Below are 225930 nucleotides of genomic sequence, written 5' to 3' on the forward strand. Positions count from 1 at the left end.
CGGCGGCTCCAGCTGGTTCCGCGAGATGGGCCGCGAGAAGTCGCCCGGCCCGAAGATCTACTCGATCTCCGGCCACGTCGAGAAGCCTGGCCAGTACGAGTGCCCGCTCGGCACCACGCTGCGCGAGCTGCTCGACATGGCGGGCGGCATGAAGGACGGCGTCCCGCTCAAGTTCTGGACCCCGGGCGGCTCCTCCACCCCGATGTTCACCGCCGAACACCTCGACGTTCCCCTGGACTTCGAGGGCGCGGCGGAAGCGGGCTCCATGCTCGGCACCACCGCCGTCCAGGTCTTCAACGAGACCGTGTCGGTGCCCTGGGCCGTGATGAAGTGGACCCAGTTCTACGAGCACGAGTCCTGCGGCAAGTGCACGCCGTGCCGCGAAGGCACGTACTGGCTGGCGCAGATCCTCGAGCGCATGGTCGAGGGCCACGGCACCGAGGAGGACATCGACACCCTCCTCGACGTCTGCGACAACATCCTCGGCCGGTCGTTCTGCGCCCTCGGCGACGGCGCGGTGTCGCCGATCCAGAGCGGCATCAAGTACTTCCGCGAGGAGTTCCTCGCGCTGTGCGAAGCGAACCGGCACGAACAGACCAAGCCCGAACTCGTGGGAGCGCAGGCATGACTATCGCGCCCGACAAGCCCGAGACCACCGAGACGCCGGTCCCCGAAGGCCACGTCAAGCTGGTCATCGACGGCGAAGAGGTCATCGCCCCCAAGGGCGAGCTCCTCATCCGCACGGCCGAACGCCTCGGCACGGTCATCCCGCGGTTCTGCGACCACCCCCTCCTCGACCCGGCCGGCGCCTGCCGCCAGTGCCTGGTCGAGGTCGAGATGGGCGGCCGGCCGATGCCGAAGCCGCAGGCGTCCTGCACGATGACCGTCGCCGACGGCATGGTCGTCAAGACGCAGCTGACGTCGGCGGTCGCGGACAAGGCCCAGCAGGGTGTGATGGAGCTGCTGCTCATCAACCACCCCCTGGACTGCCCGATCTGCGACAAGGGCGGCGAGTGCCCGCTGCAGAACCAGGCGCTGGCCCACGGCCGCGCGGAGTCGCGGTTCGTCGACACGAAGCGGACGTTCCCGAAGCCGCTGCCGATCTCGACGCAGGTGCTGCTGGACCGCGAGCGCTGCGTGCTCTGCCAGCGCTGCACCCGGTTCTCCCGCGAGATCGCCGGCGACCCGTTCATCGAGCTCCTCGAACGCGGCGCCCACCAGCAGATCGGCACCGCGGAAACGGCGGACGTGCTGGACCTGGCCTCGCGGACGACGTCCGGCCAGCCGTTCCAGTCCTACTTCTCCGGCAACGTCATCCAGATCTGCCCGGTCGGTGCTTTGACGAGCGCCGCCTACCGGTTCCGCTCGCGCCCGTTCGACCTGGTGTCCTCGCCGAGCGTCTGCGAGCACTGCTCCTCCGGCTGCGCCGAGCGCACCGACTTCCGGCGCGGCAAGGTCCAGCGCAAGCTGGCCGGCGACGACCCGGAAGTCAACGAAGAGTGGATCTGCGACAAGGGCCGGTTCGCCTTCCGCTACACCGGCGCCGAGGACCGCATCCGGCGTCCGCTGGTCCGCAACCGCGAGACCGGTGAGCTGGAAGAGGCGTCCTGGACCGACGCGCTGCGCGCCGCGGCCGAGGGCCTCACCGCGGCCCGGTCGAACGGCGGCGTCGGCGTCCTGCCCGGTGGCCGGCTGACCGTCGAGGACGCCTACGCGTACTCGAAGTTCGCCCGCGTCGCCCTGCAGACCAACGACGTCGACTTCCGCGCCCGCCCGCACTCGGCCGAGGAGCTGGCCTTCATCACCTCGCACGTCGTGGGCGTGACCCCGGAATCGGGGGTCACCTTCGGCGAGCTCGAGCGGGCCCGCACGGTCCTGTGCGTCGCCTTCGAGCCCGAGGACGAAGCCCCGATCGTGTTCCTGCGGCTGCGCAAGGCGGCCCGCAAGCACCGCACCCGGGTCGTCCACTTGGGACAGTGGACGACGTCGTCGGTGCGCAAGACGTTCGGCGAGCTGCTCGCCTGCGTCCCCGGCCAGGAGGCCGCGGCCGTCGAAGGCATCGCCAAGCACGCGCCGGACCTCGACGAGGCCCTGCGCGGCGAGAACGCGGTCGTCCTGGTCGGCGAGCGCGCCGCCCAGGTGCCCGGCCTGTTCTCCGCGCTGCACGACCTGGTCGAGCGCACCGGCGTCCGGCTCGCGTGGATCCCGCGCCGAGCGGGTGACCGCGGTGCGCTGGCCACCGGCTGCGTGCCGACGCTGCTGCCGGGCGGGCACCGGGTGGGCGACGACGCCGCGCGCGTCGCCGTCGAAAACGCCTGGGGCGTCCCGATCCCGGCCGCGCCGGGCCGCGACACCACCGGCATCCTGCAGGCCGCTTCGAGCCGTGAGCTGGGCGGCCTGGTCGTCGGCGGGGTCGACCCGTACGACCTGCCGGACCCGGACCTCGCGCTGCGCGCGCTGGACGGCGCCGGCTTCGTCGTCAGCCTCGAGCTCCGCCACAGCGCGGTGACCGAGCGCGCGGACGTCGTGCTCCCGGTGGCGGCGTCGGACGAGAAGTCCGGCAGCTACCTCAACTGGGAGGGCCGCACCCGCCCGTTCGACACGACCATCGAAGGCACCGGCGCCCTGCCGGACTGCCGGGTGCTCGACACGCTCGCCGTCGAGATGGACGCCGACCTGTTCACGCAGACGCCGGCCGCCGCCCGCGGCGACTTCGAGAAGCTCGGCCCGGCCTCGACGCTGCGCTGGGGTCCGGTGGAAGCGGCGACCGGCGGGGCGACCGCGGCTCCCGCGGCCGGCCAGGCGGTCCTGTCGACCTGGCGCCAGCTCATCGACAACGGGTCCCTGCAGGACGGCGAGCCGCACCTCAAGGGCACCCAGCGCACGCCGGTCGCGCGGTTGTCCGCGAAGACCGCGGAAGGGCTGGGCGTCACCGTGAAGGTGAGCACCGAACGCGGCGCGATCACGCTGCCGGTGGAGATCGCGGACCTGCCCGACGGCGTCGTGTGGCTGCCGGGCAACTCCGACGGCTCCGCCGTGTTCAAGACGCTCGGCGCCGGGCACGGCGCCGTCGTGAACCTCGCTGGGGGTGAACTGTGACTCCGATGCTGACCGAAGCGGCCGTGGGCAGCGTCCCCGACGCGGCGACGCGGGCGGCGCTGCTGGCGGACGACCCGTTGTGGCTGATCCTGATCAAGTGCGTGGTCATCCTGCTGATCGGGCCGATCATGACGATCTTCCTGATCGTCTGGGAGCGCAAGGCGGTCGGCCGGATGCAGAACCGGCCCGGCCCCAACCGGGTCGGCCCGGGCGGCTACCTGCAGTCCCTGGCGGACGCGATCAAGCTGCCGTTCAAGGAACAGATCATCCCGGACACGGCCGACCGCAAGGTGTACTTCCTCGCGCCGGTCATGTGCGTGGTGCCGTCGCTGATCGCGCTGTCGGCCATCCCGTTCGGGCCGGTCGTCTCGATCTTCGGCGAGCGGACCGTGCTCCAGCTGCTCGACCTGCCGGTCAGCGCGCTGGTGATCCTGGCCTGCTCCTCGATCGGCGTCTACGGCATCGTGCTCGCGGGCTGGTCGTCCGGCTCGCCGTACCCGCTGCTCGGCGGCATGCGCAGCGCGGCGCAGGTGATCTCCTACGAGATCGCGATGGGCCTCTCGATCGTCGCGGTGATCCTGCAGGCCGGGTCGCTGAACCTGGCCGACATCGTCGGCGCGCAGCACAAGGTGTGGTTCCTCTACCTGGTCCCGAGCTTCGTGATCTACCTGATCTCGATGGTCGGCGAGACCAACCGGGCCCCGTTCGACCTCCCCGAGGCCGAGTCGGAGCTGGTCGGCGGCTTCCACACCGAGTACAGCTCGATGAAGTTCGCGATGTTCTTCCTCGCCGAGTACGTCAACATGGTGATCGTCTCGGCGTTCGCGACGACGCTGTTCCTCGGCGGCTGGATGGCCCCGTGGCCGCTGTCGCTGATCGGGAACAACGTCCTCAACACCGGCTGGTGGCCGGTGCTGTGGTTCTTCGCGAAGATGTTCATCCTGCTCTTCGGGTTCATCTGGCTGCGCGGCACGCTGCCCCGCCTGCGCTACGACCAGTTCATGCGCCTGGGCTGGAAGGTCCTGGTCCCGCTGAACCTCGTGTGGATCATCATGGTGACCTTCGCGAAGGTCATCGCCTGGAACACCGCGTCCATCATCATCGCCGCGGTCGCCATCTTCATCGTCGTCGCCCTGTTCTTCTACGTCCGCGCCGCGGGCCGCGAAGAGGAGAGCGAGACCGTGCCGGTGACCGGTGGCGGTTTCCCGGTCCCGCCGCTGGACCTCAAGGTCCCGCAGACCACCCCGCGTCAGAAGGCCCTGGCCAAGGCCGAGGCGAAGGCGGCCCGCCGCAAGCCGGCGGCCGTCGGTACCGCACAGGAAGGAGCGCAAGATGGGGTTTCTTGATCCCGTCAAGGGCTTCGGCGTCACCTTCGGGATGATGTTCAAGAAGGTCGCCACCGAGGAGTACCCGGAGGCCGGCGCGCCGGCCGCGCCGCGGTACCACGGCCGGCACCAGCTGAACCGCCACCCGGACGGCCTCGAGAAGTGCGTCGGCTGCGAGCTGTGCGCGTGGGCGTGCCCGGCGGACGCGATCTTCGTCGAGGGCGGTGACAACACCGAGGAGGCCCGGTTCTCGCCGGGCGAGCGGTACGGCGCGGACTACCAGATCAACTACCTGCGCTGCATCGGCTGCGGTCTCTGCATCGAGGCGTGCCCGACGCGGTCGCTGACGATGATCAACTTCTACGAGCTGGCCGACGACGATCGCCAGCGGCTGATCTACACGAAGGAAGACCTGCTCGCCCCGCTGCTGCCCGGCATGGAGCAGCCGCCGCACCCGATGCGGCTGGGCGAGAACGAGCAGGACTACTACGTGAACGGCCCCGAACTGGCTCGCGGGGAGGGCGTCAAGTGATCGCCGCGCTTCTCGCCCAGGCCCCGACGGGTGCCGCCGCCGGTGTCACGACCGGTGAGGCCATCGCGTTCTGGATCCTCGGCCCGCTCTCGCTGCTCGGCGCGCTCGGCATGATCTTCTCCCGCAACGCCGTGCACTCGGCGCTGTGGCTGGTGCTGACGATGCTGAGCCTGGGCGCGCTGTACATGATCCAGTCGGCGCCGTTCCTGGGCTTCACGCAGATCATCGTCTACACCGGCGCGATCATGATGCTGTTCCTGTTCGTGCTGATGCTGGTCGGCCGCGAAAGCTCCGACTCCGTCGTCGAAGTCCTCCGTGGACAGCGGCTGGCGGCGACGGTGCTCGGCATCGGGATGGCCGCGCTGCTGGCCACCGGCATCTACCGGGCGCTGGCGAACGTCACCCCGGCGACACCGCTGGACTCGACGACGTCGGCCGGCGGTGGCCCCAAGGGCCTCGGCAAGCTGATCTTCACCGACTACCTGTTCCCGTTCGAGCTGACCTCGGCGCTGCTCATCACCGCCGCGGTCGGCGCGATGGTGCTGGCCTTCACCGACCGGCACGGCAAGGGCGGCAAGCAGACGCAGAAGGAACTGGTCGTCGCCCGCTTCCGCGGCGAGCACGACCGGCCCTCGCCGCTGCCCGGCCCGGGTGTCTTCGCCACCGCCAACTCGGTCGCGACGCCGGCGCTGCTGCCGGACGGCTCGGTCGCCCCGGAGTCGCTCTCGGCGATCATCGAGTCCACGTCGGCGATCGAGCTGGCGAAGGAGCGCAAGCTCGTCTCGGACGAGGGCCCGCACGCGGACGCCCACGCGCTGGTCGGCTCCGACAGTGCTACCCGAAAAGCGTCCGACTCCGAGGGGGAGAAGGCATGACCCCGACGTACTACCTGCTGCTGTCGGCGCTGCTGTTCGCGCTCGGCGCGGTCGGCGTGCTGGTGCGGCGCAACGCGATCGTCGTGTTCATGTGCATCGAGCTGATGCTCAACGCCGTGAACCTCTCGCTGGTCACGTTCGCCCGGATCAACGGCGGGCTCGACGGCCAGATCATGGCGTTCTTCGTCATGGTCGTCGCGGCCGCCGAGGTCGTGGTCGGCCTGGCGATCATCATGGCCATCTTCCGCACCCGGCGCTCGGCCTCGGTCGACGACACCAACCTGCTGAAGTACTAGGAGACACCGAGTGACCGCATCATCGTGGCTGCTGGTGGCCCTCCCTGCCCTCGGCGCCCTGATCCTCCTGTTGGCGGGCAAGCGCGCGAAGGCGTGGGGGCATCTGCTCGGCTGTGCCACCGTCACCCTGGCTTTCATCTACGGGCTGATCCTGTTCTTCAGCGCGAACACGAGCACGGCGACCGACACCAAGGTCTACTCATGGATCCCGGTCGGTCAGCTGCAGGTGGACTTCGGGCTGCGGATCGACGCGCTGTCGCTGACGTTCGTGCTGCTCATCACCGGCGTCGGCATGCTGATCCACTACTACTCGATCGGCTACATGGCCGACGACGAGGGCCGGTACCGCTTCTTCGCGTACCTGAACCTCTTCGTCGCGTCGATGCTGATCCTGGTGCTGGGCAACAGCTTCGTGACGCTGTACCTCGGCTGGGAGGGCGTGGGTCTCGCGTCCTACCTGCTCATCGGCTGGTACCAGGGCCGCCCGTCCGCCGCGACCGCGGCGAAAAAGGCGTTCCTGATGAACCGCGTCGGTGACGTCGGGCTCGCACTGGCGATCTTCATCATGTTCAAATACGCGGGCTCGACCGGCTACGCGCAGGTCTTCCAGGCGGTCGGCGACGGCAAGTTCTCGCCGGCGGCGATCACCGCGATGGCGATCCTGCTCCTGCTGGGCGCCTGCGGTAAGTCCGGCCAGTTCCCGCTGCAGGCCTGGCTCCCGGACGCGATGGAGGGCCCGACCCCGGTGTCGGCCCTGATCCACGCGGCAACGATGGTCACCGCCGGTGTCTACCTGGTGGCCCGCTCGAAGGACATCTTCAACGCCACCGAAGACGGCCGCTTGATCGTCACGCTGGTCGGCACGGTGACGCTGCTGCTCGGGTGCGTCATCGGCTGCGCGTACGACGACATCAAGAAGGTCCTCGCGTACTCCACGGTCAGCCAGATCGGCTACATGATGCTGGCGGTCGGCCTCGGGCCCATCGCGTACGCGCTGGGCATCATGCACCTGGTCGCGCACGGCTTCTTCAAGGCCGGGCTCTTCCTCGGGGCCGGCTCGGTCATGCACGGCATGAACGACGAGGTCGACATGCGGAAGTTCGGCGGCCTGCGCAAGAAGATGCCGATCACGTTCATCACCTTCGGCCTCGGTTACCTGGCCCTGATCGGCATCCCGCCGCTGTCGGGCTTCTTCACCAAGGACGCGATCATCGAAGCGGCGTTCGGCCAGGGCGGCTGGCGCGGCTGGGTGATGGGCGGCGCCGCGCTGCTGGGCGCCGGGCTCACCGCGTTCTACATGACCCGCCTGATGATGATGACGTTCTTCGGCAAGGAGCGCTGGAAGGACATCAAGTCGTCCGACGGCCGCGACTTCCACCCGCACGAGTCCACGGCGGTCATGTGGGTCCCGATGGCGGTGCTGGCGGTCGGTTCGGTCGGCGCCGGCGCGTTCTTCGCCCTCGGTGACCGCTTCGCCCACTGGCTGACCCCGTCGGTCGGCGAGCTGGAAGAGGCGCACAACTCGCCGCTCGATGCCTCGGTGATTTCGATCGGCGCGATCGTGTTCTCCCTGCTCGGTGTGGCGATCGCGTACCTGATCTTCCGCCGTGACGTCCCGGTCGAGCAGCCGCAGCGGGTCTCGTTCGTCACCCGCGCGGCCCGCAAGGACCTCTACGGCAACGCCCTCAACGAGACGCTGGTCGCCCGCCCGGGCACCTGGCTCGCGCGGGCGCTGGTGTTCGTCGACAACCGCGGCGTCGACGGCGCGGTCAACGGCCTCGCCGCCGGGCTCGGCGGCGGCTCCGGCCGGCTCCGGCGGCTGCAGACCGGGTTCGTCCGGTCCTACGCGCTGTCGATGCTGGGCGGCACGTTCCTGCTTCTGGCGGCTCTCCTGCTGGTGAGGTTCTCCTGATGACCTGGTTGCTCATCCTCATCCTGGTGCCGCTGGCCGGCTCCCTGGTGCTGGCGTTCCTCAAGGGGAACGACCGCGCCGCGGTGCTGGCCGCGCTGGGGTTCTCGCTCCTCGAGTTCGTGCTGGTCATCCCGACCTGGCTCAGCTACTCGCCTTCGGGCGCACGGCTGCAGATGACGTCGAGCTTCGACTGGATCCCGAGCTTCGGGGTGCACATCGCGTTCGGCACCGACGGCATCTCGCTGATCATGATCGCGGTGATCGCGCTGCTGGTGCCGATCGTCGTCGGCGGGCTCGGCACGCTCGACAAGCTGCCGCCGGGCCGCAGCGCGGGCGGGTTCCTCTCGCTGATCCTGCTGCAGGAGGCCCTCACGATCGGCGTGTTCGCCGCGACCGACGTCTTCCTGTTCTACGTGCTGTTCGAGATCATGCTGATCCCGATGTACTTCCTGATCGGCGGCTACGGCGGCGCGAACCGGCAGTACGCGGCGGTGAAGTTCTTCCTCTACTCGTTCCTCGGCGGCCTGATCATGCTGGCGTCGGCGATCGGGGCGTACTCGCTGGCGTCGGACAAGCTCGGCCACGGCACGTTCGACTGGGCCACGCTGGTGACGGTCGTCCGCGACGCGCCGCTGTCCACGCAGATCTGGCTGTTCCTCGGGTTCTTCCTGGCGTTCGCGATCAAGGCGCCGCTCGTGCCGTTCCACACCTGGCTGCCGGACGCGGCGGGGGAGGCGCCGATCGGCGTCGCCGTCCTGCTGGTCGGCGTGCTGGACAAGGTCGGCACGTTCGGCTTCCTGCGCTACTGCCTGCCGATGTTCCCGGCCGCGAGCAAGACCCTGGCGCCGCTGGTGCTGGTGCTCTCGGTGATCGGTGTCCTTTACGGATCGATCCTCGCGGCGGGTCAGCGGGACATGAAGCGGTTCATCGCGTACGTGTCCATCGCGCACTTCGGGTTCATCTCGCTCGGCATCTTCGCGTTCAACGAGCAGGCGATGGTCGGCTCGGCGACGTACATGCTGAACCACAGCATCGCGACCGGCATGCTGATCGTGGTGATCGGCCTGGTGATCGCGCGCGGCGGGTCGTCCCGCATTTCGGACTACGGCGGCATGGCCAAGGTGACCCCGTTGCTGGCCGGGCTGTTCCTGCTCGCGGGTCTGTCCACGTTGTCCTTGCCGGGCACCAACTCGTTCGTCTCCGAGTTCCTGGTGCTGATCGGGGCGTTCGTGGACCAGCCGGTGTACACGATCCTCGCCACGGTGGGCATGGTCCTGGCCGCGGCGTACGTGCTTTGGCTCTACCAGCGCGTCATGCAGGGCCCGGTCCGCGGTGACGCCCTGATCGGCGTCGGCGGCGGTCCCGGCACCGCCATGGCACCTGAATTGGGCGCCAAGAAGGCCATCACGGACCTGAACGGCCGCGAGATCGCGATCCTGGCGCCGCTGGTCGTGCTGGTCCTCTTCCTCGGCTTCTACCCGAAGCCGGTGCTCGACACAGTCACCCCGACGGTGCAGCAGACGCTGTCCGCGGTCCAGGGAGGCAAGTAACCGTGCTCGACATCCTCCTGACCCAGGCGCCGGAGCCGCCGATCGCGACGCCGTCGGTGGACTACCCGGCGGTCCTGCCGATGCTGATCGTCTTCGGCGCGGCGTGCGTCAGCGTGCTGGTCGAGGCGTTCGCGTCGAAGCGCTCGCGGTTCGGCCTGCAGGTCGGGCTGAGCCTGCTGGCGATCATCGCGGCCGGGGTCAGCCTGATCCTGTACGCCACGGGCAGCGCGCCCGCGGGCGGCGTCAAGACGTTCAGCGGAGCGATCTCGATCGACAAGCCGGCGCTGTTCCTCTGGGGCACGCTGCTGGCGCTGGCGGTCGGCGCGGTGCTGCTCATTTCGGACCGCGTGGTCGAGCCGGGCGGCGCACTGGTCGCGCAGGCCGGCATCCGCCCGGGCACGGTCCAGGACCGCGCCCAGACGGCGACGGTCATGCAGACCGAGGTGTTCCCGCTGACGCTGTTCGCGCTCGGCGGCATGATGGCGTTCTGCGCGGCGAACGACCTGCTGACGATGTTCATCGCGCTGGAAGTGCTGTCGCTGCCGCTGTACCTGATGTGCGGCCTCGCACGGCGTCGCCGGCTCCTGTCGCAGGAAGCGGCGGTCAAGTACTTCCTGCTGGGCGCGTTCTCCTCGGCGTTCTTCCTGTACGGGCTGGCGCTGCTGTACGGCTACGCGAACTCGGTGAAGCTGGCCGACATCGCGGCCGCGGCGGCGGGTTCGGACCGTTCGGACACGCTCCTGTTCGCGGGCTTGGGTCTCTTGGTGGTCGGCCTGCTGTTCAAGGGGTCGGTCGGCCCGTTCCACACGTGGACCCCGGACGTCTACCAGGGCGCCCCGACCCCGGTGACGGCGTTCATGGCGGCGTGCACGAAGGTCGCGGCGTTCGGTGGGATCCTGCGGGTGCTGTCCGTGGCGTTCGGCTCAACTTCGTGGGAGTGGCGCGGAGTCCTGTGGGGCGTGGCGATCATTTCGATGGTGATCGGCGCGGTGCTGGGCCTGACCCAGACGGACGTCAAGCGCATGATCGCATACTCGTCCATCGCGCACGCGGGCTTTTTGCTGATCGGCGCGATCGCGATCACCAAGGACGGACTGTCGAGCACGCTGTTCTACCTGCTGGCGTACGGCTTCACGACGCTGGCGGCGTTCGGCGTGATCAGCCTGGTCCGCGATTCCTCCGGTGAGGCAACGCATCTGTCGGCTTGGGCGGGTCTCGCGAAGCGCTCGCCTTTGGTGGCCGGTGTCTTCACGTTCTTGTTGCTGGCACTCGCCGGTATCCCGTTGACATCCGGTTTCGTCGGGAAGTTCGTGGTGTTCTCGGCGGCGCTGTCGGACGGAATGGCGCCTTTGGTGGTGATCGCGCTGGTGTTCAGCGCGGTGGCGGCGTTCTTCTACCTGCGGGTGATCGTGTTGATGTACTTCTCCGAGCCGGCGGCGGACGGGCCCTCGGTTTCGGTCCCGGGCTTCGGCACGGGAACGGCGATCTTCCTGGGCACGGCGGTGACGCTGGTGCTGGGCTTGGTCCCGGCGTTCGCGTTGGGCTGGGCCGGGGCGGGCGGTTTCGCTTCCTGAGTTTGTTTCTCTTCGGGCCGCCACTCCCTTTTATTGGGGAGTGGCGGCTTTCAGTTTCTGGCTGAGTTGTGCTTTTTCCCCGGGCACGACGCTGATGTAGCCGTTTTGAAGTGCGATCCCGACACGTCCTTCGTCGAGGTCGAGGTAGCTGACGGTGTGGTCGTCACCGTAGAGCTGCCCCAGGCCTTGGTGTGCTTGCTGGAAGAAAGCGTCGAGTTCCTGCGCTTCCCGGCTGCGCGCGGGGGCGTCGTCGAAGACGTCACTGACTATTTGGGGCCCTTTGAAGTCCTCTTGGGACAGGGTGAAGGGCTTGATCTTCGCGGGGCGGTACGGGGGCAGGTTGGCCACGAGGGCGTCGGCGGGATGGGCGTCGTGGCTCTCGAGTGTGACGCGATCACCTCGGCAGACGACGGTCACCCCGGTTGTCGCGAGGACGCCGATTTGGCCGGTTTCGTCGCGTGCGTAGGCGTAGAACTTTGGGTTATCGATTCGTTGGAGGACGTCTTCGAATTCAGGGGTGAAGCCGTCGCCTTGGGTGAAGCCGTATTCGCTGAGCTCTTCGAAGGCCACGCGGTCGACTCGCGTTTTCGCCGAGGGAGGGACGTACCTGAGCCCGCCGGCGAGAACGGGGTGAGGGTCACCGCAGCCGACGTCGCGCATGGCGGTGAGCAGGGTGGTGAGCGAGAGGTCGGCCATCGGTTATTTCTTTTCCCCGATCACCGGCGGCATCGGCTTTTCGATGAAGCCGCCGAAGGTTTCGTCAGGGTCGGGGTTTTGGAGGTAGGGGGCCTTTTTCTTCTCGCGGTCTTCTTCCTTGCCACGTCCTCCGCCCATCGCGCCGCCCATGGGGATGCCGTTGGCACCACGCGCCCCCGTGGCACCGCGGGTCGGGCCACTGTTGAGCCGTTCATCTGGAAGCCGGGCGCCGGTGTTGGCGCCTGGGCCGCGTTGGCCGGTTCCCGGGTTTGTCCCGGTGCCGCGTGGGCCTGGCGTTCCTGGTCCCGTGCCGGGGACTGTTCCTCGTCCTGTGCCGGGCGTTGTTCCGGTTCCGGGTGCTGTTCCCGTGCGTGGCCGGTAGCCGGTGTTGCTTCCGTAGCCGTCGTTGCCGAATCCTCCGGTGTAGCCACCGCCGCCGGGCCCGAAGGAGTAGTCGTCCCCAAGGTTGCTGACGGGCTGCCCAGTGGGCCCGAACTGGTACCCACCCTGAGCAGCGGCGGGAGGCATGACGGGCTTGGGGACGTAGCTGTTGGCGTGAGTGTTGTCGGTGCCAGGCTGGTGGACCTGGTTGTGGAACTGGTTCTGAGTTTGGTTCGTGTACTGGTCCTGCCCCGGTCGTTGTCCAGGTTGGACGGTCTGCCGGTTCTGCTGAGAGGGAACGACCGGCTGCTTGGGGTTCCTGGCCCACTCACCGGTATCGGTAGGCCCAGCGGTCTTACTCGGCGTGCTGTCCCGGGGAGCGGTCATGGAGACAGGGGCACCAGAGTCGGCAAGCTGGGCATACTGGGCGGGCATCTGCACGCCATTGGTGGTGCTGGCGGAGTGGTAGGCGCCGAAGGCTTCGATGTTGGCTTGGCTATCGGCCTGCCAGCCGGCAACTTTGGTGGCGTAGGAGCCAGCGCCTTCCCCGGTGAAGATGTGAAGAATGTCCCGAGCGGTGATCTGCGGCGGCGCAGGGGCAACGGCCTTGACGGAGTTCTTGGCGGTCCCGAAGGCATCCATTTGAGAGCCAACAGCGGTCTGAGCGGTCTTGAGATGAACAGCATCATCAGCAGCGGCTCGAACAAGGGGAAGCGTGGCATCAGCAGCAGCCTCCCCAGCGCCGCCTTGCCACCCGGAGAGAGTCTTGGTCCGGAGGGCACTGATCCGCTGAGCCCGCTCAACCATCCGACTGGTCAGATTCCTGGCGCTGACTTCAGCGTCTGACAAGGAATCGGTGCCTTCACCACCGGTGATCTGTTCGTAGATCTGGGCTGCAGTCAAAGGGCCTTCGGTAACCATCAGCTTCCTTCCAGCAGCGTGGCGAGTACCTTCGAACCGACGGTTTGGGCGGCTACACAGGGGTCGCTTTTGCCGACGTTTCCGCGGGATTGAGTGACCGTGATGTCGACAGTGCTGCGATCGCTGGTACCCACGGCGATCGAGCAAACGCCAGTAGCGCGAAAGTCTGAAGTCCCATAAGCGACGGCAGGATGGCCGGCGATGGGCGCCAACACCTCGAATAGCTTGTAGGTAGTGCCCTTCGCCTGGTAGACGCTGGTCAAGCCGAGCCGATCGACCGTCGAAAAGATCACGTTGATGTTGGCGCCTGTCAGGTCTGCCGGTGTCCAGCCGCACGTCGGGCCGGCAGGCGCCTGTAGCTCGGGCTTGGCCGTGGATTGGCCGCCGAACAACTCGGTGACCTGCGCATCGGTCAGAGCGGAGCAAGGTGCCGATTCGAATCGGCTCGTGTCGATCGGTGTATCCACCTTCGGGACACCCGACCCTGGTACCTGCTGCTCGGTGCCGGGTCCTCCGGTGGAACTCGGAGTGTTCACCGGGGATGCCTTGCCGGACGTCTGAGGCGAGCAAGCGACGAGCGACATGAGCCCGATGCAACTCAACGCGAGGATGCGACGCACTAGAGAGTGCCTTTCGTGGTGTTGCCGATCTCGGTGACGTGAGCTTCTTCTGCCGCTGCGTACTTTCCCAAGGCGGCGACGTACTTCGCCACCATGGATTCGCAATACCGAGCTCGCTCCTGCAGCGTGCTGGACAGGGACTTTCCAGAAGCTCGAATCAGCTCGGCGTTGTTTCCGCTCGCGTACTCGAGACCGGGGCCCTTCGCGCGGACGAGCGCCTCGGCCTGAGCGAAGTCCGCACGGAATTCGTCTGCAAGCTCCTGCCACTCCCTGACCAGCTCGTGCAGCGTGGCCTCGTCGTACTGGAACCCAGCCCCAGCGCCCGACCCATCCCCATAAGACCCCGCCGGCCGCGAAACTGGCCGCAAAGGCGCCCGCCGTGTTCCGTTCGGGTCGTAAACCGGTCCCGTCGTCATCAGCTCTCCCCTAGCTCGCAGTGTGCTCCATCCCCAACACCCTGCGTATCCGACGGCCAACACGCTATCAAAGTTCCCAACCCCAAAAGCCGACCAACGGGGGCCGCGGTCCGACCTCCCCGGCCGCGGCCCCCGAAGCCCCTACGGGGTCGGTGAACAGGACGTGTGACCCAGCACCACCTGGCCACTCACCCCCGACGCCGGCAGGAAATCGATCCGCAGCATCGTCAACCCGATGCTTCCGTCGCCCGGCAGGTTCTGGATGTTGAACACCGCGTTCGCCAGCACCGTTCCGTTCGACTTCTTGATCGGCGACACGTACCCCACCGGCACCGGGCTCGGCGGGTTCGGGATGCCCGACATCCCTCCATAACCCCAGTTCGCGTTCGTCTGCGTCTGGGTGGCCACGCACTTCACCGTGAACGTCGACAGCTTGACGCGGGGGCCGCCCGCGCTCACCAACGCCGACAGCTCGAAGTTCTTGCCCGTTGCCGTCGACGTCGTTGTCGTCGCGTCCGTGTTCGGGTCCGTCACCGTTGTCGTGCAGGACGACGTTCCGCCGCCGAACGTGATGCCCGTCTTCGCCACCACCTGGGCCGTCGCGCTCGTCGGGCCGTCCACCGAACACTTGCCCTGGGTGGGCACCTTGATCTGAGCGCCCGCCTTCGTGAAGTCCGCCGAGCCGATGTTCGCCACCCCCGGCTGCGGGGCGGCCTGGGCCGGTGCCACGCCGGCGCAGAGCCCGGCTACCAGCAGTGTTCCGGCGAGCCCGGCCCGCCCCGCGATCGTGTTGCGCATTCCGAGTCCTCCTAGAGTCATCTCCCTGTACGGAAATATCCGCCCGCCGGAGACGTCCGTTGCGCCCGAAAACGCTGATCACCCCTTCGTGGATCGCGAACCACCCGTCGGTGACGCCGGGCGGGGTGTCGTGTTCATCACCGTTTCCGCTGGACAGCGGGTAAACGACCGCGCGGGGTAGCCACTACGCTCAAGGCATAACCCGACCGGTGCACGAGTAGAGCGGAGCCGACGTGTCTGTGCCTTCCCCAGCCCCCGGGGCGGGATCCCTCCCCGCTGCGCCGGGTGGCGCCCTCGAGGACCTGCGCGCGTCGGTTGGCCTGCAGATCGCCGACGAGACCCTGCTGCGCTCGATCGCGTCCGGGCTGGCCGACGTCGAGAAGCTGCTGCGCGAGGTCGTCCGCAGCGACGTGCAGGCCGTCAACGACGCCGCGTTGCACCTGGTCGAGGCGGGGGGCAAACGTTTTCGTCCCCTCTTCACGCTGCTGTCCGCGCAGTTCGGGCCGAAGCAGGACGACCACGTCGTGATCGCCGCCGCCGCGGTCGAGCTGGTGCACCTCGCCACGCTCTACCACGACGACGTCATGGACGAGGCCGACATGCGCCGCGGCGCCGCCAGCGTCAACGCGCGCTGGGACAACACCATCGCCATCCTCACCGGCGACTTCCTCTTCGCGCACGCCTCGCGCCTGGTCGCCGACCTCGGCACGGACGCCGCGCGGATCATCGCCGAGACCTTCGGTGAGCTGGTCACCGGCCAGATGCGCGAGACCGTCGGCCCCGGACCGGGTGACGACGCCGTCGCGCACTACCTGACCGTGATCGGGCAGAAGACCGGCTCGCTGATCGCCACCTCCGGCCGCTTCGGCGGCATGATGTCCGGCGCCGCCGAGGAGCACATCCAGGCGCTGCGCCGGTTCGGCGACATCATCGGTGCCGCGTTCCAGATCTCCGACGACATCATCGACATCGCCTCGCCGTCCGACGAGCTCGGCAAGGCGCAGGGCACCGACCTGCGCGAAGGTGTCCGGACGCTGCCGATGCTGTACGCGCTGGCCGACCCGGGCACCGACCCGCGGCTCACCGAGCTGCTGTCCGGCCCGATCGCCGACGACGACCTCGTCCGCGAGGCGCTCGAGCTGCTGCGGGCCAGTAGCGGACTCGAACGAGCACGCGTCACCCTTTCCGACTACGCTCAGCGCGCGCGAGCCGAGCTCAGCGCGCTGCCGGCGTCACCCGCCCGGGACGCGTGCGAGTCGGTCGCCGACTACCTGGTCGCGCGCACGCACTAAACAGGGGCAGGAAAGAGATGTCCATTTTCGGACAAGTTTGGCTGTGGAGTCTCGCGGCGTTCTTCGTCGGGGTGCTGCTCACCTGGCTGGTGCTGGTGCTGCCGCTCCGCAAGAGCGTGCGCAAGCTGGAGAGTTCGCTGGCGCAGGCCCACGCCGACGCCGCGCGCACGCCCGCGAACGCCGCCGGGCTCGCCGCGCCGGGCACCGAGGTGTTCACCCGGCCGGAGCCGCGGCCCGAGCCGGTGCCGGCGCGCGAGGAGACCTCCTACCCCGGCACGCTGGTCGCCGCCGCGCCGTTCAACCGCGACGACGTCCACGACGACATCGACGCGGACTTCGCCGAGCTGGACTCCCAGGTACCGCCGGGGACGCACGACCCCGACGAGGCCTTCCGGCCGGAGCCGGAACCCGAGGAAGACGCTTCCTACCAGGCGTCGGAGACCCAGATCATGCCTTCGGTCGCGCCGCCGGAGGCCGAGGACCCGTACCGCGCCGCCGCGACCGAGTACCTGACGCCGGAGGACGAGCTCGAGCCCGCGACGCCGGCGCTTTCGCGGCTCGAGCAGCAGCTCGACCCGGAGCCCGCCGCCGGTTCGCTGTTCCAGACCCCGGCGGACGAGGCGCCCCAGCAGGCGCCGGACTGGTTCGACGACGACCTCCCGTCGGAGCGGTCGGCGTTCGAGGAGCCGATGCAGCGCACGCGCTACCTCTCGGTCGGCGGCGAAGAAGACCACGAAGACGACGCCGAAGAGGCGCCGCAGTACGCGTTCGGCGGCGACGACGCGGCGAACGGCGAGCTGGACGTGCCGCCGGAGACCCCGGCCGAGGCGACGCAGGTGCTGCCCAAGCGGCAGCCGCGCGAGGCCCTGCGCGGCGGGTTCGAGACGCCGCAGCCGATCCAGCCGTCGATGCGCACGGTCGAACGGCGCGAGACCGACCTGGCCGGCGCCCACAGCGGCTCGCTGTTCGAGCCGTCGGTGCAGCCGAACCAGGTGGCCGTCGCGGCGGCGCCGGAGCCGCCGCCCGCGCGGCAGGCGGCCGGCGACGCGGTGCCGCCCGGCCCGTTCGGCCCCGGCTCGGCGATGCCGCGGCCCGGTGGCGGCCGGCCGAGCGACGCGTTCGAGGTCAAGGCCAGCGTGACGGCGTTGCGGTACTGCACCGAGGAATCGGCGCAGTTCCCGAAGATGGTGGCCGAAGTGTGGTTCCGGACCGCCGAGGACGCCGAGCGGGTCGGGTTCCGCCCGCTCAGCTGACGTCAGGCAGCCTGGAACAGGACGATGGCCGCGCCACCGGGATCGGTGACGACCACCAGTGAGCCGACGGGCAGGTCGGTGCGTTCGCGCACCACCTTTCCGCCCAGCTCCACGGCTTTCGCCGCCGCGGCGTCCACATCGGACACGGGCGCGTAGGGCAGCCATTGCGGCGCGCGGTCGTCGTCGGCCCCCAGCTCGGTCAGGCCAGCCCAGGGCGCGCCGCCGTCGGTGAGCAGCGCACCGGACGACTCCCAGCCGAGGAGCTCGCCGAAGAACCGCTTGGTGCCGTCCACATCGGACGTCCGGACGTCGAAGAACACGAAAGGTCGCATGACCCAAAACTTAGGACACGTGTCCCAATCAGGCAAGCCCCCGAAACGCCGAAGGCCGCTACGCGCGGAGCGTGGCGGCCTTCGGGCAGCTGGGAACTACGCGACCGTCCAGGTGTCCTTGCCGCGCAGCAGGGCCTGCAGGTCCGGCGTGCGGGCCGCGCGGGCCTGCTCGACCTGGGCGCGGGCGCCGTCGTCGTACGTCGGGCGCTCGACCTGGCGGAGGATGCCCGTCGGGACGTGGTTGAGGTTCTGGTCGCCGAGGCGCGACAACGCGAACGCGTACGACGTGTCGACGATCGACGGGTCGTGCACCACCAGGTTGTCCTCGCCGATGTCGGCGACCTTCGCGACGTCCAGGCCGCCCCAGTCGCTCCGCTTGACGCCGAACTCCTGGTTCGGGCCGAAGCGGATCGGCTCGCCGGCGCGCAGCGGGATCAGCCGGGCGGCGGCCTCGTCGGCGTCCTTGAGGACGTCGAACGCGCCGTCGTTGAAGATCGGGCAGTTCTGGTAGATCTCCACCAGCGCCGACCCGCGGTGCGCGGCCGCGGCCTGCAGGACCTCGGTGAGGCCCTTGCGGTCGGAGTCCATCGCGCGGCCCACGAACGACGCCTCGGCGCCGATCGCCAGCGACAGCGGGTTGAACGGTGTGTCCACCGAACCCATCGGCGTCGACTTGGTGACCATGCCCTGGCCCGACGTCGGCGAGTACTGACCCTTGGTGAGGCCGTAGATCCGGTTGTTGAACAGCAGGATTTTGATGTTCACGTTGCGGCGCAGCGCGTGGATCAGGTGGTTGCCGCCGATGGACAGCGCGTCGCCGTCACCGGTGACGACCCACACCGACAGGTCCTCGCGCGTGGTGGCCAGGCCGGTCGCGATCGACGGCGCGCGGCCGTGGATCGAGTGCATGCCGTAGGTGTTCAGGTAGTACGGGAAGCGCGACGAGCAGCCGATGCCCGAGATGAAGACGATGTTCTCGCGCTTGAGGCCGAGCGTCGGCAAGAACGACTGCACCGCGTTCAGCACGACGTAGTCTCCGCAGCCCGGGCACCAGCGGACTTCCTGGTCGGACTTGTAGTCCTTGGCCTTCTGCGGCTCTTCGGTGGTGGGCACAAGGTCCAGGCCACCGAGAGTGGGAAGCCCGATGTCGATTGCGGTCATTTCGCCCCCGTAGCAACGCCGGTGATGATCTCCGAGAACAGGTCCTGCAGCTCTTCGGCCTTGAACGCCATGCCCGCGACCTTGGTGTGGCTGTGCACGTCCACCAAGTACTTCGCCCGCAGCAGCAGCGCGAGCTGACCCAGGTTCATCTCCGGCACCACGACCTTGTCGTAGCTGCGCAGGATGTCGCCGAGGTTGGCGGGCAGCGGGTTGAGGTGCCGCAGGTGCGCCTGCGCGATCGGCAGGCCGAGCTTGCGCACCCGGCGGCACGCGGCCCCGATCGGGCCGTAGGAGGACCCCCAGCCCAGGGCCAGCACGCGCGCCTTGCCGCCGGACGGGTCGTCGACCACGACGTTCGGGACGTCGATGCCGTCGACCTTCGCCTGGCGCAGCCGGACCATCTTTTCGTGGTTGGCCGGGTCGTAGGAGATGTGGCCGGTCTTGTCGGCCTTCTCCAGCCCGCCGATGCGGTGCTGCAGGCCCGGCGTGCCCGGGATCGCCCACGCGCGAGCGAGCGTCTCGGGGTCGCGCACGTACGGCCAGAACTCGCCCGAGTCGTTGTCGGCGTTCGGCTCGGAAGCGAACTCGACGTGCAGGTCGGGCAGCGTCTCGACGTCCGGGATCAGCCACGGCTCGGAGCCGTTGGCGATCGCGCCGTCCGACAGCAGCAACACCGGGGTGCGGTACTTCAGCGCGATCCGGGTGGCCTCGACGGCCGCGTCGAAGCAGTCCGCGGGGGACAGCGGCGCGACGATCGGGACCGGCGACTCGCCGTTGCGGCCGAACATCGCCTGCAGCAGGTCGGCCTGCTCGGTCTTGGTCGGCAGGCCGGTCGACGGGCCGCCGCGCTGGACGTCGATGACGACCAGCGGCAGCTCGACCATCACGCCGAGGCCGACGGCTTCGGACTTCAGCGCGACACCCGGGCCGGACGTCGAGGTGACGCCGAGCGCGCCGCCGTAGGACGCGCCCAGGGCGGCGCCGATGCCGGCGATCTCGTCCTCGGCCTGGAAGGTGATGATGCCGAAGTTCTTGTGCTTGGACAGCTCGTGGAGGATGTCCGACGCCGGCGTGATCGGGTACGTGCCGAGCAGGATCTGCAGGCCGGAGCGCTGCCCGGCGGCCACGATCCCGTAGGCGAGCGCGGTGTTGCCGGTGATCTGCCGGTAGGTGCCCTGGGCCAGCTTGGCCGGGGCGACCTGGAACGTGGTCGCGAACGACTCGGTGGTCTCGCCGTAGTTCCAGCCGGCCCGGAAGGCCAGGATGTTGGCCTCGGCGATGTCCGGCTTCTTGGCGAACTTCTCGCGCAAGAACTGCTCGGTGCCCTCGGTGGGCCGGTGGTACATCCACGACAGCAGGCCGAGGGCGAACATGTTCTTGCAGCGCTCGGCGTCCTTTTTGCCGAGGCCGGTGTCGGCGAGCGCGCCCTGGGTCAGCGTCGACATGGCGACCCGGTGGACCTGGTAGGCCGCGAGCGTGTCGTCGTCGAGCGGGTCGGTCGCGTAGCCGACCTTGGTCAGGTTCCGCTTGATGAAGTCGTCGGTGTTCAGGATGATCGTCCCGCCCTGCGGGACGTCGCCCAGGTTCGCCTTGAGGGCGGCCGGGTTCATCGCCACCAGCACGTCCGGGCGGTCGCCGGGGGTCAGGATGTCGTAGTCGGCGAAGTGCACTTGGAAGCTCGAGACGCCGGGAATGGTGCCCTGCGGCGCACGGATCTCGGCGGGGAAGTTCGGCATCGTCGACAGGTCGTTGCCGAACGCCGCGGCTTCGGACGTGAAGCGGTCGCCGGTCAGCTGCATGCCGTCACCCGAGTCGCCGGCGAACCGGATGACGACCCGGTCCAGCTTGCTGACCTCGGTCGGCCTGGTCGCGGCGAGTGAGCCGTGACCAGCGCCGTTGCCGTTCGCACTCGTGCTCATGGGTCAGGGATTCCCTCTCTCCCGACGTTGCGGCCATCGGTCGCCTGCCCGGTGTCGTGACAGGCGGATCACCAGGCCCTACCACGAGGTTAGCTCGCGCTCGGCATCGATGTTCCCGGACTCCCGAGGTTCGGATCGACCTCATTACTGCGCTGACGGTTCTTCTGTGCTGGTCCGACAAATACCTGTGACCGATGGTAACGGGTAGACCCCAGTCTTCGTTGTGATGCGGGTCTCGGAGTGAGGGGTCCACCTGCTGGGATCAGGGTTGCGACCGGATCCGGGCCCGGATGGCCGCCAGCCGCTCGGCGAATTCCGGTGAAGCCAGCGACGCGAGCTGCGGCTGGATCTCGACGTCGACGGCGTCTTCGTGGGCACCCAGCGAGGCGGTCGTCCGGAGGCTGCGCTTGGTGGCGAGCAGGGCCGCGCGCGGCGCGGCGACGGCGGCTGCGGCGAGTTCCTTCGCGGCCGCGACGACGTCGTTCTCGATGCTCAGTGCGAGCCCGGCGCGCACGGCCGCTTCGGCGTCGAGCGGCCGGCCGAACAACGTCATCGCGGCGGCCACCTGCGGGCCGGCCAGCCGCTGCGTCATCCACGTCATGCCGCCGCCGGGGTGCAGCCCGAGCTCGAGGAACCGGGCGACGAACTTCGCGCGCGGCCCGGCCAGCCGGACGTCGGCGGCCAGGGCGAGGTTGAGCCCGGCCCCGACGGCGGCCCCGTTGATGGCGGCGATGGTGGGCAGGCCGCACCGCGCGACGGCGAGGAAGCCTTCGTAGATGGCGCGCAGGCCGGCCTCGTCGGCCCGGCCGAGCGCGGAGAGGTCGGCACCGGCGCAGAAGGCGGGCGGCGTCCCGGTGACGACGACGGCGTGCACGGTCTCGTCCCGTTCCGCGGCGTCGACGGCGGCGGCGAGCTGGGCGGAGAGCTCCAGGGTGAGCGCGTTGCGGCTGCCGGGGGCGTCGACGGTCAGCAGCGCGATGCCGTCGGCGTGCTCGCTGACGATGCTGTCGGTCATCGGGTCAGGGTATTAGTGGGGTATGGGGGAACTGCTGGTGGTGCTGGTCGGCAACCTGCTGACGATGATCGACATGTCGGAGCTGTTCGGCGGCCGCCGCCGGCGGGCTCGGGCCGCGGCTTTCGCGCGGGGGTTGCGGGTGTCGGTGCCGTGCGTGCTGCGGTCCGAGGAGCTGACGTCCGGCCGTGAGCAGCGCGGCTGGATCGCGGTGGGCGAGGGGCCGGCGACGTGGCGGGTCCCGGGCGGCGCGCCGGTGGCGTTCGAGCCGGGGGAGCTGACGATGCAGGCGGTGGACCGCCAGGCGGTGACGTTCCACGCGGCGGGTGGGACGGAGCTGCGGCTGCACCCGGACGAGGCACCGCTGGTCCTGCGGGCGCTGGCGGGCTGAGGGCGCCTCCGGCCCCCGGTCACCAGCGTATCGCCGGGGGCAGACGGTCCGGCCCGCTCGGCGGCTCGCGGCCGCCGTCGTTCCACAACCTGCCGGGCCTGTGGATCGCCGCGGGCACCCGCCGCGCAGCGACCCGGAACCGTCGGACCCCGCCGATAAGCTGGAACCCGGGGGCCGGAGGCATCATCCCTCCGGCGTGGGCGGCCGTTCCAGCAGCCGCGACAACACGACCGTCGACACCGTCCGGTCCACGATCTCCAACCCCCGCAGCCGCTCCAGCGCCGTCTCCAGGTGGTGGATGTCCGCCGCCCGGAGGTGGACGATCGCGTCCGCCGCGCCCGACACCGTGTACGCCGCGACCACTTCGGGCAACGGTTCCAGGCGGGCCCGGATCCGGGCCGGCGTGATGTTGCCCTGGCACGTGACCTCGACGAACGCCTCCGTGCCCCACCCCAGCGCCTCCGGGTCGACCACCGCCGTGAAGCCCCGCAGGATGCCCGTTTCCAGCAGCCGGTCGACCCGCCGCTTGACCGCCGGTGCGGACAGGCCGACCACCTTGCCGATCTCCGCGTAGCTTGATCGCGCGTTCGCCACGAGACACGAAACGATTCGCTGGTCGATGGTGTTCACACGCAACACTTAGCACAGATATGCGCAGCGAACAGCGATTGATTGCGATATTAGGTGCCCCTTACCCTGCAATCATGCAGGAGATGCGCGTACCGACCACCCGTCGATACCTCATGTGTCCCCCACGCCACTTCGCGGTGGACTACGTGATCAACCCCTGGATGGACCCGACCCAGCCGGTCAGCGCCGACAAAGCCGTCGCGCAGTGGACCGAGCTGCGTGACACCTACCGCCGCCTCGGCCACACCGTCGAGGAGATCGACGCCCAGCCCGGGCTGCCCGACATGGTCTTCGCCGCCAACTCCGGCACCGTCGTCGACGGCCGCGTGCTCGGCTCGCGCTTCCGCGCGCCGCAGCGGGCCGCCGAGGCCGAGCACTTCCGCCGCTGGTTCGTCGAGCACGGCTACCGCGACATCACCATGCCGGAGAAGATCAACGAGGCCGAAGGCGACTTCGCCTGGACGGGCGCGCTGCTGCTCGCCGGCACCGGCTTCCGCACCGACCCCGCCGCGCACGCCGAGGCCCAGGAGGTCCTCGGCGTCCCGGTCGTCTCGCTGCACCTGGTCGACCCGCGCTACTACCACCTCGACACGGCGTTGTTCGTCCTCGCCGAGGCGACGGACGCCACGCGCGCCCAGATCGTCTACTACCCGGAGGCGTTCTCGGCCGGCTCTCGCCGCGTGCTGCAGCGGTTGTTCCCGGACGCCGTGCTCGCGACGCGTGAAGACGCCGAGTGCTTCGGCCTCAACGGCGTGTCCGACGGCCGCAATGTCGTGCTCCCCGTCGAGGCCACCCGATTGGGTGAACTTCTGGCGGATAGGGGGTACGAACCTGTCTACGTTGACATCTCTGAGCTGCGGAAAGCCGGTGGCGGCCCGAAGTGCTGCACGCTCGAAATCCGCAAAGGCTAAATAACGGCAAAAACGTGTAACTCACCCGTTTGCCACCGCGATTAATCGAAGTAACAAATCGACTACTCGCGGTGGCAGGCGGTGGGAGTGGTGGCGGTGAACCTCGCGCTGCACGGGATCGGCCGGCCGGCCCGGCAGCTCGACCCCGGCGAGGACGAGCGCTGGGTGACGGTCGAGCAGTTCGAGCAGGTGCTCGAGGCGGTCGCCGAACGCGACGACGTCCACCTGACGTTCGACGACGGCAACGAGTCCGACGTCGAGATCGCGCTGCCGCGGCTCGTCGACCACGGCCTGACGGCGGAGTTCTTCCCGCTCGCCGGCCGCCTCGGGCAACGCGGCTACCTCGACCGCGACGGCCTGCGCGCGCTCACGCGGGCCGGCATGGAGATCGGCTCGCACGGCTGGGAGCCGCGTGACTGGCGCCGGCTCGACGACCGCCAGGCGAGCCGCGAGCTGACCGAGGCCCCGAAGCTCCTCGGCGACCTGTGCGGCCACCCGGTCCGGCGGTACTCGCTGCCGTTCGGCGCCTACGACCGCCGCGTGCTGACGCGGTTGCGGCAGGCGGGCGCGACGCGCGTGTACACCAGCGGCGGCGGCGCGGCGAGCCGCGACGGCTGGCTGCAGGCGCGCACCGAGCTGCACCACGACCTCGACGGCGAGTCGCTCGACGGCGTGCTCGCGGCCGGCCGCCGGCGGGGGAGCTGGGCGGGCCGGCTGTTCGGCCGGAGCTGAGTCAGGCCGCTTCCCGGTGACCGGCACAGCCGGTTTTCCGCGCCCGCGTCCGGTGAGCAGCGTTTTCGTCAAGCCCGGCCGGATGATGGGAAATTCCCGCACCGAACCCTCTTGTCCAGACCACTTCGCGGGTGCATCCTGGTCGCCTCGCCGCCGTAAGGAAAGTTTCCTAACTAAAGGGAGCACCAGGAATGCGGAAACTGATCCTGCTCGCGACCATGGCGCTCGCCGCGGCCGTGATGCCTTCGGCCCTCGCGTCCGCGGCGCCGGCCCCCGCCGCACCCGCCACGACCGCGGCCGCCCCGACCGCGGCCCAGCTGCTCGCGAAGACGAACAGCTGCAAGCAGATCTCCAACGGCAAGTACAAGACCGACGAGGACGTCTCGGCCAAGACGGTCGCCGTCTGCGACGCGAACGGCGCGGTCTTCTGGAAGGCCGACATGGACATCGACTGCGACGGCCAGCGCAGCACGCAGTGCAACGAGGACACCGACTGCTGCTACCAGGACGACACGGCGTTCCACCAGTCCGACGGCAAGCCGCTCAACGCCGCGAAGCTGCCCTACATCGTCGTGCCGAGCTCGAGCAGCATCTGGAAGTACAGCTCGTCGCAGCTGAAGGGCGGCGGCTCCTGCGCGGTGATCTACAACGGCAAGGTCGAGTACGCGGTCATCGGCGACACCGGCCCGTCGCAGATCATCGGTGAAGCCTCGTACGCGACGGCGAAGGACCTCGGCATCAACCCCGACCCGTCCAACGGCGGCACCGACTCGGGTGTCACGTACATCTGCTTCAAGAACTCGACCGTTTCGCCGATCGAGAACCACTCGGCCGCGACCAGCAAGGGTGAGAGCCTCGCCACCACGTTCGTGAACAACAACTGACGCTCGCGCGAACCGGGGCCGATCCGTTCAAGACGCGGATCGGCCCCGGCTGCTGTGCTGGGGCGCATGAGCAAGGAACTGCGGAAACTCGCCAACGTCGGACCCGCGATGGTCCGCGACTTCGCCCGCCTCGGCATCACCGAGCCCGCGCAGCTGGCCGGGCGCGACGCCGTCGAGCTGTACGAACGGCTCTGCGAGCTCGACGGCGTGCGGCACGACCCCTGCGTGCTCGACACGTTCATGTCGGCCGTCGACCAAGCCGACGGCGCGCCGCCGCGGCCGTGGTGGACCTACACGCCGGAACGGAAACGGCTTCTCGGGACCCGCTGACGACAACCGCGCCGACCGCGTTGCCGACCCACGGCAAGTTGCAATTCGAGATCCGATTTTTACGCGAAAACCGTTACGCCTGACGGCCCTCTCACCTTTTACCCCGTTCGCCGCCCTCCCGGTAACGATCCAGGGGGCGCCGCCGACCAACTTGAGGGTCGCGCGGAAATAGCGGAGGTTTTGGCGTGAAGATCAGTGTCTTCGGGCTCGGTTACGTGGGTTGTGTCTCCGCCGCGTGCCTGGCGGGGCAAGGGCACCGGGTGGTCGGCGTGGACGTCAACCCGGTCAAGATCGACCTCATCACCCAGGGCAAGGCCCCGGTGGTCGAGGAGCGGATCGGCGAGCTGACCGCCGAAGTCGTCGCGAGCGGCGCGCTGAGAGCCACGACCGACGTCGCGGAAGCCGTCGCCGACAGCGAGATCTCGCTGGTCTGCGTCGGCACGCCGTCGGCGCCGAACGGCAGCCTCTCGACGGTCTACCTCGAGCGCGTGGCCGAGGAGATCGGCGAGGCGATCGCGGACAAGAGCGAGCGGCACACGGTCGTCTTCCGCAGCACGATGCTGCCGGGGACGTGCCTGGACCTGCTGATCCCGATCCTGGAGAAGTCCTCGGGCCGCACGGCCGGCGTCGACTTCGGCGTCGCGGTGAACCCCGAGTTCCTGCGCGAGGGCACCAGCGTCCGGGACTTCTTCGACCCGCCGAAGACCGTCATCGGCGAGATCGACACCGCCAGCGGGGACGCCGTCGCCGGGCTGTACGAGGGGCTGCCCGGCCCGGTGTTCCGCGTGCCGATCCCGGTCGCGGAGATGACGAAGTACGCCGACAACTCCTTCCACGGCCTGAAGATCGGGTTCGCGAACGAGCTCGGCGCGGTCTGCCGGGCGCTCGGGCTCGACTCGCACCAGGTGATCGACGTCTTCCTCGCCGACACCAAGCTCAACATCAGCCCGGCCTACCTCAAGCCCGGGTTCGCCTTCGGCGGCTCGTGCCTGCCGAAGGACCTGCGCGGGCTGGTCTACGCCGCGCACCGCAACGACGTCAGCGTGCCGATCCTGTCGCACGTGCTCGCGTCCAACGCCGACCACCTGCAGCGCGCGTTCGACCTGGTCGCGCGCACCGGCAAGCGCAAGGTCGGGCTGTTCGGCCTCTCCTTCAAGCCGGGCACCGACGACCTGCGCGAGTCGCCGCTGGTCGAGCTGGCCGAGAAGCTGCTCGGCAAGGGCTACGACCTCAAGATCTACGACGCCAACGTCAGCCTCTCGCGGCTGATGGGCGCCAACCGCGAGTACATCGAGGGGCGCCTGCCGCACCTCGGCCAGCTGCTCGCCGGGTCCGTCGAAGAAGTCATGGACCACGCCGACGTCCTGCTCGTCGGCACCAAGGACCCGGACGTGCTGGCGGCGCTGCCGCACGGCGGCGACCGGGAGATCGTCGACCTCGTCCGCCTGCCCGACGCCGCCGAGCGTCGCCTTGAAGAGGGATATGCCGGCCTTGCCTGGTAAAGCGCTCATCCTCGTCGAAAACCTTTCCGTCCCCTTCGACCGGCGGGTCTGGCAGGAGTCCACGACTCTGCGCGACGCCGGGTGGGAAGTCCACGTGATCTGCCCGCAGGGCACGAAGCGCGACACCGAGGCCGAAGCCGTCGTCGACGGCGTCCACATCCACCGCTACCCGCTGAAGGCGGCGACCGGCGGGCCCGCCGGCTACCTGCAGGAGTACGGCAGCGCGCTGTGGCACACGCTGCGGCTGGCGCGCAAGGTCGGGCCGGTCGACGTCGTCCACGCCTGCAACCCGCCGGACCTGCTGTACCTGGTCGCGAAGTACCTGAAGCGGCAGGGCGCGCGGTTCATCTTCGACCAGCACGACCTGTGCCCGGAGCTGTACCTTTCGCGGTTCGACCGCGGGCAGGACCTGCTCTACCGCGGGGTGTGCGCGCTCGAACGCGCCACCTACCGCGCCGCCGACGTCGTGATCTCGACGAACGAGAGCTACAAGCAGGTCGCCCGGATCCGCGGCGGCAAGAAGCCCGAGGACGTCTTCGTGGTGCGCAGCGCCCCGGTCGTCGAGCGGTTCCACGAGGTGCCCGTAGAGCCCGAGCTGAAGAAGGGCAAGCCCTTCATGCTCGCCTACCTCGGCGTGATGGGCCCGCAGGACGGCGTCGACTACGCGTTGCGCGCGCTCGCGAAGCTGCGTGACGAGGTCGGGCGCACCGACTGGCACGCGGTGTTCGTCGGCTCCGGCGACGCCTTCGACGACATGGTCGCCCTCTCGGCCAAGCTCGGGCTGAGCAACCAGGTCGAGTTCACCGGCCGGATCTCCGACGAGGACCTGGTCCGCTACCTGTCGACGGCCGACGTCTGCCTGTCGCCGGACCCGCTGAACCCGCTCAACGACGTCTCCACGATGAACAAGGTCATGGAGTACATGGCGATGAGCAAGCCGATCGTCTCGTTCGAACTGCGCGAAGCGCGCGTTTCGGCCGGCGACGCGGCGGTCTACGCCCCGGCGAACGACGAGTCGGCGTTCGCGAAGCTCGTTTCGCAGCTGCTCGACGACCCGGAGGAGCGGGTCCGCATGGGCAAGCTCGGTCAGGCCCGGGTCGCCGGCGCGCTCTCGTGGGAGAACTCGGCCAAGAACCTCATCGCCGCATATGAGCACGCTGTGAAGTCCTGATCGCCGTTAGGTCAAGAAGTCACCGGACGTGTAACCAAAGCTCCCGGTCCGACGACGGTTCGGGTAACCGGCCGATCAACTGAGATCCGTTCGGCGTACCCGGCTCAGGAATGGAGATACCGCCGTTGACTGACGACACGGTGCGCCTGGCCCTGGTCGGGCAGGTTCTGAAACGGCGATGGCGGCTGCTGGCCGCCCTCGCCGTCCTGGGCGCGGCGGTCGGCGCCGGCGCTTCGGTGCTGCTCTCGCCCGGCTACCAGACCTCCTCGAGCGTCCTGCTGCAAGGGCCGCGGCAGGCGGACGAGCTGCTGACGCAGGCCGAGGTCGCGACCAGCTCGGTCGTCCTCGACCGCGCCGCCGCGCAGCTGGCCTGGCACCCGAGCGGCGCCGACCTGAAGAAGCAGGTCACCACGTCCGTCGCGAACGGCAACGTCGTGGCGATCACCGTCTCGGCCGACACCGCCGAGCACGCCCAGCAGCTCGCCGACCAGGTCGCGCAGCAGTTCGTCAAGTACTCGACGCAGCTGGCCAGCAACTCCGCGGACGCCTCGGTGCAGCTGGCCCAGGAGCAGCGCGAGTCGCTGCGCAACCAGGTCAAGCTGACCACCGAGAAGATCAGCGACATCGCCAAGAGCGTCGGCGGCGACCTGACCGTCGAGAGCGTCCAGGTCCGCACGCAGCTCGAAGGCCTGCGGACGTCGCTGGAGCAGGCCATCAACGACCTCAACCAGGCCGACCTCGCGACCGGCATCGGCAACACCGTCGTGCTCGGGCCGTCCGAGCGCCCGACCGGGCCGGCCGCGCCGACGCTGGTGCAGCTGGTCGCCGGCGGCGCGATCCTGTTCTTCCTCGCCGGCGTGATCAGCCACCTCTTCACCGCCCGCGCCGACCGGCGGCTGCGGGGCGAGCCGGAGATCGCCTCGGCGCTCGGCTCGCCGATCCTCGCCGGCGTCGACGTCACGACGCCGCAGGGCGACCGGCTCCCGGCGAGCGGTCTCCTCGGCACCCTGCGGCGGCTGCTCGGCAGCGACCGGCCGTGGGTGCTCCCGCCGGTCGCGACGTCGGCCGACGAGGTCAACCGCGACATCCGCTACCGCCGCGTGCTGGCCCGGCTGGCCACCGGCCCCGCCGACGTCCTGCTGGTGGTGGCCGACGACGACGAGACCGGCAAGCTGGCCGCCGGTCAGCTCGCCGAGCTGGCCGACCGGCTGTCCGTGCCGCTGCGGATCTTCGAGTTCACCGCCGGGCGCCCGACCGTGCCGGACGCCGCCCGCGACTCGGGCGTCCTGGTCGTGCTCAGCGCCGGCTCCCGCACCGCGTGGGAGCTCGTCCGGCTCGCCGAGGCCTGCGCCGACGCCGGCCAGGAGGTCGTCGGCGCCGTCCTCACCCACCCCGTCCGGCCCGCGGCGCCGGCGGACCCCGAACCCGCGGCGGAAGCCCCTGAGAAAGCCCTGGCAGGTTCGGCGTGAGCACTTCCCCGGAAACGGCGCCGCTGGTCGATCTCCAGCGCCTCTTCGTCGCCATCCGCCGTCGCAAGCGGTTGTGGCTGGCCACGGCCCTGCTCGGCCTGATCGCGGGCGCCGCGGTGGCGGTCGTGCTGCCCGCGCCGCCGACCGCCGTCACCAAGGTGATCGTCGTCCACCAGGACGACTCGCCGACCGACAGCGGCACGCTGATGCGCACCGACGTCGCCGTGCTCTCGACGACCAAGATCGCCGAAGGCGCGCTGAAGAAGCTCGGCAGCACCGAGTCCGCCGAAGAGTTCATGAAGAACTACGCCGGACTGGGCCTGACGAACAACGTCATGCAGATCACCGTCAAGGCCAAGAGCAACGAAGAGGCCGTGGCGCAGGCGCAGGCGCTGGCGGAGGTGTTCATCGCCGACCACGTCCAGCGCAGCCAGGCCGCCGCGGCCGCGCAGTCCAAGGCCATCCTCGACCAGCGGAAGAACGCCCAGGACGAGCTGACCAAGGTCGACCAGCAGATCGCCGACGAGACCGGCAAGGGCCGCAACGCCAACGCCAGCACCCTCGAAGGCCTCTACGGCCGCCGCGCGGCGCTCGCGTCGCAGGTCTCCGACTTCGACTCCCGCGCCCAGCAGGCCGGCATCGGCAGCCCGCAGGTCGCCGCGGGCACCCAGATCGTCGACGCCCCGCGCGCGCTGCCCAAGGCGTTCCTCAAGACCACCGCGACCAACGCGGGCATCGGCTTCGCGCTCGGCCTGGCGCTGGGGCTCGCGTTCGCCGCCATCGGCGCGGTCTCGCGCGACCGGCCGGTGCTGCGCCGCGAGATCTCCACGCACCTCGGCGCGTCCGTGCTCGCCCAGCTGCCGGCGAAGCCGCGCGGCCCGGCGCGGCTGTGGCGGCGCTCCCGCGCGGTGTCCGAACGCAAGCGCGTCGCCACGACGCTGGTGCGCGCCATCAAGAAGGACAAGCCCCAGGTTTCGCTGCTCGAGCTGGGTGCGCCGAAGGTCGCCGCCGCGCTCGCCCTCGACATCGCAGAGGAGCTCGACGGCTCCACGAGCGTCGTCGACGACCTGCCGAACGAGGACGTCCGCAAGCTCGTCACCGAGACGAAGAGCGAGGTCGCCGTCGTCGGCGCGGGCGACCCGCCCGCCGGGCCGGACGAGCGCCGGGTCGGCGTCGGCACGGTGTCGCCGGGCACGGCGTGGACCGACCTGGAGCACCTCGGCAAGGAGACCGTGCTGGTCGTCAAGGCCGGGTTCGCGAACACGCTGTGGCTGCACACGGTGGCGCGGCAGCTCGCCGACCAGCAGATCCCGATCGTCGGCGTGGTGCTGGTCGACCCGGACCCGCGCGACAAGTCCGACGGAACGCTGTGGGACGGCCTGCACACGGCCCTGCGTGGCCGCGCGAAGTCGGCGCCGTCGGTCCACCGCGTCTCGGTCGTCGAGAACGAGGACCGCATCGACGAACTGGCCGCCCGGATCGCCGAGCGCGTCGCGGTGGTCGAGCCGCCGACGCGGCGGATCGCGCCGGTCCGGCCGGTCGCCCCGCCGCCGGCCAAGCCACCTTTGCCGGAGCCGGGGAAGGTCAGCGTGCCGGACCACCTGGACGCACCCACGAAGAAGTTCGCCCCGGTCAAACCGCCGAAGCGGCCGACGCCGTTCAAGCGCGACCACGGCGAACCGGCGCACAAAGGCGAACTGAACGCCGAGCTCGAGTCAGAAAAGAGCGCGGAGGTCTCCTGACCCCCACGCCGCGAATGAAGGGGACCCGCTCGAGATGTGCGGCATCGCAGGCACCTACCTCTGGCCGGACGGCGGGCCGCTCACCGACCGGCTGACCAAGACGCTGGCCCACCGCGGGCCGGACGGCTCCGGCCGCTACGACCACGCGGCCGGCGCCGGCTCTGTCCACTTGGGACACCGGCGGCTCTCGATCGTCGACCTGACCGAGACCGGCGCCCAGCCGATGGTCCTCGACGGCCTCGCGCTGAGCTACAACGGCGAGCTGTACAACGCACCCGAGCTGCGAGCCGAGCTGGCCGCGGCCGGCGTCCGCTTCCGCGGCACGTCCGACACCGAGGTGCTGCTGCAGGCGTGGCGGCGCTGGGGCACCGACTGCCTGCCCAAGCTGCGCGGGATGTTCGCCTTCGCCATGTTCGAGGAGGGCACCGGCGAGCTGTTCCTGGTCCGCGACCAGCTGGGCATCAAGCCGCTGTTCTTCGTCCAGCGGGGCGGCGGGGTCGCCTTCGCGTCCGAGCTCAAGGCCCTCGCCGGTGAGCTCGGCGGGTCGCTACGGGTCGACAACGCGGCGCTGATCGCGTCGCTGCTCTACTACTGGGTGCCGGACGGCCGGTGCGCGTACGAAGGCGCGGAGAAGCTGCAGCCGGGCACGTGGCTGCGCTGCCGCCCGGACGGCCAGGTCGACCGCGGCCGCTTCTGGTCGCTGCGCGAGGTCGCCGAGGAAGGTGCGGCCTTCGACGGCGACGTCGACCTGCACGCCGTCATCGCGGAGTCGACCGCCAAGCACCTCATCTCGGACGTCCCGGTGGCGACGTTCCTCTCGGGCGGCCTGGACTCCAGCTACCTGACGGCGCTGGCCGCGCGGTCGCAGCCGGGGATTTCGGCTTACACCATCGGGTTCCGCGCCGAGGACGCCAAGTTCGAGGCGATGCCGGACGACCTGAAGTACGCCCGGATCGTCGCGCAGCAGTTCGGCGTCGACCTGCACGAGATCGAGATCGCGCCGCAGGTGCTCGACCTGCTGCCGAAGATGACCTACCACCTCGACGAGCCGATCGGCGACCCGGCGGCGATCAACTCGTTCCTGATCTGCTCGGCCGCGCGCGAGGCCGGCGTCAAGGTGATGCTGTCCGGGATGGGCGCCGACGAGCTGTTCGCCGGGTACCGCAAGCACCTCGCGAACCTGATCGCGTTGCGCTACCACAAGGTGCCGGGCGCGGTCCGCCGTCCGGTGGAGTCCATTGTGGACCGGCTGCCGGTGGCGTCGGCCAAGCGCGGGTACCGGTCGGTGCGGTTCGCGAAGCGGTTCCTGTCCTTCGCGGGCCTGCCGGAGGAGACGGCGTTCCGGCGCAGCTACACGATGTACGACCGCGAGGAGCTGCTTTCGCTAGTCAACCCGGACCTGGCTTCTTCCGTGGACGACGTCCTGACCGAGCACGCGGACACGTACAACGACCAGGCGCTGGACGACTTCGTCAACCGCATGTGCCTGGCCGACTCGCGGATGTTCCTGCCCGGACTGAACCTGACCTACACGGACCGTTCGACGATGGCGGCGTCCACCGAGGTGCGGACGCCGTTCGTCGACGTCGAGGTCGTGCGGGCGGCGTTCAAGATCCCGGGGAACGAGAAGATCGTCGGCCGCGCCGGGAAGATGGCGCTGAAGAAAGCGGCCGAGAACATCCTGCCCGGCGAGATCGTGCACCGGCCGAAGGGCCTGTTCAGCGCGCCGCTGCGGGCGTGGATGAGCCGCGACCTGGCGCCGCTGGTGCGTGAAGTCGTCAACGAAGGCGTGCTCGTTTCCTCCGGGCTTCTGCAGCGGGAAGCGTTGCAGCGCATGGTCGCCGAGGACGCCGCGGGTCAGGAAGACCGCGGCAAGCACCTCTGGCACGTCTTGACCCTCGAGTATTGGTACCGGAACGCGATGTCTGGAGCGGGAGCGAAGTGAAGCAGGTAGTCCAGAACTACAAGAGCGGGGAACTGGCGCTCCTCGAGGTCCCCGAGCCCGCCTGCAAGCCGGGTGGCGTGCTGGTGCGGACGGTGTACTCGCTGATCTCGACCGGCACCGAGATGATGAAGGTGTCCGAGGCCAGCATGTCCCTGGTGGGCAAGGCGAAGGCCCGGCCCGACCAGGTCGCGAAGGTGATGCAGAGCGTCGCTACGAACGGCCTCTCGGCGACCTACCGCAAGGTCACGTCCAAGCTGGACTCCTACACCCCGCTCGGCTACTCGCTGTGCGGCATCGTCGAGCAGGTCGGCGACGGCATCACCGACGTCGCGGTCGGCGACCTCGTGGCCTGCGCGGGCAACGAGCACGCGCTGCACTCCGAGCTGAACTGGGTGCCCAAGAACCTCTACTCGCGCGTGCCGAACGGCGTCGACCCGCGGCACGCGGCGTTCGGCACGGTCGGGTCGATCGCGATGCAGGGCGTCCGCCGCGGTGAGCCGCAGATCGGCGACGTCGCCCTGGTGATCGGGCTGGGCCTGATCGGCCAGCTGGTCGTCCAGCTGCTGGCGTCGTCCGGCGTGCGCGTGGTCGGTGTCGACCCGGACCCCGAGCGGTGCAAGCTCGCCGAGAGCCTCGGCGCGCTGACCTGCGCGCACCCGGCGTCCGGCATCGTCGACACCGCGGTGGAGGAGCTGACGCACGGCGCGGGCGTCGACCAGACGTACCTGGCCGCGGGCGGCAACACGAACGACCCGGTCGAGCTGGCCGCGAAGCTGTCGCGCGACCGCGGCCGCGTGATCGACATCGGCAAGTGCAAGCTCGACCTGCCGTGGAACGCCTACTACGAGAAGGAACTCGACGTCCGGTTCTCGCGGTCGTACGGGCCGGGCCGCTACGACCCGTCGTACGAGCTGGAGGGGCGTGACTACCCGATCGGGCAGGTCCGCTGGACCGAGCGCCGCAACCTCGAGTGCGTCCTCGACCTGATCGCGCGTGACCGGCTCGACGTCGAGCCGCTGATCACGCACGTCTCGGACTTCTCTTCTGCTGTCGAGACGTACCAGTCGCTGAACGAGGGCGCGTTGAAGGCGGTGGCGGTGCTGTTCCGCTACCCGGACGCGGTCGCCCGGACGGAGCCGGTCGTGACGTCCGCGCGGGTCGGGGTGACGTCGTCGCCGGCGGCTGCCTTGCCGGCCGGCCAGCCGGTGCGGTTGGGCTTCATCGGGGCGGGCAACTATGCGTCGTCGATGCTGCTGCCGCACCTGACCGAGCGCGACGACGTGCAGCTCAAGCACGTCGCGACGACGTCGGCGCTGTCCGGCGCGAACGCCCGGCGCAAGTTCGGGTTCGCTTCGGCGTCCACGGACATCGACGACGTCCTCGGCGACTCGGCGATCGACGCGGTGTTCGTCGTGACGCGGCACAGCTCGCACGCGGAGCTGACGCGCCAGGCGTTGCTGGCGGGCAAGACGGTGTTCGTCGAGAAGCCGCTGGCGTTGTCGCCCGCGGAGCTGCAGAAGGTCCTGGACGCGATCGAGGAGTCGGGCAACGACCGCTTGCAGGTCGGCTTCAACCGCCGGTTCGCGCCGCTGCTGCACGAGGCCCGCGGCCAGTTCGGCCCCCGAGTCGGCCCGGCGACGGTCCGCTACCTGGTCAACGCGGGCCGGCTCGACCACGGCAGCTGGTACAACCAGACGGATTCGGAAGGTTCGCGCTTCGCAGGCGAGGGCGGGCACTTCATCGACACGGTGAGCTGGCTCCTCGACGCGGACCCGGTGTCGGTATTCGCAACGGGCGACCTCCAGGTGACGCTGGGCTACCCGGACGGCTCGACGGCGGTCATCACGTACGCGGAGACGGGCTCATCGGGCTTCCCGAAGGAAACGTTGGACTTGACGGCCGACGGCAAGGTCCTGAAGTTCGACGACTTCGTGCGCGCATCGGTGTACTCGCGCAAGAAGTGGGCGAGTTCGCGGATCCCGAAGGGGCGTGACAAGGGGCAGGCCGCGGAGGTCAACGCGTTCCTGGAGGCGGTCCGGACTGGCGGGCCGATGCCGATTTCGGTGACGTCACTGGCGGCGACCACGCTGGCGACGTTGGCCGCGCAGGCCAGCGTCGCGAACGCGGCCCCGGTTCGGATCGAGCTGCCGACCAAGGCGGGTGCCCCGGCATGAGCGGCCTCGCATCGGGCACGGTGCCGCGCTCGGCCATGCCGAGCGCGGTTCCGGTCCGGCCGGCGTTGGTCCGACCGAGCCGGCCGAGTGCCGCCCCGGTCCGGCCGGCGCTGCTGCGGCCGGCGGGTCTGGGCCTTCCGAGCATCGCAGCGGCGCTGGTCCGCTCGAGCGGACCGGGTGTCGTCCCGGTCCGGCCGGAGCTGCCCCGTCCGTCCATACCGAGCGCCGCGCTGAACCGGCCGGCGGTGCTGCCGAAGGCAGGTGCCCGGCCATGATGGGTCCCGGCTGGTACCTGCGCCGGCTTTCCCGGATGGGGCCGGCGGAGGTCGTCGGCCGTGCTCGGCATGCCCTTGTGCAGCGGCAGTGGCGGACCTCGCTGCCCACCCCTCCGGACTGGCCGGCGCATCCGCGCTTCACCGCCGTGCTCCCGGCCGGCGCGCTCGACAAGGTGTCCGGTGAGGCCGTCAAGCGGCTGCTCGCCACCGCCGACGAGCTGCTGGCCGGGCGCGCCGAGTACTTCGGCGTGACCCGCTCGGACCTGGACGCGCCCGACTGGTTCCTCGACCCCAAGACCGGCCGCCGGGCGCCGGCCGAGCCCTACGCCTTCGACGTGCCCTACCGCTCGGAAGACACCGTCGGCGACATCAAGCAGATCTGGGAACCGTCGCGCCACCAGCACCTGACCCTGCTGGCCGCGGCTTACGCCCTGACCGGGTCCGCGGCCTACGCCGAACGCGTGGCCGCGCACCTGCGCTCGTGGTGGGCGGAAAACCCGCCGTTGCGCGGCCCGCACTGGATCAGCGGCATCGAGCTGGGCATCCGGCTCCTGTCGTGGGTCTGGACGCGCCGCCTGCTCGACGGCTGGGACGGCGTCGGCGACCTCTTCGAGGACAACCCGGACTTCCACCTCCAGCTGTGGCACCACCAGAACTGGCTGGCGAACCTGCGCAGCCACGGCTCGTCGGCCAACAACCACGTCATCGCCGAGGACGCCGGCCTGCTCGCCGCCGCCTGCGCGTTCGGCTGGTTCCCGGAGTCCGCGGGCTGGCGGACCGAGGCGATGCGGTCGCTGGACGTCCAGCTCGCCCGCAACACCTTCCCCTCCGGGCTCAACGCCGAACTGGCGTCCGAGTACCACGGTCTCGTCCTGGAGCTCGGCCTGGCGGCGGCGGTGGAAGCCGACGCGGCCGGCACGCCGGTGCCGGACTCCACGTGGGACGTCCTGCTCCGGATGACCGACGCTCTCGCGTCCATTGTGGACAACAAGCTCCGCCCGCCGCGGCAGGGCGACGCCGACGACGGCTTCGGCCTGATCGTCGACGGCACCGAGACCGACCGCTGGGCGTCGCTGCTGGCGACCGGCGAGGCGCTGTTCGGCCGCCTCGAGTGGTGGCCGCGGGTGCCGGGTGACGACGTCCGCACGCCACTGCTGGCTTCGCTGGTCTCCCGGACACCGCGCGCTTCGGGTGTCCGGCCCGGCCGGCGGCCCGCGCACCTGCGGGACGCGGGCATGACGATCCTGCGGTCGGGCCGCGTCTGGGCCCGCTGCGACGGCGGGCCGCACGGCTTCCTCTCGATCGCCGCGCACGCCCACGCGGACGCGCTGGCGGTCGAGGTGCGGCACGACGGCGTCGACGTCCTCGCCGACCCGGGCACCTTCTGCTACCACGGCGAGCCGAGGTGGCGGTCGTACTTCCGCTCGACGCTCGGCCACAACACCCTCGAACTCGGCGGGACCGACCAGTCGGTGTCCGGCGGCCCGTTCCTGTGGACGCGGCACGCGGTCACGAAGGTGCTGTCCGTCGAGACCCCGGCGAGCGGGCCCTCCCGCTGGACGGCGGCCCACGACGGCTACGCACCCGCGGTCCACCGCCGCACGGTCGAACTCGACGGCGACGTGCTGAAGATCGTCGACGAGGTGCTCGGCGACACCCGCCCGGCCGCGCGCCTGGCGTTCCACCTCGGCCCGGCGATCACCGCGCGGCTCGAGGACAACGTGGCCCACCTGCGCTGGCAGGGCGCCGCCACCGGTTCCGTGGCCCCGGTGCACACCGCGGTCGTGGAACTGCCGCCCGAGTTGTCGTGGACGGCCCACCGCGGTGAGATCGAGCCACCCCTCGGCTGGTACTCCGCGGGCTTCGGCCGCAAGGAGCCGTCGACCACCCTCGTCGGCTCCGGCACCCCCGGACACCTCACCACCCTGCTCCGCTTCAGTTAGGACCCGCCCGTGACAGCCCGCCGCCTCCGACTCCGCCGTGCCGCTCCGCTGCTCGGCGTCCTCCTCACGGTCGCGGCGTGCTCGAGCGGACCCGACACCGAAGGCCCGGCGCAGGCCACCCCGGCCCCCAGCGGGTCGGTCGCGGCCGTGTGCGACAAGGAACCCGCCGGACCGGCCGCCGCGCCGGCGGGCGCGGTCGTCGTCGACCCGGCCGTGCCCGGCGACCTCGCCACGAAGACGCGGGCGGCCGGCCCGGGCACGACGTTCTGGCTCCAGCCGGGCAAGCACATCCTCGGCGACGACAAGTACGACCAGGTGACCCCGAAGGACGGCGACGTCTACATCGGCGCCCCCGGTGCGGTCGTCGACGGCCGCAAGATCAACCAGTACGCGTTCACCGGCCACGGGACGAACGTCAAGCTCACCTACCTGACCGTCCAGGGCTTCGCGGCGCCCCGCGACGAAGGCGTGGTCAACCACGACTCCGGCGACGGCTGGGTGATCGAGCACTCGACCATCCAGGACAACGACGGCGCCGGCCTGATGGCGGGCGCGCGCCAGCAGGTGCGCGGCAACTGCCTGCGCCGCAACGGCCAGTACGGGATCAACGCCTTCTCCGGCAGCACGCCGATCACCGCGCTGGTCGTCGAGGGCAACGAGATCGCCGGCAACAACACCGGCGACTGGGAAGCGAAGATCGACGGCTGCGGCTGCACCGGCGGCGTCAAGTTCTGGGACGTCAACGGCGCCGACGTGCGCGGCAACTGGGTGCACGACAACCACGGCACCGGGCTGTGGGCCGACACGAACAACAACGACTTCCTCATCGAGGGCAACCTCATCGAGAAGAACGACAGCGCCGCGCTGATCTACGAGATCAGCTACAACGCGGTCATCCGGGACAACACGATCCGCAACAACAACTGGGTCGACGGCCGCCGCTACGCCGACAAGGGCGACAACTTCCCGACCTCCGCCGTCTACATCTCCGAGTCCGGCGGCGAGCCGCGGATCAAGGCGCGGACGGCGAAGATCGAGATCTCCCGCAACTACCTGGAGAACAACTGGTCCGGGATCACGTTGTGGGAGAACGCCGACCGCTACTGCAACAGCCCGGCGAACACCTCCTCCGGCGACTGCACCCGGCTGGTCCAGAACGTGAAGCAGTGCGCGGACCCGGCCATCGCGAGCGGGCCGCTGCTGAGCGACTGCCGCTGGAAGACCCAGCACGTCGACATCCACGACAACAAGTTCGTCCTCGACGCGGCCGTGGTCGGCTGCCAGGCCTCCTGCGGGCGGATGGGCCTGCTGTCGAACTTCGGCAGCTACCCGGACTGGTCGCCGTACAAGGGCGACGTCGTCCAGGAGGCGATCACCTACAAACAGGACAACCACTGGCACGACAACAGCTACGCCGGCCCGTGGACGTTCATCGCGTACACCACCGACCGCATCCTCGAGATCGGCGAGTGGGAAGGCTCGCCGTACTCGCAGGACACCGGCAGCACGTTCACCGCCCAGGGTGGTGGCTGACGTGGCGGCGCACACCGGCATCGCGGGCATCCGCGGCGACGCCGCGGCCGAACCCGCCTCGGCGACGCCGAAGTGGGCGGGCCTGGCGTGGGCGCTGCTGATCCTGAACACGCTCGGCTCGACCGGCGCGAAGACGGTCATCCCGCTCCCGCGCTCGGTCAGCCAGCTGGTGACCATGGGTTCGCTGATGACGGCGTTCGTGATCGCGCTGGTGCTGAACAAGCACCTGCGGATCCGGCCGAGCGCGTACCTGCTCCTCCTGACGTTCCTGCTGGGGTCGAGCGTCCTCGCCAGCATCGACCTCAAGGAAGGCGCCGGCGCGCTGTTCCGGTGCTTCCGGCTCACGGTCTTCGTCTCCACGCTCTGGTTGCTGACCCGCTGGTGGGACGGCGGGTTCAGCTTCGTCCGCTACCACATCCGCACCTACGCGATCGTGCTCGCGTCGGTGGCGATCGGTCTGGTGGTCTCGCCCGGCAACGCGATGCCGGAGGAGTACGGCGGCCGGCTCTCGGGTGCCGTGTGGCCGCTCACCCCGCCGCAGATCGGCCAGTACGCCGCGGTCATCTCCGGCCTGACGCTCCTCCTCTGGTTCGGGCGCCGCACGACGTGGCGCAGCGCGGTGTTCATCGTGGTTCCGGTGGTCGGGCTGCTGATGCTGACGCACACCCGCACGGCGACGCTCGGCCTGATCGCCGGGCTGGCCGTGGCCTTCCTGTCGATGCTGCTGACCAGCGCCCGCGCGCGGAAGGTGTTCGCGTGGACGGTCGGCGTCGGCGGGGTCGCCGGCGTCGTGCTGGCGGGCGCACTGCAGACGTGGTTCCTGCGCGGGCAGAGCGCGGACAACTTCTCCAGCCTGACCGGCCGCGCGAAGGTGTGGGACGCGCTGCTGGAGGCCCCGCGGACGACGTCGGAGTACATCTTCGGGGTCGGGCTGACGGACAAGTCCTACGACGGCCTCCCGATCGACAACAGCTGGCTCGCGATCTACCACGAGCAGGGTTTCGTCGGGATCGCGCTGGTGGCGGGGTTCCTCCTCACGTTGGTCGTGGTGGCCGTGCTGCGGCCGCCGTCGCTGGCTCGCGCGTGCGCGATCTTCCTGATCACCTACTGCATTTCGGCCTCCTACACCGAAGCCGGCCTCGGCGACGCGTCGCCGTACCTGCTGCACCTGGCCGTGGCCGCGTCGCTGCTGGTCCGTGGGGTGCCGGAGTCCGACGAACAAGCATTCATCCCGGCGAAGGGGACAGGCACGTGAAGGTGCTCATGGTGCACAACCGGTACCGGTCCGAGCAGCCGAGCGGCGAGAACAACGTCGTCGACGCCGAGGTGACCCTGCTCGCCGAGGGCGGCCACCAGGTGTCGCTGTTCGAGCGCCGCAGCGACGACATCGCCTCGATGCCGGCGGCCCGCAAGGCCGCGGTGCCGCTGACCGTGCCGTGGAACCCGGCGGTCCGCAAGGAGCTCGCCGGCCGGCTGCGCGCCACGCGCCCGGACGTCGTGCACATCCACAACACGTTCCCGCTGCTGTCGCCGTCGGTGGTCGCGGCCTGCGCGGACGCGGGGGTGCCCGCGGTCGCGACGCTCCACAACTACGGGATGGTCTGCCCACCCGGCACGCTCCACCGCGACGGCCGCATCTGCACCGACTGTGTCGGCGGCCTGCCGCTGCCGGCGGTGCAGCACGGTTGCTACCGCGGTTCGCGCGTGGCGACGCTCCCGATGGCGGCGAGCACGGCCGCGAACCGCCGCCGGTGGTGGACGGGCGTTTCGCGGTTCTTCTGCATTTCGGCGGCCCAACGTGACCTCCTGGTGTCGGCCGGGATGCCCGGCGAGCGGATGGCGGTGAAGCACAACTTCGTCACCGACCCCGGCGTCCGCCGCGCCGGCGACGGCAAGCACGTGCTGTTCGTCGGCCGCGTCACCGAGGAGAAGGGGGTCGGGCTGCTGATGCGGGCGTGGGACCGCCTCGGCGGCGCCCTGGGCGTGCCGCTGGTCATCGCCGGCACCGGCCCGATGCAGGACGAGGTCGCGACGTGGGCGGCCCGCCGTGATGACGCGTCGTACGTCGGCCTCCAGAACAAGGCGGAGTGCCGGGCCCTGACGGCCGACGCGGTGGCAGTGGTGGCGCCGTCGACGTGGCTGGAGGCGTTCGGCCTGGTGGTCGTCGAGGCGATGGCCGCGGGAGTACCCACGGTCGCGGCGGCCCACGGCGCCTTCCCGGAGCTGGTGGAAGACGGCGTGACCGGCCTCCTGCACGCGCCGGACGACGAGGTTTCGCTCGCGGACCGGCTCCGCGAGGTGGCCGGCGACCGCAACGGTGAGATGGGCGACGCGGCCCGCGTCCGGTACGAAAAGGACTTCACCCCGGCGGTGGGGCTCGACCGGTTGATCGCCGGGTACGAGGCAGCGATCGAGGCGCACGGGTGAGGCAGCTGGTCCGGACGGCACCCGCGGCCCTGCCGGTCGCGTTGCGCGCCCCGCTGGCGATGACGGCCGCCTTGGCGACGGCGGTCCTCGTGGCGCTCGGCATCCTCCACTTCCACGACTCGGGTTTGACCGGAATCGACGCGGCGGTGCTCCCGGCGATCGACGGCGTCCAGCCACCCTGGCGGTACGTGGCGCTGGTCATCGACTTCGGTGGCGAGCCGGTCGGGGCGACGGTCCTGGTCGCGCTGCTCGCGGTGGTGTGTTTCCTGGTCCACCGGGTCCGGGCGGCGGTGTTGACGGTGCTCGGCGTGGTGGTCACGGTGGCGGTGACGACGGTGCTGAAGCCGATCGTGGGCCGCACGATCCATGGCGAGTTCCTTTCCTATCCGAGCGGGCACACGGCGTTGGCCACCGCGCTGGCGTTGGTGATCGGGTTGCTGCTGGTCGATCGGCTGGGTTCGGGGCGGGTCGCCGGGGTGGTTTTGCTGCTGGGACTGGCGTTGGTCGCCGGGGTGGCGATGGGGTGGGCCGAGGTGGCCCTCGGGGCGCACTACCCGACGGATGCCGTGGGTGGGTTTTGCGCGGCGCTGGCCGCGGTTCCGGCGACGGCGTGGGTAGTGGACCGGGCGGCCGAACGGCTGTGATGCCAGGTTCCGCGCGGCCACGACGGCTGCCGGTGCCGGCTCGGTCGAGCACTTCACCGGCCGGGTGACCGCTTCCCGTGGTCGCGTCTCTTTTCGCGCGGATGGGATCCTGGCTCGCCGCCGCTCCGCCTCAAGCTGGGCAGAGCTGGCCGAGTTCGCGCGTGGGCTGTGTGTCGGTCCGGCCGGTTCCCGTTCGTCGGTGGGGTGACCTACCTGCGAAGGAGAGCCCGATGATCCCGGATCTGATCGCCGCCGAGCGGCGGGAGCTGGCCGCGTTGCTCGGGGGCCTGTCGGCCGCCGAGTGGGCGTCGCCGAGTCTGTGTGCCGGTTGGCGGGTTGCCGAAGTCGTCGCCCACGTGACCATGCCCTTCCGGTTCTCGACCGGGCGGTTCGTGCGCGAGATGGTGAAGTCCGGCGGGCGCTTCAACCGGATGGCCGATCGCCTCGCCCGCCAGGAGGCAGCCGAGCTTTCGCGGGACGCCTTGGTCGCCTCGCTGCGGGACAACGCCGACCACCCCTGGCAGCCGCCGGGCGGTGGGCCGGCGGGCGCTCTCAGCCACGACGTGATCCACGGCCTCGACATCACCACCGCCCTCGGGCTGGACCGTCGCGTGCCGCCGGAACGGCTGGAGGTCGTCCTCGCCGGGACCAAGCCGAAACAAGTGAAGTACTTCGGGACCGACCTGACCGGCGTCTGCCTGCGTGCCGACGACCTCGACTGGTCGTACGGCACCGGGACTCCGGTCACCGGCCTGGCCCAGGATCTGCTTCTGGTTCTCTGCAACCGGCGGCTGCCGGCCGGACGTCTTCGGGGCGAGCCGAGCGCGCGCTTCACCACGGTCTGAGCTCCTTTCGCAGGAGATCCATTGTGGACAGTTGAGCTGTGGGGTGCGGTGATGGCGGGCATGTCTCCGACCGTACCGAACATGCGTGCGAACGCCATCGCTGAAATGGGTGATGTGTGCGCTGTCCGAAATTCTCCGTTCGCGATTTTTCCCTTTGACATCAAGGAAAAACGCTATCAGCGGTGCGGGGCGCGGCGAAAAGTGTCGGACCCCCTCGGCAAGCTCCTGATCAGCAGCCGGCGGTCCCGCCGTCGAACGAAGAACACTCGTCCTGCGAGTAGGGCCCCGCCCGCCAGCCCGCAGTGTCGACCGTCTTGGAGGTGTCATGCACTACGAAGGTCCACGGCCCGGCATAGGAGTTGTCGTGCCACCGGTTGCCCTGCCGGAAGGTGATCGCCTCTTGGACGACGGTTCCCTTGTAGGGGGACCAGTCCGGGAAGGTCCCGTAGTTCGACAGCAGGGCCATCCGCCCGCAGAGGCTCGTGCAGCCGACCCGGCCGGGGTCGAACCGGAAGGTGTTCCCGTGCACCTCGACGCGCCGGCTCTTCCAGCGGCAGTCGTCGTAGGCCGGTGGTTTCTCGATCGTGCCCGCGGTGCACGACGATTTGGCCGCCACCTCGGTGCAGTAGCCGGTGGACGTGTTCGCCGGGCTGTTGCAGAAGCGGTCGGCGTTCTCCCACACCGTGATCCCGGCCCAGTTGTCCTCGAAGGTGTTCCCGCTGATGTCGATCGACGACGTCCGCGCCGGCACGCGCGGCTCGCCGCCCGATTCGGACAGGTACACCGTCGCCGCCGGGAAGTTGTCGCCGCGCGACGCGAACGCGCGGCCCTGCACGAGGGTGTTGCGGCGGAAGGTGTTGCCGCGCAGCACGAGGTTGTAGCTGGTCTCGTAGAACAGCGCTTCGGCGTCATTGGCCTCGAAGAGGTTGTCCTCGACGAGGAAGTCGTTGTTGTTCGTGTCGGCCCAGAGCCCGGCGCCGTGGTTGCCGTGGACCCAGTTGCCGGTGATGTCGGCGCCGTTCACGGCCCAGAACTTGGCGCCGCCGCTGCACCCGCAGCCGGGCACCTTGGTTTCCCAGTCGCCGGTGTTGTTGCCGGTGATCTCGTTGCCCTCCAGCACGAGCCCGGTGATGCCGTCGCCCGCCTGGTAGGCGTTCAGCCCGTACTGGCCGTTGTCGCGCAGGCAGCTGTGCCGGACGACCTGGCGCGCGCCGGCCATCAGCGCCGCGCCGGCGTTGTCCTCGATGGTCGTGTTCTCGATGAGCCAGCCGTCGCCGGAGTCGTGGTTGACGACGCCCTGGTCCTGGAGCGCGGCGAACCCGCGGATGGTGAGCCCGTGCAGCTCGACGTCCCGGGCGCGCTGGGTGAAGGCGGCGCGGTTGACGCCGCGGCCGTCGACAACCGCGCCCGGTGCGCCGAGGTAGACGTCGCCGTCCTTCGGTGCGACCTGGCCGAACTCGTCAGTGCCGAGGGTGTGGGTGCCGGGGCGGAGCCAGAAGGTGGTGCCCGGCGGGTTCGCCGCGGTCTTGGCCGAGAGGTCTCCGTCGACGCCCGGATCGACGGAGACGGCCCCGGGAGGCGCTTCTTCGTGCTCCGCGGGCTGGTGGTCGCACACCGGCCCGGGCCCGTCGGTGGCTCGCGCGATCGCCGGGACGGTGACGGCGATGAGGAGCGAGCATGCGGCGACGAGAGCCGCGCGAGATCTACCCATGGCAGGAAGTTACGCACGAACGGGCCGGAAAACAGTCACCCTGGAGTGTCCTCATCAGACCCAAGGAGTGAATCCGGCCCGTCCGTCGAGAAGCGGGAGCCCGTCAGCGAAAGCCTGACGGCTTTCACTGACGCTCAGTCACGCGAACTTGCGGAACACCGGCTGCACCGGCCGGCCGCCCATCCACGGCGCCGGGTCGTTGGCGTCGAGGGCCTTCCGGTACACCGTGCACGCCTGCGCGACGACGTCGATCGTCTTGTCGATGTCGGCCTCCGTGAGCGCCGCGCTGACCACGAACGACGGCCCCAGCACCCCGCCGCTGATCAGCTCGCGCAGGAACAGCGTCCGGTACGGCTGGGACGGCCTGCCCTGCTCGTCGAGCGTGCCGAAGACCAGGTTGCTCGCCCGGCCGCGGACCACCACGTGGTCCTCGACGCCGATCCCGGCCGCCACTTCGCGGACGCCGGCGGCGAGCCGGTCGCCGAGGGCGTGCATGCGGCCGATCACGTCCTCGTCGCGGTACACGTCCATCACCGCCATCGCGGCGGCCAGCGAGTGGGTCTCCGCGCCGTGGGTCGTCGAAAGCAGGAACACCCGCTCGCGGTCGGTGCGCAGCCCGCCGATCTCCATCAGTTCGCGCTTGCCCGCGAGCGCGGACACCGCGAAGCCGTTGCCGAGGGCCTTGCCGAACGTCGAGAGGTCGGGCGTCACGCCGTAGAGACCCTGGGCGCCGTGGGCGGACCAGCGGAAGCCGGTGATCATCTCGTCGAAGACCAGCACGACGCCGTGGCGGGTGGTGAGGTCGCGCAGGCCCTGCAGGTACCCCGGCGGCGGCTCCACCGCCGCCGCGGCCTCCAGGATCATGCACGCGATCTCGCCCTCGTGGCGCTGCAGCAGCTCCTCCGCGGCCTGCAGGTCGCCGTACGGGAAGGACACGACCGCTTCCGTCGTCTCGTCCGGGATGCCCGCGTTCATCGCCGTCGTGCCGATGAACCAGTCGTCGGTCGAGAAGAAGGCGTGGTCGGCGCACTTGGCCACCAGCGGGCGGCCGGTGGCCGCGCGGGCGAGCCGGACCGCGGCCGTCGTCGCGTCCGAGCCGTTCTTGGTGAACTTCACCATCTCGGCCGTCGGCACGTTCTCCAGGAACCGCTCGGCGGCCTCGGCCTCGATGATCGACGGGCGGATGAAGTTGCTGCCCTTGCCGAGCTCGGCCCGGACCGCCTCGAGGACCCGCGGGTGGGCGTGGCCCAGGCTGACCGCTCTCAGCCCGGCGCCGTACTCGACGTACTCGTTGCCGTCGACGTCCCAGACGTGGCCGCCGAGACCGTGGGAGATGACCGGAGCCATCCCTTCGGGATACTGGTCCGAGCCCTTGGCGTAAGTGTGCGCACCACCGGGGACGACCCGGTGCAGCCGCTCGTTCGCCTCCGTGGAGCGGGGCAAGTTCGTTCCCATGAAGGTCACCTCGTTGGTTTCAACGCCTCTCCGAGAGACGGCGCACGTTCGTCTCGGTCACTGACCATTGTGACCGACAGTGGCCACGAAATGTCCAATTCAGGGTCTTTGTACGAAATTGTGATGTCTTCGGACGGATCGTGTGCGCGATCGATACGGTACGCGACGTCCGAGGGGTCCGTGAGTGACTGGAACCCGTGCGCGCACCCCGCGGGGATGTACACGGAAACCTGTGTCTCACCGGAAAGCTCGAAGGTTTTGACATTGCGGAACGTCGGCGAATCCGGTCGGAGATCCACCACGACGTCGAAAACGGCGCCGTGGGAACACCGCACCAGCTTCGCCTCGCCGGCGCCGCCGCGCAGGTGCATCCCGCGGACGACTCCCTTGCGGGAGCGGGAAAGGCTGTCCTGGACGAAGCCGTCTGGGTCGATCCCGACCGAGGCGACGACGTCCCGGTCGAACGTCCGGCTGAAGAAGCCGCGCCGGTCACCGTGCGGAGTCGGTTCGAACAGGTACGCGCCCTCGATCTCGGGCACCGGAATGGCCTTCATCGCCCACCCCCGAAGAGGGCCGCCGAAAGGGCGGCGAACTGGTCCTTGAGCCGTTGCGCGTTCATCTCGTTCCGTTCGCGGAGCGTTTGGCGAAGTTCCGCCGAACGGTTCTCCAGTTCGGTGAATTGCTCGACGAGCTTGTCGAAGTCGACGTCCTTCGCCCGCTGGGTGAAGCCGTCGAGACCCAGTTCCGCCATCAGCACGTCGTTCTTCGGCGCGTACCCGATCGCGACGGTCGGTTTCGCGACCTTCAGGGCGCAGAGCACGTTGTGGTAGCGCGTGGCCACCACGCTGTCCACCGCCGCCATCTCGTGCATCAGCTCGTCCAGGGTCTCCGCCGAAGCCGCCGTGACCAGCGGGGAAGCGGTCTTCTCGATGATCTCGTCGACGACCTGCCGGTCGATCTGGTCACCGATGAACAGCCGGACGGGTCTGCCCTGGTCAACGAGCCACGCGACGAAACGGTTCATCGTGTCTACGTAGTGACGGTAGATGCGGTCGCCCTCGGCGCGGTCGTCGTTGCCGCCGTAGTAGGCCATCACGCCGACACCGACGGAGCCCGGCTTGCCGTCGGCGTCCGGAGTGAGGAGGGAGAACGCGAGGTCCGGGTAGACCTCGTCGCGGCTGGTGTCGACACCCATGGCGCGCATGGCGTCGCGGGAGATGTCGTCCCGGTAGGACCGGTAGGCGGCCAGGCGGCCGGACCAGCGGACCAGCGTCCGGGTCGCCCGCGCGCTGATGTGGTTCGCGCCGACGCACACGAGTGCCACCTTGGTGCCGAAGAGGCGCCCGGTGGCGGAAAGGAGGAAGAGCGAATACGGGAAACCCCACGGACGCAGCGGAAGCGTCGCTTCGAGGACACCCATGCCGGGCACGATGACGACGTCCTGCTTGCGGACCCAGGCGGCCGTGCGGCCGACGTCGACCAGCTTGCCGAGTCCCTTGAGGACGATCGACCGGAGGCCGGACGCCGTCTCGTACTCGGCCTGGTTCCAATGCAGGGGCGTGGTGTCGACGCCGTAGCGCTCGCGGACGATGTCCGGGCCGCCCACCAGGCCGGTCAGGACCGCGTCCGGGTACTCGCCGCGCAGGTAGCCGAGCACGGCTTCGAGGGAACCGTCGTTGCCGAGGTTCCCCGAGCCGAGGAGGCCGAAGACGCCGACGCGCGGGGCACGCTTCACGCGAGCCTGCCTTCGCGGCCGGCCACGATCGTGTTGACCGTGGCGACGTCGGAGGCGGTCGGCGCGCGGTCCTCGACGCGCTCGCCGTGGCCGGAGCGCGCCCGGTTGGTCAGCCAGGCGCCGAGGTGCCCGAAGCACTCGCGCTTGTCGGCGGCCGAGATCGGCGCGCGGCGGATCAGGTCCGCGAACCCGAAGACGTACTCGCCGAGCAGGCGGACGGTGGGGTTCCGGAGCCGGTTCGCGCGCCGCGGGTCCAGATTCGCGCACCGGCTCCGGATGGTCGGGTTGGCCCGTTCCGCGCGGCCCGGGTGGTCGCGGCGGAAGTAGAGCAGCTCGGGCACCTGGTGGAACGGGCCGTGCAGGGCCATCTCCGCGGAGTAGGTCCGGTCGGCGTGGTGGTAGCTGTCGAGCGGCTTGACGCGGCGGAGGACGTCGGCGCGGATGACGCCGTAGAAGTCGTCGCCGCCGGGCTCGAACAGGACGCTGCGGAAGCGGTCCGGCGCGTGCGGGGACGCCGTGTTCAGCGTGTACTCGAGCGGCTGGACGATGCGGCCGTCGCCGTCGATGATCGCCTGATCGCAGTGGGCCAGGATGATGCCGGGGCGCTCGTCGAGGGCCTCGACGCACCGCTTGAGCAGGTCGCGGGCGTAGAGGTCGTCGTGGGAGACCCACTTGAAGAGCTCGGTGCGGGAAACGTCGAACACGAAGTTGTGGTTCGGCGTCGCGCCGATGTTCTTCGGCTGCCGGACGTAGCGGATCCGGGAGTCCTTCTCGGCGTAGCGGCGGCAGATCTCGTCGGTGCCGTCGGTGGAGGCGTTGTCCGAGATGACCAGCTCGAAGTCTTCGTAGGTCTGGCCGAGCAGGGCGTCCAGCGACTCGGCGAGGTACTCCTCGCCGTTGTACACCGGGAGGCCGAGGCTCAGCCGCGGGACGGTGGTCATGGAGTCCTCATTCCTTGATCGGCTCTTTGATCGGCTCGAAGACCACGGTGGGCTCGTCGGCGCCGGGTGGCACGTAGTCGCGCAGCCCGGCCCGCAGCTGCAGCCACCAGATGACGGACCCGCTGAGCGTCGCGGTCGCGACGCCCCACGCGGACCCGCCCGCGCCGCCGAGGAAGGCGCCGGCGATGCCGAACGTGACGTAGAACAGGGAGGCGATCAGCTGCGACCGCAGGCTCCGCTTGGCCGCGCCCAGCGCGCGGAGACCGGCCGCCGCGCCGGTGGCGAAGCTCGCGCCGACCACGGCGAGGGTGACCGGGAGGATCAGCGGGGACGACGAGTCCCACACGTCACCCATCACCCAGCGGCCGGCGCTGTCGGGCAGGAGGAGCAGCAGGCCGAGGCCCCAGCACAGCGCGGCGGCGGCCTGGCCGCCGCCGAGGATCACGCAGAAGTGCTTCAGCCGGTGCGGCGCCCGCTGGAGCACCCGCGCGCCCTCGGCGACGGTGACCAGGGACAGCCCCATGAGCAGGGCCAGGAACGGGCCGAGCAGCTGCTCGGCGCCGCGGACCGCGCCGACGGCGGTGATGCCGGCGATGGCGCCGAGGCCGTACGCGCGCAGCTGGGACGCGCCGCTGTTGCTGACGTTCTCGACTAGGTAGCGGACGCTCAGGTCGCGCTGGGTGCGGAGCCAGCCGGCCAGCTCGCGCGGGTGGGGGAGGATGCCCGTCTGGAACCAGCCGTAGACCGCGGCGAGCGCGGCCGCGATGCCCCAGGCGAGCACGAACGCGACGACCGACCCGACCCGGCCGGCGATGAACAGCGCCGGGAGCAGGGCGATGCCGCACGCGACGTCGTTGAAGAACGCCTTCTTGCCCTGGCCGCGCGCGAAGAACGCGAACCGCCAGGCGTCCTGCAGGAGCAGTCCCGGCAGGACGACGGCGAGCGCGACGAACGCGTTGCCGAGCGGGCCGCCCGCGGCCAGCCCGGCGACCAGGCTGATCAGCCCGGTCACGCAGCCGACGCCGATCGCGGTGCCGGAGGCGCTGGCGACCCCCAGGCGCCAGCGGTCCTCCGGCACCGCGGAGAACCGCACCATCAGGGGGTCGGTGGCCAGGCCGCGCGAGACGTTCAGCACCACGCCGTAGGTGACCCAGACGAGGCTGAAGATGCCGAACGCGAACGTGCCGAGCGAGCGGGCCACGTACAGCCCGACCGCGAAGTTGGTCAGGCTGGACACCGCCTGGTCGCCGAGGCCCCAGCTGAGGCGTCCGGCCATCGCGCGCACCGCGCCCGAGGAGAAGATCGAGCGCGGCGCACGGCGGTGGTTGGCCACGTCGCTCACTCCTTGACCAAGCCGGCGTCGTGCAGGGCGCGGGCGGCGACGTCGACGATGTCGAAGGGCAGCCCGGCCCGTTCGGCGATGTCGAGCAGGCTGTGCTCGCCGTCGGAGAGGTTGAGCACCCACAGCATCGCCATCTGGGCCTGCTTGGCGTCGCTGCGGCCGCCGAGGGAGTCGTACAGCCCGCGCTTGCCGAGCTGCGGCTCGCCGTACGGGCTGAGGTTGACGTACCGGCGGTTGCGGTCCAGGACACCGAAGGCGTCCCGCAACGCGCCGAGCGTGTCTTCCATGGCCGCCGGCGACACGAAACCCGGGTTGTCGGCGGAGGTGTGGTACTCGGGGTAGCCCGCGTACGGCGTCCGGGTCAGCGAGCCGACGCCGAGGTTGAAGCCCGGCGAGCAGAACTGGCGCTCGTCGTAGCCATACGGCGAGAAGTCGACAACTCGATGTTCCCGCGAGCGCAGCACGTGCTGCATCACCCGGTCGATCTCGGCGTCGTCGCGGCGGGACTTCTTGTACGTCAACGATCCCGGGTCGCCCGCGCAGGCCAGGACCAGCCCGTGCTTGACCTTCTCGATCCGGGACGAGTTGCGGGCCAGCCAGGTGATCGAGCCGATCGTCCCGGGCATGAACAGGAAGCGGTAGGTGTAGTGCGGCTGCGAAAGAGCGAGCTGCTGGGCCAGCGAAATGGCCACCGCGATGCCGGCGAGGTTGTCGTTGGCCAGCGACGGGTGGCAAATGTGGCAGGAGACGATGACCTCGTCGGTGACGCGCCCCGGGACGACGTGCTCGCCGTAGGTCAGCGAGCCGTCGGCCAGGGTCGAGTCGATGACGACGTCGTACTCGCCGTCGGGCAGCGCGTCGAGCTTCTCCTGCGCCAGGCAGAAACCCCAGGCCGGGGCGTAGTAGCTGGTTCGGTACGGCACCCACGACGGCTGGTCCGGCAGCGTGTGCAGGTGCTCCCGCAGCTCGCTCAGCGGCATCCGCTGCCGCACCGGGACGCTGTACCCGACGACGTGCAGGTTCGACTCCTGGAAGTCGATCACCCTCTCCCCGGAGGGAGACGCGACGTAGGCGTCGCGGATGTTCCACTCCTGCGGGATCGTCCAGTCCAGCACGGCCGTCCCGGTCGGGACCTCGTGCCGCTCCAGCGGGATGTGCTCGCCGATGATGTCCAGGGTCTGCCGCACACCGTCGCCGGTGATGCTGCGGCAGATCGGGTACAGCCGCTCGACGAGGGCGTGCAGCTCCTCCCCCGTCCGCAGCTGCGGGCCCGCCACTAGCGCCGCCGCATGGTGTCGTCGACGCGGCCGGCTTCGCCCTCGCTCTTCAGCCACGCGAGCCGCGTGAACAGCTGCTGGAACGACTCCCGCGTCAGCCCGAACTTGCGGTAGGCCTCGATGAGCTCGACGGCGCCGTCCTTGACCGACCACTCGCACGCGAAGCCCGGGATGGCGTCGCGGAAGCGCGAGAAGTCGACGCGGTACGAGCGCGGGTCGGCGCCGGCCTCGCCGGTGATGTTCAGCGTCGAGCCCGGCACGGCCTCGACGACCTCCTGGGCGATCTCGGCGACGGTGACGTTGTTGTCCTCGGTGCCGATGTTGAAGGCCTTGTTGTGCACGGCCTCCTTGGGCGCCGTCAGGGCCGCCGTGAACGCGCGCGCGATGTCCTGGGCGTGCACCAGCGGCCGCCACGGCGTGCCGTCCGACAGCACCAGGACCTCGCCGGACAGGTGCGCGTGCGCGGTCAGGTTGTTCAGCACGATGTCGCCGCGCAGCCGGGGCGAGTAGCCGAACGCGGTCGCGTTGCGCATGTAGACCGGGGTGAAGTCGTCGTCGGCGAGCTCGTGGACGTCGGCCTCGACGCGCACCTTCGACTCCGCGTACGGCGTCACCGGCTTCAGCGGGGCGTCCTCGTCGACGAGCTTGTCGCCGCCCGCGCCGTACACCGAGCAGGTCGACGCGTAGAGGTACCGCCCGACGCCGGCCTCCTTCGCCAGCTTCGCGAGCTTCACCGACGCGTGGTGGTTGATGTCGTAGGTCAGCTCCGGCGCGAGCGAGCCGAGCGGGTCGTTCGACAGCGCGGCCAGGTGGATCACGGCGTCGAAGCCCTCGACATGCGAAAGCGTGACGTCCCGCAGGTCGACGACGTGCCCGGCCGGGTCGGCCGGGGCGGGCCCGAGCAGGCAGTCCTCGAACAGCCCGGAGTCGAGGCCGAAGACCTCGTGGCCGGCGGCGGCGAGCACCGGGGCCATCACCGTCCCCAGGTAGCCCTTGTGCCCCGTCAGCAACACCCGCATCGGATTCAGCCCTTCAGGTCGAGAGTGAGTTTCTTGACGAAGAACGCTTCGGCGTACTTCGCGGCGGCCTCGATGCCGCGGATCCGGGCCAGCCCGAGGAACGCCTCGCGGTCGTACCAGGGGCGGTGGCGCTGCGACGCGTAGTGCTCCTGCAGCAGCCGGACCTTCTCTTCGGCGACGTCGTCGTCGAGCGGCTGGTACACCGAGGGGGCGCCGAGGTCGCCGTCCCACTTGACGATCTCGTAGCCCAGCGCGAGGTGGTCGCGGAACGCCGTCGGCACGAGCTTGGCCAGCCCCCGGTGGTCCTGGTGGGCGTCGTCGGTCCGCGGCGCCAGGATGACGTCCGGGTCGGTCCGCCGCCGCAGCTCCTCCAGGGCGTTCTTGGCCTCTTCCCAGTGCGCCGGGAAGCGCCCGTCCGGCAGCTTCAGCACCGTGACGTCGAGCTGCGCGCCCGGGCAGAACGCCGCCAGCGCGGCCCGCTCCTCGTCCTCGCGGGGCGTGCCGCCGCCGGAGAGGACCAGCGCGTCGACCTTCAGGCCCGGCCGCGACGCGCAGAGCGTCAGCAGCGTGCCGCCGGCGCCGATCGCGATGTCGTCGCAATGGGCGCCGAGGGCGACGACGCCGCCGAGCCGTCCCGGCCGCAGCCCGATCACGCGATGCTCGCCGCGGGGTGCTTCTCCCAGAGCGCCCAGGGCCGGTCGCCGTGGGTGTAGGCGTTGTCGAGGGCCGCGCGCTCCTTGACCGTGTCCGTCGGCTTCCAGAAGCCGCGGTACGGGTAGGCCAGCAGCCGGCCGCGCTTGGCCAGCTCGCCGCAGCCGTCGGCGACCAGGTCGCCGTTCTCCGGGATGTGGTCGAACACTTCCTGCCGCAGCACGAAGTACCCGCCGTTCTCCCACAGCGGCATCTCGCTGACCGCGGTGATCGAGCCGACCTTGCCGCCTTCGTCCATCTCCACGCAGTGGAACGACGACTGCGGCGGGACGACCATCATCGACGCGCCCGCGTCGGTGTTGGAGAACCGCTCGATCATGTCGGGCAGCGGGACGTCGGACAGGACGTCGGCGTAGTTCGCGAGGAACATCTCGTCGCCGTCGAGGTAGTCACGCACGCGGCGCAGGCGCTCGCCGATCGGCGACTCGATGCCGGTCTGCACGAAGGTGATCGTCCAGTCGGCGATGTCGGTCGAGAGCAGCTCCGCCTGCCCGTTGCGCAGTACGAAGTCGTTCGAAATGGTTTCCTGGTAGTTCAGGAAGAAGTTCTTGATGTGCGCCGCGCCGTAGCCGAGGCACAGGATGAATTCGGTGTGGCCGAAATGCGCGTAGTAACGCATGACGTGCCAGATGAGCGGTCTCGGACCGACCATCGCCATCGGCTTCGGGACGTCGTCGGCCGCGCCGTTGCGCATCCGCATCCCGTAACCACCGCAGAAGAGGACGACCTTCACTTCACTGCACCTCGACGATTTCCAAGTGGGGGATCGGGAACACGAGCTTTCCGCCCCACGCCCCGATGTAGGAGAGCTGTTCGGTCAGTTCCTCCCGGAGGTTCCACGGGAGGACGAGCACGTAGTCCGGCCGGTCGGCTTCGATCCGCTCCGGGGGCAGCACCGGAATGCGCGTGCCGGGGGTGAACCGGCCGTGCTTGTACGGGTTGCGGTCGACCGTGTACTGCAGCAGGTCCGTCCGGATGCCGCAGTGGTTCAGCAGGGTGTTGCCCTTGCCCGGGGCGCCGTAGCCGACGACGGTCTTCCCGTCGTTGCGCGCCTCGATGAGGAACTTCAGCAGGTCCAGCCGCACGCGCGTGACGCGCTCGGAGAACTCGGTGTACCCGGACAGCTCGTGCAGCCCGGCGGCCTTTTCGCGCTCCAGCACGTCGGTCATCCGCTCGCTGGGCTCGCCCGCGACTTCGGCGGGACGCGCCCACAGCCGGATCGACCCGCCGTGCGTCGGCACCAGTTCGACGTCGACGACGGTCAGGCCGCCGGTCGCGAGGGCGCGGCGGGCGGATTCGACCGTGTAGTACTGGAAGTGCTCGTGGTAGATCGTGTCGTACTGGTTCTTCTCGATCAGCGTGAGCAGGTGCTGGACCTCGATGGAGACCCAGCCGTCGTCCGCGACCAGCGCGCGCAGGCCCTTGGTGAAGCCGAGGACGTCGGGGATGTGCGCGTAGACGTTGTTCGCGGCGACGAGATCGGCGGGGCCGTGCTCCTCGCGCACCTTCAGGCCGGTTTCCTCGGAGAGGAAGGCCGTCAGGGTGGGCACGCCGGCGTCGCGCGCCGCCTGCCCGACGTTCACCGAAGGTTCGACGCCCAGACACCGGATGCCGTGGCCGACGACGTGCTTGAGCAGGTAGCCGTCGTTGCTGGCGACCTCGACGACGAACGACTTCTCCCCGAGCCCCAGCCGCTCGACCGCGCCGTCGACGTACCGCTTCGCGTGTTCGACCCACGACGTCGAGAACGACGAGAAGTAGGCGTACTCGGTGAAGGTGTCGTCAGGATCGATCAGCGGGGGGATCTGGGCGAGCCAGCAGTCGGTGCACACCTTGAGGTGGAGCGGGAAGGTGGCCTCCGGCTCGTCGAGCTGTTCGGCGGTCAAGAATCGCTCACACGGGGGAGTGGCCCCGAGGTCCACCACGCTGGCCGTGTTTGTCGAACCGCAGAGTCGACATGTGGTCATCTACCAGGCTCCTTGGCTCGCGGTCGCGATGTGCGCTTAACACGTCGAGCAGGGGCTGATCGTCGTTACAGCGACGCGTGAGGCACTGGTGGACCGATTCGGAACCGCAACCTGGTTGCGCGGAATGTGGCGGAGATCACGGACGGTACCCGTCCGGACCCGTAACGTCCACAGTGGACCCGGGTCCTAGGCTGGCCGGATGACTTCGGAAACGGGTCCCCGCCTGAGCGGGGTCGCGGGCGTGGTGCTGACGGTCCGCTTCCTCACCGAGCTGGCCTTGCTGGGCGGCTTGGCACTGGCCGGCACGCAGCTCGGCACCGGCGTGGCGCTGTCGATCGTCGACGCGGTCCTGCTGCCGGTGGTGGCGGCCGCGATCTGGGGTTTGTTCATCGCGCCGAAGGCCGGCCGCCGGCTACCGGAACCGGCCCGGTTCCTGGTGGAGTTCGCGCTGTTCGCGGCCACCGGGGTGGTCCTCGCACTGGTCGGGTGGGTGGTCTGGGGGATCGTGCTGGCCGTCGTCGGAATCGGCATCGCGGCGCTGACCAGGGGTTTTGCCAAAGACGGCTGACTTTACCAGTCGATTACCCACCCCTCGGCGGCTAGCGTGACTGATCGGACGCCGTCAGTCACGATGCTTTCGGGCAAGCCGAAGAGCTGCTGGCGCGGCTGGATCAGGAGCTGAAGGACGCCTTGGGCTCCTGGCTCGGCGAGGGGCGGAACGCTTTCGCCAAAGCATATGGCGATTGGGTTGTCGCAGCCCGGGAATTGCACTCCGACCTTCCGCGTTTCCGGGAGTTCGTCTTGACCGCGCACGACAACCACGGTGCGGCCCTGTCGGCCAACGTGGGGATCTGGTGTGGCCCGGATCGATGACGGCGGTGCGCCGCCGGGCGTCGTCGACGTCACCCCGGAGGACTTCCACGCCGTCGCACTGGAGCTGGCCGACGGCCAGGAGCGGCTGCACCGGATCCGGCTGGAGCTGTTCGCCGCGCTGGACGGCAATGCCGGCGCGGCTGGTGCGGGCGATGGTGCCGACGCCTTCGAACACTCCTACCGGGAAGCGCTGCACACCGCGGTCGCGGCGTTCTTCCGCGCCTACGACGTGCTCGGCTCGGTCGCCGCGGGGATCGACCAAGCTGGTCTGAACCACTGGAACGCCGACAACTCTTCCCACCCGCACCCCGGTCCGGCGCCGTGGACGCCGCTGGTGCCAACGAAGGCCGGTGGCAGCCCGGCGTGGCCGAGCCTGCTGGGTCCGGAGGAGTGGTGGCTGCCGCACGGGATAGCCCGGTACGTGCCGAACGCCGACACCGGGAAGCTGACGAACGTCCAACTGGCTTTCGAGCAAGCCGGTGACGCGGTGCAGGCGCTGGCCGCCGACCTCAAGAACCGGATGTTCGCGTTGGTGGAGAACAACGATGCCGCCGACGTCGACGCTCTGAACGACTTCTGGGACCGGCTCGCAGGTGGCCACGACTCGGCGATCTTCTTCGTCCTTCCGCAGTTCCTCCAAAAGCTGTCGACGGTTTTCGCCGACTTCCGGGTTTGGGTCGTCGATACTCGCCAGCGCATCGAGGACTCGGTCCGTGACGTGGTCGACGGAGCCGGGCTCGGGCTCGCGATCGCGGGCATCGTCAGCATCCTCACCGAGGGCGCGTTCGACGTCCTCGTGGGCGCGGCCGAACTGCTGGGGATCGACGTCATCGGCGCGCTGGCCGGCCCGATCGCGGAGCTTTCGGCCGGAGCGGTGGCGGTGCTCGAAGGAGCGGAAGTCCTCGGTGCGGTGGCGGGTGGGGTGACGGCCATGGAGATGGCGGTCGAGCGGACCCCGGAGCCGAACATCGAGCAGGCGGACACCACGAAGCTCGGTGAGGAGCTCGGTGAGCGAACCGGCGCGATCGACCAATCCGAATCCGCGTTCAACCAGGCTGAGCAGAAGATCGCCGAACGACTGGCCGGAGAGGGAGACGACGTGAAGGCGCTCAAGCCGTCCACGCAACCGGGGGTTCGGACACCGGACGCGCTCGTGGACGGAACGCCGACCGAGTTCAAGACGATCGAGGCGACTGATCCGGGTAGTACGAAAGTCATGCGAGTACTCGACGATTCGGCGCGCAAGGGTGGCCAGGCGCGTGAGACAAGATCATCATACGGGGCGACGGCTGGACAGTTGTCGGTCCTTGAGGGCGGTGCGGGAGGTGCGCGCAGATGGCGGCACATGTCGAAATCTTCCTGAGGCCGCTCGAGGCGGCACCCGTCCCGTCAGTCGTCGGCGAGGTCGCGGAGCTTGTGGGTACTCCGCTTCTGCGGGAACAGAAGTACCAAGACGAGGCGTATGTCGGACGGCGCGGGGACGTCGCGGTCGAACTGTTCGTCAACCACGGCTACGAAATCTATGACGACATGCCGTTCGCAACCCATCCGTACATGCTTCGCTTCCGGACCCTCGATCGAGATGTCGAGGACGCTCGTTCTTCCATGCAGCGAACTTATGACGCTTTGAAAGCGACCGGGAAGTTCTCGCTTTTTTCGACGTACGACCTGCAATACGTCATCGATGAGGACATCGACGATCCGGCTGCGGGAGCGCGGTCGTGACGAGCTGCCTCGCGGAAAATCCCGCGAGGCAGCTCGTCGGTGATCAGCCGATCTTTTCGGCGGCCGGGATGACATCGGTGCCGAACTTCTCCAGCACCGCCGGGTTGTGGACGTGCGGGACCATGCCCAACGCGACGTCGATACCCAGCCCGTGCAGCCGCTCGAGCTCCTTCAGCAGCTCGCCGGACTTCGAGCCGTCCTCGCCGATGTCCAAGATGTGGTAGACGGTCTTCGTGATCGAGTCGTAGTCACGGCCCTCGTTCTCGCAGTGCCTCTTCAGCACCTCGAGCTTGTGCTCCAGCTCCGGGCTGTTGAACAGGTTGCACTGGTCGGCGTACTTGGCCACCAGCCGCAGCGTCTTCTTCTCGCCGCCGCCGCCGATCATGATCGGGGGGCGGGGGTCCGACAGCGCCTGCGGGACGTTCAGCAGCCTCGACGCGTCGAAGTGCTTGCTCTTGAACGGCTTGTCGCCCTCGGCCCACATCTGGAGCACGTACTGGAGGTTCTCCTCCAGCAGCTCGAAGCGCTCCGCGACCGGCGGGAACGGGAAGCCGAGGCCGCGGGACTCGTCCTCGTTCCAGCCCGCGCCGATGCCGAGGATCGCGCGGCCGCCGGAGAGCACGTCCAGCGTCGTGATCGCCTTCGCCAGCAGGCCCGGGTGCCGGTACAGCACACCCGTGACGACCGTGAGGAGCTTCGCCCGCGAAGTGTGCGCCGCGATGAAGCCCAGCGTCGTGTACGCCTCGAGCATGTCGTTTTCGACGGGGCCGACCCCGCCGATCTGGAAGAAGTGGTCCATCACGGCGATGGAGTCGAAGCCCGCCTGGTCGGCGGTGCGGACGACGGCGGCCAGGTCGGCGCCCAGCGCGGACGCCCCGTTCGGCCAGGTGAAGTCGGGGATCTGCAGTCCGAGTTTCATACCTTCCGACCGTATACCTGGAGTTACCCCAGCCGCGTGCTCAAAAATCGCGGATCACGGAAACCCTGCCGTGCAAGGGATCCGTGACGAACACCGTGCGCGTGCCCTGGTCGACCGCGACGTCGCCGGGGTTGACGCCCAGCGACAGCTCGCCGGTCAGCGTCCCGGTGCCGCCGTCGACCCGGCTCAGCCCGTTCTGGCCGCCGTTGGTGTACACAGTGTTCGTGCCCTGGTGCACGGCGAGCGAGGACGATTCGCTGCGCAGCAACACGGTCTTGCGCTCGGCGTGCGTTGCCGCGTCCACAATGGACATGTGGTGGATGCCGGAGTTGGCCACGTACACCGAGCCGCTCTCGGCGTGCACGGCGACGGCGGTCGGCCGCGCGCCGACCTTCACGCTGGCGACGAACTTGCCGCTGTCGATCGAGAACACCTCGACCGAGTCCGTGCCGGTGCTCGCGCAGTAGGCGAGCTTGCGGCCGGCGTCGACGGCGATCCCGGCGAGGCTCGGTTTCGGGCCCGGCACCAGCGCGGACAGGGTGCAGCTGATGCCGTCGAGCACGGCGAGCGTGCCGGTGCCGCCGCTGACCGCGTAGACGCGGTTGGCCCGCTCGTCCACGGCCAGCGCCGAAGCGCCCGCTCCCGCGCCGATCACGCTCACCAGGTCGTGGGTGCGGCCGTCGAGCACGACGACGGTGCCGGCCGGCGGGTTCGCGACGTAGATCCGGTTGGTCTTCGGGTCGACCGCGATGTCACCGGGGGAGCCACCGACGCGGACCACCGCGCCGGCCGACGCGCCGCGCGGGTCGACCACCGAGACCGTCCCGGCCTCGGGATCCGTGACGTACGCGAGCCCGGTGACGGGATTCACCGCGACCGCGGTCGGGGACCCGCCGAGGTCGATCGACCGGACGTCCTGCGCCCGCGCCACCCCGGGCAGGACGACGGCCCCGGCGCCGGCCGTGACCAGCGCGAACAGGGCCCTCCGGCCTATCGGGCGACCTCGCATCGGCGCCTCCGCTCGTGATCAACTCGCTCACCGAGCCTAACCCGCGCCATCATCACGTGAAGGAACTTCGCGTCCCCCGATCGCGTTGTTTCCAGTGGGTAACCCACTTCCAGAGCGGACGGAGGCGAGCGCGCGTGCACGGGCACCAGAACGGACTGAAGACGGCGGGGCTGCTCGGCCTGCTGTCGGCGATCATCATCGCGATCAGCGGGCTCTTCGGCCGCGGCGCGCTGGTCATCGGCCTGGTCATCGCGCTGGGGATGAACGCCTACGCCTACTTCAACTCCGACAGGCTGGCGCTGCGCGCGATGCGGGCGCGGCCGGTGTCCGAGGTCGAGCAGCCCGCGATGTACCGGATCGTGCGCGAGCTCGCCCAGGTCGCCCGCCAGCCGATGCCGCAGCTCTACCTGAGCCCGACGGTCGCGCCGAACGCGTTCGCGACCGGCCGCAGCCCGCGGCACGCCGCCGTCTGCTGCACCACCGGCATCCTCGACCTGCTCGACGAGCGCGAGCTGCGGGCCGTGCTCGGCCACGAGCTGTCCCACGTCTACAACCGCGACATCCTCATCTCGTGCGTCGCCGGCGCGCTGGCCAGCGTGATCAGCGTGCTGGCGAACATCGCGCTCTTCTTCGGCGGCAACAACCGAGACGGCAGCCCGCTGGTCAGCCTGATGCTGGTCTTCGTCGGCCCGATCGCGGCCGCCGTCATCCGGATGGGGGTCAGCCGGTCGCGGGAATACCAGGCCGACGCGTCCGGCGCGGAGCTGACCGGCGACCCGCTGGGCCTGGCCTCGGCGCTGCGGAAGCTGGAGGCCGGGACGCGGGCGCGGCCGCTGGTCGCCGAGCCGCAGCTCGTGTCGCAGTCGCACCTGATGATCGCGAACCCGTTCCGGCCCGGCGAGGGCCTGAGCAAGCTGTTCTCGACGCACCCGCCGATCGCCGACCGCATCGCGCGGCTCGAGGAAATGGCCCGCCGCCCGTTCTGACCCAGCCGGAGCTTTCACGTGAAAGTGCCGCTTTGCGTTTCAAAGCGGAGCTTTCGTAGGGAAAGTGGCGCCTTCCCAACTGGTGGGAGCGGGAATCCGGATCTGACCAGCGGAGTTCCGTAGGCATGGTTTCCGCACAGCTGCACCTGGGCGTCGCCATCGACGGGGCCGGGTACCACCCGGCCGCGTGGCGTGTCTCCGCGGTCGAGCCCGCCGCGCTGTTCACCTCCGGTCACTACCTGAAGTACGCGAAGCTCGCCGAAGCCGCTTCGCTCGACTTCGTGACCCTCGACGACTCCCTGGCGCTGCAGCCCGGCGGCGAGGAGGTCGTGCGCGGGCGCCTCGACGCGCTGCTCACGCTGTCCGCCCTCGCGCCGGCGACCAGCCGGATCGGCCTGGTCCCGACGGTCACCACCACCCACACCGAGCCGTTCCACGTCTCGACGTCGGTCGCGACCCTCGACTACGCCAGCCGCGGCCGCGCGGGCGTCCTCGCGGTGCCGTCGCTGACCGACGGCGAGGCCGCGCACTTCGGCCGCCGCCCGGCCCCGTCGCCGGCGGACGGCGAGGCCGAGACGGGAGAGGTCCTCGACGTCATCGGCCGGCTCTGGGACAGCTGGGAGGACGGCGCGATCGTCCGCGACGCCGCCACCGGCCGGTTCATCGACCGCGAGAAGCTGCACTACGTCGACTTCGAGGGCCGCTTCTTCAGCGTGAAGGGCCCGTCGATCACGCCGCGGCCGCCGCAGGGCCACCCGGTGACCGCGGTCTACGGCGATTCGCCGCACGCGGTCGGCGCCGACGTGGTCATCACCCGCGCCGACCACCTCGAAGCCGTGCGCGCCGCGGCCGTCCGGTTCCCCGGCGCCAAGGTCCTGGCCACGGTGTCGCTCGTGCTCGCCGAGACCGAGCAGGGCGCCCGCGACCGGCAGCACGAGCTGGACGCGCTGACGCCGTTCGAGCCCGCGGGCCTGTCCTTCGTCGGAACGCCCGCGCAGCTGGCCGCCGAACTGCCCCGGTGGGCCGCCGAGACCGGTGTCGCCGGCTTCCACCTGCGGCCCGCCGTGCTGCCCGACGACCTCGACCTGCTCGCCGGCGAGGTCGTCCCGGCGCTGCGGGCGGCCGGCGCGTTCCGGGACGGCTACCGCGGCGAGACCCTGCGCGACCACCTCGGCCTCGGCCGGGCCGTCAACGCCTACGCCGTCACCCCGGGAGCCTGAGATGACCAAGCAGATCAAGCTGGCCGCGCACTTCCCCGGCGTCAACAACACGACGGTGTGGAGCGATCCGGCGTCGGGCAGCCAGATCGACTTCGCGTCCTTCGAACACCTCGCGCGCACCGCCGAGCGCGGCAAGTTCGACTTCCTCTTCCTCGCCGAGGGCCTGCGGCTGCGCGAGCACGCGGGCAAGATCCTCGACTCCGACGTCGTCGGCCGGCCCAACACGACCACCGTGCTCGCCGCGCTGTCCGCCGTCACCACGCACCTCGGCCTGGCCGGGACGCTGTCCTCGACGTTCAACGAGCCCTACGAGGTCGCCCGCCAGGTCGCAAGCATCGACCACCTCTCCGGCGGGCGCGCCGCGTGGAACGTCGTGACGTCGCCGGACGCGTGGACCGGCAAGAACTTCCGCCGCGGCGGCTTCCTCAAGCGCGAGGACCGGTACGCGCGCGCCGAGGAGTTCCTGACCACCGTGCGCGAGCTGTGGGACAGCTGGCAGCCGGGAACCCTGGTGGGGGACAAGGAGAACGGCGTCTTCGCGCGCGACCCCGGCAAGTTCGTCCACAGTGGACCGCAGTTCGGCATCCACGGCGAGTTCACGCTGCCGCGCACGCCGCAGGGGCAGCCGATCGTCATCCAGGCCGGCGACTCCGACGAAGGCCGCGAGTTCGCCGCGAAGGCCGCCGACGTCATCTTCAGCCGCCACGGCACCCTCGAAGACGGCCAGGCGTTCTTCCACGACGTCAAGCGGCGGCTGGCCGCGTACGGCCGCGAGTACGGCGAGCTGCTGATCATGCCGGCCGCGACGTTCGTCCTCGGCGACACCGACGCCGAAGCCGAGGAACACGCGCGCGAAATCCGGCTCCAGCAGGTCCGGCCGGCCACCGCGATCCAGTTCCTGGAGCAGGTGTGGAGCCGCGACCTCTCGGACTACGACGTCGACGGCCCGCTGCCGGAGGTCGACCCCGACCCGGACGCCGAGCCGCTGACCTGGGGCCGCGTCCGGCACGAGAAGGACCAGCTCGCCTTGGCGCGCAAGTGGCGGGCGATCGCGGAGGAGAAGAAGCTTTCGATCCGCGAGCTGGTGATCGAGGTCACCGCGCGGCAGCAGTTCGTCGGCACGCCGTCGACGGTCGCTTCGACGATCGACGAGTACGTGCAGTCCGACGCCGCCGACGGGTTCGTCCTGGTGCCGCACCTGACGCCGACCGGGCTCGACGAGTTCGTCGAGAAGGTCGTCCCGTTGCTGCAGGAACGCGGGGTGTTCCGCACGGAGTACACCGGCACGACGCTGCGTGAGCGGCTCTTCTAGGCGCCGGCGGCTACGGCGACTGCCTTGACGTAGTCGCCGTAGCCGGACTTCGCCAGCTTCTCGCCCAGCGCGTAGCACTCGGCGGCGTCGATGAAGCCCATCCGCAGCGCGATCTCCTCGAGGCACGCGATGCGCACGCCAGTGCGGTGCTCCAGCACCTGCACGAACTGGCCGGCTTCGAGCAGCGAGTCGTGCGTGCCCGTGTCGAGCCAGGCGAAGCCGCGGCCGAGGTCGACCAGCGATGCCCGGTCCTGGCGCACGTAGGCGAGGTTGACGTCGGTGATCTCCAGCTCGCCGCGGGCCGACGGCGTGAGCGCGCGGGCGATGTCGACGACCTGGTTGTCGTAGAGGTACAGACCGGTGATCGCCTTGTTGGACCGCGGTTTGGCGGGCTTCTCCTCGATGGTCAGCAGCTTGCCCGCCGCGTCGACCTCGCCGACGCCGTAGCGCTCGGGGTCCTTCACCGGGTAGCCGAACAGGACGCAGCCGTCGAGCTCGCGCACGGCCGACTGCAGCCGGCCGGAGAAGCCCTGGCCGTAGAAGATGTTGTCGCCGAGGACGAGCGCCACGTCGTCGTCGCCGATGAAGTCCGCGCCGATCACGAAGGCCTCGGCGAGGCCGTTCGGGCTGGGCTGTTCGGCGTAGGAGAACGAGACGCCGAACTGGTCGCCGTTGCCGAGCAGCTTGCGGAACATCGGCAGGTCGGCGGGGGTGGAGATGATCAGGATCTCGCGGATCCCGGCCAGCATCAGCACCGAGATCGGGTAGTAGACCATCGGTTTGTCGTAGACCGGCAGCAGCTGCTTCGACACCGCCTGGGTGATCGGGTGCAGGCGCGTCCCGCTGCCTCCGGCCAGCACGATGCCCTTCATGAACTGCCTCCTCGGGTCCGGCGTCGGCCCCACCCTACGGGCCGCAGCCGGCGCTAGAAGGCCGGTCCCTTGCCGAAGTAGGCCTTGCAGCCGGAGTTGTATTCGGTGGCGATCTCGAGCACGTTCCGGCCGTCGTCGACCGGCAGCAGCGTCGAGGAGTAGTTGGGGCAGAAGTTGTTGTAGATGCCGGTGATGTGCACGGGCGCGGGCAGTTCGTACCAGTTGCCGCTGCCGAAGTTGTCGTTGGCGAGCAGGACCTGGCCGTTCCCGGGCTGCGGCTGGCCCTTGGCGTTGGTGTAGATCTGCCCGACCATGACGATCCGGACGCCGTTCGGGCCGCCGGGGAAGAGCGTGACCGTCTGCGCGTGCTGGAAGTAGTTGCCGTTCGCGGTGTCCACACGGGTGCCGGGGTCGGTGGGGCTGCCCCAGTTGGCGCCGTCGGGGGAGATCTTGAAGTACGGGTCGCAGTAGCGGTCGCGGAAGTTGCAGATCTCGTAGGCGAAGTAGTACCGGCCGTCGGGCAGCCGGCGGATGATCGGCATGCCCGGGCGGACCCGGTCCGGCGGGATGGCCAGGGTGAGCTGCTTGGTGCCCCACGTCACGCCGTCGGTCGAAGCGACGCGGTTGAGGACCTGCGCGTACTTCGGGGCCTGCGTCTCGTCGGCGAAGTGCAGCCACAGCGTGCCACCGGCGTCGACGGTGAACTCGGGCTCCCAGATGCCGTCGATGTTGTGCGAGCGGGCAGCCTCGGACAGGAACCGCCACGAGCGGCCGCCGTCCGGGCTGCCCCAGATCTTGATGCCGACGCGGCGCTGCGCCCCGGCGTCCTGCCGGTAGGAGGCGGCCCAGAGCAGGGTGCCCGCGCGGAGGCGACCGACGCGTTGCGGCAGCTCGTAGAGGGTGCCGCAGCACATGCCGTACCGGCCGTCCGGGTCGCGGACGGCGCCGATCTGGTGGAACGTCTCGCCCTCGTCGGTGCTCTCCATGACGGGCGTGAACTTGCCGCTCGCGTCTTCGCTGGTCAGCGCGGCGATGATGTTCCCGCGGCCGAAGATGGAGTGGTCGAGCCGGACGAGCCGCGCGTAGGAGCCGAGGCCGGGCAGGAGCAGCTTGCGCTCGGCGGCGCTCGCGGGCGTCAGAGTCGCGCAGATCACGGTGAGTGACAGCACGAAGGCGAGCAAGCGGCGCATCCTGACCCTCTCCACGCGGTGACCGCGCGATTACAGCACGGCGGTCGGGTCCTTCGTGGACAGTCACACGGCGCATTCGCGCGTTCGGGGGGTTTGCTGTGCGCTTTCGGGTGACGAGTAACTTGGAGTAGCTGCGAGGGGGGAACGATGAAACGTGGGTGGGCGGGGTTCCTGGCCCTGGCCTTGGTCCTTTTGTCCGGGTGCGGTTCGTCGACGGGGTTCGGCACGATCGTGACTTCTTCTGCTGCTTCGGCGCCTCCCGCGACATCGGCGGCGCCGGTCCTTCGGGACGTGCCGCCGGAAACGCACACGGGGACGGGCGACGGCGAGTTCGCCTCGACGTGGCCGGCGGACCAGCTGGGCTTCTTCACGTTCGACTGCCCGAAGTGCTCGTCGAACGTGATGGTCGACACGGACGGCGGCGAGTACGGCCTGGTCAACGCGATCGGCAAGTACAAGGGCACGACGTGGCTGAACACGGAACCGGACCGCCCGACTCGGAAGGTGACGATCCACGCGAACGCACCCTGGACGGCGACGATCGCGGACTACCGGACCTTGCCGGTGGCGGCTCCGGGGTCTCCGGTGTCCGGCAAGGGTGACGCGGTGTTCCGGGTCCCCGACGGGGTTCGGACGGTGGTTTTCACGGCCAAGACGCGCGGGAACGTGGCCGTTTGGGTGCACTCGGAGAAGGTCCGCGATCTTTTGGTGAACGAGATCGGGGATTTGTCGAAGACGGTTGAGGTTGTGGGGCCGGCTTACCTGTTGGTCGAGGGGTACGAGGCCAGCTGGACGATCACGCCGTCCTGAGCGGGCACCCGGTCGCCGGGTGCCCGCGGCGGCGTCACCGGTAGTTGGTGAACTGCGTCCTGCCTGGGGTGATGGCGTGGTTCGGGGCTCTTAGCTACGGATTTGTATCCGTTGGTGGCCGTCATTCGTCGTCGTCGGCTGATGTCGTCCGTACCGGATTTGTACCCGAGTGTCGTGCATGCTTCGGCAAAGCTGCTTCATTTCCGGCTGGTCGGCTGGAGTCGGCTTCTCGTCGTCGCCAGATTGTCCTGACCGGTGAACCCCTTCCCGGTGTGTCGACCTGCCGCCGGATTTCATCAGAAGTCGTCGGCGAGAGTGGTTCAAGGACGCCCAGTTCGGCACGCATGACTTCCAAGGCGGCATCATTTGCCTCCATAAGTAGATCCCGAACTGTCTGGGGTATCTCTATTTTAATGACTTCTTGAGGTGAAGTGTCTTGTGGGCTTGGCAATTGTCGCAGCATATGACCGCTGACCTCCAGGGCGCACCTCTGAAAGCTGATGTACGCGGACACTACTTGCGGTGACCCGAGTAGCCTAATCCTGGGAATGAGGTCGATGATTGCGTCTGTTTCCTTATGTATCTTGGGAATGAGCTCGGAGAATGAGGCCAAACTCCGTGACGTTGCTGCCGCCTCTGCGGTGAAAAGAATGAAGTTCATTGCAGCAATCGATGCTTGGTCGAATAATTCGTATGCTCGGGAGTGAAGTAATTTTCTGCGCTCAATGTCGCGCTCGTGGGCGAGTTCGCGAGTATGGCGGATGTTGGCGTGTTTGTTCGCTTGCGTGGTTGTGAGCCAGCTGGCGGCCATGGCGATCCCACCTGAAAGAACAGCGATTGTAATCAGCAGCCACCACGGTGTTCCGGTCATATTGGAACGCTAGTACCTGTCGAAGTTTTAATCTATGTCAACTCCGGGCAAGTGTGTGGCTTCGGCATCTCGTCGACCTGGCGCAGCCCAATCACGTCGTGGCACGGGTCAGTGATCACCCTGCCGGACCTCCCCCTTCCCGATCCTAAGCCGCCTGAGCTCGTATCGGGCCGGATGCGTGTTTGAGCCTGTGGCGAGCGGGAAGGGGGAGCACAGACGGGACCACGGGTTGCCTGCTTGTGGACGCGACAGATGCTCTCCGCCGGCCATCTCGGGGACCTGCCTGTCTGGCGAGGACATCCGTTCTCCGGATTCGGCCTACCGTGGCTATCGGCCTTCCGCCCCGGCCGACTTGCCGGGGACCGGCCGCCAGGCCGCACGCCCCCGGGAGGGCTTGGCCAGGCAAAGAACTGGGGCCGAGCGGCCGCCTTGATCCTGTAGAGAAAGTTCTCACCAAGCCTCCGCCTCACGGCCAGCGGCTCAACCGAGAAGAGCCCGAAGCGCTGCGGCGTCGCTGGCGAGTTGCGCAGGGTCGATCTGGGCTTCGTCGCCACTCTGAGGCAGCAGCGGGAACGGCCTACCCGGAGCAGGATCCTCGACGAAGCGCGGCAGCAGGTGCGTGTGGAGATGCGGGACGGTGTTCCCCAGCGTCTCGTAGTTCATCTTCAGCGGCCGGTAGAACGTGGCCAGCGCCTTCGCCACGGTCGACGTCGCCTTCCAGTACGCCTGCGCCTCCGGCTCGCTCAGCTCGAATGGCTCGACGACGTGACGCCCGCGCCAGATCATGAGCGTGTACCCGCGCTGGATGTCGGCTCGCTGGAGCACGGCGTCCACATCGGCCGTCTCGAAGATCCGGATTCCGTAGGTGTCTTCGTCCAAACGCTTCGACTGGCACATCTCGCAGGCTTTGCCGCTGATCCGCTCGGCCCAGTTGGCCGGCCACTCGCTCGTCATGGCTGACTGTCGCCTTCGTTCCACTCGTAGCTGAGCTGGCCGGCCGAAGGGCTTCGGTCTGCGTGACCGACGTTGTACCCGCGGGCACCTGAACCCAGATACCCGCAGGTCAACGACGATAAATCACCGGTAGTTGGTGAACTGCAGCGCGATCTCGAAGTCCTTGCCCTTCAGCAACGCGATCACGTCCTGCAGCTGGTCCTTCTTCTTGCCCGACACCCGCAGCTGGTCGCCCTGGATCTGGGCCTGGACGCCCTTCGGGCCCTCGTCCCGGATGAACTTCGCGATCTGCTTCGCCTTGTCCGACGCGATGCCCTGCAGGATCTTGCCCGAGATCTTGTAGATCTTGCCCGACAGCGCCGGCTCGTCGGCTTCGAACGCCTTCAACGAGATGCTGCGCTTGATCAGCTTCTCCTTGAACACCTCGACCGCGGCCAGGGCGCGCTCCTCGGTCTCGGACTCGATCGCGATCGCCTCCTCGCCGGACCAGTTGATCGTCGTGCCCGTGCCGCGGAAGTCGAACCTCGTGCCGAGCTCCTTGCCCGCCTGGTTCAGCGCGTTGTCCACCTCCTGGCGGTCGACCTTGCTCACGACGTCGAAAGAGGGATCCGCCACGTGTCCTCACACCTCGTACTCGCTTGTCAGGGGCACCCAGCCTAGCCCCGGGTATCCCGGTTGACCCCCGCCGGGAGCCGTTGGGTAAGCTTCTCGACGGCCGGTACGACCGGCCATGGCGGGTTACCCGAGTGGCCAAAGGGGACTGGCTGTAAACCAGTTGGCTTACGCCTACGGGGGTTCGAATCCCTCACCCGCCACCCACGAGAATCAGCCTGGTGATCCGTCGCCAGGCTGATTTCGTTTGTGCGACGAAGGTACGGTGACCCTTGGCAGCACCCGGCTGGCTGACCTCGTCGCCCATCGCCCACCGCGGCCTGCACAGCGGCTCCGCGGACGCACCCGAAAACACGATGCCCGCCTTCGCGCGCGCCGTCGAAGCGGGCGTTCCCTTCGAGTTCGACGTCCAGCTGAGCCGGGACGGTGTTCCCGTCGTGCTGCACGACGCCGACTTCTCGCGGATGGCCGTCAACGGGACCGGGCTGGTCCGGGAACTCGACTGGGCGCGGATCGGCGAGCTGCGGATCGGCGCCGCGCAGGAGCGCGTCCCGCGGCTCGACGACGTGCTGGAGCTGGTCGACGGCCGGGTGCCGGTCGTCGTCGACGTGCGCCGCTGGGGGTTCGACCGCTCGTCGGCGCTCGAACGGGCCGTCGCCGAACGCCTGCGTGGCTACCCCGACGGCGCCGTCGTGCAGTCCTTCGACCCGGTCGCCGTCGGGCGGTTCCGGCGGCTGGTGCCGGATCGCGCCGTCGGCCAGGCCTCCGGGTCCCTCCCGTCCGCCGGCCCGGTCAAGTCCCTGCTGGGACGGATGATGCTGACGAACGCCGTCATGCGGCCCGACTACCTCGCCTACGAGCTCGCCGCGCTGCCGGACCCCTTCGTGACGTTCTGGCGCACCGCCTGCCGCCCGGTGATCGCCTACACCGCGCACTCCCCGGAGGAGGCCGAACGGGCTTCGCGGCTCGCCGACGGCTACTTCTTCTCCGGGTTCACGCCGGCGACCCGCGCCTGATCACGTCCGCTTCCGTTGCGGTCGTGCACGTTGTGGGCCGGGAAGGCCAGGTCGGCGAAGAAGCTTTCCGCTTCCCGCTTGCGGATCTCGATCAGCTTCCGCGCGAACTCCCGGGTGACTTCGATCTGACGCGGATCGGGCGCGCCGTCGCCGTTCGTCGTGGTGTCCAGGTCGCCGTGCCAGTCCCACCACGCCTCGGTGATCGCCCGCTCGGTGTTGCGCAGCAGGATCCAGGACTGGTCCCAGCGGTAGAACGCCCGCAGCGCGGTGACGCCGGCGACGACGACACCCGCCACCGACACGGCCAGCTTCGCGCCCGGCCAGTCGAGGGTCGCCAGCAGCGGCAGGCTGGCGCCGACCACGATCACCGTGATGCCGCTGAGCCGGAAGAACCGGCGGTGCCAGGTGGCGCGCGAGTTGTAGAAGCTGCGCAGGCGCATCGCGTACGTTTCGACGGCCACCGGGTAACCGAGCGACTTCGGGTCGGGCAGGGCGTGGGGGAACGGCGGTCGGAACTTCATGGGGTCGATCCTCCGGCACGACGAGCTTTCCTGGGAAGTCGCGGTCCCGCCCGGCGTGTTACGGCGGCTCCCGGCGCTCATTTCCGCAAAACCGGTTCGCGTCGATTGTGCGATTTGTCGACAACGGCAACGATGTGAATTGACGACGCGGGTCGGACGAGGTTGATCCGCGAAACGGATGAAGAGTGATTCGGCCGCCAGGCGTCATTTCCGGAAACAAGCGGGAAACGGTAACGGATTTCGTGACCGGCCCGACCCCGCGAGTGCCGAACCCAGACCAGTGGAGGTACGCATGCCGGTTCCCGGGACGCTCGACCGCCCGACGCGCGACCAGCTCGTGCGGGTCCAGTACGCCGATGCCGGGCTCGTGGCCGACTACGCCGAGGCGTACGCCGGCCGGGGGCCCACCGCCCGGTACCACCGATCCCGGATCAACGCCGTCGACCAGGTGCTCCGGAAGCACCCGGGTGGCACGCTCCTCGACGTCGGCTGCGGGCCGGGGATGATGGTCCGCCATCTCCTGGAAAGCCGGCCGCGGGAATTCTCCGTGACCGGCTGCGACCGGTCCGCCGCGATGGTCGACGCCGCGCGGCGCACCACCGGGAAAGCCGCGAATTTCTCCGTCGGGGACATCGAAGAAATGCCGTTCGCCGACTGCGGTTTCGACGTCGCGCTCGCGATGGGCGTGCTCGAATACGTGGACGTTCCGCTCGCGCTGCGCGAAATCGCCCGCGTGGTCCGCCCCGGCGGTCTCGTGGTCGTCACCATGCTCAACCCGCTCAGCCCGTACCGGCTGGTCGACGCGGCGGCTGCGCCACGAGCTGTGGCGGGCCGGCCTGCAACCGGAAGACACGCTCTTCTACGACGTCACCGCGCTGGTGCCGCCGCTCGACCGGATCGTCCGCCGGGACACGAAGACCGCCCGCGGCGTGGCCGGCCGGCTCGGCACCGGCTACCTGATCGCCGCGCGCCGGCTCTGAACGCGAAGCGAACGGCCGGTTTCCCTGGGGGATGGGGAAACCGGCCGTTCTCAGGTGGCGGCGTTCGGGGTTACGCCGCCTGGGAAACCGGCGTCGAAGCCGGCGTCAGGGCGAGGTCGAGGACCTCGCGGACGTTCGCCACCGCGTGGACGTCCAGCTGGGACAGCACCTCGGCCGGGACGTCGTCGAGGTCCGGCTCGTTGCGCTGCGGGATGATCACCGTCTTCATCCCCGCGCGGTGCGCCGCCAGCAGCTTCTGCTTCACGCCGCCGATCGGGAGGACGCGTCCGGTCAGGGACACCTCGCCGGTCATCGCGACGTCCGCGCGGACCACGCGGCCCGAGAGCAGCGACGCCAGCGCCGTCGTCATCGTCACGCCCGCCGACGGCCCGTCCTTCGGGACCGCGCCCGCCGGCACGTGGACGTGGATGCCGCGCTTGCGCAGGTCACCGACCGGCAGCTCCAGCTCCGCGCCGTGCGACCGCAGGTAGGACAGCGCGATCTGCACCGACTCCTTCATCACGTCGCCGAGCTGGCCGGTCAGCTGCAGCCCGGACGCGCCGGACTCCTCGTCGGCCAGCGACGCCTCGATGTAGAGGACGTCACCGCCCGCACCGGTCACCGCCAGGCCGGTCGCCACGCCCGGGGTCGCCGTGCGCTGCGTCGACGCCGGCAGTGACGACTCCGGGATGTGCCGCGGGCGGCCGAGGTAGGCGTCCAGATCGGCAGCGTCCACCGTCAGCGGCAGCGAAACCTGGTCCAGCGCCACCTTGGTCGCGATCTTGCGCAGCACCTTGGCGATCGTCCGGTTCGCGTCGCGCACGCCCGCCTCGCGGGTGTACTCGGCGGCGATCCGGCTGAACGCGGCGTCGGTCAACACGACATCGGAAGCGGCCAGGCCGGCGCGCTCCAGCTCGCGGGGGAGCAGGTGGTCGCGGGCGATGGTGACCTTCTCGTGCTCGGTGTAGCCGTCCAGCGTGACGAGCTCCATGCGGTCCAGCAGCGGGCCGGGGATGGTCTCGAGCGCGTTGGCCGTCGCCAGGAACACGACGTCGGACAGGTCCAGCTCGACCTCGAGGTAGTGGTCGCGGAACGTGTGGTTCTGCTCCGGGTCCAGCACTTCGAGCAACGCGGCCGTCGGGTCGCCGCGGTAGTCGGCGCCGACCTTGTCGATCTCGTCGAGCAGCACGACCGGGTTCATCGAGCCGGCTTCCTTGATGGCGCGGACGATCCGGCCCGGCAGCGCGCCGACGTACGTGCGGCGGTGCCCGCGGATCTCCGCCTCGTCGCGGATGCCGCCGAGGGCGACGCGGACGAACTTGCGGCCCATGGCCTTCGCGACGGACTCACCCAGCGACGTCTTGCCGACCCCGGGAGGGCCCGCGAGGGCGAGCACGGCGCCGGAACGACGTCCGCCGACCGGGCCGAGACCCGATTCCGCGCGACGCTTCCGGACGGCCAAGTACTCGATGATGCGTTCCTTGACGTCGTCGAGCCCGGCGTGGTCGGCGTCGAGCACCGCCCGCGCCGCCGCGATGTCGTAAATGTCCTCGGTGCGCTCGTTCCAGGGCAGCTCCAGGACGGTGTCCAGCCACGTGCGGATCCAGCCGCCCTCGGGGGACTGCTCGGACGTGCGGTCCAGCTTGTCCACTTCGGCCAGTGCGGCCTTCTTCACGGCGTCGGGCAGCTCGGCACCTTCGACGCGGGCGCGGTAGTCCGTCTCGTCCGCGGTGCCGTCGAGCTCGCCCAGTTCCTTGCGGATGGCTTCGAGCTGGCGGCGCAGCAGGAACTCCTTCTGCTGCTTCTCCATACCCTCGGAGACGTCCTTGCGGATCGTCTCGGTCACCTCGAGCTCGGCCAGGTGCTCCTTGCTCCACTCGAGCGACTTCTCCAGACGTGCGGTGACGTCCAGGGCGCCGAGCAGTTCCAGCTTCTGGTCGGTCGACAGGTAAGGGGCGTTGCCGGACAGGTCGGCGATCGCGGAGGCGTCCTCGACCTGCTGGACGGCGTCGATCAGCTGCCAGCCGCCGCGCTGCTGGAGGATCGAGATGACGACGGCCTTGTACTCGGCCGCGAGCTTCGCGGTCTGGTCGTCCGTGGTCTCGGCGGCGTCCTCGGCGTGCACCCAGCGGGCGGCACCGGGACCGTCGGCGATCCGGCCGACGAGCGCGCGGGCCGTGCCGCGCAGCAGGACGGCGGCCTTCCCGCCGGGCACACGGCCGATGCGCTCGACCGTCGCGACGGTCCCGAACTCGGCGTACTCACCGTGGACGCGCGGGACGATCAGGACCTCGGCCTTGGTGGCGCCGGTCGACCGGATGCCCGGGAACGAGGCCTGGCTCGGGGTGTTGGCCTGGGCGGACTCCACCGCGGCCCGCGTCTCGGTGTCGGTGAGGTCGAGCGGGACGACCATGCCCGGCAGCACGACGTCGTCATCGAGCGGGAGCACGGGCAGGAGGCGGGTGTCGGACATGTGCACTCCTCGTGTAGTTGAGTCTGCCTTGCTCAACTCTCCGATGGGTGCGTTTGTTTCCGATGGTGCGTTCGCCCACAGCGATCAGCGAAACCGCAGGTCAGGCTCCTGGCTTGACCCCGATGCCACACCAGGCGAACGGCCGAGCCTCGGCTTCCAGGGCGTTCAGCTTCCGGTCTGGCCGCCAGTCCGGCAGGTGCACGATGCCCGGCTCCATGATCTCCCAGTCACCGAACAGCGGCTCGATCTCCTCGCGGTTGCGCAGCCAGACCGGGTTGCTCGTCTTGCGGTACTGCTCGACGAACCAGCGCAGGCCGTCCAGGTACGGGCCCGTCCCGTCGCCCTCGCTCATCTGGGAGATCGCCAGCCAGCTGCCCGGTGCGAGCTTGTCGCGGTAGGCCTTCAGCAGCCCGATGGGGTCGTCGTCCGGGCCGACGAAGTGCAGGACCGCCATCATCATCAGGCAGACCGGCTGCGAGAAGTCGATGAGCCGCTTCGTCTCTTCCGCCCGCAGCACGGACTTCGCGTCCCTCATGTCCGCCTGGACGATGCCCGCCCAGTCCGTCGCCATCTCCTCTTCGAGGATCAGCGTCGCGTGCGCGACCGCGACCGGCTCGTAGTCGACGTACACGACCTTCGCGTCGTGGTCCTCGGGCAGCTCCGCCTCGACGACCTCGTGGACGTTGCCCGCCGTCGGGACGCCGGAGCCCAGGTCGATGAACTGGCGGATGCCGGCCCGCAGCGCCGCCCGGACCGCGCGGTTCATGAACTCGCGGTTCTGCTTCGAGCCGGGGCGCACGAGCGGCCACTGCTGCTCCATGCGCCGGCCGAACTCGCGGTCCACGGCCCAGTTCTGCGTGCCGCCGAGGTACCAGTCGTAGATCCGGGCCGCGGACGGCTTCTCGGTGTCGACGCCTTCGGGCGCTCTCGGCGCCGAATCACGCTGGTCGGTCACTTCCGGCTCCCCTCGCTGCTCCCGGTGGCAAGCCTATAAGGACCGACGCCCTGGGGTAAGCCGCCAGTCGTTCAGCGAACGGCCGGCCGGCGCTGCCAGTACGTCCACAGCGGGCGGTACCCCTGGGCGTACCAGAACGGCGTCGACAACGGGTTCGCCGCCGCGTGGTGCAGGAGGACGACGTCGGCGCCTTCCTCGTCCAGCACGTGGTGGGCGTGGGCGGACAGCGCGGTGCCGACACCGGACGACCGCGCGGTCTCCGCGACGGCCAGCGACGACAGGTAGCCGACGCGGGACGCGTTGACGCGGTCGCTGATCCAGCCGGTCTCGCCCGGGTGCTGGACGTTCACCATCCCGAGCGGACGGCCGTACAGCTCGGCGATCCACAGCGGCGGCTCCGGCCGGTTCAGCTGCTCGGCGAGGTCCTTGGCCATGATGTCCTCGACGCCCTTGCGGAAGTTGACCGTGCCGTACTGCGCGTCGAAGGTGTGCAGTTCCAGGCCGAGCGCGACGGCGGTTTCGAGGTCGCCGGGCTCGGCGCGGCGGATCTTGACGCCGGGCGTGCCGCGCGGGCCGGCCGGGATCATCCGCTCCGCCGGGCGGACCGCGATCACCCGCAGCGGCGCGAAGCCGTGGTGCAGCATTTCGCGCGTGCCGGCGGCGTCGCGGCTCGCGCGCGGGACGATCGCCGCGGTCTCGGTGTCGCCGCGCTCGGCGACCGCGCGCAGATGTTCATCCCATCGAGTGAGCAGCGCGTCGAGGGCCGCCGCCGGCTGGGGGCCGGCCAGCTGGAGGTCGAGGCGGTGCTCGGTGAGCGCCCGCCACGGCGCGTTGGGCGCGTCCTGGTCGACCTGGATGCGCGAGGCGAGGGCGGACGCGGCGGAGTCACCCGTCGCGACCTCCAGCACCACCGCGTTTTCGGCCGCCTCGAAGGGAGATGAACCGGGGAGCAGGGAATCCACCGCCGCGAGCCGGGCCGCGTGTTCGGTGGCTATCACGTCGCTGTGCATGGGTTCATTGAAGCGCGACCGGGGCGTCCGTGTGCAAAGGACCAACCCCTTAGCCGACCCTTTACGTTTCACCCCTTGGTCCACGCAGGTCAGCGCCATCGAGGCATTGTTAACCCTGGGGTGATCTCCTACTGTCTCGAAAGGGACGCGGGTACGCCCTACGGGGTACGGTATGGCCCTTGTCCACACCCGAAGTCACGGATCAGTACCGGTGGACAAGCCGGGAGGGAAGGTCGGATGCCGGACACCAACGCCCACGGCGACGCCGTAGCGCAGGCGCAGCCCGGGCCGGGAACCGCTTCCGGGACACCTCCCGTCTCCGTCGAAGCCCGCACCGACGAACGCCGGTTCCGCGCGTACACTTTCGCCGTCCTGAGCATCGGGCTCGTCGCCGCGTTCGCCGTCGGCTCGTGGCTGCCGTTCCACTGGGACAGCCGGCTCCTGTGGATCGGGCCCGTGCTCGCGGTCGCCTTCCTGCTCGCCGAACAGCTCGGCATCAACGTCGACGTCCGCAGCGGTATCTCGTGGACGATCTCGTTCACCGAAATCCCGCTCGTCATCGGGTTCTTCGTCGCGCCGTTCGAAGTCGTGCTGGCCGCGCACCTGGTCGCCGGCATCGGCACGCTGCTCGCGCGCAAGGTCGCCGGCCGCGTCCTCTACAACGCGGGCGCGTTCCTGCTCGAGATCACCGGCGCCTTCGGCGTCGCCGGGCTGGTGAAGGTCGCCGTCGGCGCTGGGGCGGGCGACAAGATCCCGTGGGTCGCCGCGCTGGCGGGCACCCTGACCGCGCCGCTCGTGAGCACGCTGCTCGCGCTGGCCGCGGTCCGCGTGCTGCGCCGCCGCATGCGGGTCAGCACCGCCGTCCGGCTCACCGCGCGGATCCTGGTCGTCGGGTTCGTCAACGCCTCCGTCGGCCTGTCCGGCTACCTCGTCATCTCGAACACGCCCAAGGCGTGGCCGCTGGTGCTCGCCGTGTTCCTCGGCCTGACCGCGCTCTACTGGGCCTACTCCGACCTGCTGCGCGAGCAGCGGGACATGGAGGCGCTTTCCGACGTCAGCCTGATGGTCGCCCGGTCCGGTCAGCAGGCCGCGGCGCGCCCGGCCAGCCGCGCCGACGAGCTCGTCGGCGGCGTCGACGTCCGCGAGTGGGCCACGATCGCCGAGCGCATCAAGGACCAGCTCGCCGCCGGCCGGGTCGTGCTGAGACTGCGGCTCGAACCGAAGGACGCCATGCGCGTGGTCGTCGCCGGCGACGACCTGCCGGCCGCCGACCCGGCCGCCGACGACCCGCTGCTGCGCCTGCCCGGCGCGCACGTCCGGCACTTCCGGATCACCGAAGCCAACCCCGACGTCCGCGCGGCGCTGCTCGACCGCGGCGCGCAGGAAGCGCTCGTCGTGCCGCTGCGCAGCGCGAACCAGCTGCTCGGCGTCGTCGAGGCGCACGACCGGCTCTCGCGCTGGCGCGGGTTCGGCAAGTACGACGTCCAGCTGCTCGGCACGATGGCCAGCCACCTCGCGACGTCGCTGGACAACCGGCGCCTGCTCGCGACCCTGCGCCACGACGCCTACCACGACCCGCTCACCGGGCACCTCAACCGGCCGGGCTTCCGGCAGGTGGCGAAGGAACCGTTGCGGGACTTCGCGAACGCCGTCGTGCTGCGGATCGACCTCGACGTCTTCTCGACGGTCAGCGACGCGCTGGGGTACGCGTGGGCCGACCGGATGGTGATCGCCGCCGGCCGCCGCATCCGCGACGCGCTCGGCCCCGACGTCCCGCTCGCCCGCCTCGAAGGCGCGTCGTTCGCGGCGCTGCTCGTCGGCTGCCCGCCGGAGGACGCGCACGCGGCGGCGGAGCGGCTGCGCGAGGAGCTGTCCGCGCCGTACCCGGTGGACCGGCTGTCGGTCGAGGCGAACGCGATGATCGGCTACGCGACGACGACGCCCGAGGAGTCCGGCGACGTCGTCGACATCGAAGGCCTGCTGCAGCGCGCCGACGTGGCTGTTCGCGCTACCAAGGGCGGCGAAGAGGTCCGCGGGTACGTGCCGAGCATGGGCCAGATCTTCCTGCGCCGCTTCCAGATGGTCACGCAGTTCCGGCAGTCCCTCGAGGACGGCCAGGTCAGCGTCCACTACCAGCCGAAGATCACCCTGCCGAACCGGCAGGTGGCCGGCGTCGAGGCGCTGGTCCGCTGGGTGCACCCGGAGTTCGGCCGGCTCGGCCCGGACGAGTTCGTCCCGGCCATCGAGGCGGCCGGCCTGATCGGCGTCCTGACGGGTTTCGTGCTCGGCGAGGCGCTCAAGCGCTGCCGCAAGTGGCTCGACGAGGGCCTGCGGATCTCGGTCGCGGTCAACCTGTCGGTGCGCAACCTCGCCGACGAGGACTTCCCGAACAAGGTCGCCCGCGAGCTGGAGCACCACGGCATCCCGCCGGAGCTGCTGACGTTCGAGCTGACCGAGTCCGGCGTGATGTCCGACCCGCAGAAGGCGCTGCCGATCCTGCGCGAGCTGCACTCGCTGGGCATCACGCTCGCGGTGGACGACTTCGGCACGGGCTACTCGTCGCTGGCCTACCTGCGGCAGCTGCCGGTCGACCAGGTCAAGATCGACAAGAGCTTCGTCCTCGGCATGGGCACCGACCTCGGCGACCTCGCGGTGGTCCGGTCGATCGTCGAGCTGGGTCACTCGCTCGGCCTGACGGTGGTCGCCGAGGGCGTCGAGGAGGACGTGGCGCGCGACCAGCTCGAGGCGATGGGGTGTGACGTCGCCCAGGGCTACTTGATCTCGCGTCCGCTGCCGGAGGACCGCCTGGAGGCGTGGCTGCAGGCCCGCACGGCGCGCTCGCCGGGCCGCCACTCCGAGACCGTCTTGACCCTGCTGACCTGAGGTTTCGTGGTAAGGGGACCCCGGTTGCACGGGCGGGTGACGGGGCTTGCTAATCTTTCCAAGTCCTCGCGAGAGGCAGGCCCCTTTAGCTCAGTCGGCAGAGCGTCTCCATGGTAAGGAGAAGGTCTACGGTTCGATTCCGTAAAGGGGCTCTCGACCTCTAGCCGCGTCACGCCCGCGTGTCGCGGCTTGGGTCATGTAAGGGCGGTGTAGCTCAGTTGGCAGAGCAAGCGGCTCATAATCGCTGTGTCGCCGGTTCAAGTCCGGCCACCGCTACGCGGTAACGACGGGGCTGGCCCCCGGACCTGAGAGAGAAGGAAACGCTGTGGCTGCCACCGACGTGCGACCCAAGATCACGCTGGCGTGCGAAGAGTGCAAGCACCGCAACTACATCACCAAGAAGAACCGGCGCAACAACCCGGATCGCCTGGAGATGAAGAAGTTCTGCCCGAACTGCGGTACGCACCGGACGCACAAGGAAACCCGCTGACGTAGCGCGTTCACCCAGCTTTCGAGAAGCCGCCCTGGTCCACCAGGGCGGCTTCTTGCTGTTGGTAGCCTCCTCGGGTGCCCTTGGACGAATCGTTCACCGGGCGGGTGTACCCGCCGCAGACCAGTTACGAAGTGAGCCGGGAGAAGATCCGGGAGTTCGCCGACGCGATCGGCGACGTCAACCCGGTGTTCCGCGACCCCGAGGCGGCCCGCGCCGCCGGGCACCCGGACGTGATCGCCCCGCCGACGTTCATCACGATCGTCAACCTCGCCGCCATCAACGCGATCGTCAGCGACCCGGAGCTGGGGCTCGACTACTCGCGCATGGTCCACGGCGACCAGCAGTTCAGCTACAGCCGCCCGGTCCGCGTGGGGGACCAGCTGCTGCTGACGACGCACATCGACAAGATCATGGCCCGCGCGGGCAACGACTTCATCAACTTGCGAGCCGAGATCGTGGACGGCGAGGGCGAGCACATCGCCACGACGCGGGCCCAGCTGGTGGTCCGGGGGGAGGAATCGTGAACATCGGCGACGAGCTGCCCGCGATCGAGGTCCGGGTGACGCGCGACCAGCTGGTCCGCTACGCGGGAGCGGCGATGGACTTCAACCCGATCCACTGGAACGAGGCGTTCGCGAAGGAGGTAGGCCTCCCGGACGTGATCGCCCACGGGATGTTGACGATGGCCCTGGCCGGCCGGGTGGTGACGGACTGGCTGGGCGACCCGGCAAGGCTGATCGACCTGAGCGCCCGCTTCACAAGGCCGGTAGTGGTCCCCAACACGCCCGAGGGGGCAGTGGTGGCGTTCGAAGGCAAGGTGGGAGCGATCAACGAGGACGGAACGGCCAGAATCGACCTGGTGGCGAAGTTCGACGGGAAAACGGTCCTGGGCAAGCCCCAAGCGCTGGTACGCGTCTAGCGGGAGCCACGGGCAAAGCCGCGCGTGAAGCCACCCCGAAAACGCAAGGGGAACCCGAGAACAGACGCGGCCGAGCACCCAGACCTCCCCCGCACCCCGATCCGAAGCCAGAACACGGCCGGCAGCACCGGGTCAAGGCATCTTTCCCGCCTTGACGCGGTGTTGCCGACCGTAGTCACAATGACAGCTTCGGGGTGCCGGAAGAGAACCCGGCAGAGAACTCAAGGAAGCTTGAGAACCCCAAGAACAGCATCAGCCATCCCCTGCTCCCCCCGAACATTCGGATGAAGAGGATCGGTCCGCGAGGTGGGAATAACCCCTTCAACCCACCGGGTATCGGAAGCCGAGCAGACATCATGCCCCTTGCTGGGAGCAGCGGTATCGGCATAACCGGCCGAATGAGCATCAGCTTGATCCTCAAGCATCTTGTTCAACTTCCCGAGCGCCCCCCGGAAGTAGTCAACATCCCCGGCCCCCACGGGAAGAACGGGCCAACACCCATCCCCATCAGGCAAAACGGTCGGATACCCGACAACGACGACCTTGGCCTTGGGCGCCTTGGAATGGATCTTGTCGAGAACAGCCCCCACCTTCGGAGCAGCGGCATCAATCCGCTCGGCAAGCTGATCACGCCCACCGGCGGTCAACCGGTCCTTACAAGGCGACCCGGAGGGATGAGCAGTGGCACAGGAGGCGGCGATCGAGATGAACCCGACGTCATTACCGCCGATCCCGAGGGTGACGAGCGTGGTCTTGGAGTTGACAGCATCCAGCTGAGCGGGGTTGGTGCCGTCCGAAGTCTTCTGAGGCGAAGTCAAATTGGCGGTGGTGGCCCCACTGCAGCTGACATCAGCCAACTCGGCGGGCTTCAGCTTCGCCGAAACGACGTGCGGGTAGTTGTCGAGCGAACGCGCACACCCCGCAGGAGGACCAGCCACCCGCCCGTTGTGCGGCGAAGAGGTGTAGGAGTCGCCCAAAGCGACATACCGCCCCGAACCACCCCCGGTCTCGGCCCCGGTGTCCGGCGGCGCGGAAGAGGAACCGTGCTGCCACTTGTAGTACCCGAAGGCCAGCAGACCGACGACGAGCACAACGACGAGGCAGCCGCCCCCACTGTTCTTGGCCACCCTTCGTTTCTACCGGTGCGAAGCCGGTTTCGAAGTGGGCGATCCGGGTGACTAGGGGGAGTCGTCCAACCCCGCTGGGTGAATGATCTACGTCACACGAGTTCGGCGGCGAGCTCCAGAGCGTGGTCGACGTCCTTGGCGACGTAGTGCAGATCGACGAGCACCTCGGTGATGCCCAGCTCCCGGGCCACGTCCAGGCAGGGAGCGACGTCCGCGACGGTCTCGACCCCGGTACCCGCGCGCGGGTTGATCCGCAGCACCCGCCGCAGGGTCGCGGGATCGCGTCCGGCCTTCTCGGCGGCGTCGACCGCGACCGACCAGAGCCCGATCAGGTACTCCTTGGGCATCCACCCCGCCAGCCACCCGTCCGCCCGCCGCCCGACCCGGGCGAGCGCCGGCGGCGAAAACCCACCGAGCAGCACGGGCGGCCGCGGGTTCTGCGCCGGGCGCAGGCCGACGGTCGACGGCGCGATCCGCCACTGCGGGCCGTCGTGTGCCACGGGATCGCCGGTCCAGAGGGCTTCGAGCGCGTCCAGGACGTCGTCGAGCCGCTTGCCACGGCCCTCCCACGGGACGCCCGTCGCGAAGTACTCCTCGCGCAGCCAGCCGAGCCCGAGGCCGACGTCCAAGCGGCCGCCGCTGGCCAGGTCGAGCGAGGTCAGGACCCGGGCGAGCAGCACCGGGGAATAGACGGGGCCGGTCAGCGCGCTCATCCCCAGGCGGGCCGTCCGGGTCACCGCGGCCGCGGTCGCCAGCGTCGTGAACGGGTCCGCGAAGGTCTCGAACTCCTTCGGGTACGGGTGCTCCGGCGTCCCGCCGCCCGGGTAGAGGTCCGAGGGCGAGTGCGGCGTCAGGATCCGGTCGCCGACCCACAGGGACCCGAAACCCAGCTCCTCGGCGGCGGTCGCGAAGCGCGCGACGGCCGCGGGGTCGGCGAGGGCGCCGTACTGCGGCAGCGCGAGCCCGAGCCGCGTCCCGCTCACCGGTGAGCGGGACTCCGGGTTGTCCGTCATGGCGGACATCCTGGCATGATCAGGAGGCCCGCGGGGAGTTTTCCGCAGGCCGGCCGGGGTTCGGCGGTCGATCGGGGGGCGCGGTTGCGGGCTCTCGCGAGGCTTGCCGTAGACTTCGGGACTTGGAACGCACTACGGTCATCCCCGCCTGGATGGTGGGGACGATGGAATGCGTCCAACGGGGCTCCGAGCGATCGGGGCTCACAGGGGTGTAGCTCAATTGGCAGAGCAGCGGTCTCCAAAACCGCAGGTTGCAGGTTCAAGTCCTGTCACCCCTGCGTAACGGAACTGGTGGAGCGGAGGAGTGGTCGTGAGCGACAGCGACGCCAGCGGCGGCGAGCAGGAGCAGGACGGCAACGGGCAGAAGCCCGAGAGCCCGTCCCGTCCCGTCACAGCTGCTGCCAGGCGTGAGCGCCGTGCGACCGCTCGCCCGGCGGGCAAGTCCGCGGCACGTGCGGACGACAAGACCCGCCCGGCCGGCAAGTCGGGGGAGAAGTCCGCCCCCGACGCGAAGGGCGCTCCGACCCCGAAGCGGGACCAGAAGGCGAAGAAGGCCTCCGTGTTCGCGCGGCTCATGCGCTTCATCCGCGAGGTCTGGGCGGAGCTGCGCAAGGTCATCTGGCCGAACCGCAAGCAGATGGTCACCTACACCGCGGTCGTGCTGGCCTTCGTGGTGTTCATGGTGGCCCTGGTGAGCGTGCTCGACCTGGCATTCAAGTGGGGCATCGGCAAGATCTTCGGCTGACGCGCCCCGGCGCGCGCCGATGGGGCTCAGGTCCCGGCCTGACCCCGGCAATGATCAACTGAGAGGACGGAACGTGACCTCCGACAACGGCACATCAGCCGGTCACGACCTGACCGAGCTTTCCGACGAGCAGGTGCACGCGGCACTCGGTGACGAGGAGTCCGAGCACCTGGAGCCCGTCGAGGTGTCCGACGAGGTCGACGAAGCCGTTTCCGACGACGAAGCCGCTTCCGCCGAGGCCGCGGCCGACGACGACGTGACCGACGAGGTCGCCGAGCCCGCCGAAGACGACGAGGACCCGGTCGCCAAGCTGCGTTCCGAGCTGCTCGCCGCGCCCGGCGAGTGGTACGTCGTGCACTCGTACGCCGGCTACGAGAACAAGGTGAAGACCAACCTCGAGACCCGGACCCAGACCCTGGACGTCGAGGACTACATCTTCCAGATCGAGGTCCCGACCGAAGAGGTCACCGAGATCAAGAACGGCCAGCGCAAGCAGGTGCAGCGCAAGGTGCTGCCCGGCTACATCCTGGTCCGGATGGACCTGAACGACGCCTCGTGGAGCGCGGTGCGCAACACGCCGGGTGTCACCGGGTTCGTCGGCGCCACCTCGCGCCCCTCGCCGCTGACCGTCGACGAGGTGCTGAAGTTCCTCGCCCCGAAGGTCGAGAGCGAAGCCCCGGCGAAGGCCGGCAAGGGCGAGTCCGCCACGACCGCGGCCCCGCTCGGCGGCCCGGCCGTCGAGGTCGACTTCGAGATCGGCGAGTCGGTCACGGTCATGGACGGCCCGTTCGCGACGCTGCCGGCGACGATCTCCGAGGTCAACGTCGACGGGCAGAAGCTGAAGGTCCTGGTGTCGATCTTCGGCCGGGAGACCCCGGTCGAGCTGTCGTTCAACCAGGTCTCCAAGATCTGACGGCCGCCCGGTCGGCCGCAGTCCCCGCGTCCACGGCAGGTACGCGGGGAACGTAGTACAGGACAGGAAAAGAAATGCCACCCAAGAAGAAGAAGCTTGCGGCGATCATCAAGCTGCAGATCAAGGCGGGTGCGGCCAACCCCGCGCCGCCGGTCGGCCCGGCCCTGGGTCAGCACGGCGTCAACATCATGGAGTTCTGCAAGGCCTACAACGCCGCGACCGAGTCGCAGCGCGGGGACGTCGTCCCGGTCGAGATCTCCGTGTACGAAGACCGGTCGTTCGACTTCAAGCTGAAGACGCCGCCGGCCGCCAAGCTGCTGCTGAAGGCCGCGGGCGTGGAGAAGGGCTCCGGCGAGCCGCACAAGACCAAGGTCGCCAAGGTCACCTGGGACCAGGTCCGCGAGATCGCCAAGACCAAGGAGACCGACCTCAACGCGCACGACATCGACCAGGCCGCGAAGATCATCGCCGGCACTGCTCGGTCGATGGGCATCACGGTCGTCGACGCCTGACGTTCGCAGCAATACCCGTGGGAGAGCCGAGTGCTGGCTCTGACACCACACTGATCCGTTTTTGAAGTAAGGGACAGAAGCATGACCAAGCACAGCAAGGCTTACCGCCAGGCTGCGGAACTCGTCGACAAGGCGCGCCTGTACGCGCCGATCGAGGCCGCGAAGCTGGCGAAGGAAACCTCCAAGACCAAGATGGACGCGACCGTCGAGGTCGCGATGCGTCTCGGTGTGGACCCCCGCAAGGCCGACCAGATGGTCCGCGGCACCGTGAACCTGCCGCACGGCACCGGTAAGACCGCCCGCGTCATCGTCTTCGCCGTCGGCGACAAGGCCGCCGAGGCCGAAGCCGCCGGCGCGGACGCGGTCGGCACCGACGAGCTGATCGAGCGCATCCAGGGTGGCTGGCTCGACTTCGACGCCGCGATCGCGACGCCGGACCAGATGGCCAAGGTGGGCCGCATCGCCCGCATCCTCGGCCCGCGTGGCCTGATGCCGAACCCGAAGACCGGCACGGTGACCCCCGCGGTCGAGAAGGCCGTGAAGGACATCAAGGGCGGTAAGATCAACTTCCGCGTCGACAAGCAGGCCAACCTGCACCTGGTGATCGGCAAGGCTTCCTTCGACACGGAGAAGCTGGTCGAGAACTACGCGGCCGCGCTGGACGAGATCCTCCGCGCCAAGCCGTCGTCGGCGAAGGGCCGCTACCTGAAGAAGGTCACCTTCACCACCACGATGGGCCCGGGCATCCCGGTCGACCCGCTGCGGACCCGCAACCTCCTCTCCGAGGACGCGAACGTCTGAGTCTGAGATCACCGGAAAGGGCGTCCCCGCTTGCTGCGGGGGCGCCCTTTCTTCGTGTCTGATGGAGGTCATGCCGACTTTCGCGTCGTTCGACGGCCTCCGGTTGAACTACACCGTGTGGGAGGGCGACGGAGCCCACCACCCGGTACTGCTCCAACACGGCTTCGCGGCCGACACGAACGCGAACTGGATCTCGACGGGCGTGGTCGCAGCGTTGCGCGCGGCGGGCTTGACGGTGATCTCCCTGGACGCGCGCGGCCACGGCCGGTCGGAGAAGCCCCACGACGAAGCGGCGTACACGGGCGACAGCATGGCCCGCGACATTTCGGCGCTGCTGGACGAGCTGGCCTTGGACGAGGTGTCCCTGGTCGGCTATTCGATGGGCGCGATCATCGCGCTGGCCTCGACGGCTTCCGACAAGCGGATCCGCCGGTTGGCGACCGGTGGGGTGGGGTCGGGGATCGTCGACTTCGGGGGTGTCGACCTGCGGGTCGTCAAGCCGGCGGAGATCGCTTCGGCGTTGCTGGCGGAGGATCCGTCGACGGTGCCGCCATCGGGGGTGCCGTTCCGGTTGCTGGCGGACGCCACCGGCGGGGACCGTCAGGCCTTGGCGGCGGTGGCATTGGCGTCGTCGTCGCAGGGGAGCCTGAACCTCTCGGCGATCGGGGTGCCGACGTTGGTGCTGGCGGGGGACCAGGACCTGCTGGCGGCGGAGCCGGAGCGCTTGGCCGCGGCCATCGCGGGGGCGCGGTTGGTGCGGATCCCGGGGGACCACATGACGGCGGTGATGTCGCCGGCTTTCTCGGAGACCTTGGTGGCGTTCTTGACCGCGCCGCAGCCCCGCTGAGTCAGCTCGTCGGAGTGGTGGTGGGGACTCCGCTGCACTTCGCCGGGCCGACGGCGTGGCCGGTGATGAGCCACTGCCCCTTTTCGACCTTCGACACCGTGAAGACGCCGAGTGCCGGTCCGCCGCTGATGGGGAACGTGCAGGAATCGACGGTCACGGTGTCGCCGGGCAACGGGTCCGAGACGCTCGACGGCAGGGATTCGGCGTAGTCGTTCTTGTTCGTCACCTGGGTGGCGAGGAACTCGACGGCCTTCTTGCAGTCCGTCTGGGCGGTGTTCTGGCGGAACGTCTGCGCGATGTCCTGGGCGAACTGGGTCTGGATGTCGCGCGGGCCTTCGTTCTGGAAGCGGCCGCAAGCGTCGTCGACCCGGCCCTGGGCGACGTTGTGGTACACGAATCGGACGGCCTCGTACGGGTTCGTCGAGAAGATGTGGTTCGTGTGGTACTTCCCGCCGCCCTCTTGGGCCAGCTGGGCCGAGGTCTTCCCGGCGTCGTTGGGAAAGTAGTGGTTGTACAGCCACGTTCCCGCCACCCCGAGGATGATGATCGCCAGCACCCACGCGATCACCTTCTTGCCCAGCCAGCTCAGCCACTTCGGCGCGCGACGGCGCTCGGTCGGGACCAGCTGGTAGCCCGGGGGGATCATCGGGGGCTGGGCGCCGCCGCCCTGCTGAGGAGACGACGGCGGGGCCTGGACCACCCCGGTGTTCGGCGGCGGGGCCGGCTGGTTGCCCTGCTGGGTCTGGGTGAAGCGCAGGTAGTCCTGGAACTGCTGGAACTGGCGGAACTGCTCTAGCTGGTCCGGGTCCATCGGCGGCTGCGAAGCCGGCGTCGAAGGGCTCGCCGGTTCGACTTCCGAGCCCGGCTTTCCGTCATCACGCTGCTCCGCCACGTGACCATGATGCCTCACGCGGCCACAAAGGTGGGGGTCGGAGAAGGCTTGCCGACTTGACAACGTATAGTTGTCGACGGTTCTACCGAAGACCGCTGGTTTTCCCCGCTCCAACGGGGAACGAAGGTCCCGCAACTCGCCGGGCGGCCCGCGCAGGAGGAACGAGGCCCCGGCCGTCATGCCGGAAGAACGCCCCGCGCCTGCTTGCGCGCGGGCGTTTCGTCGTTTCGCGGGACTCCTCGATGCCAGTGGAAACACTAGCCAAGAGAGGAGGCGACCATGGCGAAGCCCGACAAGGTGGCGGCCGTCGCCGAGATCGCGGAGAGCTTCCGCACCAGCTCGGCCACCGTCGTTACCCAGTACACCGGCCTCTCCGTGTCCCAGCTGTCCCAGCTGCGCCGCGCTCTCGGCACCAGTGCCAAGTACCGGGTCGCGAAGAACACCCTCGTCAAGCGTGCCGCGGAAGACGCGGGCGTCACGGGGCTCGAGGACCTGTTCGTCGGTGCCACCGCCATCGCCTTCGTCGAGGGTGAAGCGGTCGACGCCGCCAAGGCGCTTCGCGACTTCGCGAAGGACAACAACGCGCTTGTGATCAAGGGCGGCTACATGGACGGCAAAGCGCTGTCCGTGGACGAGATCAACCGGATCGCCGATCTCGACAGCCGTGAGGTCCTGCTCGCCAAGGCGGCGGGCGCGTTCAAGGCGAAGCTGTCCCAGGCCGCCGCGCTGTTCCAGGCGCCGGCGTCCCAGGTCGCCCGCCTGGCTGCCGCGCTGGAGGAGAAGCAGCGCAACGCCGCCGGTACCGAAGCAGCCGAAGCACCCGCCGAGAGCTGAACCACCCCCACCCCGAACGTCTAGTTCGTTTTTCTGAGAGGAAGCCATCATGGCGAAGCTGAGCACCGCCGAGCTGATCGACGCCTTCAAGGAGCTCACCCTCCTCGAGCTCTCCGAGTTCGTGAAGGAGTTCGAAGAGGTCTTCGACGTGACCGCCGCCGCGCCGGTCGCCGTCGCCGCCGCCGGCCCCGCCGGTGCCGCCCCGGCCGCCGTCGAGGAGCAGGACGAGTTCGACGTCGTCCTCGAGGGCGCCGGCGACAAGAAGATCCAGGTCATCAAGGTCGTCCGCGAGGTCGTCTCCGGTCTGGGCCTGAAGGAGGCCAAGGAGCTGGTCGAGGCCGCTCCCAAGGCCCTCCTGGAGAAGGTCGACAAGGAGGCCGCCGAGGCCGCCAAGGAGAAGCTCGAGGCCGCGGGCGCCAAGATCTCCATCAAGTGATCCCAGGCGCGCAAGCGCCGCAGCATCACTCCGCGAAAGGGCGGGCACCATCGGGTGCCCGCCCTTTCCGCGTCTACGACTTCCTGAGCTGCGCGAGCACCGCACTCCCTAGGAGCGGTGTCCGAATAGCCCCCGGGTCCCTAAATCGTGGTTCTGGGGCATCGGAGATCTGCGTCGTTGCCCCGAATGGGCTACCGTGCGTCCGGATGCCGATCACGGCGGAGTGACGATGGAACCAGGGCTGGCCAGGAAATAAAACTGGTGAGTAACCTGTTCGCACTCAGCTCGTTGCACCTGGTTGACGCGGGTTCTTGGGGCGCCAGGCCCGCACCCGCCGCCGGCATGGGGTGGCATGGGTGTGGCAGCGGGCGCAATGACGCGGAACAGCTCCTGGAGGTGCGATGGGTGCCGAGGTGGTCATCGAAGGCCTGACCAAGTCCTTCGGTAAGCAGGCCATCTGGCGGGACGTCACGCTGACCCTGCCTCCGGGCGAGGTTTCGGCGATGCTCGGCCCGTCGGGAACCGGCAAGTCGGTGTTCCTCAAGTCCATGATCGGGCTGCTCAAGCCCGATCGCGGCCGCTGCGTGATCAACGGTGTCGACATCGTCACCTGCTCCGAGCACAAGCTCTACGAGATCCGGAAGCTCTTCGGCGTCCTCTTCCAGGACGGCGCGCTGTTCGGCTCGATGAACCTCTACGACAACGTCGCCTTCCCGCTGCGCGAGCACACGAAGAAGTCCGAGACGGAAATCCGCCGGATCGTCCTCGAAAAGCTCGACATGACCGGTCTGAACGGCGCCGACAAGAAGCTCCCGGGCGAGATCTCCGGTGGTATGCGCAAGCGCGCCGGCCTCGCCCGCGCCCTGGTGCTCGACCCCGAGATCATCCTGGTCGACGAGCCGGACTCGGGCCTCGACCCGGTCCGCACGACCTACATCTCGCAGCTGTTCCTCGACGTCAACGCGCAGATCGACGCGACGTTCCTGATCGTCACGCACAACATCAACCTGGCCCGCACGGTCCCGGACAACCTGGGCATGCTCTTCCGCAAGGAACTGGTCATGTTCGGCCCGCGCGAGGTGCTGCTGACCAGCGAGGAGCCGGTCGTCAAGCAGTTCCTCAACGGCAAGATGCAGGGCCCGATCGGCATGTCCGAGGAGAAGGACAGCGCCCAGATCGCGGCCGAGCAGGCGATGTTCGACGCCGGCCACCACGCGGGCGGGGTCGAGGACGTCTCCGGCGTGCCGCCGCAGATGCAGCCGACGCCGGGCGTGCCGACCCGGATGGGCGCGGTCCGCCGCAAGGACCGGGTCATGGAGATCATGCACCGGCTCCCCGACGCCGCCCAGCAGAGCATCATCGCGTCGCTGAGCCCCGAGGAGCAGCGCCACTACGGCGTCAGCCCGCGGCAGGTCGCGCACGCCCAGCAGCAGCAACAGCAGCAGGTCCCGGCGGGTGCCCGGCAGGGTGACGGCGTCCCGAACCAGCACCACGGCCAGCTGCCCGCCGACCAGGTCGCGCGGATCCCCGGCGGCGGCCAGCCGCCGAGACCCGGCGCCCGGCGCATGCCACCACCGCCGAACAACGGGCCAGGTGGCCGGTGAGTTCTCCCGCATCACAGGCGAAGATCCCCGGGATCGGCATGCTCCGCGAGACCGGGAACCTGTTCGCTCTCGGCCTGGACATCATCCGCGGCCTGTTCCAGCGCCCGTTCCAGCTGCGGGAGTTCATCCAGCAGTCGTGGTTCATCGCGAGCGTGACCATCCTGCCGACGGCCCTGGTGGCGATTCCGTTCGGCGCGGTCATCTCGCTGCAGTTCGGTTCGCTCGCCCGCCAGCTGGGCGCGCAGTCCTACACCGGCGCGGGCTCCGTGCTCGCCACCGTGCAGCAGGCCAGTCCGCTGGTCACCGCGCTGCTGGTGGCGGGCGCGGGCGGCTCCGCCGTCTGCGCCGACATCGGCGCCCGCACCATCCGCGAAGAGATCGCCGCGATGGAGGTGCTCGGCGTCTCCGCGGTGCAGCGGCTGATCGTGCCGCGCACCCTCGCGATGATGCTGGTGGCGTTGCTGCTCAACGGCATGGTCAGCGTCATCGGCGTGCTGGGCGGCTACTTCTTCAACGTCGTGCTGCAGGGCGGGACGCCGGGTGCGTACCTGGCGAGCTTCTCGGCCCTCGCGCAGCTGCCCGACCTCTGGGTCGGCGAGCTCAAGGCGCTGATCTTCGGGTTCATCGCCGCCGTCGTCGCGTCCTACCGGGGCTTGAACCCCTCCGGCGGCCCGAAGGGCGTCGGGGACGCGGTGAACCAGTCGGTGGTCATCACGTTCCTCATGCTCTTCGTCGTGAACTTCGTGATCACCTTGATCTACCTGCAGATCGTGCCCGGAAAGCTGGACTAGCGCCATGACGTTCCTCCAGGGCGCGAAACGCGTCGCCAACCGTCCTCTCCAGACACTGGACACCCTCGGTGACCAGATGTCCTTCTACGGCCGTGCGCTGCTGTGGACGCCGCGAACCCTGCGCCGCTACACGAAGGAAGTCCTCCGGCTGCTCGCCGAGGTCAGCTTCGGGTCCGGCTCGCTCGCGGTCATCGGCGGCACGGTCGGCGTGATGGTCGGCCTGACGCTGTTCACCGGTGTCCTCGTCGGCCTCCAGGGCTACTCGGCGCTGAACTCGATCGGGACGTCGGCCTTCACCGGCTTCCTGACGGCGTTCTTCAACACGCGCGAGATCGCACCGCTGGTCGCCGGCCTCGCCCTGAGCGCCACGGTCGGCGCCGGGTTCACCGCGCAGCTGGGCGCGATGCGGATCTCCGAGGAGATCGACGCGCTGGAAGTCATGGGCGTGCCGAGCCTGCCGTACCTGGTGACGACGCGGATCATCGCCGGGTTCGTCGCGGTCATCCCGCTCTACATCATCGGCCTGCTGAGCTCGTACCTCGCGTCGAGACTGGTCGTCATCTACATCTACAACCAGTCCGCGGGTACCTACGACCACTACTTCGACCTGTTCTTACCACCGCAGGACGTGCTGTATTCGTTCATCAAGGTGCTGCTCTTCAGCGTCCTGATCATCCTGTCGCACTGCTACTTCGGCTACCGCGCGACCGGCGGCCCGGCCGGCGTCGGCGTCGCGGTCGGCAAGGCCGTGCGCCTCTCCATCGTCACGGTGTCGATCATGAACTTCTTCATCGGCTTCGCCATCTGGGGAACCGACGTCACGGTAAGGATCGCGGGATGAGGACGCTCCGACGCAGGCTGCTCGGCCTGCTGCTCATCGCCGTGATGGTCGGCGGGGTGGCGCTGTCCATCGCGCTCTACGACAAGGCGTTCACGCCCGTCGTCACGGTCAAGCTCCAGGCCGACAAGATCGGCAACCAGCTGATCAAGCAGTCCGACGTCAAGGTGCGCGGGCTGATCGTCGGGTCCGTCCAGGACATCGTCGCCACGGACAAGGGCGCCGAGCTCACGCTCGCGCTCAAGCCGGAGTCGGCGAAGCTGATCCCGGAGAACGTCTCCGCGCGGTTCCTGCCGAAGACGCTCTTCGGCGAGCGGTTCGTCTCGCTGGAGATCCCGAAGGACCCGTCGGCGAAGACGATCGCCAGCGGCGACGTCATCCCGCAGGACCGCACGTCCAGCGCGGTCGAGCTGGACCAGGCGTTCGAGCACCTGATGCCGGTGCTGCAGGCGGTCCAGCCGCAGAAGCTGTCGGCGACGCTCACCGCGATCTCGACCGCCCTGCAGGGCCGCGGCGACCAGCTCGGCGACACGCTGGCGCAGCTGGGCACCTACATCGGCGAGCTGAACCCGCACGAGCCGGAGCTGCAGCACAACCTCAAGGCGCTCGCGGAGTTCTCCGACCACCTCAAGGACGCCGCGCCGGACCTGGTGCAGAGCCTCGACAACCTGAGCACGACGACCCGGACCGTGGTCGACGAGCAGCAGAACCTGTCGAACCTCTACGGCAGCCTCACGCAGGCGTCGATCGACCTGCAGACGTTCCTGCAGAACAACAAGGAGAACATCATCTCCCTCGCCGACACCGCCCGGCCGACGGCCGAGCTGCTGGCGAAGTACGCGCCGGAGTACCCCTGCGTGATCTCCCAGATGGCCGACAACGTGCCGCTGATCGACCAGGCGCTGGGCAAGGGCACCGACAAGCCCGGCCTGCACGCGACGATCGAGATCATCGTGCCGCGCGCGCCGTACGAGGCGGGCAAGGAGGAGCCGCGGTTCGAGGACAAGCGCGGCCCGCGGTGCTACGACATGAAGGACATCCCGAAGCCGTTCCCGTCCGAGCCGCCGGACGGCGCGTTCAAGGACGGCACCAAGCACCAGGCCGCCCCGAAGACCGTCGGCGAGGGCCTCAACCCGGCCAAGTTCAAGCAGGACGCGGCGGGCGGCAACGGCAGCGGCGGTGACCTGGCCTATTCGACCGCGGAACAGGGCTTCCTGGCCGACCTGCTCGGCCCGCAGCTCGGCATGAACTCGGCGGACGTCCCCAGCTGGAGCGCGCTGCTCGTCGGCCCGCTGTACCGGGGCGCGGAGGTGACGGTCAAGTGAGGGGCCTGCTCGCGCCGCTGATCAAGCTCGGCATCTTCGTGGTCGTCACCGTGCTGTTCACGACGATCCTCGGGATCAGCATCGCCAACATCAACACCACCAGCACCAACGCCTACAAGGCGCGCTTCACCGACGCGACCCTGCTGCTGCCCAACGACGACGTCCGCATCGCCGGCGTCCGCGTCGGGCAGGTCAAGGACGTCAAGATCGTCGACAAGCGCCAGGCCGAAGTCGAGTTCGAGGTCGACGCCGGCCGCACGCTGCCCGCCGGCGTGACCGCGCAGATCAAGTTCCGCAACCTGGTCGGCCAGCGCTACGTCTCCCTCGGCGAGGGGGAGAACAGCGGGGGCAAGAACCTGCAGCCCGGCGGCACCATCCCGCTGGACCGGACCACGCCGGCGCTGGACCTGACCGAGCTGTTCAACGGCTTCAAGCCGCTGTTCACCGCGCTCAACCCGGACGACGTCAACAAGCTGTCCTACGAGGTGATCCAGGTCCTGCAGGGCGAGGGCGGCACCGTCGAAAGCCTGCTGTCGCACACGGCGTCGCTGGCCACCACGATCGCCGACAAGGACCAGGTGATCGGCGAGGTCATCGACAACCTCAACTCGATGCTCGACACGGTCAACGCGCACACCCCGCAGCTGAACGACCTCATCGTCAAGCTGCAGCAGCTGACCTCCGGTCTCGCCGCCGACCGCAAGCCGATCGGCGACGCGATCGAGAGCCTCGGCAACCTGGCCGAAACGACGTCCGGCCTGCTGGGCGACGTCCGGGAGCCGCTGAAGAACGACATCAGCGCCCTCGGCACCCTCACGAACCAGCTCAACAAGAACGAGCCGGAGCTGGAGCACTTCATCCAGTTCCTGCCGACGAAGGTGAGCACGCTGACCCGCACCGCGGACTACGGCTCCTGGTTCAACTTCTACGCCTGCGAGTTCTCCGGGACGGTCAGCTTGCCCCCATTGATTCCGCCGGTCGACCTGCCGTTGATCCCGGCCAACCGGTCGAGGTGCTCGGGATGAAGTCCTTCCAGAAGCGCAACCCCGTCCCGATCGCGCTGTTCGGCATCGCCGTCCTCGCGCTCGGCTTCATCGCCGCGCTGAACTCCGACGACCTGCCGGTGATCGGCGGCGGCACCACGTACTCCGCCGAGTTCAGCGAAGCCTCCGGGCTGCAGAAGGACAACGACGTCCGGATCGCCGGCGTCAAGGTCGGCAAGGTCAGCGACATCGAGCTCGACGGCGCGTCGGTCAAGGTGTCGTTCAAGGTCAAGGACGCCTGGCTGGGCGACCGGACCGCGGCCGCGATCAAGATCAAGACGCTGCTCGGCCAGAAGTACCTGTCGCTGGACCCGCAGGGCCAGGGCTCGCTGAACCCCGGCACCGCGATCCCGCGCGACCGCACGATGGCCCCCTACGACGTGCTCGACGCGTTCCGCGGGCTCTCGCAGACGGTCGACAACATCGACACCAAGCAGCTGGCGCAGAGCTTCGACACGATCTCGCAGACCTTCGCCAACACGCCGCAGGACGTGAAGGGCGCGCTGTCCGGGCTCTCGAAGCTGTCGGACACGATCGCTTCGCGCGACGAGCAGCTGTCGAACCTGCTGGCCAACACCCGCGAGGTGTCGCAGACGCTCGTCGACCGCGACGCCGAGGTCCAGAAGCTGCTCACCGACGGCAACAAGCTGCTCGACGAGCTGTCCAAGCGCGAAGACGCGATCACCTCGCTGCTCAACGGCTCCCGCGAGCTCGCGACGCAGCTGCAGGGCCTGATCGACGACAACGACAAGCAGCTCGACCCGGTGCTCACGTCGCTGGACCAGCTGACCTCGATGCTGCAGCGCAACCAGGACTCCCTGGCCGAGGGCATCAAGAAGTTCGCGCCGTTCATCCGCGTCTTCACCAACACCATCGGCAACGGGCGCTGGTTCGACAACTACATCTGCGGCCTGCTGCTCCCGTCGTTCGGCCCGATCAACGAAGAGGGGTGCTACACGAAATGAGTGACACCCGCTTCGGAATGGCCCTGACCCGGGGCTTCACCATCGCGATCGTCCTCGCGCTCGTCGTCGCCGGCGGGATCTGGTGGACCCTCAAGGACGCCGGCCGCAACCACCTGACCGCGTACTTCGCCGGCGCTGTCGGCCTGTACGAGGGCAACAGCGTGCGGATGCTCGGCGTCGACATGGGCACGGTCACCAAGATCCAGCCCATGGGCAACCAGGTGAAGGTCGAGTTCGAGTACGACCGCTCGGTCGCCGTCCCGGCCGACGCCAAGGCGCTCATCGTGGCGCCGTCGCTGGTGTCCGACCGCTACGTCCAGCTCGCCCCGGCCTACACCGGCGGCCCGCGGATCTCCGACGGCGCGGTCATCGGCCTCGACCGCACCGAGGTGCCCCTCGAGGTCGACCAGCTGGCCGCCAGCCTGGCCCGGGTCAGCGAGACCCTCGGCCCGAACGGCGCCAACAAGAACGGCTCGCTGTCGAACCTGCTGAACACCGCCGCGGCCAACGTCGACGGCAACGGCCAGGCCCTGCACGACACGATCACCAAGCTCGGCCAGGCGGCCGGGACGCTGGCCGGCAACAAGGACGACCTGTTCTCCACCGTGGAGAACCTCGGCAAGTTCTCGCAGACGCTGGCCGACTCCGACAAGCAGGTCCGCAGCTTCGAAAGCCAGCTCGCCGACGTCAGCGGCTACCTGGCGTCCGAAAAGGACAACCTGGCCGCGACCGTGCAGCAGCTGGGCACCACGCTGACCTCGGTGCAGGCGTTCATCGACCAGAACCACGACCGGCTCAAGTCCAATGTGGACAAGCTGGCCGGGATCACCAAGGTCCTCGTCGACCAGCGGAGCTCGCTCGCCGAGATCCTCGACGTCGCGCCGGTCGGCCTGAGCAACCTGGTCAACACCTACAACGGCTCGGCCGGCACGCTCGACGCCCGGCCGAACCTCAACGAGCTGACCCAGCCGCCGCTGGTGATGATCTGCCGGCTGCTCAAGCAGGTCGGCACCAACAGCATTCCGGACGTGCTCGGCAACGCCTGCGAGAGCATCGCCGGCGTCGTCGACAAGGCGATCCCGCTGCCGTCCGTGGCGCAGACCGTGCAGGCCCTGCAGTCCGGTCAGCTGCCGCCGCTCCCGCTGCCCATCGCGGGGCAGCTCTACGGAGGTGGCCAGTGAAGAAGCTACTGACCGTCGGAGCCATCGCCACTGTGTCGGCGTTGACGCTCTCGGGCTGCGCGTTCAACGGCATCTACGACCTGCCGCTGCCCGGCGGCGCCGACCTCGGCGACCACCCGTACACGGTGAACGTCGAGTTCCGGGACGTGCTCGACCTGACCCCGCAGGCCGGGGTGAAGGTCGACGAGGTGCCGATCGGCCGCGTCGAGAACGTCGGCCTCACCAAGGACGGCTGGCACGCGCTGGTGACCCTCAAGGTCAACGGCGACGTCAAGCTGCCGGCCAACGCGATCGCCAACGTCAAGCAGTCGAGCCTGCTCGGCGAGAAGTACGTCGAGCTGGCCTCGCCCGGCGACGACCAGGCCCAGGGCAAGCTCGCCGACAACGCGACCATCCCGCTGGCCCGGACGAACCGCAGCGTCGAGGTCGAAGAGCTGCTCGGGGCGCTGTCGCTGCTGCTCAACGGTGGTGGCGTCGACCAGCTCAACACGATCACCAAGGAGCTCAACAACGCCACCTCCGGCCGCGAGCCGGACATCAAGGCGCTCCTGGACAACGCGAACCAGCTGGTCACGAACCTCGACCAGCAGTCGCGCAACATCACCCGGGCCATCGACGGGCTGAACCGGCTGTCCTCGACGCTGAACGGCCAGAAGGACAAGCTGGTCGGCGCGGTCGACAACCTCGGGCCCGGCCTCGGCGTGCTCGAACAGCAGCGCGGCCAGCTGGTCACGATGCTGCAGGCGCTGGACAACCTCTCCGGCGTCGCCACCGACACCGTGAACCGGTCGCAGAAGGACCTCGTCGCCGACCTCAAGGCGCTGACCCCGACGCTGCAGAAGCTCGGCGAGGCGGGCAACGACCTGCCGAAGGCCCTGCAGATCCTGCTGACGTTCCCGTTCAGCGACCAGGCCGTCAACGACGTCAAGGGTGACTACTTCAACCTGTTCGCGAAGGTGGACCTGAACCTGAAGACCGTCGTCGAGAACCTGGGCAGCAGCCGGCAGAACATCCTGTCCGGCCAGCTCCCGCTGCAGGGGCTCACCGGCGGTACCGAAGGCGCGTCGGGCAACCCGCCGCTGCCGATCCCGGGGGAGAGCGGGTCCGCGCAGTCCGGGCAGTCGCAGCCGGGTCTCGGCAACCTCTTCGGGCTGCTCTCGGGAGGTGCGGGCTGATGCTGATCCGCCGGACGAAGATCCAGCTGATCGCCTTCGCGGTCATTTCGATCGTCGCGATCGTGTACGCGCTGATCCGGTTCGCCGGGCTCGGCACCGTGTTCGGCAACAGCGGCTACACGGTGAAGCTGCAGCTCAACGAGTCGGGCGGCATCTTCACCAACGCCGAAGTCACCTACCGCGGCTACAACATCGGCCGGGTCGGCGAGATGCGCCTGACCCCGACCGGGCTCGAAGCCGACCTGAACATCGACCCGTCGGCGCCGCAGGTGCCGGCCGACCTCGACGCCGTCGTCGCCAACCGCTCGGCGGTCGGCGAGCAGTACGTCGACCTCAAGCCGAAGGCCGACAAGGGCCCGTACCTGGCCGGGGGCTCGGTCATCCCGGCGTCGAAGACGACCACCCCGGTCAGCACCGACCGGCTGATCGGCGACCTCGACACGCTCGCCGCGTCGGTCCCGGTCGACTCGCTGCGCACGGTCGTCGACGAGTCCTACGACGCCTTCCGCGGCACCGGCGGCGACCTGCAGAAGCTGCTGGACACCGCGCGCAGCTTCACCACGACCGCGCAGGAGTACCTGCCGCAGACCATCCAGCTGCTCGACCAGGGCGGCAAGGTCCTGGACACGCAGAACGACGAGGCCGAGAACTTCGCGTCGTTCAGCAAGAGCCTCAACCAGCTGACCGGCACCCTGAAGAACTCCGACGGCGACCTGCGCAAGCTCATCGGCATCACGCCGCAGGTGGCGACGCAGATCAGCCAGGTGCTGCAGGAGTCCGGCCCGGGCCTCGGCGCGCTGACGGCGAACCTGCTGACCACGGCCAACCTGACCGTGACCCGGCTCGACGGCATCGAGCAGGGCCTGGTCACCTACCCGGCGCTGGCCGGCGCGGCGAGCAGCGTGGCGCCCGGCGACGGCACCGCGCACCTCGGCCTGGTGCTCAACCTGTTCAACCCGCCGTCGTGCACCAAGGGGTACCTGCCGTACTCGCAGTACCGCACCGGCAACGACCTCTCGGCGAAGCCGGCGAAGGAAGACGCGTACTGTGCCGAGCCGAAGGGCAGCCCGATCAACGTCCGCGGCGCGCAGAACGCGCCGTACGGCGGAGTGCCGGTCGCCCCGTCCGACGCCGACGTCTCGGCCAACGCCAACCGGCCGGCGGAGGAGCTGGCCGACGAGCGCGACACCCGGGGCGTCCCGGGCATCGTCGGCAGCCCCGGCGTCAGCCTGAACAGCCTGGGCTCGCTGCTCGGGCTCGCCTGACGTGGATTTGATGACCGTTACCTACCCTGGAGTGCTATGAGTTCGGACGAGCCGGCCGCCGTGGCGGTGGACGAGGAGCCCGCCGGTGCCCCGGCGGACCGGGAGCCGTCCGCGCGGATCCTGGTGCTCGGCGCCGCGGCGCTGGCCCTGGCCGCGCTGATCGCGGCGGCGATCTTCGGCGTCCAGTGGTGGGTGGCGGCGAACGACGACAACGCCGGCCTGGCGGCGTCGCGCGAGGCCGTGGTCAAGGCGGGTACCAACGCGCTGAAGGCGTACACCGAGGTCGACTACCAGGATCTCGACGGGTTCTTCGCCCGGCAGAAGTCGGTGTCGGACGACAAGATGTCGCAGCAGATCGACCAGTCGGCGCCGACGTTCCGCAAGGCCCTCGCCGACGCGAAGACGAAGGTCGCCACCGACGTCCAGGACATCGCCGTCGAGGAGCTGGACGACCACGAAGGCAAGGCCAGCTTCCTCGCCGCCATCGCCACGACCGTCACCCAGGGCGACAAGAGCAGTGCGAAGCCGCTGCGCCTCGAGGTGTCGATGACCCGCGTCGGCGACGAGTGGAAGCTGTCCGGCATCGACAGCGTCCCGCTCGTCGCGGCCGGCCAGTAGCGTCACCTTAAGGAGCTTGTAGTGCCCCCCTCCCGCCGCCAGCCGCCTCGCAGCAGCAGCACCCCGCCGTCGCGCCGGCCGCGCGTGGCCGGTCTGCGCAAGCCGTCGACGGACGAGTCCGCCGCCGAGCGGACCGGCCAGCTCCCCGCGGTCCCGGCCAAGCCGCGCCCGCGTCCGGCCCCCCGTCCGGCGCCGCGGCCGGCCGCCAAGCCCGCCGAGCCGGTCGAGGCCGACAGCGCCTCCTCCGCGGAGGACACCCAGGTCTTCGCGGCGGTCGGCACCGAGGTGGAGCCGCAGGTCGACGCGCTCACCGGGGAGCCCGAAGAGGTTCCCGAGAAGCCGGCCCCGCGGCGGAAGAAGCGGGACACGGGCATCGCGAAGCCGACGGAGGAGTCCGAGGTCCCGGTCGCCGCTTCGGAGGAACGGGCCGAGCCGGCGACTTCGCGGGTGCAGCGGCCGTACGTGGTCGCGGGCGCGCTGGTGCTGGTGGCGCTGCTCCTGGGCGGGCTGGCGTACTGGTTCAAGTCCGAAGAGGTCGACGTGTCCTCGGCGACGAGCAACACGGCCCTGCTGGACGTGGCGAAGACGGCCCAGGTCAAGGACGCGGTGTCCAAGGCGGCCGAGTCGCTGTTCTCGTACGACTTCAACAACATCAAGAAGACCGAGGACGCGGCGAACGACCTGCTCGCCAACGACGACGTCCGGAACAAGTACAACTCGCTGATGGGCGAGGTGAAGCGGCTGGCGCCGGCCCAGAAGATGATCGTGACGTGCAAGGTGACGCGCGCGGCGGTGATCATGCTCAACGGCGACCTGGCGAAGGTGATGGTCTTCGTGGACCAGACGTCGACCCGCACGGACACGAAGAAGACGACCGCGGGGACCGCCCAGCTCCACTTGAACGCCCAGCTGCAGGGCGACAAGTGGAAGATCACGGACATGGACACGTACAACGCGCCGAAGGTCCCGGCGGCGACCCAGGCACCGGCGTCGTCGGCTCCGGCGTCACCCTCGCCGACCAAGTAGCGCCCCGGCGACGGCCCGCGACCCGATCGGTCGCGGGCCGTCTTCGTGCCCGGAGCGGCTCGCTGAGCGGCCGTCACCGGCGCGGGACACGTGTGACGCCTGAGGCGTCCGCGACCGCCGGAAAACGGCGTTCAGGCCGGTTACCGAAAACCCGCGCGACACGCCGCCAACGGCGGAACCGGTCCCGTCCGAAGTGGCCTGGAACATACGCTTCGACCCCCTCGGATCGCGGAAAACCCCCAGGTCCGACCCCTATTGCTGGCGCTACCAGCCGGTAACTGGAAGACTATTCGGCCGCTCACGCTCCGCTGACCTTCTCCAACGCTGCGCCAACCGGCGGGACCCCCGTGTGGCATCTTGACTCTCGGGCCCGGTGGGTTCACGCTTACTCCCGACGGCGAAACCGGCGGCCCTTGCGGGAGGGACAACCGGCTCGCCTGGAGGCATACCTGAAGACGTCGCGAGGCAGGCTGGGCCCCATCGGGAGCGCCCCCTGGACAGACCGCGCCGTTCGGGCTAGACTGCCTCTTTGCGCTGCCCTCTTTCAGGCTGCCCGGAGCCGGTAGTTAGGATAGTGGGCACACGGCACCCTTGACAGTCGCTGATAGCTGTTGCTATGGCGGCCGTCACCGCTCATTGTCCCCGGAAGGACGCATCTTGGCAGTCTCTCCCGCGAACCAGGCCACTGCTGCGACCACCTCGGCTGAATCTCGCTCGGAGTCCACGGGAATCCCCGGCGCGCCCAAGCGGGTTTCCTTCGCAAAGATTCGCGAACCCCTCAGCACCCCCAACCTGCTCGACGTCCAGATCCAGTCGTTCCAGTGGTTCACCGGGGACGAAGCGTGGTTCGAACGCCGTGTCGAAGAAGGTGAAGAAAACCCGGTCGGCGGCCTCGAAGAGGTCCTCAACGAGATCTCCCCGATCGAGGACTTCTCCGGTTCGATGTCCCTGTCCTTCTCCGCTCCGCGCTTCGACGAGGTCAAGGCCTCGATCGAGGAGTGCAAGGACAAGGACATGACCTACGCCGCCCCGCTGTTCGTGACGGCGGAGTTCGTCAACAACAACACGGGCGAGATCAAGAGCCAGACGGTCTTCCTGGGCGACTTCCCGGTCATGACCGACAAGGGCACGTTCATCATCAACGGCACCGAGCGTGTCGTCGTGTCCCAGCTGGTCCGCTCGCCGGGCGTCTACTACTCGAAGGACGTCGACAAGACGACCGACAAGGACGTCTTCAGCGTCCGCGTGATCCCGAGCCGGGGTGCGTGGCTCGAGTTCGACGTCGACAAGCGCGACACCGTCGGCGTGCGCATCGACCGCAAGCGCCGCCAGCCGGTCACCGTGCTGCTGAAGGCGCTGGGCTGGACCACCGAGGCGATCCGCGAGCGCTTCTCCTTCTCGGAGACGCTGCTGGCCACCCTCGAGAAGGACCACACCGCCGGCACCGACGAGGCGCTGCTCGACATCTACCGCAAGCTGCGCCCGGGCGAGCCGCCCACAAAGGAGAGCGCGCAGACCCTGCTGGAGAACCTGTTCTTCAAGGCGAAGCGCTACGACCTGGCGAAGGTCGGCCGGTACAAGCTGAACAAGAAGCTCGGCCTGACCACGCCGTACGACACCGGGACGCTGACCGAAGAGGACATCGTCACGACCATCGAGTACCTGGTCCGGCTGCACGCCGGCGAGGACAAGATGAACGAGGGCGAGCTCGAGGTCCCGGTCGAGACCGACGACATCGACCACTTCGGCAACCGGCGCCTGCGCACGGTCGGCGAGCTGATCCAGAACCAGATCCGGGTCGGCCTCTCCCGCACCGAGCGCGTGGTGCGCGAGCGCATGACGACGCAGGACGTCGAGGCGATCACGCCGCAGACCCTGATCAACATCCGCCCGATCGGCGCGGCGATCAAGGAGTTCTTCGGCACCTCGCAGCTGTCGCAGTTCATGGACCAGAACAACCCGCTGTCGGGCCTGACGCACAAGCGTCGTCTCTCGGCCCTCGGCCCGGGTGGTCTGTCCCGTGAGCGCGCCGGCATGGAGGTCCGGGACGTCCACCCGTCGCACTACGGCCGGATGTGCCCGATCGAGACGCCGGAAGGCCCGAACATCGGCCTGATCGGCTCGCTCTGCTCCTACGCGCGGGTCAACCCGTTCGGCTTCATCGAGACGCCGTACCGCAAGGTCGTCGAGGGCCGGGTCACCGACCAGGTCGACTACCTGACCGCGGACGAAGAGGACCGGTACGTCAAGGCCCAGGCCAACGCGCCGATCTCCGACGACGGCACCTTCGTCGAAGACCGGGTCATGGCCCGCCGCAAGGGCGGCGAGGTCGAGCTGATCGACCCGCTCGACATCGACTACATGGACGTCTCGCCGCGGCAGATGGTCTCGGTCGCGACGGCGATGATCCCGTTCCTCGAGCACGACGACGCGAACCGCGCCCTGATGGGTGCGAACATGCAGCGCCAGGCCGTGCCGCTGCTGCGCAACCAGGCCCCGTACGTGGGCACGGGTGTGGAGCTGCGCGCCGCGGTCGACGCCGGTGACGTGCTCGTCGCCGAGCAGGCCGGCATCGTCGAGGAGCTCTCGGCGGACCTGATCACGATCATGCACGACGACGGCACGCGGAAGAGCTACGGGCTGTACAAGTTCCGCCGCTCCAACCACGGCACCTGCTTCAACCACCGCCCGATCGTCAACGAGGGCGACCGGGTCGAGCAGGGTCAGGTCATCGCCGACGGCCCGTCCACCGAGAACGGTGAGATGGCGCTCGGCAAGAACCTGCTCGTCGCGGTCATGCCGTGGGAGGGCCACAACTACGAGGACGCGATCATCCTCTCCGAGCGCCTGGTGCAGGACGACGTCTTGACGTCGATCCACATCGAGGAGCACGAGATCGACGCCCGCGACACCAAGCTGGGCGCCGAGGAGATCACCCGGGACATCCCGAACGTCTCCGAGGAGGTCCTCGCCGACCTCGACGAGCGCGGCATCATCCGCATCGGTGCCGAGGTCCGCGACGGCGACATCCTGGTCGGCAAGGTCACGCCGAAGGGCGAGACCGAGCTGACGCCGGAAGAGCGCCTGCTCCGCGCGATCTTCGGTGAGAAGGCCCGCGAAGTCCGCGACACCTCGCTGAAGGTGCCGCACGGCGAGACCGGCAAGGTCATCGGCATCCGCGTGTTCTCGCGCGAGGACGACGACGAGCTGCCCCCGGGTGTCAACGAGCTGGTCCGCGTCTACGTGGCCCAGAAGCGCAAGATCCAGCCGGGCGACAAACTCGCCGGCCGCCACGGCAACAAGGGTGTCATCGGCAAGATCCTGCCGGTCGAGGACATGCCGTTCATGGAGGACGGCACGCCCGTCGACATCATCCTGAACACGCACGGTGTGCCGCGACGGATGAACATCGGCCAGATCCTCGAGCTGCACCTGGGCTGGCTGGCGTCGCAGGGCTGGACGATCGAAGGCGACCCGGACTGGGCGAAGAACCTGTCCGAGGAGCTCTACGACGTCGCGCCGGGCACGAACACCGCGACCCCGGTGTTCGACGGCGCGAAGGAAGAGGAGCTCACCGGGCTGCTCGGGGCGACCAAGCCGAACCGCGACGGCGAGCGCATGGTCAAGGAGAACGGCAAGGCCACGCTGTTCGACGGCCGCTCCGGCGAGCCGTACCCGTACCCGGTGTCGGTCGGCTACATGTACATCCTGAAGCTGCACCACCTGGTCGACGACAAGATCCACGCCCGCTCCACCGGTCCGTACTCGATGATCACGCAGCAGCCGCTGGGTGGTAAGGCGCAGTTCGGTGGCCAGCGCTTCGGTGAGATGGAGTGCTGGGCGATGCAGGCGTACGGCGCCGCCTACACGCTGCAGGAGCTGCTGACGATCAAGTCGGACGACGTGGTCGGCCGCGTCAAGGTGTACGAGGCCATCGTCAAGGGGGAGAACATCCCCGAGCCGGGCATCCCGGAGTCGTTCAAGGTGCTCCTCAAGGAGCTCCAGTCGCTGTGCCTCAACGTCGAGGTGCTCTCCAGCGACGGCGCGGCGATCGAGATGCGCGACTCCGACGACGAGGACCTCGAGCGCGCCGCGGCCAACCTCGGCATCAACCTGTCCCGCAACGAGTCGCCCTCGGTGGACGACGTCGTGCACTGATCGCGAGCTGAGCTGGGCCCCACCTCCCGCGGGGCCCAGCTCGCCCGCCGCCCCCTCTCTAGCCGAAACAACCCCAAGGGGATCTAGACGTGCTGGACGTCAACTTCTTCGATGAGCTCCGCATTGGTCTCGCCACGGCCGACGACATCCGTCAGTGGTCGTACGGCGAGGTCAAGAAGCCGGAGACCATCAACTACCGGACGCTCAAGCCCGAGAAGGACGGCCTCTTCTGCGAGAAGATCTTCGGTCCGACCCGGGACTGGGAGTGCTACTGCGGCAAGTACAAGCGCGTCCGCTTCAAGGGCATCATCTGTGAGCGCTGCGGCGTCGAGGTGACCCGCGCCAAGGTGCGCCGCGAGCGGATGGGCCACATCGAGCTGGCCGCCCCGGTCACCCACATCTGGTACTTCAAGGGTGTTCCGTCCCGCCTCGGCTACCTGCTGGACCTGGCGCCGAAGGACCTCGAGAAGATCATCTACTTCGCTGCTTACGTCATCACGGGCGTGAACACGGAGCTGCGCCACAACGACCTGCCGACCCTCGAGAACGAGATCGGCGTCGAGCGCAAGAACCTCGAGACCAAGCGTGACGCGGACATCGAGACCCGCGCGCAGAAGCTGGAAGCCGACCTGGCCGAGCTGGAGGCGGAGGGCGCCAAGTCCGACGTCCGCCGCAAGGTCAAGGAGGGCGGCGAGCGCGAGATGCGCCAGCTGCGTGACCGCGCCGGTCGCGAGCTGGACCGCCTCGAGGAGGTCTGGACGACCTTCACGAAGCTCGACACCCGCCAGCTGATCGCCGACGAGCTGCTCTACCGCGAGCTCGTCGACCGCTACGGCGAGTACTTCACCGGCGGCATGGGCGCGGAGGCCATCCAGAAGCTGGCCACCGAGTTCGACGTCGCCGCGGAGGCCGAGAGCCTGCGCGACACGATCCGCAACGGCAAGGGGCAGAAGAAGCTCCGCGCGCTGAAGCGGCTCAAGGTCGTCGCGGCGTTCCAGGCCACCGGCAACGACCCGCGCGGCATGGTGCTCGACGCCGTCCCGGTCATCCCGCCGGACCTGCGTCCGATGGTGCAGCTGGACGGTGGCCGCTTCGCGACCTCCGACCTCAACGACCTGTACCGCCGGGTGATCAACCGGAACAACCGCCTCAAGCGGCTGATCGACCTCGGCGCGCCCGAGATCATCGTCAACAACGAGAAGCGGATGCTGCAGGAGGCCGTCGACGCGCTGTTCGACAACGGCCGCCGCGGGCGTCCGGTCACCGGCCCGGGCAACCGGCCGCTGAAGTCGCTGTCCGACCTCCTCAAGGGCAAGCAGGGCCGGTTCCGCCAGAACCTGCTCGGCAAGCGCGTCGACTACTCGGGCCGTTCGGTCATCATCGTCGGCCCGCAGCTGAAGCTGCACCAGTGCGGCCTGCCGAAGGACATGGCGCTCGAGCTGTTCAAGCCGTTCGTCATGAAGCGGCTGGTCGACCTGAACCACGCGCAGAACATCAAGTCCGCCAAGCGGATGGTGGAGCGCTCGCGGCCGCAGGTGTGGGACGTGCTGGAAGAGGTCATCACCGGCCACCCGGTGATGCTGAACCGCGCGCCGACGCTGCACCGCCTCGGCATCCAGGCCTTCGAGCCGCAGCTGGTCGAGGGCAAGGCCATCCAGCTGCACCCGCTGGTCTGCGAGGCGTTCAACGCGGACTTCGACGGTGACCAGATGGCGGTGCACCTGCCGCTGTCGGCCGAGGCGCAGGCCGAGGCCCGGATCCTGATGCTGTCGGCGAACAACATCCTCTCGCCGGCGTCGGGCCGTCCGCTCGCCATGCCGCGACTGGACATGGTGACGGGTCTGTTCCACCTGACCCGCCTCAACGAGAAGGCCGAGGGCGCGGGCAACGCGTACTCGTCGCCGGCCGAGGCCATCATGGCCTTCGACCGCAAGGCGCTGGGCCTGCACGCCCCGATCAAGATCCGCGTCACCGACCGTCAGCCGGCGAAGGCCGACGAAGCGGCGCTCGCGGAGAAGGGCTGGGAGCCGGGCAAGGCGTGGCTGGCCGAGACGACCCTGGGCCGCGTGCTGTTCAACGAGCTGCTGCCGGCGGACTACCCGTTCATCAACGAGCCGATGCCGAAGAAGCGTCAGGCCGCGATCGTGAACGACCTCGCCGAGCGGTACTCGATGACGCAGGTCGCGCAGACCCTGGACCGCCTGAAGGACGCCGGTTTCTACTGGGCGACCCGCTCGGGCGTCACCGTCGCCATCTCGGACGTGCTCACCCCGGTGGGCAAGGCCGCCATCCTCGACGAGTACGAGGGCAAGGCCTCCCAGGTGGAGAAGCGCTACCAGCGTGGTCAGCTGTCGCACACCGAGCGCAACAACGAGCTCGTCAAGGTGTGGACGCAGGCCACCGAAGAGGTCCACAAGATCATGGAGACGGCGCTGCCGGACGACAACCCGATCGCCATGATCGTGAAGTCGGGCGCGGCGGGCAACATGACGCAGGTCCGGTCGCTGGCCGGCATGCGTGGCCTGGTGTCGAACCCGAAGGGTGAGTACATCCCGCGTCCGATCAAGGCCAACTTCCGTGAGGGCCTGTCGGTGGCGGAGTACTTCATCGCGACGCACGGTGCCCGGAAGGGCCTGGCGGACACGGCGCTGCGGACCGCCGACTCGGGTTACCTGACCCGGCGTCTGGTGGACGTCTCGCAGGACGTCATCGTCCGCGAGATCGACTGCGGCACCACCCGCGGCATCATGATGCCGATCGGCGAGGACATCGGCGACGGCAAGGTCCTGCGCGACCAGCACGTCGAGACCTCGGTCTACGCGCGGAACCTCGCGACGGACGCGGTGGACGCCAAGGGCAACGTCGTGCTGAACGCGGGCGACGACATCGGCGACCCGGCCATCGACAAGCTGCTCTCCAGCGGCATCTCGAAGGTCAAGGTCCGCTCGGTGCTGACCTGCGAGTCGGCCGTCGGCATCTGCGCGACCTGCTACGGCCGCTCGATGGCGACCGGTCAGCTCGTCGACGTCGGCGAGGCCGTGGGTATCGTCGCGGCCCAGTCGATCGGTGAGCCCGGCACGCAGCTGACGATGCGTACGTTCCACCAGGGTGGTGTCGCCGGTGACGACATCACGACCGGTCTGCCCCGTGTCCAGGAGCTCTTCGAGGCTCGTGTGCCGAAGGGCAAGGCGCCGATCGCCGACGTCGATGGCCGCGTGCGCATCGAGGAGAGCGAGCGGTTCTGGAAGATCACGCTGATCCCGGACGACGGCGGCGAAGAGATCGTCTTCGACAAGCTGTCCAAGCGTCAGCGGCTCGCGAACACCCCGAACGGCCCGCTGGGCGACGGCGACCACGTCAACGTCGGTCAGCAGCTGCTCGAAGGCACGCCGGACCCGCACGAGGTCCTGCGGGTCATGGGGCCGCGCGAGGCGCAGATGCACCTGACGGACGAGGTCCAGAAGGTGTACCGGGCGCAGGGTGTGTCGATCCACGACAAGCACATCGAGGTCATCGTCCGGCAGATGCTGCGCCGGGTGACGATCATCGACTCCGGTGCCACGGACTTCCTCCCGGGCGAGCTGCCCGAGCGGACCAAGTTCGAGGCGACGAACCGGGCCGCGGTCGCCGAGGGCGGCGAGCCGGCTTCGGGCCGTCCGGTGCTGATGGGGATCACGAAGGCGTCGCTGACCACGGACTCGTGGCTGTCGGCGGCGTCGTTCCAGGAGACCACGCGAGTCCTGACCGACGCGGCCATCAACGGCCGTTCGGACAAGCTGGTGGGCCTCAAGGAGAACGTGATCATCGGTAAGCTGATCCCGGCCGGTACGGGCATCAACAAGTACCGCAACATCCAGGTCCAGCCGACCGAGGAGGCGCGGGTCGCCGCTTACGCGATCCCGTCCTACGACGACGGTTACTACACCCCGGACGTGTTCGGTACGGGCACCGGTGCGGCGGTTCCGCTGGACGACTACGACTTCGGCCGCGACTTCCGCTGAAGCTGAGCTGAGTCAAGGAAAGGCCCCCGCCGGGTTCCGGCGGGGGCCTTTCCCGTTTCACCGCAGGCCGCAGCGGGACACCGGGAAGTCGAAGTACGTGTCCGGGAACGGCTCGCCGTTCAGCGTGTAGTGCCACCACTCCTCGGGCAGGTTCCGGAAGCCGGCCGCCGTCATGGCGTTCCGCAGGAGGTCGCGGTTCGTCCGTGCCACTCCCGTGATCGCCGGGTTGTCGGTGTGGGCCAGCGGGTCGAAGCAGTCGTAGCCCGTGCCCATGTCGACCATGTTGTCCGGGAACCGCTGGCTCTGCGCCGCGAAGCACGGCTTCAGCGGCTCGCCGGGGAGGTACGGCCGCTGGTGGCGCGGCGGGAGCTTCACCAGCGTCAGGTCCATCGTGCTGCCGCGGCTGTGGCCGGACTTCTCCGCGATGTACCCCTCCTCGAACAGCCGGTCCTTCTCGACGTTCGGGTAGAACTCGGCCTTCATCTTCTCGTCGTCGAGGTCCTTCGCCCACCGCACGAAGTGGTCGACCGCGCGCTGCGGGCGGTAGCAGTCGTACACCTTGAGCGTGTAGCCCTGCCGGAGCACCCGCGCCTGGGCCTGCCGCAGCCCGTCGGCGGCCTGGCGGGTCAGGATGCAGGCCGGCTCGAGGTAGCCGTCGATCCGCTGCCCGACGAAGTTGTGCCGGGTGGCGTAGCGGATGTCCTGCAGGATCGACGGTGCTACGTCGGACAGCGCGACGAACTCCGGCGCCGGTGCGGCCTGCGCGGGAGCGGGGACGGCGACACCGGCCAGGGCGGCGAGGGCGACGGCGAAGACGCGGAAGATCGGCATCCCTCCCGTCTAGCAGCCGCGCGCCCGGCAAGCAGCCGCCAACCGGTCAAGACCAGCCTTCCGACGTCGTCGCGCGGAGGAAGTCGTCGGACGGCGGCTGCACCGGCCGGCCCTCGAACTGCGTGGACAGCACCACCGACGATCGCAGCTCGCCGTGCTTGCCCAGCCGCTCCAGCAGGCCCTCGAAGTGCTCGAGCGAGGCCGCCCGGATCTTCAGCATCGTGCAGTGGTCGCCGGACAGGCGGTGGATCTCCACGACCTCCGGGTAGTCCTCGGACTTCGACGTCTTCAGCAGGCAGCTGCTCAGCGCGCAGCGCATCTCGACGAACGCCTGCAGCGGCTGGCCCGCGCGCCGCGCGTCGACCTGCGCGCGGTAGCCGGTGATCACGCCGGTCTCCTCCAGCCGCCGCACCCGCTCGGCCACCGCCGGCGGCGAGAGGTTGATCCGGCGGCCCAGCTCCTTGAACGACAGGCGCCCGTCGGACTGCAGCAGGTCCAGCAGCCGCCAGTCGACGTCGTCCAGCGGCTTTTCCGAACGGAAGGTCATGGGCCCCATTTTCCGTCCGAATCGCGGCCGTGGCCACGGATTTGCCGTCGAACAGCCCTTCGAAAGATCGCCGGGAGTTCCTAAAGTTGCTGGTCATGGGGACTTTGACGACGACCGGCCGGGCCCGGTCCGTGGGAGCGTTGTTCGCCGGCGTCGCGCTGCTCAACACCGCGACGGTCGGCCTGAGCACGGCGGCGACGCTGATCGTCGCCGCGGGCAGCGGGCCGGGGTGGAGCGGCCTGCCGAGCGTCGCGAACGTGCTCGGCACGGCCGCGGGCGCGCTCGGCGCGGGTCTGCTGCTGCCGGTCCACGGCCGCCGCCGCGTGCTGAGCGCCGGGTACGCCGTCGCCGCGGCCGGGGCGCTGGTCGCGTTCGCCGGCGCGTTGACGACGTCGCTCGTGCCGCTCCTGCTGGGCATCCTGCTGGTCGGCCTCGGCAACGGCGGCGCGCAGCTGTCGCGTTACCTGGCCGCGGACCTCTACCCCGAGGAACGCCGGGGCCGCGCGCTGTCGAACGTCGTCTGGGCCGGCACGGTCGGCGCGCTCGCCGGGCCGGCGCTGATGGCCCCGGCGGCGGACGTCGCCACCGGTTTCGGCTGGCCGGCGCTGTCGGGGCCGGTCGCCGTCGCGGTCCTCGCCACGGCCGGGGCGGCGCTGGCGGCGGCGTTCCTCCCGCGGCACGTCCCGGTTCGCCAAGAAGTGCCGGTGCGCGCCCCGGCGCGGGCGACCGGCGTCGCGCGGCCGTTGGTCGCGATGGTGGCCGCGCAGCTCACGATGGTCGCCGTCATGACGATGACGCCGGTGCAGCTGGAGAACCACGGCCACGGGCTGGACGTCGTCGGCTGGGTGCTGAGCGCGCACCTGTTCGGCATGTTCGCGCTGGCGCCGCTGTCCGGCCGGATCGCGGACCGCTGGGGTCCGCGCGTCACGGTCAACGCGGGCCTGGGCGTGCTGGCGTTGTCGACGGCGACCGCGCTCGCGGCCCCGACGGCGCACACGTCCGGGCTGCCGGTGGCGTTGTTCCTGCTCGGCTACGGCTGGAACCTGGTGTTCGTCGGCGGCAGCGCGCAGCTGAGCCGCGACCTCGCGCCGGAGACGCGCAGCCGGGTGCAGGGGACCGTCGACGCGGTCGTCTGGTCGGCGTCCGCTTTGGCCGGTTTGGGGTCAGGACAGCTGTTCGCCGGCGGTGGGTACGCGCTCGTGGCGGTCGTCGGCGGTGTTTTGGCCCTGCTTCCGTTGGCCCTGCTGGCATCCCGTAACGGCCGGTAGCCGGGTCGTTGTCGGCAAATCTCTCGTCGCCGCCGGCGCCGTCCGGTGGCGAAGATGGGCCGTGGCTGACTCTGTGCCTTTCACGGACAACTTCTCGGACCTCTCCAACACGCAGGGGTACCAGTTCGAGTTCCGGTGCGAACGCTGCGGCAACGGCTTCCGTTCCGCGTTCCAGCGCGACAACATGGAAACCGGGCGAAGCGTGCTTCGCACGGTCGGCTCGTTCTTCGGCGGGACGCTGCGGGACTTGAGCAACTCGGCCGACCAGTGGCGCTACGACCGCGCGACCAACTCGCCGGCCAAGGACCGCGCGCTGGCGGCGGCGGTCAAGGAGATCACCCCGAGCTTCCGCCAGTGCCGCGGCTGCGGCGACTGGATGTGCCACGACCAGTGCTGGAACGAGGAGATCGGCCAGTGCCTGCGCTGCTCGCCGAGCGTCGCCGAGGAGATCTCGCGCGCGCAGGCATCGGCGCAGCGCGACCAGATCTGGGACAAGGCCCGCGAGAAGGACTGGACGTCCGGCCTCGACATCAACACCCGTGCGAAGGTCACCTGCCCCGGCTGCGGCCTGAAGGCCGACGGCGGCAAGTTCTGTTCGTCCTGCGGGACGTCCTTGGCGCTCAAGGTCACCTGCGGCGGCTGCGGGAGCGAGGCCAACAAACCGGGCGCGCTGTTCTGCTCGGACTGCGGCAGCAAACTCTGACCTGCGCCATTGTGAATGGCCACTTCATGGGAGATCGACCTTTTCGGGACGGTTCGGCTGACGTCAGCTTTCCCTTGCTTACCAACGGTTTCATCCGTGCTCGACCCGGATGGGAAGGTGTTGGTCGGCTCGAACTTCTGGGACGAGTTCGCCGACATCAAGTAACGCGGTCGTGAGTGGTAATTCGGGTTCGCGAGGGGCCGCCATCAGCTGAGGGCTTTCGCGAACCAGTGCTCGGCGAACTGCTCGTCGTTGAACGGCTCGACTTCCGCGTAACCGACCTTCGCGTACAGCGCGCGGGCCTCGACGAGGTCGTGGCGGGTGTCGAGCCGCATGAGCTTGGAGCCGAGCCGCCGTGCCTCGTCCTCGGCGGCCGCGACCAGTGCCGGCCCGCCGCCGGTGCCGCGGTGGGCCGGCTTGATGAACACCTTCGTCAGCTCGGTGGTCCCGGGCGCGACCACGCGGGTACCGGCGCAGCCCGCGACCACGCCCTCCCGCCGGCCGACGAGGAACACCCCGGTGGGCGGCACCAGGTCGGTACCGGGTTCCTCGGCGACGTAGTGCGTCAGCTCCGCTTCGGTGACCGGGCGGCCGAAGTAGCGCGAAGCGACCTCGTCCATGTACTCGCGCATGATCGCGACGGCGTCCGGGTGGGCGACGTCGATCCGGGTGATCTTCCAGTTCACGTCCTCATCCTCAGGTCGCTGTCCAGCGAATTCGCCGGGGCCCGGGCACCATGAGGACATGACGACTGTCACGAAGCGCCTGACGGTGGTGGCCGTCCTGCTGATCACGGCAGGCGCGATCCTGCTCTCGGTGGGGGCGATCGGTTTCCGGTCGGACGAGCAGGCCGACGCCAACATCGGCGCCGGCTTCGCGCTGCTGGCCGGGCCTTACATCGTCGGGCTGGGGCTGGTGTTCGCCTTGTCAGCGGGCTTGACGCACCTCACTACGCGCCGCCGCTGACGCTCCACAGCGCCGCGGGCAGGTGGTCCGCCAGGTCGGCGAGGTAGCCGGCCTCCGCCACGATGTTCTGCCGGGTCGCGCAGCCCTGTCCCCAAGTCCGCGCCGAGCCGTGCTCGACGACGACGTCCCGCTGCGCGAACCGCGGGGTGGTAGCCAGCCACCGGGCCAGCTCGTCCTCGAGTCGCGGGTCCGTGGGCATCGACACCTTGCCCGCGGTGATCCGCAGTTCCGGGCTCGGCGGCACCCGCACCTGCGTGACGTGGATGTCGCGGAAGTAGGTGTGGTCGTCGAAGTGCCGGTACGGCTCCTGGGCGTCGATCGCGATGACCGGCCGGTCGCCGTGGCGGAACTCGACCCACGTCGTGTTGCTGCCGGCCAGCGGGCGGCCGCTCGGGTGGCTGACGCCGAACGTCGGCACCGCGTGCGTGTCACTCGGCACGCCGCTGTTGAAGGTGCCGCCGCGCTCGGCCGCGAACGTCTTGAACCAGTGTTCTTTGCGGCTTTCGACGAACTTCGTGTGCGAGCGCCACCAGATCGCGGCCGCGCCCGCGAACACCGCCGCGATCAGGACGATCACCACCACCACGAGCATCAGAAGTTCAGGTCCTCGCGCGTCTCGTCGTCCGGCTGGTTCCGGCCGGTTTCGCCGTAGTCACTTGCCTTCTTGGCGTTCTTCACGTGGCTGTTGAGCTTGCCGAGATGGTCGTTGAGCGTCTTGGCGGGGTTGTCGCCGGGCTTCGCCGGGTTGAACCCGAAGACGCCCTTGGCCGCGGCCTCGCCGCCCTTCTTCGCGATCTCGGCGAGCGCGTTCTTCCCGGCTCGCTTGCCGATCATCCCCTCGGCGCCCTTGAGCTTGTCGACGAGGCTCATGCCCGCGTCCCGCTCGGCTATCTCGCCCAGCTTCTTCGCGGTCTTGCCGTCGGCGAACACCTGGCCCAGCTTGGTCGCGGCCAGCTTGGCCTTCATCTTCTGCAGCCAGTCGAGGATCTTCTGCAGCAGCTCGCGGACCTTCGACACCTTCTGCGTCGTCTTCGCGGTGGTGGTGCCGAGCTTGACCTCGGACGCGGTGCCGGCGGTGGCGACCGACGCCCCGCAGGTGGGCACCGCGGCGGCCAGCGCCGGGATCCAGATCATGATCAGCCAGGTGATCAGCTCGGTGAGGATCGCCTTGATCAGGTCTTCGACGAAGCTCATCAACATGCTGCTCAACTGCAGCATCTGCGCGAGGTCGCCGGACTTCGCGGAGACGCCGCCGATGCCGTGGGCGAACTCGCCGAGCGACCGGCGCGCCGCGTCCCCCGCGTCGCCCTGCCAGCCTTTGAGCGACGAGTCGGCGACCTCGGCGAAGTTCTTCGCCAGCTGGTCGAGCCCGGTGGCGATGGCGTTGAAGTTGTCGGCGGCGGTGCCGAGCGCCGGCCCGTCGCCGCTGACGAAGTGGATCGCGTCCTGGATCGGCTGGACCGCGCTGATCAGGAAGTTCAGCCCCTGCCCGACGAGCCAGCCGAGCGGGTCGGTGGCGATGTCGGTGATCGTGCTCGCGCTCGACTGGATGAAGCTGGTGGTGTCGGTCGCGATGGTGCCGAGCCCGAGGGCGATGTCGACGCCGTCCGGGTGCGGCGCGCCGGCGGCCTCGACCACCGAGACGACGTCCTTGCCGACGGTCACGGCGCTGCCGGCGAACGGCGTCGCCTTGACCGCGTTGTCGACGTTCACGCCGAGCACGGTCGTCGGGTCGTCGCTCTTGACTCTGACGCCGCTCGCGACGTCCTGGAACTCCGCCATCGATCCCCCTACGGCTTCTTCGGGCCGTCGAGCAGGACCTCGACCTGGCCGAAGAACGCCACGTGGTCGTCTTCGGTGCCCTGGTAGACGTTCGCCGCGTCGGTGAACTTCGCCTGCGCCGACGTCAGGCCCTCGGCCATCGACGCCAGCAGGTCGCGCAGCTCCTGGAGGGTCTCGTCGTACCCGTGCTTGGTGAAGAGGCCGACCACGCCCCACGACTTGTCGCCGACGTCGGACTGGCCGACCTTCTCGGTGAACTTCGCGCCCTGGTCCTTGTACATGCCGAGGTCACCGACGTACTTGCGCAGCGCGTCGACCTCCACCCGGTAGCCGTCCGGCATCAGTCCTCCTCGTCGAACAGGTTCCGCAGGAAGGTGTCGCCCGCGGACCCACCGCGCGCGGGCGGCGCCGGCGGGGCGTCGTCTGCCTGGCGCAGGACGCGCTGGTCGGAGAAGTCCTCCGGCGCTGCTTCTTCTTGCGTCAGCTTCGACCGCAGTTCCTCGACGGTGGTTCCGAACGCTTCGGCCTGCGTCTCGAGGACCTGGTCGACGAGGCCGAGCTCGTCGCCGAGGTGGTCCCGGACGAGCACGACCTGCTGCCGCGCGGCCTCGCCGACTGCTTCCCGGAGTGTCGACATGAGGGCCGCGGAGAGGGCTTGCGGGCCCTTCGCGAGCGCGGCGTCGGTGAACTTGACGTCGAGGACCGCGCCCCCGGGACCGGTGACGACGGTCACGCCACCGTCCGGCGAGGACGCGCTCGCCCGCAGCTCGGTGAGCTGCGCCTGCATCGCGTCGAGGCCGGCGAACCGGTCGTCGACGTTCCGGATGCCCGACTGGAACCGCTCGAACTCGGCTATCAGCTGGTCGAACTCGGCCGCCATGCCCCTCGTTCCCTCCCGTTCGCGTGCTGCCCGCCACTCATCGTGGCCCCTCGGCGACGGTGTGACGCACGGAACGCCGGATCCGATCCCACTGCATCACCCGGTCGGGTAATGGGTAGGTTGCGGCCGCAAGGGGAAGCAGGGGAACAGCGCTAGGAGTGCGTGATGAGCAGCAGCGAAGGGGCCGGCCGGCCCGACGAAGAACCGAAGTCGACGGGCAGCCACGCGGCTCCCGAGGGGGCCGGGGTGCACCCGCTGATCGACTTGTCCCGCGACCCGAACCCGGGCAAGCCGGACCACGCGAAGCCCGACGAGGACTGAGCCGGAGGGGGTTGGCCACGCCGGGCGAGCTGGAGGGCCGCTCGGCAGGCCGGCACTCGCCGGGGTCCCGAATGACTCATTGGGGACCTCCGGTGCCGCGAATGCGACTTTCGCGGCACCCGGCCCCGAGCGGGCGACCGGGCCGAGCGCGGCCGGCGCCGCTCGGCCCGGCGGCCGGAACATTCCCGAGGCCCGCGGTGTTGCAAACGGTGCGGGGGAGTCCGCGCCGGGCGCACGAACCCCCGCGGATCCGGGAAACCAGGCGGGGAAACCGCGCCACTGTGACCGGACTCCGGAACATCCCCCGGCCGGGCGGTGCCGAGAGGTACGCTGGAGGTTCGCCGACCTTCGGACCCCCCGCCGCGCTCCTTCCGGACCCGGGCGGGTATCTTTGGAGACCGTGCCCGGCATGCGTCGGGCCGCTCCGCGTGCCGTGCGCATGGGCGGGGTGCTCAGGCACCCGGTCACCGGCTTCGGCAGGTCGGGGTTCCGACGGAAAATCCCTCCGGGAAGTTACCGGTCGAGAGACCGTGACGCGGGCCGACACGCCCGACCGCGGGGGCCGGTGAAGACACGAAGAAGCAGATCACGACAGGAAGCTGGTCCATTGCCCACGATCCAGCAGCTGGTCCGCAAGGGCCGCCAGGACAAGGCTGCCAAGCAGAAGACCGCGGCCCTCAAGGGGAGCCCGCAGCGGCGTGGCGTGTGCACTCGCGTGTACACCACGACCCCCAAGAAGCCGAACTCGGCGCTGCGCAAGGTCGCGCGTGTGAAGCTGACCAGCGGCATCGAGGTCACCGCCTACATCCCCGGTGAGGGCCACAACCTGCAGGAGCACTCCATGGTGCTCGTGCGTGGTGGTCGTGTGAAGGACCTTCCGGGTGTCCGTTACAAGATCATCCGCGGTTCGCTCGACACGCAGGGTGTCAAGAACCGCAAGCAGGCGCGCAGCCGGTACGGCGCGAAGAAGGAGAAGAGCTAATGCCCCGCAAGGGTCCGGCCCCGAAGCGGCCGCTGATCTCCGACCCCGTCTACGCCTCCCCGCTGGTCACCCAGCTGGTGAACAAGGTGCTGAAGGACGGGAAGCGGTCCCTGGCCGAGCGCATCGTGTACGGCGCGCTCGAAGGCGCTCGCGAGAAGACGGGCACCGACCCGGTCGTCACGCTGAAGCGCGCCCTCGACAACGTGAAGCCCACCATCGAGGTGAAGAGCCGCCGCGTCGGTGGTGCCACCTACCAGGTGCCGATCGAGGTCAAGCCGGGTCGCTCGACGACCCTGGCGCTGCGCTGGCTGGTCTCCTTCTCGCAGGCCCGCCGCGAGAAGACGATGATCGAGCGCCTGCAGAACGAGCTGCTGGACGCTTCCAACGGCCTCGGGGCCTCCGTGAAGCGTCGCGAAGACACGCACAAGATGGCCGAGTCCAACCGGGCCTTCGCGCACTACCGCTGGTGATCACCGCCCGGCTGTCGACCAAGCCATGCCGGGCCCCAAGCTTGAGAACAGGGGAACACTCTCGTGGCACGTGAAGTGCTGACCGACCTCAACAAGGTCCGCAACATCGGCATCATGGCGCACATCGACGCCGGCAAGACCACCACCACCGAGCGGATCCTGTTCTACACCGGGGTCAACTACAAGATCGGTGAAGTCCACGACGGCGCCGCCACGATGGACTGGATGGAGGAGGAGCAGAAGCGGGGTATCACCATCACCTCGGCTGCCACCACCACCTTCTGGGCCGACCACCAGATCAACCTGATCGACACCCCCGGGCACGTCGACTTCACCGTCGAGGTGGAGCGCAACCTGCGGGTGCTCGACGGCGCGGTCGCCGTCTTCGACGGCAAGGAAGGCGTCGAGCCGCAGTCCGAGCAGGTCTGGCGGCAGGCGGACAAGTACGACGTCCCGCGCATCTGCTTCGTCAACAAGATGGACAAGCTGGGTGCGGACTTCTACTACACGCTGAAGACGATCACGGAGCGCCTCGGCGTCAAGCCGCTGGCGATCCAGCTGCCGATCGGCGCCGAGAACGACTTCGAAGGCGTCATCGACCTGGTCCGCATGAAGGCGCTGACCTGGCGCGGCGAGGTCCAGAAGGGCGAGGACTACTCGGTCGAGGACATCCCCGCCGACCTGGCCGACCGCGCCGCGGAGTACCGGGAGAAGCTGATCGAGGCCGTCGCCGAGACGGACGACTCCCTCATGGAGAAGTTCCTCGAGGGCGAAGAGCTCTCCGAGGCCGAGATCAAGTCCGGCATCCGCAAGCTGGTCATCACCCGCGAGGCGTTCCCGGTCCTGGCCGGCTCCGCGTTCAAGAACAAGGGCGTGCAGCCCATGCTCGACGCGGTGATCGACTACCTGCCGTCGCCGCTGGACGTCCCGGCCGTCGAGGGCCTGCTGCCCGACGGTGAGACCGTCGTGACCCGTACGGCCTCGGTGGACCAGCCGTTCTCCGCGCTCGCGTTCAAGATCGCCGCGCACCCGTTCTTCGGCAAGCTGACCTACATCCGGGTGTACTCGGGCAAGGTCGCCGCCGGCGCTCAGGTCATCAACGCGACCAAGGAGCGCAAGGAGCGCATCGGGAAGATCTTCCAGATGCACTCCAACAAGGAGAACCCGGTCGACGACGCCCAGGTCGGCCACATCTACGCGGTCATCGGGCTGAAGGACACCACCACGGGTGACACCCTGGCGGACCCGCAGAACCCGATCGTGCTGGAGTCGATGACGTTCCCCGAGCCGGTCATCCGGGTCGCGATCGAGCCGAAGACGAAGGCCGACCAGGAGAAGCTGTCCCTGGCGATCCAGAAGCTGGCCGAAGAGGACCCGACGTTCCAGGTCAAGCTGGACGAGGACACCGGCCAGACGATCATCGCGGGCATGGGCGAGCTGCACCTCGAGGTGCTGGTGAACCGCATGAAGTCCGACTACAAGGTCGAGGCGAACATCGGTAAGCCGCAGGTCGCCTACCGCGAGACGATCAAGAAGACGGTCGACAAGCTCGACTACGTCCACAAGAAGCAGACCGGTGGTTCCGGCCAGTTCGCGAAGGTCATCGTGAAGCTGGAGCCGCTCGAGCGCACCGACGGCGCGCTCTACGAGTTCGACAACAAGGTGACCGGTGGTCGCGTGCCGCGGGAGTACATCCCGTCGGTGGACGCCGGTGCGCAGGACGCCATGCAGTACGGCGTGCTGGCCGGATACCCGCTCGTCGGGTTGAAGTTCACCCTGTTGGACGGTGCTTACCACGAGGTCGACTCTTCGGAGATGGCGTTCAAGATCGCCGGTTCCATGGCGATGAAGGAAGCCGCGAAGAAGGCCGGCCCGGTGATCCTGGAGCCGATGATGGCGGTCGAGGTGACCACGCCCGAGGACTACATGGGTGACGTCATCGGTGACCTCAACTCCCGCCGTGGTCAGATCCAGGCCATGGAGGAGCGGTCGGGTACCCGCGTCGTGAAGGCGCTGGTCCCGCTGTCGGAGATGTTCGGCTACGTCGGTGACCTCCGGTCCCGCACCCAGGGCCGGGCGAACTACTCCATGGTGTTCGACTCCTACGCCGAGGTTCCCGCGAACGTCGCGAAGGAAATCATCGCGAAGGCGACGGGGGAGTAAGAACCCCCACCGCGCGCGGGCATTAAGGGACTCTCCTGAACGTCCGCTAGCACCGACGAAGGAACATTCGGAGGGCAGCAGCCACGCTGCCCTCCGAGCACAAAGCGAAACCAGTCCAGGAGGACATTCCAGTGGCGAAGGCGAAGTTCGAGCGGAGCAAGCCGCACGTCAACATCGGGACCATCGGTCACGTCGACCACGGCAAGACCACGCTGACCGCGGCGATCACCAAGGTTCTGCACGACAAGTACCCCGAGCTCAACGAGTCGCGTGCGTTCGACCAGATCGACAACGCGCCCGAAGAGCGCCAGCGCGGTATCACGATCAACATCTCGCACGTCGAGTACCAGACCGAGAAGCGTCACTACGCGCACGTCGACGCCCCCGGTCACGCGGACTACATCAAGAACATGATCACCGGTGCCGCCCAGATGGACGGCGCGATCCTGGTCGTGGCCGCGACCGACGGCCCGATGCCGCAGACCCGTGAGCACGTGCTGCTCGCCCGCCAGGTCGGCGTGCCCTACATCGTGGTCGCGCTGAACAAGGCCGACATGGTCGACGACGAGGAGATCCTGGAGCTCGTCGAGCTCGAGGTCCGCGAGCTGCTCTCCTCGCAGGAGTTCCCCGGCGACGACGCCCCCGTCGTGCGCGTCTCGGGCCTGAAGGCCCTCGAGGGCGACGAGAAGTGGGCCGAGGCCGTTCTCGAGCTGATGACCGCCGTCGACGACAACGTGCCGGACCCGGTGCGTGAGCTCGACAAGCCGTTCCTCATGCCGATCGAGGACGTCTTCACCATCACCGGTCGCGGCACCGTCGTCACCGGCCGCGTCGAGCGTGGCGTGGTCAACGTGAACGAAGAGGTCGAGATCGTCGGCATCAAGGAGAAGTCGACCAAGACGACTGTCACCGGTGTCGAGATGTTCCGCAAGCTGCTGGACCAGGGCCAGGCGGGCGACAACGTCGGCCTCCTCGTCCGCGGTATCAAGCGCGAGGACGTCGAGCGCGGCCAGGTCGTCGTGAAGCCGGGTACCACCACCCCGCACACCGACTTCGAGGGCCGGGTCTACATCCTGTCGAAGGACGAGGGTGGCCGTCACACCCCGTTCTTCAACAACTACCGCCCGCAGTTCTACTTCCGCACCACCGACGTGACCGGCGTCGTGACCCTCCCCGAGGGCACCGAGATGGTCATGCCGGGCGACAACACCGACATCTCGGTCGCGCTGATCCAGCCGGTCGCGATGGACGTGAACCTGCGCTTCGCCATCCGCGAGGGTGGCCGCACCGTCGGTGCGGGTCAGGTCACCAAGATCATCAAGTGATTTAGCGCCCCGACCGGGGGTAATACACCCCCGGCTCAGGGGCGTCAAATCACGTGTGCGACACTATTCAGGTTGCTCGTCCTGGGGCGGCCGATCCCTGTCAGGGGTCCGGCCGCCCTGGTGCGAGTGGCCACGGTCCGCCGAGCTCTTCCTTCGGGTTGCAGGCGAGCGGGCAAAGGCAGTGAGACGGTGTTCTTGCAAGAGCACAGCCGGCTCATAGCCTCCTCACGTTGAGGAAGACCAGGCAAGACGACGATCCCGCGGGATCCGTCTGTGCGTCGGGCGCGACACGCCCGACCGCGTGGACCGGGGACAGGGCCGTTGAACTGCGGAAACCCAGGCTCAGGGTGGGAACACCCAGCGGGGTTTGTGAGATAGCGGCACGAGACGACAAGGAACGAGCAGCCACCATGGCGGGACAGAAGATCCGCATCCGGCTCAAGGCCTACGACCACGAGGCGATCGACACCTCGGCGCGCAAGATCGTGGAAACGGTCACGCGCACCGGCGCCCGGGTCGTCGGGCCGGTGCCGCTGCCCACCGAGAAGAACGTTTACTGCGTCATCCGCTCGCCGCACAAGTACAAGGACTCGCGCGAGCACTTCGAGATGCGCACGCACAAGCGTCTGATCGACATCCTCGACCCGACGCCGAAGACGGTCGACGCGCTCATGCGCATCGACCTGCCGGCGAGCGTCGACGTCAACATCCAGTAGTAGCGGCGGGCGAGCGGCGGAGATAAGAGACTCATGTCTGACAGGCAGATGAAGGGCATCCTGGGCACGAAGCTCGGTATGACCCAGGTCTTCGACGAGCAGAACCGGGTTGTCCCGGTCACCGTCGTGAAGGCCGGTCCGAACGTGGTCACCCAGGTTCGGACCCAGGAGAAGGACGGCTACAAGGCCGTGCAGCTGGCGTTCGGCGCGGTCGACCCGCGCAAGGTGAACAAGCCGCGCACCGGCCACTACGACAAGGCGGGCGTGACCCCGCGGCGCTTCCTCGCGGAGCTGCGTACCACCGACGCCGAGACCTACGAGGTCGGCCAGGAGATCACCGCCGAGGTGTTCGCCGCCGGCGTCGAGGTCGACGTGACCGGTACCAGCAAGGGCAAGGGCTACGCCGGTGTCATGAAGCGCCACGGCTTCAAGGGCCAGGGCGCGAGCCACGGTGCCCAGGCCGTGCACCGCAAGCCGGGTTCGATCGGTGGCTGCGCCACCCCCGGCCGCGTCTTCAAGGGCCTGCGCATGGCGGGCCGGATGGGCAACGACCGGGTCACCACGCAGAACCTGACCGTGCACGCCGTGCGTGCCGAGGACGGCCTGCTGCTGATCAAGGGCGCCGTGCCCGGTCCCAAGGGCGGCCTGCTGTTCGTGCGCAGCGCCGCGAAGGGTGGTAACTCCGAATGACAAGCGTCGAGCTGAAGACCCCGGCCGGTAAAGCCGACGGCACGGTCGATCTCCCCGAGGAGATCTTCGACGTGCAGGCCAATGTCGCGCTGATGCACCAGGTGGTGGTGGCCCAGCAGGCCGCCGCGCGCCAGGGCACGCACGACACGAAGACCCGTGGTGAGGTCTCCGGTGGCGGCAAGAAGCCGTACCGGCAGAAGGGCACCGGCCGTGCCCGCCAGGGTTCGACCCGCGCGCCGCAGTTCGTCGGCGGTGGCGTCGTGCACGGCCCCACGCCGCGTGACTACTCGCAGCGCACCCCGAAGAAGATGAAGGCAGCCGCCCTGCGTGGCGCCCTCTCCGACCGGGCGCGCGCCGGCCAGCTGCACGTCGTCACCGAGCTGGTGACCGGTGAGAAGCCGTCGACCAAGGCCGCCAAGACCGCCCTCGCCGCCGTCACGGCCGCGAAGCGCGTGCTCGTGGTGCTGGACCGGGCCGACGAGCTGAGCTGGGTTTCCCTGCGGAACCTGCCCGAGGTGCACATCCTCTGGGCCGACCAGCTCAACACCTACGACGTTCTGGTCAACGACGACGTCGTGTTCACCAAGGCCGCGTACGACGCGTTCGTCGCCGGCCCCGTCCGCGGTAAGACCGTCAAGGCTTCCGCGCGGTCGGGCGAGGTCACGGAAGGGAGTGACGAGAAGTGAGTTCGGTCGCCATTCCGGACCCCCGCGACATCCTGCTCGCGCCGGTCATCTCCGAGAAGTCCTACGGGCTGCTCGAGGACCACAAGTACACGTTCATCGTCCGCCCGGACGCCAACAAGACCCAGATCAAGATCGCGGTCGAGAAGGTGTTCGGCGTCAAGGTGGTCAGCGTCAACACGGCCAACCGCCAGGGCAAGCGGAAGCGGACTCGCGCGGGCTTCGGCAAGCGCAAGGACACCAAGCGCGCCATCGTGACTCTTTCGCCCGAGAGCAAGGCGATCGAGATCTTCGGCGGACCCACCGCGTAAAGGACTGAGCTGACAATGGGCATCCGCAAGTACAAGCCGACGACCCCGGGTCGTCGCGGTTCGAGCGTCTCGGACTTCGCCGAGATCACCCGCTCCACCCCGGAGAAGTCGCTGCTTCGTCCGCTGAGCGGTTCGGGCGGTCGCAACTCGTCCGGCAAGATCACCACCCGGCACAAGGGTGGCGGCCACAAGCGCGCTTACCGCGTCATCGACTTCCGTCGCAATGACAAGGACGGCATCCCCGCCAAGGTCGCGCACATCGAGTACGACCCCAACCGGTCCGCTCGCATCGCGCTGCTGCACTACGCCGACGGCGAGAAGCGCTACATCATCGCGCCGGAGAAGCTGAAGCAGGGCGACACCGTCGAGAACGGCCCCCGGGCCGACATCAAGCCGGGCAACAACCTGCCGCTGCGCAACATCCCGGTCGGCACCGTGATCCACGCGATCGAGCTCCGCCCCGGCGGCGGCGCGAAGATGGCGCGGTCCGCCGGCGCGAAGGTGCAGCTCGTCGCCAAGGACGGTCCGTACGCCCAGCTGCGTCTCCCCTCGGGCGAGATCCGCAACGTGGACGTGCGCAACCGCGCCACGGTCGGCGAGGTCGGCAACTCCGAGCACGCCAACATCAACTGGGGCAAGGCCGGCCGCAACCGCTGGCGCGGCAAGCGCCCCACGGTCCGCGGTGTCGTCATGAACCCGGTCGACCACCCGCACGGTGGTGGTGAGGGTAAGACCTCCGGTGGTCGCCACCCGGTCAACCCGAACGGTAAGCCCGAGGGTCGTACGCGCCGGCGCAAGCCGTCCGACGCCCTCATCGTCCGCCGCCGGCGTACCGGCAAGAACAAGCGCTGAGCAGGGAGGTAGAACAACATGCCACGTAGCCTCAAGAAGGGCCCGTTCGTGGACGACCACCTGCTCAAGAAGGTGGACGCGCTGAACGAATCGGGCAAGAAGACGGTCATCAAGACCTGGTCGCGGCGCTCGACGATCATCCCGGACTTCCTGGGACACACGATCGCCGTGCACGACGGCCGCAAGCACGTCCCGGTGTTCGTCACCGAGGCCATGGTGGGTCACAAGCTGGGCGAGTTCGCCCCGACGCGGACCTTCAAGGGCCACATCAAGGACGACCGCAAGTCGCGCCGCCGCTGAGCGGGCACGAAACCAGACAGGAAGTAGCGATGAACGCCCAGAACGACGTGACGACCGAGGCTGAACTGCCTACGGCGTACGCGCGGGCTCGCTTCGTCCGGGACTCGCCGACCAAGGTGCGCCGGGTGATCGAGCTCATCAAGGGACGTAGCGCCGCCGACGCCTTGGCCGTGCTCCGGTTCGCCCCGCAGGCGGCCAGCGAGCCGGTCGCGAAGGTGCTCGCCAGCGCCGTGGCCAACGCCGAGAACAACCTTCAGCTGGACCCGGAGACGCTCTGGGTCAAGAACGCGTACGCCGACGAGGGCCCCACCCTCAAGCGGATCCGCCCGCGGGCCCAGGGCCGCGCGTACCGGATCCGCAAGCGGACCAGCCACATCACCGTCGAGGTGGAGTCGCGTCCGGCCGTCGCGCAGAAGGCTCAGAGCAAGAAGAAGGCAGGTGGCCGGTAGTGGGCCAGAAGATCAACCCGCACGGTTTCCGCCTGGGTATCACCACGGACTGGAAGTCGCGCTGGTACGCCGACAAGCAGTACGCCGAGTACGTGGCCGAGGACGTCAAGATCCGCAAGCTCCTCGCCACCGGCATGGAGCGCGCGGGCATCTCCAAGGTCGAGATCGAGCGCACCCGTGACCGCGTCCGCGTCGACATCCACACCGCCCGGCCGGGCATCGTCATCGGCCGCCGCGGCGCGGAGGCCGACCGGATCCGCGGCGCGCTGGAGAAGCTGACCAAGAAGCAGGTCCAGCTGAACATCCTCGAGGTCAAGAACCCCGAGGCCGACGCCCAGCTGGTCGCCCAGGCGGTCGCGGAGCAGCTTTCCAACCGCGTGGCGTTCCGCCGCGCGATGCGGAAGGCGATCCAGACCTCCATGCGCTCGCCGCAGGTCAAGGGCATCCGCGTGCAGTGCGGTGGTCGTCTCGGCGGTGCCGAGATGTCCCGCTCCGAGCACTACCGCGACGGCCGCGTCCCGCTGCACACGCTGCGCGCCGACATCGACTACGGCTTCTTCGAGGCCAAGACGACGTTCGGTCGCATCGGCGTCAAGGTGTGGATCTACAAGGGTGAGCTCGTCGGTGGCCTGAAGGCCCGCGAAGCCCGCGACGCCGCCGAGCGCGCGCCGCGTCGCGACCGCGACCGCAGCGACCGGCCGTCCCGCCCGCGTCGTTCCGGCGCCTCGGGCACGACCGCCACCTCGACCGAAGCCGGTCGTGCGGCCGCCGCCGCCACGACCGAGGCCCCGGCGGCCCCGGCCACCGAGACCGCAGAAAAGACGGAGGGCTGAGACGTGCTCATCCCGCGCAGGGTCAAGCACCGGAAGCAGCACTCCCCGAAGCGCCACGGCGCCGCCAAGGGTGGCACGAAGGTCAGCTTCGGCGAGTACGGCATCCAGGCGCTTGAGCACAGCTACGTGACGAACCGGCAGATCGAGTCCGCTCGTATCGCCATGACCCGTCACATCAAGCGTGGTGGCAAGGTGTGGACGACCATCTACCCGGACCGCCCGCTGACCAAGAAGCCGGCCGAAACCCGCATGGGTTCCGGTAAGGGTTCGCCGGAGTGGTGGATCGCCAACGTGAAGCCGGGCCGCGTGATGTTCGAGATCTCGTTCCCGAACGAGGAGACGGCTCGCGAGGCGCTGCGCCGTGCGATCCACAAGCTGCCCATGAAGTGCCGCATCGTGACCCGTGAAGGTGGTGAGTTCTGATGGCGAACGCTGGTGCCCTGGCATCGGAGCTGCGTGAGCTCACCGCGGAAGAGCTCGTCCTGCGTCTGAAGGAATACAAGGAGGAGCTCTTCAACCTCCGCTTCCAGATGGCGACCGGGCAGCTCGACAACAACCGCCGTCTGCGCACCGTCCGCACGGACATCGCGCGGATCTACACGGTCATGCGCGAGCGCGAACTCGGCCTGTCCGTTGCCCCCGACGCCGAGAGTGAAGGTGCCGCATGAGCGAGCCCACCACCGAGACGCCGGCCCGGAACGACCGCAAGGTCCGCGAGGGCTACGTGGTCTCGGACAAGATGAACAAGACGATCGTGGTCGAGCTCGAGGACCGCAAGAAGCACCCCCGTTACTCGAAGGTTCTCCGGAGCACCACCAAGGTCAAGGTGCACGACGAGAACAACGAGGCGGGCGTGGGCGACCGGGTCACCCTGATGGAGACCCGCCCGCTGTCGGCGACGAAGCGGTGGCGCCTGGTGCAGATCGTGGAGAAGGCCAAGTAAGCAGGGCTCTTTCGAGAGTTCTTAGTTCCGCAAGGCTCGCTCGTCGGGCGAGAACCGGCGCGACATACAGGAGTTGACGTGATCCAGCAGGAGTCGCGGCTTCGGGTAGCCGACAACACGGGTGCGAAGGAAATCCTCTGCATCCGCGTTCTCGGTGGTTCCGGGCGGCGCTACGCCGGCATCGGCGACATCATCGTCGCCACCGTGAAGGACGCCATCCCGGCCGCCGGGGTGAAGAAGGGCGACGTCGTCAAGGCCGTCATCGTCCGCACGGTCAAGGAGCGTCGTCGTCCGGACGGTTCCTACATCCGGTTCGACGAAAACGCCGCCGTGCTCATCAAGAACGACAACGAGCCCCGGGGCACCCGCATCTTCGGCCCGGTGGGCCGCGAGCTGCGCGACCGAAAGTTCATGAAGATCATTTCGCTCGCGCCGGAGGTGCTGTGATGAAGGTGAAGAAGGGCGACACGGTCGTCGTCATCGCCGGCAAGGACAAGGGCGCCAAGGGCAAGGTCATCCAGGCTTACCCGGAGCGCGACCGCGTGCTGGTCGAGGGCGTGAACCGGATCAAGAAGCACACGCGGATCACCCAGACCCAGCGCGGCGCGCAGTCCGGTGGCATCGTCACGCAGGAGGCGCCCATCCACGTCTCGAACGTGATGGTCGTCGACTCGGACGGCAAGCCGTCCCGGGTGGGTTACCGCATCGGCGAGGACGGCAAGAAGGTCCGGATCTCGCGCCGGAACGGTAAGGACATCTGATGACCACCGCAGAGAAGGTCGCGCCGCGCCTCAAGGTGCGCTACCGCGAAGAGATCAAGGGCCAGCTGCAGGCGGAGTTCTCCTTCGCCAACGTCCACCAGATCCCGGGCGTGGTGAAGGTCGTCGTGAACATGGGTGTCGGTGACGCCGCCCGTGACAGCAAGCTGATCGAGGGCGCGGTCAGGGACCTCGCCCTGATCACGGGTCAGAAGCCCGAGGTCCGGAAGGCCCGCAAGTCCATCGCGCAGTTCAAGCTGCGCGAGGGTCAGCCGATCGGCGCGCGCGTCACGCTGCGCGGCGACCGGATGTGGGAGTTCCTCGACCGGCTGCTGACCATCGCGCTGCCGCGTATCCGCGACTTCCGCGGGCTTTCGCCGAAGCAGTTCGACGGCCACGGCAACTACACGTTCGGTCTCAACGAGCAGTCGATGTTCCACGAGATCGACCCCGACGCCATCGACCGCCCGCGCGGCATGGACGTCACCGTCGTCACGACCGCTACGAACGACGACGAGGGCCGGGCGCTGCTGCGCAAGCTCGGCTTCCCGTTCAAGGAGAACTGAGCCGATGGCCAAGAAAGCACTGGTCCACAAGGCCGCGAAGAAGCCGAAGTTCGCCGTGCGCGCCTACACCCGCTGCCAGCGGTGCGGCCGCCCGCACGCCGTGTTCCGCAAGTTCGGGCTCTGCCGGATCTGCCTTCGCGAGATGGCACACGCGGGCGAGCTGCCCGGCGTCCGCAAGTCCAGCTGGTAAGAGCTTCTTTTTAACTCCCACTTCGCCACAGGCCCTGCCGCCCGTGTACCGGGCGGCGGGGAACCAGGGCGAGAAAGGTTGACAGGTCACCATGACGATGACCGACCCCATCGCAGACTTCTTGACGCGTCTGCGCAACGCGAACTCGGCGTACCACGACGAGGTCAAGCTCCCGCACTCGAAGCTCAAGGCGAACATCGCCGAGATCCTCAAGCGCGAGGGCTACATCGCGGGTTACCACGACGAGCCGGGCGAGAAGCACAAGAACCTGGTCGTCGAGCTCAAGTACGGCCCCAACCGTGAGCGGAGCATCGCCGGCCTGCGGCGCGTCTCCAAGCCCGGTCTGCGGGTCTACGCAAAATCGACCGAACTGCCGTCCGTTCTCGGTGGGCTGGGCATCGCGATCATCTCGACGTCCGGTGGCCTGCAGACGGACCGTCAGGCCAAGCGCAACAGCGTGGGCGGCGAAGTCCTCGCCTACGTCTGGTAAGGAAGGGGGCACAGACATGTCACGCATCGGAAAGCTGCCGGTCGCCGTCCCCTCCGGGGTCGAGGTGACCATCAACGGTCAGCACATCAGCGTCAAGGGCCCCAAGGGGACCCTGGAGCACACCATCGCCGAGCCGATTTCGGTCGAGCGCGACGACGACGGCACCCTGCTGGTCAAGCGCCCGGACGACGAGCGCACCAGCAAGGCTCTGCACGGCCTCACCCGCACCCTGGTGAACAACCTGGTCGTGGGTGTGACCTCGGGCTACGAGAAGAAGCTCGAGATCCACGGTGTCGGTTACCGCGTGCAGGCCAAGGGCTCGGACCTCGAGTTCGCCCTCGGCTACTCGCACCCGGTGAAGATCGAGGCCCCGGAAGGCATCACCTTCAAGGTGGAGAGCCCGACCCGGTTCTCGGTCTCCGGTATCGACAAGCAGAAGGTCGGCCAGATCTCGGCGGTCATCCGCCGGCTGCGGCGCCCGGACCCGTACAAGGGCAAGGGCCTGCGGTACGAGGGCGAGAAGATCCGCCGCAAGGTCGGAAAGACGGGTAAGTGATCATGAGCGACACGACTACGAAGCGCAAGCCGGTGGGCAAGGACATCTCGACCCGCCGCCGCGTCGCGAAGGCCCGTCGGCACTTCCGCCTCCGCAAGAAGGTCTCGGGCACGGACCAGCGTCCGCGTCTGGTCGTCAAGCGGTCCTCGCGGCACATCGCCGTGCAGGTCATCGACGACCTGGCCGGCCACACGCTGGCCTCGGCGTCCACCCTCGAGGCGGACGTCCGGGCGCTCGACGGCGACAAGAAGGCCAAGGCCGCCAAGGTCGGGGAACTCGTCGCCGCGCGTGCCAAGAACGCCGGGATCTCGGCTGTGGTGTTCGACCGTGGCGGCAACGCCTACCACGGCCGCATCGCCGCGCTCGCCGACGCCGCCCGCGAGGCGGGGTTGGAGTTCTGACGATGCAGAAGCTTGTTAACGGAAGGAAAGCCTGATGCCGGGACGTACACGGCAATTCGGCGGCGGCCAGGGTGGACCCGGCGGGCAGGGCGGCAACGACCGCGGTGACCGTCGCGACCGCCGTGACCGGCGCGACAGCGGTCGTGGCGGGGCGGCCCAGGACAAGACCCCGCACCTCGAGAAGGTCGTGACGATCAACCGCGTCGCCAAGGTCGTCAAGGGTGGTCGTCGCTTCAGCTTCACCGCCCTGGTGGTCGTCGGTGACGGCGACGGTCAGGTCGGCGTCGGCTACGGCAAGGCCAAGGAAGTTCCCGCGGCCATCGCCAAGGGCGTCGAGGAAGCGAAGAAGAACTTCTTCCGCGTTCCCCGCGTCGGCGGCACCATCCCCCACCCGATCACGGGTGAGGAGGCCGCCGGTGTCGTGCTGCTCCGTCCGGCGTCCGCCGGTACCGGCGTCATCGCCGGTGGCCCGGTGCGCGCGGTGCTGGAGTGCGCGGGCGTCCACGACGTGCTGTCGAAGTCGCTCGGCTCCGACAACGCGATCAACATCGTGCACGCGACCGTGGCGGCCCTGAAGGGCCTGCAGCGTCCCGAAGAGGTCGCGGCCCGCCGCGGTCTCCCGCTCGAGGACGTCGCGCCGGCCCGGATGCTGCGCCAGCGCGCGGGCCAGGGGGTCTGACATGGCTCAGCTCAAGGTCACCCAGGTCAAGAGCAAGATCGGCACGAAGCACGCTCACCGCGAGTCGCTGCGCACCCTCGGGCTGCGCAAGATCCGCCAGAGCGTCGTGCGTGAAGACACCCCCCAGGTGCGCGGCCTGATCCACACCGTCCGCCACCTGGTGGAGGTCGAGGAGGTCAAGGCATGACGGCCATCAAGATCCACCACCTGCGTCCGGCTCCGGGCGCCAAGCGCGAGAAGATGCGCGTCGGTCGTGGTGAGGGCTCGAAGGGCAAGACGGCCGGTCGCGGTACGAAGGGCACCAAGGCCCGGAAGAACGTGCCCGCCGGGTTCGAGGGTGGGCAGATGCCCATCCACATGCGGCTGCCGAAGCTGCGTGGCTTCAAGAACCGCTTCCGCACCGAGTACCAGCCGGTGAACGTGGGCGACATCGCCCGCGTGTTCCCGGACGGCGGCACCATCGGTGCCGACGAGCTGGTCCAGGGCGGCCTGGTTCGCAAGGGCAAGCTGGTGAAGGTCCTCGGCAACGGCGACGTGAACGGCGTCAAGCTGAACGTCACCGCCGACGCGTTCTCCGGCTCCGCCAAGGAGAAGCTCGAAGCGGCCGGTGGCACCGCCACCACCAACTGAGCTGGTTTTCTGAGTTCGAAGGCCCGTCTGGTTCGCCAGGCGGGCCTTCGGCGTTTCCGAGGGGGGATGGTCATGCGAGGTTTCGTGGCACCGGTGCTGGTCGTCGTCGCGTCGGTGTTGACGGTCGTGGGGACGTTCCTGCCGTTCTTCCGCACCGAGCAGGTGATCGGGCTGGAGCCGTCCGGGCTCGCGCGGACGACGACGCGGGCCTGGCGGATCGACTTCACGTTCCCGGGCCAGGGCGAGATCAGCTCGCCGTCGGCACCGCTGGGCGTCCCGCTGCTGCTGGCGGCCGCGATCCTGCTGGCGGCGGTGGTGCTCGGCGTGGTGAAGCGCCGGCCCGCACCGCGGACGACGCTGCTGGGGGCGGCGTTCCTCGGGGGAGCGGTGTGCACGGTCGTGGCCCAGAGCATGCGCGGCCTGTTCGACGACCGCGGCGAGCAGGTGACGACGACACCATTGGCCGGGACGTGGTTCCTGCTGGCAGCGGTGGCCGTGGCGGCGGTGGCGGCCGTTTGGGAGAGGCCCCGCGGCTGGGCGGACCCGGAGGCGGCGTACGCGGACACGCCGACGCCGCCGTCGGGAGTGGTGATTACGGTGCTGCCGCCCGAAGCGGACTGACCGGACAGGTTCCTTGCCGCGGTGCGGGTCCGGACGGAGGATCTGAGGGGTGGACAGACCGTCGCAGGAGCCGCCCGAGCCTTCGCCGTTGAGCTTCCCGGTGGAGGCGCCGAAGGTCGCCGGGGTGGAGCCGGGAGCGGGGTCGCCGGGGGGTGGGGATCCGCTTGACTTCCCGGCCGAGGCCGCGTTGCCGGAGATCGGTGCCGGGGGATCGGTGGCCAACCCGCTCGCTTTCCCGGCTGAGGCCGCGCGGTCGCCGGAATCCGGTTCGCCGGCTGGCCCGGAGGGATCGGTCGCCAACCCGCTCGACTTCCCGGCCGAAGCCGCGTGGTCGCCGGATTCCGGCTCGCCGGTGGGTTCCGAGGGGTCGGTGGCCAACCCGCTCGCTTTCCCGGCTGAGGCCGCGCGGCCGCCGGAAACCGGTTCGCCGGCCGGCCCGGAGGGATCGGTGGCCAACCCGCTCGACTTCCCAGCCCAAACTCCGCCTCCGCCGGGCCAGGATCCACTTGCCTTCCCCGCCCAGGCCGCGGCCCCGCCGAGCGCCCCACCTCCGCCTATCACGCCCCTGCCGTTCCCGGTCGCCCAACTGCCCGGCGCCGTCCCCGCACCTCAGCCCGCCCCGGCAGCCGCCGCCGCGCCCACTCCGGAGCCCCGCACCCCCGGCCTTCTCCGCTTCCTCCCACCGGCCCTCACCGCCACAGCGGCCCTCCTGGCCACCGGCGGCCTCTTCCTCCCCCTCTTCCTCGTCCAGCAGCACATCAGCGTGCGCCAGCGGGTCTTCGACGCCCAGCTCACCGTCACCGAATCCGCCTGGGGCAGCCGGATCGAAGTCCCCGGCCAGGAAGCCGCCGACCAGGCCTCCTCGCCCGTCGGGATCCCGGTGGTCATCGCCGTCCTCCTGCTCGCCGTGGCCGCTTTCACCGCCTTCGCGCGGCCTCGCCACGGGCGGTGGCTGATCGGGGCCGGGGCCTTCTTCACCGGCGGGGTCGTCCTCACGGTCGGCATGAGCGGGCTCGGGTGGTCCGCCAAGGTGGACGGCCTGGACTTCGACGTCACCACCGCCGCCGGCATGTGGCTGCTGATCGCGGCCGCCGCCGTGGCCACCGCGGCGGCGGTCATCGCCGCGTTGCCGGGCAGGGACTGGGCTGATCCGGCCCTGGCCTACGCGGACACCCCGACTCCGCCCACCGGTGTCGCCATCACGGTGCTCCCACCGGAAGAACCCGATTGACCCCGGCGGCTACCGTGAAGACGTGTCGTGGCTGCTGGTCTTCTTCGGGGCTTCCGTCCTCATCGCGCTTACGCCCGGCGCGAACAACCTGCTCGGTCTCCACCACGGGATGACGCACGGTGTCCGCCGCGGCCTCGCCGGGCTGGCCGGCCGGCTGGCCGCGTTCACCCTGTTGATCGCGGCCGTCGCGGCCGGGTTGGGGCAGCTGCTGGCCGCTTCCGAGACCGCCTTGACGATCATCAAGTGGGCCGGTGCGGCCTACCTGCTCTACCTCGGCGTGCGCCTGCTGTGGTCGACTTTCCGGGGCAAAACGGACGTCCCCGAACCGGACACGCACCCGGCTTCCGCCTGGCGGGTGACGCGCAAGGAGTTCGGCGTCGCGATCACCAACCCGAAGGCCATCCTGATCTTCACCGCGTTCGTCCCGCAGTTCATCGACGCAGGTCACGGCCCATTTCCGGCGCAGATCGCGTTGCTCGGCGCCGTCTACCTGCTGGCCGAATTCCTGGCCGGCTCCGTCTACGTCGGCGTGGGCGCCGGCCTCAAGTCGATCAAGCTCACGCGGCGGACGCGGCGCAACGTGGACCGGGGGACCGGTGTGGTCCTCGTCGGCCTCGCCGGCGTGCTCGCGACGCCGAACGCCTGACGCCCATCTGTCAAGGAATACGGCCAAGACGGCGATGTGGATCAACCCGCCGGAGCAACCTTGGTACGGAAAACGCACACGGACTGCGGACACGCCCTGTGAAGCTGTTAGAGTCGGCGACACGCTTCGGGACGAGTGTGCCCCGAAGCGTTCCTGGCTTGCCTGCCAGTAGTGCTGTGTGTTCCCGCCGGCCCCCGTGCCGGCCAAGCCGATCGTCGGTTGAGGACGGCCGACGACGCCGAGGAGGTCCCCCGCGTGTTCAGCGCCTTCCGCTCGGCTCTCGCGACGCCGGATCTACGCAAGAAGATCCTGTTCACGCTAGCCATCGTCGCGGTCTACCGAATCGGTGCGACCATTCCGGCACCCGGGATCTCCTACGGGGCGGTACAGGCCTGTAGCTCCCAGGCGCAGCAGGAGGGCGTCTACCAGCTGCTGAACCTGTTCAGCGGCGGTGCGCTGCTGCAGCTGTCGCTCTTCTCGACCGGCATCATGCCGTACATCACGGCGAGCATCATCATCCAGCTGCTGACCGTGGTCATCCCGCGGTTCGAGGAGCTGAAGAAGGAAGGCCAGTCCGGCCAGGGCAAGCTGACCCAGTACACCCGGTACCTGACGGTCGCCCTGGCGATCCTGCAGGCCACCGGCGTGGTCGCGCTCGCGGACCGCAAGCAGCTCTTCCCGGACTGCGACCAGCCGATCATCCCGGACAACAGCGTCTACTCGCTGGCGATCATCGTCATCACCATGACCGCGGGCACCGCCGTCATGATGTGGCTGGGCGAGCTGATCACCGAACGCGGCGTCGGCAACGGCATGTCCGTCCTGATCTTCCTGAACATCGCCGCGCGCATCCCGGTCGAGGGCGGGAACATCCTGTCCAACGGCGGTGGCATCGCGCTGACGATGATCTGCGTCTTCGGGCTCGTGATCATCGCGAGCGTCATCTTCGTCGAGCAGGGGCAGCGCCGGATCCCGGTGCAGTACGCCAAGCGCATGATCGGCCGCCGGATGTACGGCGGCACGTCGACCTACCTGCCGATCAAGGTGAACCAGGCCGGCGTCATCCCGGTCATCTTCGCGTCGTCCCTGCTGTACCTGCCGGACCTGATCAGCCGCCTCGTCGGCGACCAGAACAGCAACTCCGGCTGGCAGGTCTTCATCAAGAACTACATCGTGAACCAGTCCAGCTGGGTGCACATCGCGCTGTACTTCGGCCTGATCATCTTCTTCACGTACTTCTACATCACGATCACGTTCAACGTGGACGAGCGTGCGGAAGAGATGAAGAAGTTCGGCGGGTTCATCCCGGGCATCCGCCCGGGCCGCCCGACGGCCGAGTACCTGAGCTTCGTCCTGGGCCGGATCACCCTGCCCGGTTCGCTGTACCTGGGCATCATCGCGATCCTTCCGAACTTCTTCCTGTCGGTGACCGGTAGCGGGAACAACCAGAACTTCCCGTTCGGTGGCACGGCTGTGCTGATCATGGTCGGTGTCGGGCTCGACACCGTGAAGCAGATCGAAAGCCAGCTGATGCAGCGCAACTACGAAGGGTTCTTGAAGTGACGCGGCTGGTTCTCGTGGGTCCGCCCGGCGCGGGCAAAGGTACGCAGGCGGTGGCTCTGTCGGAGCAGCTGCGCATCCCGCACATCTCCACGGGCGAGCTGTTCCGCGCGCACGTCGGCCAGGAGACCCCGCTGGGCCAGGAAGCCAAGCGCTACCTGGACTCCGGCGAGCTCGTACCCGACTCGGTGACGAACGAGATGGTCCGCGAACGCCTGGCGGAGCCGGACGCGAAGGCCGGCTTCCTGCTCGACGGCTTCCCCCGCAACACCAAGCAGGCCGAGGTGCTCGGGGAGATCCTGGGTGACGCCGACGTCTCGCTCGACGCCGTGATCCAGCTGCAGGTGCCCGAGGACGTCGTCGTCGGGCGGCTCATGTCCCGCGGCCGCGCGGACGACACCGAAGAGGTCATCCGCCGCCGCCAGCAGATCTACGTGTCGGACACCGCGCCGCTGCTGGAGTACTACGCCGACATCCTGGTGACCGTCGACGGCGTCGGCAGCGTCGAGGAGATCTCCGGCCGAGTGCTGAAAGCGCTGCGCGACCGCACGTGAACCTCGGAGGATTGCGTGTTCTGCAAGTGCTCCGCCGTGGGCGCATGATCGAGGTCAAGACCCCGGACGAGCTGCAGGCGATGCGGGCCGCGGGGCTCGTCGTCGCCCGCACGCTCGCGGCGGTCCGCGCCATCGCGAAACCGGGCGTCAGCACGGCCGAGCTCGACGAGCTGGCCGAGCAGACGATCCGGGACGCCGGCGCGGTGCCGTCGTTCAAGGGCTACCACGGTTTCCCGGCGTCGATCTGCGCGTCGGTGAACGAGCAGATCGTCCACGGCATCCCGGCGAAGACGCAGGTGCTGGCCGACGGCGACATCATCTCCGTCGACTGCGGCGCGATCCTCGACGGCTGGCACGGCGACTCCGCCGTCACGCTGGCCATCGGCAGCGTCGCCGACGCCGACCTGGCGCTGTCCGCGGCGACCGAAGCGGCGATGTGGGCCGGCATCGAGGCGGTCAGCGCCGGCGGCCGGTTGACCGACATCTCCTTCGCCGTCCAGTCGGCCGCCGAACGCGCGGGCCGCGACGACGGCATCGAGTACGGGATGATCGTCGAGTACGGCGGCCACGGCATCGGCCGCCAGATGCACATGGACCCGTTCCTGCCGAACGTCGGCAAGCCGGGCAAGGGCCCGCGGCTGAAGGCCGGCATGGCGCTGGCGATCGAGCCGATGCTGACCGGCGGCGGCGGGGAGACCCTCGAGCTGGACGACGGCTGGACCGTGGTCACGGCCGACGGCTCCCGCGCGGCGCACTGGGAGCACACCGTCGCGATCACCGAAGAGGGCCCTTGGGTGCTGACGGCACCCGAAGAGAGCTGACCTGCGCATTCACCCACACGAGGTGATCGCCATCACGTCCACCTGCACGGTCCTTTAGCATGGTCACCCCCGGTTTGGGGGTCGCGACACGACCTGCGTACACTGTCAAGTCGGCGCACTTATCGCGCCCGGATCCTGCGCGCTCGTGAATTCACGGTCTTGGGAGCCGGGCACCAGTGTGCCACGCAACACCCGACCCAGCACTAGTGCTCGAGTTGATCAGGTGTGGCGACAGACGATACCGACAGGGAAATGCGGAGGACATGGCGAAGAAAGACGGGGCCATCGAGGTCGAAGGCCGCGTAGTCGAGCCGCTCCCCAACGCGATGTTCCGCGTCGAGTTGGAGAACGGTCACAAGGTCCTGGCTCACATCAGCGGCAAGATGCGGCAGCACTACATCCGCATCCTGCCTGAGGACAGGGTTGTCGTGGAGCTTTCGCCCTACGACCTCTCTCGTGGTCGCATCGTCTACCGCTACAAGTGATCACGAGCAGCTCAGAAGCAGGAGAGCAGAAGACGTGAAGGTTCAGCCGAGCGTCAAGAAGATCTGCGACAAGTGCAAGGTGATCCGCCGTCACGGCCGGATCATGGTGATCTGCGAAAACCTGCGGCACAAGCAGCGGCAGGGCTGATCGCCAAGCACTCGAGCAGAGTGGATTGACGGCTACACAACCTCCCCGCACCTGCCGGGTCACGCGAGTGACCCGGTTCACCCCCGGACTTCAGGCCGGGGCTGGGACACCCGAGGCGCAAGCCGAGGGCACGACAGGCGAGTCGGTCCCGGAACCGGACGGGGAGCAGACCTGAAGAGGAAACCCACGAAGGAGCATCAGCGCCAATGGCACGACTCGCTGGCGTAGACCTCCCCCGCGAGAAGCGGTTGGAGATCGCGCTTACGTACATCTACGGCATCGGCCGTACCCGCTCGAAGCAGCTCATCAAGGCTGCCGAGCTCAACGCGGACACCCGCGTCAAAGACCTCAGCGATGACGACCTCGCGAAGCTGCGTACGTACATCGAAGAGAACTTCAAGGTCGAGGGTGACCTTCGCCGCGAGGTGAACGCCGACATCCGTCGGAAGATCGAGATCGGGTGCTACGAGGGCCTTCGCTGGCGTCGCGGACTTCCCGTCCGTGGTCAGCGCACGAAGACCAACGCCCGTACCCGCAAGGGTCCGAAGAAGACGGTCGCCGGCAAGAAGAAGGCTGGCAAGAAGTGAGCGTCCAGGGCAAGAAGGTCGTGCAGATGGGCGGCGTCCAGCGCCGTGGCACGGCTTGCGTTTCGCCCAAGGCGCTCTACGCCCGCCCGATGGCGCTCCGCAACCTGTACACCGACGCCGGATCGATCATCCGGCGCGGCCAGGCCGAAGCGGTCGCCGCTCACCAAGAGAACGCGCGCTAACAGGAGAACCCTCAGAACATGCCACCGAAGTCTCGTACTGCGGCCGGGGCCAAGAAGGTCCGCCGCAAGGAAAAGAAGAATGTCGCGCACGGTCACGCGCACATCAAGAGCACCTTCAACAACACCATCGTCTCGATCACGGACCCGACCGGTGCCGTGATCGCGTGGGCGTCGAGTGGTCACGTGGGCTTCAAGGGCTCGCGCAAGTCCACCCCGTTCGCCGCGCAGATGGCCGCCGAGAACGCCGCCCGCAAGGCCGCCGAGCACGGCATGAAGAAGGTCGACGTCTTCGTGAAGGGCCCGGGTTCGGGCCGCGAGACGGCGATCCGCTCGCTGCAGGCGGCCGGCCTCGAGGTCGGCACCATCCAGGACGTGACCCCGCAGCCTCACAACGGCTGCCGCCCGCCCAAGCGGCGCCGGGTCTGAGGAACGGGGAGGAGTAAGAAGAAATGGCTCGTTACACCGGCCCCGCGACGCGTATTTCGCGTCGCCTCAAGGTTGACCTCATCGGCGGCGACCAGGCTTTCGAGCGTCGCCCCTACCCGCCGGGCCAGCACGGCCGCGGGCGCATCAAGGAGTCCGAGTACCTCCTGCAGTCGCAGGAGAAGCAGAAGGCTCGCTACACCTACGGCGTTCTCGAGCGTCAGTTCGTCCGGTACTACAAGGAAGCCGTCCGGCGTCCCGGTAAGACCGGTGAGAACCTGCTGCAGATCCTCGAGTCCCGCCTGGACAACGTGATCTACCGCGCCGGCATCGCCCGCACGCGCCGCCAGGCGCGCCAGCTGGTGAGCCACGGCCACTTCCTGGTCAACGGCGTCAAGGTCAACGTTCCCTCGTTCCAGGTCTCGAAGTGGGACATCATCGACGTGCGGCCGAAGTCGTTCGCGATGCTGCCCTTCGTCGTGGCGAAGGAGTCCTTCGGCGACCGCCCGATCCCGGCGTGGCTGCAGGTCGTCCAGTCCAACCTCCGCGTGCTGGTCCACCAGCTGCCGGAGCGTGCGCAGATCGACGTTCCGGTTCAGGAACAGCTGATCGTCGAGCTCTACTCGAAGTAGTCCGGCCCCGGTCGGAATACGGGCGGCGGCGCAACAAGGTGCGCCGCCGCCGCGCCATCCCTTCGACGTCATATGGCGGGCGTCGTCTGGAAAGGAAAACAAGGAATGCTGATTTCCCAGCGGCCGGCTCTCGGCGAAGAGACGGTCAACGAGACCCGCTCCCGGTTCACCATCGAACCGCTGGAGCCCGGCTTCGGCTACACGCTCGGCAACTCGCTGCGTCGTACGCTGCTGTCGTCCATCCCGGGCGCGGCCGTGACGAGCATCCGCATCGACGGCGTGCTGCACGAGTTCACCACCGTTCCCGGGGTGAAGGAAGACGTCACCGACATCATCCTGAACCTCAAGGAGCTCGTGGTGTCCTCGGAAGAGGACGAGCCGGTCACCATGTACCTGCGCAAGCAGGGCCCGGGTGAGGTCACGGCGGCCGACATCGTGCCGCCGGCGGGTGTCACCGTGCACAACCCGGATCTGCACATCGCGTCGCTGAACGGCAAGGGCAAGCTCGAGATCGAGCTCGTCGTCGAGCGCGGCCGCGGTTACGTTCCGGCCCTGCAGAACAAGCAGGCGGGCGCGGAGATCGGCCGGATCCCGGTCGACTCGATCTACTCGCCGGTGCTCAAGGTGACCTACAAGGTCGAGGCCACCCGTGTCGAGCAGCGCACCGACTTCGACAAGCTGATCCTGGACGTCGAGACCAAGCCGTCGATCACGCCGCGCGACGCGGTCGCGTCGGCCGGCAAGACGCTGGTGGAGCTGTTCGGTCTCGCCCGCGAGCTGAACGTCGACGCCGAGGGCATCGAGATCGGCCCGTCGCCGCAGGAAGCGGACACCATCGCCGCCTACGCGATGCCGATCGAGGACCTGGACCTCACCGTCCGGTCGTACAACTGCCTCAAGCGCGAGGGCATCCACACGGTGGGCGAGCTCGTCTCGCGCAGCGAGGCGGACCTGCTCGACATCCGCAACTTCGGCGCCAAGTCGATCGACGAGGTCAAGCTCAAGCTCGTCGGCCTCGGCCTCGCGCTGAAGGACAGCCCGCCCGGGTTCGACCCGACCGCGGCGGCCGCCAGCTACGACGGTGAAGGCTGGTCGGAGGGTGTCGGTGGCATCGCCGACGGGATTTCGGACGGCCACGACGATGGCCAGGACTACGCAGAGACCGAGCAGCTCTGAGGCCGTGTGCCTGGACGCTGTGAGCTGAACTAGGAGAACCAATGCCCACCCCTACCAAGGGAGCCCGGCTCGGCGGGTCGTCCGCGCACGAGCGGCTGATCCTGGCCAACTTGGCCACGCAGCTGTTCGAGCACGGCAAGATCACCACCACCGAGGCGAAGGCGAAGCGGGTCCGTCCGCTGGCCGAGAAGCTGATCACCAAGGCGAAGCGGGGCGACCTGCACAACCGCCGTCAGGTGCAGAAGGTCGTCCGTGACAAGGACGTCGTTCACAAGCTGTTCGCCGAGATCGGTCCGCACTTCGCGGAGCGCGACGGTGGCTACACCCGGATCACCAAGACGATGCCGCGCAAGGGCGACAACGCCAAGATGGCGGTCATCGAGCTGGTGGCCGAGAAGACGGTGACTTCGGAAGCCGAGCGCGCTCGCAAGACGAAGTTCGCGAAGGACGAGAAGGCCGCCGCCCCGGCCGCGGAGGAGACCACCACCGAGGCTCCGGCCGAGGAGGCTCCCGCTGCCGAGGAGGCCAAGGCCGAGGAGACCGAAGTTCCGGCTTCGGACGACGCGGACGCCAAGAAGGACTGACGTCCTGACGGCAGATTCGACACCGGACGAGCCCGCCACTCCCGCTGGGGAGGGCGGGCTCGTTCGTCTGCGCCTGGACGTCTCCTACGACGGCACGGACTTCTCGGGCTGGGCCCGCCAGCCGGGCCGCCGGACGGTCCAGGCGCTGCTGGAGGAGGCGCTGCAGCGGCAGCCGCCGGGGGCTTCGGTGCCCAAGTCCGTGGTCGTGGCGGGCCGCACGGACGCCGGGGTGCACGCGACGGGCCAGGTCGTGCACGTCGACGTCGTGCCGCTTTCGGAGCCCTCGGACCGGATTCCCGTGTCCCCCGACGGCATCCCGGACCTGGGCCGCATGACGGGCCGCTGGAACCGCCTCCTGCCCGGCGACGTCCGGGTACTGGGCGCCCGGGTCGCCCCGGAGGGCTTCGACGCCCGCTTCTCGGCGATCCGCCGGCACTACCGCTACCGGGTCTCGGACGCCCCGTGGGGCGTGGACCCGTTGCGCCGCAACGACACCCTGGCCTGGAACCGTCCACTGTCGACGGACGCGATGAACGCGGCGGCCGCGGAACTGCTGGGCCTGCACGACTTCGCGGCGTACTGCAAGCAGCGTGACACGGGCACGACGATCCGCGAGCTGCAGCGCCTGGAGTGGGAGCGGGTGGACGAGCACCTGCTGGAGGTCCGGGTTTCGGCGGACGCGTTCTGCCATTCGATGGTCCGCAGCCTGGTGGGGGTCCTGCTCCTGGTGGGCGACGGCCGCCGCACCGACGGCTGGCCGGCGAAGGTGCTGGAGAGCGGAATCCGCGACAGCGCGGTGGCCCCGGCCCACGGCTTGACGCTGCTGGGTGTGGACTACCCGCCGGACGCCGAACTCGCGGCCCGCGCGGAGCAGACGAGGAACGTCCGCACCCCGATGACGTGAATGACCCATTCATGTCGTCAGGTGACATGAATGGGTCGTTCATGGCGTTTGGGGCGGGCGAGCGGGGGCAGCTGTCCTGCCAAAGCGCCTTTCGGCACCCCGAAGCTGTCATTGTGACTACGGCCGGCAACGCCGGGTGTGTTCTGGCTTCGGATCGGGGTGCGGGGGAGTCTGGGTTCTCGTCGGTGTCTGTTCTCGGGGGCCTCTCGCCTTTGGCGGCGAGGCTGTGGGCGGTCAGCCTTCGGCGGATGGCATGAACGAGTCGTTCACCTCGTCAGGTGCGATGAACGAGTCGTTCATGACCACCGGAACTCGTCCCGCGGGCGGTGTCAGTCGCCGCGGCGGACGGGGCCGAGCAGCTGCTGCTCCTTGCCCGTCGTCACCAGCCGCAGCGGCCGCCACAGGTTGCGGCCCAACGCCACCACCTGGTCGTCCTGCAGCGTCGTCAGCTGCCGCATCATCTGCGGCGGCAGGCGCCAGATCCGCGCCGCCAGCTCGGCCTGGCCGGCCGGGAGGCGCTGCATCAGCACCAGGTCCGCCGCGTTGGCCGTCGCGCCCGCCTGCGGGTGCAGGTACGGGAGCACGTAGACCGTCGTCTGCCACGGCGACCGCGGCGGGAACAGGTCCTGCGGCGTCGGGCCGCCGTCGGTGACGACCAGCAGCGGTGCGTCCTCCGACGGCCGCGGCAGCTCGACCGGGGACAGGCGGCGGATCTGGACCAGCGGTGACGGCCGGCCGTCGCGGGTGCCGGCCGCGCGGGACAGCACCTGCCACTCCGTCGGGCGGCCCGTCGCCACCACGACCCACGCGCCGACCGCCATCGCGCGCATCGCCACCTGGCGGGCCAGGTACAGCCCGCCCACCAGCACGATGCGCGTCGGCGTCGACCGCAGCGCCGAGATCGTCAGCGGCTCGCCCTTGAGGCCCGAGCCGAGCACGATGCCACCACGGTCACCCGACGGGCTGACCGCGTCGAGCATCGCCGGGTCCACCGTGAACTCCGGTGCCACCCCGAGGTTCTGCCCGGCGTCGCGCATCCGCGAACTCATGCTGTTCCTCCGATCGGCAGCGTCGCGGCGAACGCCGAGACCTGCAGCCCGCGCAACGGGGTCAGGTCGACGCCCAGCCGCTCCGACAGCCCGTGCAGCCGCTGGTCGGCGGCTTCGAGCTCACGCGGGTTGCGCGCGCTCAGCCGGACCACGCCGCGCAGCCCGATCTTGCCTTCGTCGGACGCGGGGGAGATCGACATCGCGAGCGTCGCCGACAGCGCGCGGACGCTCGTCAGCGCGTCCAGGCTGCCGGTGATCTTGCCCTTCGGCCAGCCGGTGATCGCGTAGCTCGCGTGGCCGATGCCGGCCGCGGTCACGCCGGACCAGCGCTCCTGCAGCGTCACCTTGCTCGGCGAACCGGCGACGGACGTGAGCTCCGCGGCCGAAATGCTCGCGCGCAGCAGCTCGTCCGGGTCGAGCGGCCGGGTCGGCACGCCCTGGGACTCCAGCGCGTTGCGCACCCGCGAAAGCGCGCCGATCAGCGCGCGGTGGGCGCCGACGACGCCGCCGCCGCGTTCCCGGATCGCCGCCGGGCAGCGCTTCGGGTCGAGCCGGATCGCCACCCACGTCGTTCGCCGCGCCGCCGCGGGCAGCGGGCCGAGCACCTCCATGTAGGAGCTGAGCGCGGGCGAGTCCGCCGGCAGCGCCGCGCTGCCCGGGTAGCAGTGCCAGATCGTCTGGATCGAGTCGAGGAGCACACCGCGGTCCTCGAGGCAGGGCGCGAGCGCCGACAGCGGCAGGCTCGGCGCGCCGCCGGCCTGGGTGATCAGCGCCGGCGTCGGCTCGACGAGCAGCACCGCCGTCCAGGTGCCGTCGTTCCAGGCGAGGCCGACCTGCTGGCGCTCGTGGTCGACGCCGTGCGCCACGACGAGGTCCGGGATCGCGACGCGCAGCAGGTTGACGCGGGCGTCGTCCGGGCCGGTCACCGTGGTCTCCTCGGCGGCCAGCTCCTCGACGGTGCTCGGCGGCAGCGGTTCGGCGACGCGGTCGTGGGACCGGAACGAATAGCGCAGCGTCAGGCCGATCCACTGGGTGAACCAGCGGCCGCGCCAGCGCAGCAGCGCGACGATGAGGGCGAAGCCGACGATGCCGACGCCGACCCACTTCAAGGACATGTCGATGGCGAGCAGCACGAGCCCGACCGCGAGGCCGACTTCGAGCACGACGAGGTTCGCGACGGGCAGCGGGCCGAGGTTCACGCCCGAGGAGCGACGCCGGGCGGGCGGAGCCATCCGCACCGCGCCGGCCGCGGAAGCGGACGGACTGCTGTCGTCAGGTCCCTGGGGGCCACTGGGTCCACCGCCACCGGGACCACCGGGTCCACCCGGACCGCCACCACCGGGGCCGCCAGGTCCGCCGGGCCCACCCGGGCCGCCAGGTCCACCGGGGCCGCCAGGACGTCCGCCCGGGCCACCGGGTCCGCCGGGACCGGGGCCGCCGGGACCGCGCGGGGGCATGCCGGGTCCGCCGGGGCCACCACCGGGTCCGCCGGGTCCACCAGGACCCCCCGGGACACCTCCGGGACCGCCGGGGCCACCGGGTCTCACCGGACGGGGTGGCGGGCCCGGCTGACGGCCGGGCGGCGGGGGCCCGGGCGGGCCAGGCGGACGTGGAGGGTTGGTGACGGACATCCGCGCTTTCTCTTCCCCTCGTGCTTGCTGCGTACCCGGAAGCCGGGTCCCGGGGTGTCCGACCCTAGCTTGAGTTGGTAGAAACCCCACACCAGACGGTCCCCGTACGGCTATCCTGCGGAACCGTACCGCGACGGGGAGAGCTGTAGGTCGAGAATGCCATCAACACCCACGACTAAGTCTCAGGTTCAGGCGTATCAGTTCGTCCTGCGGCGGATGCAGTCGGCGCTGGTCCGGCGGGACGCCGTGATGCTGCACGACCCGATGCGCACCCACACGAGGGCGACCATCGTGGGTGTCGTGCTGGGCGCGCTCGGCATGATCGTGTTCGTCGTCTGGGGGCTGCTCAGCCCGGCGCCGTCGGTGCCCGATGCCGGGAACATCGTGATCGGCGAACAATCCGGCACGGTCTACGTGGTGATGGCGGGGAACCCGAAGACCCTTGTCCCGACGTTCAACCTCGCGTCGGCTCGGCTTCTCCTGCTGGCCCAGCAGAAGCAACAATCGAACACGGGTGGCGCGAGCGGCGCGACCGCGGCGGCCGCCCCGGCGTCGCCGAGCGCCGCGGCTGTGAAGAATCCCACGGTCGTTTCCGACGAGCAGCTGAAGGACATTCCGCGCGGAAAACTGACCGGAATTCCGGACGGACCGCAGCTGATGCCCTCGGATTCCCAGCGCATTTCCCCCAACTGGGCCGTGTGCGACCAGGTTCTGCTCGACCCGACCCAGCCGAACCCGGACATCGGCAAGACCGACACCTACGTCTTCGGCGGCGTCGCCCCGAGCGGTCTCGGCACCGAGCTGGGTGAGAAGGAAGCGTTGCTGGCGGCCGCGGACAACGGCAAGACCTACCTGATCTACCGCCTGCCGAGCACGCAGAACCGCCCGAACGCCAACACGGTCCGCGCCGAGATCGACACCTCCGACTCGCACAACGCGGTGTCGACGGCGCTGCAGCTGAACGAGAAGCCGCGGAAGATCACCCAGGGCCTGCTGAACGCGATCCCCGAAGTCTCGCGCCTGACCCCGCCGCAGATCCCGGACGGCGCGGCCCCGGGGGACTTCGGCGGGCTGAGCGCGGGAGACGTCTTCGCCACGCAGCCGGCCGGTGCGGACCCGGAGTTCTGGGCGATCACGACGAACGGGATCCAGAAGGTGTCCAACGCGGTCGCCGACATCATGCGCGTGGCCAAGAACGGCAGCTCCGGCCGGATCCAGACGATGGGCCTCGACAAGCTGAACGGCGTCCGCGTCCTCCAGCCGACCGACCCGGACTACATCAAGGTCGACGACTTCCCGCGCTCGGTGCCGACGGTGCTCGACGCGACGAAGAACTCCGCGGTCGCCTGCCTCGGCTGGTCGGTGGTCGGCGACGGCGCCAACCGCGACGGCCACACTTCGGTGTACATCGACACGCAGCTGCCGGGCCAGAACAGCCACGGCGCCAAGTTCGCCACGACCAAGGTCACCACGCCGGGCCCGAACCGCGTGCCGATCACCGGCTTCTACCTCCAGCCCGGCTTCGCCGCGGTGGTGCAGTCCGCGACCGGCCAGGCCAGCTTCGGCAAGGGTGCGATCCAGCTGATCTCCGACCGCGGGATCCGCTACAGCGTCCCGGACGCCGCGACCGCGGACGCGATCGGGCTGAACAACCGGCAGCCCGCGCCCGAGTCGATCATCGGCCTGCTGCCGACCGGCTCCTCGCTGAACACCCAGGACGTGCTCAAGCAGTTCGACTCGGTGCCGATCGACCCGAACGCCGGCTCGTTCCCGACCCAGACGCAGCAGGCGGGCGGCTGAGGCGGAACCGGCGGGCGGCAGCGGACGTCACACGCTCGAACGGTCTTCTGGTGAGCGGAGAGGTGCCATGTCCGGCTTGAGGATGGACGGCGTGGTCGTCGCCGAGTACGCCCGGACCGCCGAGGAGGCCGCTGACGACCTCCACGCGGCCGCGGCGGAAGTGGGGGGCGAAGGCGTCTCCGGCGAGTCCTACGGCGCGCTGGGGACGCAAATCGGCCTCGGTGAGTCCTACGGCCGCGCGGCGGGTGCGCTGCGGCGTCAGCTGGTCGACGGCGCCGAGGCGCTGAAGTCGGCGGCGGAGGCGCTGCGGCACGTCACGGTCCGCCACAGCGGGCAGGACGCGGAGGCCGCGGAGCTGATCGAGCGCGCGGGCAGGACGGAATGATGTTCGCCGAGCCGGAGGGTTCCACGGACTCCATCCCGCACCCGCTGGCGAAGCGCGCCGCCGCCCCGGTGGCCACCGCGCCCGCGGTGGCCTTCGCCCCGGACGCCGAAGGCGACGAGATCGCCGCCACCGCCGAGCCGTACCTGGCCTACCTCACCGACGTCTCCCGGCAGCTGGGGCTGATCGACCCGGTCGAGACGTACTTCCGCCCGCTGCTCGGCCGCTGGGGTGACCTCGGTGCCGAAGCCGGGCGGTTGCGCACCGCCGCCGCGGCGGCGGCCGACGTGTCCGCGCGGCTCGACGACCGCCTGGGCCGGCTCGACGCCGGCTGGGCGGGCCGGGACGCCGACGCGTTCGTCGCGTACATGCGGGAGATCGGCGCCGCGGGCGGTGACCTCCAGGAGGCGTTCACGGTCCTCGCGGACGCGCTCGACGAGCTGGTGACGACGCTGCGCCACGTCGTCGTCGACCTCGCCGAGGTCCTGGTCGACGCCGCGGACCTGATCTCGGAGACGATGATGCTGCCGAGCGGCGGCACCAAGCGGGCGCGGACGCAGCTGCGGGAGACGCAGGATTCGGCGAAGGCGCTGTACGAGACCGCGCGGGACGTCCTGGAGGCGTTCGACCGGCTCTGCGACGGCGTCGACGACCCCGACGCGACCGCACGCAGCATCGAGATCGCGCACCGGTACCCGGGGGAACGTTTTCAGCTGCACGAACCGGAATCCGCCGCGACGACCACCGCGGCCGCCGGCTCTCCGGCCGGTTCCGACGAGGTGCTGACCCCCTCGTCGGCGAGCGGGGACCCGGCGGAGCCGAAGCACACGGGCGTGGGAACACCGGACGCGGCGCAGCCCGCCGACGCGGCTCCGCAGCCGGCGCCGGCCCAGGACAGCGCGGCGAACCACAGCACGTCGGGCATGCCGATGATGCCGATGATGGGGTTCGGCTCGTTCGGCGGAGGCGGCGGCGGTCGCCGGCAGCCGAAGACACGCCCGACGACGTCGTCGTCGGAACTGCTGGGAGAGCCCGGTTTGGTGGCCCCGCCGGTGATCGGCGAGGACGAGAACGCGCCGCAGCAGAAGAAGAAACCGCCGGCCCCGCCGGCGAAGTGACCCGGACCCGGCCCGCGGCGAACCGCGGGCCGGGTTTCGTTCAGCGGCGGGTCGAGACCGGTTCGGCCGGGCGGTTGCGGCGGATCGTGCGCATCACGAACAGCGTGATCAGCAACGCCACCAGACCACCGCCGGTGCCGGCCAGCGCCACGATCATCGGCGTCTTGTTGTTGTCGTTCGCCGGCGGGAGCTGGGCCACCTGCGGGGCCGGGATCGGCGCCAGGTTCCCCACCTCGGACGGGAGGCTCTGGGTCAGCGCGGCCACCGGGTCGATGACCCCGTAGCCGACGAAGTTGTCGCGCCCGCCCGGGGCCGCCGGGTGCTGGGCCGTCTCCTTGATCCGGTTGATGATGCCCTTCGCGTCCAGGTTCCGGTACTTGGCCTTGACCAGGGCCGCGAGGCCCGCCACGTACGGCGCCGCGAAGCTCGTTCCCTGGATCGCGCTGGCCTTGTCGCCGCTCTCGAACGTCAGGTTCGCCAGACCCGAGGAGTTCTCCGCGGGGTCGAGCGAGATGATCTGCGTCCCCGGCGCCGCGACGCCGACCCACGGGCCGTGGACGCTGAACGGGGCCACGCCGCCGGTCTCGTCGATCGCGCCCACCGAGAGCACGTCGTCGGCGAACCACGGCGGCGTCACGATCGTCTTCGGCCGCCGCGCGTCCGGCTGGTCGTTCTGCGGGCAGGTGTCCGTCGCGTTGCCCGCGGCGGCGATGATCACGACACCCTGCGACGCGGCGAAGTGGACGGCGGCCTGGACCTGCTGCTCGCCGTCGGTGATGCGCCCGTCGGCGGGACGGCAGTTGTCGACCGACATGTTGATGATGTCGGCCTCGTGCCGCTCGGCGATGCCGCGGATGATCTCGGCCAGCGTCTTCAGCGTGCCCGCCGTGCCGGCCTTCTCCAGCTGGCGCCCGCCGTTCGTCTGGCCGGGGGACGTCCGGTCGCCGTCGCCCGCACCGGAACCGCCGCCACCGCCTTCGGTGCTCGGCGGCAGCGAGGACTCCGACCCGGCGGGCGGGTTGGTGCTCGACGACGGCGTCCCGCTCGAACTGGCGGGCGGGTTCGGCGTCGAGGTCGACGTGTCCGGCTCGTAGTTCTCGCTCAGCTGGCGGTAGGACACGATCGTGGCGTCCGGGGCGACGCCGACGAACCCGACCTCCGGGTCGTCCGGCTTGGCCGCGATGATGCCGGCGACCTCGGTGCCGTGGCCGTCGCAGTCCTCGAGGCCGGGCTGCTTCCCGTTCGGCGTCGCGACGTACTCGCCGCCGGACACGAGGCGGTTCTGCAGCCAGGGGTGCTTCGTCACGCCGGTGTCGACCACGGCGACCTTGACGCCCGCGCCGGCGCCGCCGTTCGTGGCGGCCCGGACGATCTCCTGGGCCTTGGAGATCTGCAGGTACTCCTGGCCCCACGGCCGGTTCTTCAGCACGATGTTCTGACCGAGCGTGCTGCGCTGGACGCAGCCCTTCGACTGCTTGTACTTCTTGTCCGGTCCCCGGGAATCGGGGATCAGCTTGCTCATGTCCACCGGCGGCGGCGTCGCGAAGTAACCGTCGGCCGGCGCCGCCTGGCCCCACGCCGGGACCGTCGCGCCCACCGGGACCAGGACGCCGAGCGTGCCGGCGATCAGGGCCGTCGTGGTTCGCCGGGTTGCGCCGAAACGGCGTCCTGGTGCCATCCGAGAGTCACCCGATCCGGTCACTTGAAGTTCAGGTGCCGCAGGGTGGTGTACAGGTCCATCACACCCAGGGCGAGCGGGAGCACCGACGCGATGCAGAGCGCTTCGATGATCTCCACCGTGCGCCGCAGCGGCGGCGAGAAGCGCTGGTTCGGGAAGATCACGCCGACCACGAGCGCGCCCGCGGCCAGCAGGACCAGCGCGCCGAAGACGTAGAGCAGGCGGTTCTGCGCGCTCGCCGTGACGAGCCAGCCGATCCCGATGCCGGTCGCCGCGACCAGGCCGTTGGTGAGCAGGGCGATCGCCTGGCTGCCGTTCGCGTACGCGCGGGCGCGCAGGAGCAGCACGAGCGTCGCGACGACGCCGAGGATGATCCCGAACGCGCCGGGCGCGGTGGCGGCGATGATCGCGGCCAGCGCGACCGTGGCGCCGCAGCCGATCATCAGGCCGGTCATGTAGTTGTGCGCGATCGCCGTGCGGCGCTCGATCGCGCGGTAGTCCGGGAAGCCGGAGTCTTCCTTCAGCTCCTCGGCGTTGCTCGGGACGTGCGGCAGCGGCAGCTTCGCGAGCCAGATCGTGGCGCGCGGCAGGATCGAGATGCAGGCGAGGGCGACCGCGACCGTGCCGGCCGCGATGCCGGCGCCCGGGTGCGCGACGAGCGTGCCGAAGAGGAAGGCCAGCGCGCCGAAGGTGCCCGCGGTGGCGGCGGCGATGAACGTCGTGATGCCGGCGCCGATGACCATGATGCAGACCGACGCGACGATGATGACGAGGACCGCGCCGAGCAGCAGGTTCGCCCGCATGGACAGGCCGGGCACGATGTAGAAGCCGCTGACGAACGCCAGCGGCAGCCCGCCGGCCGCGGCGATCAGGACGCCGGTGGCTTCCGCGTTGTAGGCCTTGGCGAGCGTGGCGCCGACCGCGACGCAGGCGATGGCGCCGATGCCGCCGGCGATGGCGGCGCCGAGCGCGTTGCCGCCGTAGAGCGAGCCGCTCATGAACAGCGCGACGGCGGCGGCGATCAGCGCCAGCCCGCCCGCGACGTGCCCGAAGCGGTTCGCCGTCTCCTTGGTCCACGGCCGGAAGCTGTCGGGCGAGGACTCGGCGATGGCGTCGACGACGTCGTCGTACAGCGGCGGCGGCGGGTTCTCGTTGCGCTTGCGCAGCTGCAGGAGCTCACCGTCGACGACGCCGAGCGAGGCGAGCGTCCGGCTCGGGTCGAGCGGGGCGTCGCCGAGCTTGGCGAGCGCCCAGCCGCCGTGCCGCGCCCCGCCATCGGGCGACGACTCCTTGGCCATGTCCAGGAGCATCGGCAGGAGATCGGCCACCGCGACGTCGGCGGGCAACGCCACGTCGATCCGGGTGGACGGCGCGACGACCGTCACCCTGCTGAAAACTGTCGTGCCCGTAGCCACTGCACTGCCCCCGCTCGGTCGAGACTGCTCCCGGGGGAACTTATACCGAACGCCGGTGCGGGTATCACCGAACGTCCGAAAATCACCGCCATCCGCAGGTCGGGTCCCGGAACCGGGCGTTACTGTCGGTGGCAGGCCGTACACTCGCCTGGCGATGGCGGGCACGGTTCACGAGGGGTTCGGGCATCCGCCGGAATTCCTCCTGGCCGTTCGATAGGTTGTTCGCACACCTTGCGGTGGCCGCCATCGTCGAGTTTTGAATGAGGGGTCCTTCGATGAGCACGCTGCAGTTCAAGAAGTCGCCGCGGCTGGCGGCACCGCGCCCGCCGGGCGGTGAGGTGCACCTCGAGCCGCCGCCCGAGGTGCCCCGGGTCATCCCCGGCAACATCGTGATGAAGGCGCTGCCGATCGTCATGATCTTCGCGTCGCTCGGGATGATGGTCTTCATGTTCACCGCCAGCGGGCGGAACCCGATGATGATGGCCATGGGCGGCATGATGGTCGTCGGGACGCTCGGGATGATGGCCGGCGGCGGGGGCAAGGGCGGCGGCGCCAAGCGCGCCGAGATGGACGAAGACCGCAAGGACTACCTGCGCTACCTGGGCCAGATGCGCGACCGCGCCCGCGAGGCGATGGTCGACCAGCGCGCCGCGCTGGAGTGGGTGCACCCCGACCCCCAGTCCCTCTGGCCGCTGGCCGCCAGCCGCCGCATGTGGGAACGCCGGCAGAACGACCAGGACTTCCTGCACCTGCGCGTCGGGCGCAGCTCGCACCGCCTCGCGACGCGGCTGGTCCCGCCGCAGACCGGGCCGGTCGACGAGCTGGAGCCGATCGCCACCCTCGCGCTGCGCCGGTTCGTGCGCGCGCACTCGATCGTGCCGGACCTGCCGACCCAGATCACGCTGCGCGGGTTCGCCGCGGTCAGCATGCAGGGCGACCGCGCCCTGACCCGCGGCCTGACCCGCGCGATGCTCGCGCAGCTGGTCACCTTCCACAGCCCCGACGACGTCCTGATCGCGATCGCCACCGCGGGCCGGGCGAAGGAGGAGTGGGAGTGGGCGAAGTGGCTGCCGCACGCCCAGCACCCCACGCTGTCCGACGGCATCGGCCAGCTCCGCATGATGGCCGGTTCGCTGGCCCAGATCGAAAACTGGCTCGACGAAGAACTGCGTGACCGCCAGCGGTTCTCCCGCAACGCCACCCCGGCGCCGGACCAGCCGCACGTCGTGATCATCGTCGACGACGCCGAGGTCACCCGCGAAGAGCAGATCATCCTCGAGGAGGGCCTGGTCGGCGTCACGCTGGTCGACCTGTCCGACTCCATCGGCAACCTCGCCGCCCGCCGCGGCCTGCGGCTCGTCGTCGAACCCGACCGCCTGGGCGCGCGCAGCGCCGGCGGCGTCGAGTGGTTCGGCCGCCCGGACACGCTGTCCGTGGTCGAGACCGAGTCGCTGGCCCGGCTCATCTCGCCGTACCGCGTCGGCGGTGCGGCCGGCCAGGACGTCGGCGACGAAGAGCCGCTGCTGTCCAACCCGTCGCTGCTGGAGCTGCTCGGCATCCCCGGCGACCCGATGACCTTCGACGTCCAGCAGGCGTGGCGGCCGCGCCCGATCCGGGACCGCTACCGCGTCCCGTTCGGTGTCGGCGAATACGGCCAGCCGGTCGAGCTGGACATCAAGGAAGCCGCCGCGGAAGGCATGGGCCCGCACGGCCTGTGCATCGGCGCGACCGGTTCCGGCAAGTCGGAGTTCCTGCGCACGCTGGTGCTGGGCATGCTGGCCACGCACTCCTCGTCGACGCTCAACTTCGTCCTCGTCGACTTCAAGGGTGGCGCGACCTTCCTGGGGCTCGACAAGGCCCCGCACGTCTCCGCGGTCATCACCAACCTCGCGGACGAGGTCACGCTGGTCGACCGCATGAAGGACGCACTCGCCGGCGAGATGAACCGCCGGCAGGAGGCGTTGAAGAACGGCGGCAACTTCAAGAACGTCTGGGAGTACGAGAAAGCCCGTGAAAACGGCGCCGACCTCGACCCGCTGCCCGCGCTGTTCATCGTCTGCGACGAGTTCTCCGAACTCCTCGCGGCGAAGCCGGACTTCATCGACCTGTTCGTCGCGATCGGCCGGCTGGGCCGGTCGCTGCAGATGCACATGCTGCTCGCCTCGCAGCGCCTGGAAGAGGGCAAGCTGCGCGGCCTGGACTCGCACCTGTCCTACCGGATCGGCCTGAAGACGTTCTCCGCGGCGGAATCCCGCGCGGCGATCGGCGTGCCGGACGCGTTCGAGCTGCCGTCGGTCCCCGGTGGCGGCTACCTCAAGTTCGACACCTCGACGCTGGTGCGGTTCAAGGCCTCGTACGTGTCGGGTCCGTACCGGCCGGCCGGCATCCAGGCCGCCGGCCCGGCGGCAACGGTGGTGCGCGCGGACAAGCGGCCGCAGCTGTTCGTCCCGGACTTCGTCGAACTGCCGAAGGAACCGGAACCGGAGCAGATCGAAGCCCCGGTGGCCCAGCAGCCGCAGTCCGAGGAAGCGGTCGAGCCGTCCGAGCTGGACGTGATCGTGTCGCGGCTGATCGGGCAGGGCCCGCCGGCGCACGAGGTGTGGCTGCCGCCGCTGAAGGAGCCGAACTCCCTCGACACGTTGCTGCCGAACCTGAATCCGACCGACGACCGCGGCCTGTCCCCGGTCGGCTTCTTCGGCAACGGGCGCCTGCAGGTGCCGCTGGGCATCGTCGACCGGCCGTACGAGCAGCGGCGTGACCCGCTGTGGGCGGACTTCTCCGGCTCGGCCGGCCACGGTGTGATCGTGGGCGGGCCGCAGTCGGGCAAGTCGACGATGCTGCGGACGCTGATCATGTCGATGGCGCTGACGCACACGCCGGAAGAGGCGCAGTTCTACTGCCTCGACCTCGGTGGTGGCACGCTGGCAGGGCTGGCCGACCTGCCGCACGTCGGTGGCGTGGCGGTGGCCCGGCGCGAGCCGGACAAGGCCCGCCGGATCGTGGCCGAGCTGACCACCCTGCTCACCGAGCGGGAAGGCCGGTTCGGGGCGATGGGCATCGACTCGATGACCGAGTTCCGCAACCGCAAGCGCCGCGGGGAGATCCGGGCCGACCAGGACCCGTTCGGCGACGCGTTCCTCATCGTCGACGGCTGGCGCGCCCTGCGCGACGACTTCGAAGAGCTCGAGACCACGATCACCCGGATCGCGACCCAGGGTCTGTCCTACGGGGTGCACGTGATCGTGGCGGCGAACCGGTGGGCCGACATCCGCCCGGCGATCAAAGACATGATCGGCACCCGGTTCGAGCTGCGCCTGGGTGACCCGACCGAGTCCGACATCGACCGCCGCGTCGCGGTCAACATCCCGGCGGGGCGCCCGGGCCGCGGCCTGACCCGCGAGAAGCTGCACATGCTGGGCGGCCTCCCGCGGATCGACGGCTCGAGCGACCCGGAGACGATCGCGGCCGGCGTGGCCGACGCGGTGGCGAAGATCAAGGGTGCCTGGCGCGGCCGGGTCGCGCCGCAGGTCCGCCTGCTGCCGGAGATGATCGGCTACGAGGACGTCCTCAAGCTCGACGCCCACCGGGATTCCAAGCTGATCCCGATCGGCGTCAACGAAGAGGACCTGCAGCCGATCTACCTGGACTTCAACGCCGAGCCGCACTTCTACGCGTTCGCCGACGGCGAGTCGGGCAAGACGAACCTGCTGCGCCAGATCGCCCGCGGTATTTCCGAGCGGTTCACCAGCAAGGAAGCGCTGATCCTGCTGGTCGACTACCGGCGCACGATGCTCGGCTTCGTCCAGGGCGACTCGCTGCTGGGCTACGCGGTGTCGGCGGCGCAGCTGGAGAGCATGGTCGGCGACGTCTTCAACTCGATGACGCGGCGCCTGCCGGGCCCGGACGTCACGCAGGAGCAGCTGAAGACGCGGTCGTGGTGGAAGGGGCCGGAGCTGTTCATCCTGGTCGACGACTACGACCTGGTCGCGACCTCGTCGAACAACCCGCTGCGGAAGATCTCCGACTTCCTGCCCCAGGCCAAGGACGTCGGTCTGCACCTGGTGGTCGTGCGGCGCACCGGTGGTGCGTCGAAGGCGATGTACGACCCGATCATCGGCAAGCTGAAGGAGATCGCGGCGCCGGGCATGGTGATGAACGGTTCCCGCGACGAGGGCGCGCTGGTCGGCAACATCAAGCCGAGCGCGATGCCGCCGGGCCGGGGCAACCTGCTGACCCGGAAGTCGGGCAAGCAGCTGATCCAGGTGTCGTGGATCAACCCCGACTGACGGTGCCGTTGATTCCCGATCCGGCCACAGTCACGGCCGAACGGTTTCGTGAAACGGTTACGTGGTCCGGCGGGGCGGCCTACTTTTGGCCGGATCGGGAACAGGGTGGCCGGACGCGGGCCCGGCGGGGTGGGTAGGTTCCTCCCCGAGGGCGCGTCCGGCCGGACGGACGCGGGGGATCGCGAACTTTACTGCGGGAGCTGCTGGTGACGGTCCGGGTTGCGGTGGACTTCGGGACGTCGAGCACCTGCGTCGTCGCCTCGGTGAACGGGCGCGACCCGCAGGTCGTGGTGATCGACGGCCAGCCCCTGATGTCCTCGGCGGTGTTCGCGGCGGCGGACGGCACGCTGTTCGTCGGCCAGGAGGCCGAGCGGCAGGCGGCCGTCGACCCGTCGCGGTACGAGCCGAACCCGAAGCGCCGGATCGACGAGGGTGACCTGCTGCTCGGCGACAGCGTCCTGCGCGTCACCGACGTCGTGCACGCCGTGCTGGGCCGCGCGGTCGCCGAAGCCCGCCGCCTCGCCGGCGAGGCTGAGGTCGACCTCCTGGTGCTGACCCACCCCGCGGACTGGGGCGCGATCCGCACCCGGCTGCTGCGGCAGGCCGCGGGCGGGCTGGCGCGCGAGGTCGCCCTGGTGCCCGAGCCGGTCGCGGCGGCGGTCTACCACGCGGCGACGTTCGCGCCGCAGGACGTGACGAACGACCGCACCGTCGAGTTCAGCGGCCGCCCCGGCGACGCGCTCGCGGTGCTGGACCTCGGCGGCGGCACGGTCGACGTCAGCGTGGTGCGGCGGCTGCCGCCGGACACCGCGCGCGACCGGGCCGGCCGGCCGCAGCGCGGCGGCTTCCAGGTGCTCGCCACGCGGGGCGACCCCGCGTTCGGCGGCGCGGACATCGACCAGGCGCTGCTGGAGCACGTCGGCTCGCTCGTGGCCGGTGCCGACCAGGACGCGTGGCGGCAGCTCGTCGAAGGCCGCGAAATGGTCGACCGGCGCCGCCGCCGCGTGCTGCGTCAAGACGTGCGCGGGGCCAAGGAAACGCTTTCGCGGCACGCCTACACCGACGTGCCGATGCCGCCGCCGTTCGCCGACGCGCACGTCACGCGCGAGGACCTCGAGCGGCTGATCGCGGCGCCGCTGGGCCGCGCGGTGGAGCTGACGGTCGCGGCGATCGGCGACGCCGGCCTGCGGCCGAAGCAGCTCACGGCGATCTTCCTGGTCGGCGGGTCGAGCCGGATCCCGATGATCTCCCGGCTGGTGCACGAACGCACCGGCGTCGTGCCGACGAGCCTCGACCAGCCCGAGACGGTCGTCGCACGCGGCGCGCTGCGCGCGGTGCTGGTCGACCCGGACCGCACCGGCGCGCTGCCGGGCGAAGCCATGGCGCGCCTGGGCGCGGTGCCCGGCGGTGCCCTCGGCCCGGCCGCGCAGCGCACGGAGGTCGTCCGCCCCGGCGACGTCGCCCCGCGACCCGCGGACCAGCGCCCGGCGCCGCCGCGCCCACCCGCCGCCGTGCCCGGGCCGCCGGGGCCCACCGGGTTCCCGAACCGCGCGGCCCCGCCGTCGCCGCCCCACGGGCAGCCGGCCGCCCGGCCGTGGACCCCGCCCGCCGGCCAGCCCGCCCAGGGGCTCAGCACCCCCACCCGGCCCGCGCAGCCGGAGAAGAAGGGCCGCGGGAAGCTCTGGGGGATCGTCGCGGGCGCCGTGGTCGTCGTGGCCGCGCTCGTCGTCGGTTTCCTGGTGTTCAAGGACTCGGGCAGCCAGGCCGAGACCGGCCGGACGCTTTCGCAGTACGACTTCAAGTTCGTCTCGCCGGAGGACTGGGTCCAGACCGACGACCAGGTCGCCAAGAAGCAGGTCGTGATCCACCCGCAGGAGTCCCGGGACGGCAACGACCTCGTGGTCGTGCAGGAGTACGTCATGGACTACGACGCGACGGCGGACCCGCAGAAGCTCGTGGACTACCTCCGGGGCGGCGCTGAAGAAAAACCCGATCAGTACAGCGCGTTCAACCCGAGCCTGTCGTACGCCGGCAAGACGGTGATCGGCTACCACGAGGTCAAGAAGGACCGGCCCGACCTCCAGGTCGACTGGTACGTCGTCGCGAAGGGCCGGATCCGCGTCCACGTCGGCTGCCAGTACGCCACGGCGCAACTGCGCGACCGGGTCGCCGCCGCGTGCACGCAGGCCGTGCGCACGGTCGAGATCCTCGGCTGAGAGAAAGGGGGGCACCCGGTGCCGTCCGAAGAGTTCGACAGCGCCGCGGCGGCCTTCCGGCGCACCGGCGAAGACGCGGTGACCCACGCCCGGCGCGTCGCCGGCAACGCGAAGGCGCGCACCTACCGGCACCACAGCGAAAACGTCGAACTGCTGAAGCGCAGCGGCCGCGGCGCGAAGTCCGGCGACCCGACGCCCGGCACGCTGCGTGCCGCCGCTGAACGGTTCCGCCGCGCCCGCGGGTTGCCGGTCCCGGCGGTTCCCGATCCCGCCGATTCGGTTCCTTCGCGTTCGCAATCCACCGCTCGTGCCCCTCGAACGGGTGACGAGGACGAAGACTTTTCCCAGATGCGAATCATGAAACGCGACGGCTGAACGCCGTCGCCGATTGCTGTGCGTGTGCTAACCACGCTGGTGGAGAACGCTTTTTCGAGTGACGCATCGCCAGGTCGGGGCGTTCGCGCAATACCCGTCGCGATCGGTTCCCGGAGAGAGCGTTCACGCAAGCAACTACTTGCGGGCAAAGCACGACAAGGGGGAACCGGACGTGGCAGGGTCTGCGTCGTAGGGCCGTACAAACGAACAAGCTCACTACGGCCGACCAACACTCTTAAGAAGGGGGTACCGGCATGACTTCCGCCGGAGCCGGATTCCAGGGAACAGTCCAGCAGTTCAGCGAGGCCGAAGGCCGCGTGACCGAGGTCCGCGCCCAGATGGACACCAACCTCGTCACGCTGCGCGACCGCATCGAGGCCACCCGCGCCGGCTGGCAGGGTGTGGCGCAGAAGGCGTTCGACAACGTCATGACCCGGTTCGACGACGACGCCCGCCAGATGAACCAGGCGCTGCAGCGCATCGCGGAGCTCCTCCGCGAGGCCGGTTCGAAGTACGAGCGTTCCGAGCAGCAGCAGCAGGAGATCCTCGCGGCCGTCAACAAGGGCTTCGACGCACTCGGCTGAGCTCCACCCCTGAACTTCCTTTCGCACCACCAAAACTTTCTCTGTACAGAAGGAGCGCAGCATGTCCGATGCGGGCATTGTCGTCAATTACGCCACCATCCACGCGGCGGCCGAAGACTGCAACAGCACCGGCGGCGAGCTTCAGGCGGCGTTCGACCGTCTGAAGGACGACCTCAAGCCGCTGGTCACGACCTGGACCGGTTCCGCGAAGGAGCAGTACGACCAGGCCCAGCGCACCTGGGACCAGAAGTTCGAGGACCTCAAGCAGGTTCTGGCGCAGATCGCCGCCGCCCTGCCGGAGATCGCCAACGGCTACCAGGCCACGGACAACGCCGTCGAAGGCCTGTTCTGAGCCGGTAACCCCGGAAACCACGGCGGGCCCGCACTCCGGTGCGGGGCCCGCCGTTTTCGTTTGCGCGGCAAGGGAAATCTCAGTGCGGCGCGCCGACTTCGTACTCGGGGCGGTCGTTGAGCACCCGGACCGTCACCTTCTTGTCCTGCCCGCCGATCTTCACCGTGCAGTCGAACGTCGTGCCGTTCTGGGCGGCTTCGTTCGCCGGGCACTGCGCGTTCGTCACGTCCGGTTCGCCGTAGCTCTCGTTGAGGACCTTGACCACACCGTCCTCAAGGGACTGTTGCTCCAGCACGTCGCCGCGGAACGCGCCGAGGAGCCAGGCCAGCCCGCCGCCGATCGCGAGCACCAGGACCACCGCGACGGTGATCAGCAACGGCTTCTTCGACTTCGGCTTCTTCTCCGGTTCCACCGGGAACGCGCCCAGGCCGCCGTACTGCGCCGGCTGGAACCCGCCGCCGTACTGCGGCTGCGGAGCGGGAGCAGGCGCCGGCTGTCCGCCACTCGGCGTGCCCGGCTGCTGCCACGGACCGCTGCCCGGCTGACCCGGCTGCCACGGTCCCGAGAACGACCCGGAGCCCTGCTGCTGGGAAGGCGTCCACTGGCCCGTGTAGGAACCGGACGTCGCGCCCGGGTCGGCGTTCTGCTGCCACTGCCCGGCGTGCGGGCCGGTCGCCTGCTGCTCCTGCCACCCCGCCGGCGGGCCGGGCGGGTTGGTCGGCGGCTGCCACCACTGCGGCTGCTGCGGGCCGGGCGGTTGACTCATCGGAGATCACCTCGGGTCGTGGTCACGCGTCAGCTGCCCTGCGCTTCGCCGAGCCGGCGGTAGAAGTCGTTCATCGCCGCGCGGTCGGGCAGCACCGTGATCTGCGCCGCGTCCGGCAGCTTCGGCATGTCCTGCAGGCTCGCCTTGCCGGTGAACCGGAAGTCGTACTTGAGCTCGACGTTGTGGCCGTCGCCGGAGAACTTGGCGTCCATCACGAACGAGACCAGGCTGCCGTCCGGGTTCAGCGTGATCGTGCTCGGCACCATGGCCTTCTTGAGCTCCGGCCCGACCTGGTCCGTGATGCTGGGCGGCAGGATCTCGACCTTGTTCTTGACGAAGACCCCGAACGGCACGTTGACGGTCAGCGCGGTCTTCCCGTCGCCGAGGCTCTTCGCCCCGCGGACCGCGCGCTTGTCGGCCTGGTAGGCGTCCACGGTCGAGTCGGCCATCCGGCACGGGGTCAGGACCCCGCCCCACACGCACGGCTGGACCAGGCCGGCCTCCGGCTTCGGCATCGACACCCAAGCCGTCGGCGAGACGCCCTTCTGGACGTACATCGGGCCGAGGTAGGTGTACTCGACCGGGCCGTCGGCGGGCGTGTACGTGTCGATGATCTCGTCCGGGTTCTTCTGCGACCGGTGCCGCACCGCCCGGCTCTCCGGGCTGCCGGTGCGCGCCGACGTCACCGTGCTGTGGATCCACTTGTCGTCGAACTTGAAGTAGGCGTCCAGCGAGTTGGTGACGTCGCGCGTGTCGGTGATGGCGTTCCCGAGCTTGCCGATGACCTGCTCGAACTTCGCGCCGACGTAGTCCGCCGCGTCGTCGCCCTTCGGCAGCGCGGTGCCGGCCTTGGCGGTGCCGCAGGCGCTGACCAGGGCCAGGATGGCGCCCAGGACGAAGATCGCCGTCGGTCGTCTGCTCATGCGCGTCCCCTGCTCGATGGTGCCGCCCGGATCGTCTCATCCTCGCGTGTCGGGGCGACGCGTGCAGGCACTTCGACGCGAAAACCGGGTAGAGTCCCGCTGCGCCCGGGCCGGTCGGAGCCTGGTAGGGGCGCGTCAACCCACCCCCGATGCACGGGTACGGTGGGCGTGCGGGTATCTTTACGTGTCGTTGTGCGCTGCGGCGCGTAAGCGCTAGGCCCGCACAGAACCCACACGCAATGTTGACGACGAGGTAGACCCTTGCCCACGTACAGCCCCAAGCCCGGCGATCTCACTCGTGCCTGGCACGTGATCGACGCCGAGGATGTCGTGCTCGGAAGGCTGGCGACCGAGGTCGCCACGCTGCTGCGCGGCAAGCACAAGCCGACCTACGCCCCGCACGTGGACACCGGTGACTTCGTCATCATCGTCAACGCCGAGAAGGTCGCGCTCACCGGTAACAAGCGCGAGCAGAAGTTCGCCTACCGGCACAGCGGTTACCCGGGCGGTCTGCGGAAGCGCTCGTTCGGCGAGCTGCTCGACACCAAGCCCGAGCACCTGGTCGAGAAGGTCGTCAAGGGCATGCTGCCGAAGAACAAGCTCGGCCGCGCCCAGGCGAAGAAGCTGAAGGTGTACGCCGGCCCGCAGCACCCGCACGCCGCGCAGCAGCCGCAGGCGCGCGAGATCACCAAGATCGCGCAGGTCGCGCAGTGAGTGAGGAACAGTCTGTGACCAGCACCGAGACCGAGACCCCCGAGGTCGTCGAGGCCACCGAGGCGACCGAGACCGGCGCCGTCGCGACCAGCGAGACCCCGGTCGCCACCAGCGAGTCCGCTGCCGCGCCGCGCCCGTCGCGTGCCGCCGGCGGCAACGCGCAGACCGTCGGCCGCCGCAAGGAGGCCGTCGTCCGCGTGCGGGTCGTCCCGGGCACCGGTGTGTTCAAGCTCAACGGCCGCACCCTCGAGGAGTACTTCCCGAACAAGGTGCACCAGCAGCTCATCCGCGAGCCGCTGGTCACGGTCGAGAAGCCGGACTCGTTCGACATCTTCGCGAACCTCCACGGCGGCGGCGTCTCCGGCCAGGCCGGTGCGCTGCGCCTGGCGATCGCCCGCGCGCTCGTCGAGGTCGACGCGGACGACCGCCCGGCCCTCAAGAAGGCCGGCTTCCTGACCCGTGACGCGCGCGCCACGGAGCGGAAGAAGTACGGCCTCAAGAAGGCCCGCAAGGCCCCGCAGTACAGCAAGCGCTGATCGCGCCTCTGGCGCAACCACCCGGAGCGCCCATCCGTCCATCGGATGGGCGCTCCGGTGTTTTTCAGGGGTGTGTCGTTTCCTGCCGAGGGAGCGACACTCAGGGAAGGCGGTCCGTCAGGGTCGCCAGGTTGTCGTGGTCATTCCACAAGGAGGTCGATCGATGGCACGCCTGTTCGGTACCGACGGGGTACGTGGCCTGGCCAACGCCGAGCTGACGCCGGAACTCGCGCTCGCGCTGGCCGCCAGCGCCGCCCGCGTGCTCGCCGCGCACGACCGCTCGCACCGGCCGGTCGCGGTCGTCGGCCGCGACCCGCGCGCCAGCGGCGAGATGCTCGAGGCCGCGGTCGTCGCGGGCCTCACGTCCGCCGGGGCCGACGTCCTGCGCGTCGGCGTCCTGCCGACGCCCGCCGTCGCCTACCTGGTCGGCTCGCTCGAGGCCGACCTGGGCGTGATGATCTCCGCGTCGCACAACCCGATGCCCGACAACGGCATCAAGCTCTTCGCCGCGGGCGGGCACAAGCTCCCCGACGGCATCGAGGACGAGATCGAAGCCGGCCTCGCGGACGGCAAGGTCCGCCCGACCGGCGCCGGTGTCGGCCGCGTCCACGACGTCGACGACGCCCTCGACCGCTACGCGACCCACCTGCTGAGCGCGACGCCGCACTCGCTCGCCGGGCTGAAGATCGTCGTCGACTGCGCGAACGGCGCGTCGTCGGCCGCCGCGCCGGAGATCTACCGCCGGGCGGGCGCCGAGGTCGTGGCCCTGTTCGCCGAGCCGGACGGCGTCAACATCAACGAGCACTGCGGCTCGAACCACCCGGACAAGCTGCGCGAGGCGGTCGTCGCGCACGGCGCCGACCTGGGCATCGCCCACGACGGCGACGCCGACCGCTGCGTGGCCGTCGACTCCGCGGGTGAGCTCGTGGACGGCGACCAGATCATGGCGGTGCTGGCCCTCGCGCTGGCCGAGTCCGGCGAGCTGGTGAAGGACACGCTGGTCGCGACCGTGATGAGCAACCTCGGCCTGCACCTGGCGATGAAGGCCCACGGCGTGAACGTCGTCACGACGGCGGTGGGCGACCGGTACGTCCTCGAGGAGCTGCGCGCGAGCGGCTACGCCCTCGGCGGCGAGCAGTCCGGCCACGTCGTGCTGCCCGCCCACGCGACCACGGGCGACGGTCTGCTGACGGCCCTGCGCCTGATGAGCCGCATGGCCGAGACGGGCAAGTCCCTGGAGGACCTGGCCGCGGTGATGAACCGGCTGCCGCAGGTGCTGGTGAACGTCCCGGTCGCGGACAAGGCGGCGGTCGCCGACTCCACCGAGGTCCGCGACGCCGTCGGCGCGGTCGAGGCCGAGCTGGGCGAGGAAGGCCGGGTGCTGCTGCGCCCGTCCGGCACCGAGCAGCTGGTCCGCGTGATGGTCGAGGCCCCGGCCCAGTCGACGGCCCAGGCCGCGGCCGACCGCCTGGCCGGCGTGGTTTCAGCGGTTTCCTGATCGGGTGACCACGGCCTTCGCCAGGCCGTGGAACACCGAGTGCGTCTTCCACACCACGTCTCGGACTTCGCAGCCGGGCTCAAGGTGCCGGGCGAGGGCCGTGAGCGCGACGTCGCCCTCGGCCAGCGCGACGCCCGAACCCGGGCAGGCGTGCCGGCCCAGGCCGAACGGCAACCCGTCGGCCAGGGACACCGCCAGCGGACCGTCCGGCCCGAACCGCAGCACGTACCGGGCCGGGCAGACCGTCGTCACCAGCTCACGGACACTCCGCGGCCCGGAAGTCGCGAGCTCCAGCCCGGCACAGGCCAAGAAGTTCAACGAGTTCTCGTAGGCCGCGTGCGCCAGGACGACGGCGTTGAGCGCCAGCTCGTCCTCGTCGAGCCGGCCGGCCGAGTGGGCCGCCCGTAACGCCGTCAGCCCGCCCGGCCCCGCCGGGGTCCGGCTCAGCTGCACCGCGAGCCGGAACGCCGACGCCTGCCCCGCGCGGTCGGCGCCGCCGAAGACGTCGAGGTTGGCCGTCGTCCGCTCCAGGTGGTCCAGGAAGACGTCGTCGAGGTCGACCCCGAGCACCGCCGCCGTCACCAAGCCCGCCACCGGCCGCGCGAAGTCGCGCACCAGGTCCAACGACGACCCCAGGCCGTCGACCACGGCTTCGATCCCGGTGCGCACCGGCGCCGGCAGGGGTTCCAGCCCGGCGATGATCTCCCGCAGCACCCCGCGGACCCGGGCGTGGCCGTCGCCGTCGCGCAGCAGCACGCTCGGCGACCCGCTGCCGGGATCCGACGTCAGCTCGGGGGAGCGCAGGGCCCGCGCGCACGCGTCGCGGCCGGTGACCACGCCGATCCCGTGCCGCTCGAAGTCGTCCATCGCTTCGACACGGTAGGGCAGGATGAGCGCGTGCCGCCTGCAGACGTCCCGGAAGAGGTCCTGACCACCCCGTTCACGGACTACCTGCTCCGCAACGCCGCCGACGACCGGCCCGCGTTCACGTGCCGCACCTTCCCCGGTCCCGCCGATCACACCCTGACCTGGCCGCAGGTGCTCGCGCGCGTCCGCGGTGTCGCGCGGGAGCTGCGCCGCCGCACCGAGCCGGGCGACCGGGTGGCGATCGTCGCCCGGCAGGACCTCGGGTACGTCGTCGCGTTCCTCGGCACGCTCTACGCGGGCCGGATCGCGGTGCCGCTGTCCGTCCCGACCGGCCGCACCGGCCGCGCCCGGATCGACTCGGCGTTCGCCGACGCCACCCCGGCAGCCTGCCTGACCTCGAAGGACCTCCTCGACAAGCTCCCGCCGGTGGTCGCCTTGGCCGTCGAGGACATCGAGCCGGACGACGCCGAGCCACCCGCCGAAGTGGCGATGGGCGATCCGGCGTACCTGCAGTACACGTCGGGCTCGACGAGCCGCCCGGCCGGCGCCGTGATCTCGCACCGCGCGCTGGCGGCCGCCTGCTGGCAGACGACCGGGTGCTACCACGCCGGCGCGTCGACCCACCTGGCCGGCTGGGTGCCGTTCTTCCACGACATGGGCCTGGTCCTGCTCATCGGCACGCCGGTGTTCCTCGGCGCGCACTCGGTGTTCTTCACCCCGATGGAGTTCGTCCGCGACCCGCTGCGCTGGATCCGGCTGCTCGCCGAACACCCCGGCGCGATCACCGCCGCGCCCAACTTCGCCTTCGACCTGGCCGCGGACGCCGCGGGCGAGCTGGACGACGTCGACCTCTCGCACGTCAACTCGGTGCTCAACGGCAGCGAACCGATCCGCGCGGCCAGCCTCGACGCCTTCCATACCGCCTTCACGCGGTTCGGGCTGCCGCGCACCGCCCTGAAGCCGTGTTACGGCCTGGCCGAGGCGACGGTGTTCGTCGCGAGCGCGGGCGACGAGGGTCCGACGATCACGGCGTTCGACGGCGAGCCGCACGTATCGGTGGGGCGGCCGTACGGCCAGCGGATCCGCATTGTCGACAAAGAGATCTGGGTGGCCGGCCCGAACGTCGCCGACGGTTACTGGGGCCGGCCGGACCGCGGTGACACCTTCACCGAGGACGGCTGGCTGCGCACCGGTGACCTCGGGTTCGTCCACGATGGACAGCTGTACGTCACCGGCCGGCTCAAGGACCTGATCATCGTCGACGGCCGCAACCACCACCCGCAGGACATCGAGGCCACCGTCGAGGCCGCGCACCCCGCCATCCGCCGGGCGCGCGTCGCCGCGTTCGCCGTGCGGGACGGCGGCGGCGAGGGCGTCGCGGTGGTGGCCGGCTGCACGGCACCCGGCGACGACGTCGAGACGGCCGTGCGGCGGGCGGTGTCCGCGGGCCACGACCTGCCGCTGCGCGCCCTGTGGCTGGTGCCGCCGGGCGCGGTGCCGCGGACGTCCAGCGGCAAGGTGTCCCGCGCCGCGGCCCGCGACCGGTGGTGGGGCGAGAATGGGCGCCATGGATGACGCGGGCGCCTACGCCGACGAGATCCGCAAGATCGTCTGCACCGCGCTGGAGATCCCGCCGGAGCGGCTCGGCGACACGACCCCGTTCGACGACGTCGGCCTGACGTCCCGGCAGCGCGTCCAGCTGCTCGCCCGGGTCGAGGTGCGCTACGGCGTGTCGGTCGACCTCGACGAACTCGACCGGCTGGTGGACGTCCGCGGCGTCGCCGAGGTGATCTCCGAGGCGGTCGCGGCCCAGCGCCCCACCGGCTAGGTGCACTTCCGCGAAGCCCAGGTAGGCCGCTCGCCCGAACGCTAGACTCTGTGTGCATCTGCGACGGCACCGAACGGCGGCCGGGCGCGTCACAGTCTCGAACACCGAGCAAGGGACTGTGGGATCGAAGGGGGCAGCGACCATGCCAAACGGCTATGAAGCGAGTTCGGAGGCGATGACGCGGGCGCAGATCCGCCTCGCCGACGCCGCCGACGACCCGGCGACCGAGGCGTCGAAGGTCGCGCCGACCGAAATCGCCGCCGTCGACTTCGGCCGCGTGCACCAGGAGAGCTTCGGCAAGTACAAGTCGGGGATCGACCAGATCGGCGCCGGCATGACCGGGCTTTCGAACGCGCTGATGAACCTCAGCTCCGGGATCGGCACCGCGGGCTCCAAGTACAACGCGCAGGAGCAGGACGCCGGCGCACGGGCGAACGCGGCGGGGAGCAAGTAATGGCCGACTGGGCGGAAATCAAGAAGGTCCTCGACGACCCGAACGTCTCCATGGAGAAGAAGTCGGCGCTCATGGAGGCGTACGACGACAACACCTGGAACTTCAACGAAGAGGAAGAGAAGTACGCCAAGGAATACATCGACGGGTATTCCGACCGGACCTGGCTCGACGCGAAGACGCCGTCGATCGGTTCGGGCGAGGACGTCGACAACCGGTTGAAGGAAGCCCAGCAAGAAGGGGCGGCCAAGGGCAAGGAGCAGCAGGCCCAGACCGACCGCAAGAACCAGGCGAAGAAGAACCTCGACGGGATCGCGACCCCCACCCTGGGCGTCGGCGCGAAGACGTCGGACGAAATGCTCGACCAGGGCAACATCACGGTCGACTTCCTGGCCCTGTGGACCGACGACATCTGGAACAAGATCAAGGGCGGGTCGGGCCACATCGACTCGCAGAAGGACCTCAAGGACAAGTTCCACGAGAACCGCGGCATCCAGTTCCAGAAGTTCCTCACCGAGGCCGACGACCTGAGCAAGGCGCACAAGGTCGTCGAGGACACCCTCGGCAAGAGCGACACCGAGCTCCAGACCCTCTTCGGGGAGTGGAAGGGCAAGGGCGCGAACGCGGCGGAGATCAAGTACGACGAGACCGTCAAGCCGCACGCCCAGGAGCTGTCGAAGCAGATCGACGGCGCCGCGAAGCTGATCCCGCAGACCGTGACGCACGTCTACGACGCCGTCAAGAAGAAGGTCGACGAGGTCCTGCAGCTGCACCGCACGACGATCGCCCAGGCCGACATCAACATGGCCCGGGACGTCCTCAAGATCGCCAACGGCGAGACCGAGGAGTTCGACGACTTCATGAAGGTCGCCGGCTGGGTCGACGCCGTCAACGCGAAGAACGGCAATCAGACCAACCTCGCCGAGCGGCTGCAGAACGACGACTGCGGCTTCAACGACGAGAACAAGGAGTACGGCCGCAACGTCTGCCGCTACTGGCGCGACGGCGCGTTCACGACCGAGTACCAGAGCCTGATCACCGCCTTCAACGGCTCGTGCAAGTCGGCCAAGGACACGATCGACCAGCAGTTCGGCGCGCTGGCGAAGTTCATGGACGGCTACCGCAACCAGCTGACCGAGGCCAAGAGCGACCCCGGCAAGGGAACCGACGACGGCGGCAAGGAGAACACCGGTGGCCCCGGCAAGAACGACAACGGCGGCGGCACGGGCGGCGGCACCGGGGGCGGGACCGGCGGCGGTACGGGCGGTGGCACCGGCGGCGGGGGCAGCACGACGCCGTCGGCGGCCGAGCCGCCCAAGACCGAAGACCCGGCCAAACCCGACGACGGCAAGAACCCGATCACCGGGAAGCCGCTCGAGATGGACCCGGACACCGGCAAGCCGTACCCGATCGACCCGACGACCGGCGAGGCCATCAAGGACACCGACGACACCGACACGGTGTCGGTCAAGAAGGGCGACAACACGATCGAGATGTCCGAGCCCGACAAGGAGGGCAAGCAGGACATCTCCGTCGACGACGGCCACGGCAACAAGAAGGACTACCACCTCGACTGGGGTGACGACGACAAGGCCGATGCGGGCAAGGACGGCAAGGACGGCGCCAAGGACGGCTCGACCTTCGGACCCCAGGGCTCGCAGGCGGTCAAGGAGGGCCAGCCCTCCGCCGACGGCAGCTACAAGCCGGGCCCGGACGGCAAGATCCACATCCAGGACGGCAACCTCAAGATCACGGCCGAGCGGCCGGAGGGGCCGGACGGCCCGACGATCGTGACCGTCGACGACGGCAAGGGCGAGCCGACGACGTACACGCTCGACGAGAAGGACGATCCCAAGGCGAGCGACCTCAAGACCGATCCGGCGTCGACCGACGGCAGCAGCTCCGCGATCAAGCACGACGCGAGCGCCGAGTCGGCCGTCACGAAGGACCCGGCGCCGGACAACCCGGACCCGGGCTTCACGCGGAGCGCGTCGAGCGAGGGCGGGTTCGTCGCCCCGGGCGGCCAGGACTTCTCCGGCGACTTCGGCGGCAGCGGAAGCGTCGGCGCGGAGCCGGCGGTGGCCGTGGCCGACGCGGGTGCCGGCGGCGACTCCGGGGTGGCCGGCGGTGGCGGCGGCGACGCGACGACCACGGCGGGGGCGAGCGACTTCGGGTCCGCCGTCACCGGCGGCGGGTCCGCGGACTTCGCCGGCGCGGTGTCGCTCGACCCGGGCGCGCAGACCGGCAGCGACACGTCGCTCCCGATGTCCGACGGCGGCGGGCTCGGTGCGACCCCGGTCGACCCGGGCGCGCACCAGGCCGCCGCGAGCTCGTCGGGCATGAGCGGGATGAGCGGCATGGGGGGCATGGGCATGATGGGCGGCATGGGCGGTTCGCCGGGTGGTGGCGGTGGCGACCAGCAGCGCGGGCCGAGCCAGTACCGCATCGAGGGCGGCGTCTTCGAGACGAGCGGCGCCAAGGGCCGGATCAGCGGCTCGCTCGACGACGAGGGTGACCGTTCGATCCGGTACGACCGGTGATCAGGGCTGAGGAGGGTCGGCGATGACCAGCGCCGAAGACCGGTACCGCGCGGCGATCTCGACGATGGACGCCGCGGCGCGGGAGCAGGACGAGCAGCGGGGCCTGCGCGAACGCCGCGTCGCCGAAGCGGAGACGCAGGCCCGCGAGGGGCTGAAGAACGAGCTGGCGGCCGCGCAGAAGTACGCCGAGCACATGGACGAGCTCAACAAGCGCAAGCAGAGCGCGGGTGGCTGGGCGACGGAGAAGACGCTGGCCGACAAGGGCCGCGAGTCCCTGATGGAGTTCGGCGTCGCCGACGAGGAGGCCGACACCGGCCGCACGCCGTACCCGACGCCGAGCTACGGGACCCCGGTCCAGGCCGCGCCTCCCGCACCGGAGCCGCCCGCGCCGCCGCCGGCGCCGGAGCAGCCGAAGCGGGGCCGCCACGCGCGTCAGCCCGACGACGAGGACGACTTCTCCAGCACCAGCTGGCTGGTCTGACCCGCAGGGGTCAGTGCGCGGGTTCTTCCTCGCGCTCGATGGGGGCGCGCTTGACGTCCGCTTCGAGGAGGGGCCGGTACTTGTCGGTGCCGGTCAGGTGGGTGAGGAAGAACGCCGTGAACAGGGCCCGCGTGAGCTGCTGGGTCTTGCGGTGCGGCTTGCCGTGCATGATCAGCTGGGACCAGTGCTTGCCCTCGGTGACGCCCAGGTGGGTCGATTTGCCGAGCGTGCGCAGCTGAACGTCTTCGCCGCCCCAGGCGTCGGTGATGGCCTCGGCGTGCCCGACCTTGGGGGCGACGAGGTCCTCTTCGGCGGCGAGGTGCAGCCCGGGGACGGTGATGGCCTTGGCCGCCTCGGTGGCGGGCGGCATCGTCTGAGCGGCGGTGATGGTGGCGACGGCCTTGATCCGAGGGGTTTCGGCCTGGGCGTCCGTCGCCGCGGCGAGGACGGCGGAGCCCCCACCGGTCGAGTGCCCGGCGAGGCCGAGCTTGGCCGGGTCGACGCTGATGCCGTCCGGCCCGAGCCGCACGGTCGTGACGACGTCGAGGGTGGTCAGCAGATCGGCGCCGAGCAGCCGGTGCGAGGGCAGGGGCCCCCGTTGGGTGGCGGGCGCGGCGGCGACGATGCCCCAGCTGGCGAGGTGGTGCAGCAGCTGCCGGTACCGATCGGGCGGCTGCAGCCAACCGTGCCCGAAGGCCAGGGCGGGCAACCCGAGCCCGGCGCGTGGTGTGTAGACGACGCCGGGCAGCCCGACCAGGGCGAGGTTGCCCCGCAGGACCTCGTGCGGACCCGGGTGCGTCAACTCCGCGAGCAGCTGCTTGGGCTTGCTGGCCATGCGGGAACCCTACTGTGCGGGAGGGACCGGGGCGCGCTCGCCGCCCGGCGCGCCGCTCGCAGCCTGGGCGCCGACGACATGAACGACTCGTTCATGTCGTCGGGCGAGGTGAACGACTCTTTCATGACATTCCGGCAGGAGTCGGCTCACGTCCGGCCGGCTCGGCCGTCAGGCCGTCGCCCTCGCCGCAGGCGAGACCGGCAGAGCGGCCGTCAGGCCGCAGCTTTAGCTGCCCCAGGCAAGACCGGCAGCAGGAGAGCACAACAGGCACTCCACCCAGACCCTCCCCCCCCCACCCCGATCCGAAGCCAGAACACGGACGGCAGGGCCGGGTCAAGGCATCTTTCCCGCCTTGACGCGGCGCTGCCGTCCGTAGTCACAATCGGGCTTCGGGGTGGCGGGAACCAGAGGCCACACATGTGGGTGACGGAGGCATTGGTCCGGACCACCACCACAACGATCCTCGCAGGTCAAAACCCCTTTCCGGACCCCATCAACCCGCCGAATATCCCTCGTTAGGCTGGAGCGCGTGTGTGGAATCGTGGGATATGTCGGGCACCGCCCGGCTCTGGACGTCGTCCTCGGCGGGCTCCGGCGCATGGAGTACCGCGGGTACGACTCGGCCGGCATCGCCGTGCTGGACGGCGGCGAACTGACCGTCGAGCGCAAGGCCGGCCGCCTGGCCAACCTGGAAGCCCAGCTCGACAAGGTCGGCCGGGAGACCATGAGCGGCACCGCCGGCATGGGCCACACCCGCTGGGCCACCCACGGCGCGCCGATCGACCGCAACTCGCACCCACACCGGGACACGACCCAGCGCGTCGCCGTCGTGCACAACGGCATCATCGAAAACTTCGCCGGCCTCCGCGCCGAGCTGGAAGCCGATGGCGTCGAGATGGCCAGCGACACCGACAGCGAGACCGCCGCGCACCTCGTCGCCCGCGCTTACACCGACGGCGACACCAAGGGCGACCTCGCCGCGAGCGTCGCCGCTGTCTGCCGCCGTCTCGAAGGGGCCTTCACCCTGGTCGTGACGCACGCCGACGAGCCGGACACCATCGTCGCCGCGCGGCGGTCGTCGCCGCTGGTCGTCGGGGTCGGGGAAGGCGAGCACTTCGTCGCCTCCGACGTCGCCGCCTTCATCGAACACACCCGCGAGGCCGTCGAACTGGGCCAGGACCAGCTCGTCGTCATCACCCGCGAGGGCTACGAGGTCACCGACTTCCACGGCGACGCCGCCCAGGCCAAGCCGTTCACCGTCGACTGGGACCTCTCCGCCGCCGAAAAGGGCGGCCACGAGTACTTCATGCTCAAGGAGATCGAGGAGCAGCCCGAAGCGCTGGCCAACACGCTGCGCGGCCACTTCGAGTCCGGCCGGATCATCCTCGACGAGCAGCGCATCTCCGACCAGGACCTGCGTGACGTCGACAAGGTCTTCGTCGTCGCCTGCGGGTCGGCCTACCACTCCGGCCTGGTCGCGAAGTACGCCATCGAGCACTGGACGCGGCTGCCGGTCGAGGTCGAGCTGGCGTCCGAGTTCCGCTACCGCGACCCGGTCCTCGACCGCGACACGCTCGTCGTCGCCGTGTCCCAGTCCGGCGAGACGGCGGACACGCTCGAAGCCGTCCGGCACGCGCGTGAGCAGAAGGCGCGCGTCCTGGCCGTCTGCAACACCAACGGCGCGCAGATCCCGCGTGAGTCCGACGCCGTCCTCTACACCCACGCCGGCCCCGAGATCGGCGTCGCCTCGACGAAGGCGTTCCTCGCCCAGATCGCGGCCAACTACCTGGTCGGCCTGGCGCTGGCGCAGGCGCGCGGCACGAAGTACCCGGACGAGGTCGCCCGCGAGTTCGCCGAGCTGGAGGCCATGCCCGCGGCCGTCCGGAAAGTACTGTCCACTGTGGAGCAGACGCGCGACCTCGGCCGGCGCATCGCCGACTCGCGCGCGGTGCTGTTCCTCGGCCGCCACGTCGGCTTCCCGGTCGCCCTCGAAGGCGCGCTGAAGCTCAAGGAACTCGCGTACATGCACGCCGAGGGCTTCGCGGCCGGCGAACTCAAGCACGGCCCGATCGCGCTGATCGAAGAGGGCCTGCCGGTCGTCGTCGTGATGCCCTCGCCCAAGGGCCGCGCGGTGCTGCACTCGAAGCTCGTCTCGAACATCAGCGAGATCCAGGCACGCGGTGCTCGCACGATCGTGATCGCCGAAGAGGGCGACGAGACCGTCCGGCCGTTCGCCGACGAGCTCATCGAGGTCCCCGCGGTGCCGACGCTGCTGCAGCCGCTCGTCTCCACGGTGCCGCTGCAGGTGCTCGCCGCGGAGATCGCCCGCGCCCGCGGGTACGACGTCGACAAGCCGCGTAACCTGGCGAAGTCCGTCACAGTCGAGTAATCGCTGGAGGCCTCGCCGTGCAGGGAATCTGGACCACGGAACGGATTCGCGAAGCGGAGGGGCGGGCGTTCGCCGTCACGCCGGAAGGCGAGCTGATGCGGCGGGCGTCCTTCGGGCTCGCGGTACAGCTCGCGGACTTCCTCGAAGACCACGCCGGCGGCGTTTCCGGCCGCCGGGTCGTGCTGCTGGTCGGCTCCGGCGACAACGGCGGTGACGCGCTCTGGGCCGGAGCGTTCCTGCGCCGGCGCGGAGTGGCCGTCACGGCGATCCTGCTCAAGCCCGAGAAGACGCACGCCAAAGGCCTCGCCGCCCTGAAGCGGGCCGGCGGCCGGGCGGTGCCCGCCGAGGACGGTCCACAGTGGATCGCCCGCGCCGATGTCGTCGTGGACGGCATCATCGGCATCTCCGGCAAGGGCTCGCTGCGCCCGGACGCCGCGCGGCTCGTCGACCTCGTCGAGGCCCCGATCGTCGCGGTCGACCTGCCCAGCGGCGTCGACCCGGACACCGGCGCGGTCGACGGCCCCGCGGTGCGGGCCGCCAAAACCGTCACGTTCGGCGCGCTCAAACCGGTGCACGCGCTCGCGCCCGCCCACTGCGGCGAGGTCGTCCTCGTCGACATCGGTCTCGAACTCACCGAACCCGATCTGCGCCGGCTCGACATCGTCGACGTCGCCGCCGCGTGGCCCGTCCCGGGCCCGGAGGACGACAAGTACAGCCAGGGTGTCGTGGGCATCGCGGCGGGCTCGGCGACGTACCCGGGCGCGGCGGTGCTGGCGGCGGGCTCGGCGGTCCGCGCGACGGCGGGCATGGTGCGTTACGCGGGCCACGCGGCCGACGTCGTCCGGCAGCAGTGGCCGGAGATCATCGCGACGGGCACGGTCGCGGACGCGGGCCGCGTGCAGGCGTGGGCGGTCGGGCCGGGCATCGGCACGGGTTCGGAGGGGCGTGACGTCCTGCGGTACGTGCTGGGCCAGGGCGTCCCGGTCTGCGCGGACGCCGACGCGACGACGATCATCGCGAAGTCCCCGGACGTCCTCGACGCCCGCGACCCGGACACGCCGCTGGTCCTGACCCCGCACGCGGGCGAGTACGAGCGCCTGATGGGCCGGGCGCCGGGCGCGGACCGCGTGACGGCGGCGCGCGAAGCGGCGAAGAAGTACAACGCGGTGGTGCTGCTGAAGGGCCATGTCACGGTGGTCGCGGCTCCGGACGGCCGGGTCGCGGTGAACAAGCCGCACGGCGCTTGGCTGGCGACGGCGGGCTCGGGCGACGTGCTGTCCGGCCTGGTCGGAGCCCTGCTGGCGGCCGGGCTCGACCCGTGGCTGGCGGCCTCGGCGGCGGCCCACGTGCACTCGCTGGCGGGCGCGATCGCGGCCCAGAACGCCCCGACGTCGGCATCGGGCCTGGTCTACGCGATACCGGAGGCGATCCGGGCGATCCGCTCTCTAACGTCCTGAGAAGAGTTATCGAGTTCTCTGTTAACTCCGGGCGTTAAATCTGGTAAGAATGCCGTGTGAGCGGCGGCACAGCACCCGGAGACCGGAAGACCCGGCCGTCCGATGCCGTCGTCGAACAGCGGCGGCAGGACATCCTCGACCACGTCATCGAGCACGGCGAAGCCCGCATCGACGACCTCACCAGCCGCTTCAAGGTCAGCCTCATGACCATGCACCGCGACCTCGACGACCTCGCCGAGCGCCGCCTCCTGCGCAAGCTGCGCGGCAAGGTCGAGGCCTACCCCGCGCTCACCATCGAGAGCGCCGCCCGCTTCCGCGACACGCTGCACCACGACGAGAAGGACGCCCTCGGCGAAGCCGCCGCGAACCACGTCCAACCCGGGCAGACCGTCTTCGTCGACGACTCCACCACCCTCCTCCCGCTGGTCAAGCGCCTCGCCGAGATCGACGCCCTGACCGTCGTCACCAACTCGCTGCACGCCGCGCGCCTGCTGGGCCCGAAGAACGACGTCGTGCTCGCCGGGGGCCGGTACTCGCCGGAGTACGACTCCTGCGCCGGTCCCGAGGTCCTCAACCTGCTCGACTCCATCCGCGCCGACGTCTCGTTCGTCTCGGTCACCGCCGTCGCCGTCGGGCGGCTCTTCCACCCCGACCGCGACTACGCCGAGCTCAAGAAGGCCGCGCTGAAGGTCGCGAACCAGAACGTCCTCGTGGTCGACCACTCGAAGTTCGGCCGCACCGCCACCTACGCGCACGGCGACGTCGGCGACTACGACCTGCTGATCACCGGCCAAGCCACGCCCACCGAGGAGATCGAAGCCGCGCTCAACGCCGGCACCACGATCGAGATCGTCGAACACGTCGCAGAGGGGCAGCCCTATGACAGCTGAGCTGGTCGCCGGCATCGACTCGTCCACGCAGTCGACCAAGGTCGTCGTGTGCGACGCCGAAACCGGCGAAATCGTCCGCACCGGCCGCGCGCCGCACCCCGAGGGCACCGAAGTCGACCCCGCCGCCTGGTGGGACGCCTTCCAAGAGGCCACGAAGGGCCTGCTCGACGACGTCAAGGCCATCGGCGTCGGCGGGCAGCAGCACGGCATGGTCACCCTCGACGAAGCCGGCGAGGTCGTCCGGCCCGCGCTGCTCTGGAACGACACCCGGTCCGCGCGCTCGGCCCTCGACCTCGTCGACGAGCTCGGCGGCCCGTCGGTCTGGGCGAAGTCCGTCGGCTCGGTGCCCGTCGCCAGCTTCACCGTGACGAAGCTGCGCTGGCTGGCCGACAACGAGCCCGAGCTCGCCGACCGCGTCGCCCGCGTGCTGCTCCCGCACGACTGGCTGACCTGGAAGCTCACCGGCGGCGACCCGGTCACCGACCGCGGCGACGCGTCCGGCACCGGCTACTTCTCGCCGTCCGACAACGCCTACCGCCTCGACGTCCTGAGCCACGCCTTCGGCGGCCGGACGCCGGAGCTGCCCACCGTGCTCGGCCCGGCCGACGCCGCGGGGCACACCGCGAACGGCGTGCTCGTCTCGGCGGGCACCGGCGACAACATGGCCGCCGCGCTCGGGCTCGAACTCACGCCCGGTGACGTCGTCGTCTCGCTCGGCACCAGCGGCACCGTGTTCGGCGTCGCCGAGGCCGGCGCGGCGGACGCGTCCGGCGAGGTCGCCGGGTTCGCCGACGCGACCGGCCGGTTCCTCCCGCTGGCCTGCACGCTCAACGCCGCCCGCGTCCTGACCGCGACGGCGTCGATGCTCGGCGCGACGCTGAGCGAGTTCGACCGCCTCGCCCTGACCGCCGAACCGGGGTCCGGCGGCCTGACCTTCCTGCCCTACCTGGACGGCGAGCGCACCCCGAACCTCCCCGGCGCGACCGGCTCCCTGAGCGGGCTGACCAGGGACAACATGACCCCGCAGAACCTCGCGCGCAGTGCCGTCGAAGGCATGCTCTGCGGCCTCGCCGCCGGGCTCGACGCGGTGCGCGCGCACGGCATCGACGTCCACCGTGTCCTGCTGATCGGCGGGGGCGCGCAGTCGGCCGCCGTCCGCGCGGTCGCGCCGCTGGTGTTCGGCGTGCCCGTGCAGCTGCCCGAAGTCGCCGAGTACGTCGCCATCGGGGCGGCGCGCCAGGCGGCCTGGGCCCTGACGTCCAGCGCGGAACCCCCGTCCTGGCAGAAGAACCAGAAGCTCCGGCTCGAGCTGGACGAGCCGACCGAGGCGCAGCGCGCCGAGGGCCACCGGATCCAGCAGCGCCACCTCGAAGCCCGCGAAGCGGCGCACGGGGTCCGGCGGAATCTCGGAGAGGACTGACCGATGGCTTCCATCACCTACGACAAGGCGACCCGGCGTTACGCCGGTTCGGACCGTCCCGCGGTCGACGCGCTGGACCTGGAGATCGCGGACGGCGAGTTCCTGGTGCTGGTCGGCCCGTCCGGCTGCGGCAAGTCGACCAGCCTGCGCATGCTCGCCGGCCTCGAGGACATCGACGACGGCGCCGTGTGGATCGGCGACCGCGACGTCACGCAGCTGCCGCCGCGCTCGCGGGACATCGCGATGGTGTTCCAGAACTACGCGCTGTACCCGCACATGACGGTCGCCCAGAACATGGGCTTCGCGCTGAAGATCGCCGGCCGCCCCGCGTCCGAGATCAAGCAGAAGGTCCTCGAGGCCGCGAAGCTGCTGGACATCGAGCAGTACCTGGACCGCAAGCCGAAGGCGCTGTCGGGCGGTCAGCGCCAGCGCGTCGCGATGGGCCGCGCGATCGTGCGCGAGCCGCAGGTCTTCCTGATGGACGAGCCGCTGTCGAACCTAGACGCCAAGCTGCGTGTCTCGACGCGTACGCAGATCGCCGCGCTGCAGCGCCGCCTCGGCGTCACCACGGTGTACGTCACGCACGACCAGGTCGAGGCCATGACGATGGGTGACCGCGTCGCGGTGCTCTCGGACGGCCTGCTCATGCAGTGCGACACCCCGCGCGCGCTGTACGACCGGCCCGCGAACGCTTTCGTCGCGGGCTTCATCGGCTCGCCGGCGATGAACCTGGTGACCGCGAAGCTGACGGCGGACGGCGCCGAGGTCGGTGGCGCGCGCGTGCCGCTGACCCGCGAGACCATCGCCGCGGCCGACGGCGACACCGTGACCCTCGGCTTCCGGCCGGAGGCCCTCGAGGTCGCCACCGGTGACGGCACCCTGCCGATCAAGGTGGAGCTGGTCGAGGAGCTCGGTTCGGACGCCTACGTCTACGGCAAGCTCGCCGAGACCGACGCGGCCGACAACAAGTCGAACGTCGTCGCCCGGGTCGACCCGCGCACGCCGCCCGCCATGGGCGACACGCTCAACCTGCGGATCCGCCCCGACGAGCTGCACGTGTTCTCCGCCACGTCCGGGCTGCGCCTGCCCTGACCTCGGGTCATGGGAAACTGGGAGGCGTTATGTCTTCCAGTTTCCCCCGCGCCCAGGTCGACATCGACCTCGACGCGATCCGCCACAACCTCACCTTGCTGGGCGCCCGCGCGCCCGGCGCCGAGGTGATGGCCGTGGTGAAGGCCGACGCCTACGGCCACGGCGCGCTGCCGGTGGCGCGCGCCGCGGTCGAGGCCGGCGCGGGCTGGCTCGGCACCTGTTCGCTCGGCGAAGCCCTCGCCTTGCGCGAAGCCGGCATCACGGCCCGGCTGTTCAGCTGGCTGGACACCCCGGACGTCGACTTCGCGCCGGGCATCGAAGCCGGCGTCGACCTGGCGGCCAGTTCGCTGGGTGAGCTACACCGCATCGCCAGTGCCGCGAAGCCGGGTACCCGAGCGCGTGTGCACCTCAAAATCGACACCGGGCTCTCGCGCAACGGCTGCCCGCCGGCCGCCTGGGCCGAGCTGGTCGAGGCGGCGGCCGCCGAACCGCGGGTCGACGTCGTCGCGATCTGGTCCCACCTCGCGTGCGCGGACGAGCCGGACCACCCGGCGACCGACCTGCAGGCCAAGCGCTTCGCCGAGGCCTACGACGTCGCCCGCGCCGCCGGGCTCGACCCGAAGCGGCACCTGGCGAACTCCGCGGCCCTGCTCACCCGGCCCGACCTGCACTTCGACGTCGTGCGCCCGGGCATCGCGATGTACGGGCTGAACCCGGTGCCGCAGGCCGAAGACCTGCGCCCGGCCATGACGTTCCGGTCCGCGGTAGCGCTGGTCAAGCGCGTCGAAGCCGGGGAGTCGGTGTCCTACGGGCACACCTGGACGGCTCCGCGCGACACGAACCTCGCGCTGGTCCCGGCCGGGTACGCCGACGGCGTCCCGCGGTCGCTGTCCGGGCGGATGGACGTGTGGCTCGGCGGGCAGCGGCGGCCGGTCGCCGGACGCGTCTGCATGGACCAGCTGGTGGTCGACTGCGGTGACTACGAACCGGCCGTCGGTGACGAAGTCGTGCTGTTCGGGGCCGGCGCGCACGGCGAGCCCACGGCCCGGGAATGGGCCGACAAGCTGGGCACCATCGACTACGAGATCGTGACTTCGATGTACCGCCCGCGGGTCCGGCGCCGGTATCCGGGGGAACGCTCGTGACACCTTCACGACGACTGCTGGCCATCGCCGGCGGGGTCGGAGCCCTCGCCACCGGGACCGCCGCCGCCGCTATCGTCGCCGCGCAGCAGCGGCGGCACAGTGAGGATCCGTACGTGGACGAGCCGCTGGGGGAGCTGAAGCCGGACCGTGCCTCCACGGTCGCGGCCGAGGACGGCACGCCGCTTTCGGTCGAGGAGATCGACCCGGAGGACGGCGGCAAGCCGGAACTGACTGTCGTGGGGGTGCACGGCTTCGCGCTTTCCCGGCGCTGCTGGCACTTCCAGCGCCGTGACCTGGCTTCCCTGAGGCTGCCGCGCGTGCGTCAGGTGTACTACGACCACCGCGGCCACGGCCTGTCCGGCGCGGCGTCCGCGGAGAACTCGACGATCGAGCAGCTCGCACGCGACCTCGACGTCGTTCTGCGGTCGGTGGTCCCGGAGGGACCCATCGTGCTGATGGGGCACTCGATGGGCGGCATGGTCATCATGGAGCTGGCCGCCGAGTTCCCGCAGCTGTTCGAAGAGCGGGTCGAGGGTGTTGCCTTCATCGCGACGGCGGCGGGCGAAGTGGGCGCACGCGGGTTGCCGCGTTCGCTGCTCTCGAAGTACAACCCGCTGACGCGCGCCGCCGGCGGTCTCGCCGGCTGGCAGCCGGGGCTGGTCGAGTTCGTCCGCGCGGCGGGCGGCCAGCTGACGCGCCAGGCCGTGCGGCGGCTGGCGTTCGGCAGCCGCGACGTCGCACCGCGGCTCGTCGACTTCATGCTCGAGATGCTGGAAGTGACGCCGGTGCGCGGGCTCGTGAACTTCGTCGACACGCTCGGCAGCCACAACCGCTACGCCGCGCTGGCCGGGCTGAAGCACGCGGAAGTGCTGGTCATCGGCGGCGATTCGGACCGGTTCACGCCGTTCTCGCACGCCGAGCGGATCGCGGCCGAGCTGCCCGACGCGGAGCTGGTCCGCGTCCGCGGCGCCGGCCACATGGTCCAGCTCGAGCAGCCGGAGCTGGTGAACAGCCATCTGATCGATCTCCTGCAACGCTGTTCCGGTGTGGACGGCGAAAACTCGTCCCGGCGAAACTGGTGGTGGCAGCGTTGACGTTCGTTTTTCCCACGCCCGAAGAGACCATGGACTTCGGGCGCGTGCTCGGCCGCGCGCTGCGCGCCGGTGACCTCGTGCTGCTGGCGGGCCCGCTCGGCGCGGGCAAGACCACGCTGACGCGCGGCATCGCGGACGGTCTCGGTGTCGGTGGCCGGGTGAGCTCCCCGACGTTCGTCCTGGCCCGCGTCCACCCGGCGGGTGCGCCGGGGGTGCCGTTGGTGCACGTGGACGCGTACCGGCTGGGCGGGGACCTGTCCCAGCTGGACGACCTGGACCTGGACACGGACCTGGAGCGCTCGGCCATCGTCGTCGAGTGGGGCGAGGGGTCCGCGGAGCGGCTGTCTTCCGACTACCTGGTGGTCCGGCTGGACCGCCGCGAGGACGACGTCCGCGAGGTGACGCTCGAACCGCACGGCACCTGGGCCGGCCGGGTGCCGGACCTGGTGCGGGTGTAGGTCCGCACCAGGTCGCCGCCCTCAGCCGCCGTTGTACTGCCGGTAGGCCGGTGCCCGGAAGGCCTTGGTGCCGGCGCCCGCGATCTTGTCGACCGCGCGCAGGAACTTCGGTCCCATCTTCGCGCTCGCCTGCCGGACCGGGTGCGTGGCCCCGAAGTCGTCCGGGTTCGCCTGGCCGTGGGCGAACATCGAGTAGATCACCACGGGCTTGCCCGCGGCGTCGAACATGATCCCCGCCTCGTTGCGGCCGTCGTTCAGCCAGCCCGCCTTCGTGGCGATCCTCGCCCGGTCGGCGGACGACATCTCCCGGCGGATGCCGTCGGTGAACGCCACCTGCGACCGCAGGATGGACAGCAGGTACTCCGTCGACGCCGGGCTCAGCAACGTGCCCGCGACCAGCGCCTTCAGCAGGTCGTGGGTCTCGCGCGGAGTGGTCTGGCCGAGGAAGTAGCGGTTCGGGTTGGCCACCGGCGTGACCTGGGTCTTGGGGAAGCCCTTGCTCACCAGGATCTGGTTGATCTCGGCCGCCGGCACCACGAGCCCCACCAGCCGGACACACGTGTCGTCCGAAACCGTGAGGAACAGCGACAGGACGTGGCCCAGCGTGAACGCGCTCGGGTACGCCTTGTCCAGGATGATGATGCCGTCGCCACCCGGCACGACGATGCTCTCCGGCACCTGGACCTGCTGGTCCAGCGTGAGCAGGCCACGGTCGATCTTGTCCATCAAGGTGACCGCGACGGCCACCTTGTTGACGCTGTAGGCCTCGACGACCTCGTCGGACGCCACGTCGACGGCCACCTGGTCGGCCACGCTGATGTAGGAGTTCCAGGTGCCGCCCGCCTCGGCGGCCGCGTCGTCGTAGACGCGCTTCACCTTCTGCCTGGCCCGGTCCGGGGTGGCCGGGCTGGCCTCGATGTCTGCTTCCTGCGCGAACGCGGGAGAGCCGGTCAGAACGCTTCCGGCGACGACAGCGGTCCCCACACCGAACGCCGCTCGCCTGTTGAGTCGATACCCCATCGCAAGATCCAACCACGGACCTCGTGAGTGGGAAACAGTGTTCTAACCCTGCTTCTCACTCACGACCGCGCGGGCGACCCCCAGGTCCACCAGGTCCTGAGGCCGCAGGTGCAGCTGGTTGGCGATGTCCGGGACCTCCGAAGCCGGCCGCTTGAGGATCGCCGCCGCGGCCTCGGGGGACGTCACCGAGAAGTACGCGTCCGGCGCCACCCACGTCGACCCCAGTGCCGCGAACGCCAGCGCCCCACCTGAGCCGCCTTCGCCGATCACCAACGTCGTCACCGGGATCGACGCCGTCGCCACCGCCTCGAACATCGCCGCGATCGCGCCGCCCGCGCCCGACTGCTCGGCCGCCGCGTCGTTCGCCGCGCCCGGCGTGTCCACCAGCGTCAGCACCGGGATCCCCAGCCGGGACGCCAGCTGCACCAGCCGCGCCGCCGTCCGGAAGCCCGCGGGTGACGTCGGCGTGCCGCACTGCGCCGCGTACGCGATCGTCCGGCCGTCGCGCCAGCCGAAACCGCACGCCACCCCGGAGTCGACGCCGCCGGCGCGGTCGCCGCTGACGTCCTCGCGCCAGTCGAAGTACGCGTCCAGGTACTCGACCGCCCGCGGCCGCCGGGGCGATCGCGCCGCCTGCACCGCTTCCCAGCCCGTCGACGGCAGCGAAGCCGCTCGAAGCGCGGAAGGCGGGGGAGCCGCCGCCGTCGAACGGGCCGTCAGCAGCCGCAGCCAGCGCTCCAGCGTCACGCCGAGGTCGTCCGGCGAAACGATCGTGTCGACCTGACCCCACTCGAGCTTCGCTTCGGCGGTGTACGCCTCCGGCGAGCCGGCCGGACGCACCCGCGAACCCGCGAAGCCGACCTGGGCGTCCGGCAGCGCGAGGATGACGTCGGCGCCCGCGCCGAGCGTCGCCCAGCCGCCGCCGGTCGTCGGGTCGCGCAGCACGGAAATCTGCGGGATGCCCATCGACCGCGTCAACGCCGCCGCCCGCGCCACCCGCTGGAGCTGCAGCAACGCGCGCATGCCCTGCTGCATGCGGCTGCCGCCGGTCGAAATCAGCGACACGACCGGGAGTCGCGCATCGCGCGCGTGCGCGAAGGCGGCCTCGATCCGGTCGCCGGTGCGCTGCCCGAGCGAGCCGCCGAGGAACCCGAACTCGAACGCGATCAGCACGGCTTCGACGTCGCCGATCTTCGCCGTCCCGCAGACGACCGACTCCTTCTCGCCGGTGCGCTGCTCCGCGGCGGCGCGCGCGGCGCGGTAGCCCGGCCAGTTGATCGGCCCGTCGGCCGGTTCGTCGCGCAACGGCGTGGGGAACTCCGTGAACCCGTTCGCGATCGCGCCGACGACTTCGCGCGCCGGCTGCCTAGACACCGAGCGCCCGCTTCATGACCTTGCCCATGTCGTTGCGCGGCAACGCGTCCAGGTACCGCACGACCCGCGGGCGCTTGTGCGGCGCGAGCAGCTTGGCGACGTGGTCGGCCAGCTCTTCGGCCGACGGCGGCTCCCCGTCGGGCACGATCCACGCGACGATCCGCTCGCCGAGGTCGTCGTCCGGCTCGCCGGTGACGGCGGCTTCGGCGACGCCGGGGTGTTCGAGCAGCGCGTTCTCGATCTCGCCCGCGCCGATCTTGTAGCCGCCGCTCTTGATCAGGTCGGTCGCCTTGCGCCCGACGATCTTCACGTAGCCGTCGGGGTCGCGGGTGGCCATGTCGCCGGTGCGGAACCAGCCGCCGTCGAACGCGGCTTCGGTCGCGTCCGGGCGGTTGAGGTACTCGGTGAACAGGTTCGGCCCGCGCACCTGGATCTCGCCGACGGTCTCGACGTCCTCGATCACTTCGCCGGCTTCGCCGACCAGCCGCAGTTCGACCCCGCTCAACGGCACGCCGACCGTGCCGGGCTTGCGTTCGCCGTCGGCGCGGACGCTCGTGTTCATCAGCGTCTCGGTCATCCCGTAGCGCTCGACGACCTGCTGGCCGGTCGCCGCGGTGATCCGCTGGTGGTCGTGCACCGGCAGCGCGGCCGACCCGGAAACCAGGAGGCGCGCGCCGCGCAGGGCGTCCGCCAGCGCGGTGTCCGTGCCGACTTCGCCGGCGATGCGGTGGTACATGGTCGGGACGCCGAACAGCATCGTCGCGCCGTTCGCCAGCTCGCGCGCGACGCCCTCGGTCGAGAACCGGCCGAGGTGGCGCACCGAGCCGCCGCGGCGCAGCGGGCCGAGGATGCCGAGGATCAGGCCGTGCACGTGGAACAGCGGGAGCGCGTGCACGAGGACGTCATCGGCGCTCCAGCCCCAGGCGTCTTCGAGCGCGTCGAGCGTCGTCGCGAGCGAGCGGCGGGGAAGGACGACGCCCTTCGGCGGCCCGGTGGTGCCCGACGTGTAGACGATCAGCGCGGGTGCCTCGGGGTCCGGCTCGGCCGCGAGCGGCGTCTTCTCGCCGGTCAGCGGGATGTCGCGGCGCGGCAGGCCGGCCAGGCCCGCGGGCAGCTCGACGCCGGGTTCGGCGAGCACCAGCTGGGGCTCGCTGTCGGCGAGGATGTGCGCGAGCTCGCGTTCGCCGATCTTCGGGTTGAGCGGCACGGCCGGGACGCCGGCCAGCAGCGCGGCGACGACGGCGACGCTGGTGTGGACGGTCGGGGTCGCCCAGACGGCGACGCGGCCGCGCGGCAGCTCGGCGGCGAGCCCGCCGGCGACGGCGGCGAGGCCGTCGTAGGTGAGAACGTGGTCGCCGAAGCGGAGGGCTTCCTTGCCCGAACCTGACAAGAGGGTGGGGAACATCGGGTCGGGCACCGCGGGGACCTCCCAGAGTCGCACTCGTCCCGCACGTTACCGTGCGGATCAGTCCCCTGCAGCAAGCGGCCGAAGACCCTGGTCGTACGCTTGCTTACCGTGTTGGTACTGGCGATCGATACCTCGACCCCGGCGGTGACCGCGGGCGTCGTCGCGGTGGACGACAGCGGGGTCGAGACGCGCGGAGACCGCGTCACGGTCGACCCCCGCGCCCACGGCGAACTCATCACGCCGCACGCGCTGGCGGCCGCCGAAGCGGCCGGCGTGACCTTCAAGGACCTCGACGCGATCGTCGTCGGCGTCGGCCCCGGGCCGTTCACCGGCCTGCGCGCCGGGATGGCCGCCGCCGCCGCCCTCGGGCACGCGCTCGGCCTGCCGGTGTACCCGGTCTGCAGCCTCGACGCGCTCGCCGCCGACGTCGCCCCGGGCGACAGCGCTTTCCTCGTCCTCACCGACGCCCGCCGCCGCGAGGTCTACTGGGCGGCCTACGACGGCGCCGGGACCCGCACCGACGGCCCGCACGTCCAGCGGCCGGCCGACCTCGAGACCGACGTCAAGGTCGCGGCGGGTGACGGCGCCCTGCTGTACGCCGACGCGCTCGACGTCCGGCCGATCGAACCGCGGTTCCCGTCGCCCGCCGGGCTCGTGAAGGCCGCTCGCGCCGCGTTGCTCGCGAAGGAAACGCCCGCGCCGCTGACCCCCCTGTACCTGCGCCGTCCCGACGCCGCCGAGCCGACGGCGCCGAAACGGGTGACCGCGCAGTGAGACTCGAGCCGCTGCGCCGCCGGGACATCGCCCGGTGCGTCGAGATCGAGCAGATCCTCTTCCCCGGCGACGACCCGTGGAGCTCGCGCGCGTTCCACTCCGAGCTGGACATGGGCAACTTCTACCTGGCCGCCCGCCCGGACGAGAGCGACGAGCTGCTCGGGTACGCCGGGTTGGCCGTCGTCGGGCGGCGCCGCGGCGAGTACGAGGCGACCGTGCACACCATCGGCGTCGCGCCCGAGTACCAAGGTCAGGGCATCGGCAAGGCGCTGTTGCGGGCGCTGCTGGAACGGGCCGACGAGTTCGAGGCGCCGGTGTTCCTCGAGGTCCGCACGGACAACGAGACGGCGCTCGGGCTGTACGAAAACCACGGCTTCGAACGGCTCGGCATCCGGAAGCGCTACTACCAGCCTTCCGGCGCCGACGCGTACACGATGGTCCGCCCCGCGCGGACGCGAGACGAGGTGGCGGGCTGATGTCACGCATCATCATGGGCATCGAAAGCTCGTGCGACGAGACCGGCGTCGGCCTGGTCCGCCTGCACGACGACGGCACGGTGGAGCTGCTCGCCGACGAGGTCGCCTCCAGCGTCGAGCAGCACGCGCGCTTCGGCGGCGTGGTGCCCGAAGTCGCGAGCCGTGCGCACTTGGAAGCGATGGTCCCGACGACTGAACGGGCGTTCGCCACGGCCGGTCTTTCGCTGTCCGATGTGGACGCCATTGCGGTGACGGCCGGGCCGGGTTTGGCGGGCGCGCTGCTCGTCGGTGTCTCGGCGGCGAAGGCGTACGCGACGGCGCTGGACGTGCCGCTCTACGGGGTCAATCATCTCGCTGGGCACATCGCGGTGGACACGTTGCAGCACGGGCCGTTGCCGACGCCGTGCTTGGCGTTGCTGGTGTCCGGTGGGCACACGCAGCTTCTGCGCGTCGACGACATCGCGTCGGAGATCACCGAGCTGGGGTCCACTGTGGACGATGCTGCGGGGGAGGCGTACGACAAGGTCGCCCGCGTGTTGGGCCTGCCCTACCCGGGCGGGCCGCCGATCGACAAGGCGGCGAAGAACGGCGACCCGGCGGCGATCGCGTTCCCGCGCGGGATGACCGGTCCGCGGGATGCGAAGAACGACTTTTCCTTCTCCGGTTTGAAAACGTCGGTCGCGCGCTGGGTCGAAGGCGCTGGGCGGCGCGGCGAAGAGATTCCGGTGGATGATGTTGCGGCGTCCTTCCAGGAGGCCGTTGCGGATGTGCTGACTATGAAGGCGGTTCGCGCGGCGAAGGAGTTGGGGATCGGCACCATTGTGATTTCTGGTGGGGTGGCTGCTAATTCGCGGTTGTCCTCGCTGGCTGCCGAGCGCTGTGCTGCTGCGGGGATCGAGTTGCGGGTTCCGCGGCCTCGGCTGTGTACCGATAATGGTGCGATGATCGCCGCTTTGGGGGCGCATGTTGTTGCGGCCAAGCGGCCGACTGCTCCGTTGGACTTCAGTGCCGATCCGGCGTTGCCGGTGAGCGTGGTTTCGCTCTAGGGCGGTTCGGCTCTGACCCGCCACCCCGCTCGCCCATTGTGACTACGGCCGGCAGCACCGCGTCAAGGCGGGAAAGATGCCTTGACCCGGCGCTGCCGGCCGTGTTCTGGCTTCGGATCGGGGTTGCGGGGGGTCTGGGTTCCGAGATTCCTGGGTTTGCGTGTCCCCTTGCGTCTCGCTCGTCAGGAAGCTGCTGCGTGCTTGTGCGCCGGGGCGCCTACACCCAGCAGTTCTTCGATCGCCGCGACCGCTAACGCTGCCGCATTCCCTTCGCCGTACGGGTTTCCGACCTGGGCCGGCCGTAGCTCGCCGCTCAGCAACCGCGCTGCGGTGTCGGCTATCCGGGATGTCTCCGTGCCCACCAGCCACGCGCACCCCGCCTCCACGACCTCCATTCGCTCGGTGACGTCCCGCAGGACCAGCACCGGCGTTCCGAACGTCGGGGCCTCCTCCTGGATGCCGCCCGAGTCCGTCAGCACCAATGACGCCAGCCGCAGTGCTCGGACCAGGTCCGGGTACTCCAGCGGGTCTGTCACCGTCACCCGTGGCAGGCCGCCCAACGCCGCCTCGACCTGGGTGCGGACCTGGGGGTTCGGGTGCGCCGGGAACAGCACCTGGACGTCCGGGTGCTCCGCCACGATCAGCTGCACCGCGGCGAGCGTCCGCTCCAGCGGCTCGCCCCACGACTCGCGCCGGTGGGACGTCACGAGCACCAGCCGCTCGCTCGCCTCCGCGATCTCCATCTCCAGCAACGCCAGTGCCGTGTCGCGCGCCGGGAGGTCGCGCGCCGCGATCTCCAGCACCGCGTCCACCACCGTGTTGCCCGTCACCGCGATCCGTTGCCGTGCAACGCCTTCCGCGCGCAGCTCGGCCGCCGCGGCGAGGGTCGGGGCCAGGTGCAGCGCCGCCAGGCGGGACACCATCTGCCGGGCGCCCTCCTCCGGGAAGGGCGCGGTGAGGTCGTGCGTGCGCAGCCCGGCTTCCAGGTGCACCACCGGGATGCCCAGCCAGAACGCGGCGAGCGCGCCCGCGAGCGTCGTCGTGGTGTCGCCCTGGACGACGAGCGCGGCCGGCGCGTGCCGGCGCAGGACGTCGTCGAGCGCCGGCAGCAGGCCCGCGACCAGCTCCGCCTGACCGCCGGTCACGCGCGGCGGCACGTCCAGCCACTCGTCCGCGACCAGGCCGAACGGCGAGAGGGCCTGCTCGACCATGCCCGCGTGCTGCCCGCTGTGGACCAGGATCGGCCGCAACGCGGGGTGCGCCTCCAACGCCAGCGCCAGCGGCGCGAGCTTGAGCGCTTCCGGCCGCGTCCCGGCCAGCAACATCACATCCACCCCGCGGTGCCCCTTCTCCACATAGCCCAGTGTCCAGCAAATATCTCCCAAAGGGGCCGCCGGCGTGCGAGGGGCGCACGCCGACGGCCCTTTTCGTTACTCCCGCGCCTGGGAGAGACGGCGGTTGCGGCGGTGGACGGCGATCAGCGCGACGGTCCCGAGCAGGACCAGGAGCACGCCGACGGCCAGCCACCACCCGACGTCGGCCCCGGTGGCGGCGAGGGTGCCCACCCCGCCACCGGCCACGCCGACGCCCGCGCCCGGCATCTTGTACATGCGGGCCTCGCTCAGGCCTGCGCGGAGCGCCGGCGGTAGATGCGCGTGCCGACCGGCACCGCGACGGCGCCGAGCAGCCCGAGCCCGATCCACAGGCCCGCGCCGGACGCCAGCGGCATCGGCGGCGCGGCCGGCCCGCAGGTCGCCGACGACACGATCACGTCACCCGAGCCCAGCGAGCCGACGACCCCGCCGAGCAGCTTCACGTGGATGGCGTTGACCGTGAGGCTGCCGTCCTGGTTCTTGATCTGCTCGTTGAGGATGACCGTCGCGATGTTGATGCCGGCGATCGCGACCTTGACCTGCGTGTTCGCCGCGGGGTTGGCGTCGACGGTGCCGACGCTGCCGAGCTTCGCGTCGGCCAGCGTGCTGCTGCCCTTGACGCCCGCCTGGGTCGCGGTGCACACGGCCTCGACGGTCTTGATGCCGACGTCGCCGAGCGCGGCCTTGAGCAGCGGCAGGCCGACGTTGGCGGTGGTCGCCTTCGCGGTCACCGCGCCGGAGTTGTCGTCGCGCTTGGCTTCGGTCGCGATCACACCGGCAGTCAGGACGCCGGGCACGGCGGCGCTCGCCAGCGTGCTCGTCGTCGGGCCCGCGGTGCTGGCGGCCGCGAGCGGGCCCGCCTTCACCGCCTGCTGCCCGAGCAGCTTGACGTCGACCTTCACGCCGTACGCCGACCCGTCACCGGGCGCGGCCGACGCGGGGGCCGCGCCGGCGAGCACGAAGCTCGCCACGACCGCGGCGAGCAGGCCGCCGCGGCGCACGAGGGAGCTCTTCTTCAACTGGTCCTCCGAAATTCGCTGGGTTTCCCTGGAGTTCGCGTGACGGCGGCGCGGATCGAACCGGCTTGCCTCGACTCGGCACGCGAATCGACTATCGCGAACAGCGGCGCGAATAGCACACGAAATTTCCCGAATCACCGGATCGGGTATTCCGCGACGCCGTTTCCGCTGGTCGTGCCGACGTCACTCGAACGGCGTAACAAGTTCGGCGAAGAACCAGCCGAATGGGGCCGCCTTTCCACCCCTCCGAGTGGAAAGGCGTGGCACACATGTCCTACGCTCGCCCGGGGTCCGCAGCTGGAACGAAAAACCGACACCGAGAGGACCGTCGTGGCCGTAGCGAGCGCTCCGAACTCTGGCATGACAAGGTTTCCGCTGGTCATAGCGCTGAGCGCGCTGGCGGCCGCGGGGGTCGTGGTGGTGCTGGCCGAGCGGTTCTACCGCGAACTGGAAGTGCGCCTGGCCGGCGCGATCCTCGACGTCATCACTACATCGGGTGTTTATGTGGCACCCGATCGGGAGTCCGTTTACTTTGGGTTGAGCAGTGCTGCTCCATTCGGGTTGAGAATGACTCCGGAATGCTCTTCGGCGTTCCTTCTGCTCCCGCTGGTCGTTGTGACCATGGCCATGTTGTATTTCCGGCCGTCGAATGCGAAGCGCCTGTTCTTTTCGCTCGGTATTTCCGCACTCGTCGTCGTACTGGTGAACCAGCTGCGCATTCTCACGATCGTCGGCCTGGTGCACTGGTTCGGCACCGACGAGGGCTACTACTGGGGCCACACGCTGCTCGGCTCGATGGTCAGCGTGTTCGGCGGCGCCGTCTCGATCGTCCTGTTCGTCTGGCTGGCCACCCGGAAGAAGAAGGCATGAGCGTCAAGGTCCTGCTGGCGATCACGCAGGCGTTCGCGCTCACGATGAGCGTGGCGTTCCTGGTGTACGTCGTGGTCATCGTGGTGCCGTACCTGCGCCGCAAGCCCGCGCCGGTCGGCGACCCCGCGGACTTCACGTGGCACTTCTTCGTCCCGTGCCGCGACGAGCAGACGGTCATCCGCGAGACGATCCGCTACCTGCGCACGACGTTCCGCAAGGCGCACGTCTGGGTCGTCGACGACGACTCGGAGGATCGCACCGCCCGCGTCGTCCGGATGCTGTGGCGGCGCCACGGCGGCTACGACCCGTACCTGCACCTGGTGCCGCGGGTGCGGCCCGAAGCCCGGACCGGCAAGGGGGACGCGCTCAACGCGGCCTACCGGGCCCTCAACGACTGGATGGGTTCGGACGCGTCGCGCGACGACGTCGTCGTGGTGGTCGTCGACGCCGACGGCCGCCCGGCCCCGAACTGCCTGGAGGTCTGCGCGGCGGACCACCTCTTCGGCGACCCGGAGATCGGCGCGGTCCAGCTCGACGTGTGGATGAGCAACGTCGAAACGCCGCCGCCGTCGCGCAACCCGGTCGGCCGCTGGTTCGGCCTGAAGCTCGCGCAGCTGCAGGACCTGGAGTTCCGGACGGCGATCGCGGCGATCCAGACCTCCCGCGGCTTCACCGGCACGATCTCCATGGGCGGCAACGGCCAGTTCACCCGGCTCACCGCCCTCGACTCCATCGCGGGCGACGCCGAGGAGCCGTGGCGCGGCTCGCTGCTGGAGGACTTCGAGCTCGGCGTCCACCTGCTGACGGCGGGCTGGCGCACCGGGTTCACCCCGGATTCCCATGTGGCGCAGGAGGGTCTGTACAGCCTGCGCCGGTTCCTGGTGCAGCGCACGCGCTGGGGCCAGGGCACCATGCAGTGCGCCCGCTACCTGCGCCGGATCTGGGATTCGCCGCACGTCAGCACGCTCGGCGCGGCGGAGATGATGTACTACCTCGCCCAGCCGTGGCTGCAGCTGCTCGGCTCGCTGCTGTACCCGATCCCGTTCATCCTGCTGGTGGTGAGCACCGCGGGCGACCCGGCGCAGATGTGGACGTGGTTCACCGGCGGCGCGTGGATCCTGTTCGCCATCTACGGCTCGTTCGGGCTGCTGCCGTTCCTCGTCTGGGGCCCGATCTACCAGCTGAAGTGCCTGCGCAGCCGGAACGTCCTGCGCGGCATCGGGCTGGGCTTCGCGTACGCGGCGTACATCTACACGTTCTACGTGACGTCGTGGCGCGCGCTCTTCCGGCTGGTCCGCGGCCGCAACGGCTGGGCGAAGACGCGGCGCAACACCGAGCAGGCGGCGGGGGCGAAGGTCGCGCTCGACGCTTGAGCTCTTACCCCCGGCGTGAGTTTCTGGTTAGGTTCTGACCGTCTGGCACCTGAACCCTGGGGGTTTATGCCCATGTCCCTCCCAAGATCGGCCGCGCTCATCGCCGCCGCCACGCTCCTGACCGGTCTGGCCGCCGCGCCGGCCCAAGCCGCCGCCGGTGACCAGCGGCAACGCGACTTCGCCGCCGCCGCGAGCGAGTTCGGCGTCCCCGAGAACGTCCTGCTCGGCGTCTCCTACCTGGAGTCCCGGTGGGACTTCAACGCCGGCACGCCCAGCACGTCCGCCGGCTACGGCCCGATGCACCTCACCGACGTGCGCGAGGCCGGGGTGGCGACCAGCCACCACGACGAAGGCACCGAGGACCCGCGCGGCGACGACGCGCGTCCGGCGCTGCACCCGCAGGCCGGGCCCGCCACGCCGCCGGCCGGGCTGCAGACCGTGGACGAGGCAGCGCAGCTCGTGGGCGAGGACGCCGCGACCCTGCGCACCGACGCGACCCAGAACATCCGCGGCGGCGCCGCCCTGCTCGCGAAGTACCACGCCGGCCAGAGCGGCTGGTACGACGCCGTCGCGCGGTACAGCGGATCCACCGGCGACGCCGCGCGGACGTTCGCCGACGAGGTCTTCGAGACCATGAAGAGCGGCATGTCCCGGACCACCGATGACGGCCAGCAGGTCACCCTCGCCGCGTCGCCGGACGTGCAGCTGCCGGCGCACAGCGGGAACCCGGCGGACGTCGAGTGCCCGCGGACCGTCGCCTGCGAGTCCGTCCCGGCGCCGTATGAGGAGCTGCCGAACGACGACTACGGCAACCACGACCTCGCGAACCGGCCCGAGAGCCAGAAGATCGACCACATCGTCATCCACGACACCGAGGGCTACTGGGACAGCGTCCTCAAGCTCGCCCAGGACCCGACGTACGTGAGCTGGCACTACACGATCCGCTCCACCGACGGCCTGATCGCGCAGCACGTGCCGACCAAGGACGTCGCCTGGCACGCGGGCAACTGGTACGTCAACGCGAAGTCCATCGGCATCGAGCACGAGGGCTTCGCCGCGAAGGGCACCTGGTACACCGAGGCGATGTACCGCTCGAGCGCGAAGCTCGTCGGCTACCTCGCGCGCAAGTACGGCATCCCGCTCGACCGCGCGCACATCATCGGCCACGACAACGTGCCGGGCACGATCCCGTCGACGATCAAGGGCATGCACTGGGACCCGGGACCGTACTGGGACTGGTCGCACTACTTCGACCTGCTGGGCGCGCCGCTCGGCGGGTTCGGGCTGCCGGGCTCGTCGCTGGTCACGATCGACCCGGACTTCGCGAAGAACCAGCCCGCGTTCACCGGCTGCGACAGCCCCGGGACCCCGTGCGCGCCGCGCGGCTCGGAAGCCGTGGTGCTGCACTCGGAGCCGAGTGAAGCTTCGCCGCTGCTGAAGGACATCGGCCTGCACACCGACGGCTCGGCGTCCACAATGGACGTTTCCGACGTGGGCAGCCGCGTCGCGACGGGGCAGCGGTACGCGGTCGCCGGCGTCAGCGGCGACTGGACGGCGATCTGGTACCTCGGCCAGAAGGGCTGGTTCCACAACCCGCGCGGGGCTCGCGTGGCCAAGCCGGCGATCGGCTGGGTCGTGACGCCGAAGCCGGGCCTGGCAACGGTGCCGGTGTACGGGCGCGCCTACCCGGAGCCGGAGGCCTACCCGGCGAACGTGCCGGTCCAGACCATCACCCCGCTGCCGTACACGTTGTCGGCGAGCCAGAAGTACTCGTCCGCCGGCACGGTCGGGTCCGAGTACTACTACGCGGTGACGTTCGACCTGGCCGACCATGTCGTGGTCAAGGGCAAGCTGAAGTACGTCCAGATCCAGTTCGGGCACCGGATCGCGTTCGTCAAGGCGGACGACGTCCGGGTGCTGCCGGCGTTCTAGCGGTGGTGGCGCCGGCGGGGTTCAGCTCGCGCCGGCGCCGCCCGGCCGGACGGCGCGGATGATCGCCGAGTGCAGCTTGCCGCCGACTTCGTGGGTGAACCGGACTTCGATGCTTGCCAGCCCGGCGTCGCGGAGCAGCGACCGATAGCGCTCGGCGGTGAGCGCGTCGCCGAGGCATTCGGCGGTGCCGGCCGCGCGTTCGGCGTCGGTGAGCGTGCCGGCGGCGACGATGTCGGTGATCCCGAGCCGCCCGCCGGGCCGCAGGACCCGGGCGATCTCGGCGAACACGGCCGGTTTGTCGGGCGAGAGCGTGATGACGCAGTTGGAGATGACGACGTCGACCGAGGCGTCCGGCAGCGGGATCCGTTCGATGGTGCCGTGGACGAACTCGGCGTTGGTGACACCGGCCCGCTCGGCGTGGCGCCGGGCGAGGGTGAGCATGTCGTCGGTGACGTCGAGGCCGATGGCGCGCCCGGCGGGGCCGACCCGCCGGGCGGAGAGCAGAACGTCGAGCCCGCCGCCGGAACCGAGGTCGAGCACGGTCTCCCCGGGCCGCAGGTCGGCGACGGCCACCGGGTTCCCGCAGCCGATGCTGGTCGCGGTCACCTCGGCGGGGACGTCTTCGCCGGCGTAGTGGACGGCACCGAGCCGCTCGGTGTCGGCGATCAGGCCGGCGTTTTCCCCGGCCAGCGCCCGGCGGGCGGCATCGGCGTATCGGTCGAGGCTCACGGGCACACCTCCGCGAAAGGGACGGCGGCACGCCCCATGACGACGTCGGCCGCGGTCGGGAAGCAGGACACGCAGCGCTCGTTGACCCGGTAGAGCCGGGCGGTGCCGCGTGGCTCGGCGAGCACGAACCGGGCTTCGGTGAGGACCTTGAGGTGGGCGGACACGGTGGACTGCCCGACGTCGACCTGCTCGACGATCTGCCCGACGGTCATCGGTGCGCCCGAGGAGGCCAGCAGGTTGAGGATCTGCACCCGGGTCGGATCGGCCAGGGCCCGGAACCACCCGGCGTAGGTCTCAGCGGTAGCACGGTCCAGCACGGCGGCCCCTTTCATCGTATATCGACGATAAACGATGAAGGGTCAGGCGACAACCAGCTCGGCGAGCAGGGCACGCACCCGGCGGTCGATCTCGTCCCGGATCGGCCGGACGTCCGCGGCGGACCGGCCGGCGGGGTCGTCGAGCTGCCAGTCGAGGTAGCGCTTGCCGGGGAAGACCGGGCAGGCGTCGCCGCAGCCCATGGTGATCACGACGTCGGCAGCTTCGACCGCGTCGGTGGTCAAGCGCTTGGGGAACTCGCGGGAGACGTCGATCCCGAGTTCGGCCATCACCGCGACCACGGCCGGGTCGACCTCGTTCGCGGGAGCCGACCCGGCGGAGCGGACCGCGACCCGGCCGGCGGCGTGGTGGTCCAGCAGCGCGGCGGCCATCTGCGAACGCCCGGCGTTGTGGACGCAGACGAACAGCACTTCGGGGGTGTTCACGGGGTGACCTCCACGCGGGCCGGGGTGAAGCGGCGCCGCAGCGCCAGGGACACGTACACGAGCGTGACGAGGACGGGTACTTCGATCAGCGGTCCGACGACCCCGGCCAGCGCTTGCCCGCTGGTCGCTCCGAACGTGGCGATGGCTACGGCGATGGCGAGTTCGAAGTTGTTGCCCGCAGCGGTGAACGCGAGCGTCGTGGTGCGCTCGTAGGACAGTCCGACGGCGCGACCGAAGGCGTAGGACCCGGCCCACATCAGTCCGAAATAGACCAGCAATGGCACCGCGATCCGGACCACGTCCAGCGGCCGTGCCGTGATCTGTTCTCCTTGCAGGGCAAAGAGAACCATGATGGTGAACAACAGCCCATACAGCGCGGCCGGGCCGAACCTCGGCAGGAACCGCGTCTCGTACCAGGCGCGGCCCTTGGCGCGTTCGCCGAGACGGCGGGTCAGGTACCCGGCCACCAGCGGGATGCCGAGGAAGATCAGCACGCTTTTCGCGATCTGCCACCCGGACACGGCGAGGTCGGCTTGGGGCAGGCCGAGCCGGCCGGGCAGGACCGAGAGGTAGAACCAGCCGAGCAGGCCGAACGCGATCACCTGGAACACCGAGTTCAGCGCGACCAGCACGGCCGCTGCCTCGCGGTCGCCGCACGCGAGGTCGTTCCAGATGACGACCATCGCGATGCAGCGGGCGAGCCCGACGATGATCAGCCCGGTCCGGTACTCCGGTAGATCGGGCAGCAGCAGCCAGGCCAAGGCGAACATCAGCGCCGGGCCGATCAGCCAGTTCAGCACCAGTGAGGGCCACAGCAGCCGCCGATCGGCGGTGACGGTGCCGAGCCGGTCATAGCGCACCTTCGCCAGGACCGGATACATCATCACCAGGAGGCCGAGGGCGATCGGCAGCGAGATCCCGTCGACCTGCACCGCGGACAAGGCGGTGTTCAAGCCGGGGATCCAGCGGCCGGCCAGCAGTCCGGCGACCATCGCGGCGGCGATCCACACGGGCAGGAACCGGTCCAGGGTGGACAGCTTGCCGACCACCCCGGCGTGCGTGTCGGTCATGCCGGGACGATCGCGTCGCCGGGGACCAGCACGGCCGAGAGGCGGGCCAGCACTTCGGGGTGGACGCGGTAGTAGACCCACGTGCCGCGTCGCTCGCCGGTGATCAGGCCGGACTCCCGCAGCACCTTGAGGTGGTGGGAGATGGTCGGGCCGGTCAGGTCGAACGCGTCGGTCAGGTCGCACACGCACGCCTCCCCGCCGGCGTGGGACGCGATCAGGGACAGCAGGCGCAGGCGGACCGGGTCGGCCATCGCCTTGAACAGCTTCGACAGCTCGAGGGCCTGGTCCTCGTTCAGCGGTTCACGGGCGAGCGGGGAGCAGCACGCGACGATCGGGAGCTGTTTCGGCATCTGTCTATCTTGACAGTCTTCTAAGTAGAGGGCAATCTAAGTCTTCTGTTTCGATGAATGTCTATTCAAGGAGGATCGTCATGTCACGGGTGCAGCTCGCGCTCCGGGTCGGAGACCTCGAGGGGTCGATCGACTTCTACTCGAAGCTGTTCGGGACCGAGCCGGCCAAGCTCCGGCCGGGGTACGCGAACTTCGCGATCGCCGAGCCGGCGCTCAAGCTCGTGCTGTTGGAGGGGGAGCCGGGGCAGGCGACGGTGATGGATCACCTCGGCGTCGAGGTCGAGTCGAGTGACCAGGTCGGCGAGGCGAGTCGGCGGCTGACCGGGGAGGGGCTGGAGACGCTGACCGAGGACGACACCACGTGCTGCTACGCCGTCCAGGACAAGGTGTGGGTGCACGGGCCTGGTCAGGAGCCTTGGGAGGTTTACACGGTCAAGGCGGATTCGCGGACTTTCGGCACGGACAGCGCGGCCCTCGCGGCGACGTGCTGTTCGACCGACGCCCCGGACGCCCGGCCGGAGGGCTGCTGCTCTTGATTTCGCTTGGGGCGGGGCGGCCCAGGGTCTTGCGGCCCCTCCTCCCGGCGTCGGCTGAAAGCCGCCGGTCAGGCCACCTCCGGGTGTGTTCCACACGCCGGTGACCACCCTCCTTGCACGACTGGCACTCACGTGGCTAGAGTGCTAATCGCACGGCCCGACAGCCCCGGCACCCGCGACGGCGGGGGTGGTAGAGCCGTAACCACATCCTGCCAACGCTTTCGACGACCGTGGAGGTCAACCCGGTGAGCGTGAACATCAAGCCGCTCGAGGACAAGATCGTTGTCCAGACGAGCGAGGCCGAGGAGACGACCGCTTCCGGCCTCGTCATCCCCGACACCGCCAAGGAGAAGCCCCAGGAGGGCAAGGTTCTGGCCGTGGGCCCGGGCCGGATCGACGACAAGGGCAACCGCGTCCCGCTGGACGTGAACGTCGGCGACGTCGTCATCTACTCGAAGTACGGCGGCACCGAGGTCAAGTACAACGGTGAGGACTACCTCATCCTGTCCGCCCGCGACGTGCTGGCCGTCATCAACTGACGTCCGCTCGCAGCGCATGACGCCCCGGGCCCCGCACAACGCCGGGGAGCGGGGCGTTTTTGCGTTCAGAGAAAGGTAAGCGGAACACGCTATGCCCAAGCAGATCAGTTTCGACGAGGACGCTCGTCGCGCGCTGGAGCGCGGGGTGAACAAGCTCGCCGACGCCGTCAAGGTCACCCTCGGCCCGCGTGGTCGCCACGTCGTGCTCGACAAGAAGTTCGGCGGCCCGACCATCACCCTCGACGGCGTGACCGTCGCCCGTGAGGTCGACCTCGACGACCCGTTCGAGAACCTCGGCGCGCAGCTCGCCAAGAGCGTCGCCACCAAGACCAACGACGTCGCCGGGGACGGCACCACCACCGCGACCGTGCTCGCGCAGTCGCTGGTGAAGGTCGGCCTGCGCAACGTCGCGGCCGGCGCCAACCCGACGTCGATCGGCCGCGGCATCGAGGCCGCCGCGGAGAAGGTCATCGAGGTCCTCAAGGCCAAGGCCACCCCGGTCAAGGGCCGCGAGAACATCGCCCAGGTCGGCACCGTGACCTCCCGTGACGCCAACATCGGCGCCCTGCTCGGCGAAGCCGTCGAGAAGGTCGGCGAAGACGGCGTCATCACCATCGAGGAGTCGTCGACCCTGGCGACCGAGCTGGTGATCACCGAGGGCGTCCAGTTCGACAAGGGCTTCCTCTCGGCGCACTTCGCGACCAACCCGGAGGAGCAGAAGGCGATCCTTGAGGACGCCTACATCCTGCTCGTCCGCGAGAAGGTCTCGTCGCTGGCCGAGCTGCTGCCGGTGCTCGAGAAGGTCGTCGAGGCCAAGAAGCCGCTGCTCATCATCGCCGAGGACGTCGACGGCGAGGCGCTGTCCACCCTCGTGGTGAACTCGCTGCGCAAGACGATCACCGCCGTCGCGGTCAAGGCGCCGTTCTTCGGCGACCGCCGCAAGGCGTTCCTGGACGACCTCGCGGTCGTCACCGGCGGCGAGGTCATCTCCGCGGAGATCGGCCGCAAGCTGGCCGACGTCGACCTCGGTGCGCTGGGCAAGGCCCGCCGGATCGTCGTCACCAAGGACGACACCACGATCGTCGACGGCGACGGCACCAAGGACGCCATCTCCGGGCGGGTCGCGCAGATCCGCAAGGAGATCGAGACGACCGACTCCGACTGGGACCGCGAGAAGCTGCAGGAGCGGCTCGCGAAGCTCGGCGGCGGCGTCGCGGTCATCAAGGTCGGCGCGGCCACCGAGACCGAGCTCAACGAGCGCAAGCACCGCATCGAGGACGCCGTGGCTTCGACCAAGGCGGCCGTCGAGGAGGGCATCCTGCCCGGCGGCGGTTCGGCGCTGGTGCACGCGGTCAAGGAGCTCGAGGGCGGTCTCGGCCTCGAGGGCGACGAAGCGACGGGTGTCCGCATCGTGCGCGACGCGCTGTCGGCGCCGCTGTTCTGGATCGCGACCAACGCGGGCCACGAGGGCGCGGTCATCGTCAACAAGGTCCGCGAGCAGGACTGGGGCCACGGCTTCAACGCGGCCACCGGCGAGCTCACCGACCTGCTGGCCGCCGGCATCGTCGACCCGGTCAAGGTGACCCGGTCCGCGGTGGCGAACGCCGCCTCGATCGCGCGTCTCGTGCTGACGACCGAGTCGTCGGTCGTCGAGAAGCCGGCCGAGGAAGAGCCCGCCGCGGCGGGCCACGGCCACTCGCACTGACGCTGGACACGAAAAGCGGGGCAGCACACGTGCTGCCCCGCTTTTCGTGTCTGAAGAGCACGAAGGGCGGCACCCCACCCGGTGCCGCCCTCCGAGGTCTGTGGGGCGCTCAGCCGCCGGACATGCTGAGCGTGCGTTTGTCGGACTTGATGAGGTGCTCCCGTTCGGACTCCGAGAGGCCGCCCCAGATGCCGTAGGGCTCGTGCACCGCCAGCGCGTGGCTGCGGCACATCTCGAGGACGGGGCAGCTCAGGCAGACCGCCTTCGCCCTGGCCTCCCGCCGTGCCCGCGCCGGGCCGCGCTCGCCGTCCGGGTGAAAGAAGGACGCGCTGTCCATCCCCCGGCACGACCCTTCGAGCTGCCAGTCCCACATGTCGGCGTTGGGTCCTGGGAGCCTGCGCGTGTCTGCCATCCTGACCGCCTCCGTCATTCGGTCGATGCCGCTAGCTGCTCTGCTGTGGTGCCGATACTCCATTCGGTGCAACGGCGGTAACGTTAGAAGCGCGCCAATAGTTGTTCAAGCGATCCGGCCCGATTCAGCCGTTAGGCATCCCCCGGATGTGTGAGCTGGGATTTCGCCTCCGGTTGCCGACCCCGCGGTCTGCCTGGATATTGAGCCTCGTGGGAGCTGGGTCGGGCACCGAAGAACCCACCCTGCCGGTGGCCTCGGTCGCCCGCCGGCTCGGGGTCGCGCCGTCCACCCTCCGAACCTGGGACCGCCGCTACGGGCTCGGCCCGAGCCGGCACACCGACGGCCGCCACCGCCGCTACGGCACCTCCGACATCGGCCGGCTCGAACTGATGCAGCGCGCGCTGCTGAGCGGTGCGTCGACGGCCGAGGCGGCGCGCTACGCCCTGGAGCAGATACCGCGCTCGGGGCCGCCGCAGCCATCGGAGCCGTCGGAGCCCGCCGACGCAGCCGCGGCCGACGACGGCCTGGAGGTCCGCTCCCGCCTGGCCCGCCGGCTGAGCACGGCGGCACTGGCGATGGACGTCGGCGCGGTCCAGCGGATGCTCGCGGACACGATCGCCGAGCTGGGCGTCCTCCCGGCGTGGACGGGCGTGATCGAGCCGGTCCTGTCGGCCCTGGGGGCGCGCTGGCGCGGCGCGAGCGCGGGCGCGGAGGTCGAGTACCTGCTGGCGGAGTGCGTATTCGCGGCGCTGGTCCGCGCGACCCCGGTGCTGGACGAGCCGCGCAACACGCGCCCGGTGCTGCTGGGCTGCGTCCCGGAGGAACGCGACAGCATGCCGATGTACGCGCTGGCGGCGTCCCTGGCCGGCCGGCGCATCGGGGCGCAGCTGTTCGGGGTCCCGCTGCCGGCGGAGGTGCTGGCGGTCGCGGTGCGCCGAAGCGCGCCGGCGGCGGTGGTCCTGTGGGCGCACCGGCGCGGGGTGGCGGACACGCGGCTGTTCGCGCGGGTGTCCCGGGGGAGGCAGCGGAGCCGGTTGTTCGCGTGCGGTCCGGGGTGGGACCCGGCGGGGCTGCCGGACCGGGTGGAGCTGCTGACGGACCTGCCGGGCGCGGCGGACCGCATCGAGCACGTCCTGGTCGGCGCGCTCCCGTAGCGAGCCCGGCCACTTCGATCATGTTTTTGTCGGTGGGACCCGCTACAAAGTACGGGTGCACGAACCCGCCCTCCGGGCCGCCGCGTTCGGGAGCGATCCGCTCCCGGATCCCGCCGTGCTGCGCGGTGGTGGCAGTGGCACCGGCAAGGAGCGCCTCCTCGCCGCCGTCGTGCTCGGCGCCCAGGGCCGGTACGCGGCCGCCGCCACCCTCCTGGACGGCCTCCGGCGCGAGAAAGACCCCGTCCTCGCCTCCCTGGCCGCCAGCACCCTCGGCGCCCACCGGCGGCAGCTGGGCGGCCACCGGCAGGCCCGTGCCTTCGACGGCGAGGCCTTCGCCAAGGTCGTCAGCGAGACGACCGAGCCCGACCCCGACGGCCTCGACGCCGCCGGCGCGCGGGCCGACGCCCTGCTCGGCCTGGCCGCCGACAACCTCGCCCTGGGGCGCCAGCGAGCCGCGCGCAGGCTGGCCGCCCGGGCCGCGGAGCAGCACGCTGGGTGGCGGGCCTGCGTCCGCGGGGGCTGGGTCGGCGCCGAGATCGAGCTCGCCGCAGGTCAGGGCGCCGCCGCCGTGCCGCACGCCGAGCGGGCTTTCGAAACCGCCGTCGCGCGGGGTGCGCGGCGGCACGCGGTGAAATCCGGGATTGTGCTGGCCGTCGCTCTGGGGGCGGCCGGGGGTCCCGATCACCGGAAGATTTCGGACGGTCTTGTCGGAAACGCAATGGCGACCGCCGAGGAATGCGAACTGCTTTCACTTTTGTGGCCGGCCGCGCTCGTCATGGCCGATCTGCGCCCAGGACACGCCGAGGAGTATCGATTCAGAGTGGCAGAGGTGTTGCACGCAGTGTTACGAAGCGCAGATCCTTGCGGGAGGAGGATCGCGGGGGAATCGCCATGGGTCCCCGCCCCGGGTGGTTGAGCCGTCGGAATGGGGTGTTCCGGCATCCGGGCTAAGAAACTTCAAAAAAAGCCACCGGATCGTGTCAAGGTTCGGGCTAAAGCGTCCGATAGGGGAAGTGGAATGTCACCCGGCTGCAGGAAGGAAACCCCGTGACGACGGTCTTGATCTGCGACGACCGACGCAGTGTCCGTGAAGGGCTCACCCGAGTGATGTCCGCGGTCCCTGGGGTCAGTCGCATCGACTGCGTAGCGCACGGTGACGAGCTGCTGGCCCGGTACTCCCGTCAGCCCGTCGACGTCGTGCTGGTCGGGACGCAACGCGCGGTCCCGACAGGTGTCGAAGCCACTCGACGGCTCGTCTCCGCGAACCCCCAGGCGAATGTCATCGTCTTCGGCGCCCCGGACGACGCGGGCAGCATCGCCGCCGCGATCGCCGGCGGTGCCCGCGGCTACCTCCGCTGGGACGCGTCCCGGCCGGAGCTGGTCGCCGCGCTGGCCCACACCCTGGCGAGCACCTCGGTGCCCGCGCCCCGTCAGCCGTCCGACCCGGGCGTCCAGCTGACCGAGCGCGAGCTTCAGGTGCTCCGCGGGATGAGCCAGGGCAAGAGCAACGGCCAGATCGGCCGCGAGCTCTACCTGTCCGAGGACACGGTGAAGACCCATGCCCGGCGGTTGTTCCGGAAGCTCGGCGTGCGCGACCGCGCGCAGGCCGTGGCCCACGGCTTCCGCCGCGGCCTGGTCAGCTGACCCGTCGCTCTCCCCGTTCCTGACACGGCCGGTTTACAGGTGACGACGGGCCAGGGCGAATCCGCCCTGGCCCGTACCTGTGTGGTCCCCATCACACTCCGGCGCCCACTCGGGCAGCCCCCGGGACGGCATCCCGTCCCGGCACCCGTCCCTCCGACGGATCTCGTACCCGTGACGCCGCTCGCTCGTTGAATCGGCGAAGAAGCACACGGGTCCGCACGACAATCCGTATTTCCGCGCCTCGCGGGGCCGCGGCACGCCCGGAAGCACCGCGCGCGCCGCTCCGCCGGGGGCCGCGGGTACGGTAGCGGTCTCCGGTACGCGGTGGAGGCGACCACGGGCCGGGTTCTTTGCACACCTACGCGTAACACTGGGACTGTTGTCTGCGATGGCCAATGTGGGGGATGGACTGGATGAACCGGTCGCCGCTGCTGTCGAGGGAGATCCCCAGGCAGTGGAGCGGCTGCTGGCTGCTATCCGTCCACTGGTAGTGCGGTATTGCCGCGCTCGGGTTGGCAGGCAGGAGCGATCGTTCGCTTCGGCGGACGACGTTGCGCAGGAGGTGTGTCTCGCGGTGCTAACGGCATTGCCCTCGTACCGCGACCAAGGCCGCCCTTTTCTGGCGTTCGTCTACGGGATCGCCCAGCACAAGGTGGCCGACGCGCACCGCGCGGCGGCGCGCAACCGGGCCGAACCGGTGGCCGAGATCCCCGACGAGGTCGAAGGCGGGGTCGGTCCCGAGCAGCGGGCGCTGCAAGGTGAGCTGAACGAGCGGATGTCCCAGTTGTTGCAGGTGCTGCCGGACAAGCAGCGGGAGATCGTGGTGTTGCGCGTGGTCGTCGGTCTGTCGGCGGAGGAGACCGCGGACGCGGTCGGCTCCACGCCCGGCGCCGTCCGCGTCGCCCAGCACCGCGCCCTCGCGCGGCTGAGAAAGGTCCTGGCCGCGGAGGAGGTGATCTGAGTGACCGGTCACGAGAAGGGTTACGAGCCCGACGACGTGTTCGGTAGTGGCTTGTCGTCGTCGGAGGCGGAGTTCGCCGCCGACCTGTCGGCCGTACAGGCAGACGACGCGCTGCTCGACGCGCTGGGCGGGTCCGACCCGGCCCTGGCCGACGGCCTCGGCGACCAGGAGCTCAACGCGTTGCTGGTGGCGTGGCGAAGAGACATCGACAGCGAGCCATTGGCCGAGCTGGTCGACGTCGACACCGCAGTGCGGACCGTCACCACCGCGAGTCTCGCGAAGCAGCACGCCTCGAGCGGACGCCGCCGCAGGCTGCTCGTCCCGGTCGCCGTCGCCGCCGCCGTGCTGGCGATCGCGTTCACCGGCACCGGGCTGGCCGCGCGCTCCGCGCAACCGGGCGACACCCTCTGGGGCCTGGCGAAGGTCCTCTACTCCGATCACACCCGCTCGGTCGAGGCCGCCGCGAACGCGAAGCTCGACCTCGAGAAGGCGAACCTGGCCATCGCGGGCGGCAACCTCGACGCCGCGCGCGAGGCCCTCGACGCGGCGCAGGCCGCGCTGTCGCAGGTCAGCGACGAAGACAACCGTGACCAGCTCATGGAGCAGCACCGGCAGCTCGCCGCGCAGCTGACCAACCCGGAGGCGCCGGTCCAGGGCCCGACCCAGACCTCGTCGCCGCAGAAGCCGCCGGGCGTCACGGCGACGCAGATCCCGCCGGCCGGCTCGGCGACGTCGATCCCGGGCAGCGGCAGCGGCACCACCAGCCTGCCGGGCACCGGGACGCCGACCCCGACGCCCCCGCCGCCGACCACGACCCCGCCGCCGCCGACCACCGAGATCCCGCCGACCACGACGGCCGCGAGCGGCAATGACCCCGGCACGAACACCGGGCGCAGCGAGTCGTCCGTCGGCGGTCAGAGCGTCGAAGGGCAGTAGGACCACAGCGAAAAGGCCCCTGGTGAGAAAACTCACCAGGGGCCTTTTTCACGGCTCTGTCAGTGGAGTCAGTAGGCGCTTTCGTTGGCCGTCACGCCGTCGGCGAAGCCCCGGCAGTAGTCCCAGCTCACGTAGTCGCCGGGGTTCGGGTCGTAGGCCGGCTCGTGCGGGCGCATCCGCCCGTCGGCCAGCAGCTGCTCCAGGCTGGCCCGCAGCAGGTGCCAGTCGTGGTAGTGCGGTTCGTCGCACTCACCGCAGTCCACGACGATCCCGCGGACCCCGCGGGGCTCGAGGAGCGCCTGGTAGACGGCCAGATCGGAGAGGTCGGCCAGCAGCTCGGTGCGTTCGGAATCGCTGATCGGCTCGTCCAGCCGGTCCTCGGGGTCTCCGAAAGCGCGGGCCGGGTCGTCCGGGTCGTCCGCGAACGGGTCTGGAGGCAGGACATCGTGCGCCACGGCCTGCACGGTACCGGGCGGCCCCGGCGGCTCGCCCACCACCCGGGGCGGGGGCGGGCGCCGGATATCATGAGGGGAAGGCTCCGAGTCGCCACAGCGACACGCTCATCCCGCGCCAGGAAGGCCCTTCACCCGCTATGACCAGCGACGGCATCACCGCCCCCGTTCCGGCCAAGTTCGCCATGCTCGGCCTGACTTTCGACGACGTGCTGCTGCTGCCCGCGGAATCGGACGTGGTCCCCAGCGCGGTCGACACCAGCGCCCGGCTGACCCGCAACATCACCCTCGGCATCCCGCTGGTGTCCGCCGCGATGGACACCGTCACCGAGGCGCGGATGGCGATCGCCATGGCCCGCCAGGGCGGCATCGGCGTCCTCCAGCGCAACCTGCCGATCGACGAGCAGGCGGCCGCCGTCGAGGTGGTCAAGCGCTCCGAGGCCGGCATGGTCACCGACCCGGTCACCTGCGCGCCCGACGCCACCCTGGCCGAGGTCGACGCGCTGTGCGCGAAGTTCCGCATCTCCGGGGTGCCGGTCACCGACGCGTCCGGCGCGCTGGTGGGCATCATCACCAACCGCGACATGCGGTTCGAGGTCGACCACAGCCGCCCGGTCTCCGAGGTCATGACGAAGGCACCGCTGATCACCGCGCAGGTCGGCGTCTCGGCGGACGCTGCGCTGGGCCTGCTGCGCCGCCACAAGATCGAGAAGCTGCCGATCGTGGACGGCGCGGGCAAGCTGCGCGGCCTGATCACCGTCAAGGACTTCGTGAAGACCGAGCAGTACCCGCGGGCGACCAAGGACCCGGACGGCCGCCTCATCGTCGGTGCCGCGGTCGGCGTCGGCGTGGACGGCCACAAGCGCGCGATGGCGCTGGCCGACGCGGGCGTCGACGTGCTGATGGTCGACACGGCGCACGGCCACTCCCGCGCGGTCGTCGACACGGTCTCGCTGCTGAAGAAGGAGCTCGGCGACGCGGTCGACATCGTCGGCGGCAACGTCGCGACGCGCGCGGGCGCGCAGGCGCTGGTCGACGCGGGTGCGGACGGCGTCAAGGTCGGTGTCGGCCCGGGCTCGATCTGCACGACCCGCGTGGTCGCCGGCGTCGGCGTGCCGCAGATCTCGGCGATCTACGAAGCCGACCAGGCGTGTCGGCCGGCCGGCATCCCGGTGATCGGCGACGGCGGCATCCAGTACTCGGGTGACATCGCGAAGGCCATCGCGGCCGGCGCGTCCACCGTGATGCTGGGCAGCCTGCTGGCCGGCACGGCGGAGGCTCCCGGTGACCTGATCCTGGTCAACGGGAAGCAGTTCAAGACCTACCGCGGCATGGGCTCGCTGGGCGCGATGCAGTCGCGGGGCGAGGCCAAGTCGTACTCGAAGGACCGCTACGCCCAGGACGACGTGCTGTCGGACGACAAGCTGGTGCCGGAGGGCATCGAGGGCCGGATCCCGTTCCGCGGACCGCTCGCCAACGTCGTGCACCAGCTGGTCGGCGGCCTTCGTTCGGGCATGGGCTTCACCGGCTCGGAGACGATCCCGCAGCTGCAGGAGGCCCAGCTGGTCCGGATCACCGCGGCCGGGCTCAAGGAGAGCCACCCGCACGACATCACGATGACCGTCGAGGCGCCCAACTACACCACCCGCTAGCTCCGGTGCCGGACCGTCGAGGCGCCCACTGCGACATGACCCGGTAGTCCGCCCCTTCGGTCGTTCCGGACCCTGGTCATGGGCCGCGAAGCTCGGCCCATGACCAGGATTTCCCGAAGGACGATGGTGGCCGCGTCGGCGGACTCAGCCCCTCCGCCGGCCCAAGCGCAGTCGCCCCGGTGAGCTGTGGAAGCGCACCGTTCGGCGACCGGGACGCCGAACGGGAGATCGAAGGCCTGCGCGCCGGCTACGAAAAGCAGTTCCAGCAGGAGTCGGTACTGCGTTCGGACTCCGTGGAGAAGGTCTCCTTCTGAGTTCTCGTGACCTAGCGTGCTTACGGTAATCGGTCTATCGCCTTGCGTACCCGTCGTGGTGTGCACTGAAGGGCATGACGGTCGGCCGCTTCACGCAAGTGCTGCGCAAGGTCTTCTTCACGGCCGTCGCGCTCGTGTCGCTGTTCCTCGGTGGCGTCGTCTGCCTCATGTGCCAGGTGCTGGCCGGCCGCGACGCGCCCACCTACCGCACCGAAGGGCACGTCGTGTCCCACGAGCGGGGCGCGCTCCCGGTCGGCGGCGACGGGGGCGAGGTCAGCCACACGATCGCGGTCGACGCGGGCAACCGGCGCTACCGCGTCACGGCCCTCGACCCGGGCCTCGACCTGCCCGTCGGGCTGCCGGTGGCCCTCGACGTGTCGCGGGCGGACGGCAGCATCGCCTACCTGCACGCCGGCGGCGCCGTGATCGACCTGCGGGCCGGCGTGGTGCGGCCGGTGCTGCTGATCTGCGCCGCCCTGCTCGCGCTGGGCGCGGTGTACTTCGGCGCGGTCCGGCTGCACGTCTACCCACCGGTCGCGACCTGGCTGGCCCTCGCCCTGGGGGCGTTGCTGGCGCCGGTCGCCGTCTTCGTGCGGGTGTGACGTGTCCGGGAGGCTCGTCGCTTCCGCGGTGAGCTCGGCTCTCGCCGGAGCCGCGCTGGCCTTCGGGACGTTCGGGGTCCTCGACGCGGGCGGACCGGCCGAGCGGGAAGAAGCCACCGTCGAGACCCGGGGCCAGCACGACTCGAGTTCGACGGGTCACCAGTACGACCTCGTCCTCCGCACGGCGTCCGGTGAGCGCTTCGAGGTCAGCTCCGCCGACGCGAGCCTCGACCTGGAACCGGGATCGCCGGTTCGGCTGGAGGTGTCCGAGGTCGGGCACTCGGCCCAGGCCGTGGAGACCGCCGGCCACCGGGTGGAGACCGGGAATTCGCCCGTCGGCCTCGGCATCGTCGCGGTGGTGATCGCGGCCATGGCGCTCCTCTTCACGCTGATCTGTGCCGGGGGAGCGGACCGGCCCGCACCGGCCGCCTTGACCGCGACGGCGGGGTTCCTGGCGGGCGCACTGCCCGTGTTACTGCTGTTCTAACCCCCGTGCGCGAGTCACCCACGCGGACTAGCGACAATGGGGCACGGCAGATTGTCGTCGTCGGAGGAGGCTTCACGTGCGGGACCTGGTCGAGATCGGGATGGGCCGCACCGCGCGGCGGGCGTATGACCTCGACGACGTCGAGATCGTGCCGTCGCGGCGGACCCGGTCGTCTTCGGTGGTGTCCACCTCCTGGCAGATCGACGCCTACCGCTTCGACCTGCCGCTCGTCACGCACCCGACGGACGCGATCGTCTCGCCGGGCACCGCGGTCGCCGTCGGTGAGCTGGGCGGCCTGGGCGTGCTGAACGCCGAAGGGCTCTGGGCGCGGCACGCGAACGTCGAGGACGCCATCTTCCAGCTGGTCCGCGCGGCCGAGGACCTCGAGGACCCGACCGCGGTCGGGCGCGTGCTGCAGGAGCTGCACGCCGCGCCGATCCGGCTCGACCTGCTGTCCGAGGCCATCAAGACCGTCCGCGAGTCCGGCGTCACGGTGGCCGCGCGCGTCAGCCCGCAGCACGCCGCCGAGCTGACGCCGGACCTGATCGCGGCCGGTGTCGAGATCCTCGTCGTGCAGGGCACGATCATCTCCGCCGAGCACGTCCAGCGCGACGCCGAGCCGCTGAACCTCAAGGAGTTCATCGGCCGCCTCGACGTCCCGGTGATCGCCGGCGGCGTCAGCGACTACCGCACGGCGATGCACCTCATGCGCACCGGCGCCGCGGGGGTCATCGTCGGCCACGGCTACACGCCCGGCGTCACCAGCACCGACCGCGTTCTCGGCATCGGCGTCCCGATGGCCACGGCGATCATCGACGCCGCGGCCGCCCGCCGCGACTACCTCGACGAGACCGGCGGCCGGTACGTGCACGTGCTCGCCGACGGCGGCATGACGGTGTCGGGTGACATCGCGAAGGCCATCGCGTGCGGCGCGGACGCCGTCATGCTCGGCTCCCCGCTGGCCGCCGCGTCGGACGCGCCCGGGCAGGGCCTGTACTGGACGGCGGCGGCCGCGCACCCGTCGCTGCCGCGCTCGCGCGTGGCGGCCGGGCCGGACTACGCCGTCGACCTCAAGACCCTGCTGTTCGGGCCGTCGTCCGACGCGGAAGGCGTCGTGAACCTCTTCGGGGCGCTTCGCCGGGCGATGGCGAAGACGGGCTACTCGGACCTCAAGGAGTTCCAGCGGGTGGGCCTCACCGTCCGGCGGTGAGGTGCCCGAGGAACGCGGCGAAAGCGGTCGCGGAGTAGACGAGGATCGGGCGGGGCACCGGCTGCTTGGTGTCCCGCACCCCGACCACGCCGGGGCCCGTGCCGATCTCGACGCAGGCGTTCTCCTCGAAGTGGCTGTGGCTCGACTTGCGCCAACCGGTGAGCGTTCGTGGGCTCATCGTGGTGCCTCCAGGGATCGTGTCCCGCTCAGCGGTGATTCGCCGACGTGGACATCGAACACCCAGATAAATACCCACTGTTGTCCTCCGACAAGCGTCCAGAAGGGTGACTGGCCAGTAACTTACCTCTGGTCAGAACCTGGACCCCGGGTTACGCTCAAGGTGTGACTGCCAGTAACACCACCACCAGAGCGGGTGGCCCCGACTACGACGTCGTCGTGGTGGGGTCGGGGTTCGGCGGCAGCGTCGCGGCGCTGCGGCTCACCGAGAAGGGCTACCGCGTAGCCGTCGTCGAGGCCGGACGCAGGTTCGCCGACGACGAGTTCGCGAAGACGTCGTGGGACCTCAAGCGCTACCTTTGGGCACCGCAGGTCGGCTGCTACGGGATCCAGCGCATCCACATGCTCAACGACGTCATGGTGCTGGCGGGCGCCGGTGTCGGCGGCGGTTCGCTGGTCTACGCGAACACGCTGTACCGGCCGCTCAAGCCGTTCTACCGCGACAAGCAGTGGTCCCACATCACCGACTGGGAAGCCGAGCTCGCGCCGCACTACGACCAGGCGAGCCGGATGCTGGGCGTCGTCACAAACCCGTCGGTCACGCCGTCGGACGTCGTGATGCGCGACGTCGCGAAGGACATGGGCGTCGCCGATTCGTTCCACCCGACCCCGGTCGGCGTGTACTTCGGCAAGCCGGGGGAGAACGCGAAGGACCCCTACTTCGGGGGCGCCGGACCGGCGCGCACCGGCTGCACCGAGTGCGGCTCGTGTATGACCGGCTGCCGCGTCGGGGCGAAGAACACGCTGGTCAAGAACTACCTGTACCTGGCCGAGCAGGACGGCGCGAAGGTCATCCCGCTGACGACCGTGACGTCCGTGCGGCCCGTCGACGGCGGTTACGAAGTCGACCTGAAGAAGACCGGCACCACGTCGAAGAAGTTCCGGACGACGATCACGGCCGAAAAGGTCGTCTTCGCCGCGGGCACGTGGGGCACGCAGAACCTGCTGCACAAGTTGAAGGACACGGGCACGCTGCCCAAGCTGTCGCGCCGTCTGGGCGAGCTGACGCGCACGAACTCCGAGGCGATCATCGGCGCGGCCCGCACAGACGTCGACGAGAGCCGCAACTTCAGCCGCGGCGTCGCGATCACTTCGTCGATCCACCCGGACGAGAACACCCACATCGAGCCGGTCCGCTACGGCAAGGGCAGCAACGCGATGAGCCTGCTGCAGACGATCGCGACCGACGGCGCTTCGCCGGTCCCGCGCTGGCGCCAGGCCGTCAGCTTCATGGTCAAGCACCCGGTCCAGGCGGCGAAGCTGCTCAACGGCTACCGCTGGTCCGAGCGCACGGTGATCCTGCTGGTGATGCAGAGCCTCGACAACTCGATCACGACGTACACGAAGCCCGGGTTGTTCGGCCGCCGCAAGTACACGTCGAAGCAGGGCCACGGCGAACCGAACCCGAGCTTCATCCCGGCGGGGCACGAGGCGAACGAGCGCACGGCCGACCGCATCGGCGGCATCGCCGGCGGCACGTGGGGCGAGATCTTCGACATCCCCCTGACGGCCCACTTCATCGGCGGCGTCCCGATCGGTTCGACGGCCGAGGAGGGCGTGATCGACCCGTACCACCGGGTGTTCGGCTACCCGGGCCTGTCGGTGGTGGACGGCGCGGCGATCACGGCCAACCTGGGCGTGAACCCGTCGTTGACGATCACGGCCCAGGCGGAGCGGGCGTTCTCGCTGTGGCCGAACAAGGGGGAGGTGGACCAGCGGCCGGCGCAGGAGGCGTCGTACGTCCGGCTGGAGCCGGTGGCGCCGAAGAACCCCGCCGTGCCCGCGGATGCCCCGGCGGCGCTGCGCCGGTCCTAAGATCGGGGCCGTGACGGCATCCGAGAAGGCGCACGCGCTGCTCGACGGGGTACGGAAGCTCGATGACGAATGGGCGCGGGCCATCGGTGGCCTCGGCGAACCCGAACTGCGCGCCCCCAGCGCGTTGCCCCGGTGGTCGCGCGCGCACGTCCTCGCGCACGTCGCCCGCAACGCCGATGGGCTGCAGAACCTCCTGACCTGGGCGAACACCGGGGTCGAGACGCCGATGTACGCCAGCGCCGAGGCCCGCGAGGCCGACATCGAGGCCGGGTCCCAGCACCCGGCCGGTGACCTGCTGGCCGACTTCGTCGCCTCCGCCGGGCGCTTCGAGCAGTACGCCGGCGCCATGCCGGACGACGCCTGGGCGCGCGAAGCCCGCAACCGGCAGGGCGATCCCGTCACCGGGGTCGTCGTCGCGCGGATGCGGTTGTCCGAGCTCACCATCCACCTCGCCGACCTCGACCGCGGCTACGACCTCGACCGCGTGCTCGGCCTGCTCGGGCCGCTCGCCGACGACGTCGTGCAGCACGCCATCAGCTCCCGGGCCGCGCACCTCCCCGCGTTGCGCCTGGTCGCGGACGGCTCCGAGTGGACGATGGGCGCCGCCCCCGGCGCCACGGTCCGCGGCACCGGCGGGCAGCTGCTCGCGTGGCTCAGCGGCCGCTCCGACGGCGCTGACCTCGACAGGGCCGTTCCTCGCATCCCCGCCTGGGGCTGAACTGACTCCGGCCGTCCTCCGTGTAGTGATCAGGGGCGCGGAGGCCGGCGTCCGGCCCTGCTGTGCCCCTGTTTACCGATCCGACCACAGTCACGGCCGAAGATTTCGCAGCAACGGTCGCGTGCCGCTCGCGGGGCGGCCTACTTCTGGCCGGATCAGTAAACTGAGCCTCTTCCGGCAGCGAGGAGTCCGATGTGGACAGCGTGAACCGCAGGGCGTTCCTCCGGATCACGGGCGTCTCGGCGGCCGGTGCCGTCGCCGCCGCGTGCGGGCCGGGCAGTCCCACGGCGCCCGCCGCTTCGACGAGCGCCCAGCCGCCGGCGACGTCCGCGCCGCCCGCCACGCGGCTGCCCACCGGCCCGCCGAACTGGGACGACCTGCGCGGCAAGCTGTCCGGCGGCCTCCTGCGTCCCGGCTCCGAGGGCTACGACACCGCCAAGCGCGCCTTCAACCCGCTCTTCGACGGCAACAACCCGGTGGCGGTGGCGACGGCGACGAGCGCCAAGGACGTCCAAGCCTGCGTCCAGGCCTGCGCCGGGCGGCTCACGCTCGCCGCGCGCAGCGGCGGCCACAGCTACGCCGGCTACTCCGTCCCCGAGAGCGGCCTGGTCATCGACGTCTCCGGCATGAACAAGGTGGACATCCAGGGCACCCAGGCGGTGATCGGCGCCGGCGCGAAGCTGAAGGACGTCTACGCCGGGTTGGCGGCCGCCGGGCGCGCGCTGCCGGCCGGCTCCTGCCCGACGGTCGGGGTCGCCGGGCTGACCCTCGGCGGCGGCATCGGCGTGCTGTCCCGCAAGTACGGCCTGACCTGCGACCACCTGAGCTCCGCGCAGGTCGTCACCGCCGACGGCAAGCTGCTGACGGCGTCCGCGAGCTCCGAGCCCGACCTGTTCTGGGCGCTGCGCGGCGGGGGCGGCGGCAACTTCGGCGTCGTCACCGAGTTCACCTTCGACACCGACCCGGCGCCGAACCTGACGGTGTTCTCGCTGCACTTCCCGGCCGGTTCGGCGGCCGACGTGCTCGGCGCGTGGCAGCAGTGGATCGCCGCGATGCCGCCGGAGCTGTGGGCGAACATCGTGATCTCCGGTGGCTCGCCGGTGCAGTGCCGCGTCGGCGGCTGCTACGTCGGCGCCCCCTCCGGGCTCAACACCCTGCTCAACAACTTGACCTCGAACGCCGGCGCGCGGCCGACCCAGCGCACGGTGAAGGCCCTCGACTACCTCGGCGCGATGAACTACTTCTCCGGCAGCTCGGCCCGGCAGTCGTTCGTCGCGTCGTCGCGGATCATCACGAGCCCGGTCGACCCGGCGAAGGTCGTCGCGCTCGCCGAGGGCCACGCGGGCATGGACCTGCTCATCGACGGGCTCGGCGGCAAGGTCGGCGAGCCGGCGAAGGACGCGACGGCGTTCTGGCACCGCGACGCGCTGGCGAGCGTCCAGATCTACGCGCCGGCGACGGCGAAGACCCGGACGAAGGTGGCGCAGTCGGTCGGCGACGTCGCCGCGGGCCTCGCGGCGGCCGGCGCGGGCGGCGGGTACGTCAACTACATCGACCCCACCCTGCCCGACTGGAAGGCCGCCTACTACGGCGACAACGCGAAGCGGCTGTCGGACGTCGCGAAGAAGTACGACCCCTACAACGTCTTCCGGTTCGGGCAGGGCGTGGTCGCCTAGAGGTCGATGCCGGTGAAGACCGTGACGCGTTCTTCGGTCAGGTCGTGCATCGCCGCGAGGACGCCTTCGCGGCCGACGCCGGAGCCCTTCACGCCGCCGTAGGGCATCTGGTCGGCCCGGTAGGACGGGACGTCGCCGATGATCACCCCGCCGACCTCCAGCTCCGCCGAGGCGTGGAACGCCAGCTGGACGTCGGTCGTGAAGACGCCGGCCTGCAGGCCGTACGCGGATTCGTTGACCGCGCGGAAGGCGTCGTCCACACCGTCCACAACGGACACCGCGAGCACCGGCCCGAAGATCTCCTCGGCCCACGCCTTGGTGTCCGGCGGGACGTCGGTGAGCAGGGTCGGCGCGACGGTCGCGCCTTCGCGAGTGCCGCCGGTGAGCACCTTCGCGCCCGCCTGCACGGCTTCGTCGACCCACGCGACGATCCGCTCGGCGGCGGCTTCGTCGACGACCGGGCCGACGTCGGTGTTGCGGTCGTACGGGTCGCCCGTCCGCTGGGCTTCGACGGCCTCCACGAGCGCGGGGACGAACTCGTCCGCGACGGCGGCGTCGACGATCACCCGCTGCACGGCGATGCAGGACTGCCCGGCCTGGTAGTTGCCGAAGGTGGCGATGCGGTGCGCGGCGCCCTCGGGGTCGGGCCAGTCGCGCAGCACGACGGCGGCCGCGTTGCCGCCGAGCTCCAGCACGACGTGCTTGCGTGGCGCGGCGTCCTTCAACGACCAGCCGACCGGACCCGAGCCGGTGAACGACACGACGGGCAGCCGCGGGTCGGCGACCAGCCGCTGAGTTTCCTCGTTTCCCAGCGGCAGCACGGAAAACGAGCCTGCCGGCAGGTCCGTCTCGGCCAGGATCTCGCCGAGGATCAACGACGACAACGGCGTCCGCGGCGCGGGTTTGACGATGATCGGCGCGCCGATCGCCAGCGACGGTGCGACCTTGTGCGCCACCAGGTTGAGCGGGAAGTTGAACGGCGCGATGCCGAGCACCGGTCCGCGCGGGACGCGGCGGGTCAGCGCCAGCCGCGCTTCGCCCGCCGGGTCCGTGTCGAGGCGCTGGACGTCGCCGCTGAACCGGCGGGCCTCCTCGGCGGCGATGCGGAACACCGACACCGCGCGCTTCACCTCGGCCTCGGCCCACTTGAGCGGCTTGCCGTTCTCGGCGGTGATGACCTCGGCGATCTCCTCGGCGCGGCCGGCGAGCACGCGCGAGACGTGGTCGAGCGCGCCGGCGCGGACGTGCGCCGGCGTACTGCGGAATTCGCGGGCGACCGAGACGGCGGCGGTGACCGCGCGCTCGACCTGCTCCGGCCCGGGCACGGCGACCGTGGCGACCTCGCTGCCGTCGTACGGGTGGTGCACGACGAGGGTGGTGGCGCCCGGTTCCGGGCGGCCGGCGATCCAGGCGGGGCGCGGCTCGGGGGTGATCATGTCCATGCGTACCAACGTAATCCGAGTGGGGGACTCGCCGCCGGACCCCCACCCGGACGGGTCACGGCTTGATGAGCACCTTCAGCGCTTCCCGGCCGGCCATCGCGCGGTAGCCGTCCGGCACGCCTTCGACGTCGATGGTCCGGTCGAAGACCCGGCCGGGCTGGTACTTGCCGTCGAGGACGTCCGGCAACAGTTCGGGGATGTAGTGCCGCGCGGGCGCGACCCCGCCGGTGATGGTGACGTTGCGGCGGAACACACCCACGCCGGCGGGTGCGTCCTCGTACTGCGGCAGCCCGACGCGGCTGACCGCGCCGCCCGCGCGCACGGCCCCGATGCCCATCTCGAACGCGCCGAGCGTGCCGACGCACTCGAGGACGGCGTGCGTGCCGCGGCCGTTCGTCAGCTCGCGCACCTTCTCGACACCCTCTTCGCCGCGCTCGGCGACGACGTCGGTCGCGCCGAACTCGCGCCCGAGGTCGGTACGGGCCCGGTGCCGGCCCATCAGGATGATCCGGTCGGCGCCCAGGCGCTTCGCCGCGAGGACGGCGGAAAGCCCGACCGCGCCGTCGCCGATCACGGTGACGTTCTGGCCTTCGCTCACCCGCGCCTTCACCGCGGCGTGGTGGCCGGTCGAAAAGACGTCCGAGAGCGTCAGCAGGGACGCGAGCAGGTCGTCGTCCTCGGTGTGCGGGAGCTTGACGAGCGTGCCGTCGGCCTGCGGGACGCGCACGGCCTCGCCCTGGCCGCCGTCGACGCCCTTCGCGCCCCAGCCGCCGCCGTGCAGGCACGACGTGTGCAGGCCTTCGCGGCAGAACTCGCAGGTGTTGTCGGACCAGACGAACGGCGCGACGGCGAGGTCGCCCTTCTTCACGGTCGTGACGTCGGCGCCGGTCTCCTCGACGATCCCGAGGAACTCGTGCCCGATCCGGCGGCCGTGCTCGCGCGGCGGCATGTCCGCGTACGGCCAGAGGTCGCTGCCGCAGATGCACGACCGCACGACCCGCAGGACGACGTCGGTCGGCTCCACCAGCTCGGGGTCCGGGACGGTCTCGACCCGCACGTCGCCGGCACCGTAGATGACTGTCGCTCGCATGCTGGGGCCTTCCCGTGGGGGTTCGTGACAAACGTCGGGGGTGCGACGGCGGTGACGCGCCTAGATTTTCGTCCATGACCACGCGCACCGCATCCCGCAACCCGTTCGCGGCCCTCGCCCCGGTGCGCCGCCGCCCGTACCTGACCGCGGTGGTGTTCCTGGTGACGCTGGCGTGCGGGATCGCCCAGCTCGCGGACCGCGGGCTGTACGACCACGTCGTCCGCGACGCGGCCCGCATCGACGCGGGCGAGTGGTACCGCCTGGTGACGGGCATGTTCTTCCAGGACGGCTGGGCCTTCGGCCTGACGTCGAACCTCGTCTGGCTCGCGGTGTTCGGCACGCTCGCCGAGCGCGTGTTCGGCCGGGTCCGCTGGCTCGTCCTGTACTTCGGCTGCGGCCTGTTCGGCCAGGTCATGAGCTACCTGTGGCTCAACCCGGTCGGGGCGGGCAACTCGATGTGCGTGGTGGGCCTGATCGGCGGGCTGGCGGCGGTCGTGATGGTGGCTTCGCGCCGCTACGGCGTGGTGCTGCCCGTCCAGTTTCGGGTGCTGGCGTACGCGTTGCCGGTGCTGGCCGTGGTCGACACGGTCGTCCACGACAACCACGGCCTCCCGCTGCTGCTGGGCCTGGCGCTGAGCTTCCTGCTCCTCCCGCGGGCCGGTCAGTCGGGGTAGCGGCCGCCGAGCCGGCACCAGTGCGCGACCAGGTGCGGCTGCGGCGGCACCGCCAGGAGGGCGGCGAGATCCGCTTCGGCCTGGCAGGCCAGTGCTTCGGTGCGTTCCCATTCCCCGGGGTCGTCGGCTCCGCCGCTCTGCTCCGCGGCGGCGATCCGGTCGCACCGCAGTTCGTCGGCCTTGCCCAGGTCCTCGGTGTGCCGGGCGTCGAGGACGATCCCGCTGCCCGACCGCGCGCCGTAGCGGACGGCGATCCGCAGGAGGTCGTTGCTGAACGCGCGCGTCTCGGTGGGCACCCACGACAGCCGCTCCCAGTCGGGCGGCGGCTGGTCGTCGGCGCGGGTGACCACGTACCCGGGCACGTCACACCAGGTCAGGGTGCCGGTCGGACGGAGTCGGTAGAGCATGCGCGGGTCCCCCTCGAAGCCGGTCTCGACACTGGTGAATCGGACCGGCGGTGACTCCGCGTTACAGATCACCGGCTCCGGTAGAGATCGCGCAGCAGCAGGACTTCGGCGCAGTGGTGGATCATCTCGCGGTGGATGTGCAGCACCAGCGTCGCCATCGGGTACTCCGCGTACGGGCCTTCCGCCGGGCCGCACGAGCGCGCCAGGGCCTCGTCGTCGAGCGACTTCACCCCTTCGACCCACCGGGCGTAGTACTCGTCGAGCAGGGACATCGCCTCCGCGGCCGTCCCCGGGTACGGGTAGTCGTCGTACGTCATCGCCGGGCCGCCGAAGTGCGACGCCGACCGCATGCCGAGCACGCCGACGAGGACGTGGTTGAGCCGCCACGCGATCGTCGTGACCGGCGGCGGAGTCGGCTCGGGGAAGGCGAAGTCGATGGTGAACGGACCCGAGCCGGGCTCGCTGTCCGACTTGCGCGGCCGCACGGTCCAGCAGTCCGGGACGGGCTCCCAGAGGTACTCGTCGTCGGTGAGGCCCTCGAGCTTCGGGCGCGTGTGGATGTTCCAGTGGAAGTCGAGCTGGTCGGTCAGTTCCTTGGTCCAGTTCACAGCCATAACGGGGACCGTAGGCCCGATCGCGGACAGGGGCGGCCCTGAATCGGAGGTGACCGGGCCCACCTGGGACGATGGAGGGGAATCCCGCTTCTCGCCAGGAGGTCGCCAGGTGCCCAACCCCACCGGTCCGGTTCTCGTCGTGGACTTCGGGGCGCAGTACGCGCAGCTGATCGCCCGGCGCGTGCGCGAGGCGCAGATCTACTCCGAGGTCGTCCCGCACAGCGCGTCCACCGAAGAGATCCTCGCGAAGAACCCCGCGGCCATCATCCTTTCGGGCGGCCCGTCGAGCGTGTACGCCGAAGGCGCGCCGGGCATGGACCCGAAGCTCACTGAAGCCGGCGTGCCGATGTTCGGCATCTGCTACGGCCACCAGCTGCTCGCCAGCGCGCTCGGCGGCGTCGTCGAGCCGACCGGCGTGCGCGAGTTCGGCCGCACCGAGGTCCGCGTGACCGGTGACGGCGGCGTCCTGCACGCCGGCCTGCCCGCGCACCAGCCCGCGTGGATGAGCCACAACGACAGCGTCACCAAGGCGCCCGAAGGCTCGGTCGTCACCGCGTCTTCGGACGGCGCCGAGGTCGCCGGCTTCGAGGACGTCAAGCGCCGCTTCGCCGGCGTCCAGTACCACCCGGAGGTCGCGCATTCGCCGCACGGCCAGGAGGTGTTGCGGCGGTTCCTGCGCGACATCGCCGGGATCGAGCCGCAGTGGACGACGTCGTCGATCGTCGAAGAGCAGGTCCAGCGGATCAGCGACCAGATCGGCGACGGCCGCGCGATCTGCGGCCTGTCCGGCGGCGTCGACTCCGCCGTGGCGGCCGCGTTGGTCCAGCGCGCCATCGGCGACCGGCTGACCTGCGTGTTCGTCGACCACGGCCTGCTGCGCGCGGGCGAGCGCACCCAGGTCGAGCAGGACTTCGTCTCCGCCACCGGGGTCAACCTCGTCACCGTGGACGCGCGCGAGCGCTTCCTCGACGCGCTCGCCGGCGTCACCGACCCCGAGCAGAAGCGCAAGATCATCGGCCGCGAGTTCATCCGCGTCTTCGAGCAGGCCGAGCGCGACCTCAAGGCCCAGGGCGACTACAAGTTCCTGGTCCAGGGCACGCTCTACCCGGACGTCGTCGAGTCCGGCGGCGGCGAGGGCACGGCCAACATCAAGAGCCACCACAACGTCGGCGGCCTGCCGGACGACCTCGAGTTCGAGCTGGTCGAGCCGCTGCGGCTGCTGTTCAAGGACGAGGTCCGGCGGGTCGGCTCGGAACTGGGGCTGCCCGAGACGATCGTCCAGCGCCAGCCGTTCCCCGGCCCTGGCCTGGGCATCCGCATCATCGGCGCGGTCGACCAGGAGCGTCTCGACACCCTGCGCGCGGCCGACCTGATCGCCCGCGAGGAGCTGACGGCGGCCGGGCTGGACCGCAGCATCTGGCAGTGCCCGGTGGTGCTGCTGGCCGACGTCCGCAGCGTCGGCGTCCAGGGCGACGGCCGGACCTACGGGCACCCGGTGGTCCTCCGGCCGGTGTCGTCCGAGGACGCGATGACCGCGGACTGGACGCGCCTGCCCTACGACGTCCTCGAGCGGATTTCCACGCGCATCACCAACGAGGTGGCGGAGGTCAACCGGGTGGTCCTGGACGTGACGTCCAAGCCGCCGGGCACCATCGAGTGGGAGTGAGTCCACTGTAGACAGGACTCGAGGCCCCGGCGTGGGATCCGGGGCCTCGAGAGTTTTCTGTTCTAGCGGCGGCGTTTGCCGAACGACGCGCCGAGGAGCAGCAGCCCCACGAACACCGCGCCGCCGGCGATCACCCAGCGGAAGTCGAACTGCGGCAGCCAGCTCGCGCCGTCCGAGAGGACGTAGGCGGAGATCAGCAGCGTCGCGACCCCGACGATCAGGGTGAAGACGTCCACCCCGCGCTTCGCGGGCGGCTGGGTTTCCGTGGCGTTGTCGTAGGCGTAGGGGTTCTGGTCAGCCACGGCGCACCTCCACGTTGCCCATGCTGTTCTTGACGTGCAGGGTGATCTGCTGGCCGCCCGGGCCGTCGGTGCCGTAGTCGACGCCGGTCAGCGCGTCCTGGCTGATGCCGTCGGTCTCGTGGCCGAAGCACTCGGTGTTGCCGGCCCCGGTGTGGCAGTCGTAGGTGACGTCCGCGGTGTCCGGCACGGTGACCGTGGAGTCGCCGGCGCCGTTGATCACGTTGGTGGTGATCGGCGAGCCGGCGGGCAGCTCGGTCAGGTCGAGGTTGATGTTGCCCGCGGCGTGCTGGTAGAGCGGCTTCAGGTCGGTCACCGCGTGCGGGGTCTCCCGCAGGTCGCCCGCACCGCCGCGGAAGTCGAAGTTCTCGAACGGCACGGTCGTCAGCACCATCCCGACGATCGCCAGCGGCACGGCGAGCCCGATCAGGCCGCGCCCGCCGCGGACGAACGCGCCGGTGACCAGGCCGATGCCGACGACGCCGAGCACGAGGCCGATGACGTGCTGCGCGGAGAACCAGGTGGCGCCGTTGAGGTTGGCCAGCACGCCACCACCGGCGGTCAGCACGGCGAGCGCGAAGGTCGCCGAGCCCACCTTGGAGTTGCGGCGCCGCTCGGGCCGGCGGTCGCGGTGGTGCAGAGGCGGCGCAGGCGGCGGCTGCGCCGACGGCGGATCGGGCAGGTCCCAGCCGGCCGGATCGGCGGCGAGCGGGTCCCAGCCTGCCTTGGCCTCGGGGGCGGCCGTGGCCGTGTCGGTCATGGTGAAGGCTCCGTTCCCGGTGAAGGCTCGAGTCCGCGGGGTGACCGGCGAGGGCCGGTTCTCCTGGCCGCGGTTGCGGTGCAGCAGGTAGAGCGCGCTGGCGATGAGCGCGAAGCTGATGAGGGCCCCACCGTCGAACCACGAGCCGCTGAAGGCACCCCCGACGCTGACGACGGTGAAGACGCTGAGCACGACGGCGAAGGCGGGCGACACCGAAGAGCGGCCGCGCCCGATCAGGCTTTCGAAGCCGGAGACTTCGTCGCTCTCGCCCGGCAGGAACAGCCACCCCAGCAGGTAGAAGGGAACGCCGAAGCCCCCGAAGATCGTGGCGACCACCAGGGCGACCCGCACGACAACGGGGTCGATCCCATACCGGTACCCGATGGCGGCGGCAACGCCGGCCACCTTCCGCCCGGCGTGCGGCCGCCGAGGCCGGCTGACCCAGAAGTCCTTCACGGTCTCCTCGAAGCCGTTCAACGGACTCGGCTTCGGTGCCCGCGTCTCACTCGCACCACTCATACCGAAGAGCATGCGCGATCTGGGGCGGGCGGACATCCGGGATGGTCCCTGAGGTTTCCCGGAGGGGGTTCCGGGGGGTCCTGTGCACGCGTGACGGCTGTTCGCACGCCCAGGTCACCGGCCGGGCCGGCGACCTGGGTGCGGATGTGGTCGCCTACGCGCCGGACGGGCGCAAGATCGTGCTCCAGGCGAAGCGCTTCAGCGGGACCCACAAGGTCGGCGGGCCGGACCTGCAGCGGTTCGGCGGTACCTGCTACACCGTGCACGGCGCCCGCGTCGCCGCCGTGGTCACCACGTCGACGTTCACGAAACAAGCCCGGCAGTACGCCGCTCACCACGGGATTCGCCTGCTCGACGTCCACGGTCTCGCGGCCTGGGCGAGCCGGACGGGCCCGGCGCCCTGGCACTGATCGGGCGTTCGGGGATTTTCCCCGATGCACCCCCGCACGGCCCCGTGTGACCATGGACCACGTGCAAGAAGCCCTCGACCACGTCACGACCGACCAGGTGACCGTCCCGGACAAGCCCAAGATGTTCCGGCGCCGGTCCGGGCGGGCGATCGCCGGGGTCGCCGGGGGGCTCGCCGACCACCTCGGGGTCCCCGTCGTCTGGGTGCGGACCGCCTTCGCGCTGCTCGCCGCCCTCAACGGGGCCGGCCTGCTCGCCTACGGCCTGCTCTGGGCGTTCGTCCAGCAGCAGACCGAAGAAACCGCGAAGGCGCCGACGTCGAAGGAACGCCAGCAGGCGTTCGGCCTGATCGCGCTGGGGGTCGGCCTCGCCGTCGCCAGCGGGACGCTCACCGGGTTCATCAGCGGCTGGGTCGCCGTGCCGCTCGCCGTCGCCATGATCGGTCTCGCCGTCGTCTGGCGGGAGGCCGACGAGTCGCAGCGCCGCCGCTGGCGGGTCGGTGCCAAGGACGGCTTCGCGGGCGCGTTCCTCGGCGGGGGTGGCTGGTCGGCCGCGATCCGGATCGTCGCCGGCGTCGCGCTGGTGATCACCGGCATCACCGTCGTCGTGCTGCGCAGCGGCACCCTCGACCAGGTCCAGTTCGCCCTGATCGCGGTCCTCGCGACGCTCATCGGGGTCGCCGTCCTGACCATCCCGTTCTGGCTGCGGCTGGTCCGCGACCTGTCCGACGAGCGTAAAGCCCGCATCCGCACCGACGAGCGCGCCGAGATCGCCGCCCACCTGCACGACTCCGTCCTGCAGACGCTGGCCCTGATCCAGAAGCAGAGCGAGCAGCCGCGCGAAGTGGCGCGGCTGGCGCGCAGCCAGGAACGCGAGCTGCGCGGCTGGCTCTACGGCCCGAACGGCTACGGCAAGCCCGTCGAGACCGCCGAGGAAGCGAGCGGCCAGCTGTCCGAAGCCCTCGCGACGGCGTGCGGCGAGGTGGAGGACACCTTCGCGATCTCCGTCGGCCAGGTGGTCGTCGGCGACGCCGAGCTCGACGACTCACTGGTGGCGCTGGTCCAGGCCGCGCGCGAGGCGATCGTCAACGCCGCGAAGCACGCCGGCGTCGAGGAGGTCAGCGTCTTCGCCGAGGTCGAGCCGACGGCGGTGACGGTGTTCGTCCGCGACCGCGGCAAGGGCTTCGACCCCGACCTCGTCCCGGACGACCGCCACGGCCTCGCCGACTCGATCCGCGGCCGGATGACCCGCCACGGCGGCACGTGCAAGGTGCGCACGGCGCCGGGGGAGGGCACGGAAGTGCAGCTCGCCATGCCGGTGAAAGCGGGCAAGGGGGCAGCGTGAGGCGGCTATGCTCGACGACGTGACTGACACCCAGCGCGAACCGGTGAAGGTGTTCCTCGTCGACGACCACGCGCTGTTCCGCGCGGGCGTCCGCACCGAGCTCGACTCGATCACCGACGAGGTCCGCGTGGTCGGCGAGGCCGGTTCGGTGGCCGAGGCGGTGGCCGGGATCGCCCGGACGAAGCCCCAGGTGGTGCTGCTGGACGTCCACATGCCCGACGGCGGCGGCGCGGAGGTCCTGCGCCGGGTGCGGCCCGAGCTGCCGGACGTGGTGTTCCTGGCGCTGTCGGTGTCCGACGCGGCGGAGGACGTCATCGCGGTCATCCGAGCGGGCGCGCGCGGGTACGTGACGAAGACGATCTCGTCGAAGGAACTGGTCCGCGCGGTGGTCCGCGTCTCGGACGGCGACGCGGTGTTCTCGCCGCGGCTGGCCGGGTTCGTGCTGGACGCGTTCGCCGACCGGCCGGGTTCGGCGCCGATCAACGACCCGGAGCTGGACCTCCTGACGCCCCGGGAGCGGGACGTCCTGCGGTTGCTGGCGCGGGGGTACGCGTACAAGGAGATCGCGTCGGAGCTGTTCATCTCGGTGAAGACGGTCGAGACGCACGTGTCGAGCGTGCTCCGGAAGACCCAGCTCTCGAACCGCTACGAGCTCTCCCGCTGGGCCTCCGACCGCCGCTTGGTGTGAGCGCTCAGTCCGCCAGAGGAGCGAGAGGCCGGGGCGCGCGCCCGGTGGTGTCGTCACCAAGCCCATCCGCCTGGTCGCCGGACCCGGCCGAAGCCCCTCGCTCCGGCTTCTGGAGGCGGGTCAGCGCGACCCCGCCGAGGACGACCACCATGCCCGCGATCACCCTCACGTTCAGCTGCTCGCCCAGGAAAACCGCGCCCAGCAGCACCGAAACCACCGGCAGCAGGTACCCGACGACCGACGCCGCCACCGCGCCTTCCGAAGCCAGCAGCTGGTAGTTCAGCGCGAACGCGATCCCCGTCGAGCCGATCCCCAGCACGAGCACCGCCAGCAGCGGCCCGGCCGACACGTGCACCGGCGTCAACCCGCCCACCGGCAGCGCCAGCACCAGCATCCCGCTGGCCAGCAGCATCTGCCCGGCCGAAACCGCGTACGGCGAGGAGTCCGGGGACGACAGGTACTTGCCCTCGTAGACGAACGCGAACCCGTAGCTCGCCGCCGCCGCGAGGCACGCCAGCGCGCCCCAGCTCAGCAGCCCCGATGCCTGCCACGGCGCGAAGATCAGCAGGATCCCGCCGAGGCCCACCAGGAGCCCGGCCAGCCGCGTGCCCGTCATCCGCGACGACGTCCCCATCAGCGGCGCCGCCAGCAGGACCCACAGCGGCGTCGTCGAGTTGAGCACCCCGGTGATCCCCGAGTCGACCGTCGTCTCGCCGATCGCGAACAGCAGGAAGGGCAGCGCGTTGTGGAAGAACGCCGCGACGGCCAGGTGACCCCACACCCGCCGGTCGCGCGGGAGCCGGGCGCGCTGCAGCCGGCACAGCACCAGCAGCATCGCCGCGCCGAGCACGAGCCGCGCCAGCACCAGCTGCACCGGCGAGAACATCCCCAGTCCCAGCTTGATCCAGAAGAAGCTCGAACCCCACATCAACGCCAGCGCGCCGATCCTCAGCAGGGTCTTCGTCTCGCCCACCCCAGTCCTCCTTCTCCGATCAAGCGCCAGCTTCGCCCCGGAAAGACGTAAGGACAAGCGAAAATAACTGCAGGGACGCTTAAGCTCAGCTGTACGATCGGGGCCATGCTCGACGTCCGCCGCATGCAGGTCCTCCGCGCCGTCATCACCAGCGGGTCGATCACCGCCGCGGCCCGCAACCTCGGCTACACGCCGTCCGCGATCAGCCAGCAGCTCTCGGCCCTGGAACGCGAAGCCGGCACCGAGCTGCTCGAACGCGTCGGACGCGGCGTCCGGGCGACGCCGGCGGGCGCGCTGCTGTCCGAGCACGCCGAGAAGCTGAGCAGCGAGCTCGCGAAGGCCGAGGCCGCCCTGACCGAGCTCAAAGAGGGCCGCACCGGCCGCGTCGCCATCCGCTACTTCGCGACGGCCGGCGCGTCCCTGGTCCCGCCCGCCATCGCCGCGGTCCGCCGCGAGCACCCCGGCGTCCGCCTCGACCTCAAGCTGGTCGAGCCGGACGACCCGATGGCCGACGTCGAAGCGGGCAACGCCGACGTCGCGATCACCGTCTTCCCGCGCCGGAAGCCGCCCGGCAAGGGCGTCGAGCTGGTGCACCTGCTCGACGACCCCTACCGCGCCGTGCTGCCGAAGACCCACCCGCTGGCCCGCAAGCGCGTGCTCGACCTGACGGAGTTCGCCGAAGAGCCGTGGGTCGGCGTCGACGGCCTGCCCGGCATCTGCCGGGACATCCTCGACAGCGCCTGCGCGTCGGCCGGGTTCGCGCCGAACGTCGTGGTCGAGTCCGAGGACTACCAGACGGCGCAGGGGTTCGTCGCCGCCGGCATCGGCGTCGGGCTCATCCCCGAGCTGGGGCTCGGCGCCCAGCACCCCGGCGTCGTCGTCCGCCGGATCCGGAACCCGGAACCGGTGCGCGCGATCCACGCCGCGGTCGCGTCCCGCATGTGGGGCCACCCGGCCGTCCGCACGCTGCTGGAAGCCATGCGCGCGGCGACCGCCAAGGTGGCTTAGACGAAGAACAGCTCCGAGACGAGGATGCCGACCAGCACTGCCGCGAGGATCGCGGCCGCGGTGATCAGCGTCTTCTTCGACACCGGCAGGTTCCACGCCTGCGCCTGGGGCCGCGGTCCCGGCGCGGGCGGCGGCACGTACTGCGTCGGCGCGGGGACCGGCTGCATCCGCTGGGTCTCCTCCGCCGCGGAGTAGCCGGGCGCGGCGACCGGGATCTGCTGCTGGAACTGCGGTCCCGACGGCGGCAGCTGCGTCGTCGCGGCCGCCAGCCCCGGGTTGAAGGGCGGCGGCGGGGGCGGCGGGATCCCGGGGTTGGTCGGCGGGATGAACGCCGTCTCGCGGCCTTCGGTGATCGCGCTCAGCGAGCGGACGGTGTCGGCCATCGTCGGCCGCGTCGTGGGGTCGGGGCGCAGCATCTTGCGCAGCGCCGCGGTCAGCACGCCCGCGTTCTGCGCCGGCCGCTCGGACGACTGCCCGTCCTCCCCGAACGGCGGCACGCCCTCGACGGACGTGTACAGCGTCGCGCCCAGCGAGAAGACGTCGGCGGCCGGCGTCGGCGGCAGCCCGCGCGCGACCTCAGGCGCCACGTACGCCGCGTGTGGGCCGCCGCCGCTGATGCCGATGTCGGTGAGCTTGACGCCGCCGTCGTCGGCCAGCAGCACCGTGCCGGGCTCCAGCGTGCGGTGCACGAACCCGGCCGCGTGGATCGCGGTGAGCGCGTTGCCGAGCTGGATGCCCAGGTGCGCGGCCTGGTCGGGGGTGAGCCGGCCGTGCTCGGCGAGGAACGTCGCCATGCTGCGCGACGGGATGTACTCCATCACCAGCCAGACGTCCTGGCCGTCGGGCAGGACGTCGAACACCTTGATCGCGCTGGGGTGCTCGATCCGGGCGGCGTCCTTGCCCTCCTGCATGGCGCCCGCGCGCGCCTGCTCGGCGCGCTCGCCCGCCCCGACGGGGAGGTACATCCGCTTCATCGCGACCGTGCGGAACAGCCGCGTGTCGAACGCCAGCCACACGATGCCCGCGCGGCCACGGCCGATCGGCTGGTCCAGCCGGAACCGGCCGCCGACGATGGTGCCTTCAGAACTCAAGTTGGATCCTCGATCATCCGCCAGCCGGGGGCTGCGAGGTCGAACTGGACGGGGGTTCGCTGCTTGTCGGCGGTTCCGGGGTGGAAGTGGTGGGCTTCGCGGAAGTCGTCCGCGGAGTCGTGGTCTTCTCCGGCTCAGTCTGCCGCGAAGTGGTCGCGCGCTTCGACGAGGACGTCTCCGAAGCCGGCGGCGGCACGTCCGCGGTGCTGATCGGCTCATCCGTCGTCGACGGCAGCGACTCCGACGTCGCGGCGGGTGCCGGCTTGCTGCTCGACACCGGCGCCGCGGGCGCCTCCGGGTTGTTCGGGCTCAGCAGCCACACCGCGAGCGCGACCAGGCCCACGACCACGACGCCGCCGATGATCGCCGGGCGCTTCCAGGCGCCGGGCTTCTCGTCGTCGTCATCGACCGGGCTGGCCTGCGGACGCCGCGGCGGGGGCGGCGGGGCCGGCTCGTCTTCGTAGTCGTCGTACGGGTCGTCCGCGTACGGGCCCTGCTCGTGCGGGGGCACCGGCACCGCGCGGGTCGCGGCCAGGCCCGGCGGGACGCCACCGGCGTACTGCTGACGCTCGTCCGGGTAGCGGTCGTACCCGTCGTAGTCGTCCTCCGGGTAGCCGGTGCCCTCGGGGTAGTCGTCCTCGTCGTAGTACGGGACGGCCTGGGTCGGGGCCTGGCCACCGTCGAGGAGGCTGCCGGAGTGGCCGGCCGGGACCTCGTCGAACATCTGGGTGGCGTTCGGGTCGGCGACGGCGGCCGCGCCGAGCACGCCCGCGGCCGGCGCCATCATGGTCTCGTCCGCCGGGCCGCCGAGCGGCGTCTCGCCGCGGGCG

The 225930-nt window shown here is 70.1% G+C and carries 229 protein-coding genes, 4 tRNA genes and 1 pseudogene (2 of these 234 cut by a window edge); 161 read left to right on the forward strand and 73 right to left on the reverse strand.

Annotated features, from left to right (window positions below; all coding sequences use genetic code 11):
* The 9 genes in view from nuoF to nuoN are tightly spaced (at most 10 nt apart) and all read left to right on the forward strand, a layout consistent with a single transcriptional unit that may run on beyond the window.
* Positions 1–628, forward strand: partial view of an NADH-quinone oxidoreductase subunit NuoF gene (gene nuoF / locus BLV96_RS24485; RefSeq protein ID WP_086678873.1) — the 3' end only. It extends 668 nt beyond the left edge of the window; only the last 628 of its 1296 coding nucleotides appear in the window; its start codon lies off the left edge, out of view; it ends in the stop codon at positions 626–628.
* Entirely contained in the window at positions 625–3099 is a 2475-nt protein-coding gene (locus BLV96_RS24490; RefSeq protein WP_086678872.1) for an NADH-quinone oxidoreductase subunit G, read from the forward strand. Before nuoF ends, BLV96_RS24490 begins: the two co-directional genes overlap by 4 nt.
* Before the next feature lie 5 nt (positions 3100–3104).
* On the forward strand, positions 3105–4445 hold the full coding sequence (gene nuoH / locus BLV96_RS24495; RefSeq protein ID WP_425266194.1) for an NADH-quinone oxidoreductase subunit NuoH: 1341 nt from the start codon (positions 3105–3107) through the stop codon (positions 4443–4445).
* Positions 4432–4956 (forward strand): NADH-quinone oxidoreductase subunit NuoI, encoded by a 525-nt coding sequence (gene nuoI, locus BLV96_RS24500; protein ID WP_086678351.1) that lies wholly within the window; start codon positions 4432–4434, stop codon positions 4954–4956. The genes nuoH and nuoI overlap by 14 nt, the downstream gene beginning before the upstream one ends.
* Entirely contained in the window at positions 4953–5831 is an 879-nt protein-coding gene (locus tag BLV96_RS24505) for an NADH-quinone oxidoreductase subunit J (protein ID WP_086678350.1), read from the forward strand. Before nuoI ends, BLV96_RS24505 begins: the two co-directional genes overlap by 4 nt.
* Positions 5828–6127 (forward strand): NADH-quinone oxidoreductase subunit NuoK, encoded by a 300-nt coding sequence (gene nuoK, locus BLV96_RS24510; RefSeq protein ID WP_003081840.1) that lies wholly within the window; start codon positions 5828–5830, stop codon positions 6125–6127. Before BLV96_RS24505 ends, nuoK begins: the two co-directional genes overlap by 4 nt.
* Positions 6128–6137: 10 nt before the next feature.
* Complete coding sequence (gene nuoL, locus BLV96_RS24515; protein ID WP_086678349.1) at positions 6138–8039, forward strand: NADH-quinone oxidoreductase subunit L; 1902 nt, start codon at positions 6138–6140, stop codon at positions 8037–8039.
* On the forward strand, positions 8039–9589 hold the full coding sequence (locus BLV96_RS24520) for an NADH-quinone oxidoreductase subunit M (protein WP_086678348.1): 1551 nt from the start codon (positions 8039–8041) through the stop codon (positions 9587–9589). The genes nuoL and BLV96_RS24520 overlap by 1 nt, the downstream gene beginning before the upstream one ends.
* A gap of 2 nt (positions 9590–9591) precedes the next feature.
* Positions 9592–11163: an NADH-quinone oxidoreductase subunit NuoN gene (gene nuoN, locus BLV96_RS24525; protein WP_086678347.1), complete on the forward strand. Its 1572-nt coding sequence runs from the start codon at positions 9592–9594 to the stop codon at positions 11161–11163.
* Positions 11164–11193: 30 nt separating this feature from the next.
* Here nuoN and BLV96_RS24530 read toward each other — a convergent pair whose 3' ends face one another.
* From BLV96_RS24530 to BLV96_RS49975, 5 genes are all read right to left on the reverse strand, one after another.
* Positions 11194–11859, reverse strand: coding sequence for an ESX secretion-associated protein EspG (locus BLV96_RS24530; protein WP_086678346.1), 666 nt, complete (start codon positions 11857–11859; stop codon positions 11194–11196).
* A gap of 3 nt (positions 11860–11862) precedes the next feature.
* Positions 11863–13161, reverse strand: a complete 1299-nt coding sequence (locus tag BLV96_RS24535; RefSeq protein WP_086678345.1) for a hypothetical protein — start codon at positions 13159–13161, stop codon at positions 11863–11865.
* Positions 13161–13745, reverse strand: coding sequence for a DUF3558 domain-containing protein (locus BLV96_RS24540; RefSeq protein WP_086678354.1), 585 nt, complete (start codon positions 13743–13745; stop codon positions 13161–13163). The genes BLV96_RS24535 and BLV96_RS24540 overlap by 1 nt, the downstream gene beginning before the upstream one ends.
* Positions 13746–13780: 35 nt before the next feature.
* Positions 13781–14197, reverse strand: coding sequence for a hypothetical protein (locus tag BLV96_RS24545; RefSeq protein WP_086678344.1), 417 nt, complete (start codon positions 14195–14197; stop codon positions 13781–13783).
* A 141-nt stretch (positions 14198–14338) separates the two neighbouring features.
* Positions 14339–14995: a hypothetical protein gene (locus tag BLV96_RS49975; protein WP_167379718.1), complete on the reverse strand. Its 657-nt coding sequence runs from the start codon at positions 14993–14995 to the stop codon at positions 14339–14341.
* A gap of 239 nt (positions 14996–15234) precedes the next feature.
* Between BLV96_RS49975 and BLV96_RS24555 the strand changes: the two genes are divergently transcribed.
* Together BLV96_RS24555 and BLV96_RS24560 are read left to right on the forward strand one after the other, a co-directional pair.
* Positions 15235–16287 (forward strand): polyprenyl synthetase family protein, encoded by a 1053-nt coding sequence (locus tag BLV96_RS24555; protein ID WP_086678343.1) that lies wholly within the window; start codon positions 15235–15237, stop codon positions 16285–16287.
* Positions 16288–16304: 17 nt separating this feature from the next.
* On the forward strand, positions 16305–17540 hold the full coding sequence (locus BLV96_RS24560; RefSeq protein WP_086678342.1) for a sunset domain-containing protein: 1236 nt from the start codon (positions 16305–16307) through the stop codon (positions 17538–17540).
* Positions 17541–17542: 2 nt separating this feature from the next.
* Here BLV96_RS24560 and BLV96_RS24565 read toward each other — a convergent pair whose 3' ends face one another.
* The 4 genes from BLV96_RS24565 to BLV96_RS24580 all read right to left on the reverse strand — a co-directional run bounded on the left by BLV96_RS24565 (position 17543) and on the right by BLV96_RS24580 (position 21967).
* Positions 17543–17872, reverse strand: coding sequence for a VOC family protein (locus tag BLV96_RS24565; protein ID WP_244180434.1), 330 nt, complete (start codon positions 17870–17872; stop codon positions 17543–17545).
* A 96-nt stretch (positions 17873–17968) separates the two neighbouring features.
* Positions 17969–19033, reverse strand: coding sequence for a 2-oxoacid:ferredoxin oxidoreductase subunit beta (locus tag BLV96_RS24570; RefSeq protein WP_086678341.1), 1065 nt, complete (start codon positions 19031–19033; stop codon positions 17969–17971).
* Positions 19030–20952 (reverse strand): 2-oxoacid:acceptor oxidoreductase subunit alpha, encoded by a 1923-nt coding sequence (locus BLV96_RS24575; protein ID WP_086678340.1) that lies wholly within the window; start codon positions 20950–20952, stop codon positions 19030–19032. The genes BLV96_RS24570 and BLV96_RS24575 overlap by 4 nt, the downstream gene beginning before the upstream one ends.
* Before the next feature lie 262 nt (positions 20953–21214).
* Positions 21215–21967 carry an enoyl-CoA hydratase gene (locus BLV96_RS24580; RefSeq protein ID WP_091389497.1) on the reverse strand — a complete coding sequence of 251 codons (753 nt, stop codon included), beginning with the start codon at positions 21965–21967 and terminating at the stop codon, positions 21215–21217.
* A gap of 22 nt (positions 21968–21989) precedes the next feature.
* Here BLV96_RS24580 and BLV96_RS24585 point away from each other — a divergent pair, with 22 nt between their 5' ends.
* Complete coding sequence (locus BLV96_RS24585) at positions 21990–22355, forward strand: hypothetical protein (protein WP_086676041.1); 366 nt, start codon at positions 21990–21992, stop codon at positions 22353–22355.
* A 183-nt stretch (positions 22356–22538) separates the two neighbouring features.
* On the opposite strand, the gene BLV96_RS24590 is transcribed toward BLV96_RS24585, so the two are convergent.
* Positions 22539–22985, reverse strand: coding sequence for an Lrp/AsnC family transcriptional regulator (locus BLV96_RS24590; RefSeq protein ID WP_086676042.1), 447 nt, complete (start codon positions 22983–22985; stop codon positions 22539–22541).
* A gap of 74 nt (positions 22986–23059) precedes the next feature.
* Between BLV96_RS24590 and ddaH the strand changes: the two genes are divergently transcribed.
* The 16 genes from ddaH to BLV96_RS24675 all read left to right on the forward strand — a co-directional run bounded on the left by ddaH (position 23060) and on the right by BLV96_RS24675 (position 43512).
* Positions 23060–23896: a dimethylargininase gene (gene ddaH, locus BLV96_RS24595; RefSeq protein ID WP_086676043.1), complete on the forward strand. Its 837-nt coding sequence runs from the start codon at positions 23060–23062 to the stop codon at positions 23894–23896.
* Between the two features lie 81 nt (positions 23897–23977).
* The gene (locus BLV96_RS24600; protein ID WP_086676044.1) at positions 23978–24628 is read left to right on the forward strand and encodes a polysaccharide deacetylase family protein; all 651 of its coding nucleotides are present in this window, start codon (positions 23978–23980) and stop codon (positions 24626–24628) included.
* 191 nt (positions 24629–24819) lie between these two features.
* The gene (locus BLV96_RS24605) at positions 24820–25512 is read left to right on the forward strand and encodes a glycoside hydrolase family 75 protein (RefSeq protein ID WP_086676045.1); all 693 of its coding nucleotides are present in this window, start codon (positions 24820–24822) and stop codon (positions 25510–25512) included.
* 66 nt (positions 25513–25578) lie between these two features.
* Positions 25579–25842 carry a helix-hairpin-helix domain-containing protein gene (locus BLV96_RS24610; protein WP_086676046.1) on the forward strand — a complete coding sequence of 88 codons (264 nt, stop codon included), beginning with the start codon at positions 25579–25581 and terminating at the stop codon, positions 25840–25842.
* 185 nt (positions 25843–26027) lie between these two features.
* Positions 26028–27344 carry a nucleotide sugar dehydrogenase gene (locus BLV96_RS24615; protein WP_086676047.1) on the forward strand — a complete coding sequence of 439 codons (1317 nt, stop codon included), beginning with the start codon at positions 26028–26030 and terminating at the stop codon, positions 27342–27344.
* Positions 27325–28515 (forward strand): glycosyltransferase family 4 protein, encoded by a 1191-nt coding sequence (locus BLV96_RS24620; protein WP_086676048.1) that lies wholly within the window; start codon positions 27325–27327, stop codon positions 28513–28515. The genes BLV96_RS24615 and BLV96_RS24620 overlap by 20 nt, the downstream gene beginning before the upstream one ends.
* Positions 28516–28625: 110 nt before the next feature.
* The gene (locus BLV96_RS24625) at positions 28626–29984 is read left to right on the forward strand and encodes a GumC domain-containing protein (protein WP_167379719.1); all 1359 of its coding nucleotides are present in this window, start codon (positions 28626–28628) and stop codon (positions 29982–29984) included.
* Positions 29981–31726 (forward strand): Wzz/FepE/Etk N-terminal domain-containing protein, encoded by a 1746-nt coding sequence (locus tag BLV96_RS24630; RefSeq protein WP_086676051.1) that lies wholly within the window; start codon positions 29981–29983, stop codon positions 31724–31726. The genes BLV96_RS24625 and BLV96_RS24630 overlap by 4 nt, the downstream gene beginning before the upstream one ends.
* Before the next feature lie 34 nt (positions 31727–31760).
* The gene (asnB, locus tag BLV96_RS24635) at positions 31761–33671 is read left to right on the forward strand and encodes an asparagine synthase (glutamine-hydrolyzing) (RefSeq protein ID WP_086676053.1); all 1911 of its coding nucleotides are present in this window, start codon (positions 31761–31763) and stop codon (positions 33669–33671) included.
* Complete coding sequence (locus BLV96_RS24640) at positions 33668–35845, forward strand: bi-domain-containing oxidoreductase (protein WP_086676055.1); 2178 nt, start codon at positions 33668–33670, stop codon at positions 35843–35845. The genes asnB and BLV96_RS24640 overlap by 4 nt, the downstream gene beginning before the upstream one ends.
* 271 nt (positions 35846–36116) lie before the next feature.
* Positions 36117–38063: a heparinase II/III family protein gene (locus BLV96_RS24650; protein ID WP_086676058.1), complete on the forward strand. Its 1947-nt coding sequence runs from the start codon at positions 36117–36119 to the stop codon at positions 38061–38063.
* Positions 38064–38072: 9 nt separating this feature from the next.
* Complete coding sequence (locus BLV96_RS24655) at positions 38073–39596, forward strand: right-handed parallel beta-helix repeat-containing protein (RefSeq protein ID WP_086676061.1); 1524 nt, start codon at positions 38073–38075, stop codon at positions 39594–39596.
* A 1-nt stretch (position 39597) separates the two neighbouring features.
* Entirely contained in the window at positions 39598–40851 is a 1254-nt protein-coding gene (locus tag BLV96_RS24660; protein WP_425266195.1) for an O-antigen ligase domain-containing protein, read from the forward strand.
* A complete protein-coding gene (locus tag BLV96_RS24665; protein ID WP_086676062.1) occupies positions 40848–42023 on the forward strand; it encodes a glycosyltransferase family 4 protein in 1176 nt (391 codons plus the stop codon). Before BLV96_RS24660 ends, BLV96_RS24665 begins: the two co-directional genes overlap by 4 nt.
* On the forward strand, positions 42020–42667 hold the full coding sequence (locus BLV96_RS24670; RefSeq protein WP_086676063.1) for a phosphatase PAP2 family protein: 648 nt from the start codon (positions 42020–42022) through the stop codon (positions 42665–42667). Before BLV96_RS24665 ends, BLV96_RS24670 begins: the two co-directional genes overlap by 4 nt.
* Positions 42668–42897: 230 nt before the next feature.
* Positions 42898–43512: a maleylpyruvate isomerase family mycothiol-dependent enzyme gene (locus tag BLV96_RS24675; protein ID WP_086676065.1), complete on the forward strand. Its 615-nt coding sequence runs from the start codon at positions 42898–42900 to the stop codon at positions 43510–43512.
* Positions 43513–43741: 229 nt separating this feature from the next.
* Here the strand turns inward: BLV96_RS24675 and BLV96_RS24680 are convergent, their stop codons facing one another.
* From BLV96_RS24680 to BLV96_RS24730, 11 genes are all read right to left on the reverse strand, one after another.
* The gene (locus BLV96_RS24680) at positions 43742–45223 is read right to left on the reverse strand and encodes a right-handed parallel beta-helix repeat-containing protein (protein ID WP_086676066.1); all 1482 of its coding nucleotides are present in this window, start codon (positions 45221–45223) and stop codon (positions 43742–43744) included.
* 138 nt (positions 45224–45361) lie between these two features.
* Entirely contained in the window at positions 45362–46678 is a 1317-nt protein-coding gene (locus BLV96_RS24685) for a glutamate-1-semialdehyde 2,1-aminomutase (protein WP_086676076.1), read from the reverse strand.
* Between the two features lie 5 nt (positions 46679–46683).
* Complete coding sequence (locus BLV96_RS24690) at positions 46684–47232, reverse strand: dTDP-4-dehydrorhamnose 3,5-epimerase family protein (RefSeq protein ID WP_086676068.1); 549 nt, start codon at positions 47230–47232, stop codon at positions 46684–46686.
* Positions 47229–48413, reverse strand: a complete 1185-nt coding sequence (locus BLV96_RS24695; RefSeq protein ID WP_086676071.1) for a polysaccharide pyruvyl transferase family protein — start codon at positions 48411–48413, stop codon at positions 47229–47231. Before BLV96_RS24695 ends, BLV96_RS24690 begins: the two co-directional genes overlap by 4 nt.
* Positions 48410–49354, reverse strand: coding sequence for a glycosyltransferase family 2 protein (locus BLV96_RS24700; RefSeq protein ID WP_086676072.1), 945 nt, complete (start codon positions 49352–49354; stop codon positions 48410–48412). The genes BLV96_RS24695 and BLV96_RS24700 overlap by 4 nt, the downstream gene beginning before the upstream one ends.
* Positions 49355–49361: 7 nt before the next feature.
* Positions 49362–50687 (reverse strand): MATE family efflux transporter, encoded by a 1326-nt coding sequence (locus tag BLV96_RS24705; protein WP_091389499.1) that lies wholly within the window; start codon positions 50685–50687, stop codon positions 49362–49364.
* 5 nt (positions 50688–50692) lie between these two features.
* The gene (locus tag BLV96_RS24710; protein WP_086675562.1) at positions 50693–51973 is read right to left on the reverse strand and encodes a DUF4910 domain-containing protein; all 1281 of its coding nucleotides are present in this window, start codon (positions 51971–51973) and stop codon (positions 50693–50695) included.
* A complete protein-coding gene (locus tag BLV96_RS24715; protein WP_086675561.1) occupies positions 51973–52992 on the reverse strand; it encodes an NAD-dependent epimerase/dehydratase family protein in 1020 nt (339 codons plus the stop codon). Before BLV96_RS24715 ends, BLV96_RS24710 begins: the two co-directional genes overlap by 1 nt.
* Positions 52993–52997: 5 nt before the next feature.
* Positions 52998–53645 (reverse strand): PIG-L deacetylase family protein, encoded by a 648-nt coding sequence (locus tag BLV96_RS24720; RefSeq protein ID WP_086675560.1) that lies wholly within the window; start codon positions 53643–53645, stop codon positions 52998–53000.
* Complete coding sequence (locus tag BLV96_RS24725; protein WP_086675559.1) at positions 53642–54436, reverse strand: sugar phosphate nucleotidyltransferase; 795 nt, start codon at positions 54434–54436, stop codon at positions 53642–53644. The genes BLV96_RS24720 and BLV96_RS24725 overlap by 4 nt, the downstream gene beginning before the upstream one ends.
* A gap of 1 nt (position 54437) precedes the next feature.
* A complete protein-coding gene (locus BLV96_RS24730) occupies positions 54438–55670 on the reverse strand; it encodes a class I SAM-dependent methyltransferase (protein ID WP_086675558.1) in 1233 nt (410 codons plus the stop codon).
* A gap of 199 nt (positions 55671–55869) precedes the next feature.
* On the opposite strand from BLV96_RS24730, the gene BLV96_RS24735 reads away from it, so the two are divergent.
* The 3 genes from BLV96_RS24735 (at position 55870) to BLV96_RS24750 (ending at position 58268) form a co-directional block, all read left to right on the forward strand.
* Positions 55870–56238: a YrdB family protein gene (locus BLV96_RS24735; protein ID WP_167379720.1), complete on the forward strand. Its 369-nt coding sequence runs from the start codon at positions 55870–55872 to the stop codon at positions 56236–56238.
* 288 nt (positions 56239–56526) lie between these two features.
* A complete protein-coding gene (locus BLV96_RS24745; RefSeq protein WP_086675556.1) occupies positions 56527–57906 on the forward strand; it encodes a hypothetical protein in 1380 nt (459 codons plus the stop codon).
* Positions 57879–58268: a hypothetical protein gene (locus BLV96_RS24750; protein WP_086675555.1), complete on the forward strand. Its 390-nt coding sequence runs from the start codon at positions 57879–57881 to the stop codon at positions 58266–58268. The genes BLV96_RS24745 and BLV96_RS24750 overlap by 28 nt, the downstream gene beginning before the upstream one ends.
* Positions 58269–58311: 43 nt before the next feature.
* Here the strand turns inward: BLV96_RS24750 and BLV96_RS24755 are convergent, their stop codons facing one another.
* Both BLV96_RS24755 and BLV96_RS24760 read right to left on the reverse strand, forming a co-directional pair.
* A complete protein-coding gene (locus BLV96_RS24755; RefSeq protein WP_086675554.1) occupies positions 58312–59187 on the reverse strand; it encodes an LLM class F420-dependent oxidoreductase in 876 nt (291 codons plus the stop codon).
* Positions 59188–59227: 40 nt separating this feature from the next.
* Complete coding sequence (locus BLV96_RS24760) at positions 59228–60196, reverse strand: YncE family protein (RefSeq protein WP_086675553.1); 969 nt, start codon at positions 60194–60196, stop codon at positions 59228–59230.
* A 134-nt stretch (positions 60197–60330) separates the two neighbouring features.
* Between BLV96_RS24760 and htpX the strand changes: the two genes are divergently transcribed.
* From htpX to BLV96_RS24775, 3 genes are all read left to right on the forward strand, one after another.
* Positions 60331–61182 carry a zinc metalloprotease HtpX gene (htpX, locus tag BLV96_RS24765; RefSeq protein ID WP_086675552.1) on the forward strand — a complete coding sequence of 284 codons (852 nt, stop codon included), beginning with the start codon at positions 60331–60333 and terminating at the stop codon, positions 61180–61182.
* 125 nt (positions 61183–61307) lie between these two features.
* Positions 61308–62402: an LLM class flavin-dependent oxidoreductase gene (locus BLV96_RS24770; RefSeq protein ID WP_086675551.1), complete on the forward strand. Its 1095-nt coding sequence runs from the start codon at positions 61308–61310 to the stop codon at positions 62400–62402.
* A 1-nt stretch (position 62403) separates the two neighbouring features.
* Positions 62404–63714: an NtaA/DmoA family FMN-dependent monooxygenase gene (locus BLV96_RS24775; RefSeq protein ID WP_086675550.1), complete on the forward strand. Its 1311-nt coding sequence runs from the start codon at positions 62404–62406 to the stop codon at positions 63712–63714.
* Here the strand turns inward: BLV96_RS24775 and rfbA are convergent.
* Both rfbA and BLV96_RS24785 read right to left on the reverse strand, forming a co-directional pair.
* Positions 63711–64586: a glucose-1-phosphate thymidylyltransferase RfbA gene (gene rfbA, locus BLV96_RS24780; RefSeq protein ID WP_086675549.1), complete on the reverse strand. Its 876-nt coding sequence runs from the start codon at positions 64584–64586 to the stop codon at positions 63711–63713. The two genes, BLV96_RS24775 and rfbA, sit on opposite strands and share 4 nt — an antisense overlap.
* Before the next feature lie 53 nt (positions 64587–64639).
* Positions 64640–65776, reverse strand: coding sequence for a sialidase family protein (locus tag BLV96_RS24785; RefSeq protein ID WP_167379721.1), 1137 nt, complete (start codon positions 65774–65776; stop codon positions 64640–64642).
* A gap of 147 nt (positions 65777–65923) precedes the next feature.
* Between BLV96_RS24785 and BLV96_RS24790 the strand changes: the two genes are divergently transcribed.
* A complete protein-coding gene (locus BLV96_RS24790) occupies positions 65924–66586 on the forward strand; it encodes a hypothetical protein (protein WP_086675547.1) in 663 nt (220 codons plus the stop codon).
* A 121-nt stretch (positions 66587–66707) separates the two neighbouring features.
* Here the strand turns inward: BLV96_RS24790 and BLV96_RS49280 are convergent, their stop codons facing one another.
* The 3 genes from BLV96_RS49280 to BLV96_RS24800 form a co-directional block, all read right to left on the reverse strand.
* A complete protein-coding gene (locus BLV96_RS49280) occupies positions 66708–67457 on the reverse strand; it encodes a hypothetical protein (protein WP_143051020.1) in 750 nt (249 codons plus the stop codon).
* A 480-nt stretch (positions 67458–67937) separates the two neighbouring features.
* Positions 67938–68411: an HIT family protein gene (locus BLV96_RS24795; RefSeq protein ID WP_208608312.1), complete on the reverse strand. Its 474-nt coding sequence runs from the start codon at positions 68409–68411 to the stop codon at positions 67938–67940.
* 123 nt (positions 68412–68534) lie between these two features.
* Positions 68535–69026, reverse strand: a complete 492-nt coding sequence (locus BLV96_RS24800; protein ID WP_086675546.1) for a YajQ family cyclic di-GMP-binding protein — start codon at positions 69024–69026, stop codon at positions 68535–68537.
* 117 nt (positions 69027–69143) lie between these two features.
* On the opposite strand from BLV96_RS24800, the gene BLV96_RS24805 reads away from it, so the two are divergent.
* Together BLV96_RS24805 and BLV96_RS24810 are read left to right on the forward strand one after the other, a co-directional pair.
* Positions 69144–69226 (forward strand) — tRNA-Tyr (locus BLV96_RS24805).
* 69 nt (positions 69227–69295) lie between these two features.
* Entirely contained in the window at positions 69296–70039 is a 744-nt protein-coding gene (locus BLV96_RS24810; RefSeq protein WP_086675545.1) for a glycerophosphodiester phosphodiesterase family protein, read from the forward strand.
* Here BLV96_RS24810 and BLV96_RS24815 read toward each other — a convergent pair.
* The gene (locus BLV96_RS24815) at positions 70000–70560 is read right to left on the reverse strand and encodes a DUF4231 domain-containing protein (RefSeq protein ID WP_086675544.1); all 561 of its coding nucleotides are present in this window, start codon (positions 70558–70560) and stop codon (positions 70000–70002) included. The genes BLV96_RS24810 and BLV96_RS24815 overlap by 40 nt on opposite strands.
* 292 nt (positions 70561–70852) lie before the next feature.
* Between BLV96_RS24815 and BLV96_RS50780 the strand changes: the two are divergent.
* Positions 70853–71284, forward strand: a pseudogene (locus BLV96_RS50780) (class I SAM-dependent methyltransferase); the annotation flags it as partial.
* Positions 71285–71610: 326 nt separating this feature from the next.
* On the opposite strand, the gene lon reads toward BLV96_RS50780, so the two are convergent.
* The 3 genes from lon to BLV96_RS24835 all read right to left on the reverse strand — a co-directional run bounded on the left by lon (position 71611) and on the right by BLV96_RS24835 (position 75978).
* Positions 71611–74013 carry an endopeptidase La gene (lon, locus tag BLV96_RS24825; RefSeq protein ID WP_086675543.1) on the reverse strand — a complete coding sequence of 801 codons (2403 nt, stop codon included), beginning with the start codon at positions 74011–74013 and terminating at the stop codon, positions 71611–71613.
* A gap of 100 nt (positions 74014–74113) precedes the next feature.
* The gene (locus BLV96_RS24830) at positions 74114–74968 is read right to left on the reverse strand and encodes an SAM-dependent methyltransferase (RefSeq protein ID WP_086675542.1); all 855 of its coding nucleotides are present in this window, start codon (positions 74966–74968) and stop codon (positions 74114–74116) included.
* Positions 74969–75039: 71 nt separating this feature from the next.
* Positions 75040–75978 carry a GNAT family N-acetyltransferase gene (locus BLV96_RS24835; protein ID WP_086675541.1) on the reverse strand — a complete coding sequence of 313 codons (939 nt, stop codon included), beginning with the start codon at positions 75976–75978 and terminating at the stop codon, positions 75040–75042.
* Positions 75979–76215: 237 nt separating this feature from the next.
* Between BLV96_RS24835 and BLV96_RS24840 the strand changes: the two genes are divergently transcribed.
* The 6 genes from BLV96_RS24840 (at position 76216) to BLV96_RS24865 (ending at position 80273) form a co-directional block, all read left to right on the forward strand.
* A complete protein-coding gene (locus tag BLV96_RS24840; RefSeq protein ID WP_086675540.1) occupies positions 76216–78861 on the forward strand; it encodes a putative bifunctional diguanylate cyclase/phosphodiesterase in 2646 nt (881 codons plus the stop codon).
* Between the two features lie 79 nt (positions 78862–78940).
* Positions 78941–79013, forward strand: a tRNA-Thr gene (locus tag BLV96_RS24845).
* A gap of 51 nt (positions 79014–79064) precedes the next feature.
* Positions 79065–79137 (forward strand) — tRNA-Met (locus BLV96_RS24850).
* A gap of 49 nt (positions 79138–79186) precedes the next feature.
* Positions 79187–79351: a 50S ribosomal protein L33 gene (gene rpmG, locus BLV96_RS24855; protein WP_005152047.1), complete on the forward strand. Its 165-nt coding sequence runs from the start codon at positions 79187–79189 to the stop codon at positions 79349–79351.
* A gap of 77 nt (positions 79352–79428) precedes the next feature.
* Positions 79429–79878 (forward strand): MaoC family dehydratase N-terminal domain-containing protein, encoded by a 450-nt coding sequence (locus tag BLV96_RS24860; RefSeq protein WP_167379722.1) that lies wholly within the window; start codon positions 79429–79431, stop codon positions 79876–79878.
* Complete coding sequence (locus BLV96_RS24865; protein WP_086675538.1) at positions 79875–80273, forward strand: MaoC family dehydratase; 399 nt, start codon at positions 79875–79877, stop codon at positions 80271–80273. Before BLV96_RS24860 ends, BLV96_RS24865 begins: the two co-directional genes overlap by 4 nt.
* Positions 80274–80494: 221 nt before the next feature.
* Here the strand turns inward: BLV96_RS24865 and BLV96_RS24870 are convergent, their stop codons facing one another.
* Complete coding sequence (locus BLV96_RS24870) at positions 80495–81400, reverse strand: SGNH/GDSL hydrolase family protein (protein ID WP_086675537.1); 906 nt, start codon at positions 81398–81400, stop codon at positions 80495–80497.
* Positions 81401–81492: 92 nt separating this feature from the next.
* Positions 81493–82422: a TIGR03619 family F420-dependent LLM class oxidoreductase gene (locus tag BLV96_RS24875; protein WP_244180436.1), complete on the reverse strand. Its 930-nt coding sequence runs from the start codon at positions 82420–82422 to the stop codon at positions 81493–81495.
* A gap of 196 nt (positions 82423–82618) precedes the next feature.
* Here BLV96_RS24875 and BLV96_RS24880 point away from each other — a divergent pair.
* The 6 genes from BLV96_RS24880 (at position 82619) to BLV96_RS24905 (ending at position 86231) form a co-directional block, all read left to right on the forward strand.
* Positions 82619–82691: transfer RNA gene (locus tag BLV96_RS24880), tRNA-Trp, on the forward strand.
* Positions 82692–82717: 26 nt separating this feature from the next.
* On the forward strand, positions 82718–83158 hold the full coding sequence (gene secE, locus BLV96_RS24885) for a preprotein translocase subunit SecE (protein ID WP_086675535.1): 441 nt from the start codon (positions 82718–82720) through the stop codon (positions 83156–83158).
* Between the two features lie 73 nt (positions 83159–83231).
* Positions 83232–84071 (forward strand): transcription termination/antitermination protein NusG, encoded by an 840-nt coding sequence (gene nusG, locus BLV96_RS24890; RefSeq protein ID WP_086675534.1) that lies wholly within the window; start codon positions 83232–83234, stop codon positions 84069–84071.
* A gap of 74 nt (positions 84072–84145) precedes the next feature.
* The gene (gene rplK / locus BLV96_RS24895; RefSeq protein ID WP_043781763.1) at positions 84146–84583 is read left to right on the forward strand and encodes a 50S ribosomal protein L11; all 438 of its coding nucleotides are present in this window, start codon (positions 84146–84148) and stop codon (positions 84581–84583) included.
* An 81-nt stretch (positions 84584–84664) separates the two neighbouring features.
* Entirely contained in the window at positions 84665–85384 is a 720-nt protein-coding gene (rplA, locus tag BLV96_RS24900; protein WP_086675533.1) for a 50S ribosomal protein L1, read from the forward strand.
* 70 nt (positions 85385–85454) lie between these two features.
* A complete protein-coding gene (locus tag BLV96_RS24905) occupies positions 85455–86231 on the forward strand; it encodes an alpha/beta fold hydrolase (protein WP_086675532.1) in 777 nt (258 codons plus the stop codon).
* A gap of 1 nt (position 86232) precedes the next feature.
* Here BLV96_RS24905 and BLV96_RS24910 read toward each other — a convergent pair whose 3' ends face one another.
* Positions 86233–87123: a hypothetical protein gene (locus BLV96_RS24910; RefSeq protein ID WP_086675531.1), complete on the reverse strand. Its 891-nt coding sequence runs from the start codon at positions 87121–87123 to the stop codon at positions 86233–86235.
* A 279-nt stretch (positions 87124–87402) separates the two neighbouring features.
* On the opposite strand from BLV96_RS24910, the gene rplJ reads away from it, so the two are divergent.
* From rplJ to BLV96_RS24985, 15 genes are all read left to right on the forward strand, one after another.
* Positions 87403–87957, forward strand: a complete 555-nt coding sequence (rplJ, locus tag BLV96_RS24915; protein WP_086675530.1) for a 50S ribosomal protein L10 — start codon at positions 87403–87405, stop codon at positions 87955–87957.
* A gap of 49 nt (positions 87958–88006) precedes the next feature.
* On the forward strand, positions 88007–88393 hold the full coding sequence (rplL, locus tag BLV96_RS24920) for a 50S ribosomal protein L7/L12 (protein ID WP_086675529.1): 387 nt from the start codon (positions 88007–88009) through the stop codon (positions 88391–88393).
* A gap of 401 nt (positions 88394–88794) precedes the next feature.
* Positions 88795–89997, forward strand: a complete 1203-nt coding sequence (locus tag BLV96_RS24925; protein ID WP_086675528.1) for an ABC transporter ATP-binding protein — start codon at positions 88795–88797, stop codon at positions 89995–89997.
* Between the two features lie 38 nt (positions 89998–90035).
* Positions 90036–90788 (forward strand): MlaE family ABC transporter permease, encoded by a 753-nt coding sequence (locus BLV96_RS24930; protein WP_086675527.1) that lies wholly within the window; start codon positions 90036–90038, stop codon positions 90786–90788.
* Positions 90789–90792: 4 nt separating this feature from the next.
* Positions 90793–91629, forward strand: a complete 837-nt coding sequence (locus BLV96_RS24935) for an MlaE family ABC transporter permease (protein ID WP_003060266.1) — start codon at positions 90793–90795, stop codon at positions 91627–91629.
* On the forward strand, positions 91626–92951 hold the full coding sequence (locus BLV96_RS24940; RefSeq protein WP_086675526.1) for an MCE family protein: 1326 nt from the start codon (positions 91626–91628) through the stop codon (positions 92949–92951). The genes BLV96_RS24935 and BLV96_RS24940 overlap by 4 nt, the downstream gene beginning before the upstream one ends.
* On the forward strand, positions 92948–93976 hold the full coding sequence (locus BLV96_RS24945; protein ID WP_086675525.1) for an MCE family protein: 1029 nt from the start codon (positions 92948–92950) through the stop codon (positions 93974–93976). The genes BLV96_RS24940 and BLV96_RS24945 overlap by 4 nt, the downstream gene beginning before the upstream one ends.
* The gene (locus BLV96_RS24950; RefSeq protein WP_086675524.1) at positions 93973–94959 is read left to right on the forward strand and encodes an MCE family protein; all 987 of its coding nucleotides are present in this window, start codon (positions 93973–93975) and stop codon (positions 94957–94959) included. Before BLV96_RS24945 ends, BLV96_RS24950 begins: the two co-directional genes overlap by 4 nt.
* Positions 94956–96140, forward strand: a complete 1185-nt coding sequence (locus tag BLV96_RS24955) for an MCE family protein (protein WP_086675523.1) — start codon at positions 94956–94958, stop codon at positions 96138–96140. The genes BLV96_RS24950 and BLV96_RS24955 overlap by 4 nt, the downstream gene beginning before the upstream one ends.
* Entirely contained in the window at positions 96137–97315 is a 1179-nt protein-coding gene (locus BLV96_RS24960) for an MCE family protein (protein WP_086675522.1), read from the forward strand. Before BLV96_RS24955 ends, BLV96_RS24960 begins: the two co-directional genes overlap by 4 nt.
* Positions 97315–98580 (forward strand): MCE family protein, encoded by a 1266-nt coding sequence (locus BLV96_RS24965; protein ID WP_086675521.1) that lies wholly within the window; start codon positions 97315–97317, stop codon positions 98578–98580. The genes BLV96_RS24960 and BLV96_RS24965 overlap by 1 nt, the downstream gene beginning before the upstream one ends.
* Positions 98581–98616: 36 nt before the next feature.
* On the forward strand, positions 98617–99198 hold the full coding sequence (locus tag BLV96_RS24970; RefSeq protein WP_086675520.1) for a hypothetical protein: 582 nt from the start codon (positions 98617–98619) through the stop codon (positions 99196–99198).
* Between the two features lie 84 nt (positions 99199–99282).
* Positions 99283–100224, forward strand: a complete 942-nt coding sequence (locus BLV96_RS24975; RefSeq protein WP_086675519.1) for a hypothetical protein — start codon at positions 99283–99285, stop codon at positions 100222–100224.
* Between the two features lie 657 nt (positions 100225–100881).
* Positions 100882–104382 carry a DNA-directed RNA polymerase subunit beta gene (gene rpoB / locus BLV96_RS24980; RefSeq protein WP_086675518.1) on the forward strand — a complete coding sequence of 1167 codons (3501 nt, stop codon included), beginning with the start codon at positions 100882–100884 and terminating at the stop codon, positions 104380–104382.
* Positions 104383–104471: 89 nt separating this feature from the next.
* Positions 104472–108383, forward strand: a complete 3912-nt coding sequence (locus tag BLV96_RS24985; protein WP_086675517.1) for a DNA-directed RNA polymerase subunit beta' — start codon at positions 104472–104474, stop codon at positions 108381–108383.
* 57 nt (positions 108384–108440) lie between these two features.
* Here the strand turns inward: BLV96_RS24985 and BLV96_RS24990 are convergent, their stop codons facing one another.
* Both BLV96_RS24990 and BLV96_RS24995 read right to left on the reverse strand, forming a co-directional pair.
* Positions 108441–109214, reverse strand: coding sequence for a M15 family metallopeptidase (locus BLV96_RS24990; protein ID WP_086675516.1), 774 nt, complete (start codon positions 109212–109214; stop codon positions 108441–108443).
* 46 nt (positions 109215–109260) lie between these two features.
* A complete protein-coding gene (locus BLV96_RS24995; protein WP_086675515.1) occupies positions 109261–109761 on the reverse strand; it encodes an Lrp/AsnC family transcriptional regulator in 501 nt (166 codons plus the stop codon).
* A 95-nt stretch (positions 109762–109856) separates the two neighbouring features.
* On the opposite strand from BLV96_RS24995, the gene BLV96_RS25000 reads away from it, so the two are divergent.
* Positions 109857–111029 carry an MFS transporter gene (locus tag BLV96_RS25000; RefSeq protein WP_086675514.1) on the forward strand — a complete coding sequence of 391 codons (1173 nt, stop codon included), beginning with the start codon at positions 109857–109859 and terminating at the stop codon, positions 111027–111029.
* Between the two features lie 61 nt (positions 111030–111090).
* The gene (locus tag BLV96_RS25005) at positions 111091–111732 is read left to right on the forward strand and encodes a zinc ribbon domain-containing protein (RefSeq protein ID WP_244180438.1); all 642 of its coding nucleotides are present in this window, start codon (positions 111091–111093) and stop codon (positions 111730–111732) included.
* 206 nt (positions 111733–111938) lie between these two features.
* Here the strand turns inward: BLV96_RS25005 and BLV96_RS25010 are convergent, their stop codons facing one another.
* Positions 111939–112418 (reverse strand): GNAT family N-acetyltransferase, encoded by a 480-nt coding sequence (locus BLV96_RS25010; RefSeq protein ID WP_341866103.1) that lies wholly within the window; start codon positions 112416–112418, stop codon positions 111939–111941.
* A gap of 58 nt (positions 112419–112476) precedes the next feature.
* On the opposite strand from BLV96_RS25010, the gene BLV96_RS25015 reads away from it, so the two are divergent.
* Positions 112477–112698, forward strand: a complete 222-nt coding sequence (locus BLV96_RS25015) for a hypothetical protein (protein ID WP_086675511.1) — start codon at positions 112477–112479, stop codon at positions 112696–112698.
* On the opposite strand, the gene BLV96_RS50785 is transcribed toward BLV96_RS25015, so the two are convergent.
* The 4 genes from BLV96_RS50785 to BLV96_RS25035 are packed head-to-tail and all read right to left on the reverse strand — an operon-like array spanning position 112682 to position 115360.
* A complete protein-coding gene (locus BLV96_RS50785; protein ID WP_244180440.1) occupies positions 112682–113290 on the reverse strand; it encodes a hypothetical protein in 609 nt (202 codons plus the stop codon). The two genes, BLV96_RS25015 and BLV96_RS50785, sit on opposite strands and share 17 nt — an antisense overlap.
* Positions 113290–114480: a hypothetical protein gene (locus BLV96_RS25025; protein WP_086675510.1), complete on the reverse strand. Its 1191-nt coding sequence runs from the start codon at positions 114478–114480 to the stop codon at positions 113290–113292. The genes BLV96_RS50785 and BLV96_RS25025 overlap by 1 nt, the downstream gene beginning before the upstream one ends.
* An 8-nt stretch (positions 114481–114488) precedes the next feature.
* A complete protein-coding gene (locus tag BLV96_RS25030) occupies positions 114489–114821 on the reverse strand; it encodes a hypothetical protein (protein WP_086675509.1) in 333 nt (110 codons plus the stop codon).
* Positions 114821–115360, reverse strand: a complete 540-nt coding sequence (locus BLV96_RS25035; RefSeq protein ID WP_086675508.1) for a YbaB/EbfC family nucleoid-associated protein — start codon at positions 115358–115360, stop codon at positions 114821–114823. Before BLV96_RS25035 ends, BLV96_RS25030 begins: the two co-directional genes overlap by 1 nt.
* A 165-nt stretch (positions 115361–115525) precedes the next feature.
* On the opposite strand from BLV96_RS25035, the gene BLV96_RS25040 reads away from it, so the two are divergent.
* The 41 genes from BLV96_RS25040 (at position 115526) to truA (ending at position 141222) form a co-directional block, all read left to right on the forward strand.
* The gene (locus BLV96_RS25040) at positions 115526–115681 is read left to right on the forward strand and encodes a hypothetical protein (protein ID WP_086675507.1); all 156 of its coding nucleotides are present in this window, start codon (positions 115526–115528) and stop codon (positions 115679–115681) included.
* Positions 115682–116288: 607 nt separating this feature from the next.
* Positions 116289–116663 carry a 30S ribosomal protein S12 gene (gene rpsL / locus BLV96_RS25045; RefSeq protein ID WP_003102113.1) on the forward strand — a complete coding sequence of 125 codons (375 nt, stop codon included), beginning with the start codon at positions 116289–116291 and terminating at the stop codon, positions 116661–116663.
* On the forward strand, positions 116663–117133 hold the full coding sequence (gene rpsG / locus BLV96_RS25050; protein WP_003102106.1) for a 30S ribosomal protein S7: 471 nt from the start codon (positions 116663–116665) through the stop codon (positions 117131–117133). Before rpsL ends, rpsG begins: the two co-directional genes overlap by 1 nt.
* A 63-nt stretch (positions 117134–117196) precedes the next feature.
* Positions 117197–119296, forward strand: coding sequence for an elongation factor G (fusA, locus tag BLV96_RS25055; RefSeq protein WP_086675506.1), 2100 nt, complete (start codon positions 117197–117199; stop codon positions 119294–119296).
* Between the two features lie 131 nt (positions 119297–119427).
* Complete coding sequence (tuf, locus tag BLV96_RS25060) at positions 119428–120621, forward strand: elongation factor Tu (RefSeq protein ID WP_086675505.1); 1194 nt, start codon at positions 119428–119430, stop codon at positions 120619–120621.
* A gap of 410 nt (positions 120622–121031) precedes the next feature.
* On the forward strand, positions 121032–121337 hold the full coding sequence (rpsJ, locus tag BLV96_RS25065; protein ID WP_003102098.1) for a 30S ribosomal protein S10: 306 nt from the start codon (positions 121032–121034) through the stop codon (positions 121335–121337).
* Between the two features lie 33 nt (positions 121338–121370).
* A complete protein-coding gene (rplC, locus tag BLV96_RS25070; protein WP_086675504.1) occupies positions 121371–122027 on the forward strand; it encodes a 50S ribosomal protein L3 in 657 nt (218 codons plus the stop codon).
* Positions 122024–122713, forward strand: coding sequence for a 50S ribosomal protein L4 (gene rplD / locus BLV96_RS25075; RefSeq protein WP_086675503.1), 690 nt, complete (start codon positions 122024–122026; stop codon positions 122711–122713). Before rplC ends, rplD begins: the two co-directional genes overlap by 4 nt.
* A complete protein-coding gene (rplW, locus tag BLV96_RS25080) occupies positions 122710–123021 on the forward strand; it encodes a 50S ribosomal protein L23 (RefSeq protein ID WP_003102087.1) in 312 nt (103 codons plus the stop codon). The genes rplD and rplW overlap by 4 nt, the downstream gene beginning before the upstream one ends.
* Positions 123022–123036: 15 nt before the next feature.
* Entirely contained in the window at positions 123037–123873 is an 837-nt protein-coding gene (gene rplB, locus BLV96_RS25085) for a 50S ribosomal protein L2 (protein ID WP_086675502.1), read from the forward strand.
* Between the two features lie 18 nt (positions 123874–123891).
* Positions 123892–124173, forward strand: coding sequence for a 30S ribosomal protein S19 (gene rpsS / locus BLV96_RS25090; protein ID WP_003102083.1), 282 nt, complete (start codon positions 123892–123894; stop codon positions 124171–124173).
* A gap of 29 nt (positions 124174–124202) precedes the next feature.
* Positions 124203–124622, forward strand: coding sequence for a 50S ribosomal protein L22 (rplV, locus tag BLV96_RS25095; protein WP_086675501.1), 420 nt, complete (start codon positions 124203–124205; stop codon positions 124620–124622).
* A complete protein-coding gene (rpsC, locus tag BLV96_RS25100) occupies positions 124622–125455 on the forward strand; it encodes a 30S ribosomal protein S3 (protein ID WP_072474761.1) in 834 nt (277 codons plus the stop codon). Before rplV ends, rpsC begins: the two co-directional genes overlap by 1 nt.
* A gap of 3 nt (positions 125456–125458) precedes the next feature.
* Positions 125459–125878 carry a 50S ribosomal protein L16 gene (gene rplP / locus BLV96_RS25105; RefSeq protein WP_004558864.1) on the forward strand — a complete coding sequence of 140 codons (420 nt, stop codon included), beginning with the start codon at positions 125459–125461 and terminating at the stop codon, positions 125876–125878.
* Positions 125878–126123, forward strand: coding sequence for a 50S ribosomal protein L29 (gene rpmC, locus BLV96_RS25110; RefSeq protein WP_086675500.1), 246 nt, complete (start codon positions 125878–125880; stop codon positions 126121–126123). Before rplP ends, rpmC begins: the two co-directional genes overlap by 1 nt.
* A complete protein-coding gene (gene rpsQ / locus BLV96_RS25115; RefSeq protein ID WP_086675499.1) occupies positions 126120–126398 on the forward strand; it encodes a 30S ribosomal protein S17 in 279 nt (92 codons plus the stop codon). Before rpmC ends, rpsQ begins: the two co-directional genes overlap by 4 nt.
* 78 nt (positions 126399–126476) lie before the next feature.
* Positions 126477–126845 (forward strand): 50S ribosomal protein L14, encoded by a 369-nt coding sequence (gene rplN / locus BLV96_RS25120; RefSeq protein WP_004558867.1) that lies wholly within the window; start codon positions 126477–126479, stop codon positions 126843–126845.
* A complete protein-coding gene (gene rplX, locus BLV96_RS25125; protein WP_086675498.1) occupies positions 126845–127159 on the forward strand; it encodes a 50S ribosomal protein L24 in 315 nt (104 codons plus the stop codon). The genes rplN and rplX overlap by 1 nt, the downstream gene beginning before the upstream one ends.
* A complete protein-coding gene (rplE, locus tag BLV96_RS25130) occupies positions 127159–127722 on the forward strand; it encodes a 50S ribosomal protein L5 (RefSeq protein ID WP_086675497.1) in 564 nt (187 codons plus the stop codon). Before rplX ends, rplE begins: the two co-directional genes overlap by 1 nt.
* Before the next feature lie 4 nt (positions 127723–127726).
* Positions 127727–127912, forward strand: coding sequence for a type Z 30S ribosomal protein S14 (locus tag BLV96_RS25135; protein ID WP_004558870.1), 186 nt, complete (start codon positions 127727–127729; stop codon positions 127910–127912).
* Positions 127913–128003: 91 nt separating this feature from the next.
* The gene (gene rpsH / locus BLV96_RS25140; RefSeq protein ID WP_004558871.1) at positions 128004–128402 is read left to right on the forward strand and encodes a 30S ribosomal protein S8; all 399 of its coding nucleotides are present in this window, start codon (positions 128004–128006) and stop codon (positions 128400–128402) included.
* Positions 128403–128418: 16 nt separating this feature from the next.
* Positions 128419–128958 (forward strand): 50S ribosomal protein L6, encoded by a 540-nt coding sequence (rplF, locus tag BLV96_RS25145; protein WP_086675496.1) that lies wholly within the window; start codon positions 128419–128421, stop codon positions 128956–128958.
* A 2-nt stretch (positions 128959–128960) separates the two neighbouring features.
* The gene (gene rplR, locus BLV96_RS25150; RefSeq protein ID WP_167379724.1) at positions 128961–129359 is read left to right on the forward strand and encodes a 50S ribosomal protein L18; all 399 of its coding nucleotides are present in this window, start codon (positions 128961–128963) and stop codon (positions 129357–129359) included.
* 34 nt (positions 129360–129393) lie between these two features.
* Entirely contained in the window at positions 129394–130038 is a 645-nt protein-coding gene (gene rpsE, locus BLV96_RS25155; RefSeq protein WP_086675494.1) for a 30S ribosomal protein S5, read from the forward strand.
* 1 nt (position 130039) lies between these two features.
* Positions 130040–130225, forward strand: a complete 186-nt coding sequence (gene rpmD, locus BLV96_RS25160; protein ID WP_033291195.1) for a 50S ribosomal protein L30 — start codon at positions 130040–130042, stop codon at positions 130223–130225.
* Complete coding sequence (gene rplO, locus BLV96_RS25165) at positions 130222–130668, forward strand: 50S ribosomal protein L15 (protein ID WP_086675493.1); 447 nt, start codon at positions 130222–130224, stop codon at positions 130666–130668. The genes rpmD and rplO overlap by 4 nt, the downstream gene beginning before the upstream one ends.
* A gap of 72 nt (positions 130669–130740) precedes the next feature.
* Entirely contained in the window at positions 130741–131289 is a 549-nt protein-coding gene (locus BLV96_RS25170; RefSeq protein ID WP_143051021.1) for a hypothetical protein, read from the forward strand.
* A gap of 49 nt (positions 131290–131338) precedes the next feature.
* Positions 131339–132520, forward strand: a complete 1182-nt coding sequence (locus tag BLV96_RS50790) for a hypothetical protein (protein WP_244180442.1) — start codon at positions 131339–131341, stop codon at positions 132518–132520.
* Between the two features lie 22 nt (positions 132521–132542).
* Positions 132543–133166 carry a LysE family translocator gene (locus BLV96_RS25180; RefSeq protein WP_244180445.1) on the forward strand — a complete coding sequence of 208 codons (624 nt, stop codon included), beginning with the start codon at positions 132543–132545 and terminating at the stop codon, positions 133164–133166.
* A 255-nt stretch (positions 133167–133421) separates the two neighbouring features.
* A complete protein-coding gene (gene secY, locus BLV96_RS25185; RefSeq protein WP_086681375.1) occupies positions 133422–134729 on the forward strand; it encodes a preprotein translocase subunit SecY in 1308 nt (435 codons plus the stop codon).
* Complete coding sequence (locus BLV96_RS25190; RefSeq protein WP_086681357.1) at positions 134726–135280, forward strand: adenylate kinase; 555 nt, start codon at positions 134726–134728, stop codon at positions 135278–135280. The genes secY and BLV96_RS25190 overlap by 4 nt, the downstream gene beginning before the upstream one ends.
* Before the next feature lie 44 nt (positions 135281–135324).
* Positions 135325–136101 (forward strand): type I methionyl aminopeptidase, encoded by a 777-nt coding sequence (gene map, locus BLV96_RS25195; protein ID WP_086681360.1) that lies wholly within the window; start codon positions 135325–135327, stop codon positions 136099–136101.
* Positions 136102–136364: 263 nt separating this feature from the next.
* On the forward strand, positions 136365–136586 hold the full coding sequence (gene infA / locus BLV96_RS25200) for a translation initiation factor IF-1 (RefSeq protein WP_004558881.1): 222 nt from the start codon (positions 136365–136367) through the stop codon (positions 136584–136586).
* 34 nt (positions 136587–136620) lie between these two features.
* Entirely contained in the window at positions 136621–136734 is a 114-nt protein-coding gene (rpmJ, locus tag BLV96_RS25205) for a 50S ribosomal protein L36 (protein WP_004558882.1), read from the forward strand.
* A 206-nt stretch (positions 136735–136940) separates the two neighbouring features.
* On the forward strand, positions 136941–137321 hold the full coding sequence (rpsM, locus tag BLV96_RS25210) for a 30S ribosomal protein S13 (protein ID WP_004558883.1): 381 nt from the start codon (positions 136941–136943) through the stop codon (positions 137319–137321).
* Entirely contained in the window at positions 137318–137503 is a 186-nt protein-coding gene (locus tag BLV96_RS25215) for a hypothetical protein (protein ID WP_086681363.1), read from the forward strand. Before rpsM ends, BLV96_RS25215 begins: the two co-directional genes overlap by 4 nt.
* Before the next feature lie 18 nt (positions 137504–137521).
* A complete protein-coding gene (rpsK, locus tag BLV96_RS25220) occupies positions 137522–137929 on the forward strand; it encodes a 30S ribosomal protein S11 (RefSeq protein WP_004558885.1) in 408 nt (135 codons plus the stop codon).
* Between the two features lie 23 nt (positions 137930–137952).
* Positions 137953–138558: a 30S ribosomal protein S4 gene (gene rpsD, locus BLV96_RS25225; RefSeq protein ID WP_004558886.1), complete on the forward strand. Its 606-nt coding sequence runs from the start codon at positions 137953–137955 to the stop codon at positions 138556–138558.
* 105 nt (positions 138559–138663) lie between these two features.
* Positions 138664–139734, forward strand: a complete 1071-nt coding sequence (locus BLV96_RS25230; protein ID WP_004558887.1) for a DNA-directed RNA polymerase subunit alpha — start codon at positions 138664–138666, stop codon at positions 139732–139734.
* Positions 139735–139775: 41 nt separating this feature from the next.
* Positions 139776–140318, forward strand: a complete 543-nt coding sequence (rplQ, locus tag BLV96_RS25235) for a 50S ribosomal protein L17 (RefSeq protein WP_086681366.1) — start codon at positions 139776–139778, stop codon at positions 140316–140318.
* 73 nt (positions 140319–140391) lie between these two features.
* Complete coding sequence (gene truA, locus BLV96_RS25240; protein WP_086681368.1) at positions 140392–141222, forward strand: tRNA pseudouridine(38-40) synthase TruA; 831 nt, start codon at positions 140392–140394, stop codon at positions 141220–141222.
* Positions 141223–141551: 329 nt separating this feature from the next.
* Here truA and BLV96_RS25245 read toward each other — a convergent pair whose 3' ends face one another.
* A complete protein-coding gene (locus tag BLV96_RS25245) occupies positions 141552–142271 on the reverse strand; it encodes a hypothetical protein (protein WP_086681370.1) in 720 nt (239 codons plus the stop codon).
* Positions 142268–143503: a type VII secretion protein EccE gene (gene eccE / locus BLV96_RS25250; protein WP_086681378.1), complete on the reverse strand. Its 1236-nt coding sequence runs from the start codon at positions 143501–143503 to the stop codon at positions 142268–142270. The genes BLV96_RS25245 and eccE overlap by 4 nt, the downstream gene beginning before the upstream one ends.
* 555 nt (positions 143504–144058) lie before the next feature.
* Here eccE and eccB point away from each other — a divergent pair.
* From eccB to BLV96_RS25270, 3 genes are all read left to right on the forward strand, one after another.
* Entirely contained in the window at positions 144059–145702 is a 1644-nt protein-coding gene (eccB, locus tag BLV96_RS25260) for a type VII secretion protein EccB (protein ID WP_086679371.1), read from the forward strand.
* Positions 145703–145769: 67 nt separating this feature from the next.
* The gene (locus tag BLV96_RS25265) at positions 145770–146087 is read left to right on the forward strand and encodes a hypothetical protein (RefSeq protein ID WP_208608313.1); all 318 of its coding nucleotides are present in this window, start codon (positions 145770–145772) and stop codon (positions 146085–146087) included.
* The gene (locus BLV96_RS25270; protein ID WP_086679373.1) at positions 146087–147202 is read left to right on the forward strand and encodes a WXG100 family type VII secretion target; all 1116 of its coding nucleotides are present in this window, start codon (positions 146087–146089) and stop codon (positions 147200–147202) included. The genes BLV96_RS25265 and BLV96_RS25270 overlap by 1 nt, the downstream gene beginning before the upstream one ends.
* A gap of 40 nt (positions 147203–147242) precedes the next feature.
* Here the strand turns inward: BLV96_RS25270 and BLV96_RS25275 are convergent, their stop codons facing one another.
* Both BLV96_RS25275 and eccD read right to left on the reverse strand, forming a co-directional pair.
* On the reverse strand, positions 147243–148880 hold the full coding sequence (locus tag BLV96_RS25275) for a S8 family serine peptidase (protein ID WP_086679374.1): 1638 nt from the start codon (positions 148878–148880) through the stop codon (positions 147243–147245).
* A gap of 20 nt (positions 148881–148900) precedes the next feature.
* A complete protein-coding gene (gene eccD / locus BLV96_RS25280; protein ID WP_086679375.1) occupies positions 148901–150265 on the reverse strand; it encodes a type VII secretion integral membrane protein EccD in 1365 nt (454 codons plus the stop codon).
* A gap of 305 nt (positions 150266–150570) precedes the next feature.
* Here eccD and eccCa point away from each other — a divergent pair, with 305 nt between their 5' ends.
* The 5 genes from eccCa (at position 150571) to BLV96_RS25305 (ending at position 158108) form a co-directional block, all read left to right on the forward strand.
* Positions 150571–154581, forward strand: a complete 4011-nt coding sequence (gene eccCa, locus BLV96_RS25285) for a type VII secretion protein EccCa (RefSeq protein WP_086679376.1) — start codon at positions 150571–150573, stop codon at positions 154579–154581.
* A 206-nt stretch (positions 154582–154787) separates the two neighbouring features.
* A complete protein-coding gene (locus BLV96_RS25290) occupies positions 154788–156797 on the forward strand; it encodes a type VII secretion-associated protein (protein WP_091389503.1) in 2010 nt (669 codons plus the stop codon).
* 18 nt (positions 156798–156815) lie between these two features.
* A complete protein-coding gene (locus BLV96_RS25295; RefSeq protein WP_086679278.1) occupies positions 156816–157172 on the forward strand; it encodes a hypothetical protein in 357 nt (118 codons plus the stop codon).
* Positions 157173–157426: 254 nt separating this feature from the next.
* Positions 157427–157756, forward strand: a complete 330-nt coding sequence (locus BLV96_RS25300; protein WP_086679277.1) for a WXG100 family type VII secretion target — start codon at positions 157427–157429, stop codon at positions 157754–157756.
* A gap of 61 nt (positions 157757–157817) precedes the next feature.
* On the forward strand, positions 157818–158108 hold the full coding sequence (locus BLV96_RS25305; RefSeq protein WP_086679276.1) for a WXG100 family type VII secretion target: 291 nt from the start codon (positions 157818–157820) through the stop codon (positions 158106–158108).
* 79 nt (positions 158109–158187) lie between these two features.
* On the opposite strand, the gene BLV96_RS25310 is transcribed toward BLV96_RS25305, so the two are convergent.
* Positions 158188–158874, reverse strand: coding sequence for a DUF4333 domain-containing protein (locus BLV96_RS25310; RefSeq protein ID WP_086679275.1), 687 nt, complete (start codon positions 158872–158874; stop codon positions 158188–158190).
* Positions 158875–158903: 29 nt separating this feature from the next.
* Complete coding sequence (locus BLV96_RS25315; RefSeq protein ID WP_086679274.1) at positions 158904–159797, reverse strand: hypothetical protein; 894 nt, start codon at positions 159795–159797, stop codon at positions 158904–158906.
* A gap of 261 nt (positions 159798–160058) precedes the next feature.
* On the opposite strand from BLV96_RS25315, the gene rplM reads away from it, so the two are divergent.
* The 3 genes from rplM to glmM all read left to right on the forward strand — a co-directional run bounded on the left by rplM (position 160059) and on the right by glmM (position 162545).
* A complete protein-coding gene (gene rplM, locus BLV96_RS25320; protein WP_086679273.1) occupies positions 160059–160511 on the forward strand; it encodes a 50S ribosomal protein L13 in 453 nt (150 codons plus the stop codon).
* A gap of 14 nt (positions 160512–160525) precedes the next feature.
* The gene (gene rpsI, locus BLV96_RS25325) at positions 160526–161047 is read left to right on the forward strand and encodes a 30S ribosomal protein S9 (protein ID WP_086679272.1); all 522 of its coding nucleotides are present in this window, start codon (positions 160526–160528) and stop codon (positions 161045–161047) included.
* 163 nt (positions 161048–161210) lie between these two features.
* Positions 161211–162545, forward strand: a complete 1335-nt coding sequence (gene glmM, locus BLV96_RS25330; protein WP_086679271.1) for a phosphoglucosamine mutase — start codon at positions 161211–161213, stop codon at positions 162543–162545.
* On the opposite strand, the gene BLV96_RS25335 is transcribed toward glmM, so the two are convergent.
* A complete protein-coding gene (locus tag BLV96_RS25335; protein ID WP_086679270.1) occupies positions 162531–163412 on the reverse strand; it encodes a cytochrome P450 family protein in 882 nt (293 codons plus the stop codon). The genes glmM and BLV96_RS25335 overlap by 15 nt on opposite strands.
* Positions 163413–163442: 30 nt before the next feature.
* Between BLV96_RS25335 and BLV96_RS25340 the strand changes: the two genes are divergently transcribed.
* From BLV96_RS25340 to BLV96_RS25360, 5 genes are all read left to right on the forward strand, one after another.
* On the forward strand, positions 163443–164987 hold the full coding sequence (locus BLV96_RS25340; protein ID WP_086679269.1) for a fatty acyl-AMP ligase: 1545 nt from the start codon (positions 163443–163445) through the stop codon (positions 164985–164987).
* On the forward strand, positions 164980–165240 hold the full coding sequence (locus BLV96_RS25345) for an acyl carrier protein (protein WP_086679279.1): 261 nt from the start codon (positions 164980–164982) through the stop codon (positions 165238–165240). The genes BLV96_RS25340 and BLV96_RS25345 overlap by 8 nt, the downstream gene beginning before the upstream one ends.
* A 142-nt stretch (positions 165241–165382) precedes the next feature.
* Complete coding sequence (locus BLV96_RS25350) at positions 165383–165694, forward strand: hypothetical protein (RefSeq protein ID WP_244180449.1); 312 nt, start codon at positions 165383–165385, stop codon at positions 165692–165694.
* A complete protein-coding gene (locus tag BLV96_RS25355) occupies positions 165694–168231 on the forward strand; it encodes a WXG100 family type VII secretion target (protein ID WP_086679267.1) in 2538 nt (845 codons plus the stop codon). Before BLV96_RS25350 ends, BLV96_RS25355 begins: the two co-directional genes overlap by 1 nt.
* Before the next feature lie 22 nt (positions 168232–168253).
* Entirely contained in the window at positions 168254–168712 is a 459-nt protein-coding gene (locus tag BLV96_RS25360; RefSeq protein ID WP_086679266.1) for a hypothetical protein, read from the forward strand.
* Positions 168713–168722: 10 nt separating this feature from the next.
* On the opposite strand, the gene BLV96_RS25365 is transcribed toward BLV96_RS25360, so the two are convergent.
* The gene (locus tag BLV96_RS25365) at positions 168723–169547 is read right to left on the reverse strand and encodes a dienelactone hydrolase family protein (protein WP_086679265.1); all 825 of its coding nucleotides are present in this window, start codon (positions 169545–169547) and stop codon (positions 168723–168725) included.
* Positions 169548–170076: 529 nt separating this feature from the next.
* On the opposite strand from BLV96_RS25365, the gene glmS reads away from it, so the two are divergent.
* From glmS to tsaE, 8 genes are read left to right on the forward strand one after another with little or no spacing between them, the layout of a single operon-like run.
* Complete coding sequence (glmS, locus tag BLV96_RS25370; protein WP_086675585.1) at positions 170077–171936, forward strand: glutamine--fructose-6-phosphate transaminase (isomerizing); 1860 nt, start codon at positions 170077–170079, stop codon at positions 171934–171936.
* Between the two features lie 17 nt (positions 171937–171953).
* Complete coding sequence (locus BLV96_RS25375) at positions 171954–173393, forward strand: NAD(P)H-hydrate dehydratase (RefSeq protein ID WP_086675586.1); 1440 nt, start codon at positions 171954–171956, stop codon at positions 173391–173393.
* Positions 173394–173449: 56 nt separating this feature from the next.
* Entirely contained in the window at positions 173450–174283 is an 834-nt protein-coding gene (locus BLV96_RS25380; RefSeq protein ID WP_086675587.1) for a DeoR/GlpR family DNA-binding transcription regulator, read from the forward strand.
* Positions 174273–175703, forward strand: coding sequence for a xylulokinase (gene xylB / locus BLV96_RS25385; RefSeq protein ID WP_086675588.1), 1431 nt, complete (start codon positions 174273–174275; stop codon positions 175701–175703). Before BLV96_RS25380 ends, xylB begins: the two co-directional genes overlap by 11 nt.
* Before the next feature lie 3 nt (positions 175704–175706).
* On the forward strand, positions 175707–176795 hold the full coding sequence (locus tag BLV96_RS25390) for an ABC transporter ATP-binding protein (RefSeq protein WP_086675589.1): 1089 nt from the start codon (positions 175707–175709) through the stop codon (positions 176793–176795).
* 29 nt (positions 176796–176824) lie between these two features.
* Complete coding sequence (alr, locus tag BLV96_RS25395; protein WP_086675590.1) at positions 176825–177940, forward strand: alanine racemase; 1116 nt, start codon at positions 176825–176827, stop codon at positions 177938–177940.
* A complete protein-coding gene (locus BLV96_RS25400; RefSeq protein WP_167379727.1) occupies positions 177937–179034 on the forward strand; it encodes an alpha/beta fold hydrolase in 1098 nt (365 codons plus the stop codon). The genes alr and BLV96_RS25400 overlap by 4 nt, the downstream gene beginning before the upstream one ends.
* The gene (gene tsaE / locus BLV96_RS25405; RefSeq protein ID WP_167379728.1) at positions 179031–179492 is read left to right on the forward strand and encodes a tRNA (adenosine(37)-N6)-threonylcarbamoyltransferase complex ATPase subunit type 1 TsaE; all 462 of its coding nucleotides are present in this window, start codon (positions 179031–179033) and stop codon (positions 179490–179492) included. Before BLV96_RS25400 ends, tsaE begins: the two co-directional genes overlap by 4 nt.
* A 21-nt stretch (positions 179493–179513) precedes the next feature.
* On the opposite strand, the gene BLV96_RS25410 is transcribed toward tsaE, so the two are convergent.
* The 3 genes from BLV96_RS25410 to BLV96_RS25420 all read right to left on the reverse strand — a co-directional run bounded on the left by BLV96_RS25410 (position 179514) and on the right by BLV96_RS25420 (position 183303).
* A complete protein-coding gene (locus BLV96_RS25410) occupies positions 179514–180476 on the reverse strand; it encodes a serine hydrolase (RefSeq protein ID WP_086675592.1) in 963 nt (320 codons plus the stop codon).
* Positions 180477–180554: 78 nt separating this feature from the next.
* Complete coding sequence (locus BLV96_RS25415) at positions 180555–181886, reverse strand: carboxyl transferase domain-containing protein (protein ID WP_086675593.1); 1332 nt, start codon at positions 181884–181886, stop codon at positions 180555–180557.
* Positions 181879–183303: an acyl-CoA synthetase gene (locus tag BLV96_RS25420; RefSeq protein WP_086675594.1), complete on the reverse strand. Its 1425-nt coding sequence runs from the start codon at positions 183301–183303 to the stop codon at positions 181879–181881. The genes BLV96_RS25415 and BLV96_RS25420 overlap by 8 nt, the downstream gene beginning before the upstream one ends.
* A gap of 99 nt (positions 183304–183402) precedes the next feature.
* On the opposite strand from BLV96_RS25420, the gene tsaB reads away from it, so the two are divergent.
* Genes tsaB through tsaD form a run of 3 tightly spaced genes read left to right on the forward strand, consistent with a single transcriptional unit; the run spans position 183403 to position 185590 of the window.
* Positions 183403–184068, forward strand: a complete 666-nt coding sequence (gene tsaB, locus BLV96_RS25425; RefSeq protein WP_086675595.1) for a tRNA (adenosine(37)-N6)-threonylcarbamoyltransferase complex dimerization subunit type 1 TsaB — start codon at positions 183403–183405, stop codon at positions 184066–184068.
* Positions 184065–184544 carry a ribosomal protein S18-alanine N-acetyltransferase gene (rimI, locus tag BLV96_RS25430; protein WP_086675596.1) on the forward strand — a complete coding sequence of 160 codons (480 nt, stop codon included), beginning with the start codon at positions 184065–184067 and terminating at the stop codon, positions 184542–184544. Before tsaB ends, rimI begins: the two co-directional genes overlap by 4 nt.
* Positions 184544–185590 (forward strand): tRNA (adenosine(37)-N6)-threonylcarbamoyltransferase complex transferase subunit TsaD, encoded by a 1047-nt coding sequence (tsaD, locus tag BLV96_RS25435; RefSeq protein WP_086675597.1) that lies wholly within the window; start codon positions 184544–184546, stop codon positions 185588–185590. The genes rimI and tsaD overlap by 1 nt, the downstream gene beginning before the upstream one ends.
* 182 nt (positions 185591–185772) lie before the next feature.
* Here the strand turns inward: tsaD and wecB are convergent, their stop codons facing one another.
* From wecB to BLV96_RS25450, 3 genes are all read right to left on the reverse strand, one after another.
* Positions 185773–186924, reverse strand: a complete 1152-nt coding sequence (gene wecB / locus BLV96_RS25440; protein WP_086672862.1) for a non-hydrolyzing UDP-N-acetylglucosamine 2-epimerase — start codon at positions 186922–186924, stop codon at positions 185773–185775.
* Between the two features lie 96 nt (positions 186925–187020).
* Complete coding sequence (locus tag BLV96_RS25445; protein ID WP_086672860.1) at positions 187021–187200, reverse strand: LPXTG cell wall anchor domain-containing protein; 180 nt, start codon at positions 187198–187200, stop codon at positions 187021–187023.
* Positions 187201–187211: 11 nt separating this feature from the next.
* A complete protein-coding gene (locus BLV96_RS25450) occupies positions 187212–187982 on the reverse strand; it encodes a choice-of-anchor protein CoaP (RefSeq protein ID WP_086672858.1) in 771 nt (256 codons plus the stop codon).
* A 360-nt stretch (positions 187983–188342) separates the two neighbouring features.
* On the opposite strand from BLV96_RS25450, the gene xrtP reads away from it, so the two are divergent.
* The 3 genes from xrtP to BLV96_RS25465 all read left to right on the forward strand — a co-directional run bounded on the left by xrtP (position 188343) and on the right by BLV96_RS25465 (position 192157).
* The gene (gene xrtP, locus BLV96_RS25455) at positions 188343–188852 is read left to right on the forward strand and encodes an exosortase P (protein WP_208608320.1); all 510 of its coding nucleotides are present in this window, start codon (positions 188343–188345) and stop codon (positions 188850–188852) included.
* Positions 188849–190225, forward strand: a complete 1377-nt coding sequence (locus tag BLV96_RS25460; RefSeq protein WP_086672856.1) for an XrtP-associated glycosyltransferase — start codon at positions 188849–188851, stop codon at positions 190223–190225. The genes xrtP and BLV96_RS25460 overlap by 4 nt, the downstream gene beginning before the upstream one ends.
* Positions 190226–190291: 66 nt before the next feature.
* Positions 190292–192157: an N-acetylmuramoyl-L-alanine amidase gene (locus tag BLV96_RS25465; protein ID WP_086672854.1), complete on the forward strand. Its 1866-nt coding sequence runs from the start codon at positions 190292–190294 to the stop codon at positions 192155–192157.
* Between the two features lie 21 nt (positions 192158–192178).
* On the opposite strand, the gene BLV96_RS25470 is transcribed toward BLV96_RS25465, so the two are convergent.
* The 5 genes from BLV96_RS25470 to BLV96_RS25490 are packed head-to-tail and all read right to left on the reverse strand — an operon-like array spanning position 192179 to position 195067.
* A complete protein-coding gene (locus tag BLV96_RS25470) occupies positions 192179–192886 on the reverse strand; it encodes a methyltransferase domain-containing protein (protein ID WP_244180451.1) in 708 nt (235 codons plus the stop codon).
* Positions 192883–193203, reverse strand: a complete 321-nt coding sequence (locus BLV96_RS25475; RefSeq protein ID WP_086672866.1) for an ArsR/SmtB family transcription factor — start codon at positions 193201–193203, stop codon at positions 192883–192885. Before BLV96_RS25475 ends, BLV96_RS25470 begins: the two co-directional genes overlap by 4 nt.
* Positions 193204–193245: 42 nt before the next feature.
* Entirely contained in the window at positions 193246–193647 is a 402-nt protein-coding gene (locus BLV96_RS25480) for an arsenate reductase ArsC (RefSeq protein ID WP_086672850.1), read from the reverse strand.
* Positions 193644–194717 carry an ACR3 family arsenite efflux transporter gene (gene arsB / locus BLV96_RS25485; RefSeq protein WP_086672848.1) on the reverse strand — a complete coding sequence of 358 codons (1074 nt, stop codon included), beginning with the start codon at positions 194715–194717 and terminating at the stop codon, positions 193644–193646. The genes BLV96_RS25480 and arsB overlap by 4 nt, the downstream gene beginning before the upstream one ends.
* Complete coding sequence (locus BLV96_RS25490) at positions 194714–195067, reverse strand: ArsR/SmtB family transcription factor (RefSeq protein WP_086672846.1); 354 nt, start codon at positions 195065–195067, stop codon at positions 194714–194716. Before BLV96_RS25490 ends, arsB begins: the two co-directional genes overlap by 4 nt.
* Positions 195068–195147: 80 nt before the next feature.
* On the opposite strand from BLV96_RS25490, the gene BLV96_RS25495 reads away from it, so the two are divergent.
* The 3 genes from BLV96_RS25495 to groL all read left to right on the forward strand — a co-directional run bounded on the left by BLV96_RS25495 (position 195148) and on the right by groL (position 197847).
* Positions 195148–195603, forward strand: a complete 456-nt coding sequence (locus tag BLV96_RS25495; protein WP_086672844.1) for an ArsI/CadI family heavy metal resistance metalloenzyme — start codon at positions 195148–195150, stop codon at positions 195601–195603.
* Positions 195604–195848: 245 nt separating this feature from the next.
* On the forward strand, positions 195849–196142 hold the full coding sequence (gene groES / locus BLV96_RS25500) for a co-chaperone GroES (protein ID WP_004559922.1): 294 nt from the start codon (positions 195849–195851) through the stop codon (positions 196140–196142).
* Positions 196143–196233: 91 nt separating this feature from the next.
* Positions 196234–197847, forward strand: coding sequence for a chaperonin GroEL (groL, locus tag BLV96_RS25505; RefSeq protein WP_086672841.1), 1614 nt, complete (start codon positions 196234–196236; stop codon positions 197845–197847).
* Between the two features lie 109 nt (positions 197848–197956).
* Here groL and BLV96_RS25510 read toward each other — a convergent pair whose 3' ends face one another.
* A complete protein-coding gene (locus BLV96_RS25510) occupies positions 197957–198277 on the reverse strand; it encodes a WhiB family transcriptional regulator (RefSeq protein WP_086672839.1) in 321 nt (106 codons plus the stop codon).
* A 230-nt stretch (positions 198278–198507) separates the two neighbouring features.
* Between BLV96_RS25510 and BLV96_RS25515 the strand changes: the two genes are divergently transcribed.
* From BLV96_RS25515 to BLV96_RS25535, 5 genes are all read left to right on the forward strand, one after another.
* Entirely contained in the window at positions 198508–199413 is a 906-nt protein-coding gene (locus tag BLV96_RS25515; protein ID WP_208608321.1) for a MerR family transcriptional regulator, read from the forward strand.
* Positions 199414–199468: 55 nt separating this feature from the next.
* Positions 199469–200329, forward strand: a complete 861-nt coding sequence (locus BLV96_RS25520; RefSeq protein ID WP_086672835.1) for a hypothetical protein — start codon at positions 199469–199471, stop codon at positions 200327–200329.
* A 131-nt stretch (positions 200330–200460) separates the two neighbouring features.
* Positions 200461–201057: a response regulator transcription factor gene (locus BLV96_RS25525; RefSeq protein ID WP_003073605.1), complete on the forward strand. Its 597-nt coding sequence runs from the start codon at positions 200461–200463 to the stop codon at positions 201055–201057.
* A 388-nt stretch (positions 201058–201445) separates the two neighbouring features.
* Entirely contained in the window at positions 201446–202018 is a 573-nt protein-coding gene (locus tag BLV96_RS25530) for a sigma-70 family RNA polymerase sigma factor (RefSeq protein WP_026468912.1), read from the forward strand.
* A complete protein-coding gene (locus tag BLV96_RS25535) occupies positions 202019–202954 on the forward strand; it encodes an anti-sigma-D factor RsdA (RefSeq protein ID WP_086672833.1) in 936 nt (311 codons plus the stop codon).
* A 68-nt stretch (positions 202955–203022) separates the two neighbouring features.
* Here the strand turns inward: BLV96_RS25535 and BLV96_RS25540 are convergent, their stop codons facing one another.
* Positions 203023–203418, reverse strand: coding sequence for a DUF5319 domain-containing protein (locus BLV96_RS25540; RefSeq protein ID WP_003073549.1), 396 nt, complete (start codon positions 203416–203418; stop codon positions 203023–203025).
* A 128-nt stretch (positions 203419–203546) separates the two neighbouring features.
* Here BLV96_RS25540 and guaB point away from each other — a divergent pair, with 128 nt between their 5' ends.
* The 5 genes from guaB (at position 203547) to BLV96_RS25560 (ending at position 207671) form a co-directional block, all read left to right on the forward strand.
* Positions 203547–205058: an IMP dehydrogenase gene (guaB, locus tag BLV96_RS25545; protein WP_086672831.1), complete on the forward strand. Its 1512-nt coding sequence runs from the start codon at positions 203547–203549 to the stop codon at positions 205056–205058.
* A gap of 179 nt (positions 205059–205237) precedes the next feature.
* Positions 205238–205372 (forward strand): DUF3574 domain-containing protein, encoded by a 135-nt coding sequence (locus tag BLV96_RS49285; protein WP_244180453.1) that lies wholly within the window; start codon positions 205238–205240, stop codon positions 205370–205372.
* Positions 205373–205446: 74 nt separating this feature from the next.
* A complete protein-coding gene (locus BLV96_RS25550; RefSeq protein WP_086672830.1) occupies positions 205447–205974 on the forward strand; it encodes a hypothetical protein in 528 nt (175 codons plus the stop codon).
* Between the two features lies 1 nt (position 205975).
* On the forward strand, positions 205976–206461 hold the full coding sequence (locus BLV96_RS25555; protein ID WP_086672828.1) for a hypothetical protein: 486 nt from the start codon (positions 205976–205978) through the stop codon (positions 206459–206461).
* A gap of 76 nt (positions 206462–206537) precedes the next feature.
* Positions 206538–207671: a GuaB3 family IMP dehydrogenase-related protein gene (locus BLV96_RS25560; RefSeq protein ID WP_086672826.1), complete on the forward strand. Its 1134-nt coding sequence runs from the start codon at positions 206538–206540 to the stop codon at positions 207669–207671.
* Here BLV96_RS25560 and BLV96_RS25565 read toward each other — a convergent pair.
* Entirely contained in the window at positions 207655–207849 is a 195-nt protein-coding gene (locus BLV96_RS25565; protein WP_086672824.1) for a DUF397 domain-containing protein, read from the reverse strand. The two genes, BLV96_RS25560 and BLV96_RS25565, sit on opposite strands and share 17 nt — an antisense overlap.
* Before the next feature lie 164 nt (positions 207850–208013).
* Between BLV96_RS25565 and BLV96_RS25570 the strand changes: the two genes are divergently transcribed.
* The 3 genes from BLV96_RS25570 to BLV96_RS25580 all read left to right on the forward strand — a co-directional run bounded on the left by BLV96_RS25570 (position 208014) and on the right by BLV96_RS25580 (position 212117).
* Positions 208014–209723, forward strand: a complete 1710-nt coding sequence (locus BLV96_RS25570) for a GMC family oxidoreductase (protein ID WP_086672822.1) — start codon at positions 208014–208016, stop codon at positions 209721–209723.
* Positions 209724–209733: 10 nt separating this feature from the next.
* Positions 209734–210441: a maleylpyruvate isomerase N-terminal domain-containing protein gene (locus BLV96_RS25575; protein ID WP_086672864.1), complete on the forward strand. Its 708-nt coding sequence runs from the start codon at positions 209734–209736 to the stop codon at positions 210439–210441.
* 194 nt (positions 210442–210635) lie between these two features.
* Positions 210636–212117: an FAD-binding oxidoreductase gene (locus BLV96_RS25580; RefSeq protein ID WP_086672820.1), complete on the forward strand. Its 1482-nt coding sequence runs from the start codon at positions 210636–210638 to the stop codon at positions 212115–212117.
* Here BLV96_RS25580 and BLV96_RS25585 read toward each other — a convergent pair.
* Both BLV96_RS25585 and BLV96_RS25590 read right to left on the reverse strand, forming a co-directional pair.
* Entirely contained in the window at positions 212114–213559 is a 1446-nt protein-coding gene (locus BLV96_RS25585) for an aldehyde dehydrogenase family protein (protein ID WP_086672817.1), read from the reverse strand. The genes BLV96_RS25580 and BLV96_RS25585 overlap by 4 nt on opposite strands.
* 55 nt (positions 213560–213614) lie before the next feature.
* The gene (locus BLV96_RS25590; RefSeq protein WP_086672815.1) at positions 213615–214649 is read right to left on the reverse strand and encodes a zinc-dependent alcohol dehydrogenase family protein; all 1035 of its coding nucleotides are present in this window, start codon (positions 214647–214649) and stop codon (positions 213615–213617) included.
* Positions 214650–214723: 74 nt separating this feature from the next.
* Between BLV96_RS25590 and BLV96_RS25595 the strand changes: the two genes are divergently transcribed.
* Entirely contained in the window at positions 214724–215323 is a 600-nt protein-coding gene (locus tag BLV96_RS25595; RefSeq protein WP_086672813.1) for a rhomboid family intramembrane serine protease, read from the forward strand.
* On the opposite strand, the gene BLV96_RS25600 is transcribed toward BLV96_RS25595, so the two are convergent.
* The gene (locus tag BLV96_RS25600) at positions 215311–215730 is read right to left on the reverse strand and encodes a hypothetical protein (RefSeq protein ID WP_143051022.1); all 420 of its coding nucleotides are present in this window, start codon (positions 215728–215730) and stop codon (positions 215311–215313) included. The two genes, BLV96_RS25595 and BLV96_RS25600, sit on opposite strands and share 13 nt — an antisense overlap.
* Positions 215731–215798: 68 nt before the next feature.
* Positions 215799–216344: a DinB family protein gene (locus BLV96_RS25605; RefSeq protein ID WP_086672809.1), complete on the reverse strand. Its 546-nt coding sequence runs from the start codon at positions 216342–216344 to the stop codon at positions 215799–215801.
* 109 nt (positions 216345–216453) lie between these two features.
* Between BLV96_RS25605 and guaA the strand changes: the two genes are divergently transcribed.
* Positions 216454–218010, forward strand: a complete 1557-nt coding sequence (gene guaA, locus BLV96_RS25610) for a glutamine-hydrolyzing GMP synthase (RefSeq protein ID WP_086672807.1) — start codon at positions 216454–216456, stop codon at positions 218008–218010.
* 62 nt (positions 218011–218072) lie between these two features.
* Here the strand turns inward: guaA and BLV96_RS25615 are convergent, their stop codons facing one another.
* A complete protein-coding gene (locus BLV96_RS25615) occupies positions 218073–218312 on the reverse strand; it encodes a hypothetical protein (protein WP_086672806.1) in 240 nt (79 codons plus the stop codon).
* A complete protein-coding gene (locus BLV96_RS25620) occupies positions 218305–219588 on the reverse strand; it encodes a PspC domain-containing protein (protein WP_086672804.1) in 1284 nt (427 codons plus the stop codon). Before BLV96_RS25620 ends, BLV96_RS25615 begins: the two co-directional genes overlap by 8 nt.
* A gap of 41 nt (positions 219589–219629) precedes the next feature.
* Between BLV96_RS25620 and BLV96_RS25625 the strand changes: the two genes are divergently transcribed.
* The 3 genes from BLV96_RS25625 to BLV96_RS25635 are packed head-to-tail and all read left to right on the forward strand — an operon-like array spanning position 219630 to position 222028.
* A complete protein-coding gene (locus BLV96_RS25625; protein WP_086672802.1) occupies positions 219630–219998 on the forward strand; it encodes a restriction endonuclease in 369 nt (122 codons plus the stop codon).
* A 46-nt stretch (positions 219999–220044) separates the two neighbouring features.
* On the forward strand, positions 220045–221340 hold the full coding sequence (locus tag BLV96_RS25630; RefSeq protein ID WP_086672800.1) for an ATP-binding protein: 1296 nt from the start codon (positions 220045–220047) through the stop codon (positions 221338–221340).
* Between the two features lie 7 nt (positions 221341–221347).
* Positions 221348–222028, forward strand: a complete 681-nt coding sequence (locus BLV96_RS25635; RefSeq protein WP_086672798.1) for a response regulator — start codon at positions 221348–221350, stop codon at positions 222026–222028.
* A gap of 4 nt (positions 222029–222032) precedes the next feature.
* Here the strand turns inward: BLV96_RS25635 and BLV96_RS25640 are convergent, their stop codons facing one another.
* Positions 222033–223001 carry a DMT family transporter gene (locus BLV96_RS25640; protein ID WP_244180455.1) on the reverse strand — a complete coding sequence of 323 codons (969 nt, stop codon included), beginning with the start codon at positions 222999–223001 and terminating at the stop codon, positions 222033–222035.
* Positions 223002–223106: 105 nt separating this feature from the next.
* Here BLV96_RS25640 and BLV96_RS25645 point away from each other — a divergent pair, with 105 nt between their 5' ends.
* The gene (locus tag BLV96_RS25645) at positions 223107–224009 is read left to right on the forward strand and encodes a LysR family transcriptional regulator (RefSeq protein WP_086672796.1); all 903 of its coding nucleotides are present in this window, start codon (positions 223107–223109) and stop codon (positions 224007–224009) included.
* On the opposite strand, the gene BLV96_RS25650 is transcribed toward BLV96_RS25645, so the two are convergent.
* Together BLV96_RS25650 and BLV96_RS25655 are read right to left on the reverse strand one after the other, a co-directional pair.
* Positions 224006–225100 (reverse strand): serine/threonine-protein kinase, encoded by a 1095-nt coding sequence (locus tag BLV96_RS25650; protein ID WP_086672794.1) that lies wholly within the window; start codon positions 225098–225100, stop codon positions 224006–224008. The genes BLV96_RS25645 and BLV96_RS25650 overlap by 4 nt on opposite strands.
* Positions 225101–225113: 13 nt before the next feature.
* Positions 225114–225930, reverse strand: the 3' portion of a protein-coding gene (locus BLV96_RS25655) for a serine/threonine-protein kinase (RefSeq protein ID WP_086672792.1). 812 nt of this gene lie beyond the right edge of the window; only the last 817 of its 1629 coding nucleotides appear in the window; its start codon lies off the right edge, out of view; the stop codon is at positions 225114–225116.

The sequence above is a fragment of the Amycolatopsis pretoriensis genome (genome assembly GCF_900107925.1).
GTDB classification, from domain to species: Bacteria; Actinomycetota; Actinomycetes; order Mycobacteriales; family Pseudonocardiaceae; genus Amycolatopsis; species Amycolatopsis pretoriensis.

Bases quoted from the DNA above. Each gene is read 5' to 3' on its own strand.
- BLV96_RS24490 (WP_086678872.1), top strand. From the start codon at position 625: ATGACTATCGCGCCCGACAAGCCCGAGACCACCGAGACGCCGGTCCCC.
- nuoH (WP_425266194.1), top strand. From the start codon at position 3,105: ATGCTGACCGAAGCGGCCGTGGGCAGCGTCCCCGACGCGGCGACGCGG.
- nuoI (WP_086678351.1), top strand. From the start codon at position 4,432: ATGGGGTTTCTTGATCCCGTCAAGGGCTTCGGCGTCACCTTCGGGATG.
- nuoK (WP_003081840.1), top strand. From the start codon at position 5,828: ATGACCCCGACGTACTACCTGCTGCTGTCGGCGCTGCTGTTCGCGCTC.
- BLV96_RS24520 (WP_086678348.1), top strand. From the start codon at position 8,039: ATGACCTGGTTGCTCATCCTCATCCTGGTGCCGCTGGCCGGCTCCCTG.
- BLV96_RS24530 (WP_086678346.1), bottom strand. From the start codon at position 11,859: ATGGCCGACCTCTCGCTCACCACCCTGCTCACCGCCATGCGCGACGTC.
- BLV96_RS24535 (WP_086678345.1), bottom strand. From the start codon at position 13,161: ATGGTTACCGAAGGCCCTTTGACTGCAGCCCAGATCTACGAACAGATC.
- BLV96_RS24540 (WP_086678354.1), bottom strand. From the start codon at position 13,745: ATGTCGCTCGTCGCTTGCTCGCCTCAGACGTCCGGCAAGGCATCCCCG.
- BLV96_RS24545 (WP_086678344.1), bottom strand. From the start codon at position 14,197: ATGACGACGGGACCGGTTTACGACCCGAACGGAACACGGCGGGCGCCT.
- BLV96_RS49975 (WP_167379718.1), bottom strand. From the start codon at position 14,995: ATGCGCAACACGATCGCGGGGCGGGCCGGGCTCGCCGGAACACTGCTG.
- BLV96_RS24560 (WP_086678342.1), top strand. From the start codon at position 16,305: ATGTCCATTTTCGGACAAGTTTGGCTGTGGAGTCTCGCGGCGTTCTTC.
- BLV96_RS24565 (WP_244180434.1), bottom strand. From the start codon at position 17,872: ATGCGACCTTTCGTGTTCTTCGACGTCCGGACGTCCGATGTGGACGGC.
- BLV96_RS24570 (WP_086678341.1), bottom strand. From the start codon at position 19,033: ATGACCGCAATCGACATCGGGCTTCCCACTCTCGGTGGCCTGGACCTT.
- BLV96_RS24575 (WP_086678340.1), bottom strand. From the start codon at position 20,952: ATGAGCACGAGTGCGAACGGCAACGGCGCTGGTCACGGCTCACTCGCC.
- BLV96_RS24580 (WP_091389497.1), bottom strand. From the start codon at position 21,967: ATGACCGACAGCATCGTCAGCGAGCACGCCGACGGCATCGCGCTGCTG.
- BLV96_RS24585 (WP_086676041.1), top strand. From the start codon at position 21,990: ATGGGGGAACTGCTGGTGGTGCTGGTCGGCAACCTGCTGACGATGATC.
- ddaH (WP_086676043.1), top strand. From the start codon at position 23,060: ATGCAGGAGATGCGCGTACCGACCACCCGTCGATACCTCATGTGTCCC.
- BLV96_RS24605 (WP_086676045.1), top strand. From the start codon at position 24,820: ATGCGGAAACTGATCCTGCTCGCGACCATGGCGCTCGCCGCGGCCGTG.
- BLV96_RS24610 (WP_086676046.1), top strand. From the start codon at position 25,579: ATGAGCAAGGAACTGCGGAAACTCGCCAACGTCGGACCCGCGATGGTC.
- BLV96_RS24620 (WP_086676048.1), top strand. From the start codon at position 27,325: ATGCCGGCCTTGCCTGGTAAAGCGCTCATCCTCGTCGAAAACCTTTCC.
- BLV96_RS24625 (WP_167379719.1), top strand. From the start codon at position 28,626: ATGGAGATACCGCCGTTGACTGACGACACGGTGCGCCTGGCCCTGGTC.
- asnB (WP_086676053.1), top strand. From the start codon at position 31,761: ATGTGCGGCATCGCAGGCACCTACCTCTGGCCGGACGGCGGGCCGCTC.
- BLV96_RS24650 (WP_086676058.1), top strand. From the start codon at position 36,117: ATGATGGGTCCCGGCTGGTACCTGCGCCGGCTTTCCCGGATGGGGCCG.
- BLV96_RS24675 (WP_086676065.1), top strand. From the start codon at position 42,898: ATGATCCCGGATCTGATCGCCGCCGAGCGGCGGGAGCTGGCCGCGTTG.
- BLV96_RS24680 (WP_086676066.1), bottom strand. From the start codon at position 45,223: ATGGGTAGATCTCGCGCGGCTCTCGTCGCCGCATGCTCGCTCCTCATC.
- BLV96_RS24685 (WP_086676076.1), bottom strand. From the start codon at position 46,678: ATGGGAACGAACTTGCCCCGCTCCACGGAGGCGAACGAGCGGCTGCAC.
- BLV96_RS24690 (WP_086676068.1), bottom strand. From the start codon at position 47,232: ATGAAGGCCATTCCGGTGCCCGAGATCGAGGGCGCGTACCTGTTCGAA.
- BLV96_RS24700 (WP_086676072.1), bottom strand. From the start codon at position 49,354: ATGACCACCGTCCCGCGGCTGAGCCTCGGCCTCCCGGTGTACAACGGC.
- BLV96_RS24715 (WP_086675561.1), bottom strand. From the start codon at position 52,992: ATGCGGGTGTTGCTGACGGGGCACAAGGGCTACCTGGGGACGGTGATG.
- BLV96_RS24730 (WP_086675558.1), bottom strand. From the start codon at position 55,670: ATGACCACATGTCGACTCTGCGGTTCGACAAACACGGCCAGCGTGGTG.
- BLV96_RS24735 (WP_167379720.1), top strand. From the start codon at position 55,870: ATGACTTCGGAAACGGGTCCCCGCCTGAGCGGGGTCGCGGGCGTGGTG.
- BLV96_RS24750 (WP_086675555.1), top strand. From the start codon at position 57,879: ATGGCGGCACATGTCGAAATCTTCCTGAGGCCGCTCGAGGCGGCACCC.
- BLV96_RS24755 (WP_086675554.1), bottom strand. From the start codon at position 59,187: ATGAAACTCGGACTGCAGATCCCCGACTTCACCTGGCCGAACGGGGCG.
- BLV96_RS24760 (WP_086675553.1), bottom strand. From the start codon at position 60,196: ATGCGAGGTCGCCCGATAGGCCGGAGGGCCCTGTTCGCGCTGGTCACG.
- BLV96_RS24770 (WP_086675551.1), top strand. From the start codon at position 61,308: ATGGTTTCCGCACAGCTGCACCTGGGCGTCGCCATCGACGGGGCCGGG.
- BLV96_RS24775 (WP_086675550.1), top strand. From the start codon at position 62,404: ATGACCAAGCAGATCAAGCTGGCCGCGCACTTCCCCGGCGTCAACAAC.
- rfbA (WP_086675549.1), bottom strand. From the start codon at position 64,586: ATGAAGGGCATCGTGCTGGCCGGAGGCAGCGGGACGCGCCTGCACCCG.
- BLV96_RS24785 (WP_167379721.1), bottom strand. From the start codon at position 65,776: ATGCGCCGCTTGCTCGCCTTCGTGCTGTCACTCACCGTGATCTGCGCG.
- BLV96_RS24790 (WP_086675547.1), top strand. From the start codon at position 65,924: ATGAAACGTGGGTGGGCGGGGTTCCTGGCCCTGGCCTTGGTCCTTTTG.
- BLV96_RS49280 (WP_143051020.1), bottom strand. From the start codon at position 67,457: ATGACCGGAACACCGTGGTGGCTGCTGATTACAATCGCTGTTCTTTCA.
- BLV96_RS24795 (WP_208608312.1), bottom strand. From the start codon at position 68,411: ATGACGAGCGAGTGGCCGGCCAACTGGGCCGAGCGGATCAGCGGCAAA.
- BLV96_RS24815 (WP_086675544.1), bottom strand. From the start codon at position 70,560: ATGAAGTTCCGACCGCCGTTCCCCCACGCCCTGCCCGACCCGAAGTCG.
- lon (WP_086675543.1), bottom strand. From the start codon at position 74,013: ATGTCCGACACCCGCCTCCTGCCCGTGCTCCCGCTCGATGACGACGTC.
- BLV96_RS24835 (WP_086675541.1), bottom strand. From the start codon at position 75,978: ATGCACAGCGACGTGATAGCCACCGAACACGCGGCCCGGCTCGCGGCG.
- BLV96_RS24840 (WP_086675540.1), top strand. From the start codon at position 76,216: ATGCCGGACACCAACGCCCACGGCGACGCCGTAGCGCAGGCGCAGCCC.
- BLV96_RS24875 (WP_244180436.1), bottom strand. From the start codon at position 82,422: ATGTCCGCCATGACGGACAACCCGGAGTCCCGCTCACCGGTGAGCGGG.
- rplK (WP_043781763.1), top strand. From the start codon at position 84,146: ATGCCACCCAAGAAGAAGAAGCTTGCGGCGATCATCAAGCTGCAGATC.
- rplA (WP_086675533.1), top strand. From the start codon at position 84,665: ATGACCAAGCACAGCAAGGCTTACCGCCAGGCTGCGGAACTCGTCGAC.
- BLV96_RS24905 (WP_086675532.1), top strand. From the start codon at position 85,455: ATGCCGACTTTCGCGTCGTTCGACGGCCTCCGGTTGAACTACACCGTG.
- rplJ (WP_086675530.1), top strand. From the start codon at position 87,403: ATGGCGAAGCCCGACAAGGTGGCGGCCGTCGCCGAGATCGCGGAGAGC.
- rplL (WP_086675529.1), top strand. From the start codon at position 88,007: ATGGCGAAGCTGAGCACCGCCGAGCTGATCGACGCCTTCAAGGAGCTC.
- BLV96_RS24925 (WP_086675528.1), top strand. From the start codon at position 88,795: ATGGGTGCCGAGGTGGTCATCGAAGGCCTGACCAAGTCCTTCGGTAAG.
- BLV96_RS24930 (WP_086675527.1), top strand. From the start codon at position 90,036: ATGCTCCGCGAGACCGGGAACCTGTTCGCTCTCGGCCTGGACATCATC.
- BLV96_RS24935 (WP_003060266.1), top strand. From the start codon at position 90,793: ATGACGTTCCTCCAGGGCGCGAAACGCGTCGCCAACCGTCCTCTCCAG.
- BLV96_RS24940 (WP_086675526.1), top strand. From the start codon at position 91,626: ATGAGGACGCTCCGACGCAGGCTGCTCGGCCTGCTGCTCATCGCCGTG.
- BLV96_RS24950 (WP_086675524.1), top strand. From the start codon at position 93,973: ATGAAGTCCTTCCAGAAGCGCAACCCCGTCCCGATCGCGCTGTTCGGC.
- BLV96_RS24955 (WP_086675523.1), top strand. From the start codon at position 94,956: ATGAGTGACACCCGCTTCGGAATGGCCCTGACCCGGGGCTTCACCATC.
- BLV96_RS24965 (WP_086675521.1), top strand. From the start codon at position 97,315: ATGCTGATCCGCCGGACGAAGATCCAGCTGATCGCCTTCGCGGTCATT.
- BLV96_RS24970 (WP_086675520.1), top strand. From the start codon at position 98,617: ATGAGTTCGGACGAGCCGGCCGCCGTGGCGGTGGACGAGGAGCCCGCC.
- BLV96_RS24990 (WP_086675516.1), bottom strand. From the start codon at position 109,214: ATGCCGATCTTCCGCGTCTTCGCCGTCGCCCTCGCCGCCCTGGCCGGT.
- BLV96_RS24995 (WP_086675515.1), bottom strand. From the start codon at position 109,761: ATGACCTTCCGTTCGGAAAAGCCGCTGGACGACGTCGACTGGCGGCTG.
- BLV96_RS25000 (WP_086675514.1), top strand. From the start codon at position 109,857: ATGGGGACTTTGACGACGACCGGCCGGGCCCGGTCCGTGGGAGCGTTG.
- BLV96_RS25015 (WP_086675511.1), top strand. From the start codon at position 112,477: ATGACGACTGTCACGAAGCGCCTGACGGTGGTGGCCGTCCTGCTGATC.
- BLV96_RS50785 (WP_244180440.1), bottom strand. From the start codon at position 113,290: ATGCTCGTGGTGGTGGTGATCGTCCTGATCGCGGCGGTGTTCGCGGGC.
- BLV96_RS25025 (WP_086675510.1), bottom strand. From the start codon at position 114,480: ATGGCGGAGTTCCAGGACGTCGCGAGCGGCGTCAGAGTCAAGAGCGAC.
- BLV96_RS25030 (WP_086675509.1), bottom strand. From the start codon at position 114,821: ATGCCGGACGGCTACCGGGTGGAGGTCGACGCGCTGCGCAAGTACGTC.
- BLV96_RS25035 (WP_086675508.1), bottom strand. From the start codon at position 115,360: ATGGCGGCCGAGTTCGACCAGCTGATAGCCGAGTTCGAGCGGTTCCAG.
- BLV96_RS25040 (WP_086675507.1), top strand. From the start codon at position 115,526: ATGAGCAGCAGCGAAGGGGCCGGCCGGCCCGACGAAGAACCGAAGTCG.
- rpsG (WP_003102106.1), top strand. From the start codon at position 116,663: ATGCCCCGCAAGGGTCCGGCCCCGAAGCGGCCGCTGATCTCCGACCCC.
- rpsJ (WP_003102098.1), top strand. From the start codon at position 121,032: ATGGCGGGACAGAAGATCCGCATCCGGCTCAAGGCCTACGACCACGAG.
- rplC (WP_086675504.1), top strand. From the start codon at position 121,371: ATGTCTGACAGGCAGATGAAGGGCATCCTGGGCACGAAGCTCGGTATG.
- rplD (WP_086675503.1), top strand. From the start codon at position 122,024: ATGACAAGCGTCGAGCTGAAGACCCCGGCCGGTAAAGCCGACGGCACG.
- rplB (WP_086675502.1), top strand. From the start codon at position 123,037: ATGGGCATCCGCAAGTACAAGCCGACGACCCCGGGTCGTCGCGGTTCG.
- rpsS (WP_003102083.1), top strand. From the start codon at position 123,892: ATGCCACGTAGCCTCAAGAAGGGCCCGTTCGTGGACGACCACCTGCTC.
- rplV (WP_086675501.1), top strand. From the start codon at position 124,203: ATGAACGCCCAGAACGACGTGACGACCGAGGCTGAACTGCCTACGGCG.
- rpmC (WP_086675500.1), top strand. From the start codon at position 125,878: ATGGCGAACGCTGGTGCCCTGGCATCGGAGCTGCGTGAGCTCACCGCG.
- rpsQ (WP_086675499.1), top strand. From the start codon at position 126,120: ATGAGCGAGCCCACCACCGAGACGCCGGCCCGGAACGACCGCAAGGTC.
- rplX (WP_086675498.1), top strand. From the start codon at position 126,845: ATGAAGGTGAAGAAGGGCGACACGGTCGTCGTCATCGCCGGCAAGGAC.
- rplE (WP_086675497.1), top strand. From the start codon at position 127,159: ATGACCACCGCAGAGAAGGTCGCGCCGCGCCTCAAGGTGCGCTACCGC.
- BLV96_RS25135 (WP_004558870.1), top strand. From the start codon at position 127,727: ATGGCCAAGAAAGCACTGGTCCACAAGGCCGCGAAGAAGCCGAAGTTC.
- rpsH (WP_004558871.1), top strand. From the start codon at position 128,004: ATGACGATGACCGACCCCATCGCAGACTTCTTGACGCGTCTGCGCAAC.
- rplF (WP_086675496.1), top strand. From the start codon at position 128,419: ATGTCACGCATCGGAAAGCTGCCGGTCGCCGTCCCCTCCGGGGTCGAG.
- rplR (WP_167379724.1), top strand. From the start codon at position 128,961: ATGAGCGACACGACTACGAAGCGCAAGCCGGTGGGCAAGGACATCTCG.
- rpsE (WP_086675494.1), top strand. From the start codon at position 129,394: ATGCCGGGACGTACACGGCAATTCGGCGGCGGCCAGGGTGGACCCGGC.
- rpmD (WP_033291195.1), top strand. From the start codon at position 130,040: ATGGCTCAGCTCAAGGTCACCCAGGTCAAGAGCAAGATCGGCACGAAG.
- rplO (WP_086675493.1), top strand. From the start codon at position 130,222: ATGACGGCCATCAAGATCCACCACCTGCGTCCGGCTCCGGGCGCCAAG.
- BLV96_RS25170 (WP_143051021.1), top strand. From the start codon at position 130,741: ATGCGAGGTTTCGTGGCACCGGTGCTGGTCGTCGTCGCGTCGGTGTTG.
- map (WP_086681360.1), top strand. From the start codon at position 135,325: ATGATCGAGGTCAAGACCCCGGACGAGCTGCAGGCGATGCGGGCCGCG.
- infA (WP_004558881.1), top strand. From the start codon at position 136,365: ATGGCGAAGAAAGACGGGGCCATCGAGGTCGAAGGCCGCGTAGTCGAG.
- rpsM (WP_004558883.1), top strand. From the start codon at position 136,941: ATGGCACGACTCGCTGGCGTAGACCTCCCCCGCGAGAAGCGGTTGGAG.
- rpsK (WP_004558885.1), top strand. From the start codon at position 137,522: ATGCCACCGAAGTCTCGTACTGCGGCCGGGGCCAAGAAGGTCCGCCGC.
- rpsD (WP_004558886.1), top strand. From the start codon at position 137,953: ATGGCTCGTTACACCGGCCCCGCGACGCGTATTTCGCGTCGCCTCAAG.
- BLV96_RS25230 (WP_004558887.1), top strand. From the start codon at position 138,664: ATGCTGATTTCCCAGCGGCCGGCTCTCGGCGAAGAGACGGTCAACGAG.
- rplQ (WP_086681366.1), top strand. From the start codon at position 139,776: ATGCCCACCCCTACCAAGGGAGCCCGGCTCGGCGGGTCGTCCGCGCAC.
- BLV96_RS25245 (WP_086681370.1), bottom strand. From the start codon at position 142,271: ATGAGTTCGCGGATGCGCGACGCCGGGCAGAACCTCGGGGTGGCACCG.
- eccE (WP_086681378.1), bottom strand. From the start codon at position 143,503: ATGGCTCCGCCCGCCCGGCGTCGCTCCTCGGGCGTGAACCTCGGCCCG.
- eccB (WP_086679371.1), top strand. From the start codon at position 144,059: ATGCCATCAACACCCACGACTAAGTCTCAGGTTCAGGCGTATCAGTTC.
- BLV96_RS25265 (WP_208608313.1), top strand. From the start codon at position 145,770: ATGTCCGGCTTGAGGATGGACGGCGTGGTCGTCGCCGAGTACGCCCGG.
- BLV96_RS25270 (WP_086679373.1), top strand. From the start codon at position 146,087: ATGTTCGCCGAGCCGGAGGGTTCCACGGACTCCATCCCGCACCCGCTG.
- BLV96_RS25275 (WP_086679374.1), bottom strand. From the start codon at position 148,880: ATGGCACCAGGACGCCGTTTCGGCGCAACCCGGCGAACCACGACGGCC.
- eccCa (WP_086679376.1), top strand. From the start codon at position 150,571: ATGAGCACGCTGCAGTTCAAGAAGTCGCCGCGGCTGGCGGCACCGCGC.
- BLV96_RS25300 (WP_086679277.1), top strand. From the start codon at position 157,427: ATGACTTCCGCCGGAGCCGGATTCCAGGGAACAGTCCAGCAGTTCAGC.
- BLV96_RS25305 (WP_086679276.1), top strand. From the start codon at position 157,818: ATGTCCGATGCGGGCATTGTCGTCAATTACGCCACCATCCACGCGGCG.
- BLV96_RS25310 (WP_086679275.1), bottom strand. From the start codon at position 158,874: ATGAGTCAACCGCCCGGCCCGCAGCAGCCGCAGTGGTGGCAGCCGCCG.
- BLV96_RS25315 (WP_086679274.1), bottom strand. From the start codon at position 159,797: ATGAGCAGACGACCGACGGCGATCTTCGTCCTGGGCGCCATCCTGGCC.
- glmM (WP_086679271.1), top strand. From the start codon at position 161,211: ATGGCACGCCTGTTCGGTACCGACGGGGTACGTGGCCTGGCCAACGCC.
- BLV96_RS25335 (WP_086679270.1), bottom strand. From the start codon at position 163,412: ATGGACGACTTCGAGCGGCACGGGATCGGCGTGGTCACCGGCCGCGAC.
- BLV96_RS25345 (WP_086679279.1), top strand. From the start codon at position 164,980: ATGGATGACGCGGGCGCCTACGCCGACGAGATCCGCAAGATCGTCTGC.
- BLV96_RS25350 (WP_244180449.1), top strand. From the start codon at position 165,383: ATGCCAAACGGCTATGAAGCGAGTTCGGAGGCGATGACGCGGGCGCAG.
- BLV96_RS25355 (WP_086679267.1), top strand. From the start codon at position 165,694: ATGGCCGACTGGGCGGAAATCAAGAAGGTCCTCGACGACCCGAACGTC.
- BLV96_RS25360 (WP_086679266.1), top strand. From the start codon at position 168,254: ATGACCAGCGCCGAAGACCGGTACCGCGCGGCGATCTCGACGATGGAC.
- BLV96_RS25365 (WP_086679265.1), bottom strand. From the start codon at position 169,547: ATGGCCAGCAAGCCCAAGCAGCTGCTCGCGGAGTTGACGCACCCGGGT.
- xylB (WP_086675588.1), top strand. From the start codon at position 174,273: ATGACAGCTGAGCTGGTCGCCGGCATCGACTCGTCCACGCAGTCGACC.
- BLV96_RS25390 (WP_086675589.1), top strand. From the start codon at position 175,707: ATGGCTTCCATCACCTACGACAAGGCGACCCGGCGTTACGCCGGTTCG.
- alr (WP_086675590.1), top strand. From the start codon at position 176,825: ATGTCTTCCAGTTTCCCCCGCGCCCAGGTCGACATCGACCTCGACGCG.
- tsaD (WP_086675597.1), top strand. From the start codon at position 184,544: ATGTCACGCATCATCATGGGCATCGAAAGCTCGTGCGACGAGACCGGC.
- BLV96_RS25445 (WP_086672860.1), bottom strand. From the start codon at position 187,200: ATGTACAAGATGCCGGGCGCGGGCGTCGGCGTGGCCGGTGGCGGGGTG.
- xrtP (WP_208608320.1), top strand. From the start codon at position 188,343: ATGACAAGGTTTCCGCTGGTCATAGCGCTGAGCGCGCTGGCGGCCGCG.
- BLV96_RS25460 (WP_086672856.1), top strand. From the start codon at position 188,849: ATGAGCGTCAAGGTCCTGCTGGCGATCACGCAGGCGTTCGCGCTCACG.
- BLV96_RS25465 (WP_086672854.1), top strand. From the start codon at position 190,292: ATGCCCATGTCCCTCCCAAGATCGGCCGCGCTCATCGCCGCCGCCACG.
- arsB (WP_086672848.1), bottom strand. From the start codon at position 194,717: ATGACCGACACGCACGCCGGGGTGGTCGGCAAGCTGTCCACCCTGGAC.
- BLV96_RS25490 (WP_086672846.1), bottom strand. From the start codon at position 195,067: ATGCCGAAACAGCTCCCGATCGTCGCGTGCTGCTCCCCGCTCGCCCGT.
- BLV96_RS25495 (WP_086672844.1), top strand. From the start codon at position 195,148: ATGTCACGGGTGCAGCTCGCGCTCCGGGTCGGAGACCTCGAGGGGTCG.
- groL (WP_086672841.1), top strand. From the start codon at position 196,234: ATGCCCAAGCAGATCAGTTTCGACGAGGACGCTCGTCGCGCGCTGGAG.
- BLV96_RS25510 (WP_086672839.1), bottom strand. From the start codon at position 198,277: ATGACGGAGGCGGTCAGGATGGCAGACACGCGCAGGCTCCCAGGACCC.
- BLV96_RS25530 (WP_026468912.1), top strand. From the start codon at position 201,446: ATGGCCAATGTGGGGGATGGACTGGATGAACCGGTCGCCGCTGCTGTC.
- guaB (WP_086672831.1), top strand. From the start codon at position 203,547: ATGACCAGCGACGGCATCACCGCCCCCGTTCCGGCCAAGTTCGCCATG.
- BLV96_RS25550 (WP_086672830.1), top strand. From the start codon at position 205,447: ATGACGGTCGGCCGCTTCACGCAAGTGCTGCGCAAGGTCTTCTTCACG.
- BLV96_RS25565 (WP_086672824.1), bottom strand. From the start codon at position 207,849: ATGAGCCCACGAACGCTCACCGGTTGGCGCAAGTCGAGCCACAGCCAC.
- BLV96_RS25585 (WP_086672817.1), bottom strand. From the start codon at position 213,559: ATGGACATGATCACCCCCGAGCCGCGCCCCGCCTGGATCGCCGGCCGC.
- BLV96_RS25590 (WP_086672815.1), bottom strand. From the start codon at position 214,649: ATGCGAGCGACAGTCATCTACGGTGCCGGCGACGTGCGGGTCGAGACC.
- BLV96_RS25595 (WP_086672813.1), top strand. From the start codon at position 214,724: ATGACCACGCGCACCGCATCCCGCAACCCGTTCGCGGCCCTCGCCCCG.
- BLV96_RS25600 (WP_143051022.1), bottom strand. From the start codon at position 215,730: ATGCTCTACCGACTCCGTCCGACCGGCACCCTGACCTGGTGTGACGTG.
- BLV96_RS25605 (WP_086672809.1), bottom strand. From the start codon at position 216,344: ATGGCTGTGAACTGGACCAAGGAACTGACCGACCAGCTCGACTTCCAC.
- BLV96_RS25620 (WP_086672804.1), bottom strand. From the start codon at position 219,588: ATGAGTGGTGCGAGTGAGACGCGGGCACCGAAGCCGAGTCCGTTGAAC.
- BLV96_RS25625 (WP_086672802.1), top strand. From the start codon at position 219,630: ATGGTCCCTGAGGTTTCCCGGAGGGGGTTCCGGGGGGTCCTGTGCACG.
- BLV96_RS25635 (WP_086672798.1), top strand. From the start codon at position 221,348: ATGCTCGACGACGTGACTGACACCCAGCGCGAACCGGTGAAGGTGTTC.
- BLV96_RS25645 (WP_086672796.1), top strand. From the start codon at position 223,107: ATGCTCGACGTCCGCCGCATGCAGGTCCTCCGCGCCGTCATCACCAGC.